The sequence below is a fragment of the bacterium genome (assembly GCA_020444325.1).
Taxonomy (GTDB): Bacteria; Bacteroidota; Ignavibacteria; order SZUA-365; family SZUA-365; genus BM516.
The window spans coordinates 288,358-519,043 of the sequence record JAHLLD010000001.1 but is presented as its reverse complement, the minus strand read 5'-3'; the positions used below and the strand labels follow the sequence as shown (position 1 = coordinate 519,043).

General features: G+C 56.2%; 186 protein-coding genes and 2 tRNA genes (1 of these 188 cut by a window edge). 108 read left to right on the top strand and 80 right to left on the bottom strand.

Going from position 1 to position 230,686, the window contains the following annotated elements:
* Positions 1–9: 9 nt before the first annotated feature.
* From KQI65_02135 to KQI65_02120, 4 genes are all read left to right on the top strand, one after another.
* Entirely contained in the window at positions 10–264 is a 255-nt protein-coding gene (locus KQI65_02135) for an RNA-binding protein (GenBank protein ID MCB2203521.1), read from the top strand.
* A 165-nt stretch (positions 265–429) separates the two neighbouring features.
* Entirely contained in the window at positions 430–1,548 is a 1,119-nt protein-coding gene (locus tag KQI65_02130; GenBank protein ID MCB2203520.1) for a T9SS type A sorting domain-containing protein, read from the top strand.
* A 223-nt stretch (positions 1,549–1,771) separates the two neighbouring features.
* Positions 1,772–2,710, top strand: coding sequence for a MerR family transcriptional regulator (locus KQI65_02125; protein MCB2203519.1), 939 nt, complete (start codon positions 1,772–1,774; stop codon positions 2,708–2,710).
* A 111-nt stretch (positions 2,711–2,821) separates the two neighbouring features.
* Complete coding sequence (locus KQI65_02120) at positions 2,822–3,628, top strand: hypothetical protein (GenBank protein ID MCB2203518.1); 807 nt, start codon at positions 2,822–2,824, stop codon at positions 3,626–3,628.
* 164 nt (positions 3,629–3,792) lie between these two features.
* On the opposite strand, the gene KQI65_02115 is transcribed toward KQI65_02120, so the two are convergent.
* Positions 3,793–4,347 (bottom strand): DUF2202 domain-containing protein, encoded by a 555-nt coding sequence (locus KQI65_02115; protein MCB2203517.1) that lies wholly within the window; start codon positions 4,345–4,347, stop codon positions 3,793–3,795.
* A gap of 563 nt (positions 4,348–4,910) precedes the next feature.
* Between KQI65_02115 and KQI65_02110 the strand changes: the two genes are divergently transcribed.
* From KQI65_02110 to KQI65_02085, 6 genes are all read left to right on the top strand, one after another.
* A complete protein-coding gene (locus KQI65_02110) occupies positions 4,911–5,816 on the top strand; it encodes a DUF3108 domain-containing protein (GenBank protein ID MCB2203516.1) in 906 nt (301 codons plus the stop codon).
* The gene (locus tag KQI65_02105; protein ID MCB2203515.1) at positions 5,813–6,796 is read left to right on the top strand and encodes an NAD-dependent epimerase/dehydratase family protein; all 984 of its coding nucleotides are present in this window, start codon (positions 5,813–5,815) and stop codon (positions 6,794–6,796) included. Before KQI65_02110 ends, KQI65_02105 begins: the two co-directional genes overlap by 4 nt.
* A 13-nt stretch (positions 6,797–6,809) precedes the next feature.
* On the top strand, positions 6,810–7,523 hold the full coding sequence (locus tag KQI65_02100; GenBank protein MCB2203514.1) for a CPBP family intramembrane metalloprotease: 714 nt from the start codon (positions 6,810–6,812) through the stop codon (positions 7,521–7,523).
* A gap of 8 nt (positions 7,524–7,531) precedes the next feature.
* The gene (locus KQI65_02095) at positions 7,532–8,470 is read left to right on the top strand and encodes a phosphatase PAP2 family protein (protein ID MCB2203513.1); all 939 of its coding nucleotides are present in this window, start codon (positions 7,532–7,534) and stop codon (positions 8,468–8,470) included.
* Between the two features lie 44 nt (positions 8,471–8,514).
* On the top strand, positions 8,515–9,483 hold the full coding sequence (locus KQI65_02090) for an NAD-dependent epimerase/dehydratase family protein (GenBank protein ID MCB2203512.1): 969 nt from the start codon (positions 8,515–8,517) through the stop codon (positions 9,481–9,483).
* A 203-nt stretch (positions 9,484–9,686) separates the two neighbouring features.
* On the top strand, positions 9,687–12,113 hold the full coding sequence (locus KQI65_02085; protein MCB2203511.1) for a TonB-dependent receptor family protein: 2,427 nt from the start codon (positions 9,687–9,689) through the stop codon (positions 12,111–12,113).
* 17 nt (positions 12,114–12,130) lie between these two features.
* On the opposite strand, the gene KQI65_02080 is transcribed toward KQI65_02085, so the two are convergent.
* Both KQI65_02080 and KQI65_02075 read right to left on the bottom strand, forming a co-directional pair.
* A complete protein-coding gene (locus tag KQI65_02080) occupies positions 12,131–13,558 on the bottom strand; it encodes an FAD-binding oxidoreductase (GenBank protein MCB2203510.1) in 1,428 nt (475 codons plus the stop codon).
* Positions 13,559–13,771: 213 nt separating this feature from the next.
* Complete coding sequence (locus KQI65_02075) at positions 13,772–14,188, bottom strand: hypothetical protein (protein ID MCB2203509.1); 417 nt, start codon at positions 14,186–14,188, stop codon at positions 13,772–13,774.
* Between the two features lie 135 nt (positions 14,189–14,323).
* Here KQI65_02075 and KQI65_02070 point away from each other — a divergent pair, with 135 nt between their 5' ends.
* Both KQI65_02070 and KQI65_02065 read left to right on the top strand, forming a co-directional pair.
* Positions 14,324–14,713 (top strand): DUF3224 domain-containing protein, encoded by a 390-nt coding sequence (locus KQI65_02070; GenBank protein ID MCB2203508.1) that lies wholly within the window; start codon positions 14,324–14,326, stop codon positions 14,711–14,713.
* 77 nt (positions 14,714–14,790) lie between these two features.
* Positions 14,791–15,948: a T9SS type A sorting domain-containing protein gene (locus KQI65_02065; protein MCB2203507.1), complete on the top strand. Its 1,158-nt coding sequence runs from the start codon at positions 14,791–14,793 to the stop codon at positions 15,946–15,948.
* Positions 15,949–16,008: 60 nt separating this feature from the next.
* On the opposite strand, the gene KQI65_02060 is transcribed toward KQI65_02065, so the two are convergent.
* Positions 16,009–16,362 (bottom strand): type II toxin-antitoxin system HicB family antitoxin, encoded by a 354-nt coding sequence (locus tag KQI65_02060; GenBank protein MCB2203506.1) that lies wholly within the window; start codon positions 16,360–16,362, stop codon positions 16,009–16,011.
* Positions 16,355–16,612, bottom strand: coding sequence for a type II toxin-antitoxin system HicA family toxin (locus KQI65_02055; GenBank protein MCB2203505.1), 258 nt, complete (start codon positions 16,610–16,612; stop codon positions 16,355–16,357). The genes KQI65_02060 and KQI65_02055 overlap by 8 nt, the downstream gene beginning before the upstream one ends.
* Before the next feature lie 218 nt (positions 16,613–16,830).
* Between KQI65_02055 and KQI65_02050 the strand changes: the two genes are divergently transcribed.
* The 7 genes from KQI65_02050 to KQI65_02020 all read left to right on the top strand — a co-directional run bounded on the left by KQI65_02050 (position 16,831) and on the right by KQI65_02020 (position 32,195).
* The gene (locus KQI65_02050) at positions 16,831–17,073 is read left to right on the top strand and encodes a hypothetical protein (GenBank protein MCB2203504.1); all 243 of its coding nucleotides are present in this window, start codon (positions 16,831–16,833) and stop codon (positions 17,071–17,073) included.
* A gap of 734 nt (positions 17,074–17,807) precedes the next feature.
* Positions 17,808–21,383: a T9SS type A sorting domain-containing protein gene (locus KQI65_02045; GenBank protein ID MCB2203503.1), complete on the top strand. Its 3,576-nt coding sequence runs from the start codon at positions 17,808–17,810 to the stop codon at positions 21,381–21,383.
* A gap of 1,193 nt (positions 21,384–22,576) precedes the next feature.
* Positions 22,577–26,533 carry a T9SS type A sorting domain-containing protein gene (locus tag KQI65_02040; protein ID MCB2203502.1) on the top strand — a complete coding sequence of 1,319 codons (3,957 nt, stop codon included), beginning with the start codon at positions 22,577–22,579 and terminating at the stop codon, positions 26,531–26,533.
* Between the two features lie 338 nt (positions 26,534–26,871).
* The gene (locus tag KQI65_02035) at positions 26,872–28,815 is read left to right on the top strand and encodes an aconitate hydratase (GenBank protein MCB2203501.1); all 1,944 of its coding nucleotides are present in this window, start codon (positions 26,872–26,874) and stop codon (positions 28,813–28,815) included.
* Positions 28,812–30,143 carry an NAD(P)/FAD-dependent oxidoreductase gene (locus KQI65_02030; protein ID MCB2203500.1) on the top strand — a complete coding sequence of 444 codons (1,332 nt, stop codon included), beginning with the start codon at positions 28,812–28,814 and terminating at the stop codon, positions 30,141–30,143. Before KQI65_02035 ends, KQI65_02030 begins: the two co-directional genes overlap by 4 nt.
* On the top strand, positions 30,140–31,522 hold the full coding sequence (locus KQI65_02025; GenBank protein ID MCB2203499.1) for a class II fumarate hydratase: 1,383 nt from the start codon (positions 30,140–30,142) through the stop codon (positions 31,520–31,522). The genes KQI65_02030 and KQI65_02025 overlap by 4 nt, the downstream gene beginning before the upstream one ends.
* 61 nt (positions 31,523–31,583) lie before the next feature.
* Positions 31,584–32,195 carry a hypothetical protein gene (locus tag KQI65_02020; GenBank protein MCB2203498.1) on the top strand — a complete coding sequence of 204 codons (612 nt, stop codon included), beginning with the start codon at positions 31,584–31,586 and terminating at the stop codon, positions 32,193–32,195.
* Positions 32,196–32,342: 147 nt separating this feature from the next.
* Here KQI65_02020 and KQI65_02015 read toward each other — a convergent pair whose 3' ends face one another.
* Positions 32,343–36,854 (bottom strand): T9SS type A sorting domain-containing protein, encoded by a 4,512-nt coding sequence (locus KQI65_02015; GenBank protein ID MCB2203497.1) that lies wholly within the window; start codon positions 36,852–36,854, stop codon positions 32,343–32,345.
* 311 nt (positions 36,855–37,165) lie between these two features.
* On the opposite strand from KQI65_02015, the gene KQI65_02010 reads away from it, so the two are divergent.
* Positions 37,166–41,236, top strand: coding sequence for a DUF3160 domain-containing protein (locus tag KQI65_02010; protein ID MCB2203496.1), 4,071 nt, complete (start codon positions 37,166–37,168; stop codon positions 41,234–41,236).
* 33 nt (positions 41,237–41,269) lie between these two features.
* Here the strand turns inward: KQI65_02010 and KQI65_02005 are convergent, their stop codons facing one another.
* The gene (locus KQI65_02005) at positions 41,270–42,007 is read right to left on the bottom strand and encodes a hypothetical protein (protein ID MCB2203495.1); all 738 of its coding nucleotides are present in this window, start codon (positions 42,005–42,007) and stop codon (positions 41,270–41,272) included.
* Between the two features lie 231 nt (positions 42,008–42,238).
* Between KQI65_02005 and KQI65_02000 the strand changes: the two genes are divergently transcribed.
* Entirely contained in the window at positions 42,239–43,717 is a 1,479-nt protein-coding gene (locus KQI65_02000; protein ID MCB2203494.1) for a T9SS type A sorting domain-containing protein, read from the top strand.
* Positions 43,718–43,729: 12 nt separating this feature from the next.
* On the opposite strand, the gene KQI65_01995 is transcribed toward KQI65_02000, so the two are convergent.
* Positions 43,730–45,736, bottom strand: coding sequence for a choice-of-anchor D domain-containing protein (locus KQI65_01995; protein ID MCB2203493.1), 2,007 nt, complete (start codon positions 45,734–45,736; stop codon positions 43,730–43,732).
* 179 nt (positions 45,737–45,915) lie between these two features.
* Between KQI65_01995 and KQI65_01990 the strand changes: the two genes are divergently transcribed.
* On the top strand, positions 45,916–46,221 hold the full coding sequence (locus KQI65_01990) for a panthothenate synthetase (protein MCB2203492.1): 306 nt from the start codon (positions 45,916–45,918) through the stop codon (positions 46,219–46,221).
* A 47-nt stretch (positions 46,222–46,268) separates the two neighbouring features.
* On the top strand, positions 46,269–46,472 hold the full coding sequence (locus KQI65_01985) for a DUF1059 domain-containing protein (protein MCB2203491.1): 204 nt from the start codon (positions 46,269–46,271) through the stop codon (positions 46,470–46,472).
* Between the two features lie 114 nt (positions 46,473–46,586).
* Here the strand turns inward: KQI65_01985 and KQI65_01980 are convergent, their stop codons facing one another.
* Positions 46,587–48,608, bottom strand: coding sequence for a T9SS type A sorting domain-containing protein (locus KQI65_01980; GenBank protein ID MCB2203490.1), 2,022 nt, complete (start codon positions 48,606–48,608; stop codon positions 46,587–46,589).
* Between the two features lie 158 nt (positions 48,609–48,766).
* On the opposite strand from KQI65_01980, the gene KQI65_01975 reads away from it, so the two are divergent.
* From KQI65_01975 to KQI65_01955, 5 genes are all read left to right on the top strand, one after another.
* On the top strand, positions 48,767–53,185 hold the full coding sequence (locus tag KQI65_01975) for a VWA domain-containing protein (protein ID MCB2203489.1): 4,419 nt from the start codon (positions 48,767–48,769) through the stop codon (positions 53,183–53,185).
* 7 nt (positions 53,186–53,192) lie between these two features.
* Entirely contained in the window at positions 53,193–53,924 is a 732-nt protein-coding gene (locus KQI65_01970; protein ID MCB2203488.1) for a hypothetical protein, read from the top strand.
* Between the two features lie 214 nt (positions 53,925–54,138).
* On the top strand, positions 54,139–55,476 hold the full coding sequence (nhaA, locus tag KQI65_01965; GenBank protein ID MCB2203487.1) for a Na+/H+ antiporter NhaA: 1,338 nt from the start codon (positions 54,139–54,141) through the stop codon (positions 55,474–55,476).
* Between the two features lie 91 nt (positions 55,477–55,567).
* The gene (locus KQI65_01960; GenBank protein ID MCB2203486.1) at positions 55,568–57,187 is read left to right on the top strand and encodes a T9SS type A sorting domain-containing protein; all 1,620 of its coding nucleotides are present in this window, start codon (positions 55,568–55,570) and stop codon (positions 57,185–57,187) included.
* A gap of 65 nt (positions 57,188–57,252) precedes the next feature.
* Positions 57,253–58,833: a T9SS type A sorting domain-containing protein gene (locus tag KQI65_01955; GenBank protein MCB2203485.1), complete on the top strand. Its 1,581-nt coding sequence runs from the start codon at positions 57,253–57,255 to the stop codon at positions 58,831–58,833.
* A 329-nt stretch (positions 58,834–59,162) separates the two neighbouring features.
* On the opposite strand, the gene KQI65_01950 is transcribed toward KQI65_01955, so the two are convergent.
* Both KQI65_01950 and KQI65_01945 read right to left on the bottom strand, forming a co-directional pair.
* Positions 59,163–59,744, bottom strand: a complete 582-nt coding sequence (locus KQI65_01950; protein MCB2203484.1) for a dual specificity protein phosphatase family protein — start codon at positions 59,742–59,744, stop codon at positions 59,163–59,165.
* Positions 59,745–59,982: 238 nt separating this feature from the next.
* Complete coding sequence (locus tag KQI65_01945) at positions 59,983–61,086, bottom strand: T9SS type A sorting domain-containing protein (protein MCB2203483.1); 1,104 nt, start codon at positions 61,084–61,086, stop codon at positions 59,983–59,985.
* 731 nt (positions 61,087–61,817) lie between these two features.
* Here KQI65_01945 and KQI65_01940 point away from each other — a divergent pair.
* The 10 genes from KQI65_01940 to KQI65_01895 all read left to right on the top strand — a co-directional run bounded on the left by KQI65_01940 (position 61,818) and on the right by KQI65_01895 (position 74,170).
* Entirely contained in the window at positions 61,818–62,105 is a 288-nt protein-coding gene (locus KQI65_01940; protein MCB2203482.1) for a hypothetical protein, read from the top strand.
* Positions 62,071–64,209 carry a hypothetical protein gene (locus KQI65_01935; protein MCB2203481.1) on the top strand — a complete coding sequence of 713 codons (2,139 nt, stop codon included), beginning with the start codon at positions 62,071–62,073 and terminating at the stop codon, positions 64,207–64,209. Before KQI65_01940 ends, KQI65_01935 begins: the two co-directional genes overlap by 35 nt.
* A gap of 351 nt (positions 64,210–64,560) precedes the next feature.
* Complete coding sequence (locus KQI65_01930; protein MCB2203480.1) at positions 64,561–65,004, top strand: hypothetical protein; 444 nt, start codon at positions 64,561–64,563, stop codon at positions 65,002–65,004.
* 165 nt (positions 65,005–65,169) lie between these two features.
* On the top strand, positions 65,170–65,403 hold the full coding sequence (locus tag KQI65_01925; GenBank protein MCB2203479.1) for a DUF2188 domain-containing protein: 234 nt from the start codon (positions 65,170–65,172) through the stop codon (positions 65,401–65,403).
* Positions 65,404–65,503: 100 nt separating this feature from the next.
* On the top strand, positions 65,504–66,349 hold the full coding sequence (locus KQI65_01920; GenBank protein MCB2203478.1) for a hypothetical protein: 846 nt from the start codon (positions 65,504–65,506) through the stop codon (positions 66,347–66,349).
* 142 nt (positions 66,350–66,491) lie between these two features.
* The gene (locus KQI65_01915; GenBank protein ID MCB2203477.1) at positions 66,492–67,973 is read left to right on the top strand and encodes a type I restriction-modification system subunit M; all 1,482 of its coding nucleotides are present in this window, start codon (positions 66,492–66,494) and stop codon (positions 67,971–67,973) included.
* A complete protein-coding gene (locus tag KQI65_01910; GenBank protein ID MCB2203476.1) occupies positions 67,970–69,148 on the top strand; it encodes a restriction endonuclease subunit S in 1,179 nt (392 codons plus the stop codon). Before KQI65_01915 ends, KQI65_01910 begins: the two co-directional genes overlap by 4 nt.
* 2 nt (positions 69,149–69,150) lie before the next feature.
* Positions 69,151–72,543, top strand: a complete 3,393-nt coding sequence (locus tag KQI65_01905) for a DEAD/DEAH box helicase family protein (GenBank protein MCB2203475.1) — start codon at positions 69,151–69,153, stop codon at positions 72,541–72,543.
* A gap of 51 nt (positions 72,544–72,594) precedes the next feature.
* Entirely contained in the window at positions 72,595–73,080 is a 486-nt protein-coding gene (locus KQI65_01900) for a hypothetical protein (protein ID MCB2203474.1), read from the top strand.
* Positions 73,081–73,093: 13 nt separating this feature from the next.
* Complete coding sequence (locus KQI65_01895; GenBank protein MCB2203473.1) at positions 73,094–74,170, top strand: MBL fold metallo-hydrolase; 1,077 nt, start codon at positions 73,094–73,096, stop codon at positions 74,168–74,170.
* Positions 74,171–74,655: 485 nt separating this feature from the next.
* On the opposite strand, the gene KQI65_01890 is transcribed toward KQI65_01895, so the two are convergent.
* A complete protein-coding gene (locus KQI65_01890) occupies positions 74,656–75,171 on the bottom strand; it encodes a hypothetical protein (GenBank protein ID MCB2203472.1) in 516 nt (171 codons plus the stop codon).
* A complete protein-coding gene (locus KQI65_01885) occupies positions 75,168–76,139 on the bottom strand; it encodes a hypothetical protein (protein ID MCB2203471.1) in 972 nt (323 codons plus the stop codon). The genes KQI65_01890 and KQI65_01885 overlap by 4 nt, the downstream gene beginning before the upstream one ends.
* A 313-nt stretch (positions 76,140–76,452) precedes the next feature.
* Here KQI65_01885 and KQI65_01880 point away from each other — a divergent pair, with 313 nt between their 5' ends.
* Positions 76,453–77,385 (top strand): NYN domain-containing protein, encoded by a 933-nt coding sequence (locus tag KQI65_01880; GenBank protein ID MCB2203470.1) that lies wholly within the window; start codon positions 76,453–76,455, stop codon positions 77,383–77,385.
* Positions 77,386–77,398: 13 nt separating this feature from the next.
* Positions 77,399–77,944, top strand: a complete 546-nt coding sequence (locus tag KQI65_01875; GenBank protein ID MCB2203469.1) for a hypothetical protein — start codon at positions 77,399–77,401, stop codon at positions 77,942–77,944.
* Here the strand turns inward: KQI65_01875 and KQI65_01870 are convergent, their stop codons facing one another.
* The 9 genes from KQI65_01870 to KQI65_01830 form a co-directional block, all read right to left on the bottom strand.
* The gene (locus KQI65_01870) at positions 77,945–78,370 is read right to left on the bottom strand and encodes a hypothetical protein (GenBank protein ID MCB2203468.1); all 426 of its coding nucleotides are present in this window, start codon (positions 78,368–78,370) and stop codon (positions 77,945–77,947) included.
* A 201-nt stretch (positions 78,371–78,571) separates the two neighbouring features.
* Positions 78,572–79,666: a hypothetical protein gene (locus tag KQI65_01865; GenBank protein MCB2203467.1), complete on the bottom strand. Its 1,095-nt coding sequence runs from the start codon at positions 79,664–79,666 to the stop codon at positions 78,572–78,574.
* 177 nt (positions 79,667–79,843) lie between these two features.
* Positions 79,844–80,815 carry a hypothetical protein gene (locus tag KQI65_01860; GenBank protein MCB2203466.1) on the bottom strand — a complete coding sequence of 324 codons (972 nt, stop codon included), beginning with the start codon at positions 80,813–80,815 and terminating at the stop codon, positions 79,844–79,846.
* A 97-nt stretch (positions 80,816–80,912) separates the two neighbouring features.
* Positions 80,913–82,061: a hypothetical protein gene (locus KQI65_01855; GenBank protein MCB2203465.1), complete on the bottom strand. Its 1,149-nt coding sequence runs from the start codon at positions 82,059–82,061 to the stop codon at positions 80,913–80,915.
* Between the two features lie 123 nt (positions 82,062–82,184).
* On the bottom strand, positions 82,185–82,634 hold the full coding sequence (locus KQI65_01850; protein MCB2203464.1) for a hypothetical protein: 450 nt from the start codon (positions 82,632–82,634) through the stop codon (positions 82,185–82,187).
* A gap of 168 nt (positions 82,635–82,802) precedes the next feature.
* Positions 82,803–83,210: a hypothetical protein gene (locus KQI65_01845; protein ID MCB2203463.1), complete on the bottom strand. Its 408-nt coding sequence runs from the start codon at positions 83,208–83,210 to the stop codon at positions 82,803–82,805.
* Entirely contained in the window at positions 83,207–83,797 is a 591-nt protein-coding gene (gene radC, locus KQI65_01840) for a DNA repair protein RadC (GenBank protein MCB2203462.1), read from the bottom strand. The genes KQI65_01845 and radC overlap by 4 nt, the downstream gene beginning before the upstream one ends.
* A 68-nt stretch (positions 83,798–83,865) precedes the next feature.
* A complete protein-coding gene (locus KQI65_01835; GenBank protein MCB2203461.1) occupies positions 83,866–84,060 on the bottom strand; it encodes a hypothetical protein in 195 nt (64 codons plus the stop codon).
* Between the two features lie 76 nt (positions 84,061–84,136).
* Complete coding sequence (locus KQI65_01830) at positions 84,137–85,555, bottom strand: trypsin-like peptidase domain-containing protein (protein ID MCB2203460.1); 1,419 nt, start codon at positions 85,553–85,555, stop codon at positions 84,137–84,139.
* A gap of 86 nt (positions 85,556–85,641) precedes the next feature.
* On the opposite strand from KQI65_01830, the gene KQI65_01825 reads away from it, so the two are divergent.
* A complete protein-coding gene (locus tag KQI65_01825; protein MCB2203459.1) occupies positions 85,642–85,902 on the top strand; it encodes a helix-turn-helix transcriptional regulator in 261 nt (86 codons plus the stop codon).
* 29 nt (positions 85,903–85,931) lie between these two features.
* On the opposite strand, the gene KQI65_01820 is transcribed toward KQI65_01825, so the two are convergent.
* From KQI65_01820 to KQI65_01810, 3 genes are read right to left on the bottom strand one after another with little or no spacing between them, the layout of a single operon-like run.
* Positions 85,932–86,702 carry a DUF932 domain-containing protein gene (locus KQI65_01820; protein MCB2203458.1) on the bottom strand — a complete coding sequence of 257 codons (771 nt, stop codon included), beginning with the start codon at positions 86,700–86,702 and terminating at the stop codon, positions 85,932–85,934.
* Positions 86,703–86,735: 33 nt separating this feature from the next.
* Positions 86,736–87,272, bottom strand: coding sequence for a hypothetical protein (locus KQI65_01815; protein MCB2203457.1), 537 nt, complete (start codon positions 87,270–87,272; stop codon positions 86,736–86,738).
* Positions 87,250–87,786 (bottom strand): host-nuclease inhibitor Gam family protein, encoded by a 537-nt coding sequence (locus KQI65_01810; protein MCB2203456.1) that lies wholly within the window; start codon positions 87,784–87,786, stop codon positions 87,250–87,252. Before KQI65_01810 ends, KQI65_01815 begins: the two co-directional genes overlap by 23 nt.
* A 635-nt stretch (positions 87,787–88,421) precedes the next feature.
* Here KQI65_01810 and KQI65_01805 point away from each other — a divergent pair.
* The 5 genes from KQI65_01805 (at position 88,422) to KQI65_01785 (ending at position 92,020) form a co-directional block, all read left to right on the top strand.
* Positions 88,422–89,045: an IS1595 family transposase gene (locus tag KQI65_01805; GenBank protein ID MCB2203455.1), complete on the top strand. Its 624-nt coding sequence runs from the start codon at positions 88,422–88,424 to the stop codon at positions 89,043–89,045.
* A gap of 502 nt (positions 89,046–89,547) precedes the next feature.
* Positions 89,548–90,297 (top strand): hypothetical protein, encoded by a 750-nt coding sequence (locus KQI65_01800; protein MCB2203454.1) that lies wholly within the window; start codon positions 89,548–89,550, stop codon positions 90,295–90,297.
* Positions 90,294–90,530: a hypothetical protein gene (locus KQI65_01795; protein ID MCB2203453.1), complete on the top strand. Its 237-nt coding sequence runs from the start codon at positions 90,294–90,296 to the stop codon at positions 90,528–90,530. Before KQI65_01800 ends, KQI65_01795 begins: the two co-directional genes overlap by 4 nt.
* Positions 90,527–90,760, top strand: coding sequence for a helix-turn-helix domain-containing protein (locus KQI65_01790; GenBank protein MCB2203452.1), 234 nt, complete (start codon positions 90,527–90,529; stop codon positions 90,758–90,760). The genes KQI65_01795 and KQI65_01790 overlap by 4 nt, the downstream gene beginning before the upstream one ends.
* 147 nt (positions 90,761–90,907) lie before the next feature.
* On the top strand, positions 90,908–92,020 hold the full coding sequence (locus KQI65_01785; GenBank protein ID MCB2203451.1) for a site-specific integrase: 1,113 nt from the start codon (positions 90,908–90,910) through the stop codon (positions 92,018–92,020).
* A 323-nt stretch (positions 92,021–92,343) separates the two neighbouring features.
* On the opposite strand, the gene KQI65_01780 is transcribed toward KQI65_01785, so the two are convergent.
* The 5 genes from KQI65_01780 to KQI65_01760 form a co-directional block, all read right to left on the bottom strand.
* Positions 92,344–92,994 carry an RNA ligase family protein gene (locus KQI65_01780; protein ID MCB2203450.1) on the bottom strand — a complete coding sequence of 217 codons (651 nt, stop codon included), beginning with the start codon at positions 92,992–92,994 and terminating at the stop codon, positions 92,344–92,346.
* A gap of 44 nt (positions 92,995–93,038) precedes the next feature.
* Positions 93,039–93,569, bottom strand: a complete 531-nt coding sequence (locus KQI65_01775) for a hypothetical protein (GenBank protein ID MCB2203449.1) — start codon at positions 93,567–93,569, stop codon at positions 93,039–93,041.
* A complete protein-coding gene (locus KQI65_01770; protein ID MCB2203448.1) occupies positions 93,566–94,966 on the bottom strand; it encodes a DUF3696 domain-containing protein in 1,401 nt (466 codons plus the stop codon). The genes KQI65_01775 and KQI65_01770 overlap by 4 nt, the downstream gene beginning before the upstream one ends.
* A 240-nt stretch (positions 94,967–95,206) precedes the next feature.
* Positions 95,207–95,293 (bottom strand) — tRNA-Ser (locus KQI65_01765).
* 256 nt (positions 95,294–95,549) lie between these two features.
* A complete protein-coding gene (locus KQI65_01760; protein ID MCB2203447.1) occupies positions 95,550–96,164 on the bottom strand; it encodes a 2OG-Fe(II) oxygenase in 615 nt (204 codons plus the stop codon).
* Positions 96,165–96,325: 161 nt separating this feature from the next.
* Between KQI65_01760 and KQI65_01755 the strand changes: the two genes are divergently transcribed.
* Complete coding sequence (locus KQI65_01755; GenBank protein MCB2203446.1) at positions 96,326–97,744, top strand: UDP-N-acetylmuramate--alanine ligase; 1,419 nt, start codon at positions 96,326–96,328, stop codon at positions 97,742–97,744.
* A gap of 90 nt (positions 97,745–97,834) precedes the next feature.
* Complete coding sequence (locus KQI65_01750; GenBank protein MCB2203445.1) at positions 97,835–98,404, top strand: hypothetical protein; 570 nt, start codon at positions 97,835–97,837, stop codon at positions 98,402–98,404.
* 24 nt (positions 98,405–98,428) lie between these two features.
* On the opposite strand, the gene KQI65_01745 is transcribed toward KQI65_01750, so the two are convergent.
* Positions 98,429–99,562: a saccharopine dehydrogenase NADP-binding domain-containing protein gene (locus KQI65_01745; protein ID MCB2203444.1), complete on the bottom strand. Its 1,134-nt coding sequence runs from the start codon at positions 99,560–99,562 to the stop codon at positions 98,429–98,431.
* 56 nt (positions 99,563–99,618) lie between these two features.
* Positions 99,619–100,575 (bottom strand): hypothetical protein, encoded by a 957-nt coding sequence (locus tag KQI65_01740; GenBank protein ID MCB2203443.1) that lies wholly within the window; start codon positions 100,573–100,575, stop codon positions 99,619–99,621.
* Between the two features lie 208 nt (positions 100,576–100,783).
* Here KQI65_01740 and KQI65_01735 point away from each other — a divergent pair, with 208 nt between their 5' ends.
* Both KQI65_01735 and KQI65_01730 read left to right on the top strand, forming a co-directional pair.
* Positions 100,784–103,330 (top strand): SpoIIE family protein phosphatase, encoded by a 2,547-nt coding sequence (locus KQI65_01735; GenBank protein MCB2203442.1) that lies wholly within the window; start codon positions 100,784–100,786, stop codon positions 103,328–103,330.
* A 37-nt stretch (positions 103,331–103,367) separates the two neighbouring features.
* A complete protein-coding gene (locus tag KQI65_01730) occupies positions 103,368–105,902 on the top strand; it encodes an oligosaccharide flippase family protein (GenBank protein MCB2203441.1) in 2,535 nt (844 codons plus the stop codon).
* Here the strand turns inward: KQI65_01730 and KQI65_01725 are convergent.
* Both KQI65_01725 and KQI65_01720 read right to left on the bottom strand, forming a co-directional pair.
* Complete coding sequence (locus KQI65_01725; protein ID MCB2203440.1) at positions 105,867–106,817, bottom strand: glycosyltransferase; 951 nt, start codon at positions 106,815–106,817, stop codon at positions 105,867–105,869. The two genes, KQI65_01730 and KQI65_01725, sit on opposite strands and share 36 nt — an antisense overlap.
* A 13-nt stretch (positions 106,818–106,830) precedes the next feature.
* On the bottom strand, positions 106,831–108,126 hold the full coding sequence (locus KQI65_01720) for a DUF5103 domain-containing protein (protein ID MCB2203439.1): 1,296 nt from the start codon (positions 108,124–108,126) through the stop codon (positions 106,831–106,833).
* An 837-nt stretch (positions 108,127–108,963) separates the two neighbouring features.
* Here KQI65_01720 and KQI65_01715 point away from each other — a divergent pair.
* The 6 genes from KQI65_01715 to KQI65_01690 all read left to right on the top strand — a co-directional run bounded on the left by KQI65_01715 (position 108,964) and on the right by KQI65_01690 (position 113,902).
* Positions 108,964–109,392 (top strand): hypothetical protein, encoded by a 429-nt coding sequence (locus KQI65_01715; GenBank protein MCB2203438.1) that lies wholly within the window; start codon positions 108,964–108,966, stop codon positions 109,390–109,392.
* A 153-nt stretch (positions 109,393–109,545) separates the two neighbouring features.
* Entirely contained in the window at positions 109,546–109,968 is a 423-nt protein-coding gene (locus KQI65_01710; GenBank protein ID MCB2203437.1) for a hypothetical protein, read from the top strand.
* A 153-nt stretch (positions 109,969–110,121) separates the two neighbouring features.
* Positions 110,122–110,544: a hypothetical protein gene (locus tag KQI65_01705; GenBank protein MCB2203436.1), complete on the top strand. Its 423-nt coding sequence runs from the start codon at positions 110,122–110,124 to the stop codon at positions 110,542–110,544.
* A 58-nt stretch (positions 110,545–110,602) separates the two neighbouring features.
* Positions 110,603–111,025 carry a hypothetical protein gene (locus KQI65_01700; protein ID MCB2203435.1) on the top strand — a complete coding sequence of 141 codons (423 nt, stop codon included), beginning with the start codon at positions 110,603–110,605 and terminating at the stop codon, positions 111,023–111,025.
* Between the two features lie 146 nt (positions 111,026–111,171).
* A complete protein-coding gene (locus KQI65_01695; GenBank protein MCB2203434.1) occupies positions 111,172–112,008 on the top strand; it encodes a hypothetical protein in 837 nt (278 codons plus the stop codon).
* A 199-nt stretch (positions 112,009–112,207) separates the two neighbouring features.
* Positions 112,208–113,902, top strand: a complete 1,695-nt coding sequence (locus KQI65_01690) for a response regulator (protein ID MCB2203433.1) — start codon at positions 112,208–112,210, stop codon at positions 113,900–113,902.
* On the opposite strand, the gene KQI65_01685 is transcribed toward KQI65_01690, so the two are convergent.
* On the bottom strand, positions 113,897–115,303 hold the full coding sequence (locus tag KQI65_01685) for a lamin tail domain-containing protein (protein MCB2203432.1): 1,407 nt from the start codon (positions 115,301–115,303) through the stop codon (positions 113,897–113,899). The two genes, KQI65_01690 and KQI65_01685, sit on opposite strands and share 6 nt — an antisense overlap.
* Positions 115,304–115,490: 187 nt before the next feature.
* Here KQI65_01685 and KQI65_01680 point away from each other — a divergent pair, with 187 nt between their 5' ends.
* The 7 genes from KQI65_01680 (at position 115,491) to rpiB (ending at position 123,184) form a co-directional block, all read left to right on the top strand.
* Positions 115,491–115,895 (top strand): hypothetical protein, encoded by a 405-nt coding sequence (locus tag KQI65_01680; protein MCB2203431.1) that lies wholly within the window; start codon positions 115,491–115,493, stop codon positions 115,893–115,895.
* A 74-nt stretch (positions 115,896–115,969) separates the two neighbouring features.
* Positions 115,970–117,238 carry a SpoIID/LytB domain-containing protein gene (locus KQI65_01675; protein ID MCB2203430.1) on the top strand — a complete coding sequence of 423 codons (1,269 nt, stop codon included), beginning with the start codon at positions 115,970–115,972 and terminating at the stop codon, positions 117,236–117,238.
* A gap of 124 nt (positions 117,239–117,362) precedes the next feature.
* A complete protein-coding gene (gene glgA / locus KQI65_01670) occupies positions 117,363–118,850 on the top strand; it encodes a glycogen synthase GlgA (GenBank protein MCB2203429.1) in 1,488 nt (495 codons plus the stop codon).
* Between the two features lie 160 nt (positions 118,851–119,010).
* Positions 119,011–120,171, top strand: a complete 1,161-nt coding sequence (locus KQI65_01665; GenBank protein ID MCB2203428.1) for a DNRLRE domain-containing protein — start codon at positions 119,011–119,013, stop codon at positions 120,169–120,171.
* A gap of 6 nt (positions 120,172–120,177) precedes the next feature.
* Positions 120,178–121,392, top strand: a complete 1,215-nt coding sequence (locus KQI65_01660; protein MCB2203427.1) for a hypothetical protein — start codon at positions 120,178–120,180, stop codon at positions 121,390–121,392.
* A gap of 31 nt (positions 121,393–121,423) precedes the next feature.
* Positions 121,424–122,707, top strand: a complete 1,284-nt coding sequence (locus tag KQI65_01655) for a tetratricopeptide repeat protein (protein MCB2203426.1) — start codon at positions 121,424–121,426, stop codon at positions 122,705–122,707.
* Positions 122,708–122,752: 45 nt separating this feature from the next.
* Entirely contained in the window at positions 122,753–123,184 is a 432-nt protein-coding gene (rpiB, locus tag KQI65_01650; GenBank protein ID MCB2203425.1) for a ribose 5-phosphate isomerase B, read from the top strand.
* 48 nt (positions 123,185–123,232) lie between these two features.
* Here the strand turns inward: rpiB and KQI65_01645 are convergent, their stop codons facing one another.
* Positions 123,233–124,036: a YIP1 family protein gene (locus KQI65_01645; protein MCB2203424.1), complete on the bottom strand. Its 804-nt coding sequence runs from the start codon at positions 124,034–124,036 to the stop codon at positions 123,233–123,235.
* 258 nt (positions 124,037–124,294) lie between these two features.
* Here KQI65_01645 and KQI65_01640 point away from each other — a divergent pair, with 258 nt between their 5' ends.
* The 7 genes from KQI65_01640 to menE all read left to right on the top strand — a co-directional run bounded on the left by KQI65_01640 (position 124,295) and on the right by menE (position 135,600).
* The gene (locus KQI65_01640) at positions 124,295–127,330 is read left to right on the top strand and encodes a choice-of-anchor D domain-containing protein (GenBank protein ID MCB2203423.1); all 3,036 of its coding nucleotides are present in this window, start codon (positions 124,295–124,297) and stop codon (positions 127,328–127,330) included.
* Between the two features lie 6 nt (positions 127,331–127,336).
* A complete protein-coding gene (locus KQI65_01635; GenBank protein ID MCB2203422.1) occupies positions 127,337–128,515 on the top strand; it encodes an isochorismate synthase in 1,179 nt (392 codons plus the stop codon).
* A 105-nt stretch (positions 128,516–128,620) separates the two neighbouring features.
* Positions 128,621–131,251 carry a 2-succinyl-5-enolpyruvyl-6-hydroxy-3-cyclohexene-1-carboxylic-acid synthase gene (gene menD / locus KQI65_01630; protein ID MCB2203421.1) on the top strand — a complete coding sequence of 877 codons (2,631 nt, stop codon included), beginning with the start codon at positions 128,621–128,623 and terminating at the stop codon, positions 131,249–131,251.
* A gap of 48 nt (positions 131,252–131,299) precedes the next feature.
* Positions 131,300–132,148: a 1,4-dihydroxy-2-naphthoyl-CoA synthase gene (menB, locus tag KQI65_01625; GenBank protein MCB2203420.1), complete on the top strand. Its 849-nt coding sequence runs from the start codon at positions 131,300–131,302 to the stop codon at positions 132,146–132,148.
* Positions 132,149–132,150: 2 nt separating this feature from the next.
* The gene (locus KQI65_01620) at positions 132,151–133,065 is read left to right on the top strand and encodes a 1,4-dihydroxy-2-naphthoate polyprenyltransferase (protein ID MCB2203419.1); all 915 of its coding nucleotides are present in this window, start codon (positions 132,151–132,153) and stop codon (positions 133,063–133,065) included.
* A 1-nt stretch (position 133,066) separates the two neighbouring features.
* Complete coding sequence (gene menC / locus KQI65_01615; GenBank protein ID MCB2203418.1) at positions 133,067–134,158, top strand: o-succinylbenzoate synthase; 1,092 nt, start codon at positions 133,067–133,069, stop codon at positions 134,156–134,158.
* Positions 134,155–135,600, top strand: coding sequence for an o-succinylbenzoate--CoA ligase (menE, locus tag KQI65_01610; protein ID MCB2203417.1), 1,446 nt, complete (start codon positions 134,155–134,157; stop codon positions 135,598–135,600). The genes menC and menE overlap by 4 nt, the downstream gene beginning before the upstream one ends.
* A gap of 53 nt (positions 135,601–135,653) precedes the next feature.
* Here menE and ubiE read toward each other — a convergent pair whose 3' ends face one another.
* From ubiE to KQI65_01595, 3 genes are all read right to left on the bottom strand, one after another.
* Positions 135,654–136,343, bottom strand: coding sequence for a bifunctional demethylmenaquinone methyltransferase/2-methoxy-6-polyprenyl-1,4-benzoquinol methylase UbiE (gene ubiE, locus KQI65_01605; protein ID MCB2203416.1), 690 nt, complete (start codon positions 136,341–136,343; stop codon positions 135,654–135,656).
* 42 nt (positions 136,344–136,385) lie between these two features.
* Positions 136,386–137,261, bottom strand: coding sequence for a 3-deoxy-7-phosphoheptulonate synthase (gene aroF, locus KQI65_01600; GenBank protein ID MCB2203415.1), 876 nt, complete (start codon positions 137,259–137,261; stop codon positions 136,386–136,388).
* 78 nt (positions 137,262–137,339) lie between these two features.
* Complete coding sequence (locus KQI65_01595; GenBank protein MCB2203414.1) at positions 137,340–138,047, bottom strand: SDR family oxidoreductase; 708 nt, start codon at positions 138,045–138,047, stop codon at positions 137,340–137,342.
* Positions 138,048–138,153: 106 nt separating this feature from the next.
* Between KQI65_01595 and crcB the strand changes: the two genes are divergently transcribed.
* Together crcB and KQI65_01585 are read left to right on the top strand one after the other, a co-directional pair.
* Positions 138,154–138,540: a fluoride efflux transporter CrcB gene (gene crcB, locus KQI65_01590; protein MCB2203413.1), complete on the top strand. Its 387-nt coding sequence runs from the start codon at positions 138,154–138,156 to the stop codon at positions 138,538–138,540.
* 74 nt (positions 138,541–138,614) lie between these two features.
* A complete protein-coding gene (locus tag KQI65_01585; protein MCB2203412.1) occupies positions 138,615–138,959 on the top strand; it encodes a DUF190 domain-containing protein in 345 nt (114 codons plus the stop codon).
* 51 nt (positions 138,960–139,010) lie between these two features.
* Here KQI65_01585 and KQI65_01580 read toward each other — a convergent pair whose 3' ends face one another.
* Entirely contained in the window at positions 139,011–140,477 is a 1,467-nt protein-coding gene (locus KQI65_01580) for an aminotransferase class V-fold PLP-dependent enzyme (protein ID MCB2203411.1), read from the bottom strand.
* A gap of 380 nt (positions 140,478–140,857) precedes the next feature.
* Here KQI65_01580 and rplM point away from each other — a divergent pair, with 380 nt between their 5' ends.
* From rplM to frr, 6 genes are all read left to right on the top strand, one after another.
* Entirely contained in the window at positions 140,858–141,307 is a 450-nt protein-coding gene (rplM, locus tag KQI65_01575; GenBank protein MCB2203410.1) for a 50S ribosomal protein L13, read from the top strand.
* A gap of 42 nt (positions 141,308–141,349) precedes the next feature.
* Positions 141,350–141,736: a 30S ribosomal protein S9 gene (gene rpsI, locus KQI65_01570; GenBank protein ID MCB2203409.1), complete on the top strand. Its 387-nt coding sequence runs from the start codon at positions 141,350–141,352 to the stop codon at positions 141,734–141,736.
* Between the two features lie 175 nt (positions 141,737–141,911).
* Positions 141,912–142,673: a 30S ribosomal protein S2 gene (rpsB, locus tag KQI65_01565; GenBank protein MCB2203408.1), complete on the top strand. Its 762-nt coding sequence runs from the start codon at positions 141,912–141,914 to the stop codon at positions 142,671–142,673.
* A gap of 92 nt (positions 142,674–142,765) precedes the next feature.
* Positions 142,766–143,608, top strand: coding sequence for a translation elongation factor Ts (tsf, locus tag KQI65_01560; GenBank protein ID MCB2203407.1), 843 nt, complete (start codon positions 142,766–142,768; stop codon positions 143,606–143,608).
* Positions 143,609–143,674: 66 nt separating this feature from the next.
* On the top strand, positions 143,675–144,418 hold the full coding sequence (pyrH, locus tag KQI65_01555; GenBank protein ID MCB2203406.1) for a UMP kinase: 744 nt from the start codon (positions 143,675–143,677) through the stop codon (positions 144,416–144,418).
* A gap of 13 nt (positions 144,419–144,431) precedes the next feature.
* A complete protein-coding gene (gene frr / locus KQI65_01550; protein ID MCB2203405.1) occupies positions 144,432–144,989 on the top strand; it encodes a ribosome recycling factor in 558 nt (185 codons plus the stop codon).
* 79 nt (positions 144,990–145,068) lie between these two features.
* Here frr and KQI65_01545 read toward each other — a convergent pair whose 3' ends face one another.
* From KQI65_01545 to KQI65_01525, 5 genes are all read right to left on the bottom strand, one after another.
* Entirely contained in the window at positions 145,069–145,629 is a 561-nt protein-coding gene (locus tag KQI65_01545) for a hypothetical protein (protein ID MCB2203404.1), read from the bottom strand.
* Entirely contained in the window at positions 145,626–147,638 is a 2,013-nt protein-coding gene (locus tag KQI65_01540) for a (Fe-S)-binding protein (GenBank protein ID MCB2203403.1), read from the bottom strand. The genes KQI65_01545 and KQI65_01540 overlap by 4 nt, the downstream gene beginning before the upstream one ends.
* A gap of 189 nt (positions 147,639–147,827) precedes the next feature.
* Positions 147,828–149,903, bottom strand: a complete 2,076-nt coding sequence (locus tag KQI65_01535) for an Omp28-related outer membrane protein (protein MCB2203402.1) — start codon at positions 149,901–149,903, stop codon at positions 147,828–147,830.
* 102 nt (positions 149,904–150,005) lie between these two features.
* Positions 150,006–150,854, bottom strand: coding sequence for a TraB/GumN family protein (locus KQI65_01530; GenBank protein ID MCB2203401.1), 849 nt, complete (start codon positions 150,852–150,854; stop codon positions 150,006–150,008).
* Between the two features lie 284 nt (positions 150,855–151,138).
* The gene (locus KQI65_01525) at positions 151,139–151,864 is read right to left on the bottom strand and encodes a septal ring lytic transglycosylase RlpA family protein (protein MCB2203400.1); all 726 of its coding nucleotides are present in this window, start codon (positions 151,862–151,864) and stop codon (positions 151,139–151,141) included.
* 92 nt (positions 151,865–151,956) lie between these two features.
* On the opposite strand from KQI65_01525, the gene KQI65_01520 reads away from it, so the two are divergent.
* Positions 151,957–153,198: a hypothetical protein gene (locus tag KQI65_01520; GenBank protein MCB2203399.1), complete on the top strand. Its 1,242-nt coding sequence runs from the start codon at positions 151,957–151,959 to the stop codon at positions 153,196–153,198.
* 170 nt (positions 153,199–153,368) lie between these two features.
* Positions 153,369–154,442, top strand: coding sequence for a metal-dependent hydrolase (locus tag KQI65_01515; protein ID MCB2203398.1), 1,074 nt, complete (start codon positions 153,369–153,371; stop codon positions 154,440–154,442).
* 42 nt (positions 154,443–154,484) lie between these two features.
* On the opposite strand, the gene KQI65_01510 is transcribed toward KQI65_01515, so the two are convergent.
* Positions 154,485–155,300, bottom strand: coding sequence for a class I SAM-dependent methyltransferase (locus tag KQI65_01510; protein ID MCB2203397.1), 816 nt, complete (start codon positions 155,298–155,300; stop codon positions 154,485–154,487).
* Positions 155,301–155,431: 131 nt separating this feature from the next.
* Here KQI65_01510 and KQI65_01505 point away from each other — a divergent pair, with 131 nt between their 5' ends.
* From KQI65_01505 to KQI65_01495, 3 genes are read left to right on the top strand one after another with little or no spacing between them, the layout of a single operon-like run.
* A complete protein-coding gene (locus KQI65_01505; protein ID MCB2203396.1) occupies positions 155,432–157,678 on the top strand; it encodes an N-acetylmuramoyl-L-alanine amidase in 2,247 nt (748 codons plus the stop codon).
* A gap of 57 nt (positions 157,679–157,735) precedes the next feature.
* Entirely contained in the window at positions 157,736–158,689 is a 954-nt protein-coding gene (locus tag KQI65_01500) for a hypothetical protein (GenBank protein MCB2203395.1), read from the top strand.
* A gap of 5 nt (positions 158,690–158,694) precedes the next feature.
* Positions 158,695–159,228, top strand: coding sequence for a spore maturation protein (locus KQI65_01495; protein ID MCB2203394.1), 534 nt, complete (start codon positions 158,695–158,697; stop codon positions 159,226–159,228).
* A gap of 145 nt (positions 159,229–159,373) precedes the next feature.
* Here KQI65_01495 and KQI65_01490 read toward each other — a convergent pair whose 3' ends face one another.
* The 6 genes from KQI65_01490 to KQI65_01465 form a co-directional block, all read right to left on the bottom strand.
* Positions 159,374–160,018 carry a hypothetical protein gene (locus tag KQI65_01490; GenBank protein ID MCB2203393.1) on the bottom strand — a complete coding sequence of 215 codons (645 nt, stop codon included), beginning with the start codon at positions 160,016–160,018 and terminating at the stop codon, positions 159,374–159,376.
* Between the two features lie 196 nt (positions 160,019–160,214).
* Complete coding sequence (locus tag KQI65_01485) at positions 160,215–160,679, bottom strand: DUF3788 domain-containing protein (GenBank protein ID MCB2203392.1); 465 nt, start codon at positions 160,677–160,679, stop codon at positions 160,215–160,217.
* 7 nt (positions 160,680–160,686) lie between these two features.
* Positions 160,687–161,580 carry a phosphoribosylaminoimidazolesuccinocarboxamide synthase gene (locus KQI65_01480; GenBank protein MCB2203391.1) on the bottom strand — a complete coding sequence of 298 codons (894 nt, stop codon included), beginning with the start codon at positions 161,578–161,580 and terminating at the stop codon, positions 160,687–160,689.
* Positions 161,581–161,653: 73 nt separating this feature from the next.
* Positions 161,654–161,730 (bottom strand) — tRNA-Arg (locus tag KQI65_01475).
* A gap of 94 nt (positions 161,731–161,824) precedes the next feature.
* Positions 161,825–162,151, bottom strand: coding sequence for a type II toxin-antitoxin system RelE/ParE family toxin (locus tag KQI65_01470; protein ID MCB2203390.1), 327 nt, complete (start codon positions 162,149–162,151; stop codon positions 161,825–161,827).
* Positions 162,151–162,426 (bottom strand): type II toxin-antitoxin system Phd/YefM family antitoxin, encoded by a 276-nt coding sequence (locus KQI65_01465; GenBank protein ID MCB2203389.1) that lies wholly within the window; start codon positions 162,424–162,426, stop codon positions 162,151–162,153. The genes KQI65_01470 and KQI65_01465 overlap by 1 nt, the downstream gene beginning before the upstream one ends.
* A gap of 166 nt (positions 162,427–162,592) precedes the next feature.
* Between KQI65_01465 and lysS the strand changes: the two genes are divergently transcribed.
* The 6 genes from lysS to KQI65_01435 all read left to right on the top strand — a co-directional run bounded on the left by lysS (position 162,593) and on the right by KQI65_01435 (position 170,672).
* Positions 162,593–164,104 carry a lysine--tRNA ligase gene (gene lysS, locus KQI65_01460; GenBank protein MCB2203388.1) on the top strand — a complete coding sequence of 504 codons (1,512 nt, stop codon included), beginning with the start codon at positions 162,593–162,595 and terminating at the stop codon, positions 164,102–164,104.
* Positions 164,105–164,275: 171 nt separating this feature from the next.
* Positions 164,276–166,516, top strand: coding sequence for a UvrD-helicase domain-containing protein (locus tag KQI65_01455; protein MCB2203387.1), 2,241 nt, complete (start codon positions 164,276–164,278; stop codon positions 166,514–166,516).
* 233 nt (positions 166,517–166,749) lie between these two features.
* Positions 166,750–168,504 (top strand): hypothetical protein, encoded by a 1,755-nt coding sequence (locus KQI65_01450; GenBank protein MCB2203386.1) that lies wholly within the window; start codon positions 166,750–166,752, stop codon positions 168,502–168,504.
* A 75-nt stretch (positions 168,505–168,579) separates the two neighbouring features.
* Positions 168,580–169,032, top strand: coding sequence for a CoA-binding protein (locus KQI65_01445; protein ID MCB2203385.1), 453 nt, complete (start codon positions 168,580–168,582; stop codon positions 169,030–169,032).
* 14 nt (positions 169,033–169,046) lie between these two features.
* Positions 169,047–169,526, top strand: coding sequence for a nuclear transport factor 2 family protein (locus tag KQI65_01440; protein MCB2203384.1), 480 nt, complete (start codon positions 169,047–169,049; stop codon positions 169,524–169,526).
* 147 nt (positions 169,527–169,673) lie between these two features.
* Positions 169,674–170,672 (top strand): aldo/keto reductase, encoded by a 999-nt coding sequence (locus KQI65_01435; GenBank protein MCB2203383.1) that lies wholly within the window; start codon positions 169,674–169,676, stop codon positions 170,670–170,672.
* Between the two features lie 86 nt (positions 170,673–170,758).
* Here the strand turns inward: KQI65_01435 and KQI65_01430 are convergent, their stop codons facing one another.
* Positions 170,759–171,196, bottom strand: a complete 438-nt coding sequence (locus KQI65_01430; protein MCB2203382.1) for a hypothetical protein — start codon at positions 171,194–171,196, stop codon at positions 170,759–170,761.
* A 243-nt stretch (positions 171,197–171,439) separates the two neighbouring features.
* Between KQI65_01430 and priA the strand changes: the two genes are divergently transcribed.
* Complete coding sequence (priA, locus tag KQI65_01425) at positions 171,440–173,926, top strand: primosomal protein N' (GenBank protein ID MCB2203381.1); 2,487 nt, start codon at positions 171,440–171,442, stop codon at positions 173,924–173,926.
* Positions 173,927–173,934: 8 nt separating this feature from the next.
* Positions 173,935–174,414, top strand: a complete 480-nt coding sequence (locus KQI65_01420; GenBank protein ID MCB2203380.1) for a DUF2721 domain-containing protein — start codon at positions 173,935–173,937, stop codon at positions 174,412–174,414.
* Here KQI65_01420 and KQI65_01415 read toward each other — a convergent pair.
* On the bottom strand, positions 174,408–176,264 hold the full coding sequence (locus KQI65_01415; GenBank protein ID MCB2203379.1) for a right-handed parallel beta-helix repeat-containing protein: 1,857 nt from the start codon (positions 176,262–176,264) through the stop codon (positions 174,408–174,410). The genes KQI65_01420 and KQI65_01415 overlap by 7 nt on opposite strands.
* Positions 176,265–176,489: 225 nt before the next feature.
* Here KQI65_01415 and KQI65_01410 point away from each other — a divergent pair, with 225 nt between their 5' ends.
* The 6 genes from KQI65_01410 (at position 176,490) to KQI65_01385 (ending at position 185,284) form a co-directional block, all read left to right on the top strand.
* The gene (locus tag KQI65_01410; GenBank protein ID MCB2203378.1) at positions 176,490–177,200 is read left to right on the top strand and encodes a PorT family protein; all 711 of its coding nucleotides are present in this window, start codon (positions 176,490–176,492) and stop codon (positions 177,198–177,200) included.
* Positions 177,201–177,261: 61 nt separating this feature from the next.
* The gene (locus KQI65_01405; GenBank protein MCB2203377.1) at positions 177,262–177,972 is read left to right on the top strand and encodes a PorT family protein; all 711 of its coding nucleotides are present in this window, start codon (positions 177,262–177,264) and stop codon (positions 177,970–177,972) included.
* Between the two features lie 6 nt (positions 177,973–177,978).
* The gene (locus KQI65_01400; protein MCB2203376.1) at positions 177,979–178,719 is read left to right on the top strand and encodes a hypothetical protein; all 741 of its coding nucleotides are present in this window, start codon (positions 177,979–177,981) and stop codon (positions 178,717–178,719) included.
* Between the two features lie 61 nt (positions 178,720–178,780).
* A complete protein-coding gene (locus KQI65_01395; GenBank protein MCB2203375.1) occupies positions 178,781–179,986 on the top strand; it encodes an anhydro-N-acetylmuramic acid kinase in 1,206 nt (401 codons plus the stop codon).
* A gap of 393 nt (positions 179,987–180,379) precedes the next feature.
* Positions 180,380–183,832 carry a vitamin B12-dependent ribonucleotide reductase gene (locus tag KQI65_01390; GenBank protein MCB2203374.1) on the top strand — a complete coding sequence of 1,151 codons (3,453 nt, stop codon included), beginning with the start codon at positions 180,380–180,382 and terminating at the stop codon, positions 183,830–183,832.
* Between the two features lie 102 nt (positions 183,833–183,934).
* Complete coding sequence (locus KQI65_01385) at positions 183,935–185,284, top strand: hypothetical protein (protein ID MCB2203373.1); 1,350 nt, start codon at positions 183,935–183,937, stop codon at positions 185,282–185,284.
* 81 nt (positions 185,285–185,365) lie between these two features.
* Here KQI65_01385 and KQI65_01380 read toward each other — a convergent pair whose 3' ends face one another.
* The 4 genes from KQI65_01380 to KQI65_01365 form a co-directional block, all read right to left on the bottom strand.
* Positions 185,366–185,863: a manganese catalase family protein gene (locus KQI65_01380; GenBank protein MCB2203372.1), complete on the bottom strand. Its 498-nt coding sequence runs from the start codon at positions 185,861–185,863 to the stop codon at positions 185,366–185,368.
* 211 nt (positions 185,864–186,074) lie between these two features.
* Positions 186,075–188,333, bottom strand: coding sequence for an aconitate hydratase (locus KQI65_01375; protein ID MCB2203371.1), 2,259 nt, complete (start codon positions 188,331–188,333; stop codon positions 186,075–186,077).
* A 162-nt stretch (positions 188,334–188,495) separates the two neighbouring features.
* Positions 188,496–189,287: a hypothetical protein gene (locus KQI65_01370; protein ID MCB2203370.1), complete on the bottom strand. Its 792-nt coding sequence runs from the start codon at positions 189,285–189,287 to the stop codon at positions 188,496–188,498.
* 71 nt (positions 189,288–189,358) lie between these two features.
* Complete coding sequence (locus tag KQI65_01365) at positions 189,359–192,598, bottom strand: cation:proton antiporter (GenBank protein MCB2203369.1); 3,240 nt, start codon at positions 192,596–192,598, stop codon at positions 189,359–189,361.
* A gap of 165 nt (positions 192,599–192,763) precedes the next feature.
* On the opposite strand from KQI65_01365, the gene KQI65_01360 reads away from it, so the two are divergent.
* Genes KQI65_01360 through KQI65_01350 form a run of 3 tightly spaced genes read left to right on the top strand, consistent with a single transcriptional unit; the run spans position 192,764 to position 196,482 of the window.
* A complete protein-coding gene (locus KQI65_01360; protein MCB2203368.1) occupies positions 192,764–193,918 on the top strand; it encodes an ATP-dependent 6-phosphofructokinase in 1,155 nt (384 codons plus the stop codon).
* A gap of 27 nt (positions 193,919–193,945) precedes the next feature.
* Positions 193,946–194,629, top strand: coding sequence for a nitroreductase family protein (locus tag KQI65_01355; GenBank protein MCB2203367.1), 684 nt, complete (start codon positions 193,946–193,948; stop codon positions 194,627–194,629).
* Between the two features lie 23 nt (positions 194,630–194,652).
* Positions 194,653–196,482, top strand: coding sequence for a DUF3459 domain-containing protein (locus KQI65_01350; protein ID MCB2203366.1), 1,830 nt, complete (start codon positions 194,653–194,655; stop codon positions 196,480–196,482).
* Between the two features lie 8 nt (positions 196,483–196,490).
* Here KQI65_01350 and dapF read toward each other — a convergent pair whose 3' ends face one another.
* From dapF to KQI65_01320, 6 genes are all read right to left on the bottom strand, one after another.
* Positions 196,491–197,357, bottom strand: a complete 867-nt coding sequence (dapF, locus tag KQI65_01345) for a diaminopimelate epimerase (GenBank protein ID MCB2203365.1) — start codon at positions 197,355–197,357, stop codon at positions 196,491–196,493.
* 81 nt (positions 197,358–197,438) lie between these two features.
* Positions 197,439–198,956: a trehalose-6-phosphate synthase gene (locus KQI65_01340; GenBank protein MCB2203364.1), complete on the bottom strand. Its 1,518-nt coding sequence runs from the start codon at positions 198,954–198,956 to the stop codon at positions 197,439–197,441.
* The gene (locus tag KQI65_01335; GenBank protein ID MCB2203363.1) at positions 198,953–199,966 is read right to left on the bottom strand and encodes a mechanosensitive ion channel family protein; all 1,014 of its coding nucleotides are present in this window, start codon (positions 199,964–199,966) and stop codon (positions 198,953–198,955) included. Before KQI65_01335 ends, KQI65_01340 begins: the two co-directional genes overlap by 4 nt.
* 118 nt (positions 199,967–200,084) lie before the next feature.
* Positions 200,085–200,900, bottom strand: coding sequence for a trehalose-phosphatase (gene otsB, locus KQI65_01330; GenBank protein ID MCB2203362.1), 816 nt, complete (start codon positions 200,898–200,900; stop codon positions 200,085–200,087).
* On the bottom strand, positions 200,900–202,138 hold the full coding sequence (locus tag KQI65_01325; GenBank protein ID MCB2203361.1) for a glycosyltransferase: 1,239 nt from the start codon (positions 202,136–202,138) through the stop codon (positions 200,900–200,902). Before KQI65_01325 ends, otsB begins: the two co-directional genes overlap by 1 nt.
* Complete coding sequence (locus KQI65_01320; GenBank protein ID MCB2203360.1) at positions 202,135–202,818, bottom strand: hypothetical protein; 684 nt, start codon at positions 202,816–202,818, stop codon at positions 202,135–202,137. The genes KQI65_01325 and KQI65_01320 overlap by 4 nt, the downstream gene beginning before the upstream one ends.
* A 186-nt stretch (positions 202,819–203,004) precedes the next feature.
* Here KQI65_01320 and KQI65_01315 point away from each other — a divergent pair, with 186 nt between their 5' ends.
* Positions 203,005–207,408 (top strand): response regulator, encoded by a 4,404-nt coding sequence (locus KQI65_01315; GenBank protein MCB2203359.1) that lies wholly within the window; start codon positions 203,005–203,007, stop codon positions 207,406–207,408.
* A 60-nt stretch (positions 207,409–207,468) separates the two neighbouring features.
* Here the strand turns inward: KQI65_01315 and KQI65_01310 are convergent, their stop codons facing one another.
* Positions 207,469–207,897, bottom strand: coding sequence for an iron-molybdenum cofactor biosynthesis protein (locus KQI65_01310; protein MCB2203358.1), 429 nt, complete (start codon positions 207,895–207,897; stop codon positions 207,469–207,471).
* Positions 207,894–208,376, bottom strand: coding sequence for a DUF134 domain-containing protein (locus KQI65_01305; GenBank protein MCB2203357.1), 483 nt, complete (start codon positions 208,374–208,376; stop codon positions 207,894–207,896). Before KQI65_01305 ends, KQI65_01310 begins: the two co-directional genes overlap by 4 nt.
* A 120-nt stretch (positions 208,377–208,496) precedes the next feature.
* Here KQI65_01305 and KQI65_01300 point away from each other — a divergent pair, with 120 nt between their 5' ends.
* Complete coding sequence (locus tag KQI65_01300; GenBank protein MCB2203356.1) at positions 208,497–209,615, top strand: hybrid sensor histidine kinase/response regulator; 1,119 nt, start codon at positions 208,497–208,499, stop codon at positions 209,613–209,615.
* 12 nt (positions 209,616–209,627) lie between these two features.
* Here the strand turns inward: KQI65_01300 and KQI65_01295 are convergent, their stop codons facing one another.
* The 3 genes from KQI65_01295 to KQI65_01285 all read right to left on the bottom strand — a co-directional run bounded on the left by KQI65_01295 (position 209,628) and on the right by KQI65_01285 (position 212,569).
* Positions 209,628–211,001, bottom strand: coding sequence for a sigma-54 dependent transcriptional regulator (locus tag KQI65_01295; protein MCB2203355.1), 1,374 nt, complete (start codon positions 210,999–211,001; stop codon positions 209,628–209,630).
* 81 nt (positions 211,002–211,082) lie between these two features.
* Complete coding sequence (gene fetB, locus KQI65_01290) at positions 211,083–211,877, bottom strand: iron export ABC transporter permease subunit FetB (protein MCB2203354.1); 795 nt, start codon at positions 211,875–211,877, stop codon at positions 211,083–211,085.
* Entirely contained in the window at positions 211,874–212,569 is a 696-nt protein-coding gene (locus KQI65_01285) for an ATP-binding cassette domain-containing protein (protein ID MCB2203353.1), read from the bottom strand. Before KQI65_01285 ends, fetB begins: the two co-directional genes overlap by 4 nt.
* A 55-nt stretch (positions 212,570–212,624) precedes the next feature.
* Between KQI65_01285 and KQI65_01280 the strand changes: the two genes are divergently transcribed.
* A complete protein-coding gene (locus KQI65_01280; protein ID MCB2203352.1) occupies positions 212,625–212,936 on the top strand; it encodes a hypothetical protein in 312 nt (103 codons plus the stop codon).
* Positions 212,937–213,060: 124 nt separating this feature from the next.
* On the opposite strand, the gene KQI65_01275 is transcribed toward KQI65_01280, so the two are convergent.
* From KQI65_01275 to KQI65_01250, 6 genes are all read right to left on the bottom strand, one after another.
* Entirely contained in the window at positions 213,061–214,551 is a 1,491-nt protein-coding gene (locus KQI65_01275; GenBank protein ID MCB2203351.1) for a glycine--tRNA ligase, read from the bottom strand.
* A 130-nt stretch (positions 214,552–214,681) separates the two neighbouring features.
* The gene (locus KQI65_01270; GenBank protein MCB2203350.1) at positions 214,682–216,745 is read right to left on the bottom strand and encodes a hypothetical protein; all 2,064 of its coding nucleotides are present in this window, start codon (positions 216,743–216,745) and stop codon (positions 214,682–214,684) included.
* A 123-nt stretch (positions 216,746–216,868) separates the two neighbouring features.
* On the bottom strand, positions 216,869–217,960 hold the full coding sequence (locus KQI65_01265) for a porin (protein MCB2203349.1): 1,092 nt from the start codon (positions 217,958–217,960) through the stop codon (positions 216,869–216,871).
* On the bottom strand, positions 217,960–219,177 hold the full coding sequence (locus KQI65_01260) for an ammonium transporter (GenBank protein ID MCB2203348.1): 1,218 nt from the start codon (positions 219,175–219,177) through the stop codon (positions 217,960–217,962). The genes KQI65_01265 and KQI65_01260 overlap by 1 nt, the downstream gene beginning before the upstream one ends.
* A 173-nt stretch (positions 219,178–219,350) precedes the next feature.
* A complete protein-coding gene (locus KQI65_01255; protein MCB2203347.1) occupies positions 219,351–219,983 on the bottom strand; it encodes a response regulator transcription factor in 633 nt (210 codons plus the stop codon).
* 3 nt (positions 219,984–219,986) lie between these two features.
* Entirely contained in the window at positions 219,987–222,032 is a 2,046-nt protein-coding gene (locus KQI65_01250; GenBank protein ID MCB2203346.1) for a HAMP domain-containing protein, read from the bottom strand.
* A gap of 170 nt (positions 222,033–222,202) precedes the next feature.
* Between KQI65_01250 and KQI65_01245 the strand changes: the two genes are divergently transcribed.
* Positions 222,203–222,613 carry an OsmC family protein gene (locus KQI65_01245; protein MCB2203345.1) on the top strand — a complete coding sequence of 137 codons (411 nt, stop codon included), beginning with the start codon at positions 222,203–222,205 and terminating at the stop codon, positions 222,611–222,613.
* Between the two features lie 354 nt (positions 222,614–222,967).
* A complete protein-coding gene (locus KQI65_01240) occupies positions 222,968–223,138 on the top strand; it encodes a HigA family addiction module antidote protein (protein ID MCB2203344.1) in 171 nt (56 codons plus the stop codon).
* Positions 223,139–223,198: 60 nt separating this feature from the next.
* Here KQI65_01240 and KQI65_01235 read toward each other — a convergent pair whose 3' ends face one another.
* From KQI65_01235 to KQI65_01215, 5 genes are all read right to left on the bottom strand, one after another.
* On the bottom strand, positions 223,199–223,912 hold the full coding sequence (locus KQI65_01235; GenBank protein MCB2203343.1) for a hypothetical protein: 714 nt from the start codon (positions 223,910–223,912) through the stop codon (positions 223,199–223,201).
* Positions 223,909–224,967 carry a hypothetical protein gene (locus KQI65_01230; protein ID MCB2203342.1) on the bottom strand — a complete coding sequence of 353 codons (1,059 nt, stop codon included), beginning with the start codon at positions 224,965–224,967 and terminating at the stop codon, positions 223,909–223,911. The genes KQI65_01235 and KQI65_01230 overlap by 4 nt, the downstream gene beginning before the upstream one ends.
* A 133-nt stretch (positions 224,968–225,100) precedes the next feature.
* Positions 225,101–225,535 carry a hypothetical protein gene (locus tag KQI65_01225; protein ID MCB2203341.1) on the bottom strand — a complete coding sequence of 145 codons (435 nt, stop codon included), beginning with the start codon at positions 225,533–225,535 and terminating at the stop codon, positions 225,101–225,103.
* Positions 225,536–226,005: 470 nt separating this feature from the next.
* Complete coding sequence (locus tag KQI65_01220) at positions 226,006–226,659, bottom strand: response regulator transcription factor (GenBank protein ID MCB2203340.1); 654 nt, start codon at positions 226,657–226,659, stop codon at positions 226,006–226,008.
* A gap of 400 nt (positions 226,660–227,059) precedes the next feature.
* Positions 227,060–228,793, bottom strand: a complete 1,734-nt coding sequence (locus tag KQI65_01215) for a DUF4397 domain-containing protein (GenBank protein MCB2203339.1) — start codon at positions 228,791–228,793, stop codon at positions 227,060–227,062.
* A gap of 227 nt (positions 228,794–229,020) precedes the next feature.
* Here KQI65_01215 and KQI65_01210 point away from each other — a divergent pair, with 227 nt between their 5' ends.
* From KQI65_01210 to KQI65_01200, 3 genes are all read left to right on the top strand, one after another.
* Positions 229,021–229,278 carry a GlsB/YeaQ/YmgE family stress response membrane protein gene (locus KQI65_01210; GenBank protein ID MCB2203338.1) on the top strand — a complete coding sequence of 86 codons (258 nt, stop codon included), beginning with the start codon at positions 229,021–229,023 and terminating at the stop codon, positions 229,276–229,278.
* A 15-nt stretch (positions 229,279–229,293) separates the two neighbouring features.
* Positions 229,294–230,385 (top strand): branched-chain amino acid aminotransferase, encoded by a 1,092-nt coding sequence (locus KQI65_01205; GenBank protein MCB2203337.1) that lies wholly within the window; start codon positions 229,294–229,296, stop codon positions 230,383–230,385.
* Positions 230,386–230,540: 155 nt separating this feature from the next.
* A protein-coding gene (locus KQI65_01200) for a DUF2964 family protein (protein MCB2203336.1) crosses the window boundary here: on the top strand, positions 230,541–230,686 show its 5' end (the start). 277 nt of this gene lie beyond the right edge of the window; the window shows 146 of its 423 coding nt (coding positions 1–146); the start codon lies at positions 230,541–230,543; its stop codon lies off the right edge, out of view.

Below are 230,686 nucleotides of genomic sequence, written 5' to 3'. Positions count from 1 at the left end.
GAGGATTCTATGAATATCTACGTCGGAAACCTTTCCTACGATGTCACCAACAGCATGCTGAAAGAAACCTTCGGTTCTTTCGGTGAAGTCGCCGAAGCCAACGTGATCAGTGATCGCGCAACCGGCCGCTCCAAGGGATTCGGTTTCGTCGAGATGCCGAACTCGGATGAGGCACAGGCAGCGATGAGCGCACTCAACGGCAGCGAGCTGATGGGACGCACAATGAAAGTCAACGAAGCAAAGCCGCGCAACGATCGCTGGTAAGTTTCCCCGTCTATAGCCAGGCGCCCCGTGCGTCCGGCACCGTACCGCGTCCTTCGGGACGCGGTTTTTTTTATGGTTTTTCCGGGCGGGTACGGGATATGGTTGTCTTGAATCATCCTGATCCGTACTTTTCCGCATCCTCTTCATAGCCTGATAGGTATCGGAATGCGTCGAAGCACCTTTGTTTTTTCCCTTCTCCTCCTGCTCGCCACCATGGGGCAGGCACAGCAGTCCCTCATCATCGATCATCATTGCACGGACCTCGACGCCGTGCCCCGCAGCTACGTCGAGCAGGCCTGCGCGCAATTCCGGCTGTCGTATGGACACACATCACACGGCAGTCAGATCGTGAGCGGCATGCAGCTGCTGCGCGGGCTGGCGGATGAACCGTTCAATTTCAACAATGACGGCAGCGGCGGGGCATTGTCCCTTCATGACGGCAGACCCTCCGGTGACCTCGGTCACAACGGCGACCTGGCCTGGGCATCGGCCACACGGGCACTGCTCGATGCCTCCGGCTGCGACCGCAACATGATCATGTGGTCGTGGTGCGGCGGCTGCTCGGACAACACGGTCGATGGAATCAACGCTTACCTGACGGCGATGGATGCACTGGAAAAGGATTATCCGGATGTGACCTTTGTGTACATGACGGGACATCTCGACGGTACGGGGGTGGACGGCACACTCCATCAGCGCAATGAGCAGATTCGCGAGTACTGCCGCACACATGGCAAAATCCTTTTCGACTTCGCCGATATCGAGAGCTACGATCCCGATGGAAATTACTTCCTCGACAAGGCGGCCAATGACAATTGCGATTACAGGGACGAACACGGCAGCAGTCGTAACTGGGCGCAGGAATGGTGCGAACGCAATCCCGGTGCCTGCGAAAGCTGCGGCTGTGCGCATTCGCAATGCCTGAACTGCCAGCAGAAAGGAAAGGCGTTCTGGTACATGATGGCCCGCCTCGCGGGATGGGACGGCGTGACCGGCGTCGACGCTGCCTCGCGTCCCCTCGTCCCCATGCTGCATCAAAATTTCCCCAATCCCTTCTCCGTCGAAACCACCGTCGGCTTCACCCTCCGCGCGGCCGCTCCCGTGCAGCTCACTGTCTGCGATGCCGCGGGACGACAGGTGGCCGTGCTGCTCGAGGATGCCTGGCGGGATGCCGGACGCCATACGCTGCGCTTCAATGCGGCCCATCTGCCACAGGGCGTGTACTTCCTCTCCCTTCGCAGCGGAAAACACCGCCTCCAGAAACCGCTGCTGCTTCTGAGATAAAAAAAATGGCGTCCCGTTGTTGCCGGCGGGACGCCATACAAATCGTCAGCTGTCGGTGTGCTTCCTGTTAATTAGTATCTGACGATATTTCTGTGTTGCTGAATATAAAAACCAATGTCTAATAAATAAGGTTCCCATATTAGACATTATTTTTGCATGTAACAGGATTTAGGGTATATTGTAGTGATTAAACAGGATATTTTTAGACAAATACTCAATTTTCATGCAGGAAGGACGATATGCCATACGGATGGCCGCGAAACTGGCGGGACTGACGCCTTACGTCATCCGGGCCTGGGAGAAGCGATATGGCGTGGTGCAGCCGTCGCGGTCAGACAGCAATCGCAGGTTGTACAGTGACGAAGAAGTCGAACATCTGCGTCTGCTTCGCCGGTTGACCGAAGAGGATTATCCCATTGGTTCGATAGCCGGGATGACGGTCGAGGAATTGCGGGCGTTGCTGGAAGCAGAAGAACACAAATCGCATTCCGGAGCATGGGAAGGGGAAAGAACAGCGTCCACACTGAGGGATAAACTGATCGACTGCGCACGACGCCTCGACGGAGTGGGAATGGAGCGTCTGCTTGTCGAAGGTTCCGTACTGCTTTCCCATCGTGCACTGCTCGAGGATGTCGTTGTTCCCCTGGTCCAGGAAATCGGGCGCGGGTGGCAGGAGGGTTCGTTGCGTATCGTGCATGAACACGTGGCCTCGGCCGCAGTGCGCAACCTGCTGACGAACATGCTTTTCGATGCGCAGCTGCCCGAGGATGCCCCGGTGCTGGTGGTGTCCACTCCCCAGGGACAGCAGCATGAACTCGGCGCGCTGATCGCGGCGAACTTTGCAGCCATGAGCGGCTGGGATGTAACCTGGCTCGGACCCGATCTCCCGGCCACGGAAATTGCCGCATCCGTGCGCGAGATCCACGCCGAAGCCGTGCTGCTGAGCATCGTGTATCCCCCCGACGACGTGCACGTGCAGCAAGAGCTGGTGCAGCTTGCGGAATTGCTGCCGGCGGGAGTGGAGATCATTGTCGGGGGACGCGCGGCCGCCGGTTATGGCGACACCATTCTGCGCCTGGGCGGGACACTGCTCGAATCCTTCGGCGACCTGTGGACGACACTCGACCGATTGCGCGAAAACCGCAAAAACTGCTTTCCCTGAACGTATTTCCCACCGTAACTATTTACCACGGCTGGTGTCCCGGCGTAACTATTCTCCGCGACCGGTGTCCTATCTCCGTGAGTACGTTCCCCATATTTTCGCGAGGATGCCATGCGCGTTTTATCCTTCCTTCCCCGGCTGCTGCTCATCTGTCTGCCGCTCCTGCTGATATCATGTTCCGATGACGATGCACCGGCGGATCCCGGAACGGGAAACGCGCTTTTCGATCGCAGTAATCCCACACCCGGCATCACTGATCAGGAGATATGGGACGCGGTGTATGAGGGAAAGCGCTACCCGGATGGGGTGTATCATGAGGATCTCGACCACTCCCTCTACTATGTGAACAGCATCAGCATCAAGCCTCTCAATGAACGGGAGGATGCGTGGTTCGAGCTGGCGACCGAAGACAGCGCGCAGGCGAGTGCCTGGGCACTGCAATCCGCGCTCTATGGTGGACAGTATCTGCAGCAGACGTCCTCAAGGGTGACGGAGAAATTTTTCGAACATGCGCGAACGGATGGAAACATCACCATTCTGTTCCGTACGCACAGAGCGGGTTATTTCGATCCATCAACAGTGGATCTCCTGCAACATGGCGATTTCCTCGGGTACTTCAAGCTGCGACCCATCACCTCTAGCAACTTCGGCGAGCTGATTGAGTACCTCTGGTTTATCAGGAATTACCAGCGTGGTGGAGCGGCGATACTGCGCAGCAACGTTGTATCTCCCAGTCCCACCTTCACCCATGAAATCATAGAGACCGAGGTCATTTTCGGGGACTGGGGAATAGCCGATATCATCCGCATTCACCGGCGGCTGTACACCGTGGATTCCGCGACCGGTGAGGTGATGCGGCAATCGACGCAGCTCGAAGAATTTTCCGGCAAGACTACCGAACTGGTCATCATGCGCTAGGTCGAATGGGAAAAGAAAACGTCCCACCGCCGAGGCTGTGGGACGTTTCATCAGGGAGAGGTGCGTTGTCTTGATTGATTCGTGCTGTCAACGCAAGGTGCTTCGATGTTGAGGCGTATGCGAACTCGTGGATGTTCCGATGGCGCGTGAATGCTCTTTGTATGTCAGCGGCGTCCGCGCTCGCGCGGTGAGCTGATGATATCCTGCAGGAGGTCAGCCGAGATGAACTGCGCCGCGTAGCTGCCGCCGTTGGCCGTGATCTGTCCGTAGAATGCGCGCATGTGGTTTCGGCTGCCGCGGGTGAGATTTCCGTAGACCAGGAGGATATCCTCTGCCTGTGTCTCCGCGCTCAGATCCATCAAATCCTTGATATCCAGATCTTCGATGGTCGCGCCGACGAGCAGTGCGTCGAGCAGGCTGGCATCGCCCTGCGTGGTGAGCTGCGTGTAGAGATCGGCGAGATGGCTGTCCTGAAATATGCCTCGCTCGTCGCTCGTGATGGGATCCTCGATGCCGTAGCGGTCGAGCAGGGTTTTGACGGCGGACATATGACGGGCTTCGCTGCGGGCGATGTTGCTGAAGATGTTCAGTTTATACATGTCGTAGAAATGCAGGTAAACGTCACGGGCGAGTTTTTCCTCCTCGCGCATGAGGATGAGTCCGTCCTTCACTTCATCCGAAATTTCAGAGACGGCCATCGATGCGATTTCCTCCTGCATCATGGCAAGCTGCGCCTCCTCGTCCATCACAGCTGCGGGACCCATTCCGTTATCGGCCTCGCAGGCCGTGACGACAAAAAGAAGAAGCAGGGCGGCGAATATGCGTGTGGTTTTCATGATGGTACTCCTTGTGTATAATGTTTGCGTATTGTCTTGCATCGTCTTCCCCCCAATCGATACCACAACCGTGCCAGAATATTGAAATGCGGATTCCAGTCCGTATGAGCTGCTTTTCAGGGATGCGCCTTTCCGTAGCCGACGAATCTTGCACCCTCCCCGGCAGGAATTGTCGAGTGGGAAGCTTCCAGACAGACATTGACGCATTCATGACAATGACGTGACATGTGGGCGCTTGCCTGCGCGTATGTTTCCTCCAGCAACTCACACTATTCACCGCTCAACGGAGGTCATCATGTCAGCATCATTGTTCATGGAAGTCACACTGCTGATCGTGGCGTCCGCCGGAGTGCTCTCGCTGGCGGCCGCGGTGTGCAGCAGGATGATAAGCGGGTCTGGACCCGGATCACTCATGTGGCATGACTGATTGGAAAATGGAGGACATCATGAAACGCAATCACACAGACAGAAACTGCAGCGTCGCCTGCGCACTTTTCCTCGCACTGGCACTTCTGCTCACCGTGGCAGCGCAGGCGCAGCAGATTAACAAGCACTACAACCCGGCACCGTTCGCGAAGCAGGAAGTGCTCCGCTACTCGGTGCATTACTCGTTCATTCGCCTCGGCAGCATCGAGCTGCGGCAGCGCGCGGTGACGAAAGAGGGACGTTCCTGCGGGGAAGTCCGCCTCATCGCCCGCACCGCCTCCGGCGTGCCTTTCATCAACCTGGACATGAAGGAAACGGCCCTGCTGCTGAGAGAGGATCCGCGCTGCATGGATTTCCGCGTCGAGAAAAGCGACGACATCGAACGCACGCGACATTACCGCTACGACGAGAAGTCGGGCACATTCTCCGTGGAAGAGAAAGAGAAGGGAAAAGCCATCGAGAAGAAAAGCCGACAGGAGTCGCGCCGCTGCTTCGACGCGATGGGATTTCTCATGTATCTGCGGGGACTCGCGGGCAGCGGGGTACGGGAAACCGTGCCTACGCTGATGGATTTTGAAATCGTCGACACGCGTATGGCATGTCACCGCGAGCAGGAGGAAATGGACGTCGATGCATTTGACGACGATGTGATGACGTATCGCACGTCACTCAGCGCGGGATGGGAAGATGAGTCCGTCGGCGGCATGCAGGGCGACATCGAAGTCTGGTGTCTCGCCAGTGGCTCGGCAATTCCCGTGTATGCGGAAATCGACCTGGCACTCGGCTCCATCGACATTGAACTCGAAAAGTATTCACGAAAGGATATGCCGGCAGCTGTGAGCGAAGCGAAACGCCAGGGCGGCGCAGGAAGCAGTGGTAGCGCGGGAAGCAGAGGCGGCGTGGATAGCAAAGGAGGTGCGCGATGACTGCACTCGTCACCGGTGCCACCGGTTTCATCGGGGCACGACTCGTCGAAGCCCTGCTCGCGCAGGGATGCCATGTGCATGCGCTCTGCCGTCAGTCCTCTGACGCGTCGGGCCTGCTTGAGGCGGGAGTTACCGTCTACCGCGGAGAACTGACATCAGCATCCAGTATAGCGAATGCCATGCGCGGCTGTGATCGCGTCTATCACCTCGCCTCGTTTGCGGGGAACTGGTCGGCCGATCCCGAAGGTGTGCGCCGCGAAAACCTCAAGGGCATGCGCGTGCTGCTTGCCGTCGCGCGGGCGATGGATGTTCGCCGTGTGGTGTATACCTCGACCATCATGACCTACGGTCCTTCAAACGGCAGCGCACTGAGTGAAAGCACAAGGCGCACCGCGGCCGTGAACACGCTGTACGAACAGTGCAAGGCGGATGCGGAAGAGGCCGTTGAGGATGCCGTGCAGGCGGGACAGGATATTGTGGTCCTGCACCCCACACGCGTTTTCGGTCCGGGAAAACTCACCGAGGCCAATTCCACCACTATCATGATGCGGCAGTATCTGCGCGGCACCTGGCGCAGCATTCCCGGTGCGGGAAACGCGATAGGGAATTACGTGTACGTCGATGATGTGGTGTCCGCACTGCTCGCCGCCATGGAGCGCGGGAAGGCCGGACAGCATTACATCGTGGGCGGCACGAACCTCACGTACGCGGAGTTCTTCGCGCTGCTCGCGCGCAAGGCGGGACGCCGGCGCGTGCTCATTCCCATTCCCCGCTTCCTGGCGAAAGCCTTCGCATGGCTGGAGTTGCTTCAGGGCAAAGCGCGGCTGCGCAATCCCTCTATCACGCCCGCGTGGGTGGATGTGTTTTATGACGACTGGTCCTGCAGCTGCGCCCGTGCGCGTGCGGAACTCGGCTATCATCCCACTTCAATGGACGATGCGTTCGCAGCTACACTCGGCTGGCTGCGTCCGCAGATGTGAGCGGAGGTGTGACATGAAAAGCGCAGTGCTGAAATCCACCCTCCCCTTCGCAATGGACGCGAACGAACGGCGCGCGACCGTGATCCTCATGCTCGGCGTTGTCGTCACCACGCTGCACAGGCAGTCCTGCGGTGTCGACGTCCTGCCTGCCGAAGGAATGCTCGCCTCCGAAAGCGCGCGTACCTGGCTGTACTTCGGTTTGACCTTCCTGCTCTTCGCCGCCATTCCCGCCGCCGTACTGCGCTGGGGATACCGTCAGCGGCTCGGGGACTATGGCGTGCGGATGGGGGACTGGCGTTTCGGCGCGAAGGCCGTGTTCGTTCTTCTCCCCATCATCACCGTCGCCATGCTGCTGCCCGCATCGCAGATGCCGGACATGCAGCAGTTCTATCCCGTGGACAAGGGCGCGATGGCGTCGTCATGGGATTTCACGCAGTATGCCGTGGGACGCGTACTGCTCTTTTACGTGGGGTGGGAATTCTTCTTCCGCGGTTTCATGCTCTTCGGGATTCGCGATGCGGTAGGTGATGCGATGGCCATCGCTGTCACCACGCTGCCATCCGCTCTCTGGCATATCGGTTATCCGACAGGAGAACTGTATTCCTCGATCGCGGCGGGACTGCTGTTCGGCTGGCTGGCGCTGCGCACGCGCTCTGTTCTCTGGCCGCTGCTGCTGCACGCAGGCATCGGCATCGTCACTGATCTGACCATAACCCTTTCCATGTGAGGTGTGTCATGCGTACTCAAGAAAAACCATCACGCTGGTATCAATACACCGTCGGCACTGGCGTCGCAGTACTGCTGCTGATCATCGTGCTCACCCTGAGCTTCCCGCATCGCATTGCGGATGCGGACACGCTGTTTCTCAGCAGCTATCTTGTGCTGCTGGCGACGCTGCTCGTCCATGTGATTTCCTCCCTGCTCGGCAGGCCCTGGCGGGCGCTGCTCCGCGGTGTGGGCGTCATCATGCTCGTCAACTACCTGTTCAGTGCAGTCGCCGGCATGCAGCATCTGATATTCACCGAGTGGAAGGACGCCGCGCTCATCGCATTCGAAACGCGCTTTACCGGGGTGGAGCTTTCCCACATTCTTGAAGGCATCACGGTGCCGGCGCTGACGGAATGGTTGATGGCATCGTATGTCATTTATGTTCCGCTCATGCCCCTGGCAGCATGGCTTGCGTACCACTATCGCGGGGAGGAGGAACTGTACCGCTATCTCTTCAGTCTGCTGGTGGTGAACATCGGCTGCAACCTGGGTTTCGTGCTGTACCCGATCGCGAGTCAGCTGTTCTACGATCCCACGCAGTACACCGTGCCGCTGACTGGTGGTGTGTTTGCGAACATGGGAGAGTGGATGCGCGCCAACGTGCATTTCCCCGGTGGCAGCTTCCCGAGTCCCCACAACGCGGCCGGCACGGTCATGTTCGTCTTTCTCTGGCGCGCGCATCGCCGCTGGGCGGCCGTGTTCACGCCCTTCCTGCTCAGCATTCCCATGGCCACCGTGTATGGACGCTTCCACTACGTGTCCGACGCCATAGTCGGTATCGCGCTTTCCGTGCTCGTGCTAAATCTCGTACTGCTGCGCCACAGGGCGGAGCAGCCGGAGCGCGCAAAGAGTGCGCAGCCACTGTCGCAGACGCTGGAGCACAAACCGCAATTCGCCCGTTCGTAATACCATATCGTCTTACCATACACATCTGAATACAGGAGGCAATCATGAAAGCGCTTATCACCGGAGGAACGGGCTTTGTCGGAAGTCACCTCGTCGAGGTATTGAAAAACCGCGGGTGGGAGCTGTGTGTGCTGGCGAAGGACGCCATGTTCAGCGCCGATCTCGGTGTGCCGGTTACCATCGCGGATCTCAGTGACCGCGAGGCCGTGGCGCCGCTGCTGCGGGATGTGGATTATGTCTTTCACGTGGCGGGACTCACCCGCGCACGGAAGACCGTTGACTATTACATGGTCAATCACCTCGGGACGCGGGATCTGCTCGATGCCTGTGCCGAACACTGCCGCGCACTGCGCCGTTTTGTGTACGTGAGCAGTCTGACGGCAGTCGGTCCCCGCAACGGCGCGGGCGAAATTACCGAGCAGTCGCCGTATCATCCTGTTTCCCATTACGGACGCAGCAAGATGATGGCGGAAATTGAAGTGATGGAACGCAGGAATGAAATTCCGGTCACGATTGTGCGTCCCAGTGCGGTGTACGGTCCGCGCGACCGCGACCTCTTCCGCTACTTCAAAATGATACGCACGGGCATCGAACCGCTGCTCGGCTCCGGCGCACATCAGCTCAATCTCGTGCACGTGCGCGACCTGGTCGACGGTATCATCCGTGCCGCAGAGCATCCCGCCGCGGAGGGTGAGGCCTTTTTCATCGGGGGAGAGAATTACAGTACGGCCGGACTCTGTCGGCACATCGCCCGCGCCATGCAGCGTCGTCCCTTCGTCTTTCACCTCCCGGAATTCCTGATCTATGTGGTCGGCGCCGCGGGAGAGGCGACGGGCAGACTGCTGCGACGGCAGGTGTTTTTCAACGTGCAGAAAGTGCGCGAAGCTGTGCAGGAGGCATGGACCTGCTCGATAGACAAGGCGCGCGAGCGCATCGGTTTCGAACCGCGTGTAACTCTCGACGCAGGCATGCGTATGACCTACGACTGGTATCTCGAGCATCAGTGGCTCTGATCCGTTACGACGCGAACCGATCCGGTAAGGCGCGAACTGACCCGGTAAGGCGCGAACTGACCCGGTACGACGCGAACTGAAGCGATGCGCGCTCGATGAATGGCGGCGCATCGCTGGCATCGCACAGGGCAATAATTTTTACCGGTGCAACCGCAGTGTACATCCTCCGTATAGTCGGGGACATCCACACAGAGGAGTGTCCCATGAGATTATCGTTTACCCTGTTTGTTGCACTGCTTTTCCTCTCTGCTACCGTATTCGCCGAAAGTGATGGGGAGGAGAAGAAGGGCGTGCGCGTATACGGCGCCGTCGTCGATGCTTCCACAAAAAAACCGCTCATCTACGCCAACGTCGTGCTGTTCAAAGCGTCGGGCGAAGAAGTCGCAGCGTCCTCGTACAGCGGGGAGACCGGAGAGTTTCTGCTCACGGGCGTTGAGCCCGGACGCTACACGCTGGTCGTCACCTACGTGGGATACGAAGAAAAGCGCGTGGCGGATTTCGAGGTCAAAGGCGGCAGCGAACAGGTAAATGCGGGCACACTCGCACTCGCTCCCTCCGCTGTGGAAGTGGATGAAGTGACCGTAGAGGCTGATCGTCCCACCGAAGAATTCCATCTCGACAAAAAAGTCATCAACGTGGGCAAGAGCCTGCAGAACCGGGGCGGCAGCGCGCTGGATGTGCTGCGCGATCAGCCTTCGGTGCGGGTGGACGCCAACGACAATGTCACGCTGCGCGGCAGTTCGAATTTCACCGTGCTGGTCAACGGCAGGCCGTATCCCTTCCAGGGATCCGACGCCCTCCGGCAGCTGCCCGCGAATCTCATCGAAAGCATCGAGCTGATCACCAATCCTTCAGCCAAGTATGAAGCAGAAGGATCGACAGGTATCATCAACGTGGTGCTTCGCAGGGAAAACGATTACAGCAGCAGCGCCATCGTGAATATCGGGGCGGGGACGAGAGACAAGTACAACACCGACGCCACGGTGTCGATGAATTACGGTGCGACGAAGGTGACCGGGGGACTCGATTACCGGCGCAACGCCTATCACCAAGTGCAGGATGTGGATCGTCTCACCATGACGCCGCAGGGCAATATTGTGAATGAGACGGATCTGCGCCGCAGGGATATCCGTGATCAGTACAACGTGCGTCTGGGCATCGAGCATACGATGGATGAAACGCATACGCTCTCGCTCAACGCCAGCGGGGGACAGGTGAAGATCCCACGCAGCTTTGCCTTCGATGTGCATAACACGAGTCCTTCACTCGACCTCTATCAGCAGATAAGCAACAACTTCGATCTCACGGCAACGTACATCAACGGCACGGCGTTTTACGAATACCAGATCGAGCCCGAGAACAGCAAGCTCACCGCCGAGGCGGTGTACACGCGCGTGTTGCTGCCGTACACGCAGGTCACGCGGGAATACGACAGCGATCCCACCTTCAGATCGCGAAGTGCGCAGCCGTATTCCACGCAGCTCGACTCCGACGCAAATCGTCATGAGGCGCGGGCGAAAATGAATTACATGAAGAAGTTCTCCCCTACCAGCACCTTCGAAACCGGATGGCAGTCCGACTACTCCATCCGTTCCTACGATGTGGTGAGCAGCGTGTACGACTGGGGACAGGACACGTGGCTGGGCGACGAGCAGTTGAGCAACGTATTCGACCTCACCAATTACGTGCATGCGGGTTTCATGACCTGGGCGGATGTGTTGCTGGGACTGCAGTACCAGGTCGGACTGCGCGCCGAGTACATGGACCGTCTGCTGACGCAGAAGACGCTGGGCGAGGATTACGCGTATGACAAACTCGACTGGTTCCCAAGCTTTTCGATGGCGCGGAAGTTCGGCACGCACACGCTGCAGTTCAGTTATTCCCGCCGCATCAATCGTCCCAACGAAAACCTCCTGAACCCCTTCCCCTTTTACAACGACACCTACCTGAGCACCGCCGGCAACCCGCGGCTGCTTCCCGAGTACACCCACGCGATGGAACTCAACTATCAGAAGATGTTCGGCGGCGTGTACATGTCGGTGCAGACCTATGCCAGGCTGTCGACAAACACCGTCTGGCAGGCGCAGTCCGCCACCGACGACGGCAAGATGAATATCACCTTCGGGAATTTCGCGGAAACCTCGAACATGGGAGCCGAGCTGACGGCGAGTTATCGTCCCGCCACCTGGCTGCGCCTCGATCCAAACCTCAACCTCTTCAACAACGCGGTGAAGGGGACGGCGTTCGGAAGGGACATTGACGAGCAGGCGTTCACATGGACCGGCAGGCTCAGCGCGATATTCACCATCACACCCATGACGCGGCTGCAGATCACCGGCATGTATCTCAGTGAGCAGATCGGTCCCCAGAGCACAACCGATCCACTGTTCTACCTGAGCGTCACCGCGCGGCAGGACTTCTTCGACCGCGTCCTGTCAGTCACCCTGCAGGCGCGCAACCTGCTGGAGACATCGTATTACAACGTGTCCTCCATCGGACAGAACTTCGCCAACAGCTTCGTCGTCAAACCCGAAGTGCCCGTCGTCAACCTCACGCTCACATATAATTTCAACAACTACCGTCCCACCCGCAGGCAGGACGGTGATGTTGATGTGAATGTGGGGATCTAATGCCTCCGGGAGCCGGACTATGCTCCTTTTGGACGAACGTTCTGATTATAGCTGAAGAAATTGTCCGGATCGTACTGCTGCTTCAACGCAACCAGTCTGTCGTACCCGGCGCCGTAGGCGTCGCGTATGCGATCCTTTTCTTCCTCCGTCATGAAGTTTACGTACACTCCTCCGGTGGCGAGCGGTGTGGCAGCCGAGAAGATGTCGCGGCACCAGCCGACGCAGGTATCGTCATCATTCGCGTCTTCCCAGCGGCCATGAATATTCATGATGAATTCGGCATCGCGATGTACGTATGCCGTGGCATCGGGGGCGACACGTCCCACTGCACCGCCTAGATGGGCGATGAATACTTCGCATGCGGGACTCGGCAGTTTCGGAATGTAATCCTGGATGACGCCGAAGAGTTCGTCCTCAAGCGAAGTGAAATCATGTGACTTCCAGTAGTTCCGAGCACCGGGTGTGAGCAGGGGATCGAAGGCCGCCTGGAATCCCGCATAGACATGCGGACTGATCACGTCCGCATACGGTGATCCGAATTCCCGGAGCGGCTGCAACGCCTTTTCGCCTTCGGCCATGTCCCCGGCGTAGAGCACCGCGATGACCACGACTTCTTTTCCATGCACGCTCTCGTCGAGGAAGGGCAAGGGCGGTGCCTTGCGCATCACAAGCCAGACACTCAGTTCATCGGGGGCGGTTTTGACGAAGTCACGGTAAAACCGGAGAAGATTATCAGCCTCGCTGAAGGGATGGACGATCAGGCCGGAGAGTATCTCCGGTCCAATCGCATGCAGCGAAAACTCGAACGACGTAACGATGCCGAAGTTTCCGCCACCGCCGCGGAGTCCCCAGAACAGTTCACTGTTTTCTTCCGCGCTTGCCGTGAGAAGCTCACCTGAAGCTGTCACGACATCGGCGGAAATGAGGTTGTCCGCTGTCAGTCCCCACTTCCTGCTCAGCCAGCCGAAGCCGCCACCCAGTGTCAGTCCTGCAATTCCGGTCGTACTGTTAATTCCGACCGGCGTGGCAAGGCCAAACTGCTGTGTCTCATTGTCAAATTCCCCGAGCGTCACACCGGGTTCGGCGCGGGCTGTCTGTTTCACCGGATCGACGCGCACGGATTTCATTCCGGAAAGGTCGATGAGCATGCCGCCGTTTGAAATGGAACTGCCGGCGATATTGTGTCCCGCGCCGCGCACGGTCGCGAGTACGCCATGTTCACGGGCGAAACGAACGGCGCGAATCACATCCGCGCTTCCGGCACACTGCACGATGCAGCCGGGTCTTCTGTCAATCATCGCGTTCCAGATTTCGCGCGCCTCATCGTAACCATCATCTCCGGGCAGAATGACTCCACCGCGAAGGCTTTCGGAAAAGGTTCCGACATCCTCACCGGATATCTGAACTGAGCCACCGCTTGCAGCGGCAAACTGTATCGTACTCATGGGAACTCCTCTTTGTCATTGGGCAAAAGCACCAACAGTGGCTTCCCATGCGTCGCGTAAGCGCATGCAAGTCGCTGAACGTCAGGTGTGCAATAAATGCGGGTAATTACCCCAGAGTATATCCTATTTAGGGAGCAATGTCAATTAGCGGTTATGCTCCAGATTCCCCGTCCCTGCTCCGAATACGTATCCCCTGTCAGTCGTCGAGCGCTCTCAGTTCTCAAGCGTTGTCAGCACATCGTCGGTAAGCCTGATCTCCTGTGAAGACAGGATATAATTGTCCGTGTCGGTGAAAATCATGAAGTACGATCCGTACGGCAGGCCTTTGTCTGGCGTATAGTTGAAAGTGTCTTCCCTCTCATCGAAATTCCCTTCCCGGAAATTCTGGAGGATATTTCCTTCCCCGTCGATCAGGAGCATGCGTCCCTCGATCGGCTTTTTCACGTCAAGCGTGATGTCCGTTTTCGTGTCCCTGTTCAGCACCGCCGGGAGGACGGTGAGTTCATAGACGGAGTGATGGACAGATCCGAGGCGTTCGGTTGGAACCGTGTCTTCGGTATTCCCGCTGTTCGTCGTATTGCAGGCGGTGAAACATACGACGGCGGAAAGCACGAGAAGTCGCAGCAGCATGGAGTCCTCTTTGCAATGGTGATGGCAGAGTGGAAAGTCCGGTATTCATCAGAAAGATGCAATGTGATTTACCTGGACTTGAGTTTCCGCCGGAAAGAACATAGTATTGCTTCTCTACCAACAGAAAGGAAGTGCATGCTGGCAGAAGGACGATTTGAAGTCACATTGCAGCCGCTGGAAGGCTACGCCTCAGGGGAAAACGATATCATGCTAGGACGAATGTCCATTGAAAAGCAGTTCTTCGGTGATCTCGAAGCGCAGAGCAGAGGGGAAATGCTCAGCGCGCGCACGCCGGTGAAAACCTCGGCGGGCTACGTCGCCATCGAGCAGGTGCAGGGAAAGCTCCAGGACAGGCATGGCAGTTTCGTGCTGCAGCATTTCGGCATGATGTCCGGCGGCGAAAACCGCCTCATCCTCGAAGTCGTGCCCGACTCCGGCACCGGCGAGCTGCAGGGACTGTCCGGCAGTATGGAAATCATCATCGAAAACGGGGAACATCGATACCGTTTTACATACGAGATCTGAGCATGAGAATTTCACGTTTGATATATCGGGTGGCACTCTAGATAACAGATGTTCTTCCATCACCTGAGGTTGTGGAGATGAAAAAACTGTGTGTGCTGATACTTCTGCTGTCCTCTGTCGCGGCAGCGCAAACCCCACCGCGTCTTTCCTACTTTCCTCTCGAGACCGGCAACTCGTGGACGTATCACGTGACGCTTCGTCCGGGCATGTACAACGAAGTGCAATTCGACACGACGATAACCGTCGGTGACCGGGTTACCGGTCCCAACGGCAAACAGTATTATGAAACCAGCCTCGGATTGCTGCGGGTGGACAGCACGACAGGCATGGTATGGAGATACTATCCAAACGTGTATCTCCCCCCACTAAGTGATACGACCCGGCATTGCGTAGACTCGACGGAAATGGAGTTCACCTATCTCGCTGCGGATTCAGGCGCTACGCATATCATGTGTGGTGATGGCTGGCCGTGGCACATGTATCTGAGCGATTCCGCAGAGACCGTGGAGTTCCTGGATATTCAGCGCCGGCGCATGTACTGGTCCGGCTGGCTGGAGGCTCACATATTTGCCGACAGTATCGGACTCTGTTACCGTGTCTACACTGCCCCGAATTTCGATGTCATCAGATGGGAACTTGTCCGCGCTTTTGTGCATGGCGTGCTGTACACCCCGGTTCAGCTTCGGTCTTTCACTGTCGATGTCGCGGAGGGTTCCGCACTGCTGCAGTGGGACACCGAAGAGGAAATGGACAATCTCGGTTTCGAGGTGCAGAGGCGCAATGGAGTCACGCGAGAAGATTGGAATGTTCTCGGCTTCGTCCCCTCCCACGGGCGGAGCGCATCTTCGTATTCCTTCCATGACCGGGAGCTTCCCGCGGTCCCGAGTATTTCGTACAGAATCAAACAGATCGACTACAGTGGAAAAACCTGGTATTCACCCGAGTTCCGGGTCGATCTGGGAACGAAACAACCCGGCACACTTCGCATGGAAGCATATCCGAATCCATTGATTCAGACGGGTCGGCTGCGTCTCACTGGCGATGCTCCGCACACCTGGCAGCTCACATTGCAGGATATGCTGGGACGCTCCCTGCGTCAACTTGCGTCGCCCGTGGACCCCAGCGGGGTGTCCGACATTGCGCTTGATCTCACCGGACTTCCGGCAGGACAGTATTTCGTTGTCGCCACCCGCGGCGCACAGCGTATCAGTCTGCCGCTCCTCCACCTACCCTGACACATGGTCTAAAAAAATCAGCGCGCCGCATGTTTCCGGGGAAGCATGCGGCGCGTGTGATTACTCATGCACATCGTCATCCCCAAGCGCACGCGCGACGTAGCGCTTCACCGCTTCGAGTACGACATTGTTGATGCTTTCGTTTTCGAGGCGTGCAAGGTCCGCGACGTGGCGGTGCAAGGTCTCGGGCATTCTGACGACGAACTTGCCGGAATACGGCTTGTCTGCTTCCTCACCCCGCTGTTGACAGAACTCCAGGTAATCATCGATGGAGTCGCGAAAGGCCTGCTCTATTTCATCGGCCGTGCTTCCCTGGAACGTAATGACATCGCGAGTACCCAGCACCTCGCCGTGGAAAATCCGCTCTTCCGAGATGTACTCCACTTTCCCCCTGTACCCTTTGTATTCAAGCATAACGCACTCCGGCCTGTTCAAGAAATTTTCGTACCGACGACAGCTGTCCCCTGTCAGTAACGCGCTCGGGATGAGGACGGTGGAATACCGCTTTGACACCGTTTAATGCGACTCGTACTCTCGAGCCGCGTCCCTCCAGTATTTCAGCACCCAGTGAGCGCAACAAACTTTCAATATCCCTCCACTCAATATCAGATCGGACAGGATTTTCAAATATTCTTCTGAGTGTGGATCGCTGCTTCTTGTTCAAGAGAGATACGAAATGTTATTGAGTAAAGCAGTACTAATATATGATACTACATGGTGAGTAGCAACAGTCACTACAGACACTCGCATTTCCGGATTCGTTTCGTTCTCGCCTTCGTTGCGCTTCGAGCAACTACGACGCAGCAGGCGTCTTCGCACTTCCGGCTTCGTTTCGCTTCCCTCGGACTTCCGCCTTCGCCCGCACCATACAAGCATTGGAGCATGATATTAGCGATGGCTGCGGCGGGACAAGACGCCGCTACAGGCGATCTCGTGCAGCACAGCGGAGGCGACAACCATCAACCAGGGGGTCAATTTTGCGTTACCATTTGGGTTCAGCAGGGTCATTTTTCATTCGCCGAAACCGACTGTAATCATTTTACCAGCTGGACGCCGATATTTAATCGTTTTTACCAGCAGCGTAGCAGTTTCGCCACCGGATCTGGTTTTTCTATGAATTTCTGACCGGGAAGCAACTGCCTCCCGCACTGGAAAAGTTATCACGTTGCTAGAGTTTGCCGAAAAGGAAGACGTCTGAAGTCCGCGGCACCGCCCCCGGTCTGCCACTGCTGCTATGCTGCCATTCGAGGGAGGGGCAGGTGAGGCGAAACGACTCCGCTCAGCGTAGTCGACACCCACACACTCCCTAATTGCAGCACATGTAGCAGTATGAGTTCTTTTTCCGAAAAAAAGGTTTTTAAATATTTGAATTGTGCGTTTTTTTTTTTTTATATCTTTCGGTATCGGTGACAGCAATCCGAAAATATGAGGAACGGTCTCCCTGAAAATCTGCATGGGGACACCGTGAATTCTACGCCACTGCGGCGATACAGCGATTGTTCTACCAATGAAGAGGTGAGGTTTGGAGACTGGGGATGAAATGTAGCACCGGGTGCAAAGGGAGCGACGCGAAGAGTCGGCATACGGGGCAAAGCTGGGACAGAGGACACGCGGCGAGGGAAGTAGGTTCGCCTGTTTCTGATACCGCAGAGTTATCCGCAACAACATCGTAACCACGAAACCAACGTATGATCGGTACATGGACACCGCTTGGTCGCTTGCGTACCTGGCTGTTCTCCCTGTATCGCCGAGCGCAATAATCAACAGCCGACCTCACGGACCTGAGTCTCCCGCAAAGAAGCATCAGGTGCCACAAGGCCGGCAAGGTCCGTAGACCACCAGTAATTACAGGAATTCCGATGAAGATTTCAAGCACAGGCACCGATATTGTGCCGTTGCGCAATTTTACGTACAGCATCGGTGCATCGCTCAAACCGTTGCAAAGCATCGTCACCACGCTGGGTACTATAGGTTGCATCCTCATGCTTCTCGTCGTAAGCTCACCGGTGATGCTCAATGCACAGACGGAATGGAAGGACCGCTATACTAGTATCGCGGTCAACGACCAGTTGAACCCTTCAGTTGCGAAACCGACAAATGTTGACTACACGATTAGCGTATGGGAGGATGAGCGGAACATAGATGAATCGGGATCGGATATATATATTCAAAGAATTGATAATCAAACTGGAGTATCCAAGTGGATTGCTGATCCTGTCTCCGGTGGCCTCTATGGGCCGTGGGACGTTGTTACAGACCGTTTCGATGGTATACCCGTGTGCACGGAAGTAGGAGATCAAAGAAATCCACGCGCAGCCTATGATGGGATGAATGGTGTTATCGTTGTGTGGGAGGACTACCGAAATGACCCTTCCGCAACCATTGCAGATATCTATGCTCAACGCATAGATCTAAGTACTGGTCGTCCAGACCCAGCATGGTCTCCGAATGGGATTATTGTTTGCCAAACGGGCGCTCATGCTGAACGTCCACGTATTGCTGGAACTGTAGATGGTGCGTTTATCACTTGGATCGATTATCGCAATGATCCTGGATTTGCACCACGCGATCGGGATGTTTTCCTGCAGTATATTAACAGTGCAAGCGCGACATTCCCATCAGCACCGACGAACTGGACCGTCAATGGAATCCCAGTAGCGATGAACCAACCGCCTGATCAATACAATCCTGAACTTGCAGTTGACAATATTTTCACTCTTGACATGCTCGGCAATCTGACGCAAGGAATAGTCGTCACATATCAGGATGATAGATATCAAAGTGCAACATACGGAACTCCGGTCTGGTCTGTTTTTGCCAATCGCATTGATGCAAATGGTATGCAGAAGTATACCACGGGCATACCCCCTTATCAAGGTGATGTTGCGGCAGGTCCATCATACGAAAGCCAGGAGTTTCCGAAAATTGTGACAACCGGAAAACTGCCTCAAATACAAACGCCCTCAGCTATAATCGTCTGGCAAGACGCTGTTCAGAATCCGGCACTTGGATATACGGACATATATGCTCAGCGAATCGATCAAATCGGTAATCAATTGTTTCCAGGGTTGAACGGGCTTGCTGTGTGCACGGCACCACAAGCGCAGATGTTGCCACAACCAGTCCTGTGGGAATCAGGAGATCCAGCAACAGGTAGTTACGTACCGTATGTGACTGTCGGCTGGGAGGACCATCGCAATGCGCAGCAGACTGGAATTGACCTCTACGCTGCACTGATCAACTCAACAGCACCTGGGATGCTCGCAAATCCAGCAGGAAGCTTGGGTGAACAGGTCTGTATTATGCCGTATGGGCAGACGGAGTTAGCGATGGATAACCTCATTCAAAGCGATCCAAATCAAGAATTCACAGTATTTGTGTGGACCCACGAGACCGGGAATGGCATGGATATCCGATACCAAAAGGTGATGCTGCCTGGCTGGATAGAAATGTGGCCAGTGGATGGCAAGACGGTGACAGGTGCTAAGTCGGACCAACATTTCCCACAGGCTAGCCGTGAGGTTTTTGTGTGGCAGGACGGAAGACGGGACCCAATCCCATTTGATGATCAGGACGATGAAAATATTTATTGTCAAACGCCTGGTGAGTGCACCGGTGCTTCGGATATGAAGTGGAGAGATATGTTCGCAAAATGGACCTTCGGCAGGAATGCTCGTGACTTCCGATACGTCATAAATCCTGATGATGGTTCAACTTTTGTCGTCTGGACAGAAGACCGGGAGATGTACACTTCCTCATACCACTCGATTGTGTTCGTCCAGAAATTTGACAGGGATGGAGTACCACGTTGGAGCAACAATGGTATTGCGGTAAATGGATACGCAATCGAACCCGGAAGCACAACCACAGCTGTGAAACCAGATGTCTGTATCGCAAAAGATGGAGGTGCATTCGTTGTTTGGCAGCAACTTGTCTTTCTAAATGCAACCAAACAGGAATGTTTGGGTGCGAAATATGACGCCGCAGGGAATGCGACAAATTTGCTTTTAACCTGGTCTTGGGCGTTTCCCAATCCTAGTCCATATAGTTATACTGAGCCTCGAATAGTTGCTGGATCGAATGGCTCTGCTGCAGTGGCTGTTCTTGAAGATACGAGGCCTGCAGGTGGTACTGGTAAGTTACCGAAAGTGGCAGGCCTTACACCTGCAGGTGGCATTGTTCCGGGGATTGGTGGTGTTGTAAATACTAATACCGCACCTGTCAATGTTGCCGTCAATCAAGACCTTCGTCTATCGTTTGATGGCATCGGCACGTTTTACATTATGACGTCAAGTATGACAGCTGGAGTCACAGGCATTGTCCTTGGCGCAATTTCAGGAAACGGTATTTCAGATGCAGTCTTGATCCCCTACTACTCCTTGGATGGATACGATCTGAATGTTCATGATTGTCAATCTAGTCTGAACATCAGTTCAGCATTGTTTACGTACTCGATTCAGCCTCAACAGGGCAATCAGTATGATGTGTATGCTGGTTACTATAAGTGGAACGGTACCACACGATCGTTCTATGCAACGTCTGTCAGACCAAACATGCCATACTTTAACTCGCGTCAGCCAAAAATATGTAGTGATAGTATATATGCGACCTCTGGCGTGCAAGGGATATTGCTAGTATGGGATACTGATTACCAAACACCTGGTTCACCGATGTATCATCGAGTAGAGAGCAACAGATACCTTTTCCCTGCTGCTAATCGCCTGGTTCCAGAGTTCAGCTCTCCACTGATCCTGGCGGATGGATTAAATGCATCGACATATCCCGATGTCGCGCGAGTTGTAAACTCAAGTAGCAGTAGCACGGTGCGTGGCGTCGTTGCTTGGGAGGGTGGCGGTGAACTCGGCCCCTGTTCCCCTGCGAGACCGACAGAGATTTACGGTCAATACGTCTTCTATAACCGGAATTCGACTAGCCCCGGCCCTCAGTGGCTTCAGGCAGAAATGATCGGTCCGGGCGTAGGGAATTACCACCAAATTCGTCCAAACGTTCAATTATCGATCCCGGATGCTATATCAGTGTTTTGGTATGATAGCCAGAATGGTGAAGACGGTGTCCTGGGAACAAGACTGCCAGATCTGCATCAAAGTATTGACTGGGCAAAGAATCGTGTTTTTGCAGAGCGAGATTGGAAGATACCGAGTATTGGAATATCGGGTGTTTGGCCACAACCTGCTTATGTAACTACTGATCAGTTGCAAGTCGGTATATCAGGAAGTATAAACAAAGAAACAGTTGTGGAACTATTCGATCTTCTTGGACGCAAGATTGCGTCATTGTTCCGTGGTGTCATCTTGCGGTCTGATCTGACAATTCAGTTCTCACCGTTGAGACTAAATTTACTGCCAGGCACGTACATTATCCGATATCAGAGTGGAAACACTGTTGTAGCACATAATATAGTCATCCTCCGCTAGTGTGAGCAGATCGGTACTGAGCAGTACTATCTAGTCATGTCATTCCTGTCACTAAGCTTGGTGGGGCATTGACGATGCCCCTCCTATTATTTGTCATCTGCTATGTCAAACCCACGGAGCAAACAATGATGCTGTTGGTCCATGTTGTCCTTCTCATCCTAATAGCCTCTTTGCCTGCACATGGATCGAATCCTCCTACAAAACCACTTCGTCTGCCACTTCATTTCATAGGTAATGCGGGGCAGTGGAATCAAAAAATTGAATTCGGGGTGCTTCGTGGCACTGACAAGGCGGCGTTCATGCTTACGGGTGTACAACTTTACCGCCCAATGCAGGTCACAGGCAGTATTCTTTCAGGGGAGTTGATATCAGAGGAACATGGTAAACTCCTTCGTGACGAATGTGCAACACTAGAGTTCGTGGCGCCCTCAACGGACATGAGAATCGAAGGGATCGATCGGGTTGCGACTCATACGAACTTTTATCGTGGCGATGATCAAAATCAATGGCGTAGTGACGTTCCGACGTACAAGGGGGTGCGATATGTGAACGTTTGGGATGGTATTGATGTGGAATACATCGAATTCAACGGGAAGCTGAAACAGCGCCTCATCCTGCACGAAGGCGCTGATCCTCGCGCTGTGAAGATCAAAACCGGGAATTTTCCCGAAGATTCAGGCATTAAGACGAGTACACACGGATCAGGATTGTCCAGAAATGGGGGCATGCTCACCCTGGTTGATAGTACGCGTAGCTGGCCGTATCGCAACTATTTCGAGAAGCGGAAGGTAATTGAAACGGAGTTCAACACGTTCTTTGGGGGGACAGGTATCGAAGGCCAACTCGGTATGGAAGCCGACGATGCTGGAAACATTCACATTGCGGGAATAACGACGTCAAGTGATTTCCCTCTGATGCACGCTTATCAATCCTCGAATGCCGGGGGAGAGTGGGACCGAGATTATTTCGTGACCTTACTTGACGCTGATGCACAGCACGTTATTTTTTCAACATACATCGGTGGGAAAGAAGATGAATATTCACTCCCGTATGCTCTATATGGACATACCGGATTTCAGGAACTCTCGATCAAGATTGGGGTTGGGGATAAAGCATCAACGCATCTGCTATGCAATACCGCTTCAGATGATTTCCCAATCACCGCAGGTACTGTTCAACCAATACGACCTACGGTGCGTCTACCATGGCGTTCATCCACGAGCCTGGTCAGACTGAGCGGCAGCGGACAGCTCGACGCTGCAACCTGGCTGGGGGGGCCTTCGTTTTTCGGTGGCAATTGCTTGAGAACGGACGCTGCAGGCAATGTCTTTGTCATGGGATTTTCTTCTCATCAACAGTGGTTCGTCACTCCCGGAACCCTTGATGATACTCTCGAGACACCGAATCTTGCCGGTGACAGCACGCTGATTGCGGTTGCAGTCGTGAAACTTACCGGAGACTACACTACAGTATTGCGAGGTACATACATCATTGAGGGGAGCCCTCATCCATGGGGTATTTCCGATGTAAACATCGATTCTGAGGGAAATCTCATCTTTTTAGTGGAAAACCCACTCGTCGAAATCCCTGCAGTCAACTCCTGGTATGTGCCGCAGCATGGTCCAGTGCTGGTGAAGATTGACAGCAGCCTGCAAAGGTATGTATTTACAACTGGATTTATTTCTCCCAGTCCGGGGGCATGGCCAAATCCATCGAATATTGCCATTGATGCGGCCGATAATATCATCATCTCTGGAAATACAGCCTATCCGAACAATTTTACCCTGAAAAATGCATTGAGTCTTGGAACCCCGCCTTCATTCCTGATGAAATTTCACAGAGCTGGTGGTGAACCGCTCTTTTCATCATTTCTGCCTCTGGAAATTCTCGAAGATGTTGCAGACGATACACAATCAGCAAATACATTTACTCTCGAATGCAACGATATTGCGGTCTTCGGCAGGGTGCGATCACCAATTACAACGTTTTATTCCCCGCTCGACACGGTTCAGGGACCACAGGCGCTGCTCATTCTGGACGAAACCGGACAGACCATACGGTCCTTCGGCTACTGGCATGTTGACGAAAAATATATCCATAATGATTCCATCTATTATGGCAGTGGTGTATTTATTGACTCGGCAATGGATGTTGGGTGGAGTACCTATGGCTTTGTACGCAACAGGAACCTGACGTTTCTCGGCGGCATCCTTGATCGACATGCGGACAGTCTCAGCCCGCTCCGGGCAATTCAACCGCAGTTTGCTGGCGGGAAAAATGATCTTTTCCTTTTTCGCACGCGACTGCCGGGCTGTGTGATGCTGAATTGCTCGCTAACAATGGCAGATACCGTGCGAATTGTTCGACAGCCCTCACGTGTGGATCCTGCGCAGATGACCATCACCGCGGAGATCACGAATGTCGACTTGCATCGTAAGGCCGGCGAGGTGGAATGTGTATTGACTCTTCCTGCCGGACTGACACTTGATCCTGCAAACCAATCGCTACATAGGAATCCCCCCGCAGGCGTCATGGCTCCATCACAAACTGTGTCATTTTCGTGGACTGTGAGGGTAGACACCACTACGATATCCGGCAAGGGCGTATGGGTTGATGTGGTCACGTATTTCAGAGATGCGGATTTATCGACCGGCGGAGTTCCTTCCTCTTCCCCCTGTGAACACCATCTTTACATTGAGTATGAAGAATACGGACAGTTGGACCTTTCATGTTCAGTCACGGCACCTGATCACCTGTCCACTTCTGCAAGCGAAGACGGCTACGTTCCGGACCTTTTTCCTGTGCATTGTACACTGAGTAACGACGGGAATCTGCCGGTCGAGGTGGCACGTTTCGGTCTCCACTTTGGCGGAGATATTGGTGGGATTCCGTTTCCAGCGTCATCACGATATCTTCCGGGGACCACGTTAGCACCAGGTGATACACATACGGTGCACTGGCAGGCCCGGGCGCAAGAACGTGCCGATGCACGAACTATGCGAGTACAGGTTATCGGTGAGGATGAGCATGGTGGAATTCTGAGTTTCTGCGAAACCGAAGTGTCTGTCCCCGGACTGGCCCCACTTCAGTGTTCGGTGCCAGGTCCTTTGCAGGTATTCATTCCCGAAGACACCACGGGGTGGATCCCGGATCCAATCATCGGAAGCGTCGCGTTTCGGCAGGTGCTCGACACCGTACTCCTCGATGTCATGGTCGAAATCGACCTCTCATCCTGCCATAGTTTGCAGCTCGGTGCAGGACAGCAATCCGGTCTTGGTCCACTGCGTCTGCGTACTGGAGAAGGAGACACGCTCAGCTGGGAAATGACTCTCACCGATCAGCCGCCCGGCATCACGTATGATACGATTCTTTACCGCCTGGAGTCCGGCGGCGGCATTCATCAGCGCGTATGTCAGCAGATCGTCGCCATCACGCGGCTGGAAGAAGGTGTCATGTGCAATCTTACCGCACCGGATACATTGACTGCGCAGGAAGTGGAACAGCGCCGCCTCGTGGATCTAGACTATCGGCTCGTGAATACCGGAACGTTGCCGATCACGGTGAAGCGGTATGAACTGACATTCGATGCTGGGAGTGGTATCGGTTGTATTGATCCGGCGACGAAAAATGGCAGAAGACTCGATGCAGGGAAGGACACGACGTTTTACTGGCTACTGCGTGCGAAACTGCTCCGCAACGACCGGATGGCGCGATGCCTCGTCACCGCGTACGCCGAGGACAATTCCGTTCTTTCTGTTTGCTCGCATGAAATCTGGATCCCCGGAATCGAAGGGGAAGTCTCCTGTGAGCTCCGCGCTTCGGATACACTTCGCTTCAATCGACGCCTGTCGCAGTACGAGCCGAATCCTCTTCCCGTTACGCTGACCCTGACCAATCCTTTCGATGGAGAGGAAACGGGTTTCATCGCTGAAATCGACCATTTGCAGGCTGGACGTTTAGCACTCGAGGCAGGGGAGACCATTCAGAAATCCATACCCTCAATTGCAGGTGCGTCGGAGGCTGAAATTACCTGGCTTCTTATCCCGCAGCCTGCCTCAATCGCCGAAGATCAGGAAATCATCGTGCGCTACCGTTCCGACGAGCAGGCGGAGTGGAAACAGTGCAGTGTGATTATTCACATCGAAGCCTGGCCGGAAGAAACGGGCACAGCCTGTGCGACCGGTGGACACGATTCCCTGTACGCCGATCCGTACTACGAACGCTTCATCCCTGATCCGCTCTTCGTCTCGTACACCGCAACAAATACCGGGACAATCGCTCTGACCGGCTGTGAGGCTTCGATTGTTCTTCCTCCCAAATTCGTCCTTTCCGGATCGGACAGCACACAGCTGTTCACATCACCGGAGTTTGTCAACCAGCAGGGCGGTCCTGTCCCTCCCGGCACACTTCTCCCGAACGCATCCTGCACACGGTGGTGGATGATAACGCCGTCCAATCAACTGACGGCAGCAGGACCTGTTAACGTAACCTGGCAATGGCGTTCCGATCAGCAGGGAAATGGTGATGGGTGCAGTTCGTCGATCGAAGTCGTCTTCGATTCCCCGGGCAGTGTCGTGCTCTCCCCGAAGCACCTGTACTTCGAAGCCGAACGCGGCGGACCGCTTCCAGCAGCGCAGAACGTGCAATTGTGGACGGGTGGAGGATTGTCCATGCCTTGGAGCATGCAGCCCACTGAAACATGGCTGAATGCAAATCCACTCTCCGGCAACCTCGAAGCCACGGTCGTTGTGCAGCCGAACCGCACGATGCTTGATGTGGGTGGACACGCGGCCGCACTGAACGTATCCGCGGCTCCATCGAATCGAAGCATCGCAGTGACATACGTGATCCGGAAGAGTACCAGCGTAGGCGATCCGTCGCTACCTGCCGCGTTAACCCTTGAAGCGTGGCCGCAACCGGTCACGATCGGGGGCATGCTGCAGGTGGCCATTCCAGGTGCGGGAGATGAGAGCTATCGGTTGTCGCTGTACGATATGCTCGGACGCGAACGCCTCTCCCGCACGCTCGAAGCTGGCGGTCAGTGGCGCATAACTGTGTCCGGCACGCAGTTCACTCCGGGAAGCTACATACTTCGCGTCACGGCGGAGGACGGTGCGCAGGTGTCGAAGCTTATATCGGTGATCAGATGAGTCCAGCGGGAACGCCCGCCTTCGTCCTGTAATACAGGACTTCGGCGGGCAAGCGGATTTCCACGGGTATTACGGATTTTCACGGAAAAGGGGGGAGGTCGGATCTGCTGAAATCTGTAGTAGCTCAGCGTGATTGCGCTGTTGTTTGGAGATTCGAAGGCGTATGCCGAAAACGCCGAGCCGCAGGTGAGGCGAAAACGACTCCGCGCAGCGGAGGCAACACCGACTCCGCGTAGCGGAGGCAACACCGACTCCGCGTAGCGGGGGCGACTCCCGGAACGACTTCCCCGTGCCTGCCGTTTTGATACCAGGGTATCAACAGCAGGAAAGGAGAAAAGATGTCCCGAACGGTCACGGAAAAACTTATCGCTGCGCATCTGGTGGATGGCAGCATGCAGGCGGGGGAGGAAATCGCGCTGCGTATCGATCAGACGCTGACGCAGGATGCGACGGGCACACTGGTGATGCTGGAATTCGAGCGCATGGGTATCGGACGCGTGCGCACCGAACTCTCGGCACAGTATGTCGACCACAACCTGATCCAGGTCGATTACAGAAATCCGGACGATCATCTCTTCCTGCGCAGTGCCTGCAGGCGTTTCGGCGTGCATTTCTCGCGTCCGGGCAACGGGGTGAGTCATCCCGTGCATATGGAGCGCTTCGGCAAACCCGGGAAAACGCTGCTGGGGTCCGACAGCCACAGCTGCGCCGCGGGCTCGATGGGCATGCTGGCCATCGGGGCGGGGGGACTCGATGTCGCCGCGGCCATGGCCGGGGAGCCGTACGTGCTGCGCATGCCGCGCATCATGGGCGTGAAGCTGACGGGAGAACTGCCGGACTGGGTGAGCGCGAAGGATATCATTCTCGAGATGCTTCGGCGGCATGATGTGGATGGGGGGATAGGAAAGATCGTTGAATACTATGGTCCCGGACTCGCAACGCTCTCGGCGATGGACCGCCATGTGATCGCGAATATGGGGGCGGAACTGGGTGCGACCACCAGCGTTTTTCCGTCGGATGAACAGACGCGGCGCTTCCTGCGCGCGCAGGGACGCGAGCAGGACTGGCAGGCGCTCGCGGCGGACGAGGACGCGGAATACGATCTGCATGACGAAATCGATCTCGCGCAGCTCGAACCGCTGATCGCGAAACCTTCGAGTCCGGGCAATGTCGTGCCCGTGCGCGAAGTCGCGGGCAAGGAAATCTACCAGTCCATGATCGGTTCGTCCGCCAATCCCGGCATGCGCGATTTCGCCGTGCCCGCCATGATGCTCAAGGGACGCAGTATTCCATCACAGGTTTCCCTCGATATTAATCCCACATCGCGACAGATTCTGCAGAACCTCGTAGAGCATGGATACCTCGGGAGCCTCCTGCAGTCCGGCGCGCGGATTCATCAGTCCGGCTGCAACGGCTGCATCGGCATGGGACAGGCACCGGCCACGGGACGGATCAGTCTGCGCACCGTGCCGCGGAATTTCCCCGGACGCTCGGGCACGAAAGAGGACCAGGTGTATCTCTGTTCCCCTGAAACCGCAGCTGCGTCGGCACTGACCGGAACAATCACCGATCCCCGCACGCTCGACATGCCGTATCCCCGCTACGAAGAGCCGGAGCAGCTCATCCTGCTCGAAGACATTGTGGATGCGCCTGCGCCGGAGGATGAAGATGTCGACCTCGTAAAGGGACCCAACATCGTCACACTGCCGGAATTCGATGCGCTGCCTGCGATCCTGCAGGGTCCGGTACTTCTGCATCTCGGCGACGACATCTCCACCGATGAGATCATGCCCGCCGGCTCGCGCGTGCTGCCCTTCCGCAGCAATATCCCGGAAATCAGCCGCTTTACTTTCGCTCAGATCGACGAGCAGTTTTACGACAGGGCGCAGGCGGTGAAGGTTCAGCAGATATTCATCGTGGCAGGGGAGAATTACGGACAGGGTTCCAGCCGTGAACATGCGGCGCTGGCGCCCCGGTATCTCGGCGTCCGCGCCGTGATCGCGAAAGGCTATGCGCGCATTCATTTCCAGAACCTCGCGAACTTCGGCATTCTGCCCCTGCGCTTCGCCGATGCGGCGGATCACGACCGCATTGAAGCGGGAGATGTGCTGCTGCTGGAGAAGCTGCATGACGCATTGCAGCCGGGCACGCCAATGACATTGCGCAACACGACGAAAGATGAAGAGTACAGCGTGACCAACGATCTGACGCAGCGGGATATCGACATGATTCGCGCGGGAAGTCAGATGACGCGCATCAGAGACAGGAAAGGCAGTGCATGATGGAAAGGAAAAGACGCGTGGTCGTGCTCGGCGGGGGATTCGCGGGCGCGTACTGCGCCCAGCAGCTTGAGCGGAGGGTCGACCGCAGCGCGACGGAAATCATTCTCATCGACAAGCGTAATTACTTCGTGTTCTATCCCCTCCTCGTCGAGGCGGGCACCGGAAGCCTGGAACCACGGCACGCCGTGGTCGCCCTCCGGCACTTCCTGAAGCATACCGTGTTTCGTATGGGTCGCGTGCAGTCCATCGACTTCGATCAGCGTCGCGTGCGTTTCATGCAGGAAGATCCGTTCGACAGTGGTGAACTGGAATATGATCACCTCGTCATCGCGCTGGGGAGTGTCACCAACCTGCCGCCGGTGGAGGGACTCCGTGAGCACGGCTTCGAACTCAAACAGCTGCGTGACGCCGTCGCTCTGCGCGACCGCGCCATACAGCTGCTGGAACTGGCCGACGCGACGGACGATGAAGCGAAGCGCCGTGCGCTGCTGCATTTCGTGGTCGTCGGCGGCAGCTTCACGGGCGTGGAAGTGGCCGGGGAATTCGATGTCTTTCTCAAGGAGGCCTCCCGTGACTACGCGAACGTGCGGGCGTCGGATTGCCGCATCACCCTGCTGGAAATGCAGGATCGCATTCTTCCCGCACTCGATGAAGAACTCAGTGCCTATGCATCCGAGCAGTTATCCCGCCGAGGCGTGGACATACGCACGGGACAGACAGTCTCCTCCGTGCATCGCGATCACGCGATGTGCAGCGATGGAGAGCGCCTCGACGCGCATACGCTCATCTGGGCGGCGGGTATCGCTCCCGCTCCGCTCATTTCGCACCTGGATGTTCCTACCGACGAACGAGGGTATATCCTCTGCGAACGCGATCTGAGAGTGAAGGGACACGAAGCGATCTGGGCGATCGGTGACTGCGCGGTGAACATTGATGCAAACGGAGACGCCTATCCCGCCACGGCGCAGCATGCCGTCCGTCAGGCTGAAGCTGCCGCGAAAAATATTGCCGCCGTACTTCGCGGAGAAAAAGCATCGCCCTGCGATATCAAACCGCGCGGAACGCTGGCCGCGCTCGGCTGCCGCACGGCGGTCGCACGCATTTTCGGTATCAAGCTCTCCGGCTTCCCGGCCTGGTTTCTCTGGCGAACGGTATACCTGTTCAAGATGCCCGGCTGGGCGCGCCGTGTGCGCGTGGCGCTGGACTGGACGATGTCGCTTTTCTTCCGCCGCTCCGTCGTGCAGCTCGGCATTCATGAGCGCAAGGCCCTGGGGAGTGAGGAGGAACGACTGAATGAAAAGGAAAAGAACGGAAAGGAGGCTGCATGAAATACAGAACCGAACATGACGCACTTGGAGAAGTCCGCATTCCCGCCGACGCGCTCTGGGGCGCACAGACGCAGCGCGCGGTCGAAAACTTCCCGGTGAGCGGCGAACCGATGCCGCGAGCTGTCCTGTACGCCCTCGCCCGTATCAAGCTCTGTGCCGCAGAAATCAACGTGGAGCTGGCCGTGATTGATCGTGCCCGTGGTGAGGCCATCAAATCCGCGGCCCTGGAAGTGCTGGAAGGAACGCACGACGCGCAGTTTCCGGTGGATATCTATCAGACCGGCTCCGGGACGTCCACGAACATGAACATGAACGAGGTGCTGTCGCATCTCGCCACCGCGCAGCTGCAGAAGCAGGGAAACAACGATACGCGGGTCCATCCCAACGATCACGTGAATGCCGGACAGTCGAGCAATGATGTCATGCCCACGGCCATGCATGTGGCGATTCTGCAGGAAGCAGAGAACGCGCTGCTGCCGAATATGCAGAAACTGCATAATACGCTGCGGGAAAAAGCCGCGGCATTTGACGGCATCATGAAAGTGGGACGCACGCATCTGCAGGATGCAACGCCGCTGACGCTGGGTGAGGAATTCAGCGGATATGCGCGACAGGTGGAGCAGGGGATGCGGCGCATCAGGCAGTCTACCGAATCATTGCGCGAACTGCCGATGGGAGGAACGGCGGTGGGCACTGGACTGAACGCGCATCCCGATTTTGCGCGCAGTGTCATTGAAGCGCTCAGCGAACAGCTCGGGATTTCCTTCCGCGAAGCGGAAAATCACTTCGAAGCGCAGGGCGCACGCGATGCGGCGGTGGAGTATTCCTCGGCATTGAAAACCGTGTCCGTCAGTCTGATGAAAATCGCCAACGATCTGCGGTGGATGTCCTCCGGACCCGATGCGGGACTCGCGGAAATCACGCTCCCTGCGCTGCAGCCCGGTTCGTCCATTATGCCCGGCAAGCTGAATCCCGTCATCCCCGAAGCCGTCGCCATGGTCTGTGCTCGCGTCATGGGCAACGACGTCACGGTGACGGTGGCGGGACAGAGCGGGAATTTCGAACTCAATGTGATGATTCCCGTCCTTGCAGCAACGCTGCTCGAATCCACCACCCTGCTGGCAAATGCGACTGACATTTTCGCCATGAAATGTATCGTCGGCATCGAGCCCAATCGCGATCGCCTGCGCAGCATGTCCCGAGCAAATCATATGACCGTCACGGCGCTCGTGCCGCAAATCGGACACGAAGCCGCGGTTGCCATCGCGCAGAAAGCCTCCAGCAGCGGCCGCAGCATCCGCGATGTCGCCGGTGAGCGCACAGAGCTCTCCGCTGAGCAGTTGGACGAACTTCTGGGGACCCGGGACGAAGACAATTGACATTTCCATCCCGGTGATATAGGTTTCTGTACACCAGTGATTAAAATGTCTGGAGGAGGATATGAGGAAGGTATTCGGTCTCACCACGCTGCTGGTCCTGCTGCTTACGGGAATGAGCACGGCACAAACGCGCGTTCTCATCGATCGCGACACCGCTCGGGTATCCCCCGTACGCGATTCCACGCGGGTGCCGCCCTGGATCTTCCCCTCCGCGACGCTTGACAACAGCTCCCTTCGCATCTGGAACGAAGACACGTTGCTCAATGACCTGCAGGTGCTATCCGTTTTTGTCGGCGGAGAAGAATTCATCGCTTCGCATAACGACATCGAACATTATAGCGGAGGAACGATATTCAGTCGTACCGAGGGGAATGCCATCATCGGAGAGCATATTGTCAAGCCCGTATTCGACATTCCTCTGACTGCATTTTACCGGATAAGTGGCCAGGGGGAGAAAAAATATCTGAGCATTTACTCGCGACCGGATTCACTGTACATGGCCGGTGCGGTGAAAAGCGGAGACTGGTTTTTCCAGCGCCTCTATCTCGGGACGCGCAATGCCTACGACCCCGGTCCCTGGTACTATCAGAAACGCAGCGGCGGCGTCTGGTGCAATCCACCGGGCCATGCGCCCCCCTGGAAGTTCTTCCAGGAAAAGAGTGCGGACCTGTGAGCTGACAACTACGAGTTCATTCCGGCCGCGATGAATAAAAAACACCGGGAAGTGACAGTCGCATGCTGCCATTTCCCGGTGTTTTCGATTATCGATGAAGGGGAATATGCACTTTCTGCATATTCCCCTGCGCGTATGTGACGGCGGCTAGCGCATGATGACCAGGGGACGAATCACCTGCTGATCTCCGGAGGAGAGTTTCAGGTAATAGGTGCCCGCGGGGAGATGCGCGGTGCCGTAGGTGAGCGACTGCATGCCGCGGAGGCGGAAACCTTCGTCCACCGTTTCCACGAACTGTCCGAGCGCGTCATAGAGTTCGAGGCGGACGCTGAGGTCGCGTCCCAGCGTGTAGTTGATGGTTGCCGTGCCCTGGGCGGGACTCGGGAAGGACTGCAGCAGGGAGAAGTCTCCCGGTGCGGGCGCCGTGCCCTCGCCGCGTATGGAAAGCACCGGCGTGGTGATGCGCACGGTGTCGGTTCCTATCGCTTCACCGTTTTCGTCGTACGTGATCCAGCGTATCACCGGGGGATCGGTGAACATGGTGTCACGCGCGACAACGAGGTTGAAGTAATCCGACGTCCCGTTCGGCGGCACGGGAGTTTCGAGGCTGAACAGCGCTTCATGGCGTCCCTGCTCATATCCGTCGAGCCGCGCATCGCCACTCTCCAGCATCGTGCCTTCCCAGTGGTCGCCGGATCCGGCAATGATGATGGTCGAGTCGCTTTCGGCATGGACGGAAATCCACTTCACCGATTTGCTGCCGCTGGTGTTTTCGAGGCGCAGACGGTTTGCGAACACCTTCTTGTCGATGCCCGTCGTGGAAATCACGCCGCCGCCGATGGTTGGCGGTGAAGCGTCCCACGGACCGTAGCTGTACACGCAGCTGTCGCCGTCGGCATGGTGAATGACGAGGTTGATCGTGCCCGTCCATCCGCAGGTATAATCCACACCCAGATTGAACTTCACCTGCGTGTTTGCGGAGATGAAACCGGTGACCGGTATGCGCGTGTAGGGGATGCCCCAGGCGGTGGGAACGAAGTCCACCCGCAGCGCACCGCCCTGCAGGAAGCAGGGAACCGGGACGGGATTGATGTCGATATGCGTGATCGGGGAAGAGGGGACCTTCGTATTGCTCACGACAAAGGTGCGGCCCGAGAGATCGAGTCCCGTAAACAGGAAGGGCTTCACCTTCACCTTATCGCATTCGATGGGTTCGCCATGCTGCTCTTCCTTGCACTCATACGAGAAGCGCACCGAGCAACTGTCCTTATCCCCGTGATGAATGACCAGCGTCACGGTAATGTTACCGCCCGGAGTGGATGGCGTACCCTGGAAAGACATACCGAGGCTGCCTGCGCAGGGCGGCGCGTATGTAAGTATTCCCGAGGTGGTTCCGGCCGTAGGCGGACTCACCGGGGCACATGGCGCGGTGGTCAGCGCATCCAGTGTCCCTCCAGTCACATAGTAGCTGATGGAGGTGATGGGCGTGCCGACGGCGTTGACGATGGTGACATCGTACTCGCAACAGTCCTCATCCAGCATGCCGTTGATCAGCGAGTCGCAGGGCGGCTGCTCCTGTTCGCATGGCGGCAGGTCGAAACAGATACTGTCGCAGAGAATGCGCTCCTGGTTGAGCGAGAAGTACCCGTAGCGGATGCAGATGAAGCTGTCCGGCGGAGCAGTGTCGGTGAAGGAGAGCGTGCCCGATGTCGTGCCCGGCGCCACGCTGAGTACATTCGGCGTCAGTGAACCCGCATCGGTGTCGAACCACATGGAGGTCGCCGTACTGCCGGAGTTGCTCAGGACGAGATTGATATTGTAGGTGCAATCGCCGGTGGCGCCAACGCCGGTGGATGTCGCGCCGGCCTGCAGCACGCGGATGGAATCGCAGGGATCCTCTTCCACGTCGCACGGCGGCAGATCGAAGCATACGCTGTCACAGAGGATGCGCTGCTGCTGTTGCGAGAAGATGCCGTAGCGAATGCAGGCGATGCTGTCAGCCGCAGGAGTGTCGGTGAACACGATGGTGAAGGTTCCGGCGCCGCTCGGTGCAGTGAGCGCTGACGGAGCGATGCTGCCCTGGTCGGAATCCAGCCAGACCGCCGCGGGAGTGGAAGCGGGATTGTTCGTGGAAAGAATGATGGTGTACGTGCAATTGCCGGTGGGATCCACGCCGCTGGAGACGACGGATTCCGCCTTGATGCTCACGCAGGTATCCTTTCCTCCTGTCTGCTCGCTGATATGCACGCAGGCGGGACCAGATTCCAGCGATCCGGTCTGCTGATCGGAAATCACCGAGCTGTTGATCAGGTGCCGCACGGCGCCGTTTGCCGCGAAGGTGTTGCAGGCGCTGTCGGATTCCAGTGCCGAGGCGGGGACGTTGACGCTGAGCACGGCCGTAGCGGAATTGCCCGCGCCGATTGGTGTGGAACCGAAGTAGTAGCCAAGGTTCAACGCTCCGGGTGAGAGTCCCGGCAGCCAGCTTCCCGCCGTCCCGCAGCCGCCGGTGAACATCGCTCCCGGAGCCCCGGCGGGTGTAAAGATATCGACGTCCGCCATGCTTGCGGGATTATTGTACTCTGCCGCGGCGGGGGCGGTGGAAAGGGTTGAGGCGAAGGACAGGTCGAAGATGCTGCCGCGCGGTGCGCAGGGACCGAGTATGGTCACGTCGTTCGGTGCATCATCCAGCGGGAGCAGATCGGCGAAAGTCACATGCCGCAATCCCACGCTGCCCGGCGCCACCGTAAGCTGCAGCTGATAATTCACCGTTGATCCGGCAGTGGTCGTCATCATGGGCGACCACGAAGTCGTATCCGGCGCCACGCTCTTCTCGAGGAAAAAGCCCGTGGTACCCACAACGTTGACATGTGCCGTGTTCGAGGTTGTCGTCGTCGTCAGATTGCCGCCGGCGATGGAGAAGTTGTTCGGGATATTGCCCAGCGCCGAGGTGTCGGTAACCATGACGTCGAACTCGATATAATAGTAAGGCACACTGGAGTTCCCGTACATGCCGCAGTAGTTATAGAAGAGATCCTGGCAGTCGGCCGGAATCACGGGCAGTGTGAAGTCGAGCGTATTGCCCGTCTGCGTGAGGCTGACGCCGCTCCAGTTGGATGTCGTCTGGCAGGGCGCGCTCCAGCTCGAGGCCGTGTACGTTGCCAGGTTGCCGGCATACGCGAGGTTGGGATCGAGCACATCGGTGATGGTTGCACCGGTGATGGGGAGTCCGCCGATATTCTGCACACGCAGACGATAGCGGAAGACATCGCCCGGGGAATAGGACGGCTGCAGGTTGCAGACTTCCTTCCATATACATGGCTTCGCCTCAGGCGCATTGACGTCGAATGAAGCGCAGGCCTCGCGAGGTGGTGTGCCCGGAATTGTGATATAGGCGCAGTTGGTGATGGTCGAACCCGGTGTTGCCGTGGCGGGAATGGTGAACTCGATGTCCACATACCGGCACTGCGTCGGCAGCAGGGGTGAAGACAGGTTCACGGTCAGGATGTTGCCGGTGAGGACAGGGGAGAGTCCGCTCGACGACGCCCCGAGCGCCAGTCCCGTCAGCGACGTCGGAATCGTATCAGTAATAGTAAGCGAATCGATGGGCAGGCTGCCGTTGTTGCACAGCCAGATCCGGTATTTGCCGTCGCAGCCAGGCTGTCCGTTCGTGTACACATACTTGCTGAAGGTCGCGCTGGTCACCTGCTTGATTTCCACGCAGGTCTCGTTGCTCAGATGCGCCGCTTGTCCGCATGGATTGTTCAGCGAACCGAGTACGCCTTCGAGTGAAGCCCGGTTCGTAATCTGCGAGCCCGTCGGGAAAATGGCGGTTGGATACAGCACGTCAAACGTACAGCACTGCGTGTTGTACATCGGCAGCGCCGAGAGAGAACCGATATTCCAGCTGATGACATTTCCCGTCTGCGTCATGCCTGTGCAGGTCGACGAACCCGGCACGAGCATGGCGCCCGCAGGGAGCGTGTCATAGACCATCGCGTTTTCCATGTTCAGCTGTCCCGTGGTACCGACATCCTTCCATACGCAGATGCGATAGGTGACGACGGAATCGGCGGTGACCTTGTTGCAGGGACCGGACTGCGATCCCGCATCGAGTATCCACTTCCCGACATTCCACGGATCCTCGGCGATCGCCATGGTGCTGAGATACGGCGTACAGAAATCCGTTGCCATGCCGAGAATCTCTCCCGTCAGACACACGCGATTGCGTGCCGAGCTGCCGTTGCAGGTGATGCCGTTCGGGAAGTTCACAGTGATGACAAAAGAACCCGAGCAGCCAGAAGGCACCGAGGCCCAGGTCAATGACACGGTTCCGTTGGTCGTTCCGGTAGGGGGCGCGCTCACGGTGGGCGAGCCGCAGGCCGATGTCACGCTGATGGATTGAAAAGCCAGCATGGGTGGCAGCATATCGGTGATGGTCACCGATGTCGCTCCTGCAGGAATGGAAAAGTATATCGTGTACGAAAAATTCTGTCCCGTCGCGATCGCGGTGTCGCTCACGACTTTCTTCAGCGTGAAGCCGTTGGACTCCGCTTCGCTGACATACGATTGCGCATGCAGTTTGCCGCCGGTCAGCAATCCGCTGACAAGCAGTACGATACACGACAGAATGAACGCGGGAATTCTGTAGCGATTGGTCATACCAGTCTCCTCCGGTCTATATGAAATCAGGCAGCACGCAGCATCTCCATCAGGCGGGAGACTGCGCACGATGATCGCTCCGTTTCCCTGCTTGCAGCATCACGCAAAGTGACGCGGCGGCGACGGCGGGAAGGGATATTAAAGCGAAAGGGCTTAACTGATGGTAAAGTACACGTATTTCGGACATATGCAATCTGAATTACGTGCTATCCGCAACTGTTACATTTCCCGTCGTGAGGTGTTGGTATTGTTGTAGATATTCCGGTCCTGATTATGTATGTTCTGATTCACTTAAAAGCCGGGAGTGTGGCATGAGGAATCTGATTCGATACGCAGCATTGACATCCGTTTTGCTGCTGCTGATTGTACTGCGTATGCAGGGACAGTCGGGCAGCTTCGACGTTCAGGCCTATCAGCAGTATCTGGCGCAGCACGCGAACATCGGTGCGAGCCAGCTGCAGGCGGAACATCCTGCCCCGCTATTCTTTGACGGCGTCACGATCGATGCCGGGAAGGCTGAGTGGTTGGATTCGATCAGCGTCAAGTATCAGCTGACCGCTGAGGAAAAAATGCTGATAGAGAAAAACGGCTTTATGGTCAGCGAGCGACTGCGCTCGGAGACATTTCAGAGGGCCTTCGGCGATGTCTGGATGAAAGACATGCCGGTGTTCATCAGCACTGACGCCATCCTGCATGCGCTGCACATGTCGTATGAAGAAATCCTCAAGTATCTCGAGACCGAACAGCTCACAGATAAGCTGGCGGATGTTCTCCGGACATTGTGGAGCTATCAATCCACCCTCGAGAGCCAGTATGGAAGCAATCCTGCCCTCGCCGTCAATCTGCAGGATCTCGACGTGTATCTTACCGTAGCGAAAAGCCTGCTCTTCGGAGCGCCTTCTGCGCCTTACTACCAGGCTTCGCAGAGTAAAGTCGAAGAGCTTCTGCCGAAAATCGATCAGGCCGCCCCTGCCAGTGTCGAACTGTTCAGCTCCACTCCCCGCACGGTGGATTTCAGCCAGTTCACTGTTCGTGGTCACTACTTAGATACCTACCAGCTGGGTTGGTATTTCAAAGCCATGATGTGGCTGGGACGCATTGAGTTCATGCTCACTACACCGATAGATCATGTGACGCAGCAGACGCCGCAGGATATTCAGCGGCAGATCATCGATGCAGCACTTCTGCTCGATGCGCTCGAAAAATCAGGTGCACAGAACAAACTCAAGGAAATCGACGAGGTACTGCAATCCGTCGTCGGTGAGAGTGACAACATCACCGTTCCACAGCTGCGTGACGCGCTCGATATCGCGGGCATCACGGATGTGGCCGCGTTGCTGGATACCGCGAATGTCAGCAGTTTACAGAATGCACTGTCCCTGCAGCCCGGATTTACACAGCGCATCAACTCCCGCATCCTGATGTCCGACCCGATGGATCCCGAGCAGGTACAGCCCGCAACGGCATTTCTGCCGCTGGGACAGCGTTTTGTGATAGACTCGTATGTACTCTCGAACGTGGTGTATGACCGCATTGAGTCCAATCACGGGAAAGTGAAGCGCATGAAGCCGTCCGTGATGGATGTGCTCTTCGCGACGGGCAACAATGCCGCTGCGCAGTTGCTCGAGGAAGAAATGGCGCGGTACCCGTACGCGCAGAATCTGAACGGACTGCGATATCTGGTGGATTCCTACGGCGGGGATTTCTGGAATATGTCCATTTACAACGGCTGGCTTGACGCCATACGCACCCTGGCTTCGCCGGCATCCGTCGACGAGTATCCCGAATTCATGCGCACCGGCGCGTGGTGGCAGGAGAAAATGAACACGCAGCTCGCGGCCTGGGCGCAGCTGCGGCATGACAACATCCTCTACGCCAAGCCGTCATACTCCGGCGGCGCGACCTGCTCCTATCCGCATGCATATGTGGAACCCATCCCGGCATTCTATGAAAGGATGCGCGATTTTGCGTCCGACGCGGCTCAGAAATTCGATGGCATCGGTTTCCCGCTGGCCGTCGAGTACTTCAATTCCTTTTCCGGCATTATGGATACGCTCGGTATCATCGCGACGAAGGAACTCGCAAACGAAGCGCTTTCCGCGCAGGAAGAAGCGTTTGTGAAAGCGGTGCTGTTTCTCCGTTTCGGCTGCGCAACGGATATGGACGGCTGGTACACCGATCTTTTCTTCGCCAAGTGGCTTGCACTCGAACAAAACGGGTGGGTTTCGCAGGAGTTGGTCAATGTCGTGACCGCGGATGTTCACACGGTGCCCACCGACGAACATGGGATACCGGTCGGATGGGTGATGCATGTGGGCACCGGATTGCCGAACATGGGCGTATTCGTTGTTGAAAATGGCGAGGGACAGTCGCGGGCGTATGTCGGTCCCGTCATGAGTTTCTATGAAGAGTGGACGGACAGTTATGAACGGCTCAACGACGATGAGTGGAAGCGGCGTTTCAATGCAGGGGAATTGACCGTGCCTGCATGGACGCACAGCTATCTGCTGGATGGGGAGGGCAAGCGTCGTCCCTCGGGTCCCACCCTGCACACCGGCGTTCCGGTGAAAAAGCAGCCCTGGCTGCACGGGGTGGCGGAAGCACCGGTTATCACGGCAAGTCTCAAGGACCGGCGCTATGATCCCATGCCCTTCCCGCTCACCCTCACCGTGCGCAATGAAGGGACGGCTCTTACCGATTCCGTCTACGCCCGCATCATCCTTCCTCCGGCGTTGAAGCTCGATGGTGCTCCCGAAATGAAGCTCCTGCAGCCCGCACAGCTCTTTCCCGACGAGGGAGGCAGCGTGCAGTGGATGCTGCGGCATGATCAGTCCGGCGAGGCACATGATTACACCGTACGCCTGCTGATGGTCAGCGCGAACGCCGACACCGCCAGCTGCGAGGTGCTGGTGCATATTCCCGCCCTGCGGCTGCCCGTGCTGAGTGCGACCTGCGCCGTGCCCGACACACTGCGCTACGATGAAGCACAGCACAATTACACCCCGAATCCCTTCACCGTGAGCCTGCAATGCGTGAACAGAGGGAATGGAACGGCGAAAAACGTGGTCGGGACAATTACGCTGCCGCCGCATGTCGTGCTCGATCCCGCGACGCAACCCACATCCATCACCTTTACCCCCGAGCAGATGGATGCATGGGAAATCGGCGATCCGGTGCCGGAAGTGTCGTGGACGGTGCGCTGGAATGATCTGCTGCGGCAATACGCCAATCCCCATTTCCAGTTCAGCATTTCAGGCGAGGATGAGGAAGGCAACCAACTTGAACAGGCCGTGGCAGAGGCTGTGGCCCACGTCCCGGGTGTGCAGCCGGAGTTTACCGTTTCATTCGAGGGACCGGATTCCCTGATGAGTACAGGCTATGCACTGACCCCCAATCCGTTTACCGTCAGGGCAAGCGTGCTCAGTACGTCAGATCAGACTGGAGCAATCAGACGAATCAAGCTGAACATTTCGTCGGCGGAGGGAATTACACTTGATTCCAGCTCGGTAATGCCTCTGGAATGTGACACAAATATCGCTGTCCAGAAGGATGAAAATGTCGAGTTGGAGTGGAAAATGCGCGCGGATCTGCGTCCCACACCCAGACATGTCCGCCTCCTCCTGACGTTGTACGATGACCTCAATACGCCCCATACCCGGGAGATCTGGCTGCCTGTGGCGGCAGTACATGGATTGTTTCTTACCTCCCACAGTGTGAGTTCGAAGATCGTGCACTGCGACAGCATCACCGGGAATCCTGATCCGCAATCGCTGCGCTACACCATGCTGCTGCATAATCAGGGGGGGATACCCTTGCATAACGTCCGTGCGACCGTTAAGGTCGTGGACAACAGTGGACTCGATCTCATAGAGATCGATCCCTCTTCGCAGGATACATCCACCTCGCGCTTGCAGGAAGCACTGGAGCCCAGTGATGCGGCGTCGTTTTCCTGGGATTTCCGAGTGAAAAACGTCAACACGACTGCGACTTCGCAGCACGTAGAGATCTATACTGTGTATCAGTCCGACGAAACGCCCTGGCAGGGATCGGACAGTTCATGGACGTCCATCGAATTTGCACCTTGCTCCATAACCGGCATCGACGATGGAGTTCGTCCCACCGCCGTATTGCTGCATCCCTGTCATCCCAATCCCTTCTCCACCCGGAGTACGGTGACGTTCGATATGGATGTCACGCGGCATGCGCGGCTTAGCGTGTTCAACATGCTGGGACGCGAAGTGGCCGTGCTGGTGGACGGCAGACTTTCTGCGGGAAGGCATCAGCTGGAATTCCACGCTGGCAGTTTGCCGGCGGGAATGTACCTGCTGCGCCTGGTCGCTGGCGAAAGCATGCAGGTGCAGAGAATGCAGCTGAGGCGCTGACGGCGTCCGTGACCTCGCCGCTGACTTCGTCTGTCAGAAACGGACGGCGAAACCGACGGAAGGATAGGGCTGGGCATGTACGGGACTACCCTGCATAAGAGATTTCTCTGGTTTCAGCAATGCGCCCTGTGTGTCCGCATCCCCGCCGCCGCGATATTGCATGTAATAGCGCGCGGCGCGAATGTCATCGTTGCGGCTCGTTGCCACTGCAGCGGCATCGATGATGGAATAGAAGTAATCGACGGCAAAAGCGATTGCGCCGATAGGCGAGATGGTTTCGCTGTCGGCAAGCACGAAGGTGAAACCGATGGTGCCAATAATGAACATGAACGCGCCTTTGGTAGGCTGCTCGTTGTAGAACTGGCCCAGTCCGGGAAAAACGAAGGACATCAGGGAAGCGAGTCCGGCCGACCGCTCTTCCTGCATGGCGAGATACTCAGGCGGAGCACTGGTAGGCAGCAGTCCGCGGAACCTTTCGTTGTCGCTGGCCTGCGGAGACCGGGATATTGGCCTGCCGACGAATTCCTGCGTGACATCCCTGCCCCGTGCGATATGAAAGACGGATGCGACATCTTTTTTCATAAGGTCGTATTCCACCGTTCCCTCCACGGTCACGATATCGACAGTCATCGCGTCACCACTCCACCAGATGATATCGCCCTCGAGCTGATCACCGTTCTTGAGTGTAATCCTGTACTGTGCATCCGCGCTCGCGGCAACGGTCAGCATGAGTAATACAAGCAGCATGCTGCGTCGTATGATGAGAGTCATGATGCCTCCTTCCGATGAAATGTTATGCAGAATATCCGAGTTACACCCCCGAATAGGTGATATATTACGAGCCTGCGGTCAAGCATGCAAGAGCGCGGAAAAAAATATGCAGAAAGTGCATAATCGGCGGCGATGCTGGCAGGCGTTCCGGCGTACGGAAACAGCGCGCTGTTACCAAATGCATATTCCTGTGTCATTTAAGAGTGACAATCACCAGCAATGGAGACTGATATGAAGCTACGGCGAATGATGTTGTTTGCGCTGCTGTGCGGCGTCGTATTGTGTCCGTGGGTGATGGAGGCGCAGGTATATCCGGTGGGACTCGAGGAAAGGTATATAGATCATATCACAGCGGAGCAGGGGGATATGGAAGGATCCTGGTTCCCCGGGACGGCGAACATGCTTTTCGCATCCGTGCAGCGTTACGGAATATTCAGGGGATACAGCTGGGATGAAGCGGGCGAAAAATGGGAGTTCATCGGTCCCGCCGCCGATCCGGCCCTCAAGGTAACCGCACTCGGCGTACAGCACTGGGGTGTGGGTCCGATGGATGGCATTCTCCTGCTCGCTGGCATTGAGCGCCATGGACAGCAGGCGCCGTTCGATCCGGTGCTGCTGCGCAAGGGCTTCACGTATTTCGGCGGGACGGAGGTGGACTGGGAGCGGGCCGACAGCGGACTGACGGCGATGGCGACCGCGCCGAGCATAGGCGCTATCGAAGCCATGTACTATTCAGGACATATGCCGCCGCAGCCTGTGCTTGCATGGACCGATTCCTCGGCCGTGCACGGTGGCGCGCGAGGAATTTTCTGGCAATCCGCGCAGTCTCCGGCATCTTTCGCGGTAGACATGGACGTGACGCCGCACTGGTTCGGGAGTCCCATTCCCACCCGCGGGGCGGTCTGGGCAGCAGGTACGGTGTATACAGGGATTATGCAGCAACCCCGCCAGGCCGCAGCCTTTCGATCCACCGATCAGGGGATGTCATGGACGGCCTTCCCGTTCGAAGTTGAAAACGCATTCCAGGAGAACGCCGCCGCTGTCGCCGTCTCTCCTTCGCACCCCGACACGGCCTGGGTCGCTGTGGGCAAAGACCTGTACAGAACCGTGAACGGGGGAGTGTACTGGACGGAGGTATTTCAGCCCGATACGGGCCGCATAGTCGCACTGGCCTGCGATCCGCTGAATCCCTCCACGATATTCGTTGCGGCCGACCTGAAATTCCAGCTGTATCGCAGTACCGATCTCGGAGACAACTGGACTCGCGTTCTCCCGTTTCCCGGGTATGACCCCCGGGCTGTCACCTGCATGACCGTTGCCATCATGGATTCGCTCCCCATGAGCCGCCTGCCACGCTTCGGCCTCTTCCTGGGCACGGCGGGCAGCGGTGTGTGGGTGCATGATATGATGTTCGGCGTGACTTCCGTCGATGCTGAACCGCCGCGTCCGGCATCGGTACAGGTCAATGCCTACCCAAATCCCGCGCGCGATGTGCTTTCCGTCTCCCTGACGCTACCGTCGGCTACAGCCGTCGACATTGAACTCCTCGACCTCCTCGGACGTGTACGTCAGCGCAGGTCCCTCGGTATGCAATCCCCGGGCACACATTCAATGACGCTGAATCTCGCGTCCGAGCCGCCCGGATGGTACATCCTGCGCATTCCCGCACTGGGATCACAGGGCCACACGCTCATCCAATTGCAGCGCTGACACCGCCGCCGATTACCGGCCGAGGTGGAGGAGGCGGAGCGTGTGCTGGCGGTTATGCCAGTGGAGCTGCAGGAGGTATGTACCCACGGGAAGCAGCGCTCCGTCGATGGGGAGGAGATATTCTCCCGCGGCGATGCACTCGATGTTCTGCCGCAGCAATGTGCGTCCCGTTATATCCACAAGCGTAACTTCCGCCGATCCCGCCTGCGGGAGGTCAAGGCGCACTGTCGTTGACGATGAGAAGGGATTCGGCCAGGCGCTGAGCGCAGGCTGCCGTGGAAGCCCAGCGGGCTGCACCGATGTGCTTGTTCCGTCAAATCCGATCAGGGGGATATCGAGTGATGGAGTGATCGGACCGCGTCCATTCACATGGAAAAAGGCATAGCGGATACCTTTGTCACCCTGGTAGTAGCGAATGGTGACTTCCTTGACATTATTCTCCGCACCGTCGCTCAGGGGATCAACAACGCGGAAATGCGCAGCGTCCGGACCTTCGATCGTCTCGCCCGAAAGAGAGGGACGCGAGGGCTGCTGACCCATGTCGATGATACGCAGGGTGGCATCCGCGCTGTCGTTGACGGCGATTCCTTCAAATCGCAGCTGGCTCGGCTGCGGTACATACATGGCAGGATACCGGGAGATTCCCCCGACGGTTATAGTAAGAGCCTCAGTATCGGGATCGTCACTGTAGAGGAGAACTCTGGAATAGCCAAAGATAAGGCGGGAGGGATTCGTGGTTATCCTTAGTGGCAGGGAGTCACCCGCGGCGATGGTGACAGGCAGCGCGGGCAGAAAGCTCAGTTCACACCTCGTATATTCCCAGGTGTTGAACGGGAGATTTTCGATGTGCGTAATATGGAGATCAGCCTTCCCCCTGTTGTACATCGTGACGATTTCGGTTTCCGGATACCCGATGTAGACGACACCGAAGTTGACATTCGATTTGCTCACCGCAATTTCCGGACGGCGCAGTTCGACGCCGCGGGCGACGAAGTCCACCTGCGTGACCGGATGCGCAGGATCCGTTGAGGTAATGGAAAGCCAGGCGGATTTTGAACCGAGCGATGCGGGATTGAAACGTATGGGAATCGACACCTTCTTCCGCGGTTGTATGCTGAACGTGCCGACAGGGTCGATGCTGAATTCCGCGGCATCCGGACCTCCCAGCTGCACATCGGTTACTTCGAGAGGAATGGTCCCGTCATTATGCAGCTCAAGTATCTTTTCCCCCTCTTCAGTGAGCATGACATCACTGAATGCGAGTGGATTAGCGCTCGGCCGCAGCGTCGCATCACGCGGGAGCCACGGCACGAAAATGTATGCCGACTGCATGTAGGCGCCATCCAGGTACACTTCGAGATCACACCACCGCTCTCCCGGCACCGCGCTGAGCGCTTCCACCCGGACGATATCCACGGCGTCCGGCGCCAGGCGGTCGGGAGACTGCGTCACAACGCGGAATGCATACGTATGGGAACCACCGATGCGAATGCTGTCGAGCCGTACGGTATCCGGCGAAAAATTCGTAAGCAGAAATTCCAGCAGCAAGGTGTCGTTTATAAGCCGCTCGTCGGCTCGTACCGAAGGCGGTGAGAACTGGACGTCCGGCGCGAGATTGGTGCCCGTCCCGGAAAACTCGAAGTCCAGCGTATCAACGCTGGTATCACGGCTGATGATAATATGCAGAATCTGCCGGACGGTACTCATATCGGTGGGTGCGAAGCGGAGATGCAGCTCGGCGTCTTCACCCGGCTCGAGCCTCGCACCAAGCGGCTCTGCCAGCGTAAAGGGTCCGCTTGCCGAATCAAAGTATCCTGAGAGCACACGCAGCGTGCTCTGACTGCTGTTTGTCACCGCACCATGAAGGTCACGGCTCTTGCCCACAGGTGCGGATGTATGCAGAATCGCCCATGGGGAAATGGACAGCGGCGATGATTGCTGGGAGAATGCCGTTTGCGAAATGACGAACAGCAAGATGGCTGCTGTAAGTAAGTTGCGCAGGGAATAATTGCGATACATAAATCCTCCATCTTGAAAGCCCCGAAAGCCGAAAATAGAAACTGTCCCGCCCATGTGCAAGCGAATTACTCCGCGCATCTCCGTTCAGAATAGGATTCCCCGCTCATTTGACAACGCATCATATTATTGCTATTTAGATCAAGTCAATATTACATACAACATATCGAAAGAGGTGTGACATGCGTTTCATGTTGAAAGTCACGATACCGAACGAGGAGTTCAATGCTGCTGTCAAAAACGGTTCTGCCGGCAAGAAGATACAGAGCATTATGGAGACGGTGCAGCCCGAAGCTGCCTACTTTACTGAGGAAGGTGGATATCGTCAGGCGGTGATGATCGTGGATATCGCGGATGCATCAAAAGTTCCATCGAAGATGGAACCGTTTTATCTCGTATTCAATGCAGAGGTGGAAGCCCGGGTAGTCATGCTGCCTGAGGACCTGCAGAAGTCGGGACTGGAAGAAATTGGAAAGAAATGGGGCTGATACGCAGCTCCTTCACAGATCAATCATTCCATCTGAAAGGAAAAATTATGGGACGCAAATATCTGGATTGCCGTAACACACCGAGTGTGTCGAACTGTTCGGTGGCAATCGCAGCGGACAGTGAAGATGAGCTTCTCGAAGCCGCGGTGCAGCATGCCATTACAGTGCATGAACATGAAGACAGCCCCGAATTGCGGGCACAGCTTCGTCAGGGTATGAAAGACGGGACACCGCCGCTCGAGCGTAGTTGACTCGTGGTCGCGCAGTGCTGCTCTCGTGCATATGAGAGCAGCGCCGCGCCAGGGAGGAGGCTGTGGGTACAAGGGAGATACTTCAGCACCGTTGTCAGGCACGCTGTTGCCAGACTACCTCATGACGGTCAGGGTTTTGCGAAGGGTGTGGCCATCTGCATTCAATTCATAGATATAGTTGCCCGAGGGCAGATCTGCGGCGGAAATGCGTTCGTAGTGCATGCCGGCATTGCGGATTCCATCGACGAGCGTGCCGACGAATTCGCCCAGGTTGTTATAGAGGCGGAGGGTGACATGGCCGGTCGCTGGAAGCTGATATGAAATTGTTGTCACGGGATTGAAGGGGTTCGGATAGTTCTGTGCGAGTGCGATGCCAGTAGGAGCGTCGATGCGCACATCGACGGTGGGTGAATACGTTTCACTTCCGTCATTGTCGACCTGGCGCAGGCGATAGCGCACGAGTCCCACATCGCGATGGGTGCTGGTGACGGCATCGGCAAAGCGGTATTCCTTCCAGGCGTTGCTGTTTCCCCTTCCCGGAACAAAACCGATCACTTCCCAATCCGCTCCCGCATTGAAGCTGCGCTGCACCTCGAAGCCATGGTTGTTGCTCTCGGTGGCCACTTCCCAGCGAAGCTGTACCTGCTTGCCCTCGAGCGCTGCTGTGAGTGTGGTCAGTTCCACGGGGAAGGCACTGCGTGAGTGATAGGCAGCGATGCCGTTGTTGGACATGAGAACGAACAGTGTGATGTGCAGACCGGGAGCGGAGGGATTCTCCTGCTCCGAGAAATATTCCAGCTTGTAGTCGACGTCGGCGATCCAGTTATCCGCCGCGGCATTGTTCTCGAGTTTGTTTGTCCCGAGTTTGGGCGTCGGCGTCCAGAGAATACTTTCAGAGCCGGGCGTGGTAACATCGATGATGCGTGCAGTGGTATTGTCGTTCGGGACGTTTGCCAGTCCACCTGTCGGCTCGCCATCCGCAACCACGAGAAATTTTCTTCCATACTCGGGCAATTCGAAATAGCGGATGGGTCCGGCCGGACCGGTGAGCAAGGTGCTCAGATAACGATCATCTACTGCCAGCTGATGATACGTCTGCGGCCAGGGATTGGTCGGGTGCTGCACGCAGAGTGCAGCGGTGGTCAATGTCGGATTTCCATCCATCCATACCTCGTGCTGCAGTGATACCGCCGTTGCTGCGACGCCATGGGCTGCGAGTCCTGACGCCATGTTGAGCAGCCGCACCGCAAGCCTGTACTCCAGCTTGTAATTCCCTACATCGGCGTCGGGACGCGAAAGCTCCGGCCGGGAATCCGCCAGTATCACGTCGACTTCCGCATTCCAGTTCGGTTGTGTCGGGTAGGATCCGCCGCAGACGTAGATCCGGGTGCTGTCGACCAGGTATGGTGGACCGCTGGGTGGCGTGTACATCGAGCGCTTGCCGATGACATCAATAGCGTCTCCCCAGCGGGCATAGGTCATTTCACTGCTGGTCTTATCCCCTATCGCCGTGGCGCTGTTGTTCAGCGTGGCGTACACGAGACGCGGATTCGCCTTGGGCGTATCCCAACGCCAGATGCGGAAGGGCCCCTGATTCATATATGCGGGATCGCACTGCGCATTGGGCAGCAGAATGCAGATATCCCACAGCGGGACGACAAGGTTGCAGGCAAAGATGCGTCCTTCGTCATCGAGATCAATTTTATACAGGGACCAGCGATTGAATTCGAAACTGCGATTCCGGGAAAATCCGTTGTCCGATGCGATGGTATCGAGCGGCACGGGCAGTTCACCTCCCTGTCCGCTGACCAACGGAAACGCCGAGCGTCCGACATCCATCGCGGGAGTTCCATCAGACGCTTTCCAGGCATAGATGCGCGGGTATTGCGGCGCAGTGGCACCGGAAGAGCTGCTGTCGGGATGTACCACGTAAAGAACGTCACGCCATTTGTCATAGGCGATACCGGTGTAGGACAGCGGGGGAATCATCCATCTGTTGGGATGGCCGATCTGGGCGGGAGAAGGGGGTTTGTTTATCCATGCCGGCAGCCAGTCGTTCTGTGCCACCGCATTCTGCGCGAAAAAAGATGTCAGGAAAAACAGGACAAGTGTATGCGTCAGTCGCGTTGCTTTCATGAGACACTCCATTGGTTATCAGGCGAGGAGGGCATCGTTGTCTGAAGGACACATCAATATAAGGCTTTGTTACCCTTGCCTTTGAATCCAATTTTTCGCAGAATAAGAGACAAATATACGCCGTCGCCCTGCACAGCTACATTCTCGTTGGAGGTTCTATGAATACGGGGAAGTTTCTGCTTCTGTGTCTCATGGTCTGTGGTCTCGCTCTGATTTCTCCACCCGGCACGCAGGCGCAGCAGCGAACACTGGGGCCGGTGCTGAAAATCCATACGGATCCATTCCTCTTCGACACGGTGCGCTGCCGCGCACGGCGTTGTATTCCCATCACATTTGAAAACATCGGTGACACGACGCTCACGGTACACAATCACGAGCGTCTGCGTCGTCCGTTTTACACGCGCATCGATACGCCTGTCGTCCTCGAACCCGGCGAGATGGTGACCTTCGATCTTTGCTACAATCCCATCGAATATTCGAGGGACAGTCAGTACGTGAAGCTGCGGGCGGATACGCGTCTGCCTCTTTCGATCGCCATGGTGCATGATGTGAGCAGCAGCATGTATCTCGAGCTGCCGGACGGCAAACGCCGCTACGAAGCGGCGCATGACGCGGGCTTCGAGTTCATCGGCAACCTGCTCGATACGCTCGATATCGAGGATGAAGCGGCGATTTACACCTACGATTATTACCAGGATTTCGAGCTGAAGCAGTGGTGGACCACAGACACCGCTTCCCTGCGCGCGGCCATTCCGGGTCGTCCCCTCGGCACCGCGACCTGCACATACGACGCGCTGTCACGTGTCATCGACTCGATAGCGCAGCGTGAGAAAATGCGTGTCATCATCATTCTGACCGATGGGGAGGACAGCGGTGCGATCTGTGGGGCGGCGTCGGTCAGTTCCGTGATACAGAAAGCGCGCGACAACAATGTGCGCATCTATGCCATCACCATCGGGAATATCAACCGGCAGCCGCTCATCGACATCGTGAATGCGACGGATGGAAAGGAATTCAACGCGACGCAGTCGACCGATCTGGTGGCCATATATCGACAGATTGCGGTGGATATCAGTAAGAACGTGGAGCTGGATATTTTCATGAAGGCGGAAGCCGTTGGTCCGCGCATCGAATTCACGCCCTCCGCCTGGGCGTTCGACAGTGTGCAGGTCGGGGAGACGGACTGCCAGCCCGTGCAGGTACGCAATGGCGGGAATTCGTGGCTGCACACGGACTCCGTCCGTGCGCTTTTCTCCTCGCCGTATTCGATTGCGGGACTCGACATGGATTCCATTGCGCCGTATCAGACCGTGCCGGCGATGGTGTGCTTCACGCCGCTCCTTCCGCTGCACTATGACACGCCCATCCCGTATTTCCCGTCGCCCTGCGAGGTATTTGCGGACACGCTTCGTGGCAGCGGCAACAGCTTCCTGTTGCCCCGTGTTCCAAGGAAACTGCCATTGCTTTCGATGGGCGATGTGCCTTCGGATTTCGATACAACCTTCTGCCTGACGACAGAATGCACGTCGCTGGAGCTGATGAACAACAGCGATACCACGGTGACAATACACAGCCTCGACAGCATCCCACCCCCGTTCACCGGCAGTCTGGCGACCCCGTTCTCACTACCGCCGGGAGAACAACAGTCGATTACGATCTGCTATCGTCCCCCCGACGCCCCGCGATCGGATACGCTGCGGCTTGCCTTCACCGCGGACGCCCGCGTTCCCCAGCAGCTCGCGCTGCTGTTCGACGGAGGTGAGGAGATGCAGACGGAATTCATGCCCGGACTCGATCGCATGCTTGCGTCCGTTGCCGGGGCGAGTGATTTCATTGACGGACTCCTTTTCGATTCATCCTTCACCGACGCGGTGGCTGTCGCCAGTTTCGACAGCGCCGGAGTGTTCGCGTGGAACGGGAAATTTCTCAGTGACGAAGACACGATTCGCAGCATGCTGCCCGACTCCGCGCACAGCGAGGTCAGCTGTGTGTATTCCGCCGTCGAGAGTATGATACAGGGATTCGATGCGGCCGGGGAAGGTCCGCGAAATCTTCTGCTGTTCACGGCCGGAGAGGATGCGGGCACCGCGGCCTGTGGTCCCACACTCCCTGCGGATGTGCAGACGCTTGCGCTTGACCGCGAGGTGCGCATTCACTGCGTGCAGCTGGGCGATGCCGATTCCACCGCGCTCATGCAGCTCGCGACGGCCACGGGGGGCAGCTACCTGCGTCCTTCAACCCTGCTCGATCTTATTGTCGGACTCCGTGAGGTCGAACTGCTGCTGAGTAAAAACGTACGCTTCGAGCGCAGCATCATCGCACGCGGGGTCACACCGATGCTTTCCGTCGCACGGGATACACTGGATTTCGGGAGCGTGCTCGCCGGCGGGGTTGCTTCCTCACGTAAACGGACGCTGCTTTTCTCCAACATGGGTGATGCCCCGATGCACCTGAGCCTTGATCCAGCGCAGAGTCCTTTCCTGGTCGGCAAATGGGAGGACAATGCGATTCTGCCCGCGAAAAGCGATTCGCTGGAAATCGAATTCAATCCGACTCAGCCGGGCGTTTTCATGGACTCTATACGTCTGTGGCATGACGGTTGCGGACAGGAACCGGTGATTGTATATCTGCTCGGACGCGTGGTGCAGGGTGATGCGACGGCATGGGATTTCCCCGCTGCTGTGCGGAAACCTGCATCATTGCAATTCGACACCCTGCTCTGTGGCGGGGAACAGTGCCTCGATGTGATTTTCCAGGCGGCCGATACGGGAGGAACACGCATTCGCTTCCTCAATGCGCTGCCGCCACCATTTTATGCGCAGACGCCGCTCGATTCGATAGTGCTCGAGGAAGGAACAAATGCGAAGCGCACGATATGCTATCGTCCCGAAGACACCGGCAGTGATCAGGCATGGCTGGCGTATGAAACACGCACGCGTCCCTCGCTTTCGACGGTATTCGTGCTGCCGACCGATCCGTCTGTCGTAGATACCCTTGCGGAGGGACTCACCTTCCAGACAGTCTCCATGGAAGCACGGCGGAGATTCGCCGAGACGATACTTTCCCATCCCGGACAGGGGGATGTGGCTGCGGTCATGTCTTTCGACCAGTTCAACGCCACAACGCTGCTGGAGTTCAGCGCCTACAAAGATGATCTGCTTTCTACGGAGCCTGATGCGAGTGCGCAGGTCCCTGGCAATCTCTTTGTCGCGCTCAACCAGGCGATGGATTATGCCGCGACCGGCGCGGGTATGCAGCCCGTTGTATTCGCAGTGGTCAATGACGCGAACGAGATGGATGCGGGGAGCGCAGCGCTGCTCTCGAGCAGGGCGAAATCCGAACATGTGCAGCTCGCCATCGCAGCGACGGGCAGGGAGGGATACGATGCGCTTGCTCCGACCATGAGTGATATGCGTTTCGACTCCTGTTTCACGCTGGCTGCGCTGCAGTCGTTCATCCGCGAAACCATTGCGCAGACCGTCACCTACGTCAGCGACAGCGTGCTGCTCAGCGGAAACTCCGAAGCCGCGGTGCTGGATGTCGAGCCGCAGATTGTGAACTGCGGTGAGGTGCGCGTCGGTGAAACGAGCTGTTGTCCGATGTACCTCTACAATCATGGCAATGCGGATTTGAAGATTCTTGATATCATCAATCCCGGCGGCCCCCCGCCCACCGTGCCCGAGGACCCCATCGGTGCGGGACAGTCCATCGCCGTCAACGTATGCATCACTCCCACGCAGCTGCGGCAGGGAAGTACGGAAATTCTCGTCGTCTATGACGGTTGTGGACGCGACACGGTTCGCGTCAACTACGTGTATCAGGGTACGGACACACTCATCGTCGGCATTGACGCCGTGGTTCGCGGCATGCCGGGATCGGTGGTGCGCATCCCGGTCATGATCGAAGGCAATCTGCCTGCGTCGTACAACATTCGAAGCGGAGAGATTGCGTTGACGTATGACAAGACCATGCTGCATCCACTTGAAGAAAACATCGCTGGAGAAGGAACGCTGCTCTCAAATCTGGCCGGAAGCTCTGTTTCCTTTATGAACCAGATATACCCCGCGGAGCACAGGTCCAATACCATCTACACATTCCAGACTGCAGCGGAACTGGAATTATCCGGCAACAGCGGCGTGCTGTTCTCCCCGCCCTTCCTCGTGCTGCATGGATCCGCCATGGAGACGGAAGTGAAAGTGGTCTCCGCATTTTTCGCGGATGGAGTACCGCATGCCATGTCTGGAAATTCGGGCACCTTCATTGCCGACAGCCTGGGCTTCCATCAGCAGCGGCTTATCAATGCGGATGAGCGCATCAATGCGAAGATCGTCGGCACATACCCGAATCCCTTCAACGCGTCGGTGACCATCGCCTTCGCATTGCGTGAGGCGGCGGATGTGCGTCTGGCGGTGTATGACGCACTGGGACGCGAGCTGCGAGTGCTCGAGGATGGCGCGCGCGACGCGGGATTGCACCGTGTGCGTTTTGATGCACAGGCGCTTCCCACGGGAATGTATTTCTACCGACTCGAATCCGGCGGCGCGGTGCTGACCGGTTCCATGCTGTATCTGAAGTGAGGTGATCATGAAACACATCATCGCAATGCTGACAATCGTGCTTCTCACTTCCTCCGCTGCGATGGCGCAGTCCGCTGCCGTAGCGCCGACGTATGTCGGAGTCACCGGCGGAGCCGCTATGCAGTGGCAGGGCGGTGCGCCGCGCACCTGCGACCTGCCCGACTGCCTGGAATTTCCGGATGGCTCGGGTACCGGGGTGGCGTTCGGCGCCAGACTCCTGTATCCGATTGTGGATGCGCTGGCACTTCGTGTCGGTGTCGGTTTCTCGAGTGTTGCGAGCGCATACAGCTCGACGCAGCACAATTACCCCATACTCGGGAAGGACAACGAGATCGAGATGGTAGACATGACCGATGAATTCGAGCTGTCCCTCTCCGTACTTCAGCTGGAAGCGGGGGTGGTCTACCATCTGCTGTCGCCCGGACTCTATCTCACCGCGGCCCCCGTGCTTTCTCTGCCATTATCCGCACAGTGGAAGCAGACCGAGAGCATTACGGGTCCGGCGGGGACGAAGTATCTCAACGGTTCCGAAGAGCTCGTGCTGCTTGATGAAGATCTGCCCGATGCTTCCGCATATCTGAGTCTGCGTCTGGGAGCGGGCTCGCTGTTCATGTTGACCGATGCCGTTGCCGTGGCCCCGGAAGTCACTTACCTGCTTCCGGTCAGCGACCTGCAGTCCGATCTCGGCATGTCCGTCAGCGGACTCGATCTCTCCCTCGCCCTGCTGCTGCGGATTTGATAATCCCGTCTCCCGCGGGGTACCTGATCATTTTCCGTTTGTTCACCTTGCCGGGTCGTCGCAATGACGGCCTGGCTTCCTATATAATAGTAGTGCGATTGTCGGCCCTGCATTCAGGTCACTCCGCAGTGACCTGTTTTACGGGAATGATCCGTTATTCCCGGCTGTTTTGTTTGTGTCCACATTGATCCTGCTCATTTACGGAATATGAAACATGGGAAAGCATCCTGTCAGCAGTGATGAACACGCGCTGCCGAAAGAAAAAATCGACAAGGTGATCGATCCGATCATCCGCTTCATGCATATCGAATCCGCCAGTGGAGTGGTACTGGTCGCCGCCACGGTGATTGCCATCGTTCTGGCCAACTCCGGTTTCGCCGACGCGTTTCTTGGTCTCTGGAAAACCTATGGCGGCATCGTCATAGGGGAATTCACGCTGAAGATGTCGCTGCAGCACTGGATCAACGATCTGCTGATGGCGGTGTTTTTCTTTGTGATCGGACTGGAAGTGAAGCGGGAGATCGTCTCCGGCGAACTCAGTGATATGCGTCGTGCCTCCCTGCCGATATTCGCCGCCATTGGTGGAATGGTTGTGCCCGCGGCGGTGTACCTGTTCTTCCAGGCTGGCGAACCGGGAGCAGATGGCTGGGGCATTCCCATGGCCACGGATATTGCGTTCGTGGTGGGTGTCATTGCCCTGCTGGGACCGCGCATTCCCCGCGGACTCCGTGTGCTTCTGCTTTCCCTTGCCATTGCCGACGACATCGGCGCTATCCTTGTCATCGCCATAGGCTATACGGAGAACCTGAATCTCGCTTCCCTGCTCTGGGGCGCGGTGTTCATCGGTGTTTTCCTCGGCATGATGAAGCTCGGCATCAAGAACGTCGCGGTCTATACCGTGGTCGCATTGATCGTGTGGTACTTTGTATATAAATCCGGCATTCATGCCACGATTGCCGGTGTGATTATCGGACTGCTGACGCCGACATCGAAGTGGGTCAGCGACAACCGTCTCGCCGGCATTGTGCAGAGTACACTCGGCTGGATTCGGGGTGAGGAATGGGAGTCGAGCGAGCAGCGCTACCACATGCTGCGACAGGTGGAACGTGCATCACGCAAGGCCATCTCTCCGCTGCAGCGCTTCGAGACGGACCTCCACCCCTGGGTCAGCTATTTCATCATGCCCGTGTTCGCCCTCGCCAACGCCGGCGTGGCCATTCAGCTGAGCAGCTTCGCGGATCCCGTGGCCGTGGCCGTGGCACTCGGACTGCTCATCGGCAAGCCGGTGGGTATTGTGCTGCTGAGTTTTATCGCGGTGAAAATAGGGCTCGCGCGTTTGCCTGAAGGCGTGACCTGGTCCATGGTCGTCGGTGGCGGTTTTCTCGCCGGTATCGGTTTCACCATGGCGCTCTTCATTGCAGGACTCGCACTCGAGGGTATCATGCTCGACGCGGCAAAGATCGGCATCATCGCCGGCTCTTTCGTCAGTGCCATCATCGGCGCCGTCATCCTGCTGATGTCGACGAAAAAGCCCGAGGAAGCAGCAGGCTGATCACTTCCCTCCGCTCATCTTGATATTGGTATGGAAAATATCAATGTTGTGATATTCCACATATCCCTTCATCAGTTGGGCGGAGGGTCCCATGCATCTGATTCGATACTCCTTTTCAGCACTGCTTCTGACAGTGCTTCCCCTGTTATCCGCATACGCGCAGGGACGCGCGGGCATTGCGCTGGAATATGATTCCACAACCTCATTCCATGTTTCCGCGGGTGAGCGCATCATGTTCTCGCTGCATGCGATCAACGAGCTGGGGAATACCGTTGAAAACTGGGATCAGGTCGGCGGGGCCGTACTGCTGACCGCTGAGGGCTCCCATGCAATGACAGACAGCAGCACGCAGTCCTGGAATGCGCGTCCCCGTGCCTACACCTGGCTGGAACTGAAGGCGGGGGATGTGCTGCTCGATGTGGATTCCGTTACATGGAATGGAAATATCCCGCGGCTTCACTACAAGGTGCCCGCCTCTGTTTTTTCCGCGGGATACGCGCCGCTTGCCTTCACGCAGAGTGGAGCGGATGCGGCCATCACATTGTCCATTACCCCGACAATGCCATTTCTCCACCAGGTATCCCCGACGATTTCCGTCTCTCTCGGTGCACTCGAGAATTATCTCGTCGAGATCACGAGTCAGACCTGGGACCGGCCGGACAACGTGTTTCTCAAGCGCCGCTATGAGGCTGTGGTGACACCGCGGGACGCGTACATGAACATTCGCTACGACAATGGAAATGATGTGATGTTCACTGCGCGCTTCGACGACGAGTTCGATGCTGCGCACACCGGAGCTGATCCGGTATTCACCTCCCCGACATTTGTGGAGGGTCCAACGAATGTGTTCATCGTCTCGACCGTCGCGCGGCCGGATTCTGGTGTAGGAAACAGACCCGAACGCCAGTGGCTCGGTGTGTACAGCATCGCGGACACAGCGGTGAAAGGACGCAGCACGCCCTACGCTGTCCTCAATCATCCACCCAACCCTTTCGCTCTCGTTTCACCGCCGGATGGTACGTCGATTGAACTTGGCAGCTCGAAGAATGAGGAAATATTCCAGTGGGAACTGGCGCAGCCGGTCGATCCCTGCACGGATGTCCGTATTTCCCGCTTTGATCCGAGTCTTGTCATGTCGGATAAAGTCGTCTACGAAATCACGTTCGTGGATGCGCAGTCCCTTACCCATGCGCAGCAATTCAGCAGCGAGAACAATGGGCTGTACCATTTCTGGTATGCAACGCACAAGGAACTGCATGATTATGCCGTTGCCGCGAGCGGGAATCCCGATGTTCTGGACTACGATATTATCTGGTCGGTCAAGGCGACCGACGGACTGTATACGACGGCTTCCGATTCGACCAAGGCAGGCAAAGCCGGCAGACTCATCAAACTGAATCTGCGAAATTACTTCAATGACACGAATCCGGTCGAACCCACACCCTCGGCCGAACTGTTCACGCTTCATCAGAACTACCCGAATCCCTTCACCGCGCAGACAACCATCTCGCTCTCGATGAAGCAGGCGGGAAATGTGCAGCTGCACGTCTTCAATCTGCTGGGCGAGGAAGTGGCGCAGCTCTACGAGGGACAGCTGCCTGTCGGAACGCGGAACTTCACATTCAATGCTGAGGGATTGCCGGCGGGCGTGTACACCTGTGTGCTGGAGTCCACTGCAGGACGCAGCACGCGCAGGATGCTGCTGCGGTGATGGTAAATTGATGGCTGATTGCAGGCAGTTTCGTATAGTAAATGATATGGAGAGGAGGAAGAAACATGATTCGTTGCAGTTACATACTGGTGATTTTTTACTTGCTCGGACCGAAAGCCGTATATGGCCAGGGTCCGGCAGGGCCTTCACTGGAGATTGATTCCACCGCCATCAGGCTCAGTGCCGGCGAGGAAGTACATTTCGACCTGTATATCAGGCAGCAAAATGGAGAGATTGTTCACAACTGGGATTATCTCGGCGGTGACACCTTCCTTGAGCTGCGGGGTTCACGTGCAGAGCATGACAGCAGCACGCACAGCTGGAATGATGATGCGGACGCGTATTCATGGACGCGATTTCGGCTCAATGACAGTCTGTTGACGGCGGATTCGATATGGGTGAAGGACGATGTGCCATACCAGCATTTCACCATTCCCCGCGCGGCGTTTGATTCCGGTTATGCGGCACTGACGTTTTCACAGAGCCGGGCGGATAGCGGAATGGTGCTGTCCTGCAGTCCCCGCTGGCCCTTCCTCACGCAGGATTCCCCACCGATTACCATTCGGCCGGGTCCGCATGCGGGATATCTTGTAGACCTTACCCGTCCCTTCCCCGACTCCAACGCCGTGTTCCTTCTCCGCAGATTCGAGATGCTCGTTCGTCCACGAGACCGCTATTTGAATAATCTACCCGACCAGGAAATCACGACGCGTTTTGCCGCTCGATTCCCGGGCGAATTCGACACAGGCTTTCCAGGAATATCTGATATCTGGGATCAGGACATCCCCATCACGGGATGGATGAACGCGTTCCTTTCCCCCCGTATCGCACATCAGCTGGAACAGAATGATGAGTTGCAGTGGATTGAAGCATATGATCCCGCACACCCAGGCCGCAGCGGTCGCATAATTTTCGAAGTGATCAATCATGCGCCGTTTTCTTTTTCACTGCTGACACCGATAGATCGCAGCAACATTACTTTATGGGGGCCCACGCGAACCGAAACATTTACATGGGAGGATCCTGAGCCTCGTGATCCTTACTACCAAATACAGACATCTCGATTCGACAGCTTGAGGTCTTCAGATAGCGTACGCTATAAGATCAAATTTCTCGATGCGGTTTCGTTGGCCAGAGGGAGAGAACTGGAGAGTGATGAAGGTGGAAGACTGCCACAGGCTACAATTACGCACCAATGGTTGTTTGATCTCATTAATTTTATTGCAGGGACTCCGACCGTCAAGGAAGCGGACGTCGTGTGGTATGTGCAAGCATCGGATGGTCTGTTCTTATCAAAATCGCTCCCACCGACCAATGATCCGCGAGATGGATTTAAACTTACAATTGAAAAAGTAGGGGATCTTGTAGCGGAACTCCCTGAGGCGGAGCATTTCTCCCTCGGTCAGAACTACCCGAATCCCTTCGCCGCATCAACCACGATACCTCTCCAGCTCAAACATGCAGGGCATGTGCGTCTGCGTGTTTTCAACCTGCTGGGTGAGGAAGTGGCGAGGCTGCATGATGGCGAACTCACCGGTGGTACCTGGCGCTTCCGTTTTATTCCGAACCATCTGCCTCCCGGGATGTACCGATACGTTGTTGAGACAGAGCAGGGGCGCCATTCCCGCAGCATGCTGCTAAGGTGAAAAACGTATGCGAGGGTAGTCGTGAGAAGTGAAGGGTAACGATTTTCGTATTTGTGTGTCCTATAATTGAACTGCATGCAAAGGATCCGCAGAAAGGGAAGTTCACTTCCGGCATGCACCCACGTTGACACGCAGCCCCATCGGACATTCGGTACAGCAACACAAGAGGTGGAGACCATGGAAGGTATGTATCCAGCATCGAAGCAGCACCGGTTGATATCGATTTCCCTGAATGTGTTCCTCTGAGGGGTAGCAATCCACCCGTTAAGCGCGAAAAATATGCAGAAACTGCATAATTATTCTTCGGCAGGGATACTGCACAGGAGAGCCTATTTGCTCTCCTGTCCTTTTTCGCAGCCTATCCAGGCGCGCAGTTCTTTGAGCCAGGGTTTGAAACCGAAACGCCGCGCTTCGCGGTAGGCGTCGCAGGGCTCCATGCCTTCAACTTCAATGCGGTATTTCGCGATGATAGCGCCGGTACGGTCCGCGCCGTGGGCGCAGTGGACGTAGACTCCGCCGCGCGAAAGCAGATCACGTATTTTCTGCCAGTTTTTTTCCGATGGCGGTGAAGAACCGAGGTAGACAGACACATACTCCATCCCGAGTTCTTTCGTCCACTCGATCTCTGTCGGACCTTTTTTCGGCAGGGCGTCCTTTGCGAGATTGATGACCGTGCTGATGTTGTACCGCCGGCGCATCGAATCCAGTTGCGCGCGCGAAGTGATGCGTGCGCCGCGGTAGTTGTTGTTGACCGTCGTATCGAAATTCGTGGGGAGAAAAGGGAAGGGGGATTTGACCTGGGCCTGCAGATTCGAGAGGGGAAGGGTGCAAAGCACCAGCACGCAGAACGCGCAGAGCAGCGCGCTACGGTGCCATGTACTGCGATCAGGTCGCGAATTCAACCGTATCATATCTCTCCTGCTTTTGAATCAATCGCGTTAACGTGTCCTCCACGTGCCTCGCACATGGAAAATATGCAGAAACTGCATAATCCCGCGAATGTGTGATGTGTAATTCAGAGACGCTCCATGCCGACGAGCAGCTTGATGCTTATGAAGAAAGAGCTTCCTTTCGGAAGCTTCACTTCCCTGAAAAGCAGACGCCCCCGTGTTTCGCGGGGGCGTCTGTTGTTAAAAGTTCACATGGGATCTATCGCGAAATGATCATCCGTCGTACGCGTGATGTCCCACCTGTTTCCATCCTGTAGAAATACATTCCTGCTGGCACGCCGGCGCTGTTGAAATTGACACTGTGCCAGCCAGCGGATCTGTTGCCTTCCACGAGTGTCGCGATGTGCCGCCCAAGTAAATCAGAAACCGTAATGCGGACATGGCCTGTTGTAGGTACCGCGTAGCTGATGGTCGTGGAGGGCGAGAAAGGATTGGGATAATTCTGCCTGAGTACCAGCGCTGAAGGAAGCGGCGAGCTCCGGACGGAAGTCACCTGTCCCGGTTCGGGAACCTGGAAGCAGGTCGTACATTCGTACGTCAGGGTGGAATTCCCACTGGGCTCGTCTCCGTGAACCAGTATGAGGACACATGCCGAGTCACCCTGTTCCCACGAACCGACCTGCACAACCCAGGAAACTTCCACGCCGGGGTCGCCCGGATCGAGCTGGGAGATGTGTCGGACGGCCGATGGTGTGCGAACGGAAACGGTTGGATTCATCGGCGTCGCACTCGCCTGAATGTCCTTCACGCTAACCCCACCAATGTTGTGAATGACCGCCCGGATAGTAATGGTGTCCTGCACATATCCGCCATGAACCGTATCAGGAATGAGCTCAGTCGGATCAGACTCGCAGGTCACGGACAACGCGGACACTTGAGCAGAGGGTATCAGGACGTCAGTTACACAGGCGATGGAATTGCCGTTGTCATCGGAGAACGTGACAGAAATGTCCACTCGTGCGGAGTCATTTCGCACAATCGGCTTCACATTCCAGGTCACAGGTTGTGAAGTTTCGCCCGGCTGAAGTGTATCTGCTATCAGCACAACTCCATTCTGTCCGCTCATAAGGGTCAGCCAGGATTCAAGATTCAGGGAGGCAGTTAATCCTATCCCTGTCACGCTCCCGGTGTTCGTAACCGTGGCCGTTACGAGGAAGGGATCCGATGCGTATGGACCCGTGGTCGGATCGAAGCGGACATTCTGGAGTTCAATATTGCAGGAATATGTCGCGTCCTGCGCCTGTGTCACCGTTGTTCCCCCAAGAAACAGGGCGAGGAATACGAGTCCGGTAAGACATGTCATTGATTTCGTAAAAAGGGACATAACCACCCCCGGTGCTGATGAAACAAATCACAACCACGCAGCAGTGCAGACGAAAATGCAATGTGAGACGGATATCCAACTGCAGCAATCAATAATTCAACACTGCAGCATGGGGATAGTTACACCATTGCTCACGAAGCTCACATCAGCGCTTCGGCATGTTCCATATTGCAGAAAACCCCATCGAATGACGGGGTTTTTCTTGCGGAGAGGGTGGGATTCGAACCCACGGGCGGTATTAGGTATGATTATGAATGACTTAGCGTCGGAATAGAGGTGGATTGTCCCATTTTTGTCCCAAAATCCCATTTTTTTGATGTCATTGTTGCGGTTCTGAGTGAGAATAAATACCGTTTTCATGGGGTCGCCAACAGCGGAACTGCATTAACAAACTTTATCTTCCGAAAAAGAAGCAGCACTTTCGAACCCACCCCTTCGCGCCCAGGCGAGTCGAAAACGCGCAAGGCCATAGAGGCCCCCCCCTTTTATATCCCGGACCGGAATTGCCTGCTCAGAATTTTTTTCTGCCTAATTTTTTGTGGCCTTTATGGGCCGGAAGGGCGTATTTAATTTTTTCTGATTTTTTTCTCTTTTTTACTTGACTTTCTCGCTTATTTAGAGTATATATAAATAAGCAATACAGCGCATCGCTGCTAAAGTCAGAGGGAGATCTGACTTACCTACACTCCTGATCCAGGAGAAAAATCAAAATGAAAAATTCCCACAGCGTGGATGATCTATACCTCGCGAGCTGGCTGTTGAGCAACAACGTTGCTTTGCAAGACCACAAGCGCAGCTACGGATACTCCATTTTTTACTTCGAAGCTGGTCCTGACACGGACCGCCTGATCGAAGAATTCAACACAAACGAGAAGCTGAACAAATTCGCTCGCTCTCTACGGCAACTGAAAAGCATTATGTATGCCAGTGGTCGCACTACACCCGATATCAACACAACGCATCATGAACAAACAAAAGGAAACTACACCGGAGCGTAAGCTTCGCATCTCGGTGTCGGCGACCGAGAGAAATGAAACGCCGGAACACAATCAAATCTTCTACCCCAGGGAAATCCTTATCTCACAGCTTGAACAAACGTTCAAAGCCAGAAACTTCAGTGCCATCCTCTGGCGCCCTGAGAAACGAGCTATCCGGAATTTTGCCCGAGCTTACTGCCTGATGATCGATCTCGATGACGGCAGTATGACTTTCGAACAGGCTGCGGCGAAGCTTCAGGAACTCAACCTGAACCACGTTATCATCACTTCGAGAAGCCACGGCAAACCTCACGACCGGTTCCACATCCTCATCCCATTGAAACGTGCAATCGTTACAGCGAAGCAGTACACGAATGCTGTCGTTGCGTTTGCATCTGCACATTTTCCAAACAGAGACACGAACCTCGAAAACGGAGCTGCGAGTTTTCTGGGCAGTCCGGACAACGCTCGCTTCGTCATGGACTTCGACCGCGAGGATCTCGACATCGATGTGGATGCTATCGAAGAGATAGAAATGATGTCATTCGATTTCGTCGAAATAAGCAAAGCCCTACGCATCAACGAATCGTGGGATGAATCACTCGAAGTTATGCGAATGAAACCAAAGGAGGTTGTGCGGGCCGTAGAGCAGCCAGCTGGAACACAGATCTTCTGTCCATTCCATGACGACAACTCACCGTCCGCCTTCATCGGGTTCTCGGATACTTCACAGAACCATTTTATCCACTGCTCAGCATGCGCCAAGACGTATTGGCACGAAGTTGATGGCAATGTCATGGATCGGCGGCTTGACAAGTTCTGGTCGCATGGCGAGTCGGTCTATGAGGCAGGGTTTACTGGAAGCGAATTCAGCTTTCAAAAAATCGGGAAAGAAAAATTCTTCGTCATGGCCTCGGCAAAAAAAGAAGAAGATAAACAAAAGCTCTACGAGCACCTCGTGCGCAACAAACACCTGCATTCCCTTGGTATTGTTGAATACAGAGGCTCGCTGCAGGTCACGGAACCGACGTATACGGTGTACCCGTCAATCGGGACCACGAAGGTCGATATTCCATGCATCGAAGAGCGGCGCGAGGATAATTCGGTCATCGAGGATTATCTCAAGCGAACGTTTGGCCCCTACAAAACCTTCATCAAGCAGTGGCTCGCAGCGTACTGCTACACCAACCACCAGAAGCTCCCGACGTTGATTCTCACCGGACCTCGGGGAACTGGGAAAAACACTTTCGCGGAGCTGATCGCAGTGATCTATGATCAGCTTTCAGTCACCGTGCAGGATATCGGCGGTGCGTTCAATCCCTTTGCCGAGAAAAAGCTGGGGATACTGGACGAAGCACTTCGGGGCGGCAAGCTCCAGTACGCAGAGCTGAAAAAGCTCTCCGGCCAGGAATGGTTTGAGATCAACAAAAAGTATATGCCACAGTACAAGGTGCGGAACAACCTGAATCTGATCATTCTCTCGAATGAACTGCTGCCGATTACGGTAGCATCGAGTGAGTTGCCGACTGATCCGGGCAACAATCAGTTCTTTGTATACGACATGCCACAGATCCCTGCTGGAAGCATCGATCCTGACTTCAAGTACACGCTTCGCAGGACGATTGGACATTACATTCGCACGGAGCTGAAGACTGTATTCGACCATATTCATTCGAATATGACGGGTTGCCGGTATACGATCCCGACGCCAATAACGGAATGGGAAGAACGCCTGTTCAAGTTCAGCAAAAATGAGGTTGAAATACTTGTGGAGGGGCTCATCGGCCAGATCGAAGAGCGATACCATGAGAATTTCAGCTCAACGACGCAGGACTTTCTGCAAGCTGGGTACCTGCTGAGCGAAATGGTCTCCGAGCACTTGAACGGAAAACCACGTCTTCTCAACACCATCCGGCTCCAGCTCATGGAACAGGGAGTAATAAAAGAAGGTGAATCAGTCCGACGGACTGTCGGCGGTCAAAAACGCAGCTGCTACGAGCTGACTGATGACTTTCGGGCTCGATTGGCCGCTGCTTACACTTATTTACCTTCCCTTGGATCGGAAAAACCCGAGACAGTGGAGAATCCCGACCAGAAAACACTTGAATTCATGGAAAACGGTTGATCTGGACACCCTGGACACCCCCTGGACAGGTAAAATGGACTTGGGGTGTCCACTCATAATGGCCATTATGGGCCATTTTAAGCGATATTCACCTATCTGGACACCCTGGACACCCCTTTTTCATAAAGTGGTAAGAAGAAAAGAATAAAATATAGGTAATGCGGAAGCAAAGTTTACGGATTTGCCCTGTCCGAGGTGTCCACTTCCAAACATCCCACCTACTTTACCTGGGAAAACGCGGTTGGTGGGATACAAATAACATCAAACATCCCACCTAGTCGGGGAATCCGGCAAGAATTGTCGAATTAAGCCCTGATGGGGCTCATAAAATTAATAATCAAGGAGAAAATAATGATCCGACCTGGAACATATATACCGTACTCAGAACTGGAGAAACTAATTCACACAGCAAATGATGGTAATATCAAACCGATCAAATACACAGAACACGTCTACCTACACAGACTCCCCGAAGATATCTACTGCTCATGGCCAGATCTGGTCTATCTGATCAAATATGATGAGAAATTCGTCGGCATTGTCTATCAAATCGCGAGCATTGACCTGCAGGTCTTCACGCTTCCTGAATATCGTCGCCAAGGGCACATGAAAAGAGCCTTCGAGGAAGGTATCTTTCCCTACATGTTTGATAAACTCGGGATCGCCGGTATCAACTTCGAAGTGGAACCGTCGTTTGACGGCTTTCCCATCGCACTCGGTTTCAGAGGCCCCATCGTATCCTCTATAGACGGACGAAGGTATTTCGATATGAGCAAAGAACAGTTTGAAAAGTAGGCGTTCGCCTACTTTTCTACTTTGCCCTTGCTGCCTCCAAGATCATCCGCGCCTTCCCGTTAGCCATCTGTTGTAACTTTCATCCGCCCGTCGTGTTACTTAGACATATGGACAACCTTCGCGTTGTCTGAATCACACTATCTATCACAATCCATGAGGTAGCACATGTCACGAGGAAGCCACCACATCGTTCATAATCCTGAAGGGGGATGGGATGTGAGAAGAGGCGGTTCGAGCCGAAGCAGCGGTCATTATGATACCAAGCGCGAGGCGGAAACTGCTGGACGTGAGATAAGTCGGAACCAGGGCACCGAACTGGTGATACACGGGACCGACGGAAAAATACAGCGCTCAGACAGCCACGGGAATGATCCCAATCCACCCAAGGACAAGCGCTGATACTCTGGAGCCGGGCAGATGTCCGGCTTCTTTTTTCCATTCGCCTATTCGGGTTGCTTGCCCTATCTTTCACCGACAGCTCACCACAAGGAGAAGGGTGATGAAACAAACGTTGAAGGGCCTCGTCGGAAACGTACCTGAAGGAGCATCACGGATCAAGCGAATGCGTCAGCATCAGGGCTGGTGGCGCGCGTTCGTGTTGGGTGTACCGCCCGGTGAACGCCAGGACGGCAAGGGACCGGTCTGCAATATGCTGCCGGAGGGTTCAGAGAATCTTGGATTCTTGACACAGGAAATTCGCGACGCGGTTGATCGTGTCGTTAAGGGGCGTGACAGCCATTCCGCTGGAGCGATGGAGGAGACGAGGCTTCGCCGGAATCTGCTCTCTAGCCAGCCGCTCTGCTTCAACTTCTTCGCGCCGCTTTGCGACAAGAAAATGCTGGCTCTTCGGATTCTCAAGAACTACTATCCGAAACTGACCGAGGTCACGGAAGTCCATTTCGAGTACGATCCGAAGAACTACACAGGAGACAGGTCAGCATTCGATGTCGCCATCGTGGGCAAAGAAGGTAAGAAGAGCGTGCTCATCGGCTTGGAATGCAAGTACACGGAGTCGTTTTCGTCAACGGCATATCACAAGCCTGCATACGAGCAGATCTTCAATGCCAGCGATCGATTCCTGAGAGATTACAAGACCTGCAAGCAGTCGCGCTACAATCAGCTCTTCCGCAATCAGCTCATGGTTGAGGCATACCTTCAGCACAAGGATTACGACATGGTTTACACCGGCCTGTTCTGTCACGAGGACGATACGAGTGCACAGCGCGTAGCATCGGACTTCCAGGAAATGCTCCGTGACGGCACCGAGTGTTTCCGAACGATCACGTTCCGAGATTTCATCACGGCAGTGCAGCGGCTCGAGGTTCCGCACGAAGTCCGGGCATAGTCGATGATGCTCTGGACACGGAACTGTGGGACGCGGTTATCGGGGGTTGTGCGATAGGAGCATCTGCGGCAGCCCTGCGTTGACATTCCTTGTTGTTCGCCGTATTATTCGCACGATAAAAGAGAATCAGATGGGGTGATTAATGATCACTGGCGAACTCAAATCCAAAGTCGATAGAATCTGGGACACGATGTGGGCAGGCGGTATCGCCAATCCGCTTTCGGTCATCGAACAGCTGACGTACCTACTCTTCATCAAGAGGCTGGATGAGCTGCATACGCTCAAGGAGCGGAAGGCGGCGCGAACGGGAAAGCCGATCGAGGAGCCGATCTTTGGGAAAGGACAGGACAGCCTGCGCTGGTCACGTTTCAAGGAGACGGCGCCGGAAGTGATGTTTGAGACGGTGAAGGACAAGGTGTTTCCCTTCATCAAGAAGCTGGGGAGCAACGGGGACGGCGATCCTGATGACTCCACTTACACGCAGCACATGAAGGATGCGCTCTTCCTGATGCCGACGCCGCGACTGCTGGCGAACGTGGTAGACCAGCTCGATGGCATCGACATGACAGACACCGATACGAAGGGTGACCTTTACGAGTACATGCTGGGCAAGATCGCCAGTGCCGGTCAGAATGGACAGTTCCGCACGCCGCGTCACATCATCAAGCTGATGGTGGACATGACGGCACCGGTACCGAAGGATGTGATCTGTGATCCTGCCTGCGGTACAGCGGGCTTTCTTATCGCTGCGTCAGAGTACATGCGTACGCATCACAGCGATGCAATCTACAAGAATACCGAGGCGCGCAGGCGGTTCAACGAGGGCACGTTCCACGGCTACGATTTTGACACGACCATGCTGCGCATCGGGAGCATGAACATGCTGCTGCATGGCGTGGAGAATCCTGACATCCGCTACAAGGATTCGCTGGCACAGGCGGACGAGGACGACGCGGAAAAGTATTCCCTCATCCTCGCCAATCCACCGTTCGCCGGGAGCCTGGATTACGAGTCCACGGCCAAGGACCTGTTGCAGATCGTGAAAACGAAGAAGACGGAGCTGCTCTTCCTCGCGCTCTTCCTTCGGCTGCTACAGACGGGAGGTCGTGCTGCTGTGATCGTGCCTGATGGAGTGCTTTTCGGCTCCAGCAAAGCGCACAAAGCTCTGCGGGAAATCCTGGTCGAGGATCAGAAACTCGATGCCGTGATCTCCATGCCCTCGGGTGTATTCAAGCCGTATGCGGGCGTTTCCACAGCGATCCTGCTCTTCACGAAGACGAATTCCGGCGGGACGGACGAGGTGTGGTTCTACGACATGCAGGCGGACGGGTTCTCACTTGATGACAAGCGAACGCCGCAACCAGACAAGAGCGACCTGCCCGACATCCTCGCGCGCTGGCAGAATCTCAAAGCCGAGAAGAAGCGCAAGCGCACTGACCGCAGCTTCCTCGTCCCGAAGTCCGAGATTTCTGGCAACGGCTACGACCTCTCGATCAACCGCTATAAGGAGGTTGAGTACGAGGCGGTAGAACATGAATCGCCGAAGCAAATTCTGAAGCGTCTGGCGAAACTGGAGGAGGAGATTACAAAGGGGAGGAACGAACTGGAGAGGCTATTGAAATGAAATATGCTCTGCTTGAGGATATTTGTAGTATCCAGATAGGTAAAACCCCATCTCGCGCTGTTCCGGATTTTTGGGGAGGTGAATTACCATGGGTAACAATAAGCGATATGTCCGGCGAACGTTACATATCGACAACAAAGGAGGGCATAACTGAACATGGTGCTAACAAGAGCGGATCGAAGTTAATCCCAAGCGGTACGTTGCTTCTCAGTTTCAAACTTTCACTGGGGAAGCGAGCAATCACTGCATTCGATTTGTACACAAACGAGGCTATTGCCGCCCTAATCGATCTTGATAAAACGCGCATAGATCAGACGTTTCTATATTGGGCGCTGGGTGTAATCGACTACGGCGTGCTTGTAGATCGCGCGGCGAAGGGAAAAACGCTCAACAAAGCGAAACTGCGAAAAATACGTATCCCCCTCCCACCCCTCGCCGAGCAGAAACGCATTGCGGGAATTCTCGATGCGGCGGACGCCTTGCGCGCCAAGCGCCGCGAGTCCATCGAGCAGCTCGATGCCCTCCTTCAATCCACTTTCCTGGAAATGTTCGGCGATCCGGTCACAAATCCGAAAGGGTGGGAGTACTTAACTGGCGATGTTGTGTTCTCTGAACTGAAATATGGAACATCGAGAAAGTCCATAGATGTCCCTGTAGTGGATTCAATGCCGGTTCTACGGATACCAAATATCCTTGGTGGTCAGATTGACTGGAGCGATTTGAAGTATACCGTGCCGAACACAAACGAGCTCAAGAATCTGCTACTGGTGAAGGATGATTTACTATTCGTAAGGACAAATGGAAATCCAGATTATATCGGTCGATGCGCCAGATACGATGGTTCGCGACCATCTCTATTTGCATCATATCTGATCCGAGGGCGTATCCGTGCGCCAGAATCAGTGCTGAGTGAGTTTTTAAAACATCAAATCGAATTCCCAACCTATCGACATGAAGTAAGGCGGGAAGCACGAACAACTGCAGGCAACTATAATCTTAGTACAGCTGGTATCCGCAAATTTACCTTCGTGGTTCCACCGGTGAAGATGCAACAAAAATTCGTTGACACGGTAGTGGTGTGTCAAAAGCAGAAAAATAGCCTCGCATCCCATCTGGACGAACTCGATACTCTATTTGATTCGCTCCAACAGCGTGCCTTCAATGGGGAACTGTGAGCATGAGTAACTTCTCCTTCCTGCCAGCCGGACTCATCGAAATCGCATCCGCTGCGATGAAGGCGGAAAGCTATATCGTAGGTGATCCGCGAGCGGCGTGTTTCCACGCGCGCTTTGCACTGGAAACGATTGTTCACTGGCTGTACGGACATGACAGCGCCCTGCGCATGCCCTACGACCAAGGCCTTGGAGCATTGATCCACGAACCAACGTTCCTGAACCTGCTCCCGGAGGTCGTGTTCCAGAAGGCGCGGGTAATTCAGAAAGTTGGAAATCAGGCCGTGCACAGTTCGCGCAAGGTACTGCAGAGCGATGCGCTGGAAGTAGTCAGAGAGCTTCATCATATCTGCTACTGGCTTGTCCGTACGTACATGCCGGACGTGCCTCGTGAAGGCGCAGCCTGGAAGGATGATCGTGTCCCGCGGACCGTGAGCGCCGAGGACACAATCCCACGTGCGAAGCTGCAGGAACTGGAAGAGAAGCTTGCGGAGCAGAGCAAGGATGCACTTCGGCGCCAACAGGAAATCGATGAACGCGATGATGAACTTCAGCGTCTGAAAGACCAGCTTGCACAGATCCGTGCCGAGACAGAGAAACAGCCCGATACGCATGATTATTCCGAAGAAAAAACGCGGCGCTACCTGATCGATGTCGATCTCCATCGCGCAGGATGGTCACTGGTTCAGGCACGTGACCGTGAGTATGAAGTCACCGGTATGCCAAACGCCAAGGGAATAGGGAAAGCGGATTACGTGCTCTGGGGTGATGACGGGAAACCGCTGGGGGTCGTGGAAGCGAAGAAAACCACAGTCGATCCCAAGGTGGGGCAGCAGCAGGCGAAACTGTACGCGGACTGCCTTGAGAGTATGCACGGTCAGCGCCCCGTCATCTTCTACACGAACGGCTATACGACATGGATGTGGGATGATGCATCCTACCCACCTCGCAAGGTGGCGGGTTTTTACAAGAAGGACGAACTCGCGCGCATCATTCTCCGTCGTTCTCAGCGGAAGGTGCTGGATGTTTCCACCGTAAAGGACGCCATCGTCGAACGCTACTACCAGAAGCGCGCCATCGGTAGCATCTTCGGGCATTTCACGCAGTCGCGCCGGAAGGCACTGCTCGTCATGGCCACTGGCACTGGCAAGACCCGCACGGCCATCGCGCTCGTCGATGCGTTGCAGCGTGCAAGCTGGGTGAAGCGGGCGCTCTTTCTTGCGGACCGCATATCCCTCGTCAACCAGGCCACGAACGCCTTCAAGGCGCATCTGCCGGAATCGAGTCCCGTGAATCTCGTCACCGAGAAAGACACAGAGGGACGGGTGTATGTCTGCACCTACCCGACAATGATGGGGCTGATCGATGAAACGAAAGGCGGCGAGGCGCGCTTTGGTGTCGGCCATTTTGATCTCGTGATCATCGATGAAGCACACCGGTCTGTATACCAGCGTTACCAGGCGATCTTCCGCTATTTTGATTCGTTGCTCGTCGGATTGACGGCAACGCCTCGTGAACAGGTGGACAAGAACACCTACGATCTTTTCGACCTCGAGCCGGGTGTGCCTACGGATGCCTACGAACTGGAGCAGGCGGTAAAGGATGGATTTCTCGTCCCACCCCGCGTGCAGCAGGTGGATCTGAAGTTCCCACGAGAAGGAATCGACTACGACTCCCTCAGCGAGGAAGAAAAAGAGCAATGGGAGAGCATCGACTGGGGTGATGATACGCAGGAAATCGGTGTGCCCGATCGTGTGAACGCGACGGCCATCAACAACTGGCTATTCAACCGGGATACGGTGGACAAGGTCCTGCAGCACGTGATGGAGCACGGCCACAAAGCCGAAGGTGGCGACCGCCTTGCCAAGACCATCATCTTCGCACGCAACCATGACCATGCCGTCTTCATCGAGGAGCGTTTCAACCATCACTATCCGCATTACGCCGGGCACTTCGCCCGCATCATCGACAACTATGCGAAGTACCCGCAGAGCATCCTTGACGATTTTTCTCAGAAGGACAAGGCGCCGCATATCGCCATTTCCGTCGACATGCTTGACACGGGCATCGACGTACCAGAAGTGGCGAACCTCGTGTTCTTCAAGCCTGTGTATTCGAAGATCAAGTTCTGGCAGATGATCGGTCGCGGTACGCGCCTGTGTCCTGATCTGTATGGTCCGGGTGATGACAAGCAGGACTTCCGCGTGTTCGATTTCTGCTTCAACTTCGATTTCTTCAACGAGAATCCGCAGGGCATTGAAACAGGGGGCGGCGCGCCTCTCGGTGCTCGGCTCTTTCGAAGCCGCGTCCAGCTCCTGAGCTACCTTCAGTCTTCGCCCGAACTGGAACCTGATGGAAAACTCGGGAAAACGATCGCAAAGATGCTGCACAGTGAAGTCAGCGCCATGAACAAGGACAACTTCATCGTGCGTGAGCGTCTGGAAGCAGTAGAGCGTTTCCAACAAGCTTCGAGATGGGAACAGCTCAGCGAGGCTGATCAGGCTGTACTGGAACGTGAAGTTGCCGGACTTCCCAGTGAGCTCGAAACGGATGACATCGAATCCCGAATGTTCGATCTCACCCTGCTGAAGATGCAGCTCGCCCTGGTAACGGATGATATGCGAGTGTACGAGCCACTCCGCATGAAAGTAGTGGATATTGCGATGATGCTCGAGGAGAAATCCGCAATACCGGCGGTGAAGAAGCAGCTTGCATTTCTGAGCAGCATGCAGGACACCGTATTCTGGGATGGCATGGATCTGGCGACACTCGAGGATCTCCGCCTCAGGCTGCGCGGACTCGTACCATTCCTGGACAAGAAGAAGCGCAAGATTGTGTACACTGACTTCAAGGACGAGGTCATGAGCGTCCGCGAAGGCACGACGATCGAAATCCCGAAAATGACCGGAGTGCAGTACGAGCGGAAGGTCAAGGATTACCTGAATAACCATCTCAACGATCTCGTCGTGCAAAAGGTCCGCACGAACCAGCAGCTCACCCCCAAGGACCTCGAGACGCTCGAAAGCACTCTCGTTAAGATTGGCGAGGACGATGGCAAGACGTTGCTGTCCGACCTACTCAAGCACAGCGAGTCGCCTTCGCTCGTACATTTCATCCGCGGTCTTGTCGGTATGGATCGGACTGCCGCGCATGCAGCATTCTCCGAATTCCTCTCTGACCGCAGCCTCACCCCACCGCAGATCCGCTTCATTGAACTGATCATCGACCAGCTCACCTACCGTGGCATCATGGAAGCCTCGGCGCTCTACGAACCACCGTTCAGCGATCTGCACTCCGGCGGTCCGGACGAACTGTTCGCCGGGAAGGAGAATGTGATTGAGGGGATTTTCGGAGCGCTGGAGGCTGTCAAGCCGTTGGAATGGGGGGTGGCTGGGTAAAAGCAGAAGCAGCAAAGAAACCAGAGTTCGAAATACTACATTAGGTGGAACATGAAAGAGCTGTTTGAGAAAATCTCATCATATAACATATTCAATTACCTGCTGCCGGGTGTTGTATTCGTTTCCCTATCTGGATTCCTAACCAAATATCAATTTGCATCTGATGACCTCCTACAGGCGGTATTTGTATATTATTTTTTTGGACTCATTATTAGTAGAATTGGATCCATCATTGTTGAGCCACTATTGAAAGCTGTGCGCTTCGTTAAATTTGCACCATATGAAGATTTTCTAACGGCATCAAAAAAAGACGAAAAGCTAGAGGTGCTCTCGGAAACCAACAATATGTACCGAACTCTATGTGCGCTTGCCTTAGCGCTATGCTTGCTAAAGTCATATGAGGTTCTTTCGAAAATATATCCAGTCATCGCAGATTGGGGTGTGGAAGCATTGGTGTTCGGCCTTGTAGTACTATTTCTCTTCTCATATAGAAAACAGACGCTGTATATAACAAAGCGTATTGAAAATAACAAATAGGTGGGGGACGGCAATGTCAGATTTCTATGAAATTGATTTTCTGGGTGTTGGGGAGAAAAAAAGTGGAGATGCAATAGCTCTGCGGTATTCATACAATGGTGTAACACGCATACATGTAACCGATGGCGGATATCTAGAAACTGGTGATGCGCTTGTAAAGCATATCAGGGATTTCTACGGCAATCCATCCCATATCGATGCAGTCGTCGTAAGTCACCCCGATGGTGATCATGCGGCAGGACTAAGAAAGCTATTTAGTGAGTTTACGATTGGTGAGCTGTGGATGCTCCGGCCTTGGGAGTATGCAGGAGTATTGTTGCCTCGTTTCTCAAGATTCAAATCGGTGGAAAATCTTACAACTCGTTTAAAAGAATTATATCCTAACATCACTGAACTTGAAAGCCTCGCTATAGAATATGGAGTTCCTATACGCGAGCCGTTCCAGGGTGAGTCCATTGGGCAATTTCTTGTTATGTCACCTACGGTGCCATACTATCTTGATCTTATTGTTCAATCGGATAAGACTCCAGATGCAACTTCAGAGCAGAAGGTTGCGCTTGCTGAAACGATTGTGCGTCTTGTAGGCAAGGCTGTCCAGTATGTTCGAGCAGTATGGGGCGCTGAATCCTTCCCTGCAGATGACACAAGTGCGGAGAATAATATGAGTGTGATTCAGTATACGAGACTTTGTGGCGACAGGATTCTATTGACAGCAGACGCTGGCCGGGCTTCGTTAACGGTTGCAGGTGATTATGCAGAGCATCTTGGTCTGCCCATACATGGTCTAGAAAAGGTGCAGATACCACACCATGGATCACGACACAATATTTCGTCTGAGCTGCTTGACCGATGGCTTGGTCCACGATTGATAGCGCCGCAGCTTGGTTCTCAGTTACCTCGCATCGCTATTGTCAGTACCGCAAAGGAGGATAAAGACCATCCGAGAAAATCTGTTATTCGCGCATTTATTCATAGAGGCTATAAAGTATATGCCACAGAGGGGAGTACAATACAGATAAACCAGAACGCTCCCCGAAACAATTGGTTCCCCGTTCAGAATCTGCAATATCCGGAAGAGCAGGAGAGTTGATACAACAAAAAGGCAGTTCGTTGGCTTTGGAGTATTGCTGCGACCTGTTATCGTTCTGGCTGCAGGGTGCCAATTAAATGCGAGGCAGATATCTCCATCTCTGCTGTATCGCTTCATTTATTGCCCCCCACTCCATACGCAATTGGAGGTCTGATATAGAGTTCACGGAGTGATTTCCTTCGTCATCTCGCCAAAGCAAAGCTGAAAGCAAAACTCATTCACGATCTTGCGACATCAATCGGGGAGCAATTTCAACCTCGGCAAGCTGAAGTAGGGGGTAAGTATGAAAAAAATTAACTGGAAATCTCTGTAAGTGCTTGCAGGCATTGCCAGCGTTCAACGATGCCGCCATTTCTTCGGCAGCTTGCCCTTGTCTTCAGGTAGAAACGACATGTCTCGGCAAAGTCATCTTCAGCTCGATGGAAATGTCAAAGGTCTCGCCAATTTGACTCAAATTCAACGGATCGCTCCCTGTACCCTCTGTATCAACGCCGAGTACCCCGATCAATTGCCTGAGACAGCAACTGCCATGCGAGTACGCGTTCGTCATGAGAGCTGCAGAAGTCATCATGGTCTACATACTCAAGCTCGCCATCGACCATAAAATAAATCGCAAAGCCAATAGCGATCGGAGCGAGGACTATTTTTCCCTCCGGATTGACTCCCCGCGATGCCATTTCAATCTCCGAGGTCTCGCAGTTTGGATGATAGACGAGACGGCAGCACCCACCATCTCTACCGAATTCGTCGTACTCCGATTCAATGCTGAAACTCCATCCGGAGCCTAAAGGCGAATGTAGCTCTTCAACAAGATAGAACTCGCCTAAGCCGTCTGTGCCAGTGAACAAAATCGGTAGATCGAATGCAAGATTGTTGATAGAGATGCGAAAAATGTTTCCTCGCTTTTCCCCAGCGAAGGGGATTGTAGTGCCGTCCGATTTTATCGTGGTATCGATAAAATCCCGAACTTCGACGTACGGAGTTCCCATTTCTTGGCTCACCTTTTCAACTCCTTCCGAATACTAGCCAACTCCTTTACCGCCGCTTCGAAATTCCCGATCAGACGCTCGATGATCGCCTTCATGGCGTCAGCATTGACCGGTACATGGTCATGGCTGATTAAGTCCATCGTGGTCTTCACGGTCGAGTCCTCCTTCCACTCCACACTCTTCAACCAGTAATCCCGTATCCTGTCGAAGACCTTCGCACGTACAACTGTCGACCGACCGTTACGTATGTTGGCGACGGTGGCAGAGCTCACACCCGATCCCTCGGCGATCTTCAATCCGGATATTCCCGCACGCAGCAAGTCCTGTACCATTTCCCGTGCGTTCTCCACGGTCTTCTCAACGTCCCCCTTACTAAGGTTCGTTGTGATAGTCACTGGCACTTTTTCCGGTATCGGTGCAGACCACTGCTTCCGGGTCGGAGTCTTCCTCCCGTACATGGCCTTACTGATCGTCGAGCGAGTACTGTTATCGATGTCATATTTATGCTTCCCAGCTTTATCTTTATGGACGCCCAGGACGAATGTCTCACCCGTACGTTCTTTGTAGTACGCTTGCAGCCGAGAATAGACCCTGTCACTGACTTCGTCGGTGAGTGCTTCACGTAAATCACGTACTGTCCTCGCCGTGATCGCTGACATATACGCCACATCCGTCGTTGTCATGCCACGATTAAGCAGGTCATGCACGATCGCACGTGCTTCTTCGAGTTTTTGCCGCGCATCAGGCTCAACGCTTTCCTGGGCAGGTGCTTCTTCCTGTTCTTTGCTTATCGGTTGCTTTGACCAGAACTCCCAGATGCGGTCAAACGTCTTCTCCGAGATTTTCTCAGTACGTCCTTTGCGGATCCACCCAAGTGTCGTGGGGTTGACACCAGTCCCAGCTACAATATCCTTCATTTTTATTCCAGCGTTTACCATTCCCTGGACGATGACTTGTGCCTGTTTTGCGGTTTTTTCCATGAGCCCCAGAAAGGTAGGTGTCACAATATGCTTGATGCCAGAAAATCAACGGCATTGGCTGCACAACGGTACGTATTCCGGATATGAATGTCAACTGTATGCGAAGATCGCGAAAAAAATGAGCGCTCCGGCAGATGCCGAAACGCCCATGGGGGGAGGGAGGGTATATCAAACGTACTCCGCCGAAGCGAGAATGTCAAATACACTCACCAGATCGAGGTTGATATTGCTCTCCGTTTTCCATACTATCGAGCTGATTGACACCTGATTCGCCCGACATCCAACATCAAAATCGTACGTACTGGAGGGTACAATGAGTGTATACGCATCGCTGTTCATTGATTACGAAAACGTCTACTATCATCTCACAAACAAGTACGCCGATATTCCTGAGCTCAATGACTATGTCATCGACCTACTGATGAATCTGAATGCGTATCTGGAAAAGGAATATGGCCTCCTGACGATCATTTCAAATGCCTACGCCGATTACGAACGCATCAAGGCCACTCCGCAACAATCTCTCTTTCTATCTGGTGTGGAAACTGTGTACGTCATGGGAACAGACCACAAGAACGCGGCGGATATGAGGCTTTGTATTGACGCCATGGATGTACTCGCCAAGCGTCCGGAGATCGATACGTTTGTCGTCTTTGCCGGTGACCGGGACTACATCCCACTTATCCAGCACCTGAAAAAGCAGGCGAAGAAGGTCTTCGCTGTTGGATTCGAGAGCAGCTTCTCTGGCGATCTCCTTACCAATGTTGGTCAGAGCAATTTCATCGACGCACTCAAGCTCTTTGCTCCTGAACGTCTCCGCAAGCTCGAAGAGAGTGCAAGCAGACAGAAAGATTACGAGAAAGCTGAGGCAGAACGGGATGCTGAACGGACGAAGGCACTGAAGGAGAAGGTAAGTAAGGAAACATCGGTCAAGAAACGTGCTGCAGAACCTCCAGAGGATGGACACTGGTTCAATATCGTCAATCCCGATCTCAATGATGAAGAAAGAACATGCCTCCAATTCATCATCACAGAATATGGAAGACATCACGAAATCTGGCTCGGCCCCTTGCTTGACAGCCTCCCACAAGCACTCCCCACCCTTGCCGATTACCAACGGAAACGAGTGATCTCAGACCTGGAGCACAAAGGAGCATTTTGCATCGAAAAGAGAATCGGGACACCACACGATTATGCGGTGGCGATCCTGAATTACAATCACCCCGTCGTAAGGGAAATGTGCTGAGAGCATAACTATCATGCGTATTCCAGAAGCCAAAGTATCACTTCACCTAGCCATGTGGCTCATCGATCAAGGACTAGCAGCAGATGTGGTCTCCGTATCCATTGACGGCGCCATGGTCAAAGTTCAAGGGAAAATTATCTTCGAACCCATTCCTTTCTTGGCCAAGCGGGGCTGGATACGCCAAGCCGAAGGAAACAAGTGGTCTGGAACGTACAGGCACCAAACGTTTAGCTCCACGATTGAGATTCACTCACTGCCAGGACAAGGTGATGTAGTCACTCGCCTCCAAGACGGTAGACGTTTCATTGCTGAATGTAAAAAAGGAAGGTCTCACCCATCGAGGAGTAATCCCGAGTACAGCCTCATCCGGGAAGCTTTGGGACAAATTCTGACAATTGCGGATGTCGACTCGAATGACATTCTGGCGATTGCGATCCCCAGCAATCTGAAATCCGTTGAGCTGGCACTCCGTTGGCGTCGAGCTCCACTTGTACGCAAAGCTGGGATCAAGATTCTCACGGTCGATGCAGAGGGGAATGTCGTTGGATTCGATGCGTAGCTACCAAATTGAGAAATGTTCTTCGTCCGTCGGATGATGATGCGTCTCCTTCACGACACGGACCACGCGTCCTCTCTTGACCTTCAGTACGATCTCATGCTCAAACGTAGAGTAATAGCCCATATGCACATACTTGACTGCTTCTCCACCTGTCAATCGGATTTTTTCCGAGACCCAAGTGGCCGGCAACGGCTCGCTTCCCACAAGTTCCAGGCAGCCTTGGATGTCTGCGAGGAATAACTGGCCGTCCTTGATCATCCAGGACGCGATGTACCCTCTCCAGCATGCTGAGCTATCTGTCAGGATATTTTCTCGCTCACCTTCCTCGACGTATCGGATCCTCGGATGCTTCCTGAGCGAGATGTCGCAGCCAACTCCCATTCGTCTGCCTTCGTAGTCGATATTGTCGCGGATTTGAGCTGTCATATACTCACCTCACGATCACCTTTCCCATTTCGATGCCTCTTTCGTGCATGATCTGTATGAAGTAGATGCCTGGAGCTGCGTTTGAGGCGTTCCAGGTGGCAGGTACGACACAGTGTGCATCGGAACAGACATGACTTTTGCTCTCATACTCTTCTGATCATCTAGCAGTATGCGAATGCAATCCGATCCTAGATCAGCGAACTACCTCTGAACCGTCCCGATAGCGACTACTGCATGCCACGGTTCGCCTCCTACGACATAGATTTTCTCCTTTGTTAGTTCTACAGCAAAAAATATCGCAATCCCATTTAAGCTCTCTTGCACATAGTCATATGTTTTCACCGTTCTCCCATTATAATGATATATGCTCCCTGTGTGGCCAACAAAGTATACATCGTTATCGGATCTACCCTTGATATCCATCACTCTTCCTGTCCAATTACCGTTTCGGTGCTTTGGGGTCCTTAATGTATCCCATTTCTCCGGCTCACGAAGGGACTGTATATATATATAGGGTGGCGATGTTGCATACAACCTTGAATAACTCGCCCAGAGGCCGTATGCGAAAAATATAGCGCGCTTTCCATCATACTCCCTGTCCATTTTTGTTACAACACCGTCCTTTATATGATGGAAAAAGCCCTCGGGGGCTTTCGCGTCCCATCCACTCACGTAGTACTCATTTGGATCCACCTCAGTCATATCTTGGATCATCAATCTCGTTCCTGTCTCAATCTTCTTAGGTCTTGAGTATTTCTTAGGTGCAAATTGCCCGAGGTACCCATTTTTACCATACACGTAAGAATGTCCATACTTTCCTGATGCAAAATATTGTGTATAAGCACTATCGTCCGCGATTTCTAAAAATGAATTGTAAGCGATACCGGTATCATTGATCGTTAGGTTGTAGTACTTTGACCATAGAGTAATATCATCTCCGCTCTTTGTTATCCCATATATTTGCCTGGGATCATATTTTCCGGTTTTTTCCAGAAACTGATATGATCGATACTCCCAGGTTTCTGATCGTATAATGGCAACATTTGCATACTTTGTGAACTTACCACTCGGTATCGTTGGTATTTTGTTTGCAAGTTCAATATCCCCCACCAACCATATCTCCGTGTCGGAAATAGCAACCGCATCCCAAAATACGCTCGCCCCTGGCACCCCTACTTCGAATATCTTCCAAGTGCATGAATGGCTTGTGGTGTCCATCTCTGATAAAGTCTGTTTCTCGATTGGCTCCACTGGCGGAGACTCTGGATCTGCGCACGCACACAGGAGTATCGCCACAAGAAATCCGATCGGTTCAACTCTGTATCGCAATTTTCTTACCTCCTTTAGCCCAAATAATACTGCGTTTCAGACTCATAATGGTGAATTATGGGGAGAAGATCAAGGGGGAGCAGTGTCCGAGAACCGCGTATTTCGATGCGCGAAACTCAACCAGGATTGAGATACACGAAGCTCTTACATATCTGGGTGATACGTGTATTCCACTCCACCGATTGAATCCATTCTGGCACGGAGGCGGATTTTCTCAGGACTGCCATTTCTGCTGTACTCCAGAAGATAACCACTCCGCTCGGGAGCACATGTTCTTGAGTAATACATCTCTGAATCGACTGAGTAACGTGGAGTGTAGTAATTATCTGTACTGCCCAGAATCTCCATGGCCTGTCGTGATTCGATGTCAATCTCGTACAGAGCGCTAGAGTCTTTGTTTCCGTCGATGTAAATGTACTGAGCCGCAATGATTCCTCGCTTCTTGTCGATGTCCCACTCGTTATATCCCAAGGCCCCATGAACTGAAGGCATTCCTTCTATTGCCAATTCCAGCCGCGTACCTTGCACGAGATCTATGAGTTTGAATCCATTGTCATACTCGATGAGCACGTCCGGCTTGTATTCCCTTATATGCTTGCTTTCACCGATGAGTGATACTTGCCGTGTATCCAGATCAAAGTAGTATGTCGATCCCACTTGCCTGACAATTATCCTTGTACTATCCGCCGAGTAGGACGGTGTCCGATACCCTACGACAATATCTCGTACGTCACCTGTGCGCAGATCCAATTCCCGTATCCCCCATGAGTCATAGTATATCAGTTTCCCATCTTGGACATCAAATTCCGTTGGAGGACGCTTGTACGCGATTCTCTGCGCGTCGGTGTCGTAGATTATCAGATACGATGTTAGTGTGAGTGCATATTCGTTCTGTAGAAATATCAGCATGCTTTCTGACTTCATAGGGGTACTGATCACAACGCAGCTATCGAGGTTCACCTGATCGACTGTGTCGCATATTGCGATACACGATTCGCCTCGATTATCGGGCTCTGTTGGGGAATCACAACCGGTAAGCAGAACAAACATGACGATGCTCAGGGGAAGCATGACCAGCTTCGAGACATGATTTGCATTGAGATTCCTGTCAAACATAAACTATTCACCTCCATCCCACTCACGTGTGTTCGCTTTGTTCTTAAAGACTGTTGACGCACCTTCTCGTTTTGAAGCTCAGTTCACTTGCTGAGCTTCACCTCCTTTTACCGATACCGATTACTGCACGCGTGTTCCTATCCTCACCGCATACATACACATAGTCATGTGTAGCACTTATTCCATAGATTATCCCGCCTCCAAACATATCATACAGATCCGGATAGTACCTGAGACTTTTTCCGTTGTAATGAATCAGACTCATAAAATGTCCTCCGACAAATACATCATTGTCCGCGGTACCTGTAATGCACTCGTAGTACGCGTTCGTTGGATCTATCGAAAGCATATCATGCATGATGTAGTGAGAGGTGTCTTGCTGGTCCTGAATATACAGAAAAGGCCCAGCAGCAGCGTACAAGCTATCAGCACTCACCCAGACCGAGGTAACATGCTTCAGTGGTGTATCAATCCCTCTGCGGAAATCTTTTGATATATCATGCAGAACACCATTTTTATCATAGCGGTAGAACGCACTGGTATTTTTATATGGGTTGTGCCCTGCACACCAGATATCCCCACTCTCGTTCGCGACAATAGAGTGGAATGGGGCGCCTGGAATATCTACCAGTGTCTCGATTTCACCATTGATGAGTCTAGCAATACGCCCAGGATACTCTCCACAAAAATAGAGCCCACCCGCGTTTGTATAGAATATGTCGTCACTACCAACTCCATAGTAAGAGTCCGGGTCCCTTGGATAGCAAGTTACGCTAAACGATATTCCATTGTAATACGATGATTCCCCTACCTGGTCAGTAAAATACATATCCGACGGTCTACCGTCTAAACTGAATATTGCACCATAGTATGAATTCTCTGATTTACACCTTCCAAGTGGGACTTGATAATCAGTCCACTTCACGCCATCCCAGTGGAACACCGCAGATGGATCTGGGTAGTGACCAGTAGAATCTCGCTCCCCCATGTAGACGAACCCCCCTACCCATACGTTGCTATCCGAGAATGCTTTAATATCAAGGAAATAGCTCGACGGTATTCCAGGACCAAACACATACACCTTCCAGTCAATCTCATGACTGGTTGTGTCCTGTTGCATGTGTACCACAGGCTGAGGTTCATCAGGGAGCGTATCTTCGGTACAGGCAAATATAGAAACAAGTAAGCCGATCAGCATCATGATTGACAGTCGATCGATTGTATTTCGTCCTTCAAGCCATGTCATCGATATCCTCACGGTTTATTCCTCACCCACATATACCTCTCGAATGCCCTTGGTGGACAAAAAAAGGTGAAATAAATCTGAAAATGCAAGGTAAATTCCAGTAATTCACTGGAATATAAGGCCTTACAGCCCCTGCAGATACCTCCATTTCTGACGGATGGCATCGTTCTTCCGCCATTTCTTCGGAAGACGGCCTTTGTGCTTCAGGTAGAAGCGGCAAGACTCAGCGAAATCCTCGTCAGGGTTCGTTTCTCCATAGGGAGATACGGATTCTTCCGCATCGAAGATGTCTTCCCAGCCGGTAAGGTGCTGAGAGAGCACATGACCCCACTCATGCCGCACGATATCCAGCAGCGACCAGGGCTTTTTCTCCAATACCGTCGACAGTGACAGGCAAGGAATAAAAATATCGCCCGTGCGCTCCAGCGTGTAACCATAGTACACATGCGCCGGAATGAGCCACACCTGCGTATCCTCCAGATCCTCATGCCAGAGTCCAAGCACCTGGATTTCTCGTTCTACCCGTGCAACAGTGGCGCGCAGCCGCTTCATCGTAACAAATATCTTCTTCATGATTCGACTCCAAACTTTATCTTAAGGATTTAGGTTCCATACCGTGTATGGGCCGGTGGACCCTGTGAACGGTACCGCCCGCAGGGAAAAACCCATATCAGATTTTTTTATTTCAGATTTTGAAACGTCCCTATATGGCGAGTAAAAGAAGGGCAAAGCCCTTCTTCGTTACCGCCGAGCGAAGTACTCATCATATCGAGCCTTCGGAACAACCCTGTCCTCCACATACAGCACTTCGGATTCAAGCGAACCGTCAGGCAGGTACGTACGACTGGGTCCATGTGCATGTCCATACACGAACTCCGAACTCTCCTCCAGCTGGCCGGAGCGGTAGAACCACTTTTCTATTCCGTGCTGCAAACCGGATTGCGGATCATACTCCGCCTGCATCTGCAGCTCTCCCGTAGCGTAAAATGCTTCACGAAGCACCGGCTTACTGTCTTTGTAGGTCATCAGCGTTGCAACCCTGCCATTGCGGTAGAAGCAGCTGTCCTGGGTAACAGTCTGGCCATTCATCAGGTTGATGATTGCGAGCAGCCCTGCAGCGATCAGCAAGGCGAGATTTGTTTTCTTCATGATGATGCCTCCAGCCAGCCATTCTCCGCAAAACTCACGTAGGAATGACCGGCGATGATTATGTGATCGTGAATCTGTATGTCAATGATTTTTCCAGCTTCGACAAGCTGAGATGTGATGAGAAAATCTTCTTGACTAGCCTCACGAACTGCACTCGGATGGTTGTGAAGTAGTATCATGTTCGATGCAGAACGTCGTATGGCTTCCCGAAATACTTCTCTTGGATGCACAAGACTCGCATTCGCTATGCCTTGCGATACCAAGTGTTCGTACGTGATCCTGCCGCCGTTATCCATGAGCAAGACGTAAAACCGTTCGTGGTCGAGGTCGCGAAGCCTGGGGCCGTAAATCTCCACGACATCCTCAGGACCTGTTATCACTGGTTTATCTGTACTCGGCTCAGTTGCATACCGGATTCCAAGCTCAAGCGCAGCACGTATCCGTTTTGCAGATACAGCGCCAATGCCATCAATGGTTAGTAGTAAGTCAGGATTTCGTTTGATGTCTCGCAAGTGAGGCAGATCATGAATGCGTCTGCCGATGATTTCTTGCACGAGCTGTTCGGTCGTGCAGTGCTCGTACTGCATTACTGCCTCCATATGAAAAACGGCCTCATCCGAATGGACAAGGCCGTCTGTGATAGATGTGTCGTAGGTCAAGGAAGGTGGCGGAAGGCTTTCAACCATTCTTTCCATTCATAGCAGCGGAAATCATCCTTTGCCTGCCATCCATGCTTGCACTTGCGGCAATACCAGTGTGGCAGGTTGATGATATCAGCATCGCATGGGAGAAAGCAGGCCATACGACGTTTACCCAGAAGCTCTTCATTCTCAGTCGGTATGCCGAACACGACTTTCTCCAGTTTGTCGGATCCGCACTCTGGACAGCACTCAGGCCAGTACGGTTCATCCAATCGCGGATCTGGCTCAGAGGACTTTTTTCTTCGGAATACCATAGGTCTCCATGATATCGGGTTCAATGCTCCGCGCTTCATCGGCATCGAGCTTTAGCGTAAGGCCAGAATCGCAAACGATGCTCACGGTACCGTCTGCCTTGTCCAGCATCTCAACAAGATCCTTGAAGCTTGCCACACTCTTGCCATCGATCGTGCTGACGATATGTACCTGCCCTATCATTCCACGTGTCTGTTCGTGCTGGAAAATGGAATGCACGAAAATGATCTGCTTCCGCGTTTCCCTTCGGTGCCGTGTCGTGAAGTAGTAGAGCTCCGGATCCGGCCAATCCTCGGTGTCCGCGTAGATGACATCGCCGGTGAGTATCGTAAACAACACACCACCGAACAGATAATATGGCGTAACCCGGCTGTAGCTGCGGTATGGGACAAGCTCAGGAACATATTCGGCCTTCCAGTCGACGGTCATAGTTTTCCCATCCCGCATGATACTGAATGGTACCATTTCTCCTACTTGCTTCCGACGAACAAGATAGGAAAGGTCGAGCATGTTCAGCCCATTACGGATCTTTCCATTCGAATGCACCGGCACGTTATCCACCGCCAGGACAATATCGCCTTTTTGAAAAACCTGATTGCCACTTGGCGGGAAGGAAGCATCCCGGATGAAGACGCCGGTCTCTCCTTCAGGATCGAGGCCAAATTGCTTTCGGAGACCGGGATTTTCCAACGCGACATAGGTAAATCCTGCGAGCGGATAGCCATCGACTCTGCCGTCCTCAATATCTGCGAGGAAATGGTCGATGATCTCCGGGGGTATGATGTAACTCACCCCGTCTGCATCGGTGCGGGTCATCATCGATACGCCCACAACTTTTCCATCGACAATGGCAGGACCACCGCTGTTACCTGGATTGATTGCTGCATCAACTTGGATGGTGAGTAGCGACTCCCATGAGTGGGCGTAGGCATTGACTTCAATACGGGATATGATGCCGGATGTCCAGGAAAGCTCATCACCACCCGTAGGATATCCTACAACAGTAACCTGATCCTGCGTCGACGGACTTTCGCCGATCGATAGCGGCGGAACACCTTCAAAAAACTGTTGGTCTTCTACTGTAAGCACGGCCAGGTCAGCCTGATGACAAACATATTCCGGGTGTGCGACATATTTCTTCGAGTCACCGCCCCGGCGCACCATAACAAAGGTACTGTACGCGACAACATGCGCGTTCGTGATGATGCGGTTGCCTTCAATGATGAAACCGGTCCCGGTAGCCTCCGTGGGATTGCTTGGTGCCCAGGGCCGATATGGATTAGGCGGCGTCGATGTGACGAAAATCTTGACAATCGAGTGTTCATCGAGCTGAGCGTGTGCAGGTACTGCGATCAAGCCGCACAGCGCAAAGAAAAACAGAGAACGAAGCATAACACCTCCTTTATGCGAGAAGAATGATGGACACATTAATATGCGATTTTCGCATACTGCATGCAACGCGTCTACCTTTTCCACGTATGGAAGACGCACAAACGAAATCGATACATCGCAGGGATTACAGCATTTTGCTGGATATGCTCATTGAGCTGCGCCAGAAGAAAAACATGACGCAGGTGGAGCTGGCGAAACGTATCGGGAAGGATCAGACGTATCTTTCCAAGATCGAGCGCGGCATACGGCGCGTGGATGTCGTGGAACTGCGGTCAATCCTGTCCGCACTCGGAAAAGACTTCGTCAGTTTTGTTCGGGAATTTGAAAAAGCACTTTCAATGAAGTAGGCCTGCTCCCCACAGGCCTTTTTTCTTGTCTACAGTCCGAAAATCTTGCTCGCTCGGAGCTGGTAGTCTGCACGCATCCGCTGGCGAACCAAGTGACTCACGTAGTAGGTGATAATATTGTACATGGCCCACTGGTTCTGTGCCCGCTGGGTTTCCTGCTCCTGCTGCTCTATGTACTTGGTCACGCGCTTGCCCAGGCGGCGGTCGATCTCCATGCGGAGATTTTTGTCGACCTTCGATTCCAGGAGCGTGCCGATGCGGTGCTTGATCACTGGAAGTTTTTCCGCTGTGGCCGAAAGCTCACGCTGCAGGTTTTCCATATCGAAGCCCGTCGTGTGCTTGCCATAGAATTTGCTAAGGATCTGGCCAAAGACCATTCCGTTCTTGCAGATTGCTCGTATGGCTCCGAAGTACATACGAACGCCCTCAGAGCTGTCGTAGCTGTTATGCAGGTAGAGGCTCAGTGCGATATCGCTACGTCCGTCATGGACAATGAGTTCCGGAAAGGATATCTGCAGTCTCATCCGGGCATCATCCACGAATGAATGAGAACTGTCAACGTACCAGGACGTGTCGAGCTTGTGCAGCTGATCCATGAGTGGTTTGATGACTTCCGAGTTCGGAACGAGCTTGTACGTCTTCCGCTGTATCGAGATGAGCTGGCCGTTGTCCTGGCGGACGATGGCCTTGTAGTCTTTTGAGAGTTGCGGCACACCATTCTCTCCGGCACCGTCACGGTACACGGATGTTTCAGCCACGGGAAACAGGTATGGCGATAACCGCCGTTCAACGTCGGTCATGAGTTACCTCGTAAATATTGTAGGGGAATTAATTCAGGTGAGAGAGGTCAGGGCAACGCCGTTGCCACTTGTCAGCATTCTTTGCCTTGATATATAGAGGCTTAATGCACATTTGTCGACATTTAATGAGTTGACTTCTTGTTGGATTGCAAGCGCGTCTTTGTAGGACTGGAGCATCAGATCGTAGAGCTTGTCGCGGGTTGATGGAGTCACCGGAGATGACTCAGCATGCGGCGCTGGCGACGCGGCCTTCCCGTTCCCATTGAGCTTGGACTTGAGCGGGCCGCCGTTCGCCGGAACAACGATGTACTGCGTGATGACGTTCTTTCCCGATTGGCGAGCGTGCTTGGTGATCTCGATACGATCACCCGCATTGTAATGCTCAAGCATGTCGTGAGCTTCCGATGGTGCGAAAAAACTCAGCTCTTCGCCTGTGTCGGGATCGGCGAAGGCATACAAGTAGTAAGGGCCGTAACGGTTCTCCCCGGTGAGGGGGTTATCAAACAAAAGGACTAAGGTTCGGGGTTGATTGAGGGCTAAATCGAGTTTAGCCCTTTGTGTCTGTTCCATGCGGCTGTTCCTCTATCTTGATGGAAAATTCGTTTTTGCCGGGGGTGACCTCAACGCCAGGCGGGACTTTGCCTGACATCTTCATCCAGGACCGGATACCAGCCATATCTGGCGCGCTGGATTCCGGCTGCGTTCTCAGCATTTCTGGCCGGGCGTGTTTCAGGAATTCCCCCAAGTCAGTGATCTCGACTTTTTCGCGTGACTTTCTAATGCGCAGCGTCCCGTGAGCCAGATTCAGTGTTTTCTCTCCCGATGATTCATGGCGCTCTGTCATGAACGTTTCCAGATACTGGCTGATACGATCAATGCGGTCCTGCATCTTCGTCGTGCGGGACAAAGCCCACTTCTGGATCAGCGTTTGCTCTTCCTCGGCAGTGGTGAACGTGTCCGCGATGGATTGCTGAAGGTTGGATATCTCCAGCAGAAGCAAATCCGCGTGCGCCTCCGTTTGAGCTGCGTCATGATTTTCCTGCTCTTCGATCAGCTCATCAATGAACGATGTCATATCAGTCATCGTCGTTCTCCGATCTGCGCCGGAAGATTCTGCGTATCAGTTCCTCTCCGATGACGATAATGATTTTGAAAAGGTATGGGCGTGTTTGCATAAGAGACTCCATTTTGATTAGAAACAGTTTCCGTATATCTCTTATGCCAAAATCGCAGTCAAATTCGACATAATGACAGAAGTGACCTGCCAGTATGCCAGTAAATGCCGTCAAATAGCGCTTCGGGTCCTGTTGGCACATTGTTTGCAGACATGGATGTGGCGGAAATTTAAAACAGGTGTAACAAAACATGTGCACCGGTGTTATTTCTGTCAGAACGGCGCAGCTCCGACTGATAAAGAGGTCGCAACAGGCTCCGCAATCAGCCTGCTAAAAGAGGCAGGTTTGTTCTTTGACGTAGGAATTCATTGGCTCCACAATTCAGTGGAAGGCCATTGAACAATGTGAAAGGTAATACGTACTCAAAACGGACCTGAGAAATGCTTAGATTCGAGAAATCATGCGTCGATCTTGTCTATACTGTGGGCATCACTGGGCGTGGAAGCTCAGTGACAAACGGTACCATTGTCGCTACTGTCGGAGCAGCTACACCTTGTGCACGGTCTGGCAGAGCTTTCGCATCAAGGAGTCTGCGAAGCGGAAGCTGCTTGAGTACTTCGTGCTCGGTGTCCCTGCCTACCGTCTCCGCTTTCGTACTCCAGCCTCCGTTCGTACCGTCGAACGGTTCTATCGCGCAATCAGAAAGACGCTTTGGATCCACCAGCATGCCGACAGCGAGCAACTCAATGGATCGATTGAGTGCGATGAGACCTGTTTTGGCGGGTATCGGCCAGGGAAACAAGGCTGGGGAGCTGCCGGGAAGATCATCGTCTTCGGGTTGCTCAAGCGAAACGGAACCGTGCGTGCCTTCCCGATCCCTGCACGCGACAAAGAAAATGTGCTGGACCTGCTCAGCGAGAACACGAGTCTAGGAAGTCTGTACTTCACTGATGAATGGCGAGTCTATGCTTCTTTGTCTGTACGTGGAGAACATGTTGTCGTTCGAAAAGAACGTGGGAAGCCCAAAGGCCGTGACCATATCAACGGTATCGAGGGGTTCTGGAGTTGCGCGAAACACTGGCTGTATCAATACCGCGGTGCGGCGAAAAAGTTATTTCCCATTTATCTGGCAGAACTTTGCTACCGATTCAACCACCGCGATGAAGACCTTTATCCGTTGATATTAAAGCTGTTACAGTCGACTCATGTTGAGGAAATAGCGCAATAATTGGTCCGATCTAAGTACGTATTACCATGTGAAAACAAACACCTTGGATTGGAAATATTCGATTCAAGGGTATGGCTTTCTGCAACAACCGTCCATCGAGTTAATAGATTCAGCGTAAACCCAGACTCGCATTAACCCTCCACCACGACCAATGTTCTCTTAAACTTATACAGTCATTCCAAACCTCCATATAGTAGGTTTCGAATGCATAAGAATTTTATTAATGCTCTCTTAAACTTATCCAGTCATTCTGAGCCCCCCATATAGTAGGCTTCGAATGCATGAAAATATTAAAATGAATAATACTAATATTTTAATGCTAGTTGGTTCTCCATCACCAACATTTCGAAGCCATACCCACCCTCGCCTCGTTCCGAGGCATATCCCCGTACGTTCTACTGTAATCGAATTGATCGACCTCATTTCTGGAGCAATGATGTATCCTCAGTCCATGGGTATCCAATAATTACCCTAGCTCCAAGGGAGTGTATACGGAGTAATTGTGAATTACACAATTATTGACCCGAACTCTGACCAGATCATATCATCTGAGTCACTAACCCTCGCCGTACAGAGCATCGAACTCGCGTGCGAGCGCATCACCGGTGTTGATGCCAAAAGTATCCAACAACTCCACCAGCAATCACAGTGGGGGCGTGCCCATTGTGAATCGCTTCGTGAAATGATACGTAGCAGACTTCACACCGATCCGGTCAAGCTTGCTTTGAGCGAGACCCCACAATCCGGTCCTACTTCCTCGAATCTTCGGACAGCGGATCAGCTGGAATTGAAACGGCTGACAAAGCTCTTGCGTAGATTTACGCGTTGTGGGAGAGTCCTATCAAGAGCCCATTCTCAGCAATCACGCATCGAACGTTTGGAACTCGACAAGTCCGAAGCTGAAATATTGGTGCGATCACAAAACTATCTACAGCGCTATAGCTCGAGTATTGAAAATAGCATTTCCGCATTACCGCAGCGCCAATACGATCTTAGCTGTGGCAAGAAGGGTAAGGTTCAGCAGCGCGCAGATACCGCTATTGAGCAACTCCTTACGCCAGAAGCAATTCCGGACGAGGCAACCTTGCTTGGCTTTGTTAAGGCCGTGAACGAAGTGCTCCATACGAAGGTGGTTAAATCACCGCGGGAGTATCGCGAACGATTCATCGAAGTCCTTCGGGACGCTGTGGCTGACTTACGGAAAAACGCTGGAATCGGGAACAAGAAGACTAAGCGTGAGGTGAACTCATGACTTTTCTTCTTTCTTCCCCCGACCCACTTCGTGACCGCTACGTGAAGTACTTGCGTGAACGGTATGGTCGCGACCAGTTGCTCGTACGCGAAGCAGCACAAGAATGCGACACAAGTGCGGAATTCCTCCGTGCGCGCATTCGCCGCGATGTGATCCGTGCGGAAATCCGCATGGGGAAAAGTTTCCTGCATGTCTACGACGTCGCTGGGATCCTCGCCGGAGGCATCGAATGACGGCAGCCCAGCAGAATCAAGACCCGGTTGAGGGGGTGCGCAAGCGCCTCCTCGCCACGTATCAAAAATCACTTCTCTCCATCAGCGAGGTTGCGAAGGAACTCGGTGTTTCGGAAACCTTCGTCCGTGACAGGACCGAGGATAGCCGGATCCCCGTCGTTCGGCTCGGGGACCTGGTCAAAGTCCGTATCGAGGTGCTCGCGCAGCTCGTCGTTGAGGGGGTGGATTGATGAAAGCCCAATACCGTGTAAGTGCAAGGAATGGTCGGCGTCGGATCAGGCGATTGTTCTCCCGCCGCCGCCATGCCCATGCATACGCAAGGAAGTTGATGAAGTCATATCACCTCGAGTCCTGTCCCACAATCAAAGTGATTCGCGATGAAAAAGATCATTGACAAGCACATTCGTCAGTTGCCTGACGGACGATTCCGCGTTGACATTCGTCTCAGCCGCAAAGAGCGGCCCCGGCGAACATTTATCAATCGTGAAGACGCCCGATCCTTCGTGCGGAAGATCCTGCTCGAAAGGGAGGACGAGAAGAGCGTGAAGCGGGGCCTGAAAAGGCCCCGTCTTCGCATCATGGATGTAATCGATGAATTCGAACAGTATCACGTCGGACGCGCGGCGTCGACACTGAAACGCTACCAACCAATCTTCCAGTACCTCCGGGAATTCTGTATCGCGAACAATATCACGCTGCTTTCAGATTTCTCTCAGGTTCACGCCTCCCTTCTACAGCAGCAGCTCATGGCTCCGTGTATCGATCCCAAAGGATCGACAGGGAAGGTGAAAACGCGTCAAGCCAAAACCGTCAACATGTACATCTCCAAGTACAAAACGATGTTCAACCGTGAAGTAAGAAAGCGTTCGCTACAGTTCAATCCCTTCGACCATATCGAGAGCTTGCCAGTCCAAAAGCGGCCGCCTGAGTACTACAAGGATGAACAACTTCGTGCGTTCTTCCGTGTTGAGATGCATCCAGCTCATAAGGATGCCTTCTTCGGCATGCTTCACACTGGAGCACGCTTCAGTGAGATCGCAGAACTGAAATGGACTGATGTCTTCATTGACGAGGACATGCCCTATCTGCGTATATGGGCGTCCCCAGACGGCAGTCTGAAGACAGGAAATGCCTATCGGCTCATCCCGATCAACGAAGACCTGTTAAGAGTGCTGAGACGTATTCGTGAACAGGACTCAGAATCAGACTTGGTATTCATGGCTCCTCAGGGTGGTAAGCTTCGCGAGAGGGCGATGTTGGCAGTATGCTCCAAGGTTGCAAAACGCGCTGGTATCGGTCATGGGACGAACCACCTATTTCGGCATACGTTCGCAACGAAACTTGCTGAACTTGGATTTCCAGTTCAGTACATCTCCCGGTTGATGGGCCATGCTACCATCGCACAGACAATGCGCTACATACACATGGAAACAAGAGGTCTCGGGCACGTCGTTCAGGATCTTGTCGGCATTGTCCCTATTTCAGACTGATCGAGGAAGACTCAAAGTAAAAAGGCTCGTCCAGCAATGGGCGGGCCTTTTTTGCGTGCTACACATGACGTGATATTACTGGAGCATACCCACCTATATGCGCAACAACTTCTGATAGAAAGTGACTGATCGAAATTGATCAGACGCAGGTCACGTGATGAAGATCTTGGTAAACTGTTTTTTAGATCCCTTGGGACTATTCCATAAAACTGAGGGTGCTATTCCTCCACGCTCAGTCCTGTTGTTATTGACCTGTCGCGAGTTCGCCACCAAGTTTGTTGCTTCACCATGTTAGTGTGTCGGCATGCTTAAGAAAGATACAATCAACTGTTTAAGAAATTCGATCGGATATTTAGGCAGTTTGGTCTGATGGCGGAACGAAACCAATGTTGCTCTACAGCCTGGATAAATTCGGGACGCACTAGTTTGGCACGTCGTTCAAGCCATTCACCGTGTCCAGCTCGTAAATAAATCCCCTCAGCTGGTAGATTTGTCAACTTCGATTGTGATAAGAGTTCTCGAACCTCAGGATAAGTAAATTTCCCACGTGCAATATATGGAACTTTAGTGATATGCATATCGGCGAATAGTTGATCCCGGCGTGCCGTGGCCAGGAAGAGATGTTTCTCTCGGTCGTAAATATCGAAGGCAAGAAACCAGTCAGGTAGGCTGCCATAGAAAATTGAATGCTGTGCATAACACCACTCACCAAACAGGATGTATCGGTCAGTAAGATGATCGAAAAGCGTTTCGGTGTTGAGCCTCAACCAATCGTCGAGTTTTTCCCACTGCCCCGAGCTGGGTAAATGCAAATAAGCCCCCCTGTTCTGGGCGCGAAAATTCCCATCTGAATCAAACGATAGCCCCAAGTTCGCCCCGTCTACTTTTTCTTCTACAGTCACCTCATGCGTCAGGAATTCTTCACGTTCTGATTCTGTAAAAACCTTATCACCCCTGATATCAACCCCTGGCAAGGTCGCCAGATGAGGGGTTGTAGGAAATTTGAAAAAGCTCTCCTTCATGTACCCATCTTCTTAGAATATTTGGCCTCGACATACTCCGGGCATAGAAAATGAACGGTAATCCCAACATCAGCGAGGGCATCCTTCCATCCCCACCATTTGCTGTCTGTGGCCTGCAAAATGGGCGGCTTGTCTGCGTGGGAGTTGGCTGAAGCGATAAACTTTCGGTCTGATCTGTCGAAATCGTTTAGATCGTCATGCCGAGGGAATTCTTGGTATGAATCGCCATTTCTGGTTATGGTCACTCTATCGCAATACTCTGGGTTATATCGTCGATCATTCACCCACTTCATGAAGGCATTGCCCATACCAGGCTGTCCCTTCATGGAAAGCTGCTGTCGATACTCATCGAAAATTTCGTCTCCCGCATCGATGATCAAGCCATGTTTTTTAATGACATGCTCAAGTGCCTCGACACAGGCCAGTACACAGGCATCGGATACGTCTGACCCCATGTCAGGCTGGCTGGCGAGATTGGCAGTTATTGGCACATTGGTATCCACCAAGCATTTCTTTGGAAGGCTCATGCGGACGCCTCCGGATCTTCGGTTTTTTGCATCCTCTTCTTCATGGCGGCTTTGGCCTGCTCGGTTATGTCGCCCATTTCATCGCCGAAAAAGTTCTCCGGCCAGTTCTGGATGTTGCCAAAGACGTCTATTTGCAACGGCTCTAGGGTTGCGGGTGTCCTACTGATATTGGCGAAATAGGCCGATACTTTTTCCTGCGAGACTGCATCCTCAGCGATGCGGCGCTGCAGGCGGCGCAGGAAATGTTCAGAGTGGGTTTCGATGACCAACTGGATATTCCTGTCTGATCCGTTCTCCCGGGAGTTGATGACGTCGATCATCACATCCGCCAACGCCGATTGTGCATTCGGATGCAAGTGAATCTCTGGCTGTTCCATCAGGATGATCGATCCAGCCGGAGCATAAAAACACTGCACCAGTACCGGTAGCACCTGAGATATGCCAAATCCAACATCTGGAAGATCAACCCAATCTTTTGATCCTCTTGTGCGAACCTTTACCTCGTACTCCTGCCGTTGTTCGGAAATTGGGTTGACCTTGAATTCTTCGATCAGTCCCATTTCCTTGAGCTTGAGGGCAATTATTTCTTCGAGAGGTTTTGCAGGCCTCCGATACCCGAAACTGATTTTACGATCTCTTGCAGCCAAAATGGCCGCGACAGTATTTTCGCCAGAAAACCCAACGCTTTCAGGGGTGATGCCACCCCAGGTATAAAGCCTATCAGCTTTTGTTCTGAGTGGCCCAAGGTAGAATATTGAGTTGAATAATTTCTCTTGCGCGAGATTGAGGTCCTGAACGAAATCCGCATTTTGATAATAGGCCACAACCTCATCAGGGAATCCATAGAACCGAACAATGTCCTTGAGTGCCCAAGCACGCATCTTTTTCCGGACAAGGGAGTATTGTTTAGCTGAAGCGGAATATTCATGCTTCTCAGTTTTCCTTGATAGCTCGATCGAAAGCGCCTGTTCACCATTGTTTAGTAGTCGATACTCGAACTTTGAAACCTGGACCAAGTGCATTGTCGCATCGCTGAGCTCAACGCCTGCTTTGAAACTCAATTCGTTACCGGAGAACACCTGGTCGGACAAAGGGTCCTTGAACTTCAGTGTTTCCGGCAAAGACCACCGGTAGCCGAAGGTGATCTTGTTTTTCGGGTCACGATGAAAGACCATTTCCTGATAGGAGCCAAGTTGAACTACCGAGTTTTTGCCCCCAGGATAAAAAACCGCCTTTCTGTCTGGTGACTCCACTGTCTGCTTCAGCATCATCAGGAATTGCCCGATGCTGGATTTTCCCGAGCTGTTGGCACCAAAGAACAGAGAAATGGGAGCCATGCGAATGGTACCAGTGTCCTTCCAGCCTTTGAAGTTTCGTATTCGTAGTTGTTTCAGCATACTTTCCTCAGCTGTCATTGACGTCAAGCCCTTCATGTCATCCAGGAATCGCTTCCTCTGAAAGCTGACTCCCGGTCAGTCAGTATAGGCAAAGACTTCTAGAAAATACAGTACCGGATAGAATGTCCCAAAAGTGTCCCAAACTGGTGCCATGTGGGCACACTACGTGGTACCGCGTGTTCATTTGACCCAATAAAAACAGGCCAGGCGTGACTACACCTGACCTGGTTGCGTTGCTTGCGGAGAGGGTGGGATTCGAACCCACGGTACGCTTGCACGTACACACGCTTTCCAGGCGTGCCAGTTCAGCCACTCCTGCACCTCTCCAGGTGATAATCTATGTTCCCTCACTCCTGCTGCGTCCGCCGAAATCCCGCGAAGCGGGATGAAGGAGGACACCTCTCCAGGTGAAAATCTATGTTTCTCCACTCCTGCTGCGTCCGCCGAAATCCCGCGAAGCGGGATGAAGGAGGACACCTCTCCAGGTGAAATTCTATGTTCCTCCACTCGATGTGACCTGGAGAAGTTTCATCTCACGTGCCACAGATTACAAATCTACGCATTTTTTGCAATCCGCAAAAACTCACGGGAAAATGTCGGTGAAGGAGCGGCGGCGGTACCAGCCCGTGAGACTGTAACGCGCTCGTGTGGATGGGAGCACCTCGTGAGGCACGGTGTCGCTGCGGAATATGACGAAGGTGCCAAGCTCGGGTAGAATATCGTGCATCTTATCCATGAAATGCAGGCGCAACTGGCCACCATCGGCGGTAGACCATCCCTCGTTGAGGTACAGCACGACGGATATCATGCGCGCGTCGGAAGCACGGAAGCGGTCGACATGCACATCGTAATGCGCGCCCTCTTCGTAGACGGCGTAGTGGCATTCAAAATCGATCAGACCGAGGAACAGTGTGCTGTTGAGTGCCAGGCGGAGCTGCTCGATCATGCGGTGATAGGAGCGTCTTCCGGCGGGAGCGCTGGCGGCGTCGAGCCACAGTATGCTGTCACTTCGGATGTCTTCGCGCTGCACTTCCGATCCTCCGGTTCCGATGCGGGCTTCGCGGAAGCGGTCACTGTCGTGCAGCTGCCGGGCTTCCTCCATGAGAGCGAGCAGGACGGACTCAGGCAACAGGCCGTGCGCGACGGTCCATCCGTCTGCTGCAAGCCCGTCGATAACGGGGGTGAAATCGGCATCCATTGTCGTGGCATCCGGTACGAGTGGGAGTGGGAGAAGTCCCCATGCGGTGGGAGCAGATGCTTCCCTGCAGGGTGACGCTGCGCAAATATCCGCTGTGGCGATGAAATCTCCAACGCTTCAGCTATATGGAAATTCACGCCGGATAGCTACATTTATCTCCCATGAAGCAATTCTACTTTATCGGTATCGCAGGGTCGGCCATGGCGGGTGTCGCCGCGGCGCTGAGGGAGCAGGGACACAGTGTTGCCGGATCGGACAATGGTGTCTATCCGCCCATGAGCGATTTCCTCGCTGCGCAGCGCATTCCGTATCATGACAGTTTCGCGGAAACGCATATTTCCGCCCTGCCGAATGGGACGGTGGTGGTGATTGGAAATGCGATGAGCCGCGGGAATGTGGAAGTGGAGGCGGTGCTCAACCGCAGACTGCGATACACGTCGCTGGCCGGACTCGTTGGCGATGAGATGATCGAGGGAAAAACCAGCGTGGTGATCGCCGGGACGCATGGGAAGTCCACCACCAGTTCGCTGGCAACATGGGTGCTGGAGGTGGCGGGACACAGTCCGGGCTTCCTTATCGGTGGCATCCCCGAGAATTTTGGCCGTGGCTGCCGCACGGCGCTGATGGACGGTGTGTTCGTCACCGAGGGGGATGAATACGACACGGCCTTTTTCGACAAACGATCCAAGTTCGTGCATTACCGCCCGGAAATCGCCGTCATCAATAATGTCGAATTCGATCATGCCGATATCTTCGACTCCCTCGAACATATCAAGCGATCCTTCCGGCAGTTCGTCAATCTTATTCCGGGGAATGGACTGCTCATCGTCAACGGCGACGATGCGCATGCGGTCGAAGTCGCGCAGCAGGCGCACTGCAGCGTGCTGCGCTTCGGTATGGGATCGGAGTGCGAACTGCGATGCACGGATATGGCATACGAGGATGGAAAAACGACCTTCCGGATGACGGATATGCGGCGCGGGACGCTGCACAGTTTTCGGATCGGACTCACCGGGGAGTTCAACGTACGCAATGCGATGGCCGTCGTGGCGATCGCGGAACGTCTCGGGATATCCGACGATGTCATCCAGCGGGCTTTCGACAGTTTTCGCTCCATCAAACGCCGCATGGAGATTATCGCGGAAGCGAACGGCATCACGCTGATCGACGACTTCGCGCATCATCCCACCGCTCTGCGCCTGACGCTCACGGCGCTGCGCGAGCGCTTCCCGCATCGCAGACTCATCGCATGCTTCGAACCGCGATCGAATACCACGACACGCAGTATCTACCAGAAGGAAATCACCGAGGCCCTCGGTCTCGCCGACGTCTCCGTCATCGGCGCCATCGACCGGCCGGAACGGTACAGCGAAGAAGAACGACTTTCTCCACCACGCATCGCCGAGGAACTTAAGCGCGAAGGACGCACCGCACGCGCCATTCCCGATCCCATTGAAATGGTGGAGTACGTGAAATCAATTCTTGCCGAAGGGGATGTCGTCGCTCTCTGCAGCAACGGGAAATTCGGTGGTGCACATGCCCTGCTGCGCGAACACATCGAATCGTTGGCGGGAAACTGATTCCAGGTCACCGACAGCATGAACGGAACGGGAATGCTGTATTCCCTCGTTGTATTGAAAACGCCTGATAACAACAAGAAGGGGATACTTATGCTTTCCAAACAGAATTCGGCAATAGGCCGCGTGCGCACATTCGTACAATCGGCCCTTCTTGCATGCACGCTTTTACTCATCGTTTTTCCCGCGTTTACTGCTCACGCCCAGGGACCCAAGGGACGCTCTTTCGGTATTGGTTTTTCCGTTGGTGAGCCCACGGCAGTCTCGGCGCGATTCTGGCTGAGCAGTGAGAATTCATGGGACCTTGCCCTGGGATCGTCCGCGATGGGGAATCCCCATGTTCATGCCGATTATCTGTGGCATTTCAACGATGCTTTCAATTCCCGCATTTTCAAGATCTACGCAGGCGTTGGCGGTGTGATGGGTTTCGGAGACAAGGACAATGGATTTGTCGTCTGGGTGAAAAAGGGGAAGGACAAGGAACGCTGGTATTACGGCGACGATTCCAAGGTTGCCATCGCGGCGAAAGGGGTGTTCGGCCTGAACATCATCCCGCGCAATACGCCCCTCGACATCTTCATCGAAATTGACCCCATCCTGGGTATCACCCCGGGCTTCGGCTTCGACATCCAGCCCGCTCTCGGCATCCGCTTCTACCCGTAACCCTGCTTCAGGCTGACGCGGAACCTACCCCGCCTTCATGCTGTGTGCGAAGCGTACGTTCCGCTGTTCGAGTCCCTCAAGCAGGGCATTGAATACGTCCAGCTCAGCGCCCAGGTACTCGGGAGGTGAGATGCCGGTGTGACGATAGCTGCCGTTGGCGACAAGGCGGGCGGCAACTGCACAAGTGTAGCCGGTGGTGCGTGCCATTGACGTCGTTCCGCTCTCACGGTCGTAGCGGTCGAGCATATCGAAGGTGTGACTTTCCCGCATCCCGTCTTTCTCACCCACGATGGTTACACGCATGACCGAGAGATCTTCCTCTCCCTCTTCCATCTGCCATGCGGGGAAGAGCAGGCGCGCGGTGACATCCAGCGGAGCGACCGCGACTCCATCCACATCAATTGCCTCTTTGCGGAAAAACCCGGTATCGCGAAGTACCTGCATCAGGGCTGCGTGCCCCGGGTAGCGCATGGTTTTTTCCTTCATGCTCGGTGCCTGCATTGTTACCGCGAGGGTACGGAGTCCGTCAGTATTGAATGCCTCGAGCGTCCCCACACCGTCGAAATGCAGCTGTTCGATATCGCTGAGCGCGGGACGCACGACCTCATGTCCGTGTTCGATGTAGCGGGCGGGACGCGTGTACTCTTCAATCACGTCGATGGGAGAAAACACGGCGCCGTATTCGTAGGGCTTGCGGCGCACGACAGGGAGTCCCCCGACATAACAGAGAAAACTCTCGATACTGTCCATATCCGCATTCAGCCGGCCCATGAGGATGTTGCCGAGTCCGGGTGCCAGACCACAATCCATCACCGCCGTCACACCGCGCTCTTTCGCCAGTTCATCAAGCGTGAAGGGATCCTCCGGGAAAAAAGAAATATCGACGACATTTTTCCCCGCATCGATCACACGGCGCAGGGTTTCATATCCCATGAAACCGGGGACGGCCCCGATGACCAGGTCGGCGTCGCTGATGGCAGCGGTAAGAGCCCCGGCATCTGCCAGGTCCGCCGTGCGTGTCGTGACCGGAAACGCAGACAGCGCAGCGAGTGCGTGTTCGTTGCGGTCGGCAACGCACACTTCCCAAGCGTCCTCCCGTGCCAGATCGCGGGCAATGGCTGAACCCACCATGCCGCCGCCGAGTACTGTAACCTTCATACGTGCTCCCGTATGCTGTTTGCCGTTCCGTGGTGAAGAATTATGAGAGGTTGTGACTATTGATGATCCGGTGTTTGCACGGTGGGGGGATACACATTGCGCAGCTTGAGCACCGCGCCGAATTCCCCGACGGCGATGGCCTGATTGTTTGGCAGGAAGGTGATGCCATGCAGGGACTTCGCCGATGTCAGGTCGTGCAGCCGCCACGAGGTGTTGTTCTTCTCCGCGCGCACGATGGCACCACGCTTGCCGACCGCCCAGCCTGCGCCGCGGTTGTCGAAGGCGAGACGGATGTAATCAGTTTCGTAGGCGTTGAGTTTTTGCCAGGACGAGCCACCGTTTGACGTACGCATCAGCAGTCCGTGATACCCGGCGAGCCAGCATTCACTCGCGCTGCGCGCGAACAATGTCGTGACCGGGAGAAAGGAATCGAGCTTCTGTTTCTCCCATGTGGTACCACCATCGCTGCTGTGCAGAAGCACCCGCTGCGGGGATGCGCACCAGCCGTGTTTCGCATCGGCGAAGGAAATACTGCTGAGCATCACATCGGTGCCGCTTTCCAGTGCAGACCATGTCGATCCCATATCCGTGGATTTCAGAATGCTTCCGTTTTCTCCGGAGAGCCAGATAGTGCTGCCCACGACAGCCATGCCGGGATAGGTGTACTCCGTTGGCAGTGGAATGCGCGTCCAGCTGCTCCCACGATCCTCCGTGCGGTGGAAACTGCCGCGGAAGCCGGCGGCGACACCGACACTGTCGTTCAGGTAGCGGACATTGCGGAACGCGTGCTGATCCGATGAGAGTTTCTGCGTCCAGCTTTCCCCGCCATCCGTCGTACGCATGATGACGCCGTAGTCACCGACGATGCTGCCGTGCAGACTGTCGGCGAAAGCGACATCCCAGAGGGTGAACTCGGTGCGGTGAGAAATATGCTCCCAGCTGCCGAGTGTCTGCCCCTGCATCGATACGGGGAGGATAATCATGAAAAGGAGTATGCAATGTCGAAGCTTCATGCGGCATCTTCATGGGTGTGGTTGCGGAGACGGTGTACGTCCGAACACAATGTACTGTTCCCCGGTAGGGCGATGCAACAACGGCCCGGCGATGCAACAACGGCCCGGCGATGCAACAATCGGTCACCGGTGGAGTATCGGAGTGCTTCGCTATGCAATCACGATTTCGTATGTTAGGCAGAACGCCTGTTTCCCACCGGATTCCTGCATGAAAGGACGATTCATCGAATCCCGTTTTGTCTACCTCGCCCTCGCTACGGCAGGGGGATTCCTGCTGTTGCTCGCTCTGGTGCAGCTTCCTGCGGGTATCCTCATTCAATACACCAAACCCAGTCTGCCCTGGTTCCCGGTTGAGAATATGGCGGAAGGTGTGCGCATTGTGCCGGTAGTGACACGTGAAGGGGAGCCGGATGCGCATTTCCAGCCCAGCGATATCCTCACCCGCGTCAACGATGTGGCGCTCGACTCGGCGCATTTCGATGAAATGGCGCTGCAGAGAATGACGGCAGCGCTCCGCATCGGCGATACCGTGCGGGTGCGTCTGCTGCGCGGCGGTGCGGAAAAGCGTTTTTCCATCATTCTGTCGCATTCCATCAGTGATGCGCGCGGGAAGGAGATCTCGCTTCTCACCTTTCTGATCAACAACATCTCACCGGTCTTTATTATTCTCGTTGGCTACATCGTACTGCTGCGGCGTCCGCGGCGACGGGAGTCTGTCCTCTTTTTCGGCAGCCTGGCCTGTTATGCCTGGTATTTGCTCGGGGGTGTGCACGCCAGCATTTACATGCCCTGGTGGAGTGCGCTCGGGAAGCTGCGTGGGATCAGTCTGGAAGTCACTTTCATGCTGTTTCTCCCCATGCTGCTGCATTTCCTGCTCGTGTTTCCGAAAGAGTGGTTCATGCGTGAACGCAGGGGACTACGCCTGCTGCTCGTATATATTCCGTACGTACTCATTGCAGCAGGCGGCTATGTGCTGCTGACGAAGATGCAGCTGCCCATTGTTGAGGAATTCTCATTGGCCGCCAACCTCGTGTATGCCGTTTCGCCGGTTGTCGGTCTCCTGATTATCCGGGCGAGCTACCGCCGTGCCCGGGCACCGCTGACGAAGAGTCTGCTGAACGTCGTGTTCATGGGTATGACCGCGTTTACCTTCGGCTTCATCCTGCTGATCGTGATCAACATCCTCTATATTTTCTACGATGTCCTCCTCCCCGTCGCGCTCGAATTGCGTCTTGTCGCGCTGCTCCTGATCACCCTCATGCTTCCGCTCACCTTCGGCTATGCGCTGCTGCGTTATGGCTTCCTCGATATTCAGATACTGTTCAAGCGCACGACGCTGTACGCCCTGTTGTCCGTCTTCATCGTCCTTGTCTTCGTACTGCTCAACGCGTTTCTCCAGCACTACTTCGATTCCTTCACCAGTACGGATGCCCTTCTTGTCTCCGTCATCGTGACCGGTGTCATCGCCATTTTCATTGCCCTGGGAAAAGGACATATTCAGCAGCTGCTCGATCGCACGCTCTTTCGCGATGAATGGCAGCGGCGCAGCCGGCTTGCGGCGTTCGGCCGCAGTCTGCTGCATTTGCTCGAGCGGGACGACCTGCTGCGCGAATTGACCGTGACGCTGCCCGACATTCTCGAGGTGAGCGTTGCCAGCGTCATCACGCTCGATGAAAAAGGCAGTGCATACCTGCTCGCGGGTACCACACTTCCGGAGGAGGTGGTCGAGCGCATGCTGCGGCAGAAGAATCTGTTTGCGCGTCTGAGGGATGGGGAGGTGCTGGATGTTCACGGCTTCGCCGAGGCAGAGGATATGCATGGACTCAATGCGATGACCGACATCGCGGAGCATGAAGGGCGGCATACCGTGCTGCTGCTGGGGAAAAAACGCAATGGCAGGAAACTCAGCGCGGAGGAATTTGTCGAGCTTCGTTCCGTTGCAGAACATGCCATGCTGGGATGGAAGAATGTGGAACTGTCGGATGAGTTGCGTGAAAAGGAACGCTTTCGCAAGGAGGTGCATATCGCCCAGCAGATTCAGGCCGCGATGCTGCCGGGGGCAACACCTTCTCACGAACGCTTCGATTTTGCCGCGTGGTCGCTTCCCGCCCGGGAAGTCGGCGGCGACTTTTTCGATTTCCTGCAGTTTGACAGCGAGAGTCCGGGAGTGATCGTAGGGGACGTCTCCGATAAGGGGATCTCCGCTGCCATGGTCATGGCGTCGACCATCAGCACGCTGCGCTATGCCGCGGAATATGAAGATTCCCCGCGTGGCATTCTCGAAGCAGCCAACAACCGGATTTTCCAGGATACCAGCCGCAGCATGTTTGTGGCCGTCTGCGTCGCGCGGCTCGATGCCGCCCGCATGCAGATGACGTTCACGAATGCCGGCCTGCCGATGCCGCTTCTGATTCGCGATGGCGCAGCGTACCAGATCGCGTGGTCGGATGCCGGGGGACACCTGGCGCTGGGGGTGCAGCCCGATGCCCGGTATCATCAGGACACACTGGATCTGCAGAGCGGTGATGTGATTCTGCTGTACAGTGATGGACTCGAAGAAATGATGGACGATGACGGGGCGGGCAGCAGCGTTTCACAGCTCAAGGCGCATGTGCTCGCCGCAGGTGACAGCGGAAGCACCGATGCCCTGACCGCGGCCGACATGCTGCGGAATATCGTCACCGGGGTGCTGCCCGAAGAGCATACCACGGGCATTAAAGACGACATGACCATCGTGCTCTGCCGCGTGCGATAGCGCGCAGTCACGTGACAGGAGAAGAAAAGTTTCCCGCGTGCGACATCTTACGTCATACGGTCCGGCCGCACTCTCGCGCATCGTGGGTGTGGCCTGTACGCTTTCACTGCATGTGCTCATCGCGCGCAGCAGCGGTCCGGCGGCCTATGCATCCGTCGCGTTTTTCGTGACGGTGTTTTCGCTCGCCGGCATGCTGCTCGATTTCGGGAATGAGCAGCAGCTGATTCGTGAAGGTGGGGCCACGTCCTCTCGCGCCCGTTCCGTTCTCTTCTTCGCGCCGCTGCTCGCACTGATCGTCGTCATGCTGCTGGGATTTGCGGCCACTCCGTTCGAACAGCTTTTCTCCATCAACGGTATCGGCACGATTTTTTTGCTGGGACTCCCGGCATTGCCTCTGCGGGCGCTGGACATCGTTCCACGCAGCACGCTGCAGCGTGCGCAGCGTTTCACAACCCTGGCGTGGATCGACAGTGCGGGAAGCCTGTCTGGCTGGGTCGTGGCACTCATTGTCTTCTTTCAGCAGCGTGATCCCGCGGCGTATGGACTGTATACCACCGCAATGTACACGGTGCGTCTTGTGCTGTACTGGCGGCAGAGTGCGCTGCGGATGAGGGACGTACAGGGCACACCTGCGCTGCGGCAGTATTTCGGAAGCTGGAGACTGCTGCTGGTAAGTGCCGGCGACAGGCTCACGACGACGTATGATGACTTTGCTGTCGCTCGGGGTTTTGGTCCGGCCATGCTTGGCGTGTATCACCTCAGCTACCGGGTCATCACCCTGGTGCAGGATTTTCTCGCGGGCGTACTGCGCGTGCTTTCCTATCCCGTTTATGCAGAAACTGCATATGACCGTGAACTTGTGTACCGGCAGTTCTGTCTCGATACGCGACTTGTGTTTGCCGTCACTGCGCCGCTTCTCGTCTGGACCATCTGCACTGCCGACTGGGGGATTCCGCTGCTGCTTACCGCGCGGTGGAACGGGGCCGTGCTGATCTTTCAGCTGCTGGCGCTCGAGGCGCTGCGGCAGTCGCTGCTGCCACTGGCGGGACAGGCGCTGATTGCCATTTCACACGAACGGGTGCTGCTGCGCTTTACCCTCGTCAGCGTTGGCGTTCTTCTCCCTGCATTCACCATACTCGCTTTTTTCGACCTCACGGTCTTCGTCGTCGGTTTTCTGCTCATCAACAGCGTGCTCAACCTCTACTTTTACATAGAGGTGCGACGCGCTTTCGCTTTTCCCGTGCGACAGATGCATCTGGCATGGCTTCCCGGTTTGCTTGCAGCGGTGTTGACCGGTGTTCTGCACATGCTGCTGCGCGCAGCCGGATTGCAGGGAGCTGTTCATGCCATACTGCTCTTCGCCTTTTCCCTTGTGCTGATCACGCAGTTGTACCGGCTGCAGTTTGCCGATATCGGCGTGTCGTTTCGTCAACTGCTGCGCCGCCGCGCAGGCGAAGCAGAATCCCGTATGTGTATCGTGCATACGGATGCCGCCTTTGCCGAAGACAATCCGCATCTGAAACACGTACATGAAGCGCTGATGCGTATGCACGAGGATGTTCGCATTCTGCCCCTGCACTACCGGAACGATGTGACAGCAGCCTGGAAGCGGAGGCTTCGTGGGGGCGAAGACAAAAAAAATATGCACATTCTGCATATTCACTTTCCTGTCATTTGTTATCAGGGGAAGAGCCTGTCCGCGAGTGTCGCGCGGGGCAGCCGCTACCTGCTGCTCATCACCCTGCTGCGCGTTTCCGGCATGCACTTCGTCGTTTCTTTGCACGACGCCATTGCGCACGACTTCCCGTTCCGCCGGTGGGAGGCGGTATTCCTGACACTGCTGTTCCAGTCTGCCGACGCCATTTTCACGTATTCACAGAACGGGGTGGATGAAGTCGCACGCCGCTACGGCAGAACAGCCGCAGTGCATCGCCTGCGTCATGCGGCATACAGAACGACAGAGGTGGAGGCAGAGCGAAATGAGCTGCGTCGGGAACTCGGTATCACTGCTGACCACCGCATCCTGCTGATGTTCGGTGAGCACAAACCGTATAAAGGATATGCCGAGTTTGTGCGCTCGCTGCGCGATCAGGATACGATGGGCATCACACTGCTGTGCGCGGGAAAGGGAATGCAGCAGCTGGAATCCGTTTGTGCTGACGCAGGTATTGAGCATGTGATTGTCGACGCATATCTCACAGAAGAGCGTCTCGCCGCGTTGATTGAGGTGGCGGACTACGGTGTGCTCCCCTATCAGCGCATTCTGCACAGCGGAAGCGCTGTGTATCTGCTTTCACACGGTTGTCCCATCATCGTACCGGCGCGCGGCGTGTTCCCGGAATATTTCGCGGAGTATGCTGTCGGAGTGTTGATGTCCGGCTCCGGGCGTGCGGATATTGCCGAGATGCTTGAACGTGTCCGCATTCACGAAAGACATGAGTATCAGGCTGAGATACGGCGTTTTCTCTCGGACCATCGGATCGAGGATGCCGGGGAGGAATTGTACCGTGCATACGCAGCGGTATTACGCGGTTTTTCAGGGGAGAATGTGGCGGCGGAAACTGCGAAGTGATCGCAGGGGGGTGGTGATGCGTGAGAGGATGCCACGGTTGCGGAGAAACTGCAGACCGCGACCCATGAACGTTGGAATCAGATAGCGAAGAGTGGTCAGCCGTTGCGGGGCATGGAGCAGCAGATGGAAATACCGTTTGCGCGCTTCGGCGATGCGTCCGTGATAATAAGCCGCACGCGCCTGCGCTTCCTCCAGCGCCCGGGGAGAGGGAAAGCAACACGGATCGCGTTGCTCCTCAGCAAGGAAGGCCGCACTCGCTTCGCGTGTCACACGGTCCTGCGCCTGCTGACTTGCCACGCCAAGCGAATCAAACGAGCGCTGCACGGTGTTGAGAACCGAGGGAAGATTGTGAAAACGGAAATGCCGCAGCGCGCGGAGCTGAAACGCGTAATCCTCTCCGGCGGGCAGCGCTTCGTCGAAGCCACCGACGGTATCGAAAACCTGACGGCGAATGATTGAAGAATTGAAGGGCAGCATGCTGGTGACGGGCATGCCATGCAGGATGTCCTCATGATGTTCAGGGAAAGCGATGACACGCTGCTTTCCCGTCGTCTCGTCCCTCACCAGCACGTGACAGCCGAGCATTGCGACATCAGGTTGGTGCTCGAGGAAGTCCAGCTGTTTCGCAAGGCGATCGGCCTGTGCCTCGTCGTCGGAATCCATGATCGCAATCAGGGAGCCGCTGCATGCAGCGAGTCCTGCATTGAGTGACGCCGCGCGTCCCTCATGCTTACGCGCAATCACACGCACACGCTCGTCGGTAATGGACGCCAGCCGTTGCATCGTGGCGTCGGTCGAACCGTCGTCGACGATGACATATTCGAAATCTGCATATTCCTGCCGGAGAATACTTTCGACAGCACGGAGAATGCTGCGCTCCCTGTTGTAGACGGTGGTGAGTACGGAAAGTGTCATGGCGTTGCCTGACTCATTTTTGCACGGCGCTGGCAAAGCCGACGGCGCGATTGACGCCACCGAACTGATCGTCATCGAAGTAGATGATGGCCCAGTACAGATTGTTTGCCGCCCACGTATTTCCCGCAAGTGAAATCCAATCCTGATCCACCACATACCCGAGCTCTTCGTCGTAGCGGCCAAGGACGTACTGATAATCGTAGGCCCCGCGCAGCAGCCAGCGATGCATGACATAGTGTTCGATGTCCTCGTCGAAAATCATGCGGTCGGACCACTGCGGATCCCAGTTGTTGAAGATCCCGGCGACAAAAATGTCCTTCGTGTCGATGAAGGGATGTTCGAGTTCAAAGCGGACGCAGAGATAGTCGGTATTGAACGAGCGGAGGGGTGTTGTCTCCGCCGCACCGTAGTAACGGCTGAGATCACCCGAAAAGCGGAAGCGCGTAAAATCGGGTCCTTCGAACTTGCTCAGCACCTTGTCATCAGGATAGGTCGCCGGATTGCGCAGATCCCAGAAGCGGTATCCGTTGCCCGGGGGCACATTGTCGTAACGGAAGGTCTTTTCCTTCAGGCCGATACCTTCGACGAAGGTGTTCTCCTCACGGTCATCGCTTGAGACGCGGTAGTGTTCGAAGAGGTTGAAGTTCTTGTAGAAATCAACCGTGCGGACATAGTCGGGAAACAGCTTGTCCGGTATGGCCATTTTCAGCGTCAGGCGATGCACCTCGTTGCGCGGCGGCCTGAAGTCGCTCCAGTAATCGTTGCGGATCCCGAGGTTCGTGCGGACGATATTCTCGACGACGATGAAGCGACCCGAAGCATAGATCACATCCTCATCGAATTCGTCCGTGACATCGAAAATCCAGTTCCCCGAATACAGGAAACGCACGAAGGAATGGAATGCACTGGGGAAGCGGTTGGTAAAGCGCCAGGAGAATTGCTCCGTCCCTGCTCCCGCCTGTTCATACTCGAGCTGACGCGTGTAGGTGAAGAAATCGTCGCGCACGACGAAATCCGTATCGATGTTCCAGTCTTTGTCACAGTGATAAAAGCGGATGGCCAGTCGCGGCGGCATCTCTTCCTGCACATCGAAGCGGATGGTGATGAAATCCGGCAAAGAGGATGTTTTCGACTTTGTCGTGTCGCGTTTCACCATGACCGGCAGATTGCGTTCGTCATCGCCCCCGTAGACGCGCAACCCGCGAATAAATGGTAATTCCTCGCAGGGGGCCTCCTGTGCTCCGAGCACGCCGGGCAGCGCCACAATCGCAGGGAGCAGGAGAAAGGCGAGTGTGAGGTGTTTTATCATGGGCAATAATGTATGCCAGTCCCGCATAACAAGCAATGAAGAAGCACGGAAGTTCAGGGCAGAAAGTAAGGAATAAAGGGGCTATTCTCTACTCCCGGATTCCGCATGAGTTCTGCACATCTTGTCATACGCACTGCCCACCCGCCTCTTTTGAATCCGGTACTTTGAAAATTCAACGCTGAAATCAGGCGTATGTGAGGATTTTTATGGTCGGAAAACCGTCAATTTTATGCGTTAATCGAGAAATCATGAATAAATTCGTAAATATTAAGGCACGCATTCATGATTTTTAATGAAATTAGAGGAAAAATTTCATTATATTTCGCCACACGGAAGTTCTAAAGATATTATGATCGGAAATATCGGACAAAGATAAATGTCGCCTGCAGCCACCCGCAGGGTGCCAGGCACAATGTGAAACCAGCTGTTGGAGTCGCCATCGACTGAACCCTTTGTGACGTGTCAATATTTCCCGATACCGAATTTTGCAGGTGTGCCTCATCCAGAGACACGCCATCTTGTGTTCCTGCTGTGCTGATGCCGCCAGGGGACCGTAAAAGCGAAACCAATCGGTAAAGGATACGACCGCCAGAAAACGATAAGCTGGATCATATCGCTCTTTGAAATATCCCAGGCATAGCTCCGGAAATTCATAAAATAACCGGGCATAATCGTCCAAGAGTTACAGAATAATAATCGATATTCTCATCCGATATGTCGTAATTTAAGATATTGTATTTATACAGTTTGAAAAAGCAGGATTCTCAGGAAACAGATTCATAGAGTAACAAACTCGCTTCATACATATCACATCATTCTCTCATTGAGGAGTTCACCATGGAAACAGTGAATGCAATCCTTCCGCAGACAGAAACAAAAACCACAACGCAGGATCTCTACGTCGACGCCCCTGTTGCCCCCGTGCAGCCGGAAGTGCGCGAGCGTACACGCCCGGTGTTTACCGGACTCGAAGACCACACGATCGCCCTTGACGACGCAGCCGAGCTGACGCGCAACTACCGCAAGAGCGCAGGCAAAGGCGCGATCAAGGGCGGCTTCTTCGGCCGCGCGGCTCTCGAGCAGGTCCTTTCGCAGGAAGGCGTTGTGGGAATCCGCTATTACTACGCACAGGAAAACAACGGACGTCCGGTGCTGATTCTGGTCGGTGTCGATGAGAACGGCAAGGACCTTGTCGACGGTTTCATGGCCGAGCGCGCCATGCCCTGTCCGCCGTTCTGCAGCCCCTGGAATCCCCTCAACAGCTGAGATGCGCCTTCCCGTCAGCTGCGGCCCGGAAACACCGCAGCTGCCGGGTCCCGGCGACGCTGAGGAGGTTTGAAAGCACGAACCCGTTGATCCTGACCCCGGAAACAGTGAAAGCAAAAATCTTATAGAAACAGTGAATTCGAGGAGACCATCGTGAAGAATCTGGAAGCAACTCTCACCATCAATGCCCCTGCCACCACCGATCTGAACGTCGACGTTCCCGTTGCCCCCGTGCAGCCGGAAGTGCGCGAGCGTACACGCCCGGTGTTTACCGGACTCGAAGACCACACGATCGCCCTTGACGACGCAGCCGAGCTGACGCGCAACTACCGCAAGAGCGCAGGCAAAGGCGCGATCAAGGGCGGCTTCTTCGGCCGCGCGGCTCTCGAGCAGGTCCTTTCGCAGGAAGGCGTTGTGGGAATCCGCTATTACTACGCACAGGAAAACAACGGACGTCCGGTGCTGATTCTGGTCGGTGTCGATGAGAACGGCAAGGACCTTGTCGACGGTTTCATGGCCGAGCGCGCCATGCCCTGTCCGCCGTTCTGCAGCCCCTGGAATCCCCTCAACAGCTGAGATGCGCCTTCCCGTCAGCTGCGGCCCGGAAACACCGCAGCTGCCGGGTCCCGGCGACGCTGAGGAGGTTTGAAAGCACGAACCCGTTGATCCTGACCCCGGAAACAGTGAAAGCAAAAATCTTATAGAAACAGTGAATTCGAGGAGACCATCGTGAAGAATCTGGAAGCAACTCTCACCATCAATGCCCCTGCCACCACCGATCTGAACGTCGACGTTCCCGTTGCCCCCGTGCAGCCGGAAGTGCGCGAGCGTACACGCCCGGTGTTTACCGGACTCGAAGACCACACGATCGCCCTTGACGACGCAGCCGAGCTGACGCGCAACTACCGCAAGAGCGCAGGCAAAGGCGCGATCAAGGGCGGCTTCTTCGGCCGCGCGGCTCTCGAGCAGGTCCTTTCGCAGGAAGGCGTTGTGGGAATCCGCTATTACTACGCACAGGAAAACAACGGACGTCCGGTGCTGATTCTGGTCGGTGTCGATGAGAACGGCAAGGACCTTGTCGACGGTTTCATGGCCGAGCGCGCCATGCCCTGTCCGCCGTTCTGCAGCCCCTGGAATCCCCTCAACAGCTGAGACTGACGCACCCAATCGCAATCAGGACAAGAATCTCGCCAGCATAAAGGAAAACCCCATGAACGAAATGCATGACAACACCCAGACAACGACAAGAGATGCGCAGCAACTGAATCAGGACATGCCCATTCCCGCGATCTCCCGGATCACGACGGGCAGGCGCCGTCCGGTGTTCACCGGTATGGAAGACCACAATATCACGCTGGAGGAAGCCGGCGCGCTGACGCGGAACTACCGCATGGCAGCAGGACGAGGCGCGGTCAAGGGTCGCTACTTCAGCCGGGTATCCATTGAACAGCTGCTCATGCAGGAAGACGTCGTCGGTGTGCGCTACTACTATGCTGAAGACACCGAAGGAAAACCCCAGATGATCCTTGTTGGTGTCAATGCCCAGGGCGAGGATCTGACCGAAGGTTTCCTGTTCGGGAATGGTCTTCCGGTCTCCCGTTTCCACGAAACGATGAACGCGCTCAATAGCTGAAAAGACATTCAGTCACAGGCGCGGGATACACTTTGGCAAAGGCTCTCGTGTGTGGTATATTGACTTGTAGATGAGAGGGTTGTCCTCAAAAGACAACCCCTCATTTACATTCCTGATGCCTACACCTCCCTAAGGATGACTGCACAGTGTCAATCTTCAGTCTGCTATCCTTTCTCACGATAAAGCACCCGGTGCTTGCATTCCTTGTATCAGCGTCTGACTGGACGAAGTTCTGGTACGTGATGCATCTCTCCATCGCGTTCACGATGATCATTCCCCTTGTCGTCGGGTACTACGTACGCAAGAAACTCGACCGCGGTCTTCGCCTGCTGATGTTGAACCTGTTGATCGCGTTCATCGTTGAACTGCTCGCCTTCGGCTTACCTGAACTCGCAGAGTATGTGCGTTTCATTCCAGAAGAGAACTTCTTTATTTACTCGCTCTTCACGCCGGTTGAATTCGTGCTTTTCGTGTTGATGTTCCGTTTCTGGAACAGTGGTAAGGCGTTCGATCGTGTCCTGACGTTCAGCATCCCTGTCTTCGTGGTCATCTGGCTTGTCGGCATGTTCTCCGTGATTTCGGATGCCATGTCCGCTGAACTGATTTCAAATATGGCCACGCTGGAAGCGGTGAAAAGGAATGTCTGGCAATTCGAGAATTACCTGCTCTCCGCTGAAAGCGTCTTCTTCATTATCTGTGCACTGGTCACCTTGTTGACAGGGTTGAAGGATCTTGAGCATTCCATCCTGATGAGCGGCATGTTCTGGGTGAGTGCCGCAATTCTCGTCTATTACTCGGGAAGTCTGTTCGTGTTTACGCTGATGGATTTGATACTCGAATCAGAAAAGAGTTTCTGGTACATTCACAGTGCGGTGAATCTGTTGAAGAATATTCTGTACGCAATCGGTCTCTATTACTCGGGGAAGTACGCCTTGAAAAGCAGCGCGTCACAGGGAGAGGACGCAGGGGTGGAAGGGACCTAGCGCCGTCAATCTCCGCCGGTATCTCGCATCGACAGGCGACGGACTGTTGGATAGCCATTTTTTTTCCTATTTTGACCGCAACGATCTCATTCCGGTCTTATTATCATACAGCTGTTCTGAACCGGAGCTTCTCTCGCGCAGCACCTGACCGCACATGGTCACGGCGCGAAATTACAGGTAGAATCGAGAGAGTCCATACGTGATTGACAACACTACGGTCCTTGTGCTCGTTATCGGTACCGTCGCTCTGCTGAGCCTCGCCGTCGGTATCATTGCCATTATCATTTTCCAGCAGCGCAAAATGTTCGCGCTGCAGCAGAAGAATCTTGAACAGCTGGCGGAAAGCGAAAAACGCTACCGGCGCCTGGTCAAACTTTCTCCATTTCCCATGATGGTGGTGATAGGGGACCGCGTGGTGTATGTCAATGACGCAGGGATCAAGCTTTGCAATGCCACGAATGAGGATGAAGTCTACGCACGTTCCATCTTCGACTATGTCGTAACGGATTTCGAGCATCCAGAGCAGGACCGCATGCGTGGACTGCTTTCGCAGGATGACGAGATTTACGATATCAAGGGACAACTCGAGAAACTGGACGGTCAGATTATCGATATCGAGCTGACGGCCATCCCCATTACGTACGACGAGAAGGACGCGAAGCATATCGTCCTTCGCGATATCACGCAGCAGGAGCGCCAGAAGGCGGAACTCATTGCCGCGAAAGAACGTGCTGAGCAGTCGGACAAGCTCAAAGACGCCTTCATCGCCAATATTTCCCACGAAATTCGCACCCCCCTGCACATCATCATTGGCTACAGCAATCTCATCACGAATGAGCTGGTGGGAAACCTGTACCCGGAAATGGACAGTTACTTCCAGGCCATCCGCCGCGGAAGTCAGCGCCTGATGCGCACCGTCGAGCATATCCTCAATATCTCCAGCATTCAGGTAGGGACGTTCTCCGTTCGTCCCGAAGAAATCCGTCTCTCCGACCGTGTCGAAGAACTGGTGCAGGAACTCAAGTCGCTGGCGCAGAAGAAAGGGCTCGCGCTCAACTATTCAACCGAATGTCCCGCCGCCATCCTGTACGCGGACCGTTACTGCATCGACCAGGCAGTCAGCAATGTGGTCGACAATGCCATAAAGTTTACCAAAACCGGCTCCGTCGATGTGCGGGTGTACTGCGTCGACCGCCGTGTGTGCATTGAGATCAAGGACACCGGCATCGGCATGTCGCCCGAATATCTGCCCAAGGTGTTCAGCGTGTTCTCGCAGGAAGCGTCCGGATATACGCGTCCCTTTGACGGACTCGGTCTCGGGCTTTCACTCACCAAGCGATACGTGGAATTGAACCGCGGTTCCATCACCGTCAAGAGCCGCAAGGGAAAGGGCACCACCTTCACCCTGCAGTTTCTCGCCGACATGGTGGAAGAAACCGTCATTGTCGACGAAGAACCCATCCCGGAACAGATGCCTGTCGAACCGCTTGTGCGTCCTGAAAGCGAAAAAGGCCTGTTCACCGTGCTGTTCGTCGAAGATGACGAGGAGACACAGGAATACATGGCCTCGCTTCTGGCCCGGGAATACAGCCTGCGCATCGCTTCCACCGCAGCTGCGGCATGGACCATCCTGGAAAGCACACGCATCGACCTGGTGCTCATGGATCTTTCCCTTCAGGGCGATGAAGACGGTATTTCCCTCACCCGCCGCATTCGCAGGGATGAACGTTTCGGAAATATCCCCATCATCGCCGTGACCGCGCATGCGTTTCCGAAGGATCGCATTCAAAGCCTCGAGGCCGGCTGCAACGCGTATTTCTCGAAGCCGTTCCAGATTGAGGAACTGAAGCGTTCGATGGAATCTTTCCTCCCGCGTGACGACAGCGCCTCATAAATTCCGTGCAACAACGATGATGCCCTTGACCGAGCGGACAGTATTGTTCGCGACGTCGAGCATGTCCAGCAATGCCACGTACGGTCCGATTCGCACTCGCCGGCCTTCGTCATCGAGTCCATCCCACACAATATCCATCCTTGCTGCCATCGGCGCACCGCCCACCAGGGTGCGGAGCAGTCTTCCCTGTACATCGTAGATGCGCAGCCGCGCCTCGTGAATACCGGCAGGGGCCGAACAGCTGATGCGGCAGAAATCCTCATACCCGTCACCATCGGGTGAAAAGGGCAGGGGATCGACACGCAGGGCAGCTTCGTTCGCAGCGACTGCTCTGCTGTCGGTGAAGCAGCTGTTGAGCGCACCCGGTGTTCCACCCGCGTTGTGCGTGCAGGTACTCCAGGACTGCGCTGCAAGGGACGGCAGTGCGGGGTGCAGACGTTCGAGCGTACGGCCCCTGGTGTCCGATACAAACGGATGATGCCAGTCCGGCACATACACCACGCTGTCAAGCAGCGTCCCGTCCTCATCACGCAGCAGGATCGCATCCCCGTCATTCGCGAGTCCGAGAGACGCGCGGTCAAGGACGATCAAGACCGCATCCTTTCTCCCGCGCGGCATATCCGGGAAGCGCAGGAGAATGGAGGAGTCAGCAGCGATGACCAGATAACCGCCCGGTGCGAGTCTGCCGCTGTGTCCATGAAGTGCAAACACCGCGGCCTCTCCCCTGGGTGACACTTCCAGCGACAGTCTGGCCATGTCGAGACTGTCGTTTCCCGTATACGTTACCTCCACCCACTCGCATCCCTGCGTAAGCGGCTCATACATGATTTCATTGATACGGCAGGAGTGAGGAGGCAGAGGATTGCGCTGTACGGGAAGCACGCTGTTCGGCAAGCCCGGAGTGGCTCCCGATGCAGCGATACTCGGACGCCAGTTGGCTTTTTCGTGTGCCCCGGCGGGATCGATGCGTTCGAGGGAGTATCCCTTCCCGCCGAGCCAGGACGATGTGTAATGCAGTGAGTCTATGACCTCGCCCTGCATGTTTCGCAGCACGAGATCGTCTCCGCTGTTGTTGAGCGATGGAAGCTGCGGCAGCAGCAGCACACTGTCGGCCGTCAACTGCCATGCCGCGCCGAGTGGCAGGGCCTCGGTGAGCACCAGGTGTCCCCCCGGTGGAATCTCCACCACGGCGTCTCCGAACGCGCAGCGCTTCCCCGTGGCATCCTCGATACTCCAGTCCAACGGACGCACGGCTGTGGCCGTACCGTTGCGCAATTCAATCCATTCCGCTTCTCCAGAGAGTGGTACGGCCATGAATTCATTGATACTGAGCTGCTGGGCAGCGGCGATGGATGTGGAAATAAAAAAGAAAAGCAGAAGGAACGGAACGTTTTTCCCCATGATGTGTCTCCCTGTATGAATACGTTCTGGCAAAAAATACACTCTGTCCGCAGCGGCAACCAGTGAAAAATTCGTCGCTGCGGGACGTGTGAGAAATTGATGAGCGCTGGGGGACCCCCGGGATCAGCCTTGACTCTTGTGGGATTTCCGATTACATTCTACACTGATAAAACGTCAGCATATGATGATGAAACGACTTCTCGGCATATCACTCGTTCTCCTGATCGTCAGCGCCACTGCGTTCGGCGGTGCGTTCCTGGATTTCTTCAATGGCCGCAGCGATGGTGAGAACATCATCCTCGAATGGAAGACCAGGTCGGAGAGCAACCTGCTGCGCTATGAGATTCAGCGCAAGGCCGGGCAGGACGGTGAATTCGTGACATTGTCAACGGTCAATCCCAAGGGTTCGAATTCACTGTATTCGTTCACCGACCGTTCGGCCTACAAGGCGACGGAAAGTATTTATGTGTACCGGCTGAAAATCGTGGAAGCCTCCGGCTCCCCCGCTTCATTCTCGAACGAGATTACAGTCTCGCACAGTGTGAGCAGCGTCAAGCGCACCTGGGGCAGCATCAAGGCCATGTTCCGCTGATCACCGGAATTACACGCGCATTTCGAGGGCATGCCTGACGGTCATGCCCTTTCCTGTATACAGGGTATTATTCGATGAAGCATCGCCTTCTCCTTCCCGTTATTCTGGCACTTGCAATTCTTGGCGGCTGCGCCTCCTCGCGTCCCTCCGACAGCGCGGATCAGCAGCCATTTGTTCGCGTCTGTATCGCCGAACGCAGCAGTGAAATCACACTTGTGCTGCCACCTGAGAGCGTCATGCAGACAGCGACACAGCGTTTTTCAATGGATGGCTTTCATGAGCTGCGATGTGCGCTTGAAGACGATGGGGCGATGACCGTGTATATGGATGGCAGGGAAGCACGCAACCTGCGTGGCGCGTTTCGCTGTTTCCCGCGCGGTGGAGAGCATGGCTTCGGGTTTGAGGACCGCAGCTACAGCGATACACTGCTGGTGGCTTCCGACGGGGAGGGCCTGTATCTCGTCAATATTCTGCCGCTTGAGCGTTACCTCCGCGGCGTGGTTCCGGAAGAAATCGGTCGCAATCGCACACCGGAAGAACTTGAGGCAGCACGTGCGCAGGCCGTGCTTGCGCGTACCTACGCCCTGCGGAAAATTGCATTGCCACTCACACGTCTCTTTGATGTATATGCTGATGAACGTGACCAGGTGTTTCCCGGTGCGGGTCAGCGCGACGACATCACGGATGTGGCTGTCGAACAGACGCGGGGCATGGTTGTCGCATTTAACGGACAGCTGGCGGAATGCTATTATCACAGTACCTGTGGGGGACGCACAGAGGCTTCTTCCCTGATCTGGAAGCGTCCCCAATCGCAGCCATGGCTGACCGGGGTGCGTGATCGCGGGCCGGATGGTGATTTCTGCCGAATCTCCCCGAATTACCGATGGACGGAATTGTATTCACTCCCTGCTCTCGATCGCATGCTTCGCGAATATCTACCGGCTGCGAACGACGCCATCATGGCGTCCGATCTTCCGGCGGACAACTGGCATCTGCTCGATCTGAACATCATCAGCCGCATGCCTTCGGGCCGCGTCGCAACCATGCAGGTGGTCATGGGAAACCGGGCCCGGCAGCGTGCCTACTACGTGCACGGTGATAACATTCGCAAGCTCTTCCGCAGGGGCGACGAACAGCTGCCTCTGCGCTCAGCGCTCATCGATATCGATATCGAACGGGACGAACATCGCTGGATCAGGCAGGTACGCATCAAAGGCGGTGGTGCCGGTCACGGAGTGGGGATGTGCCAGTGGGGTGCAATTGGCCGCGCAAGAGCAGGAGAGAATTTTCGCGCCATTCTCGGCGCATACTTCCCGCAGACGGATGTTTTGAAGCTGTATTAGTGCTGAACCGCAGTATTTTCAGGGAATGAAAGCGCTTTATTGGGGGTAAATTGTAGTTTTTTAGCAATTTTCGTATTTTTGCATTTTGCTAGAGTCTTTGTCATAACAACTGTCTGGAGTCCTCATGGCGAAACCTTTGAGTATCCTCTTCGTGTCCAGCGAAGTTGTTCCTTTCGCCAAAACCGGCGGTCTCGCGGATGTGTCCGCCGCGCTCCCTCAGCAAATTCGTGAGATGGGTCATGATATCCGCATCATCATGCCCAAGTTCGCCGCCGTAAGTGACCGGAAATTCAAGATCCACGATATCAAACGGCTGACCGACATGCCGATTGAACTCGGCGATCGCACACTGCTCGGCAGCGTGAAATCATCTTTCCTTACGAATATCAAGACCAAGGTGCAGGTGTATTTCCTCAGCAATGAGGATCTGTACTGCAGGTCGGATCTCTATGTCGATCCGAAAACCAAGGAAGCCTGGCCGGATAATGACGACCGTTTCATTTTCTTCTGCCGTGGCGTCATCCAGACATTGATACTGCTCGGCTGGAAGCCTGATATTATCCATCTCAATGACTGGCAGTCTGCGCTCATCGCTGCCCTGATCAAGACCGAGTATGCGAACGAGCCGCTGTTCAAGAACACGCATATCGTGTTCACCGTGCACAATGCCGCGTATCAGGGGATTTTCCCCGCCGCTTCTTTTGAGAAGACCGGTCTGCCCGCCAAGGCCTTCAAGCAGGAAGGCGTCGAGTTTCATGGCGACATGAACATGCTCAAGGCGGGGCTCATGTATGCGGACCAGATTACCACCGTCAGTCCCACCTACGCCAAGGAAATCCGTGGCAGCAAGGAATACGGCTACGGCCTCGAGGGTGTGTTCAAGAAGAAAGCCCGAAAGACCGTGGGACTGCTCAACGGCATGGACGATACGGTGTGGAATCCTGAAGTCGACAAGCTGATCCCGAAAACGTACTCGGCCGACAGTCTCGAAGACAAGCAGGAAAACAAGAAAGCACTCTGTGACCATTTCAAGCTGCCCTACGATCCGGCCGTTCCCGTGATCGGTATCGTCTCACGTCTGGCAGACCAGAAAGGCTTCGATCTGATCAAGGAGAAGCTTGTCGATCTGATGAAGCTCGACCTGCAGATCGTGGTACTCGGTTCCGGAGAAAAGAAGTACGAAGACCTCTTCTCCAAGGCAGCAAAGAAGTACAAGAAGAAAATGGCCGCGCATATCGGTTTCGACGAAGACCTCGCGCATCTGATCGAGGCAGGAAGCGACATGTTCCTGATGCCGTCGAAGTACGAACCCTGCGGACTCAATCAGATGTACAGCCTCCGCTATGGCACGCTGCCCATCGTGCGCGCCACGGGCGGTCTCGCGGATTCCGTCGAGGATCTCGATGCGAAACCGAAATCCGGCACCGGCTTCGTCTTCGAAGACTACAAGGGCAAGCAGATGCTCGATGCCGTCAAGCGGGCGCTTGCCGCGTTCAAGGACGAAAAGATCTGGCAGGCCGCAATGAAGCGGGCGATGAAAAAGGATAATTCCTGGGATTCATCAGCCAGGAAATACATCGATCTGTATAAAAAGCTTCTGAAGAAAAAATAACGCAACCATAACATTGCACTCATGTGCCGCTCATCAGCGATCCGTCAATTGTACGCGGAATTCTCCCTTGCCGGGGATTAGCGAGAAATCGTATTTTGATGACTTATCACGGTCCCGGACAGTCGGGATGAGCCCGCGCACTAATCGGAACAAGAGCCTTTTGCGTACTTCCCTCATTTTTACCGCGTTTCTGGCAATACTGTTTACAGCCTGTCAGAACGAACCGGATCCGACCGGCATAGGTCTGGTTCCGGAGGGTGACCTTATCGACGCACAGCGATTCGATACCGCTGACGACGACACCCGAATCCAGACCACTTCCTTCCACGACACCCTCGCGCCATACAATGCCGTATCGCTCATGATCGGCACCGCGGACGGCTACGAGTCCTCTGCGTTCATTCGCTGGTATCAGCTCTCGGATACGGTTGGACGCGCGGGACGTATTGTCTCCGCCTCCATCAAACTCTTCAGCCTCCCGGGCAGCATCGGGGACAGTACGGCATCAATGACGCTGAACGTGTACGAGATCCAGGAATTCTGGAATTCCTTCACATTCACCAGTGACAGTGTGGACATGCTCGATGTCGCCGCCGTTCCCAGCGGATCGATCACAGCAACGATTGGCGGGGCCGATAGCGTGGAAATTCCTCTCGACAGCACGCTCGTGCGTTCCTGGCTCGAGCACATGGCAGATGGAGAGTTTACCCAGGTGTACGGTGTGAAGATCGACGGTGCAAACAGCAATGTGCTGCGACCATTCCAGAGCAGCGAAAATGCATCGCCACCCGTGTTGACCGTGATCATGGAATTGAACGGGGAACTCGATACGCTGCGTGGTGCGAGCATCGATGACACCTACGGCGCGTCCGGCCCTGAATTTCCTTCCGGACCGGACATGACGCTGCACAGCGGACTGACACAGCGCAGCAGACTGTTCTTCGATGTCTCCAGCATTGAAGGGGCACCGATTGTCAACTACGCCAGGCTTTTCCTGCATATCGACCGCAGCCGCACGACGTCGCATTTCAGCGGGGTGGATTCGATCATCATTTATCAGAATTATGACAGCACCCTCAACCACAGGCAGGGCACGGGTATTCTCACACGCATTGACGACACCGATGAGAATATGATCGTTGCTGAAGGGGTGACGCTCACACGCGCGGTGCAGGACTGGGTGAACGGAAAAGGCAATCACGGACTGCTGCTCGTACCGTACGCCGAGAACAATGAACTGGAACGGCTCACCATTTTCGGTGCCGAGGCTGACAGCACACGCCGTCCCCGTCTTCAGGTCACCTACACTTCGAAACCCTGAGCCGATATGAAACGCATTTTTATCTTTTTTCTGATTCTTCCCGCCGCGCTGTTCGCACAGACACTGTTCGCGCAGAATGGCGGTACGATTGAATCCCGCTTCGGCATCGGCGAACTCGATCTGATGGCAACAGCGCGTCAGCGTGCCATGGGTGCCGTGACCGGGCTGTCGACCACCAACGATATGTCCCTCACAAACCCTGCCGGCTGGTCCATGTCCACACAGCTGCGCCTCCAGGGTGGACTCACGCTTGAGCATCTCAGTATGGAACGGGCGAACGCATCCTCCAACACCGGTGTGATCAAGGGCTTCCAGTTTGTGCTTCCGCTCGAGGACGATTGGAAACTCAGTCTTGGAACCGCCGTGCTGCCGGTGAGCCGTTCTTCATACAAGACGACGTATCGCGGGGAAGTTGCCGGGGAAGAATACACGACGACGTATGCCGGGGATGGCGGCGTTTCCATGTTCCGTGCGGGACTCGCGCTCGAAGCGCTGCCGCATCTGCGCATAGGCGCTGCATACCAGTATTATTTCGGCACGATCTCTCAGGACTGGGAGATGGTCTTCGACAATGGGAGCTATTTTACATCGTATCAGACCCGTGCCACCAGTCATTCGGGATCCGGTTTCCTGGCCGGACTGCTGTATGACGGTATCGAAGGCCTGACGCTGGGCGTATCCCTGCATCCTGCCGTTGAACTGCGCGCCAGTCGAAACCTGCTTCTCCAGTACTCGACCGAAGACTCGACACAGACCGGCGCGAGCGGTGTGCAGGACTATCCTCTGCTCTTCCAGGTGGCCGCATCCTATCAGCTCGGGGAGAAGTGGCTCGTGGCTGCGGAGTACGCAACACAGGACTGGACGGATGCCACCGTGTTCGATCGGAAACAAAATGAGCTGGGTCTTGCGTATAAAATTGGAGCCGGTTTCGAATGGTACCCTTATAAAAATGAACTCGGATACCGTACACTCGCGGAAACCGCCTTTCGATTCGGCTTTTACTATCAACAGCCTTACTTGATGATCAATGACCAGAGCGCAAAAGAATATTTCTTCACCGCCGGTGCGGGCTTCCCGATTTTCGGAGGCAGTCGCGGGGACTTCGCCCTCGAATACGGCTGGCGGGATGGCGACAGCAACCTGCTGGGCTCACAAAACATCATACGGGCATCTGTCACGATCAGCGTCGGCGAATCGTGGTTCAAACGAAACAGCGAATAATATTACTTTGCTTTTGACCCTGGAGGATGTCATGAAACGACTCATAAGAAACGGCCTGATGCTCGCTGCGCTCCTCCTGCTCACGGCGAATTCCTTTACCGCCGTAGCGCAGGATAATGATGGCGGAGAGGATACTGAACGGCTGCTCAGAAGAAACTGGAGCCTGTTCCTCGAATACTTCAAAACCGGTGACTATAAAGCTGCGAAGCGTGCCGGTTGGAAAATCATCGAACTCGATCCCTCGCGCTTCAAAACCTTCCATTCGAAAATGATCGAGATGTACGACTCGCTCGCAACGAATGCAGAAGCGCCGGAAATGAAAACGGGCTACGCCGATACCGTGCTGTGGCTGATCGATAACGCCATCGAAGCATTTCCTGACAAGAAAGCGGAGTACAGTCTCGTAAAGGGATATCAGCTCGAGCGGCATTTCAAGGATCGTGGCAAAGAGGCCATCGAAGCCTATGAGACCGGCATCAATCATGACTATACCACAGCCGATATCTACTACCTGCTCCGTCTGGCGGTGCTCTACAGCAACGACCCCGCCGAGAAAGCCAACGCGGTAAAAGTGCTGCAGGCGATTCTGCTCCGCGAGCCGAATAACACCACGGCGCAGTCACTGATGAAAAACCTGATCAGTGACCCTGAAGAATATGTCGGCATTCTCCGAGATGCGTACTATGCCGATTCCGACAACAGGCAGAAACTCTATGAGCTCGCCAACGGCTACTATGAAATGGTGCAGAACTATGACAGCGCCGCCGTGTACTTCGGCAAGCTGGTGAAGCTCGATCCCTCGGTGAAAAATTACTGGGAACGCTACGCCGCGGCATTGCTCTACATCAGTGATTATTCCAAGGCCTCGGAAGCCTACAAGAAAGTGACCGAGCTGGATCCGGAGTCGAAAGAAGCCTGGCTCAACTACGCACGCTCGGTGCTGCAGGGTGGAAATTTCTCCGAAGCGCGCAGCGCTGCGGAAAAGGCCGCGGACCTGGATCCCGAATGGGGCGCCCCGCATATGGTTGTGGCCAACGTCTACGAAGCAGCTGTGCAGCGATGCGTGGAACGCAACCGCGGCGGCTGGGAACACATGAAAGTCATCGACAAGCTGGTGTATCTGCTGGCAAGAGCCGAGTACTCCCGTGCGGCACGTGATCCGCAGTACGAGGAGCAGGCCAAAGCTCGCTCGGGCGCTCTGAGTACGGTTGTCCCCACGGCGGAAGACCTGTTTGTCAATAAGATTCCCCGCGGTACACCGTACATGATCAACAAGGACTGCTACACCTGGATCGGACGCAGCGTCACGCCCTGACCGGAAACACTGAGATCCACGCAACGCATAGATCAAGGAAATGCAATGATTGCACTGGCATCGGACCACGGTGGTTTTGCTTACAAGGAGCGCGTGAAGACGCTGCTTGACGAACTTGGATTGCAGTGGAAAGATTTCGGCACGCACTCCGAAGAGAGCGTAGACTACCCCGATTTTTCACACGCCGCCGCCGAAGCCATCGTGCGGGGTGAGTGTGACCGCGGCATTTTCATCTGCGGCACCGGTATCGGGATCAGTCTCGCCGCCAATCGTCATCGAGGAATCCGCGCCGCCGCCTGCCAGATCCCTGAAGCAGCGCGCATGTCGAGACTGCACAACGACGCCAACGTGCTGGCACTCGGCGAGCGGCTGATCGACTGGGAAACTGCGGAACGCATGATTCGCATCTGGCTGGAAACACCGTTCGAAGGCGGACGCCATATCCGGCGCATAGAAAAGATTGAAATCGAAGCATAAAAAAACGTCCCCTCGCTGAGGGGACGTTTTTTTCGGGGAAGCATCGGCTCAGCCCATGCCGGCCATGCCAAATCCCATCATCAATGCGGTGAACACGATGAACAGGGAGAAGGCCGCGATCATGCCCTTTGTGCGGGAAATCATGGCGACTTTCTCGAGTCCGATACCCGTGACATACGTCGCCCAGATAGTGATGGGGTTGAGCAGCGCGAGCATTTTGGTGCCGAAGCCCATGTCCGCGATGTTTACATCCATGAATATCAGCGGATTGAGTGCTGCCATGGGATTGCCGGTGAGATAGAGCAGCAGCAATGATATGAGCTGATCCAAAATGCTGATAAACATCACCAGTCCCAGCACGGAGAGCATCGCGGTGTATCCTATGTCCCCCTGCATGATGAACTTCGTCACAAGCCAGTAGAACAGTGCGGTGATGAAGAATAAAATGATCCAGCCAATGGCGCCGGTTACGGCACCTATTGGGCCGTAGAATCCCGACATGCTTTCCATCTGCTGCCGCGCCTGATCATATTGCTCCTGCGACATTTCGCCGGATTCTACCCGCTCTTCAAGCGCGGTGTACTGCGCTTCCTGCACCTGTGCGAGGAAGTCGGGATTGGCGAAGCGCGCAAGTGTACCTGCCGCAATAACGATCATCATGATAATGGCGGGGATGACCCAGTCGGATGTACGTGGTCCGGCGGCTCGCACATTTTCGTATGTTGCCCCGGGTTCGGTAAGCACGCCGATGAACTTGTCAGAAAAGGATAAGGGTTCTACAGGAGGTGGTGCCTCCGCCGTCCTTCCCATCTCCTCGGGTGTTGTTTCCTGCGGTACCGAAGTATCATCCATGCCTGCACTCCTCGGGGTATTGAATTGATTGGGTATTTGTGAAATCGTGAGAAAGGTACGGCACTTTTGGGCTGAAGACAAGGAGAGAGCAAAAGCCGGAACCTGTCCGCAGCCTGCATGCGCAGCGCTCTATCCGTATTCGGGAGAAGTCGCGGAATGTTTCAGCCGCTCCGGTGTCACAAAGTTCAGGAAAACGGGTCGATTATATGTCCCGCTTTACGCTATATTTCCGCTATGTCTGATAGTAGAGGGTCCCATATGAAGCGCATCATCATCATACTGCTTTTTCTCTTCTGTACTGCTCCCGCATATGCACAATGGGAATGGCTCAATCCGCTCCCCGAGGGCAATGAATTTTACGACGCAACCTTCGTCTCCCCGCAGATCGGGTGGATCGTGGGCGGCAACGGTTCCCTGATGAAAACAGTGGACGGTGGCGCGCACTGGACGTCCCAAACGAACATCCTGCGTACCACGCCGTTTATTGGCCTGAGTATCACGTTCGTCGATGCGCAGACCGGTGTCATCACCATGAACAATGGGATGATGCTGCGGACAACGGATGGCGGGCAGGATTGGGATCTGCTTCCCCGTACGGGGATGGTGCTGCAGAAAACCGCGCTGGCACCTGACGGTACGCTCTGGGGCGTCGGCAGTCTCGGCGCCATCGCACGAAGTACCGACGATGGCCAGACCTGGGATCCTTTCTCTACCGGTATCAATACCGTGGTCTTCGACATCGATTTTCCCGATGCGCAGACAGCGGTTGCCGTCTGCGGCGGCGGGAAGGTGCTGCGGAGCACCGATGGCGGCATCAACTGGGACAGTCACACAACGCCGCTGACCACGGATTTGCGCTCGGTCAGCTTCCGGAACGCGACGGACGGCTTTGCCATACAGCAGCCGAAATATCTGCTGCGTACGACCGACGGGGGACAGAATTGGACGGACACTTCATTCACCGTCAATGAATTGCTCGACGTGCACTTCGTATCCGAAAACGTCGGATGGCTGGTCAGTAACAGTCCCGGTTCCGTTTACAAAACAACGGACGGCGGCATGAGCTGGCAGTTCGTCGCCGTCGAGCAGCCCCGGCGCTTCACCTTTTATGCAGTATATCCCCTCGATGAGCAGAACGTCGTGCTGCTCGGTACCGGCGGTGCCGTGTTTACCAGCAATGACGGCGGAGCAAACTGGACGCAGCGGGGAACGGCCTTCACCCGGCAGCACTTGCATGGTGTTCGCGCGGTGAGCGATACCTCCGCCTGGGTGTTTGGCGACGGAAGTGCGTTCTTTACCAGCGACCGGGGCAGCAGCTGGCATGGCAGCGATACCATCTCTCTCCCCGGCTTCCGTTCGGGATATGCACTGAGCGAAACACGCATCATCGCAACCGGATCACAGGGTCAAGTCATGCTTTCCACGGATGCCGGACAGAGCTGGAGCACGCAGGTGATTTCTACGCTGGGACAGATTGAGGAAATCGACTTCGTAGATGAAAACACGGGCTGGCTCACCGGTGCGCATGGTACCATCGCCAGAACCACCGACGGTGGTGGGACCTGGGAAGAAAGCGATGCAGGCGTAGATCACGATTTCAACGGTGTCGCGGCGCGTTCGGCACAGGAAGCATGGATCGCCGGAAACGGCGGCGTCATCTTCCATACCTCTGACGGCGGCACGAACTGGACCGAGCAGACTACGCCCATCACCACCAATCTTCAGACCATTGAATTCACTTCCGCCACCGAAGGCTGGGCGGGCGGACAGCTTGCCCTGCTGCATACAACGGACGGCGGGGCGACATGGTTTGTGGAGAATAAACTCGTCGGACTCGATGTCATCTACGACATCAACTTCACGGATGCGCAGCATGGCTTCATCATGCTCAGCCGCGCAGTGGCAAGGACGAGCGACGGGGGCAGTACATTTTACCGGACCGATTATCCTTCCCTCGGACTGCAGGATCTCGACGCACGTCCCGGCGGGGCATTGTGGCTGGTGGGCAGATACGGTGTGACGCAATATTATACACCGACCGCTGCTATCGTTATTCAGCCCGACAACCTCGATTTCGGCGACGTGCCCATTGGACAGCAGGAGCAGAGAACGATCACAGTCTACAACCGCGGTGAAGTGGATCTCGAGTTTACGAATTTCACTGTCGTCGGTCCCGGCTTCCTGTACATCAACGGGGATCTCAGCGCCATTCCACCCGGCGGTGCGCGGCAGGTCACACTGGGCTTCGCCCCGCAGGATACCGGCACCGTGTACGGAAATGGCACCGTGTATTCAAATGCCGCGCTTGGCGTTCCCTTTGTCGGTTTGCGGGGACACGGAATCCCTGCCGGGACATCAGCGCTCGAACATACCCCCGACACGCTGGACTTCGGGAACATCCTGCTCGGGAAATTCGATATCAGGCACGTATACCTGCACAATCGCTCCACGCAGACGCTTCTCATCAACCGGGAAGTCATGTCCGGTGGCGACTCCCTGATGTTCCAGGTGACACAGGAATCGACCTTCATTTTCTCAGCGGATAAAAGGGATTCCGTACAGATCACCTTTGCTCCCGTCCGCCAGGGGAAATTCCATTCCACGCTGCTTATCGAATCCAATGACAAAGTGGAGCCGATGTACCGTGTGGATGTCATCGGCGAAGCCGTGACACCGATTATCGGGGCAACGGGACTCGACTTCGGGTACGTGTACATCGACAGCAGTAAAACGCTGGATCTCGCCATACACAACATCGGCACATCCGCCCTCAACATCAGCGACATCACCATGGTCGGCAGCGACGCAACGGAATTCAACTTCACCAATCCCGGTCCCGGGGCCGTCGCCGCAGGCGACAGCCTGGTATTCCCCGTGAGTTTCCTGCCGCGCACCTATGGCGGGAAATCCGCGCAGATTATCGTCACCAGCGATGACCTGACAAATGGGATGTACGCCATTCCCCTCGTCGGCAATGCCACGACGCTCGGGACGGAAGATATCCCGCTCGCAGAGCAGCTGACACTGCATGGTAATTATCCCAATCCCGTATCCGCCCAGCGCCTGCACACCAGCTTCCGTGTGGAGCTGCCCGCACGCATGCATCTACGTCTTACCATGCATGACGTACTGGGACGCGCTGTGCGCACTGTTTACACGGGCACGCTTGCGCAGGGAATGCACACCATTGCAGCAAACCTCGAGGGCTTTGTTCCCGGCACGTATCTCGCCGTGCTTGAAGCCACACAGGGTGGAAGCTCGGTGCGGCGCGAACTTGCGGTCATCATCCGCTGACATTGCATGAAGGATGTCCGCGCCATATACCGCATGCTGATCGAACGGCATGCGCCCCCGTTTCTCTTCTGGCATGCGCCCGGGGGTGATGTGCATTGTGCCGCCGGCGTGCGCGCGGAGCAGCAATGTCCCGCGGGTGTGGACTGGCGGCAATGGTTGCGCGATGCTGCAGTGGGTGAAGATGGGGTGCCTTCGTTTTTCGCACTCCCCTTCGAAGCGGACGAAGTGGGGGAAGGAGAATGGGAAGGTTTCAGCGCTGCCCGCATCTGGCAGCCGGCGCAGCATTATCACTTCGATGGCATCCGCGAGCATCTCTCCGGTATGCCGCTGCAGACTCCACCCACCGCTTCTATGGAGGATTCAGACATTGCCTGGCACACGGCCGCCGCAATCCATGTCCCTTCCTGGGATGCGGATGTCTATGAGCAGCGCGTGCGGCGAGGCCTGCAGCTCCTGCATGCGGAATTGCTGCAGAAAATCGTACTCGCACGCGCTGTTGCGATAGAAATGGATGTCCCCTTCAATCCCACGCGCCTGTTGCCCGTCCTCCAGCAGCCACATTCCTTCGGTATCTGCTACAGTCCCGACGGACGCCGTTTTTTCCTGAGTGCCACGCCGGAACGGCTCGCCCGTGTGCACGACGGCACGGTCAGCACCATGGCGCTGGCCGGGACCATGAGTCATGCGGAAGCCACAGAACCCGCATCGCTGCTGAAGAACACCAAGGAGCGTGCGGAACATGCCTATGTCAGCACAATGATACGCGACGCGCTTGCGGAATTCGTGCATGAATTGAAAAGCGAGGACGTGCAACTGCTGCGTCTTCCGCATATCACGCATATCCTCACGCGCATCGAGGGCAGACTGCGGGATGGCGCCGGCATGCTTGACGTCATCAGCGCTCTGCATCCCACTCCGGCGGTGGCGGGAACACCGCGCTCCGCGGCTGCAAAGCATATCCGTGAACTCGAACAGTTTCCCCGCGGACTATATGCCGGCTGTATAGGGTGGACGGACGCGGAAGGAAATGGCGATGCCGCTGTCTGTATCCGCTCCGCCATAATCGAAGGACGGCAGGCCAGGGCGTTCGCAGGCGCCGGCATTGTCTCGGCAAGCGATCCCGTGGCCGAGGAAAAGGAAACTCGTGCAAAGTTGCAGACCGTACTCGATATCCTCGCATCCTGACACAACCGCGAGCTGCAATCCCGCACACCCCGGTATCGAGCAGAGAAGATCACAATTCCGTATCTTGTTTGCTTTCACACCTGTGCTACGCCCGGAATCTGCTACATGTCGGCGTCTGAACGCTACCCCAACATCAATACACTCTGGTCGGATATCATCGCCGATGAGCTCGCGCGCAGCGGTGTACGTGATGTCGTCATTTCCCCCGGCTCACGCAGTACTCCGCTCGTGCTGTCCTTCGCCTCGCATCCGGATCTGAACGATCACAGTCAGCTCGACGAACGTGCAGCCGGATTCTTTGCGCTTGGCATCGCACGCGCCACCAGTCGTCCCGTCGCCCTGCTCTGCACCTCCGGTACGGCCGCTGCCAATTATTATCCCGCCGTCTGCGAGGCGGATGCCGCGGGCGTTCCGCTTCTTCTGCTGACTGCAGATCGGCCCGACCATCTGCGGGGAAGCGGTGCGCCGCAGACGATGGACCAGGTGAAGCTCTATGGCGATCGCGTTCGTCACTATTGTTCAGCCGGACACCCGGAATACGACAATGCGCGTTTTCGCGCATTGCGCGCCGCCATGTGCCACGCCGTCGCACTAAGCCAGGGCACGGATCCGGGTCCGGTACACTGCAATTTTCCCTTCCGCAAACCCCTCGAGCCGGTCGCAGTGGATCCCGATTGGATCCGCAACAGGGAAGTGTTCCCCGTTTTTGAAGGATACGAAGGTCGGCGCAGCGGCAGGGCGTGGACGCAGTATTTCGATGGCGTGGAGGCGCTGCCTCTTCTCGCTGATGCCCTGCTGCGCGCAGAGCGGCCCCTGATCATTGCCGGACCCGATGCGGCAGGTGACAGTTATGCCGCGCAGCTTCTCACGTTTGCGGCGGAGCGGCAGATTCCCGTTTTCGCGGAAGCTGCCTCACAGCTGCGCTTTCGTGCCGATGACGGACTGGCGGGTATCGGCAGCGCTGACCTGCTTCTGCGTTCCGAGGCATTCCGCGCGCAGCTTCAGCCGGACTGCGTACTGCTGCTCGGTGGCACGGCCACGAATGCGGGCATGCTGCGCTTCCTGGAGACGCGTGAGCACATCGATGTGTTTCAAATTTCATCCACGCTGCGTCGGAACGATCCGGCTCACAGCGTCACGCATCATCTGCATGGGGATGCAAAAGCAATGCTCGGCGCAATGCAGCGTCTTCTCGCACAGGCACCGATAAGGGACCGGTCTGCCTGGATGTCCTTCATCACACGGGCGAATAAAGTAGCCGTCGCCGCGCTGGAAAACGGATTGCAGGGGATGAGCGCCGGACTCGAAGGACTGTTCCTTGCCGAGCTCGGTCAGCTTTTGCAGGAAGGTACACCGCTGATGCTCTCGAACAGCATGCCTGTACGCGACGTCGAGACTTTTCTTCCCGTCTTGCGGAAATCGATTCCCGTGTACTTCAATCGCGGCGTCAACGGCATTGACGGGATTCTATCGACGGCACTGGGTATCGCCCAGGGCAGCGGGAACCGCACGGTGCTCTGCATCGGCGACATCGCCTTTCTGCACAATCTCAACGCTGTCGTCGGCGGCAGGCTCGCATCGCTCCCGCTGACCATCGTGCTGCTCAACAACAGTGGCGGAGAGATATTCGAACTTCTTCCCGTCCGTGAGTTCGACCCGGCATTTACGCGGCATTTTCTCACACCGCCGGAGGCAAACATCACCGCCCTCGCGCAGGCCATGGGACTCACCGTGCATCGCGCCGATGATCGCGGCTCTTTCGCCGCTGCGTTTGATGACAGTACGCAGGCGGAGCACTGCGTGCTTATCGAAGTACGGACCGACATTCAGGAGAGCGGCCAGCTGCGTCGCGACCTGCTCGCCGGGGTCGCCCGGGAGGTGGACACAGCGCTCGACGCGCAGTCTCTCCCCGGTGAGACAAACTTCCAGCCCGTTCCCGTCCTGCGGCTTCTGCGTCCCGGAGCCGGGACACCGGTTGTCTTTCTGCATGGATTCACGCGCAGTGCTGCTTCGTGGGATAGTATGTCCGCGCTGCTCGAAGGTCGTCCCCTGTACGCCGTCGATCTGATGGGACACGGCTGGTCACCTGTGCCTGAAGCGCACAACCATCCTTCCTGCTATTCGCTCGAATACGCCGCCGACGCTCTGGAAGCCCTGTTTGCGCGCTGGGGCTTTTCCGATATGCATCTGGTGGGATACAGCATGGGGGGGCGAACTGCCATGACCTATGCCACAAGGTATGGGAAGCGGCTGCGTACCCTTGCCCTGCTCAGTGCCAATCCCGGTATCGAAGATGACGCTGCGCGCAAGACGCGCAGGCAGCAGGACGATGCCCTCGCCGCGCAGATCGACGGCGGTGGACTCCATGCATTCGTGCGGTACTGGAGTGCAACACCGATGTTCGCGGCACAGAAAGATGCCGATCCGCTTCGCTGGGCCGCGGCCATGCAGGACAGGACGTCGAACACCGCCGGTGGACTGGCGGCCGCGTTGCTCGGCAGCGGGCAGGGACAGCAACGTTCCCTCTGGAGCGAACTTGGAAATATTGATCTCCCTGTTTTTATCGCCGCCGGTGATGGCGACGGGAAGTATGTGGAAATCGCCGCACGTATGCGCGACGCCCTGCCGCAGTCGGAACTGCGGGTTTTCGAGAATGCGGGACACGACCTTCCCTTCGAGCGGGAGCGTGACATTGCACGTGCATTGCTTGATCTGTGGAAACGCGGAGAGGCCTGACATTGTTGTGGAAGAAGCTGAATTTCAATGATGGAGTCATCTATTCCCATGAGTGATATTACCTGGACGACAGTAAAGAACTATTCCGACATCACCTTCCGCAAGAGTGATGAAGGCATCATGCGTATCGCCATCAACAGACCGGAAGTACGGAATGCCTTTCGTCCCGAAACGGTGGATCAACTGCTCGACGCATTTCACATCGCCTCGCTCGACACCGATGTCGGTGTGGTGCTGCTGACCGGTGAGGGTCCATCGAAAGACGGCAAGTACGCCTTCTGCAGCGGCGGGGATCAGAAAATCCGCGGCGATGCCGGATACATGGCGGAAGGAAAGGAAGCGGTGCCCCGACTTCATATTCTTGAATTGCAGCGTCTGATGCGCAGCATGCCAAAACCTGTCATCGCCATGGTGGCGGGATATGCCATCGGTGGGGGACACGTGCTGCATGTGGTATGCGATCTGACCATCGCTGCGGAAAACGCCGTGTTCGGTCAGACCGGTCCCAAGGTCGGCAGCTTCGACGGCGGCTTCGGGTCGTCGTATCTCGCACGCATGGTCGGACAGAAGCGTGCACGCGAAATCTGGTATCTCTGCAGGCAGTACAGCGCACAGGAGGCCATGGATATGGGCATGGTCAATACTGTCGTCCCTGTCGAACAGCTCGAAGCCGAAGGTGTACAGTGGGCGCGCGAAATCCTACGCCATTCCCCGCTTTCCATCCGTCTGCTCAAATCCGCTTTCAACGCTGAACTCGACGGACAGGCGGGGATACAGGAACTGGCCGGCAATGCCACGCTGCTGTACTACATGTCCGAAGAAGCGCAGGAAGGGAAAAAAGCCTATGTCGAAAAGCGCAAGCCGCATTTCCGCAAGTTCAAATGGCTGCCCTGGTGAGTATGACGAGCGCTCAGACCACAACTCCGGATATCAGCAAGACGCAGGCGTGGATACTCGCCTCGCGGCCCAAAACGCTGCCTGCCGCTATCGTCCCCGTACTCGTGGCCTCCGCCGTGGCCATTTCCGATGGCGTCTTCGTCCCTTTGCCCGCCACCGTGGCGCTCATCTGTGCTCTGCTGATACAGATCGGTACCAACTTCGCGAACGATTACTTTGATTTCATCAAGGGCGCGGATTCGCATGAGCGTATCGGTCCCGTTCGCGTTGTGCAGAGCGGCATCATTGCTCCCTCCACTGTGCGTAACGCGATGATCGGCGTCTTCGCCCTGACCTTTATTCTTGGCCTGTATCTCGTCGCCATCGGCGGATGGCCGGTACTGGTCATTGGTGTGGCATCACTGATCTGCGCGGTACTGTACACGGCCGGACCCTTTCCCCTCGCGTATGTCGGTCTCGGTGATCTCTTCGTGTTCATCTTTTTCGGCATCGTTGCCGTTACCGGGACGTACTACGTGCAGGCGCTCAGCTGGTCGACCGACGCCTTGATCGCGTCTCTCCCCGTGGGAGCAATTTCCACCGCCATTCTCGTTGTCAACAATTACCGCGACATCGATACCGACCGGAAAGCCAACAAGCGGACACTGGCCGTGCGTATCGGCCGTCGCGCCACACGCTTTGAATATCGCGTGCTGCTGCTCGCCGCGTACGCCGTGCCCGTATTCCAGATCCTGCAGCAGGATTATCCCGTCTGGCTCCTGCTGCCCCTGCTGAGCATTCCCCTCGCCGTGAGCGTGCTGATGGTGGTAGAAAAGAGTCTGGATGGCGGCGCGCTCAACGGTGCTCTCGCCGGCACGGGGAAACTGCTCGCACTGTATGGAATTCTTTATGCCGCCGGTTTCATGCTGGCCGCTTGATATGAACGCAACAATCTACTCACAACAGTATCCCCTGCACAGACCCTTCCGCAGCAGTGGCTGGGAAATCGTCAGACGTGACGTCATTCTCCTGCGCATCAGCGATGGTACGTTCACCGGCTGGGGTGAAGCCGCACCGCTGCTTCCGTTCGGGACCGAGAGCCTTGAACGCTGTCAGGCCGCACTTACCGCTTTCTCCGAGGCGGATCAGCTTTCCGGCACTGATGCGGACACGTTGCTCAACGAACTCGACAGCGTCTGTCCCCAATTTGCGCAGGCACCCACCGCACGCTTTGCGGCCGAAAGCGCGTTGCGTGATTTTATCGCACGCAGGGAGGGCATTTCCCTGGCAGCGCAGCTCTCCGGAGAGCAGCCGGGTAACGTCGCGCATGAAGGACGCATTCCCCTGAACGCCGTGGTGGGCGGAGGCAGCGCACAGGAGGCCGCAGCCGCTGCGGGAGCTGCAGTCGAGGCAGGTTTCCGATGCATCAAGATGAAAGTCGGCGCCGCCGATCTCGAGGAGGATGAAGAACGTCTGCGTGCCGTGCGCATGGTGCTTCCGGCGGATATGCCGCTGCGGCTGGATGCCAACGGCGCGTGGGATTTCGGGGAGGCAGAAGAGGCGATGCGATTGTTTGCGCCCTACGGCATCGAATATATCGAACAGCCCGTACCCGCGGAGGAGGTCGATGAACTCGCGGCGCTTGCCGGACTCGCCATCATTCCCGTTGCCGCCGATGAGTCCACCACGAATCCCACAGTCGCCCGCGAACTGCTGCAGCGCGAAGCGGTGCATGTATTGGTTCTCAAACCCATGGCCATGGGGGGATTGCAGCGTGTGCGCACTCTGGCGCTCGAAGCCTATGCGAAAGGAATTGACGTTGTACTGACGTCGCTGATAGACGGTGCGGTGGGACGAAGTGCAGTCGCCCGGCTCGCGGCCTCGCTGCCGTTTCCGCTCCGTAGCCAGGGATTGGCAACGGGCGCAATGTTTACGCAGGACAGTGCCCGTGATACCATTGAGCAGGGAGACCTGATCCTGCCATCGGGCAGCGGCATCGGTTTCGATCCTGAGATACTCGAGACGTCATGAGACTGCTGGATCGCGCAGCAGACAGCTGGACTGACACAGCCGCGCTGATCACCGATGAGATCACGCTGAGCTGGCGTGAACTGCGTGATGCCGTGCATTCCCTTGCAGCCTGGCTGCAGGATGAACGCGGAGTACGGCCGGGAGATATCGTCGCCACGCATTTTCCCAACAGCGCATTTCACTTCCAGCTCATCCACGCCATCTGGTACTGTGCTGCCACTGCCGCGCCTGTGAATATCCGGCTTTCCCCTGACGAACAGGAAGCGCGGCTCGCACATCTTGCGCCTGCACTGCAGCTCACGGCGTCCGATGAAGCGAAATATGCAGAACGTGCATATTCCAAGGCTGAGGATTATGCAGAAACTGCATATTCTCGTGCAGGGGATGATGCAGAAACTGCATACGAGGGAAATTGCAGCCTGCTGTATACGTCGGGCAGTTCAGGGAATCCACATGCCGTGCTTCACAGCTGGCAGCAGCACAGGGCAAGCGCGGCGGCATCGGCTGCGAATCTTCCGCTCGGGGTGCGGGACTGCTGGCAGTGCGTGATTCCGCTCTATCACATCGGGGGACTCGCCATTCTCACACGCAGTCTTTTCTCCGGCTGCACCGTGCGACTGCATGACGGTTTCGATACAGGGGAAGTGGACGCTGCGCTGCGTGACGGCACGGTGACGGTTTCTTCACTCGTCCCCACCATGCTGCATCGCTTGCTTGCGGAGGACGATGCGCTGCTGGGTACGGCAATGCCGCGGCTGAGGGCCATCCTTCTTGGCGGCGCGCCGGCATCGCAGGCGCTCTGGCAGCGTGTGCGTGAACGTGTCCTGCCTGTCGTGGGAACCTACGGACTCACCGAAAGCTGCGCGCAGGTCGCCACGGCCGATCCTCTCCGCTGGCAGGAAGAGGCCGGAACGGCGGGGCGTCCGCTTCCGGGCGTGAAGCTGCGCATCCTGCAGGAGGACAGTTCTGCGGCAGGACCTGGAGAGGCAGGGGAAATTGTGCTTTCAGGGGAAATGATCGCAGCCGGGTATTTCCGTAATGACGATGCTACCCGGCGAGCGTTTTCCGATGAGGGATTCCGCACCGGGGATATCGGGATGATCGATGCGTCGGGATTTCTTCATGTACTTGCCCGCAGGGAAGACCTCATTCTCAGTGGAGGGGAAAATATCCTCCCGGCGGAAATCGAGGAAGTGCTGCTCCAGCATACGGCTGTGCGCGAGGTCGCCGTGGTCGGAGTACCGCATGAAGAATGGGGCCAGCAGGTCGCTGCCGCAGTTGTGGTCGAAGGAGATCTGCGGGAGGAAGCGCTTACCGAATTTTGCCGGGAGCGGTTGGCGGGATACAAGCTGCCACGCTGTTGGCTGCTGCTCGATGCACTGCCGCGTACGGCGAGCGGAAAATTGCTGCGTGGGGAGTTGCGGAGGCTATTCGACTCCTGATCACAGCATCATCGTGCGATGAGCGCATGATAACGATGAGCGCATGATAACGATCAGCGTACAACACCGATGTAGAGATAGGCGATGCCACCGGTCAGCGGTACCGTGCGGCGGGAGGCGTACATGCCGCTTTCATCCATGAGCGCGAGGAATTCATCTCCGGTCGGAAAGGCTGCAGAGGTGCGGGTCAGGTATTCATAGGCATCGCGTTTGCCGCTGACGATGCCGCCGACGATGGGAATGATCACTTTGCTGTAGAAAGCAAAGAACGGCTTCATCCACCAGAGGGGGCGACCAAACTCGAGTATCATCACGCGTCCCCCCGGACGCACCACGCGTCCCATGCTGCGGAGTGCCTGCACGGGATCGTCCACGTTCCGAATCCCAAAGGCGATGGATGCTACATCGAAACTGTCATCGTCATAGCCGAGATGCATGGCGTCCTGCACCTCCCAGCGAACATCCACCCCTTCCTTCTCCGCCTTGGCCGGAGCAAAGGCAAGCATGTCCGCATTGAAATCCGTTCCCACGACCCTGCCGCTGTTCCCGACACGCTTCTTGAAGCTGATGGCCAGGTCACCGGTGCCCGTTGCGCAGTCAAGTACGCGATCACCTTCCGACGCATCGCTCAGGCGCACGGTGGTACGCCGCCAGAGGTGATGTATGCCGAGGGAAAGGACGGAATTCGCGCGATCATAGCTCCCCGAAATTTCGGAGAACATGTCATGCACTTCACGGCTCATGGCGATGGAAGCTGTTGGTGAAGGGTATGGAAGGGGAGCGCATCAGCGAAGCGCCCGTCCCGTCGCCGGGGCGATGCGCTTGAGCATATCCATCATTTCGGTGAACAGCTCGGGTGGCAGCGCCTGCTCTCCGTCGGAGAGCGCCTGCGAAGGATCGGGATGCACCTCGACCATGAGTCCATCAAGCCCGGCCGCCAGCGTCGCTGAGGCAAGTGCCGGGATGAGACGGGGATTGCCCGTGGCATGGGAGGGATCGATGATGACGGGAAGCTGCGTCTCCTGGCGTGCGAAGAGCGCGCCGGCGAGATCGAGGGTAAAGCGGGTTTCGTTCGAAAATGTTCGGATGCCGCGTTCGCAGAGGACAACCTGTTCGTTACCGCCCACGATGATGTATTCGGCGGCGAGCAGCCATTCCTTGATCGTGGCTGCGAAACCGCGCTTGAGGAGAATGGGTTTACGCACGTCGCCGAGCATTTTCAGCAGTGCGGTATTGTCCATGTTGCGGCTGCCGACCTGGAAGGCGTCCACCCACGGCTCCATTGCTTCGACGTCGCGTTCGGACAGCACTTCGGTAATCATCGGCATGCCGATGGTATCCGCCGCCTCGCGCATGAGCTTGACGCCTTCGAGACCGAGTCCCTGGAACGTGTACGGGGAGGTGCGGGCCTTGAACGCGCCGCCGCGAAGAATCTGCGCGCCGTGACTGGAAACGAGAGATGCCGTTTCGGCGATCTGCGTTTCCGATTCGATGGCGCAGGGACCGGCGATGACGACGAAGCTGTCGCCGCCGATCTCTATGTCCTTGAAGCGCACGCGCGCACGCGGAAGCATGCCATCCGGCATATCCGTTGCGGCGTGCTCGCCTGGAGGTACTGACGTTTTATGTATGTCCGTGATGCTCAATTCAGCTGTCTGCACTTTTACTCAATTACAAAAATCAGAATATCGCACCATTTAAACAACGAAAGAGGTAAAATTCGTTCACACTGGCAAAGGTCAGATATTCAGTTTCCCGAAAAGTCGCAAATCCGAGCCGTTTACGCCATCTGCCTCTGACGAGAGAAGGTAGGAGATGGTGGACGCGATCTCATCAGGCGTTACCCAGTCGGGAATATCATCCTCGCCGCCCCATTCCTCGTTGGCGGGTGTGCGGATAATACTGGGCAGGATGCAGTTCGCGGTCACGCCGAAATGGCGTCCCTCGTCCGCGAGGATTTTCGTCAGCGCAGAGACGCCCGCTTTTGCCACGCCGTATCCGGCCTGAGACGCAGCGGGTTTGACGGAAGCCATGGCGCCCATGGTGACGATGCGGCCAGTGCCGCGCGCATGCAATTCCTTCATGACCAGGCGGCTGAACAGGAAAAGCGAGCGCAGGTTGAGGTTCAGCAGGAAGTCCCAGTCCTCGATCGTGGTTTCTTCAATGGATTGAAATCCCCTGATTCCGCCGAGAATGTGCACGAGCGCATAGAGTTCACTCTGCTCTGCGGCGGTCTCTACCACGCGTTCGACCTCTTCGTCCTTCATCAGATCCGCTTCAAGCAGGAGCAGCTGGTCGCGCTGCTGCGGAGCGATATGCGCACGGAGCTTCTGTGCTTCTTCCACGCTGCGATAGGTGACCGCGCAACGATATCCATCGTTGATCAGGCGCAGCGTGACCACGGTGCCGAGCGCGCCGCTTCCACCGGGAATGAGTACGGTCTTCATAATACCCTTTGCTGATGGTTCATGCGTCTTGTATTATGTCATGATAGGAAACACGCTTCTCCGCCGCAAGGCGGGAGGCCGATTGTATGATGTCTGGAACGGCGCAATGCATGTAGCCTGGGATACACTGGCTGCGGTGGGAGCCGGGGGTGGAATCGGAGCCGTGCTGCGCTTCGGCGCTTCGGGACTCGTCTACCGCTGGGCGGGAGAGGATTTTCCTTACGGCACGCTGCTCGTGAACGTGCTCGGATCGCTGCTGCTCGGCTTCATTGCCGAGCTGACGGAAAGCCGCACGACCACGGGTCCACTTCTGAAAATGTTTCTCACGGTCGGACTCTGTGGCGGCTTTACCACGTTCTCCACGTTTTCTCTTGAAACCTGGCGCATGCTGGCCGACGGCAGCTACCTCGCAGCCACGGCCAACGCCGCAGGCAGCGTTCTGCTCTGTCTCGCCGGCGTCTACGGCGGCGTGGTCCTCGCCCGCATGCTCTGACGTCCTGCGCGTGAGTCAACGCGCGTGCGCTGACGCGTCTGTGCCATTCCGCCTGCACATAACAAGGAGGTGCCATGCAAACCCTCGGTGAAGCGAAACTGCTGCGAATTTTCGTGGGGGAAAAAGACAGGGTCGAAGGGAAGCCGCTGTATGAGTATGTCGTGCTACGCGCACGCGAGCAGGGACTGGCCGGCGCCACAGTGCTACGGGGGATAGAAGGATTCGGTGCGTCGAGCCTGCTGCACACTGCGCGCCTGCTGCGACTCTCGGACGATCTCCCCATCGTCATCGAAATCGCCGACAAGGAAGACCGCATTCAGGACTTCGTCGCGCAGCTCGAAGAGATTTTTACCGCTGCAGGCTGCGGTGCGATGGTGACCGTCGAAAAAGTCGACGTCCTCGTCTATCGTCCCGCCTGACCGCAGCTTTCGCAAGAGGTCACGGGACTGCCGCGTCTGCTTGCTGCCTGCTCAGCTCGCCTCGTTGAACTCCACAATGTCCTGCGTGGGACGGAAGGAGAAATGCGGGAAATACTCGGCGAAGGGATAGTCGAATTCCTTCGGCCAGTACGTGCCTGATTTCTCTTCCATGTGATATTCCCCTTTGTATTCACCGGCCGCGATGCGCTTGAGCATGGCGATCAGCCGGTCAACATCCTCACGGTTGTTGTAGCAGCCGAAGCTCGCGCGCACCATGCCGGGGATATTCGAGCGGTCACCATCTAGCATTTGCTTTGTCAACGCATCGGCGTTTTCCTCACTGAGTTTGAGCAGGCGCTTGACATACGGGTGCGCGCAGAAGCAGCCGTTGCGCACGCCGATGCCGCCTTCAACACTGAGAATGGCTGCGACCTTTGCATGCGGGACGTCAACGATGTCGAAGCTGATCACACCGACCTTGTCGCGGAGTTCATCGTTGTCGACCGGACCGTAGATGCGCACGCCGGGAATTTCCTTCATCTGTGCGATGGCATAGCTCACGAGTTCGTATTCGTGTTCGGCAACTTTGTCCATACCGACGGCATCGAGCATGTGTATGGCTGCTGCGAGTCCCACAGCACCGGGCACGTTCGGACTCCCCGCTTCCTCGCGGGCCGGTGGCGCGGTCCACGCCACCATATCCAGTTCCACCACATCCACCACGCCGCCGCCGACCATGTCCGGATCGCCTTTCGAGAAAAACTCCTTCGATCCTATCAGCACACCGATACCATAGGGCGCGTACATTTTATGCGCGGAGTACGCGATGAAATCGAGATGTCCGGGATCATCCTGCGGCAGCACGTCAATGGGGCGATGCGGCGCCAGCTGTGCGGCGTCCACGAAAATCTGCGCACCGTTCTCATGCGCCAGTCGCGCCACCTCGTGCACGGGATTGACGATGCCCGTGATGTTCGACGCGCCTGTCATCGCTACCATGCGCACCTGTCCACGATGCGCGGTGAAAGCGGCACGGAGTCCGTCCATATCCAGGTACCCACGATCATCCACACCGATATGCAGCACCTTCGCATGCTGCCGCCAGGGCAGGTCATCCGAGTGATGTTCCATCATCGTGGTAATGACGATGTCGCCGGGCTTCCAATCCACGCGCTTCGCAAGTTTGTTCACTGCCTCCGTCGTGTTCTTCACGAAAATCACCGTGTTCGCATCGAGATCCGCCTTGACGAATTTCCCGGCGATGGTATGCGCCTCGTCGAAGACCTGCGTTGCCAGCAGCGACTTGAAGCCCGTCCCTCTGTGCACGCCCGAATAGAACGGCATGAACTCCGCCATCACCTCGAACGCATGCCGAAAACTCGGCGTGCTCGCCCCGTTGTCCAGAAACACATACGGCACGCGGCTGCCATCGAGCAGCGGCACTTCCGTATCAATGCCCATGATATTCGGCCTGAGTTCGTCGTACTTCCAGTTGCAGTGATGTTTCGTATGATTCATTGCTATTCGTGGAGGGTGAAGGGGAGAGGTTCAATATCCCAATAAAATACGGAATCCTATGGAATTTCTTACTCCCCGTCCCGCGCCAGCGGGACGAAACACCTCCCTCCGCCTGCGGAGGGAAACGCCTCCATCGCGAAGCGAGGGAAACAACTTGGCGAGATAATTCCGCGATTTCCGTTGAAGACGGAAGCACACGCAAAATTAGCCTGATGTTGACACCGCAGGCCAACTCCGCGAAACTGCGGCACTTGCGGCTGTTTATCTCTAGTGGAGAAATATGTATCCACATGAATTCCTTGACTTTTTCCATCCCATGCCGTTAATTTGTAGATCGGTTTAATTTTATCGAGTCATAAACGGATTCACAAAGGCACAATATGAGCAAACGGACCACACAGAGAAGCTTCACGCCAAACGAAGCGGACGTGGACAAAAAGTGGTATGTCGTAGATGCGGAAGGCCTGGTGCTCGGGCGACTGGCGGCCAACGTGGCGCGCATTCTTCGCGGAAAGCACAAGCCGGTGTTTTCCCCGCATGTCGACACCGGTGATTTTGTCATCGTCATCAATGCGGACAAGGTTCGTGTGACCGGGAAGAGGCAGGAGCAGAAGTCGTACTTCACGCACTCCGGCTATCCCGGCGGTACGAAGACGCGTCTGTTCAAGGATCTGGTGCAGACCAATCCGCAATACGTGATCGAGCACGCCGTGCGCGGCATGCTTCCGCACAACCGCCTCGGACGCCGCATCATCAAGAAGCTGAAAGTGTACGCGGACGCAGAGCATCCGCATGCGGCACAGCAGCCCGAGACACTGACCATCGACTGATAACGCAAACGATTCATTCTCACTAGATAGACAAGGTTTTTTATGGTCAACAATATCTGTGTAGGGCGCCGGAAAACGGCAGTTGCCCGCGCATTTCTGACCCCGGGAACCGGCAAGATCACGGTGAACGGCAAGGACCTCACCGAGTACTTCCCGACGGATACGCTGCTCGAAGAGGTGCGTCAGCCGATGACGGTGACCGAGACCAACGAACGCTTCGACGCGCATGTGCGCGTGCGCGGCGGCGGCATTCACGGACAGGCCGGCGCGATCAAAATGGGTATCGCCCGCGCGCTGCTGCTGGTGGACGAAGAGTTTCGTCCCAAGCTTCGCGGCTCCAATCTCCTGACCCGCGACTCCCGTATGGTCGAGCGTAAGAAGTACGGTCAGAAGAAGGCCCGCAAACGCTTCCAGTTCAGCAAGCGTTAATTGCTGCGAGAGTTTGTACGGCGTGTGCACAATGTTCAGCATGCGCTGCTGCCGGCGATCGCTGATATTTTTTCATCACACATGCATCCGGACTGTCTGCCGTGTGTGCCCCACGGGGTAACGGCGGACGGGAGGATGGGTGCAGAGGTTCAACACAATTTTCTCTGGAGAAATCATGCCTAAGGTAAAACTCGAAGATCTGCTCGCGGCAGGGACCCACTTTGGTCACCTGACCCGCCGTTGGAATCCGAAGATGAAACCGTACATCTTCATGGAACGCAACGGTATTCATATCATCGATCTCAAGAAGACACAGGAAGAACTCGAGAAGGCCTGCGACGCAGTCGCAGACGTGATCGCAGACGGCAAGCGCGTGCTCTTCGTCGGCACCAAGAAGCAGGCGAAAGACATCATTCGCCAGGCCGCCGTCGAGAGCGGTCAGAACTACGTTGTTGAACGCTGGCTGGGCGGCATGCTCACCAACTTCACGACCATCCGCAAGAGCATCAAGCGCCTCACCAACATCGAAAAGATGGAGAGCGACGGTACCTTCGAACAGATCACGAAGAAGGAACGTCTCATGCTCACGCGTGAGAAAGACCGTCTCAACAAGATTCTCAGCGGTATTGTCGACATGAACCGCCTCCCGGGCGCACTGTTCGTCGTCGATATCAAGAAGGAGCACATCGCGGTCAAGGAAGCCCGTAACCTGGGTATCCCTGTGATCGCGATCGTTGATACCAACTGCGATCCGGATGTGATCGATCAGGTTATCCCGGGCAACGACGATTCCGCCCGCACCATCGAACTGATGATCAAAGCCCTGGTGGAAGCCATGGAAGAAGGACGTCAGCGAGGGCGCGTGGCCAAGGCCGAACAGGAGGCCGAAGAGGAACGGGTTGCCAAGGAAACAGAGAAGTCAGAAGAAACCGAATAAGACTCGATGGAATGGCTGCTCGTTCAGCCATTCTTTTTATCAGCTGGAATTCAATTACTAATATTTTATAATCACACAGAGAGTTGAAGAAGATGGAAATCACTGCCTCCATGGTGAAAGAGCTCCGTGACAAGACGGGCGCCGGGATGATGGACTGTAAGAAGGCGCTCAACGAGAACGACGGAGACATGCAAGCTGCTATCGAGTACCTGCGCAAGAAGGGCGCGGCCACTGCCGAGAAGCGCGCCGACCGCAGCGCTGACGAAGGTGTGGTGCTCGCAAGCATCGAGAACGGCAACGGCGTTATCGTCGAAGTCAACTGCGAAACCGATTTCGTGGCACGCAGCGACGACTTCCTCGCGTTCGCCAATCGTGCACTCGACCTCGTCAAGGCCAACGCGCCGAAGGACGTTGATGCGCTGATGGAAATGGAGATCGACGGACTCAAGCTCTCGGACGTGCTGCAGGAAACCATCGGGAAGATCGGTGAGAAAATCGAAGTGCGCCGCTTCGCGACCTTCAGCTCCGATGACACGCTGATCGAATACATCCACCCCGGTGCAAAGCTCGGCGTGATGATGGAAATCACCGGCGGCAGCGGTGACGAAGTACAGAAGCTGGGCAGGGACATCGCCATGCAGGTTGCCGCGATGAACCCGGTTGCCATTGACCGCGACGCCGTTCCGCAGGATGTCAAAGACAAGGAACTGGAGATCTACCGTCAGCAGGCCATCGAACAGGGCAAGCCCGAGAATATGATCGATCGTATCTCCGAGGGTCGCCTCAACAAGTATTTCCAGGAATACACACTGCTCGAGCAGACCTTCCTGCGTGATACCACCAAGACCGTGAAAGAGCAGATCGCTGAAGTCGGCAAGAGTATTGACGCCGATCTCAAGGTCGCCCGCTTCGAACGTTTTCAGGTCGGCGGTTGATCACGCCACTTCCCATTCACAGCCTTTTGGTTCACGCCAAGAGGCTTTTTTTTAAGCGGAGGTAACATGGAACCCAGGTTCAAGCGCATTCTTCTCAAACTCAGCGGCGAAGCCCTCATGGGCGACCGGGAATTCGGCATCGATCCGGATTCGCTGCAGAGTTATGCCGATGAAATTCTGTCCGTCATCGATCTCGGCGTGGAAGTGGGCATTGTGCTCGGGGGAGGAAACATTTACCGCGGCGTCTCCAACGCCGCCGAAGGCATCCATAAGGCGTCCGGCGATCAGATGGGCATGCTTGCCACGATGATCAACTCGCTCGCCCTGCAGAACATCCTCGAGTCGAAAGGTGTGCACACGCGCCTGGCCAGCGCCATCGAAATGAATCAGATCGCAGAACCGTATATCCGCCGCCGTGCCATCCGGCATCTCGAGAAACGCCGCGTGGTTATCATGGGTGCGGGTACGGGACACCCGTATTTCACCACCGATACCGCCGCCGCCCTGCGCGCGGTGGAGATCGAAGCGGACGTCATTCTCAAGGGCACGCGCGTCAACGGTGTGTACGACAGCGACCCGGAGAAGAATCCCGACGCCTTCCGCTTCCCTGAAATCAGCTACATCGATGTGCTGCGCAGAGATCTGCGGGTGATGGATCTGACCGCGATAACATTGTGTCGTGAGAATAAACTTCCTATTATTGTCTTCAACATAAACACGAAGGGCAATCTCCGGCGCCTGCTCCTTGGCGAGGATGTCGGAACGCTCGTGTCTGATTCCGTCGAATCGCATACTACCCAATCTGAATAACGGAGCAGTCATTATGATGAAGGACATTCTCAAGGATGCCTCCACGCGCATGGATCACTCCATCGAACACCTGCGCTCGGAGCTGAGCAAGATCCGCACCGGAAAGGCCACCACCGCACTGCTCGATGGTGTCCGCGTCGACTACTACGGCTCACTGACGCCGCTTACGCAGGTGGCCAATGTGTCCGTTCTCGATCCCCATACTCTGAGCATACAGCCGTGGGACAAAGGTCAGCTCGGCATTATCGAAAAAGCCATCCTCACGGCGGATCTCGGGCTTAACCCGAGCAATAACGGCAACTCCATCATGGTGCCCATTCCCCCGCTCAATGAAGAGCGCCGCCGCGAACTGGTGAAAATGATCAAGCGCTTCGGCGAGGACGCCAAGATCGCCCTCCGCAACGTGCGCCGCGATGCCAACGACCACCTCAAGAAAGCAGAGAAGGAAGACCACGTCTCCGAGGACGATCGTATCAAGGCGGAGAAGGATGTGCAGGAGCTTACCGACAAACATGTCGAAAACGTCGACGAGCTTCTCAAGATCAAGGAAGAAGAAATCATGGAAGTCTGAGGCTTCACCACCTCATCAGAAAAAACCCCGTCTCTTGAAAAAGCGACGGGGTTTTTCATATCCGCTAATCTGACTGGACTTATTCCTCTCCGCTTCGATCGAACTGCAGAAGGAGCTGCGTGGTGCGGTCGGGGTAGCCTTCGAGGCCCTGGAACTTGAGTCCGGCAAAGCGCTCGTCCATGCTCTCAAGACTGATCCACTGTCCCTCGCTGTCAGCCACGGCACCGGTGGCGATACCGAGCATACTGAAAGCGTTTTCCACGGTGTAAATGCCGTTGAGGTGACAGATCAGAATTTCGGGCAGTGCGTCGGCGGATTCGTCGGGAAAGAAGACTTCCACCGAGTCGCAGATGCCGTAGTTGTGCACCACGGGACGCGCGGCGGAGAAGGAAACGTACTTGTTTCCGAAGTCCTCTAAGGTGGATTCATACCAGCGGCCGATGTCGACGCGCAGTCCTTCATCAGGCTGCACGGGAGTAACGTCGATTTCACCGTTTTCCGTTGTCATTGTCGTGTCGGTCACAGGACCTTTCTCCTCCTGCGAGCTGCAGGCGGGGAGACTGAGCAGAAGCGCGACTGCGAGCGCAGACGCGAGTGCGGGGAATGCGATGGCGCGGACCATCAGGCGATTGTTGATCATTTCCTCATTGCCTCGTATACGAGTTCTGCGATGTCCTTGACTTCCACTTCCTCTTGTTTTCCTTTCTCCTTCACCCCGTCAGTCATCATGGTCATGCAGAAAGGACAGGCGGAAGCGATGGTGCCCGCTCCGGTCGCGAGAGCTTCTTCCGTCCTTTCGATATTGACGCGTTTGCCTTCGGTTTCCTCCATGAACATCTGGGCTCCGCCGGCACCGCAGCAGAAGCCTTTGTCGCGGCTGCGCTCCATCTCCGCCAGTTCCAGTCCGGGAACCTGGAGGAGGGAGGAGCGTGGTTCGTCGTAAATGTCGTTGTAGCGTCCGAGATAACAGCTGTCGTGGAAGGTCACGCTCTGCCGCACATCACTCTCGAGATGAATGTATCCCTGGTCGATAAGCCGATTGATCAGATCCGAGTGATGGATGACCGAGTAGTTGCCGCCGAACTGCGGGAACTCATTCTTCAGCGAATGGAAGCAGTGGGGACAGGCGGTGACAATATGCTTGACCTTGTAAAAATTCAGTTTCTCGATGTTGTCGACCATCAGCATCTGTGCGAGGTACTCGTTGCCGGCGCGGCGGGCGGCGTCGCCGTTGCACTTTTCTTCCTTGCCCAGGATGGCAAAACGGAGTCCCGCCTGCTTCATGATATGCGCTAGCGCGACGCTGACTTTCTTGTAGCGCGCATCGAAACTGCCCGCGCAGCCCACCCAGAACAGATAATCAATTTCTTCGGCACTGCCGAGATCGGACAGCTGCGGGATCTCGAGTCCGTCGGCCCAGGCGGCGCGATCTTCCGGCGAGAACTGCCACGGCGCGGCATTGTTTTCGAGGTTGCGGAACAGCACCTGCAACTGCTCGGGAAATTCCCCTTCGGTGAGCGCGAGGTAGCGGCGCATGTCCACGATTTCATCGACATGCTCGATCATCACGGGACATTCCTGCACGCAGGCGCGGCAGGTGGTGCAGGCCCACAGCTCCTGCGGCGTGATGAAGTCATGCAGCAGCTGCTTCTGCAGCGCGGGAGCATCGCCTGCGCCATTGCTCATCAGCGGTGCTTTTTCTTCGAAACGCGCGCGGGTGTCGACGATGATTTTTTTCGGGGAAAGCAGTTTGCCGGTGATGTTTGCGGGACATACCGAGGTGCAGCGCCCGCAGTGCGTGCAGGTGTAGCTGTCGAACAGCTGCTTCCAGGTCAGATCCTCGATGTCGGAGGAACCGAACTTCTCCGCGTTTTCGTCTTCGAGGTCCAGCGGCTTCAGCGCACCGTCGCCTTCGGGGTGGATGCCGTGGTTGCTGAAGAACACGTTGGGAATGGAGGTGATGACATGGAAGTGCTTGGAGTAGGGCAGGAAATTCAGGAAGCCCAGCACAAGCACGATATGCACCCACCAGGAAATCTCGAACAGCGTTTCCGTCCCGCTGCCGGGAGAGAACCAGACGGCCATGCCGGCGCTGATGGGACGCCAGGCACCGGCGTACTGCGCGCCTTCACCGAGCGCAATGCGCGTGCCGTTCTGCACCAGCATCGATATCATGATCAGCGCAATGGTGATCAGGATGAACGTGGCGTCCATCTGTGACGGCTTGTCGAGCTCACGCAGACGCTTCGGTCCCGCCACATGCCTGCGGAACAGTGCGAAAAGCACGGCCGCGAGAACGACCAACGCGATCACATCCGAAAACAGCGCGATAATGTTGTAGAGGGGACCGAGGAAGGAGAATGAGAAGCCGGGGATGAGTCCTTCCCCGATGCTCTCCAGCACCGCCATCAGCAGGATGACAAAGCCCCAGAAAATGCCGGCATGGATCGGACCCTGGACGGGATCGCGCAGAATCTTGCTCTGCCCGAAGGCGATGGCCAGCACGTTGCTGATGCGTTTGTCCCAGTGGTCGAAGCGGTTTTCCGCTTTTCCCAGTTTGAGATAGCCGAACACCTTCCGGGCGGTGTAGCCGAAAATGCCGAAAGCGGCAATGAGAACGATAAGAAATACGATGTTCTTGATTTCCATACGTTTGGATCCGTGAGATGAGACTTGGCAGGGAGGTCTGCAGAATGGACCTGCTTGTCAGAAATTACGGATTGCCCGGCAGAGTAACAAAGACAGGCTTCGAGGCGCTGGAAAACAAAACGGGATCCCCGGTGAGGGGATCCCGTGATGATCAAAGCGCTGCTGCGCTGAAGGTCAGCGACGCACCTGTCAGCGAAGCACCTGCATGACGCGGCTGCCGGTGAGCTGACTGCCATCGAAGAGCTGATAGTAATACACTCCCGGACGATAGCCGGTCGTATTCAGCTGCAGCTGTGTCGTTCCGGCGGACACTGTGCGCGCGTCGACGAGGCGGCCCATCTGATCGTACACGCGGAGCTGACGCTCATGCGTACCTGCGGTCAGCGGTATCACCGTCTGCGCACTGGCGGGATTCGGGTAATTCTGTCCGAGCGACAGCGAAGCCACCGCTGCGTCATACTGTACCGAAGAGATGACGCCGTGGAACCACTGCCAGGTCAGCTTGACGAGTTCGTTGCGCACAGCTGCATCTTTCACCTGCTCGAGCGCGAAGCCGAAGTACACGGTCTTGAAATCATTTTTCGCACCGCGGATGGCAGCGCCCTTTTCGGTGTCGCCATTGTAGAATGCGACGACCACACCTTCGGGAGTGGGACGAATGACGTCAGGGTAGAAGTATTCCACACCCTGCGAACTCTTGCCGTACACGTTTTCCAGGTCGGAGGAAGGTACATTGCCGAAGAGAGGATCTTCCGCCTGGAACGATACGCTGCTGTTTGAACCGTCGCCGTCGGCCGACCAGTTCGCGAACATATACGTGCGGTAGAACGCGCGCGCAGCGGATGTGCCATGGCCGTTGTCCGGATCGAACACGTCCCAGCCGATATCCTGTCCGCCGACCATCAGGTTGCCGCCTTCACCGAGGAAGCCGAGCATGGCGCGGGAGAATTCGTCGGGCAGTGCGGGGAAGGTCCATCCCACATTGAAATACAGATGCCTGACGTCATTGAGCATTCCTGCATCGAAGGCGCGCATGAAGGTGCTCAGCGAAGTGGATGCATGCGTGGTGCTGCCCGCGGCGTCGAGTCCATCGAGATACACGTACTCGAAATCCTTCGTCGTGTGCTCGCCTTCGGCGCCCCAGCTGTTGTCGTTGTTGATGACCATGTCGGTGACACCGGAAATGACGCCGAAGCCAAGCATCTGGGGACTGAGTTCGCTGTCGTCGAGCGAGGTCATGGTCATCATGTAATCACCAATGCCAGGATCGTCACCGACCGTGACGGTGAACGTGATGTCCGTGCTGCTGTTGCCAGGGACAGCGATATCGGCCTCATCCGTATACGTATTTCCATCCATCTCGTATTCCACGGACCAGTCTGCCGGATAGGTGCCGGTAAAAGCGAGATGCAGGTCCGCGGCGTCGCTGCCGAGATTTTCTATCCTCGCGTTGAATGTCGTTGCGTTCTGTGGTGTGCCTTTCTTGAAGGTCTGATCGTCCATCACCAGTTCAACCATGGGCAGGAAGGCGGCGCCGGCATTGTACACTTCCTTGTTGCTTTCGTTCTGTACCCAGACCACCGCGGCGATTTTCGTAGTATCCCATTCCGCGTTGGCGAGATCGTAGGTCCAGCTCAGATCCACCGATTCCCCGATCGCCGCGGGAGTGAAATCTTCACCCGTTGCGCTGTTGAGGAAATTGCGGAACACGTTCGGGAATTCCTTTTCCCCGTTCGAACCGGGAGCAGAAGCATACGTGATTTCCTTTTCCAGCACCGCCGCGCGTACGCGCAGTCCGGCGGTCGGCATCTGTCCCACCGTGGTCAGCTTTGCATGCACGGTACGCGTGCTGCCGTCGGAGCCTTCGGTGACGATGATGCGCAGGGGACTGGAGGTCGCGATGACGCGGTTCATGATTTCCTGCGACACGCCGACGGGACTCCCCTGATACTCGTCGCCCTGCAGTACCATGGTCGGTACGCCGGAGACGCCGTAAAAACGTACGCGGGTGTCGACTTCATCCTTGTTGTACGCATTCATCGGGTCACGTCCGGGCCACACGGTGTGATAGGCCATGTGGATGTAATTCCCCTTGTTGTTGTCCATGATGGTGGACTTGAACACCGGGTTCTGGGATGCGCAGGGACCGCAGCTTGCATTCGTGAAGTGTTCGTAAAACGCAATACGGCGGGCCTGTGCGTCGACCTGCTGCGCCGGAAGCAGCGCAAAAAGGACAAAAACAGAAAGCAGAAACAATGTTCTCATGATTCATTCCGGATTGTGGACGGTGGGCGAGAAAAAGAAAAAGTGAGGAAAAATCCTCACTTCGTCAAGGGAGAAGCAGATGCTGTTTGTGGGAATCGATCGTTAGCGAACCGGCGACACCTTGTAGCCCGCTTTTCGAAGCAGGGAAAGCACACCGTGCTCACCAGGCAGGTGTCCCGCACCGACGGCAAAAAACGTGGGTTTGGCCTGCATGATACGCTCGATACGCGGCACCCAGCGCTCGTTCCTGTCCACCAGCATGGCGGCACTGTAGCGGCCATATTCCACATTTGAATGCTCGACGAATTCGCGGAGTCCCTCCAGGTCCTGTTCCTTGTACAGCTTCGCCAGCTTGCGGAATTCCGTGCGCGTACTGTCCATATGATCCACCATCTCCATCACCATGTCGGCCTGCTCCTTCATACTGATGCTGCTGAAGGCGTCGAGCTGCTCCGCCGGTGTTTCAATGCCGACGATTTCCTTGTCCTGCGTGCGCGCAAACGCCATGAACATTTCCTCGAACGACGTCACCTTGCAGCGTAGCACCTTGGTGATGAGCAGTCCCACCAGGAAAAACGGCCGCAGCTTGTTCATCTGATCGAGTGACATGCCGACCGAATCCTTGAGGTACAGCGACAGGCGGGCATAATCCTCGGGCGAGAACACATCGTTCAGCGTGCTGTCACCGGGCATGAAAGAGATATGTCCCATTTCCACCTGCAGCGCCGGATCGTCCAGATCCAGCTCCAGTGCGATCTGCGCCGTGCTGTTCACCCCTTCGACCACGATATCCGGCAGGTCCGCCTCGCTGGCGCAAAGCGCGTGAATGGTGCCGAAAAGGTAGGAAGGTGCACTGAGGTCCTTTCCCTCGACTTTCCAGAGCAGGCTCTGCGCTGGAGTCGCATGGGGAAACAGGGAAATGAGGAAAAGCAGGGAAAGCAGCTTTTTCATGGGAATTCCGGTATGATTCGACGTTGAAAACACGGTTGCGCCCCGAAATATGCAGTTTCTGCATAATATCGGCCCGGGAAATATGCAGATTCTGCATAATGCCGCGTAAAAAAATATGCAGTTTCTGCATAATTGCGGCGGATCCTGCGCTTAAGGGACCGCGACCGTGGAAATCTAACACCGCGTGTGGCGTCGGTGTTCCTGTCACGCCGACATGTCACACCATACGATCCGGTCCCGCACGAAAGTTCGGTCCCGCACGAAGGTTCGGTCCCGCACTACGGTCAGGGGATGCGGAATACGAAACCGTCCACGCCCTGTTCTTTCATGGTCTTCTGTTTCCAGCGTGCGGCGGCTTCGGTTTCATAGGCGCCGACGACGAGACGGTGGACGAGTTTTCCTTTCACCGTGGCCATCTGGACGAAGACGTTGTCGATATCGCGTGCGCGCAGACGGTCGAGATAGCGGATGAGGTTTTCCATCTTTTCGAAGGATGCGATCTGTACGGCCCAGCCCGCGAGCTGTTCACGGCGGATATCCACCGCGTAGTACTCGACATTGCCCTTGGACTTCTGGTGATCCTCTTTCCCGTCGTCGCCGAGTACCTCGAGTTTCACGCGCGCCGTACCGGTTTTGATCATGCCGATCTTCGCCGCGGCGCCGCGGGAGAGGTCAATAATGCGTCCCTTGCGGAAGGGACCGTAGTCGTTGATGCGCACGTCGATGGATTTCCCGTTATCGAGATTGGTCACGCGCACATGCGAACCGAAGGGAATGGTTTTATGCGCCGCCGTCAGCGCCCACATATTGAAGCGTTCGCCGTTGGCGGTCTTGCGTCCGTGGAATTTCTTGCCGTAGTAGGAGGCCTGTCCCGTCTGCGTAAAGCCGGGCTGCGCGGCCAGGGGAAGCGCGCAGACGCTCAACGCCGCGAACAAAATGAGCGCGGTGGCCGTATGTATTCTGATCCTGGAACTCTTCACGATGGTCATGCAAATACGCACAATGGTCATGCAAATACGGTGGTTGAAAATACCCTTCCTATGCTTTTCTCCCAAGAAATCCTGATATTAATCGAAAGCCTCAACAGCGACACAGCAATGCAATGACAAAGAAACGCAACAGTGGAAACGGCGGCGCTCCGCGACAGGGCGGCATGGGTGCCCTGGTGCTGATCGCGGGTGGCGTGCTCTTCACCATCGCCATCCTGTATGCGTTCGGGGCCTTTTCCTTCCTCGAAGGCAATGGCAGGCCGGAGCGCGGCGAGGACGTCACGGGGTCGAGCTATCAGCCCGAAGGAACGTGGCTGAAACGTGCATACGCCATCGACCGGCAGTTCCACAAGGTGTATACCGCCGGATGGGAAGGGGCAAACGGCGCCATAGGGGACGCCCATCTTTTTGCCGTGACGGGTGACAGTGCGCTGTACCGCTTCCACACGCAGGAACATCCCATGCGGGATCTTTTCAACGGCACCTGGGTCGATGATCGTGCCTGGGCTGCGCTGGCCGAGCTGTACTGGTGGGATTTCCTGGGCAGAACACATGAAAACCTGGTGGAATCCGCTGAAATCCGCTACGTGGAAGCAAAAATGCAGGGACGCCTTTCCTCGCATGAAGGATACTGGAGCTGGTACAACTGGCCCCCCGAATCCGAGGTCCGTGACCAGATTTTCACCAACAGCAATATGAATCAGATGGTCACCGTCGCCTGCTGGCTGTATGAGGCGACGGGGAAGCAGGAATACCTTGACGACGCGCTCAAAGTGTGGAACGGCGACGGCAGCATCCCGGGCATCGAACAGACGCTCTACAAGGGTGATGGACGCTGGGAAGGCGCGAGAGGCCCCGCGGCCTTTGGCAAGCAACTCCCCTGGGAAGGCGCTTCGTACTGCTCCATCGGCGCCGCACTGTACCGCGTGACAAAAGAGGAAAAATATCGCGACATCGTTGTTGCAACCGCCCGCCGTATCATGGATCCGGCCACGGGCTGGGTGGATGCGCAGGATTTTTACCAGCTGCGCATGGACGGCAACGGGGCATTTGTGCATTTCATTCTCGACGCCTACATGATTGCGCCGGATCAATTGCCTGATATACCGACCAAGGTCGAACGCATGCTCGAGCATGTATGGACGAATCATAATGGACAGGCCAAGGTGACACTGCATCGCGCGTCCGATGACGGCATCCGCAACGGCTGGAATCCCAATGGCGGGGAAGACGGCTATGGCGTGGATGAAATCGGCACCGTGCACCCGCAGTCCCAGGCCGTCCGCGCCTTCGGCGTGTTCTGCTATGTCCTCGACCGCTATGTGAACAACAACCAGAAGCGCCAGGCCGAGTAACCTGCGTATTTTGCTCAGGACGCGGGGCATGCTGCCTGGAACTCAACCTGTAATGCTGCGGTTTTCCTGACACACAGGCGGCGCTTTCTTCCCCTGAAAAATTCAAGCCTTCCACTGCACACGTTGTGCGGCGGCGGGATACTTTTTCCACAACGGGATTTCAGTTCAACATGGATTTCGTGACACAGGTAACGCTCGGCGGCGTGGTGGGACAGGCTACCATGAACCGCGAACTCGGCAACAAGGCCGTGCTCTGGGGTATGCTTGCCGGTGCACTGCCGGATCTCGATGTGCTCGCGAACCCGTTGCTCGATCCGGTAACCCAGCTCACCTGGCATCGCGGTATCTCGCACAGTCTGTTGCTCCTCGTCGTGCTCACCCCCCTGCTGGGCTGGCTGATCTCCCGCATCCACCGCGGGGAAGTCACAGTGGAAAAGGCCGCCCTGTTCACCTTCCTGGCCATCGGGACGCATATTCTCATTGATCTGCTCACCACGTACGGCACGCAAATCCTCGCCCCGTTCTCGCATGAACAATTCGCGTGGAACGTCCTCTTCATCATAGACCCTCTTTTCACGCTGCCCCTGCTCGTGTTTCTCATCTTTTCACTGTTTCGGGGTGAGGTACGCGCGAAACTCTTCCGCAATTCCATCGGGATTATTTTCGCGAGTGCATACGTGATCATCGCCCTGGTCTTCAAATTTTCAGCTGTCGACGCCTTTCACGACGAACTCGAGCGGCAGGAAATCACACCGCAGCGCATGATCGTCGTTCCCACGCCGTTCAACTGCATACTCTGGCGCTGCGTGGCGGAAACCGCAGATGGCTATTACATCGGGTATCACAGTTTTCTCGACGAGATAAAAGAGATTTCCTTCACCTACGTTCCGCGCAATGAACAATTGCTTTCGGTCATCGAGGATCAGCGTGCGATTCGTACACTGCGGTGGTTTTCCGAAGGCTGGTTCAGCGTGCAGCAGACCCCGGAGGGAGCGCTGTATTTTCGTGACCTCCGTTTTGGCGATATCGATGTCGGAGAGCCCGAAAACAGTTTCGGTCTGGGTCCCGCACGTGATCTCGCGTTCACCTTCCGCTTCGCATTGTTGCGCGGATCTGAGACGGGAGAAGATCAGATTACCATACGCAGGGAATTCCCCGAACCGGAGGACTACGAGCAAATGCTGGAAATCCTCTGGCAGCGTATCAAGGGACTCCGGCCGGAAATCAAGCCTCTCGGACGCTGACCTCGCCTCTCTCCCACACGTCCATATCTCAGGCAGGGATTATCACAGGGTTGCGATGAGGACGCAGTCGGTGCTGTTGGCATGAAAAGACGAGAAATCAAGTCCACCGAATACACCGGTTTCCCGCAGTCCCGCCGTCGCCGCCGCTTCGACGAGATCGGTATCGGTAAATGGCTGAAGGCGTGTACTCTGCAGCCTATGCTTCGGCGAAGCGCCCGCTGCAGAAGCGCTGGTTGCGGAAGCACCAGCTGCGGAAGCACCAGCTGCGGAAGCGCTGGCTGCGGAAGCGGTGGCATCTATCGTGAGGATATTGAACTGCAGGCCGTCGTCCAGGAAATCATAGAAACGCACGATCGTGCGCTCACCGTCACGCCGGATGTTGACGATACGTTCCTTCCGGGTAAGGACGCGGCGGTAGTTGAGCAGCTGAACGAGCACGTGTCCACCCGGGACAAGCAGCGAGCGCCAGTGCGCGAATACGGCAGCGAGGGCGGCGCGGGAGGGGAGATGGGGAAGGGAATTCCCGAGGCAGAGCAGCAGGTCGGCGGGGGGATCGGTCAGTGGGGCCAGGAAATCACCATGTACGAAACGCACGGAGGCCGAGTGCTGCCCGGCATGCCGCTGCGCGCGTTCGAGCATGCCGGCGGAGATATCCACGCCGGTAGCGCGCAGACCCATTTGCGCGAGCGCGATGGCGTGTACGCCCGTGCCGCAGCCCATATCGATCACACTTTCGGCGGGGAGGCGATCGATGAGGCGCTGCAGCAGCGGCTTCTGCGCGGCGAGACGTGTATCGAACCCTGTCATCGCGTCATACGAAGCGGCGATGTCGTCATAAAACTGTTCTGCCTGGAGCATGTGATAACATGCGAAGATCGTCGTCACGCCGCAAGTCCCAGCCCTCCGGGGGAGTTCGTGTCTGCCGATATGTTTGTCCTGCACCCCGCCTCTGGGTATATTTCAACGATTATGGAAAATCGGCATATCGTATGAAATCAATTATTACGCCTGTCATCGCGGCGCTTCTTCTGCTGATCGGACTCACGGCCTGTGGTCCCTCGGTGTATTTCGTCACACCGCCCGATCTGCGTGATGCGTTCAAGCGTGATTCGGCCATTGCCTCGTATCGCGAGGTGCTGAAAGACGTCACGGTGTTTGTTGACCCGGGACACGGAGGCGAGGATCGTGATGGCGTGGGTCCTGCCGGCGATGTCGTCGAAGCGGATGTCAATCTCCGCGTCGCCCTGCGCCTGCGTGACTATCTCAAGCAGGCGGGTGCCAACGTGATGCTTTCGCGGGAAACCGACAAGACCGTTCCGCTCGAAGCCCGCGCCCAGCAGGCGAATGCCAATCAGGCAGACATCTTCGTTTCCATCCATCACAACGCGGCAGGGAACAAGTGGACGAATTATACGACCACGTTTTACCACTCGCGTCCGGGAGAAATGGGTTACGCACCATCCAGCCACGACCTGGCGAAATACATTCAGCGTGACCTGGCCTATGTGATGGGCAATCCCGGTCCCCTCGCGTCGTTTGACGGCACCATGTCGGATTACCTTGTGAATCCCGGCAAAGGCTTTGCTGTTCTTCGCAACACCACGATGACGGCGGTGCTTGTCGAATGCGCCTTCTTCACCTCCGAATATGAAGAGCAGCGCCTGCGCCGCCAGGCGTTCAACGACATCCAGGCCTGGGGCATATTCCGTGGTATCGGGAAATACTTCGAGGCGGGAATCCCGCACCTTGCCTACAGCTCGCCGCGTGTGTTCAAGGAACGCTCGCCGAAAATCGAACTGCAGGTGCGCGACCGCAGTGACATTCTCGACGAGAGCATTCTCGTGTACATCGACGGGAATGAGCAGGGCTTTACGTTCAACCGGAAGACGGGAAAGATCACCGTCAGTCCTTTCACCGAACTTTCGCAGGGCTATCACCATCTCACTGCCCAGGTGCGCAACAGCAACGGGAACAGTTCGGCTCCTTTCGAACTGTATTTCGCCGTGGGGAATCCCCCGGTGAAGCTGCGTTCCTCCGCCGAGCCCGCGATTATTCCCCCCGACCGCAGCGCCTTCAGCATGGTGACCATCATGGCGCTCGACAGTGCGGGAAGCTCGGTGCCTGATGGACTCCCGATCCGTTTCCGCACCAGTAACGGTATCGATACCATGCTCACGCTGACAGGCGGTGTCGCACGCATGAACGTGTATCCCGGACGCGCGGAACGGGTGACCTTCGAGGCGACCAATGGTCCGGTAAAAACCGAAGGACTGATCACAACATCCGTCGATGCGCGCTATACGCGCGGTATTGTGATGAGTACTGACGGAAAGGCACTGTCCGGCGCCACGATTGAACTGCCCGGCGGCGGCGTTGTGAAGAGCAACGCTGACGGCGTGTATATCATTGCCGGGAAGGAAACCGATGGCATGAAGGTGGTGCTTACGGCACAGGGATATTTCGGCCGCGAGGAAGCGCTGAAGGGCGGACCCATCCAGGATCCCGTTCTGCTTTCGCCTGTCGCACATGGCGTACTGCGCGGGAAGACCATCATTCTCGACCTCGCGGGCGATGCAGAAGCCGTGCCCGATCGGGTCGACTACATGACGCTCCGTCATGTGCAGCAGCTGCTGACCGCCAGCGGGGCCCGCGTGATTGTTCCTGCAGGCGATGAAAGCATGTCTCTTGAGGACGCGCTTAAGCTCTATGCTGACGCGCCGCTGTTCCAGTTCGCCGTCAACGGCAGCGACCGCGTGATCACGCTGCGTGCGAATGCGCGATCGGACAGCAGGAATTTCGGAGTGCGCATGCAGCGTATTTTCCCGCAGTTTACCGGGATCGGACTCAATCGCTTTGTCCTGCGCATTCCCTGGCGCGAAGATATCAAAGACAGGCAGCAGATCAGCGTGACGCTTCCAGTGCCTTCGGGGCGCACGTACGCGCAGCAGCTGGCTCCGCTGTTCAGCTGGAATATCGCCTGGGCCGTCTACGCCAGCATTCTCGCAGGTGAGGACTATGGAACGGACGGTACCAAGCTCGTCGAAGTCACTGTGCACGACGCAGCGGGCAAACCCGCACCATTCGTCCGCGTTCAACTCAACCACGCGCTGACCACGATGACAGACAACGAAGGCGTCTGCCGTTTCGTCGGTGTAAGTGTGGAAGATGATGAAGTGCGTGTCATTGACGAAGGCGATTACAAAATCAAAGGCGTGCGCACGGAAATCATGCGCTGATATTCCCGCTGTCTCCGCACTGCGGCATAACAGAATTCACATCAGAGCACGGCGTCTATGCTCAATCATATCTGGCTTGCCCTCATTGTTATCGGCATCCTCACTGCCGCAGGACGCGATGTGTATGACGTTACGCAGAACAGCTTCGGCAACGGGATTCCCTGGCAGGTGCAGCTCGACGGACCCGATCCCGGAAGCGAGGGTTCCGTGCAGTCGCACATCCTCATCTCCGCCGCACAGCTGCGCAGACATTTCCCCACCGACGAAATCTCCGGCGACTGCTCCCTGCCGGCCGTGATCAGCACGCATGAGGATGGCAGGACCACCGCGCAGATCACCATCGGTAACGGCGCGCCGGAACGCTTCTCCGTCATCGCCGAAGCGCTGGGCGAAAGCGGTACGCTGACCGCGCGGCTGCAGCGCAGGGATGGCTCGTGGACGATGCATCTCGATGAGGTGTCGCTCGTGTACCTGCGCAACATCACCAATGCAGCATTTGAAATCGCCGGTGTGGCTGTGCAGATCGCCATTGGACTGATCGGCATCATGGCCCTGTGGCTCGGGGTGATGAAAGTGGCCGAGGAAGCCGGACTCATCACGCATCTCGCCCGCCTTGTGCGTCCCATCACCGTGCGGCTCTTTCCCGACGTTCCCGCTGAGCATCCCGCCGTCGGCTCGATGATCATGAACATCTCGGCGAACATGCTCGGACTCGGTAACGCCGCGACGCCGTTCGGACTCAAGGCCATGGAGGAACTCGACAAGCTCAATCCGAAGTCCGGCGTTGCCACCGACGCCATGGTGACCTTCCTGGCCCTGAACACCTCCTGCGTCACACTCATCCCCGCGACAGCCATCGCGGTGCGCGCCGCCGCGGGCTCCGCTGACCCCGCCTTCATCATCGGCACCAGCTTTCTTGCCTCGCTGACGGCAACCATTTTCGCGGTGATTCTCGCCAAGACCCTTTCGCGCCTGCGCATGTTCCGTTTTGACAGGGCGGAGGCAGACTGATGGATATGTTCCGCGCACTTGTCTCGGTCATCTCCGCGGTAGCCATTCCCGCGCTGATGCTGTTTTTCCTCGTCTACGGTGCCTTCAAAAAGGTGAAAGTCTACGAAGTCGCCGTCGAAGGAGCGAAAGAAGGCTTTCAGATCGCCGTACGCATCATCCCGTATCTCGTGCTGATGCTGGTGTCCATTGCCATCTTCCGCGCCAGCGGTGCGATGGACGTCTTCATCACCATCGTGCGTCCCCTGACCGACCTCGTCGGTATCCCCGCCGAAGCCCTGCCCATGGCCATCATGCGTCCTCTGTCCGGCAGCGGTTCCCTCGGCATCATGACCGAGACCATGCAGGCCTATGGCACCGACAGCTTCATCGGCGTCCTCGTCTCCACCCTCTACGGCAGCACCGAAACCACCTTCTACGTCCTCGCCGTCTACTTCGGCGCCGTCGGCATCCGCAACACCCGCCACGCGCTCCCCACCGGCCTCCTCGCCGACTTCATCGCCTTCCTCGCGGCGGTCTTCTTCGTGGGGCTTGTGCTCTGAACGCGGGATCGTTTTCACCCGGGATTCTACACTACCCCCGGGGGCGCGGACTATGGAACAATTGAATAATGGAATGATGGAAATATGACGCATACGGTCATATTTCCATTTTTCAATCATTCCATCTTTCCATGCTCCACGGGGATTATTGTATCATCCTGACCGTGACCTCCTCACCCCGGCACCAGGTCCAGGGCCATTCTTCGGGGTGGGCGGCGTGACCGCTGCGGACGGCGTCACGGCGGAGGTAGCGAAGGATGGAGTCGACTTCGCGGCGGCTGCGGAGAATGCGGTGGTAATCTTCGTTCTGCCAGAAAGGACCGCGGAGGTTGAGGACGCGTGAGGCGAAATGTGCGACAGGCGTTTTGAGTGCGTCGGCGACGTGGGTGGGTGCGGGACCCGAGCGCAGCGCGAGGTCCTGGCTGTAGCAGACGTGTACATGCGTGGGCAGGATGGTGTAGCCCTCGAGACGGCAGAGCACACCTTCCATGGCGTGAAGGGACATCTGCGTGAATTCTGCGATGGCCGGGTGTCCGAGCCACTCCGGTCCGGGCGACGTGCCCAGCAATCCGTCCCAGTAGCGGAACAGTTCCGACGACATATCGGCTTCGCTGCCGAGTCCGTCAGCCGAGCTACTCAGCTGCTGCTCGCATTTGCTGCGATACTGCATGAGCTGCTCACGGGCGGAGAAGGGGATGGAATGCGCGAGGCGGCAGGTCAGGAACGAGTAGATGTGATGCGTCGCGTCCTCCGCGTCATCGCGGAAGTAACGCTGTTCAAGTGTTGACATGACAGTTTCTCCCTAAAATGTAAATTCCCGCGGATCGGGTCCGCAGGAACACAAACTATCCCCTCACCCTTCCCCATGAAATGGAAAAATCCATGAGGGCGTCAGGAATGCCCTCATGGATTCAATGTCTGCGTATTCGATGGTTGTGCTGCGGAATCACGCTGCGCTGATCAGCAGCATGCCATGCGAAGAGAGATCAGGATGCTCCGCGTGTTTTCTTTCGCAGATCCGCCATTTTCTTATTCGCGATGGCGATGACGGCATCGACGTCAGCACCGCGACTGATGTTGAAGGTCACCCACTTCATTTTGGCCGACAGCTTGAAATGCTCGAAGGCGGTACGGACCAGCGGTGTCGTTTCCTTGAGCGCGAGGTAGTCATCGGTTTCGTCGATGGGTACGGAGAGTGTCACCGAAAAAAAGCCCTTGTAGAAATGCAGCACGCAGACGACACGGGAGCGGTAAGAGGCGCGATAGCCCCAGCCGGCTTCGTTTTCGTACCACTGCATCGACCAGTTGATCTGCGGTTCTATGAGTTCGAGTTTGTGCTCGAAGCGCTTGAGCTCGATGGCGGGCAGCACGCCGAGCTGGAGATCGATCTCAGGCCGCGTGGGCGGATGCTTGTGATCGTTGAAGGGCAGTTTGGGAACGGCAATACTCATCTGCGAATCAGACCGCCAGCTGCTGTCCGGTGACGAGCTGATAGGCCTCGAGATACTTCTCGGTAGTCTTCGCGATCACGTCGGCGGGAAGCTCAGGGGCCGGCGGATTCTTGTCCCACTTGACCGACTCCAGGTAGTCGCGCACATACTGCTTGTCGAAGCTCGGCTGCGACTGTCCCGGTGCGTAGCCTTCCATTGGCCAGAAGCGGGAGGAATCGGGCGTGAGCGCTTCGTCGATGAGGATGATCTCGCCCTCGGCGTCGACGCCGAACTCGAACTTCGTATCCGCGATGATAATACCGCGCTCACGGGCGAAATCACGCGCGAAGCTGTAGAGCGCGATGCTCAGGTCGCGTGCCTTTTCGGCCTGTTCGCGCCCGACGATGCCCGCTGCAGTTTCGAAATCGATGTTTTCGTCATGTCCCTCATCCGCCTTGGTTGACGGCGTAAACAGGGGCTCGGGCAGCATGGAGCCGTCCACGAGTCCTTCCCCCAGGGGAATGCCGCAGACGGACTGCGAGCGGCGGTATTCCTTGAGTCCGCTGCCGGTCAGATACCCACGCACCACACACTCGATGGCCAGCGGCTGCGTTTTGCGCACAAGCATGCTACGGCCCTTCAAATCCTCGGCATAGGGGGCGAGTTCTTCGGGATACTCAGTCACATCGGTGGAGATACAGTGATTGCGCGTGATATGTGTCGTGCGGTCAAACCAGAAACGCGAAATCTGCGTGAGCACCGTTCCCTTCATGGGAATGGGATCCGGAAGCACCACGTCGAACGCGGAGAGACGATCGGTTGCCACGATGAGCAGTTTGTCGCCGAGTTCGTATACGTCGCGGACCTTGCCGCGGCGGAAAAGCGAAAGCGTGTCGAAATTGGTCTGTGCCAGGGCTTGCATCACTGTCCTCCATTTCCTTGCGCATCATTGTCGAAATAAAACAACAAATCCCTCGCGCAGAGGGACTTGCTGCTGGCGCGCCCGCAGGGACTCGAACCCCGAACCTCCTGATCCGTAGTCAGGTGCTCTATCCAATTAAGCTACAGGCGCAGCGAGTACAGAGAACAAATATAGTAAGCGTGTGAGGAAAAATCAATATCAGCAATGAAAATCACTGCGACTGCGCGCATGCTGTCCTCGCCTGCTAACCCCGCAGCAGGCGCCGCTGCAGCAGCGTCTGCATGTCGCGTCGTTCATGAGCGACGAGCAAGACGAAAACCTGTGTTCCAGTGACGCGGTAGAGAATGCGGTATGGTTTCTCGATTATTTCCCGGATGTCCTGCAATCCCGACGCGTGCAATTCCCTTGGTACATGTCCCCGCTCGGGGTGGACATGGAGCCGTTTTATGCGCTTCTGCAGTCTGTCTATTTCCTCAATGGCACCATCCACTCCGCCATGATCGAGGAGATAATCCCGGATCGCGTCCAGGTCGCGGACTGCATCCCTGGTAAAAAAAACGGTATGGGACATTATTTCTCCCGCAATCCATCACGGAGGCGGTCGAAAACCTCATCGGCAGGATACACATCATTCTCTTCGATCTGGCGCGTCCCCAGAGCGAGGATTTTCAGCAGTGCAAGCGTCTCCTGCGTTTCCTCGTAGCTGTCGATATCCATCAGCACGGCTTTTGCCTCCCCGTTCTGTGTAATGATATACGGGGCGCCTCCTTCGCCTACGGAGCGGAGCATCTCCGCAGCATTCGCTTTGAAGTAGCTGACGGGTTTGACCTGTTCGGAAAGCTTCATGTTTTGTCTCCTTCTGTTCGGACTGAATATAGACTTTATTCGGTCCACAGCGCAAGTCATTTCTCGGGGCTTTTCCTCGGCCGAAGCGGCGGGGCAATTGGATTTACCGCGCAAGCTCCGTAAGTTTTGAATCCGACAGAACTCAAACAGAATGTGACAGGTATTCATGCAGAACGGTCAGACCGAAGACCTCAACGATCTCATGCGCCGCAGGCGGGAGGAGTATCACGAGCTGCTCGAACGCGGGGTGCAGCCTTACGCGTATGAATTTCCGGTGGACGCTGAAGCGGCGGACATTCTCGCATCTTTCACCGATGAGGCGGAAGAGCGAAATGTCGCGCTCGCGGGACGCATCATGACGATTCGCCGTATGGGCAAAGCGTCGTTTACCCATATCACCGACCATACCGGGAAAATCCAGATATACGTCAAACGTGACGATGTGGGCGAGGACAGCTACAAGATGTTCAAGCTGCTCGACATCGGCGATGTGATCGGCGTGAAGGGTTTCGTGTTCCGTACGCGTACCGGCGAGGTGTCGGTGCATGCGAAGGAAATCGTTCTGCTCGCGAAATCCCTGCGTCCCCTGCCCGTGCCGAAAGAGAAAACGGACGAGGAAGGAAACAAGGTTGTCTACGATCAGTTCGCCGACAAGGAACTGCGCTACCGCAAGCGGGCACTGGATCTGATCGTGAATCCCTCGGTGAAGGATGTGTTCGTCAAGCGCTCGCAGCTGATTCGCAGCATGCGTGCGTTTCTCGACGGACGCGGATATCTCGAGGTCGAAACACCCGTGCTGCAGCCGCTGTACGGCGGCGCCGCCGCGCGTCCCTTCGTCACCCATCACAACGCGCTCGACATGACGCTCTACCTGCGCATTGCCGACGAGCTGTACCTGAAGCGCCTGATCGTGGGCGGTTTCCACGGCGTGTATGAAATCAGCAAGGATTTCCGCAACGAGGGGATGGACCGCAATCACAACCCGGAATTCACCATGATGGAATTGTACGTGGCGTACAAGGACTACCGGTGGATGATGGAGCTTGTCGAGGAAATGCTGTTCACCATCAACAAGGCTGTCAACAACAGCAATACCGCTGTCGTGGGTGGTGAGGAAATCGACTTCACGCCGCCGTTCCGCCGCCTGAGCATGTTCGATTCCATCAAGGAACATACGGGCGAGGATCTGCGCGGCAAGGATGAAGCCGGTCTGCGCGAAGCCGCAAAACGTCTCGGCGTGGAACTCGAAGACAGTGACGGTCCGGGAAAAATCATCGATGAGATTTTCTCGGAACGCGTGGAAGATAATCTCATTCAACCGACGTTTATTACCGACTACCCGCTCGAACTTTCGCCGCTGGCCAAGAAACATCGCACGGAAGATGGACTGGTCGAGCGTTTCGAGCTGTATATCAATGGACAGGAGATCGCCAATGCGTTCTCCGAACTCAATGACCCGATCGATCAGAAGGAACGTTTCGTCGAGCAGGCCAGCCTGCGGGCTCGGGGTGACGACGAGGCCATGACCTTCGATGAAGACTACGTGGAAACACTGGAATACGGCATGCCGCCGACGGCCGGACTCGGTATCGGTATCGACAGGCTGACCATGCTGCTGACCGGTGCGGAATCCATCCGCGATGTCATCCTCTTCCCGACCATGCGTCCGGAAAAGTAGCGTCGATCGAACGCACGGCATCGGGAAGCCGGAATTCCCAATTGAACACAGGGAAGCCAGACTGCAGCCAGTGAGGGCTGCGGAAGAGGAGTGCTTTCCACCAGAAACCCATTGTCTCATCCCGGATGCGGGCGCACCATCGGTCCGCCGCCGTTACACCATAGCTCTCAGATGTCCTTTCTTCGTGAACTGAATCCCGTCCAGAAAGAAGCGGTGCAAACGCTGGAAGGACCCGTGATGATCATCGCGGGCGCCGGAAGCGGGAAAACCCGCGTGCTCACCTACCGCATCGCTTACCTGCTGCAGGCCGGCGTCCCGGCCTACAACATCCTTGCCCTCACTTTTACGAACAAGGCCGCGCGCGAAATGCGTGAGCGTATCGAACAGGTGATCCCGGGCGACGAAGCCCGTCGCATCTGGATGGGGACGTTCCATGCCACCTTCGCCCGTCTGCTGCGGCGCGATGCTGAACGCATCGGCTTCCAGCGCAGTTTCTCGATTTACGACACTGAAGATTCGCAGGGTGTGGTCAAGAGCATCATGAACGATCTCGGGATCAACACGCAGCAGGTCTCTCCCTCCGCCGTGCGGCATGCCATCAGTGCCGCAAAGAACAAGATGATGACACCTGCGGCCCTGGCGGACAAAGCCTTCGACATTTTCGAGCAGAAAGTCGCCGAGGTGTTCACCGAATATGAGAAGAGGCTCAAGTCCTCCAACGCGATGGATTTCGACGACCTCATTCTGCACCCCATTCGTCTGCTCGACGAACATCCCGACGTGCTGGAAAGCTGGCAGAAGCAGTTCCGCTTCATTCTCATCGACGAATACCAGGATACCAATCAGGCGCAGTATCAGATCGTGCGCCGTCTGGCGGGGAAGACGAAGAACATCTGCGTGGTGGGCGACGATGCGCAGAGTATTTATGCCTTCCGCGGCGCCGACATCCGCAACATTCTCGAATTCGAACGGCATTTTGAAAACGCACGGGTGTTCCGGCTCGAACAGAATTACCGCTCGACCAAGTCCATTCTTGCCGGTGCGGATTCTGTCATCAAGCACAACAGGAAGCAGATTGCAAAAACGCTGTGGACGGAGAATGACGCGGGCGACATGATCAGCGTACTCGAAACGGCAGATGAGGGAGAGGAAGCACACAAAATCGTGTTGTGCATGCAGGAGGAAGCGCGCAAGCGCAAGCTGCAGCTCAACGATTTCGCGGTGCTGTATCGCACCAATGCGCAGAGCCGTGCGATCGAGGATGCCATGCGCCGCAGCGGTATTCCCTATACCATCGTCGGCGGCGTGGAATTCTACCGGCGCAAGGAGATCAAGGATATCCTTGCCTACCTGCGTCTTATCGTCAATCCCGACGACGACGAAGCGGGACTGCGCGTGATCAATTATCCCACACGCGGCATCGGGGCGACTTCGGTGGGACGCATCCGGGACTACGCCGGGGAAGAGGGCATTTCATTTTTTGAAGCGGTCAAGCGTGCGGAAACAGTGCCGAGTCTCACCACCGCGGCGACGCGGCGCGTGCAGGAATTCGTGCGTCTCGTGCAGAAATACACCACCCTGCGCGGCGAAATAAGTGCCGGGGAACTGGTCAGCTCGCTGATCGATGAACTGGGACTGGTGACATCCTTCAAAAACGAAGGCACGGCCGATGCGCGTATGCGCCTCGACAACATCCAGGAACTGCTCTCCGCCGTTACCGAGTTTGAGACCGAGGATGGGCAGAATACACTGGAAGCCTTTCTCGAGCAGGCTTCCCTGGTTTCGGATATCGACAACCTCGACGATGCGCGCAACGCGGTAACGCTGATGACGCTGCATGCCGCGAAAGGATTGGAATTCCCCGTCATCTTTCTCGTCGGTATGGAAGAAGGACTTTTCCCCTCTTCCATGGCCATCGAACGTGACGAGGTGGAAGAGGAGCGTCGTCTGTGTTATGTGGGCATGACGCGTGCGATGCAGAAACTGTATATGACGCATGCACGTTCCCGTGTGCGCTGGGGCGAACGCCTCGAACAGGTTTCCTCCCGCTTCCTCGATGAGATCGACGAGAGTGTGGTGCAGCGCGAAAGCACGCGCCGCCGGGCACCATATGCGGGGAACGGACTTGGCAGCAGTCATCGCGGAGGCCAGCGCGGCCGCCGCGGCACCGGCGTACCCGCCAACAAGCCCCGTCCCAAACGCAATGAGTACAGTCAGCTCGGCAGTGCGGATTCATACTCGCAGATGGACGGCGAAATCTCCATCGGCAGCTATGTCATCCACGCCACGTTCGGCCGCGGCAAGCTGCTCTCCATCCAGGGTACCGGCGACATGGCCCGCGGCGTCGTCCTCTTCGACTCCGTCGGAAAGAAAACCCTCGTCCTCAAATTCGCCGGACTCAAACCCGCGTAGATTTCAAATCGCAAATTGCAAATTGCAGATAACAAGCTTACACGGAGCAGGGATTGCTTCCCTTTGTGTGTACCGGGCCGTTTGCTCCTGCCTGGAAGCAATCACTGATATTCGGGGTGCACATTGTACCCAGCGGAAAATGATCTTTCCATCTTTCCATTTTTCTATCTTTCCATTGTTGATCAGCTCCTACAGAGAAAGCGCTCTTCCTAACACCGCAGAGGTCCCACATTATGCTACCAACAGGAATCTTCGGTATCTGCTCCCGTCGGCGGGATGAGATCGATTCCTGGTTGAAGGAAGTCGAACTGCACGTCGGTGAGGAGCAGCTGCTCGAGACGCAGCAATCGGCCGATGGGAGCGTGATGCTCGGCGTGATCAGATCCGCCCGGTATCCGTATCCCGCCCTGCTTTCCGAAGCGGCGGATGGTGCCGGTATCGGTGTGTTTGACGGAGTAATGTTCGAGGAGAGCGTGCTTTCCCGCGAGCCTCATGCGCTCGCCACGCTGCCTGTGGAACAGTTGTCCCGCAACTGCAACGGGATGTTTCAGTCCGCCAGCTGTGACGGGACGCATCTGCGACTCGTATCCGATCCCTTCGCTTCACTTCCTCTCTACTACAGCTTGCAGGAACAGGGCGCGGTGTTCTCAACCTCGCTGCGCATGGTGTGCAGATGGAAAGAGGCGCGCGGGGGATTGCGGCAAGACGAGGACGGCATGGCGCAGCTGCTCGCCTTCGGTTTCGCGCTGGGTGGGAAAACCATGTACGCAGGCATTCATCGGATGACGGGAGCATCGCTGGTGGATATTGATCTCACCGGAGACGCTGCACAATCGTCCCATTTCCGTTACGACACCGTTGAGGTACATCCCGCGCCGTATGATGGACTCGAAGCGGATATCGTCGACGCGTTTCGCGAGGCTGTGCTGACGCTGCATGACATGGAAGGAACGGGCAGCATTGCGGCACTGACAGGCGGACTCGACAGCCGCACCATCGCGGCGGTGCTGCATGCAGAGGGGCGAGACTGCAGCTTTGTGACGCATTACATGCAGGAGGGACATGATATCGGCGTTGCAAGGGAAACCGTCCGTCTGCTCGGCCTGCAGCATCACGAAGAACGGCTGCCCGACACCTACGACCTGATGCAGGAAAAGGATGACTTCCTCGCGGCTGGCAACGGGGTACTTTCCTTCAACAACATTCATGCGAGCGAGGTGCACCGGCGCTACGCCCGATACGGGAGCATGCTGCTCGACGGGAATCACACCTCAATTGAAGGACGCTGGTTCATGCGCAACACCGCCGCACGCGTGAAGACGCGGGACGATTTTCTGCGGGAGTCGGCGCGCATGCTGCTGCAGGAAGACGTGCTCGGATTCACACGCGATGCAGACCGCCTGAGGCGGCGCGCGATCGAGCAGCTCGAGCAGGTGATACCCGATCCGCGGAATTATGCAGATTCTGCATATTGCGCCGACAGTTTCTACGTGCAGCAGCTGCTGCCACAGCATGTGACCGATCTCGCACTTATGCAGAATCAGCATATTCGCTACGTGACTCCGTACTACGACCGCAGGTATGTCGCGCTGATTGCACGCATGGAAGCGTCGAAGCGCTGGCGTCAGCGTCCCCAACAGCTCAGCATCGAGACGCACGTACCGCAGCTGCGCCGCCTGCATCGCGCCTACTCCGATGTGCTTTCCTGGCCAACTGCCAATCCCTGGCTGCTGCGCGTTCCCGTCGCGCTCGAACGGCTGTACCGTCGCGCGGGACTCTCACGCTGGCCGCGGCTTTATCACGCCGTGAGCCGCTACGCGCCTTCCGTACGGCCCTCACTCCGTTTCCCCCCGGATCTGTCTTTCCTCGACATCGATGATCAGGCGTTCGATCGTGTTCGCATCCGCGACGCATTTACCGCATCGGCTCCGGTGACAGCGGATTACACGCTGATGAAGCTGCTGCCGTATCTGATGAAATCGGACTAATGCTTCCATCATTCCATTTTTCTATATTTCCTTTTCAATCATCGAAGTACCTTCCTCCAATCTGCAGGAGCGAACATGACATCAAAGCACGACATCGACGATTTTCTCGCGCAGCGTAAGCTCGCCATTGCGGGAGTGTCGCGAAGTGGGAAAAAATTCGGGAACTCCATTCTTCGGGAATTCAAAGCGCGCGGCTACGAAATGTATCCGGTGCATCCCGAAGCGGAGGAAATTGACGGACAGGCCTGTGTGCGCAGCCTCAAAGAGCTGCCAGCGGAGGTTGGAGGACTGATTCTGGTTGTGAAACCCGAAGTGACGCAGCGGCTCGTGCGCGAAGCTCGCGAGGCGGGAATCACCCGCGTGTGGATGCAGCAGGGCGCCGCATCGGAGGATGCCGAACGCTACTGCCGTGAGCAGGGCATGGGCGTGGTTAGCAACGAATGTGTGTTCATGTTTACTGAGCCGGTGCAGGGCATTCACGGTTTTCATCGCTGGTTGTGGAAAGTCATTGGAAAACTGCCCCACTGACGTATGGAGGCATTATGCGATACATCATGGTATGCGTGGCACTGCTGCTTGTCGTGGCATGTGCTGAGCGAAAGGACGGCCCGGTGGACCTCGAAGAAGCCAGAGCGGAACTGATGGCTGTCGACAGTGCGTTTTCTGCCTACTCGGAACGTGAAGGGTCTGTCGCTGCGTTTCACGAATATATCGCCGGTGATGGCCGGGCTCTGCCGCAGCAGGGATACCCGCGTTCGAAGGATGACTTCGCGCGCATGCTGCAGGAGCAGGGTGATCAGCAGCGCAGCACATCCCTGACCTGGGAACCGCTGATGGCGGATGTCGCCGCCTCGGGCGAACTCGGGTATACCCACGGACGCTACACCTTCAGCAGCGTGGACGAAAACGGCAGGCGGACCACCACGTACGGATATTACATTACCGTATGGAAGCGGCAGGGAGACGGCAGCTGGAAATTTGTGCTGGATGCCGGAAACGAGTCTCCCCCGGAAGAGTTGTAATCCTGATTGAAGGGATGGCACATGCTTCGCCTGAGAAATATGCAGAAACTGCATATTTCTTCTGCACCTGCGGGCTGCTTGCCAGCGAAGGGCGATAGGGAATACCAGGCAAAAGCCTGAATCGTGTTGGATTAATTGGAGAATATCATGGAATACCGTTTTCTCGGAATGACGGGCCTGCAGCTGTCCGCGCTGTCATTCGGTTCCTGGGTTACCTTCGGTGACCAGGTGAATGAAGATGTTGCGTCTGATTGCATGAAAGCGGCGTATGACGCCGGAGTGAATTTTTTTGATAACGCCGAAGCATATGCCGCCGGTGAATCCGAGCGCATGATGGGGAATATCATCAAAAAGCTCGGCTGGAAGCGATCGGATCTCGTTCTTTCCACCAAGATTTTCTGGGGAGGAGAGGGTCCAAACGACAGGGGACTCTCCCGCAAGCATATCTTCGAAGGCACCCACGCTTCGCTTGAGCGGCTGCAGACCGATTATGTCGATCTGCTGTTCTGCCATCGTCCCGACATCTATACGCCGATTGAGGAAACCGTCTGGGCCATGAATCTGCTGATACAGCAGGGGAAAGCGCTGTACTGGGGAACCAGTGAATGGAGTGCAGAGAATATACGCGAAGCGTATGACTTCGCGCGTCGTGAGCATCTGCTTCCTCCCGTCATGGAACAGCCCCAGTACAATATGCTGACGCGCAGGCGCGTGGAGGTGGAGTATGAGCGATTGTACAGTGATATCGGACTGGGAACGACGATCTGGAGTCCCCTGGCCTCCGGACTGCTCACCGGCAAGTACAACGATGGTATCCCCGAAGGCAGCCGCCTGGCGCTGCCGGAGTACGGTTGGCTGCGCAAGCGTATCATCGACGACAAGTGGGACGATAAAGTCGCCACGGTGCGTCAGCTCACCGGAATCGCGGAAGAGATGGGCGCGACCATGCCGCAGCTCGCACTCGCATGGTGTCTGATGAATCCTGATGTCAGTACCGTGATTACCGGGGCATCGAGCGTGGCGCAGGTTGAGGAGAACGTGAAAGCACTCGAGGTGGCGGAAAAGCTGGATGAAGAGATCCTGCTGCGCATCGAGGAGGTTCTCGACAACGAACCGCAGGCCGAACTGGATTGGCGCAATCGCTGACAGCAACAGAAAAGGGCACCTCATTGAGGTGCCCTTCACGCATGAGAGGTTAACGGAAGCGCGCCTGCACGCTTCCAGCATGCATGTTATTTTCCACGGCGGCCATTGCCTTTCGGTCCTGTACCGTCACATTCGCCGGTACCCGTGCCGGTGCCTTCGCCCGTGCCCGTACCACCGCGGAAACCGCGTCCCGCTTTCGCGCCTGCGCCGGAGCCGGGAACGTAATCCGGATCCTGGCCATTGGGAATGCCGTCGCCGTCGGCGTCGGGTGCGTTATCATTGATACCGTCGCCATCTGCATCGACAAAGCCACGGCCGGATTTCGGACCGGTGTAATCCTCGTCGCGTCCATTGGGAATACCGTCGCCGTCGGCGTCGGGTGCGTTGTCATTGTAGCCGTCGCCATTGGCGTCGACGAAACCCTTGTTTGCGGGTTTGCCCTGCGCATAGCTGTCCTGCGTATTGATCACGGTCAGCGTAAGTGCAAAGGCAAAAAGTGCTGCGATTGATAGAATGCGTTTCATGGTTAAACTCCTGAAATGTAGTGCCGAAGTCTTTTGTCAGTCATATCAGTAGTATCCACAACCGTGCCAGAACCTGATTCCTTCAAAACAGTGTGGAATGAGCCCCTTTTCCCGTGCATCGGCGACATGGGATGCAAGCTTTGTCGAATTGCCCGGCAAGAATTGTCGAATCCCTGCCGCGGGTCCGCTCACAGAGAATACCGGTGAATCTCGTATCTTAGTCCCGGAGAATGACCAGCGCTCATGCCTGAAAGAATCTACGCCGATATTGCCGTCCCCAGTGTTCCGAAGGATACGCTGACGTATGCCGTGCCCGACGGCATGCCGCAGCTGCATGCCGGGATGCGTGTCATGGTGCCTCTCGGACGACGCCTGGTCATGGGCTTCGTTATCCGCACGCATGGACAGATGCCGGATTTCGCTGTCAAAGCGGTGCAGCAGGTTCTCGATGCCGAGCCGGTGATTGCGCCGAATATCATGACGCTCTGCGACTGGGTGCATCGTTATTACCTGTGCGGACTCGGAGAGGCTCTGAAGGCGGCGCTGCCGCAGGGCATGGACGTCGACAGTGAGCGTCATGTGTCCCTTCAAAGCGGGGATGAGGAGGAGATAGCCCGCGTGATCGGCCGCTCCAAGGTGAAAGCATCCATCGTCGAGGCACTGCGCACCGGCGAGGTCATGACCGAGGATGAACTGCGCAAGCGGGCGGATGTAAAAAGTATTGCGGCGCAGCTGCGCGAGCTGTTCATGGAAGGCATCGTGCAGGTGGAATCCGTGATCGAGCGTCCCGCCGTCCGCCCGAAAACCATACTGGTCGTTCGCCTGCTTCCCCCATGGAACACGCAGGATAAGATCATGGAGCTGATGGAGATCATGGAGAAGCGAGCGCCGAAACAGGTGAACGTGATCGCCACACTCTGGAAGCAGTACCGCGCGGGCGCACACACCGTGCCCATGTCAGAAGTCGTACGCGATGCCCGTGCATCCAGCGCGCAGGTACGGGCGCTGGAAGAGAAAGACATCGTTGAAATCTTCGAAGAAGAAGTCACGCGCGAGTGGAAACTGCGTTATGCGGAAAAGAAGAAATCCATCACGCTGACGGAGGAGCAGCGCACTGCGCTGGGTGCGGTAACGGCGGCGGTGGACACAGACAAACACAGCGCGATGCTGCTGTACGGTGTCACGGGGAGCGGCAAGACGCAGGTGTATATCGAGGCCATTCAGCACGTGTTGCGGAAGGGGAAAAACGCGCTCGTGCTCGTTCCGGAAATTTCACTCACGCCGCAGTTCGTCTACCGTTTCCGGCAGGCCTTCGGCGGCGACGTCACCGTGATGCACAGCCGCATGTCCCTCGGCGAACGCTATGACGCGTGGCGGCACACCCTCGCGGGCGATTACCGCGTCGTGGTCGGAGTGCGCTCGGCGGTGTTCGCTCCACTGCAGGACGTAGGACTGATAGTCGTCGATGAGGAGCAGGAGGGCAGCTACAAGCAGTCGGATACCACGCCGCGGTATCACGGACGCGATGTGGCCGTCATGCGCGGCTGGTTCGAAGGTGCGCCTGTACTCCTGGGTTCGGCGACACCGTCAGCGGAAAGCTGGCACAACGCCGCGAGCGGGAAGTATGCATATATCACACTCAAGCAGCGCATTGATGGCGCTTCGCTGCCGGCGTTCCGCTTCGTCGATATCGGGGAGGAAAGAAAGAAGCAGCACATGCACGGCGCCTTTTCGGAGCTGCTGCTCGATGAAATCCGTACGCGGATGCAGAAGGGTGAGGCGAGCATCGTGTTTCACAACCGTCGCGGATTCGCGCCGCAGATGGAGTGCCGCGACTGCGGTTATGTGGGCGAATGCGACAACTGCAGCATTGCCCTGACATATCACAAGGATCGCGGACTGCTGCGCTGTCACTACTGCGGGGCGGCGGAGAAGGCGCCCGTCATCTGTCCCCGCTGCGGCGGCACGGAACTCGATCTGCTCGGCAGCGGCACACAGCGTGTGGAAGAAGACCTGCAGGAAGCCATCCCGGAAGCACGTATTCTGCGCATGGATTCGGATACGACACGACGGCGCGGGTCGCATGACATGATGCTGACGTCGTTCAGCGAAGGACAGACGGATGTGCTGCTCGGCACGCAGATGGTGGCCAAGGGACTGGATTTCGAACGCGTCACGCTCGTCGGTGTCGTGGCGGCCGACCAGTCGCTGCGACTTCCCGACTTCCGCGCCGGGGAACGGACCGCACAGTTGCTCACACAGGTCGCGGGCCGCGCGGGACGCGGCAGCAGAAAGGGAACCGTTGTGCTCCAGGCCCGGAATATTGCGCATCCCGTCTTTCACCACGTTGCGGAAAATGACTATATCGGTTTCATGCAGACGGAACTGCAGAGCCGGCGCGAGCTGTATTATCCCCCGTTTTCCCGGCTTGCACTCATCACCTTTTCCGGCGAAAAGGAAGATGCGGTGATGGCGGCAGCGAAGCTCTATCACGGTGCCCTCGGGAAGGAGGAACATTTTTTCTCCATGCATCCCCCGCAGCCTGCGCTGCTGAGCCGCATCAATCGCCGCTACCGCTATCAGCTGTTGCTGCGCGTGGAAAAAACACGTGACAGTGACGGCAGCAAACTCGGAGCCGCCCTCGCCGCGGCGGAGCAGCATTACCTGCGGCATGCAAAAACACGATCAGTTCACGTGAGTGTGGACGTCGACCCCCAGTACATGATGTAAGAATGACCATGCACGAATTTACTACTCCCCTCGCACAGCAGAGCATCCAGGCGATTCTGACACCGGCGTTGATGATCAGCGCGTGTGGACTGCTGCTGCTCGGTCTCAACAACCGCTATGCCATCGTAATCAACCGCATTCGCGGACTCAACGATGAGAAACGAAAAAAACTCTCGGACCCGGAAGGGATTGACCGGGAATATGTCGATGCACTGCGTTTTGAAAGTGTCATGCGGCAGATTCCTTCGCTGCTGACACGCGCGAATTATCTGCGTCGCTCCCTGATTTTTCTCTGGATAGGCGTGATCTGCTATCTCCTGTGTTCACTGCTGCTCGGCGCCGCACTCTTCCTCAACCTCGGCGCAGCGGCGCTCGCGGTCTGGGTATTCATTCTCGGACTACTCGCGGCAGCCTGCGGCGTGGTGTTCGCATTGATGGATATCATGCTGGCGTTCCGCGTACTGAAGCTTGAAGTCGATATCTACTGAGAGGCACCACTGAGGCGCCGTGCCAGCGTGGTTGTCTGGCGCACGCCGTCGGCGTCGAATTTGCAGGTGTAGCTGCCAGGCGGAACTTCGCTGCCTTTCCAGTTATTGCCGTCCCACGTGATCGTATGTCTGCCGGCGGGCATCCAGCGGTTGAGCACCGTCGACACGAGCTGATCGTTCTCCGTGTATATCTCGAGGACGCTCCAGCAGGGTTTCTCGACATCGATGGTGAAGATCACAGATCCGTTTGCCTTGTCCTGCATCATCGATGCAATCGTCGCATTCGGATTTTCCTTGATACGGTTCTGCTCGGCTATTTCCTTGTTGTCTTCCACCTCGACGGCATCACCCCGCGTGACCTTACGGGCGCGTGCGAATTCTGACGTGTTCCCGTCGGAATCGACGACGATGGCGGTAACACTGTCTCCCGCCAGCACTCCCCCGTTGCAGGAATACGCCCAGTTGCCGTCGGCATCCGGCATGACCGCACCGAGATAAAGCGTTTCATGTTGACGGAGCATGGGAGCGGCATGGGTCTTGTACACTTCCACGACAGCCTCGCGGGGCAGACTGCCCAGGTCTACATTTCCGCGCAGCAGTGCGAGTCCGCCATTGACTTCGGCCGACAGAATCACCGGGGTGTTCCGGTTCTGATTCGGACCGACGTCGTGATCCGCAAGGTCATTCATCGTCACGCCGTCGTCTCCGAGATCGATACCGATGCGTCCGTTCATGTAAATACTGTTTTGTGTCAGGCGGTTGCCATCTGCATTGTTGGCGGAGGATTCGTGTTCACGCACGACGATGCCGCTCCTGCCGTTTGCCGCGATGACATTGGAGGAGACGATATTCTTCGATGCGAAGCCGCCTTCAGAGCCGTATTCACGTCCCCCGAGGTTGACGCCGTTCAGTTTGTTGCCCATGGCGTGGTGCTTGATGGTGACCCCGATATTATTCCGTGTGATGCTGTTCGCATGCGCCAGCGCACCGCGCGTTGCATCGCCGATGATATGGATACCGTCGCTGCCATTACCGCCGATCAGGTTTGCGCTTATGGTGTTCAAGGCACAGCCGCCAGAGATCTGAATGCCATCGCGATCGTTTCCACGTGGCACGTCACCCGAGCGAGTACTCCCGATGAAATTCCCGCTGATGGTGTTCTTGCGCACCTGTGCACCTTCGGTGTCCTTGAGCAGAATCCCATCGCCCGCATTTCCAGAGACGATGCAGGTCAGTATGCTGTTGTCGTGAAGACTGCCGGGATACTCCGCACTGGCGGCAAGACGGATGCCCGCGCAGCGAATGTCGCCCTCCTCCATGCAGTTCCCACGTGCGTCCGTCCCTGCTGGATCAAGCCCCACGATGCAGTTGCGCACCGTGTTGTGATGCACGTCTTCTTTTCCCTGCAGGCGAATCCCGTCTTTCGCGAAGCGTGTGATCACCAGTCCCTGGATGAGATTCTGGGGTGACTGCAGCCAGAGTCCTGGAGCGGCACCGGCGTGCACGCCGTCGAGAACGATACGCAGTTCCAGTGTTGCGGGAGGATGGTCCCCGAGCGTACTGCCGGGTTGAGAGAGTCCGTCGATCACCGTGCCCGCAGGATCCGTCAGCGGGGGCAGGGGAGAGGCGGGGACGATGGAATGGGGTCCATCTCCGGGGATTTCAAAGGAAATCACATCGGGTCCGGGAGACGCATTGGCCTGCAGCAACGCCCAGCGCAACGAGTGCGCTCCGGCGTCTGCGGTACTTTTCACAACGAACTGTTTCCCCTCCGCCATGCTGAAGAGCAGCGCAAGCAGCAGGATGTGGATAGCTGAGTACCGCGCGGTACTGCGAAATGATGTACGCATGGAAACACCTCCGATCAACGAAATGGCTGGAGCCGTAGAAATCCGAACCTCGCAAAACAGCAGGAGGTCCCGCCCACGCACCGTCTGAATGACAGCAGTGGCGATACAGTGAGGTTTGTGGAGAGAGGACACCGAAAACTACGAATTTTTTGGTGGAATTCAAGTCTGCGTCGTAGTTTGTCTTCATCATGGCCATCATGCACAGGCATTGTCCGGGCGGCGCATATGAAACATCTGCTATACATTCAGCTTCTTTTTCTCCTTCTCCAACCCTGGGGGCAGCAGGCCTTCGGACAGAAGGAGGATGTTCCCGTGGGACCCTTTTCCATCGGTCCCCTCGTCGGCTTCGATTTCGTCACGCATGAACTGCAGTTTGGAGAAGACGACGAGTACCGGGTGCGTGAGGAAAGCAGCGCCGTGCTGCCGCAGTTCGGTTTGCAGGCGATGTATCGCGTAGGTGCGGGACTCTCCCTTCTCACCGAGCCCGCGTTCGGCAGTTTTTATGAAGGAACCGATCAGATTGCGGAGACCGGGAGGGCGAACAGGCAGGTCACCATTGAGAAATTTCATGTCCTTCATCTGCCACTGCTGCTGCGGAAGCGTTTCAGTGAAGAAGCACTCACAGGATATCTGATTGCAGGCCTCGACATGATGATCCTGCTTGCGCCGCACGCCTCCATCCGCTACCGTTCCGGTACGAATATCGAGGAGGGCAGTGTCGTGACCTATGAAATCCCATTTTCTCAGCTCGCCATACAGGCGGGTATCGGCGTCGAATGGAGGAGAACGAAGACACTGGCAATTACCGGGGATCTTCGCTATCGTTCGCTGACGGGCAGCAGCATTGGTGGCGAACTGGCGTCCGTCGGTGTCCCTGCCCATTTTGGACTGCGTATCGGGCTCCGGGTGCATTTTGCGCCGAAGAAGCCGTTTTAGCATAGACTTCCATGGTAACCTTCGCGTACTTTGTGTGTCCAATACGCAGGACCGCATGATCATGAAACAACGGACCTCCATATTGCTGCGCCTTGTTCTTCCTGTACTGGCATTGCTCCTGCTTACGGCACCTCCCGCCATGGGACAGATGCCTTTTCGTTTCGGCGTGCAACTGGGCATGATGGGACAGAACAACCAGTACAGCTGGGTGGGCGCCAGCGATGGTGCCACCACGGATGTGCATCATCAGAATGGGTATTTCGGCATCGTCGTCGATTATTCCCTCTCCGATCAGTGGCAGATGGAGTTCTCACCACGCTACGGACAGCGGGCGCAGCTGCAGTCGAAATGGGATAACCGTTCCGGCGTGAGGTATTCGTTCACGCAGGGGACGGTGGATTATCTGGCCATTCCCATGTTGCTGCGCTATTCCCCGTTTTCGCGCGCATTTGTGCGTCCCTATCTGGCGGGCGGCATCGAATTCGGTATGAATCTCAGCAATCTCGGCCTGCGGCTTACTGAATACCGCTTTTCCGAGGAACCACCCCTCGAATCCCATGTCGAAGAGGAAGATCTGTTCATGCATCAGCTGTTCGCCGGCAGCGTCATCGAGCTGGGAACGGATATTCGGGCTTCCGCTGACTGGTCCGTGCTATTCGGCCTGCGCTACGAACAGGAATTGACACCACTGCTGGAAAATGAAAAGTTCACGTGGGAGTCTCCCTGGAGCTGGCAGGTACGTCTCGCCCTGCTATACACCATTGACCAGTGAGTTGCATTGAGATCCACCGTCACATATCGTTTCCTTCTCCTCTGCACAATACTGTTCCTGCCGGTGTTGCAGGCGCGCGCGCAGGACAGGGAATCCGCTGCTGCACTGCAGAATGACGCGCGCGCGGGAGGAAGTGCCGCGATGCAGCAGCATCTGCGCGCAGGCGTGCATGTCTCGGTGCAGACCAATCTGCTGCGCTACCGGGTACAGCCGTATCCCGGAGAATTTCAGGCCACTGCGAGTCAGAGTATGGCCGTCGGTGTCGTCCTGCAGTTCCCGATCGACGAAGACTGGAGTCTCATGGCGGAAGTGACGCGCTGGAAGCAGTCGTGGCACACACAGAGAGCCGGGGAACTCCGTTTCGCCCTGGGTCGCAGGCTCTACGAAGCATACGATTTCCCACTGCTCGTGGTGTATCGTCCCCCCGTCCCCGTGATTCCCCTTTACGCGGCACTCGGACCGCAGGTCATGCTTGCCGGCAGTACGGAAGACGCGTACGAACTGCGTTACTTTTCCTTCTCCGAGCGTGAGGGATGGAAGGAAAACCGGCAGAGCTTCGATCAGACGGCCATGCGTCTCGCGGCCGTTGCGGAAGTAGGGCTCGATCTGCCGTTTTCTTCAGTATTGTCTTTTCAGCTGGGGATGCGTTTCATGCACCCATTTGTGCGCGGGGTGGATGAAACGGTGCTCGCCGTACGTGATTTTTCCTACTGGCGTATTCGCAGCGCACTGCTCGTACAGTTCTGATACGACTTCCCGTATTCATTGCGTATATTGCCACATACGCACAACAGCAAGGAGCACTGCCGTGCCGCAGACGCCTCTTGACATCCTGACACGCCTCGTCACCCGCTCCGAGCGCATTGTTGCCGGCATCATGTCCGGCACCTCCGTCGACGCGGTCGATGTGGCGCTCGTGCGTCTCCGGGGCAGCGGCCGTTCGCTGAAGGCGGAACTGCTGCACTACAGTGAAACCCTGTTCGCCGAGGAACTGCAGAATCGCATTTTCGCCAATGCGGAAGTGTCGTCCAGCAATGTCAACGACATCTGCCTGCTGCACAGCGCCCTGGCCCACGTGTACGCCGCAGCTGTGAAGGGCTGTGTCGCGGAGGCGGGACTCGATCTCGAGGATGTGCACCTGATCGGCATGCACGGCCAGACGCTGCGCCACCTGCCGGAGCCGATGGAAATCGGCGGCCACCAGGTATCGTCCACCCTGCAGGTCGGCAGCGGCTCGATGCTCGCGACACAGCTGCGCATTCCCGTCGTGTACGACTTCCGCAGCGGCGACATGGCGCTTGGCGGTCAGGGCGCTCCGCTGGTGCCCTACACCGATGGTGTGCTCTATCGCTCGGAGCGAGAGCATCGCGTACTGCTCAATATCGGTGGGATTGCGAACTGCAGTATTTTGCCCCGTGGCTGCGCGCCGTCAGATGTCGTGGCGTTTGACACCGGTCCGGGAAACATGCTCGTAGACGCGCTGACACGGAAGTATTACGGACGCGAATTCGATGAGGGGGGCAGCATCGCGCTTTCCGGAAGCGTCAATCCCGACCTGCTCACCTGGCTGCGTCAGCACCCGTACTATCGTCAGCGTCTGCCGAAGTCGGCGGGACGCGAATTGTTCGGGGAAGACTATCTGCAGAACTACCTGACACTGGCCAGGGAACTTGGCGTCACCGAACCACCGGATATCATTGCAACCGCCGCGGAAATCACCGTGTACAGCATCGCAGCCCAGCTTCGTCCTTTCTGTGAGGAATGGGACGATGTGCACCTCTACGTCAGCGGCGGCGGCGCACACAACCGCTTCTTCATTGACGGCTTGCGCTACAGTCTGCCACGCGCGCGCGTGGAAACAAGCGCAGCGATTGGTGTTGACCCCGACGCCAAGGAAGCCGTCGCATTCGCCATTCTCGCCAATGAGTGGCTCATGGGTAACCGGGCTGGTCTTCCGCTCGCAACAGGAGCCCGCAGGTCCGCATTACTCGGTGTTTTGGCTATTCCGGCATAATTATGAGGATTATGTGAGCATTGGCTCCCGGCACCCCTTTCTGACCCCTCCCTCTTAAAGTTTTACATTAAATTTTTTTCAAAGTTAAACCAAGCTATTGCAATTGGTTATGGAATTACTTTAACTTGGTACTTAAAGCCCTCAGAAGACTTTTTCTTGACAGATATCCGAGCATGGTGTATATTCAAACCCACTATTCGGCAGCGCATTTCGCGTATGTTTCTTCTGAAGTAAGAAGCAGTTTTCAGCCGATGTTTTTGAGCATCGGGATGGAATTCTCTGCGCCCGGTAGGCGAGTTAACCTGTTGTAATTGAATGTATTAGCATACCCTTTCACGCCTCCCGGTGAAAGGGATTGTCATCTCCACCCTTCGTTATAGATAGCTGAGACCTATGAAAATCACCCGTCGCTTCACCCAGCCTGGACAGAGTGCTTACGATTGCTTCACCTACACGAAGCGATCTTCTGTTCTTCGCAATCCCGATGGAAGTGTTGTGTTTGAACTGCACGACATTGAGGTTCCGTCGCACTGGTCACAGATGGCCACAGACATCCTCGCACAGAAATACTTCCGGAAGGCTGGCGTGCCGCAAATGAATGAAGACGGCAGTCCGCTTCTTGATGAAAGTGGTAAGCCGGTGTATGGCGGTGAAAGCAGTATTCGCCAGGTCGTGCATCGCATGGTCGGCTGCTGGCGTGACTGGGGTGAGCAGCACGGGTATTTCGATTCCGAAGATGACGCGCAGAATTATTACGACGAGATGGCGTATACATTGCTGCGTCAGATGGCAGCACCGAATTCCCCGCAGTGGTTCAACACGGGGTTGCATTTTGCATACGGCATCACCGGAAACTCGCAGGGGCATTATTACGCCGATCCCGAGTCCGGTGAAATCAAGGCATCGGAAGACGCCTACAGCCGTCCCCAGCCGCATGCCTGCTTTATTCAGTCCGTGCGCGACGATCTGGTAAACGAAGGCGGTATTTTTGACCTGGTGACGCGCGAGGCGCGCATTTTCAAGTATGGATCGGGTACGGGCAGCAATTTCAGCAACCTGCGTGGACGCAATGAGCGCTTATCCGGCGGTGGTGTGTCTTCTGGACTGATGTCGTTTCTCAAAATCAACGATCGCGCAGCCGGCGCGATCAAATCCGGCGGCACCACGCGGCGCGCCGCGAAAATGGTGGTGCTCAACGTCGATCATCCCGATATCGAAGCCTTTGTCGACTGGAAGGTGCAGGAAGAGCAGAAAGTCGCCGCGCTGGTGACGGGAAGCCGGCTCAACCATCTGCATCTGAACCGCATCATGAAGGCGGCCATTGAGAATGAGAGCACGGATTTCAACACGAACCGGGATCTCGAACTCGCCATCGTGCAGGCACGCCGCGCCGGTGTGCATGAAAATTATATTTACCGCGCGTTGCAGCTGGTGGACCAGGGAGAAAAGGAATTCGACATCACCGAGTTCAACACGCATTATGAAGATGAAGCTTATGCGACGGTGAGCGGACAGAATTCCAACAACACCGTGCGGGTCTCCAACAGCTTTCTCGAAGCGGTGGAGAACGACGGCAAGTGGTCGCTGACCTTCCGTACTACCGGTGAGATCGCGAAGACGCTGCGGGCGCGCGACCTGTGGGAAAAGATTTCCTATGCTGCGTGGGCCTCGGCCGATCCCGGGCTGCAGTACGATACGACCATCAACGAATGGCACACCTGTCCCGTTGACGGACGCATCAATGCGAGCAATCCCTGCTCCGAATACATGTTCCTTGACGATACCGCCTGCAATCTCGCATCCTTCAACCTCAAGCATTTCTGGGATGAGGAGAAGCACTCGTTCAATGTCGATGATTTCCGTCACGCGGTACGCATGTGGACGCTGACGCTGGAAATCTCGGTGCTGATGGCGCAGTTCCCGAGCCAGTCGGTTGCGTTGAAGAGCTATCAGTTCCGAACGCTGGGCCTCGGATACGCCAATCTCGGTTCCCTGCTCATGGTTGCCGGCGTTCCGTATGACAGCGACAAGGGACGCGCACTCGCTGGTGGCATCACCGCGTTGATGACAGGTGAGTCCTATGCCGCTTCGGCGGAAATCGCCCGCGATCTCGGTGCCTTCCCGCGTTTTGCGCCCAACCGCGACCATATGCTACGTGTCATTCGCAACCATCGCCGCGCCGCGTATCATGCGCCGGACAATGAGTATGAAGGATTGACCATCAAGCCGATGCCGGTGGACGAAAAACTGTGTCCTGCAAATCTTCTCCGCGCTGCCCGTGAGAGCTGGGACACTGCACTGGCACTGGGAGAAGAACACGGCTATCGCAATGCGCAGGTATCCGTCCTTGCGCCGACGGGGACGATCGGGCTTGTCATGGATTGCGACACCACGGGGATCGAACCCGACTTCGCAATTGTCAAATTCAAGAAACTCGCAGGCGGTGGCTATTTCAAAATCGTCAATCAGTCCGTTCCCAAGGCGCTGGAATTCCTCAGCTACACGCCGGAACAGATCGACGATATCGAGAAATACATCAAGGGTCACGGCACGCTCGCAGGCTGTCCTGAAATCAACCGCAACAGCCTCATGGAAAAGGGCTTCAGCGGTGAAGCAATCGATAAGATCGAAAAGCAGCTCGATTCGGTTTTTGAAATCCGCATGGCGTTCAATCGTTTCGTGCTCGGTGAGCAGTTCTGCCGCCGTCTCGGTTTCACCGAAGAGCAGCTGGCCGATCCCTCCTTCGACATGCTCAAAGCCCTGGGCTTCACCATGGCGCAGATCGACAAGGCCAACGAATTCGTCTGCGGTACGATGATGATCGAGGGCGCGCCGCATGTCAAGAAAAGCGATCTGCCCGTGTTCGATACGGCGAACAAGTGCGGGAAGCGTGGAACGCGCTATATCGCGTATGAGGGACATATCCGCATGATGGCGGCCGCGCAGTCGTTCATCTCCGGTGCGATTTCGAAGACCATCAACATGCCCGCCGATGCCACCATCGCCGACGTGCAGCATGCCTATGAAATGTCATGGCGTCTCATGCTCAAGGCCAACGCGCTGTATCGCGATGGCAGCAAGCTCTCACAGCCTCTCAACACCATCAGTGATCCCGAAGCCGAGGCGCTTTCGGAGATGGGTGACGAGTTCGACTTCGACGAGCAGATCGGTCCGAAAGAAGTGCAGGAGAAAATCGTCTACCGCGTCGAACGCCGGAAACTGCCCGCCAAGCGCCACGGTTTCGTGCGAGAAGCGGTGGTGGGCGGACACAAGGTGTTCCTCCGCACGGGTGAATATGATGACGGCGGTCTCGGGGAAATCTTCATCGATATGTACAAGGAAGGTGCATCGTTCAAGGGCCTGCTCAATTGCTTCGCCGTGCTCACATCGAAGGCGCTGCAGTACGGTGTTCCCCTCGAGGAACTGGTCGATTCCTTCACCTTCACGCGTTTCGAACCTGCCGGTGTCGTTATCGGACATGACGCAATTAAAAATTCGACTTCCATTCTCGATTATGTGTTCCGCGTGCTTGGCTATGAGTATCTCGGACGCACGGACTTCGTGCATGTCAAGTCCGTCGACGAAACGGCCGAACAGCCCCTGGCGAGCTTCAATTCACCTCCGACACTCGGAAAGAAGCGTGAAAATGGTGACGCCGCACGTCCCGTGCCCGAAACGGTCTCCGCCGAAAAGCGCAGTACGCAGAAAAACAGCGACACCATCATGATTGCACGTACACAGGGTTACACCGGTGAAATGTGCGGATCCTGCGGTTCCTCCCGCGTGAAGCGGAATGGTGCCTGCACCGTGTGTGAAGACTGCGGAAGTACCAGCGGCTGCTCCTGACAGACCGCGCGATGACATGGAAAGACAGGCGATAGCAGGTGCCATCGCCTGTCTTTTTTTTGTAGATTATTGCGGACTATTGCATCAGTTATCGGATCGCATATGCAAACAGCGGATATCTTCAGCAAGCGCCACCTCTCCCGCGCGCGCACGATGACAGGCAGGATGCTTCTGCTCACCGCGGCCCTGCTCGTACTGACTTCCTGTGACAACCTGCGTTTCTGGGAAACGAAGGAGACACCTGTCGAAACGGCCTCACCCCTCGAACGGCAGCTGCTCGAAGTCAGAAAACGCGCAACCGTCATCCAGGGCGCGATTGAATCACTCGACAGAGTGGATATCCCGACATTCCGTCTCGACGGAAGTGAACTGCGCATCGCGCTCTATTCACAGGACGGTGAACTGCGGCATATCGATGAGCGCCTGCGTCACGACGACGGTTCCACAGAGCGTAACCGCTATTATTTTGCGATGGGCAGTCTGTTCCATTTCTACGGGCAGGCAAAGAAACGGCTCAATCCCGGCGAGCAGCCGCCGATGACCGCGGATATCCGCACACGCATGTACTTCAATGACAAGGGGAATCTCTTCTACAGTGAAAAGACGGTGGATGGTTCGGAAATCGACATGGAAGGCAGTGAGGTGCCGAATACCATGCGCCGTGCCGCGGCTCTGCAGGATCTGAAACGGACGGCCGCTTCCGGCATTATCGACACCGCCAGTTTCAATGACCTTCTGTATACTGCCATTTCACTTCCTTCGCAGAACGAGACGCCCCTGGCTGAGGATGAAGCCGCACGCAGCGAGGATGAAGCCGCATTGACCGAGGATGAAGCAGCGCTGGCCGGGGATGAAGCAGCGCTGGCCGAAGATGCAGCGGCACTGCAGGAAGATGAGACCATGCTGCGCGAAGATGAGATCAGGACTGAAAAGGCAGCCGCTGAAAAAAAACGGATGGAAAGCCGGGAACGCAATGCATCATCCACCTCCACGAAGACGACCTCTCGGAAGCGGGAGTCAAAGGCTGCAGCACCTCCTCCTCCGGTGGAAAAGACTCCGCCTCCCATGCCGCCGCCCGCGATAGTGCCGGCAGATGAGATTCTCATCGATCCGCACACGCATGCCATGCTGCCGGGCACACTCAGCAGCCATCGCATTCGTTTCCAGAAGGGGAATACAGGTGCATCGTTGAGCGCAGGTGTGAGCAAGGGCAAGCACAAGGAATATGTGCTGCGCGCCAACCGCGGACAGAAGATGACCGTCACCCTTCAGTCGGATGACCCACAGGTATTTTTCCGCGTCTTTCTGCATGATGGCGACATCAGCGGTCAGCGCAGAGCCTGGAGCGGGACGCTGCCGCGCTACGACGATTACCATATCGTTGTCTATCGCCGCAGCGATGCAAAAGGAAGCGGGAGCGCGGCGTACACGATTTCGATGGGCGTCAAATAGATTTTCATTCCACTCGGAAACGCAACGAGGCGGCCCATGAAAGGCCGCCTCGCTGCGTTTTGTGGAGGGGTGGAAAACGGGTTACGCGGTGGGAGCTCCGCTCGCAAGATTCTTGCTGCGCTCAATGGATTGCAGCGCGAGATACTGCGCGCCGAACTGTTCGAGATTCCCGATTTCCGTATCATACTGGTCGAAATGTCGCTCTTCGTCTTCAACCAGCTGCTCGAAGAGCTTCTTGGTTTTTGAGTCCGCATTTGCGGCACATTCATTGGCCCAGAGATTGTAATCCCTGGCACTGCTCTCTTCCATGGACGTTGCCAGTCTGAGCATTTCCTCGACGGAATGCAGCTTCTGAATGTCTCCGCCAGCCTTCATCTCCACCTCGCCCTTGAGGAAAAGGATGCGCTCGGCAAGCAGTTCGACATGCATCATTTCTTCGATGGCCGTCCGGCGGAAAAGGTTGCTCAGCAGTTCAAAACCCTGGTCGTCACAGTGAAAATGGAAATACATGTACTGGTGAACGGCGAGAAGTTCGTCCGCTATCGCCTTGTTCAGCAGTTCGATACTCTTTTCATGCATACAGTGTCTCCACATTACTCTTGAATTCAGCTCGTTCTCATCGTCGACGCAACTCAATGCGTTTCGAATATGCAATTTCTGCATAAAGAACGAATTGCGCAAAAAAAGAGGGACTGCCCCGTAAGGAGGCAGTCCCGCAGTGATTAATCTACGCGTGAGATCAGGCAACGCGTAGGATCAGGCAACGCGTAGGATCAGGAAACGCTGTGTATCAGGCGTTTTTGCTCGCGATGAGGTTCAGAGCACTGCCCGCGCGCCACCAGTCGATCTGCTGTGCATTCATGGTGTGATTCAGCATGGCGGTGTCGGTGCTTCCGTCGCTGTGATGAATCGTCATGGTGACCTGCTGACCAGGTGCCAGGGCGCTGACGTCGAAGCTGATCCTGTCGTCCTCGAGAATCTTGTCGTAGTCGCTCGGGTCGGCGAAGGTCAGCGGAAGCAATCCCTGCTTCTTGAGATTGGTTTCGTGAATGCGGGCGAAGGACTTGACGACGATGGCCTTGCCGCCGAGATGGCGCGGTTCCATGGCCGCATGTTCACGGCTCGACCCCTCGCCATAGTTTTCATCACCGATCACGACCCAGCCTTCGCTTGCCGCCTTGTATGCGCGGGCGACGTTCGGGACTTCGTCATACGCTCCGGTATTCTGGTTCTTCACCTTGTTCGCGACGCCGTTGTACTCGTTGATGGCGCCGATGAACATATTGTTCGAGATGTTATCGAGATGTCCGCGGAAACGCAGCCAGGGTCCCGCCATGGAGATATGGTCGGTGGTACATTTGCCGCGTACTTTCAGCAGCAGATGCAGTTTGTCATAATCGCCTTCTTTCGGCGCCGCGAACGGGGTAAGCAGCTGGAGGCGCTTGCTGTCGGGATCCACCTGTACGTCGATGCCGGAACCGTCATCCGCGGGAGGGATGAAGCCTGCGGGATCGGGGACGAAGCCTTCAGCCGGGAGTTCCTCGCCCGAGGGAGGATCAAGCATCACATCTTCACCGCTCTCGTTTTTGAGGGTATCATGGGTGAAGTCGAATTTCAGCGTACCCGCCAGCGCAAGTGCGGCGACGGTTTCAGGACTGGCGACAAACGCATGCGTGTCGGGATTGCCGTCGTTGCGTCCGGTGAAGTTGCGGTTGAACGACGTAATGATGGAGTTACGGTCGCCCTTTTCCACATCATGCCGTTTCCACTGTCCGATGCAGGGACCACAGGCGTTGGCCAGAACCACGCCGCCAATATCCTCGAGAAGTGCCAGCTGTCCATCACGCTCGATAGTCGCGCGCACCTGCTCGGATCCCGGTGTGATGGTGAATTCCGATTTGGCCTTGAGGTTTTTCTCTTTCGCCTGGCGGGCGATGGCGGCAACGCGGTCAATGTCTTCATAGCTCGAATTGGTGCAGGAGCCAATCAGCGCGACACGCAGTTCTTCCGGCCAGTTGTTCTCTTCAACCGCTTTGGCAAATTCCGAGATCGGATGCGCACGGTCGGGGGTGAAAGGACCGTTCACATGCGGCTCAAGGGTGTCGAGATCGATGTGAATGACCTGGTCATAGTATGCTTCCGGGTTTTCCGCGACGCCGTCGTCGGCGCGCAGATGTTCCGCGATACCGTTTGCCAGGTCGGCCACATCCTGCCGTCCTGTGCTGTGCAGATATGCGCCGCTCTTCTCGTCATACGGGAAGAGTGAAGTCGTGGCACCGATTTCCGCGCCCATGTTGCAGATTGTGCCTTTGCCGGTCGCGGAAAGTGAGGCGCAGCCATCGCCAAAGTATTCCACGATCGCCCCAGTGCCGCCCTTGACAGTGAGGATTCCGGCGAGTTTCAGGATGATGTCTTTCGGGGAGGTCCAGCCCTTGAGGCTGCCGGTGAGCTTGACACCGATCAGCTTCGGGAATTTCAGCTCCCAGGGCATACCCGCCATGACATCCACCGCGTCGGCGCCACCGACACCAATGGCAATCATGCCGAGTCCGCCTGCATTCGGCGTATGCGAATCGGTACCGATCATCATGCCGCCGGGAAACGCGTAGTTCTCCAGCACGACCTGGTGGATGATACCGGCACCCGGCTTCCAGAAGCCGATGCCGTATTTCTTCGATACCGAGGCGAGGAAGTCGAAGACCTCACGGTTCGTATCGAGCGACGACGCGAGATCAGTCTTGGCTCCGTGTTCGGCGAGGATGAGGTGATCGCAATGCACGGTAGACGGCACGGCGACCTGCGGAATGCCCGCGCTCATAAACTGCAGCAGGGCCATCTGTGCGGTCGCGTCCTGCATGGCGATGCGGTCGGGTCCGAAGTTCGCGTAATCCTTCCCTCGTGCCTTCGGGGCGTCGGGTGTCTCCCAGAGGTGGGAGTAAAGCACCTTCTCTGCGTACGTAAGGGGACGATTCAACATGTTGCGCGCCGCCTCGATTTTGGCAGGCATGGCGCTGTAGACACGCTGAATCATGTCAAAATTCATGGTCATGGGACAATCTCCGTGGAGTTCATGGATATCCATATAATATACAAAATTGGATGCCACGGGAAACGGATGGATGCGGATGAACCCTCCGCTGTTCACGTTTTTTTCGGGGGGATATGAAAAAGTCCCGCATTTGCGGGACTTTTGACGAAAGAACAATGGGGATCAGCGTGCGTTTCGCCACCATTCGTAATACGTGGTCTCCAGTTCGTGCAGACTGGGAATGGGGAAAAACAGCATGTTATCATCGGGTCCGAAGAACCAGAAGCCGTGACGCAGGACGCGGTAGCTGATACTGTGCAGTACCGAAGACAGGCTGATGGTCTTCACCGCCTTGTCTTTCACCTGCTGCAGCTCCGTCAGGCAGTCGAGCAGATGATAGGGGTTGCTGTCAGGGATAGGCGAGACAATGATTTCGCGGTTCTTGCTCGACTCCATGAACTCTTCGATGTTCAGGTCGATTTGTGTGAAGCATACCCGTGAGGCGCCCTTGGCAGCATCGGAGGTGATGTAGTTGCCGAACGAGCGCTGGTCGAGACGCGAGGCGATGAGATTCGAAACAGGTTCCACTTCCTGGAAAATGCGAATGAGCCCCGGAACGTTCTCGGCCGTGTACGGTGCTGGCTTGAGCTCGAGTGCGCGTCCGTTGACGGTTACGAGGAAGAGGCGCTGAATGACGTCGAGTGGTACATGTTCGAGTACGCGGTACGAGGAAATGAATTTCGTGCGCTTCGGTGAGCCGTCGGGATGCGGCACGGTTTTTTCGAGATAGTCTTCGATCTGAAAATAGGGGTTACGGAAATTGCTGTCGATCTCAGCGAAGATCACTTTTCCCTGGAAATGACGTGCGCTGCCGATGGTGTAATGCTGCGCGAAAGCCTCCGGTTCGAGCTGTGATGCCACAAGCGCGTTGATCGGAAAGACAATCATGTAGAGGTGTTTCTGGTATTCCGCCATGGTCGTTGAGCTGGGTGAATAAGTTGTGTTCGAAGTGTGAAATGTATCGAATCGGACCGCGTTCCGCAAGTTCAACGCGTGTGATTTTTGTGAGCCAGGGAGTCCGCCGCATGCGAAGCGGAACCGTCGAGATTGCCAATGACCGACAATGCGGCATGGATGCTGTCAGCGGCTGCAAGCGAGGCCACCAGGTGAATCCGGGCAGCGTCTTTCAGCTCGGGAACATCCTGACCGAGACGCTGCGCGAAGGCAGTGCTGTCGAAGCCCGTACCGGATCGCGGTATGCGGAGTGTCAGGGCCAACTGCGGGTATTTCGCGAGCAGGCGCCCGAGATTGCCGAGCTGCAGCTTGCCGGCCGCGTCGATGGACGACCCATTCCCGAGGGACAGTTGATGCGTGCGATCAATCCAGTTGAACTGAATGCCGCTGCGGGGTATGGATACCCGTCCTGCAATCATCGTGGCGAGAATGTCATACGCATCTTCCGAGAGCCGCTGGTCGGCCAGGTACACGAAATTCAGTGCGGGACTCAGGGTGTCGAGCGTCAGTTCCGCATTGAGACTTACGATATCCATATGTGCGGAGAGCGGCATGCTGCGAAGGATGCTTTGCGCCTGGAAACGCAAATCGCCAATTGCTTCGGCAAAACTGCGTGGTCCCATCGGGGCTTGTGCCGTACCCGAGGGTGTGAGCAGGCGTCGCACGGTGCTGCCTTCGCCGATGTCACTGAGTGTCTGCACCAGGTCGAGGCGCGTCGGAACGCCGGTGCGGTCACTGACCCGTTCCTCGAAACGCTGAATATCCGCGGAGGTGAAAAAGCTGTTCGTTGCGACCTGCAGTTTCACCTCGACCAAATCTTCCTCGATGCGTGAGGAGGTGTTGATAATGGTCGAACGGTATTTCACATCGAAAAGATTGGAGACCTGGGTAATGGCCCGGCGAACGCGCAATTCCATCGTCAGCTGATTCAATGCCGACTGCAGTGGAATGAGCAGCACGAGGAGGAAGACGCCGATGACGATGATACGCGCGCGGGCGGAGCCTGTTTTCCCGACGATCTGACTGAGGCGCAGTTTCTCAAACACCAGGCTGATGACGGGATGTGAGAGTTCCTGCTCCTTCCATTTGCGCACGGCCTCGAAATTCGCCGCCTTGGGCATGCCAACCAGCAGGAACACCAGCATGGCGCCGAGAATGGTCGCGAATACGTTCGCCGTAAACAGCAGCATGCCGCCGTTGACGATTTCCGGTGTATAACCGTTCGCGAATCCGAAGCCTACCACTGCCAGGGGCGGCAACAGTGTGATGGAAATAATGGCGCCGGGAAGGAATTGGATGAAGCGGTTTTTCTGCGAGAGCGTTGCCGCGCCGGCCATGCCGCCGAAGAGGGCGATCAGGAAATCGATGACGGTGGGACGAGTACGGGCCGCGATTTCAGACGTCACTTCGTCAAAGGGAAGTACGTCAGACAGAATGGCAGCCAGTAGCGCGGTCAACAGCGCCGTCAACAGGAGTTTAAACGTGATACGCAGCAACAGGTAGATATCACCCGACGCGAGAGAGAGCCCGCCGGAGAGCACGACGAACATGATAGGCATGATCAGAGAGCCGCCTATAATGATGGCGCTCTGGTTGAGGATCAGTCCGAGCGTTGTAATGGCTGCAGCAAGCATGACCTGCACCCAGAAAAGCGGTTCGGTGATATGTGCAGCACGGTAGGCCTCGAGATACCCGCGCTCACGGTCTCCGCGGCGTATCCCGAAGAGTTTCGCCATCCAGTCGGTGAAACTCTGCGGTGCGGGTTCTTCATCGGTTGTCCGGGCTTGCTGAGGCGATTCCTGTTCCTCACGGGCGAAGGGTGTGAATTCGTCCGCGCCGGGTGGTGCTACTCCGGCCGCCTCGAATGGTTTGCCATGAGGGGCGCTTCCCCCTGCCGTGTCTCGCTGTCCTGCCCGCGGCATGTCTACGGGACGCGCAGCGGCGTCCGCGGTCGCTTCGGTTTCACTCTGCATCGGCGCCATCGCAGGTTCAAGTTCGCCTGCATAACCGACGCCAAGCGGTTGTCCAGCCATTTTGCGTTCACTGCGCAGCCTGCGCTCGGCAAAGATTACACTGCCGGTCATGTACAGGTTGGTGAGCACGATGACGCCGAATGCGTACAGAGGAAAGAGCTCTGTACCTACCATCTGTTCCTGCTGAAATGGCAGAAGCGCCATGACCGCTGTGGCGAGACCACGAGGCAGCATGGCCATGATAACCTGTAGCTCTCCTCCTGTAAAATCCTTGCCGATGCGGCGAAAACCCTGCATCAATCCCCAGCGGCTGATCAGCAGCAACGCGGTAATACCAATGATGAACAATCCTATCGTCCACGTCAGCTCATTGAAATCCAGCAGCATGCCGAGATAGACGAAGAAAAAGGTACGAAGGAGAAAGGACAGCTCTTCGGTGATGTTCTTGATGAACTGGTTGAGTATGAATTTCTCCGACTTGATGTCAATGCCGAACAGATTCCGCATTCGTTTACCGATGCGATCGGTCATCACCTGCATGTTTTCGAGCACAAGACCGAACATGAGCACGGCGATGGCGGCACTGCCATGCATTTCCTCAACCATGAAGTAGAGGAGGAACATGAAGCCGAGCGTCAGCATATAGGCGAGCGGCTCTTTCCCCATCCACGCGATAAGCCGTGACCAGAGCACCCCGGCGATGGTGGCAACCACGAAAGCGACACCGAAGGAGGTGACGAAGCTAAGCAACACGTTTCCGATACCCTGGTTGCCGTTGGGATCGAAATTCACCAGCAGCAATACGGAGACGATGAGCAGCACGTCGCCGAGCGCGGATTCCAGTTTTACGATGGTCTTGATTTCGTCCCTAACACTGAGTCCCTGCACCACGGGGATACAGATGGCTGGACTCGTCGCACCCAGAACGGCAGCGAGCAGCAGACTATTGAGCGTGCTGAGTTCCATCACATAAATGCCGAACAGCATCACCAGGACCACACTGACGATGAACACCCCCAGTGCCAGTACCGTGGCCTTCGGCGCCTGCCGCACCACTGTGATGATGTCGAGCTCCAAGCCACCTTCAAAAAGGATGATCAACAGTGCCATGGTGCCGAAATACGGCGCGATGTTGACGAGCTGGTCAGAAGCGATCCATCCTGTCACGGGACCGAGAAACACGCCGATGGCCATCAGCAGAAGGACGCTCGGTATCTTCGTGAGCTTGAAGAGGAGATTCGCCAGGAATCCTACGAGAATGATTCCGCCGATGAGGGCGAAAAAAATGGGGACGTTCATACAGGTCTCGGTGGTGAGTGAAACTCCACCCAAACATATGGGGTGGTGATGTGATTTAAAACACTGTGCGGTGCCGCTTTGTGCCCGATAGTGTTGCCTGCACGTTGGATTGCTGTGTACATTATATGCAGTCACCACGTACGATTCAACCAGAACGGGACAATCATGCCACGCAAAGCATCTGTAACATCGACGGGCCCCAAACGGGCATCCCGTCAGAAACGTATTCGCCGTATTGCCATCAATACCGGGGGCGGGGACGCACCCGGACTCAATGCGGTGATCCGTGCCGTTACTATTTCCGCCATCGAGCGCGGTTGGGATGTTGTCGGGATAAGGGACGGGTATAACGGACTGCTCATGCCTGAGAAATACGAGAACGAAGGACTTATTCCCCTCACGCTCGAAGCCGTGCGTGGGATCACGCATCTCGGTGGGACGATTCTCGGCACCACCAACAAGGGGAATCCGCTCGAATACCCTGTCCAGCAGAAAGACGGCAGCTACAAGACGATTGACCGCAGTGGAGAAATCGTCCGCGCCTGCAAAAAGAACAAGATCGACGCCGTGGTCGCCATCGGGGGCGACGGTTCGCTGTCCATCGCGAATGCGTTGTTCGAAAAAGGACTGCGCATTATCGGTGTACCGAAAACGATAGACAACGACCTGAGCGAAACGGTCGTCACCTTCGGTTTCGATTCAGCCGTGTCCTTTGCCACCGAATGCCTCGACCGGCTGCATTCCACCGCCGAAGCACATCGCCGCATCATGGTCGTCGAGGTTATGGGCCGCTACGCCGGCTGGATTGCACTGAACGCGGGCGTGTCAGGCACGGCGGATGTGATCCTCCTGCCGGAAATCCCCTACGACATCGATATCGTCGCGGAGAAAACCCGGCAGCGCGTGCGTGAAGGGAAGAAATTTTCCATCGTCGTCGTTGCCGAAGGAGCGAAGCCGAAGGATGGTCAGCGAAGCGTCCTCTCTACCGAGGTGGGCCGCGCCGAAAGGCTCGGTGGGATCGGCGACCGTGTCGCCGAGGAATTGCAGGAAATCACCGGACAGGAAGCCCGGCATGTCGTGCTCGGACACCTGCAGCGCGGCGGGAGTCCGACCACCTTCGACCGCCTGCTCTCGCTGCGTTTCGGCGCCGCTGCCGTACGTGCCCTCGAAGAGGGACAGAACGGGATGATGGTTGCGCTCGATCCCCCGACCGTACGCTATGTCCCGCTGAAAAAGGCGACGAAAAGAATGAAAGTGGTACAGCTGGATTCGGACACGATGCTCACCGCTCGCGACCTCGGCATCTGCTTCGGAGACTGAAACCGCCAGTTCACGGAAAGGAATACAATGGACGAGAGCTTCATTCCCCTCGACTTTACGCGGCTGGCCCCGGAACGGCAGCGCGAAGAGGCACAGCGCTTTCTCGAACGCATGAAGTCCCGGCGCTCGGTGCGCGCATTTTCACCGGAACCCGTGCCGTATGAGCTGATCGAGTCCTGCGTGTGTGCAGCGGGACTCGCACCTTCGGGCGCGAATCAGCAGCCCTGGCGTTTCGTTGTGGTTTCCAATCCCGACATCAAACGCGCCATCCGCATCGCCGCAGAGGAAGAGGAGAAGGAAAACTACGCCCATCGCTTCCCGGATGAATGGAAGGATGTACTCGCGCCGCTGGGGACGGACTGGCACAAGGAATTCCTCGAAACCGTGCCCTATCTCATCGTCGTTTTCCAGATCAATTACGAGGATGTGGACGCAGGAAAAGGGGACGGCTCGACGCGGCGGCAGAAGCACTATTATGTCACCGAGTCTGTGGGTATCGCGCTGGGCTTTCTCATTGCCGCCCTGCACCATGCCGGACTCGCCACGCTGACGCACACGCCCAATCCCATGCGCTTCCTCAATCGCATCTTCGAGCGACCCCTGAACGAGAAGCCCTTTGTGCTGCTGCCGGTGGGGTATCCGGCGAAGGACGCGGAGGTGCCCGATATCGAGAAGAAACCGCTTCAGGACATCCTGCAGCATTTTTCATGAAGCTGTACTGAACGAGAACACGGATGAATGCAAGAATGGTATGGCGGCTCGCTGCACTGCCCCTGCTTATGCTGCTCACATCGGCGCTGCAGGAAAACCGGACAGCGGGGAAGGACGATCATATGGAACCTTACTATCAGTCGTTGAACGGTGTCTGGAATTTCCGCGTCGATCCGGATGACGTGGGTGTCTCGAACCGCTGGTTCGACGGTTTCCCGGCGGACGCACCGTACGATACGCTCCGCGTGCCGGGCTTCTGGGATCAGCTCGGTGATCTCGCAGAGTACGACGGCTATGGCTGGTATCTCCGCCATTTCGACGTTGATGCCGACAGCACTTTGCGCTATGCCCTGGTATTCGAGGCGGTCGATGACAACGCGGATATCTGGCTCAATGGCATGCGTGTGGGTTCGCATATCGGGTATGGCAGGCGATTCACCGTGGATATCACCAATGCCATGCGAGCGCGAAAGAACCTTCTTGCTGTGCGCGTCGAAGACCTGGGCGGACCCGGAGGCATTATGGGGAACGTCGCATTGCGTTCATACAGGCGTGAAGGGGAATTGCTGGAAAGCCGCTTCCATCATAGGAAGCCGGTGGAAAGTGCCGACTGGGTCCGGGATGCGGTGCTGTACGAGGTTTTCCCCCGCGCGTTTTCCGAGGAAGGAAGTTTTCGCGCAGTTGAGCAGCGCCTGCCGGAAATCAAGGAACTCGGCGCAACCGTGATCTGGCTCATGCCCATTCATCCCATTGGAGAGCTGAAACGCAAGGGTACGCTCGGTTCCCCGTATTCGATCAGGGATTACTACGCGATCAATCCTGAATACGGGACGATGGAGGATTTTCGCTCATTGCTCGCGCGCACGCATGAACTGGGGATGCACCTTATCATCGACCTGGTCATCAACCATACCTCATGGGATCATCCCTTCATCAACGAACATCCCGCGTGGTACGCACGCAACAGCAAAGGGGAAATCGTTTCACCCAATGTGGACTGGTACGATATCGCCCAGCTGGATTTCAATAACCAGGCACTGCGTGAATACATGATGGAAATGATGATGTACTGGGTCCGCGACGTCGGTGTTGACGGATTTCGCTGTGACTATTCCGACATGATCCCGCATGATTTCTGGAGTGAGGCCATCGAGGCGCTGCGCGAGGTCAAACCCGTCATGCTGCTTGCGGAAGGAGCAAACCCGCAGTTGCATGTCAATGCGTTCGATATCTCGTATGCCTGGAATACGTATGACATATTGCATCCCATGCTCGAGGGTGAGCTTCCCATTTCGCAATTCGCGGTCACCATGCAGCGCGAATTCTACCAGTATCCCGTGGGTGCTCTGCATCTGCGTTTCATCGTCAATCATGACAAGCATAAGGAAGACAATCCCGCGGTGACATGGCTCGGGGTGCGAGAATCACGCAGCTGCGCGGTGCTGGTGTCTCTGCTCCCCGGTGTGCCGCTGATTTACAACGGACAGGAAGTGGGCAACGACCGTCAGATCGGTCTCTTCGAGAAGGAGGTTATCGATTGGGAAGATGCGCATGGACTGAGGCCCTTCTACACGGAGCTGACCAGTGTGCGCCGCGAGCACGAAGTGCTGCGACGGGGTGAGTATCGCCCGCTCGCACTGGTGGGAAATGAGCAGGTGGTGGCGTACGTCCGTTCGTACGGGGGACGCGACATGGTCGTAGCGGTGAATCTTACCGACGAAGCTGCCCGTGTCGCCCTGCCGATGCCGGCCAACTGCGCGGGCGTCCCTGTCATGCTCGACGGCTGCAGGCTGCTTGATGAAGTGAAAGGAGAGTGGGAAATGGAGCCCTGGGGATACGTGGTTCTCAGGTAGGCAGATGTTCACATGTCCGGCAGGGTTACGCAGCCATCGAAGACGAGGTGCGCGGGTCCTTCGAGCACGAGTCCTTCAGCGAAGTATCGCGGATCGTCCTGTGGCCAGTCCCCCGGTGAAAAATGCACCGTGAGCACATCCCCGCCGTGCGTCCGAAGCCGGATCGGTGGAGCGGTGCCCAGCCGCAGATGTGCAGCCATACCGGCTGCCAGTGTACCAGTGCCGCATGCTTCCGTTTCCGCCTCCACACCTTTTTCAAACGTGCGGATGGAAAACACACCGTCTTCACCGGCTTCCAGTACGTTCACGTTGCAGCCGCGGGGGGCGAAGTGCTCATGATGCCGTAGAGCCGTTCCGACACGCTGCATGTCGACGTCCTGCAGCAACCGGCGCAGCACCGACGGCAGTGCTGAAGCAAAGAGCAGCGCGTGTGGCGCTCCGGTATCGATAAAGTCGAGTGAGCACGCTTCCCCTTCCCATTGCAACGTGATTTCCCTGGAAATTTCTTCTGGCGGAGGAAATGCGAGGCGAATGTTGCTGCCGTCAACGACCGCATGATAACTGCGTCCGAGCACTTCAAAGCGCATGTCGTTTCCGGCGATGCCATTTCGCTCAGCGAACAGGGCTGCACAGCGTCCCCCGTTTCCGCACATGCTGCCGACGGATCCATCGGGATTGTAGAACGCCATCACGAAATCGTGCGTGGCGGAACGGTCAATGAAAATGCTGCCGTCAGAGCCGACGCCTTTGCGGCGGTGTGATGACCAGATGCTGAAACGGCGGCGGAGTTCCTCGTCGATCATGCCATCGCGATCATCGACAATCACGAAATCGTTCTGGGCGCCTTCTGCCTTTGTGAAATGAATGCTGCGCATAGGCTGTAAAATAGCGGATTCCCCGTTCATGCGCCATCAGAGATTAGCGGCATCAGAGAGTACACCGCGTCTGCCGTGGTCCTATACGGACGTTCCGTAATCGTTGTCATTCATCGGTGGAATGTACTCGGCCACAACGGGATAGTCGTTCAGGTGCCGGGAAAACGCCGCATTGAGGAAGGATTCGACCCAGCGGTATATATCGTACCGTGCCACGGTGGCCCGAAGCAGGCGCATGCGTCTGCCGCGTTCTTCGTAATTCATGCTGAACGCGTCGCGCAGTGCTTCCGCCATTCCTTCCACGTCGTAGGGATTGACCAGGATGGCCTGCTTGTGAAGCTGTGCCACGGCACCGGCGAATTCGCTGAGCACGAGTACGCCGTTCTCCTCGATGTTGGACGCGCAGAATTCCTTGGCAACGAGATTCATGCCATCCTTGATCGGCGTAATAAGTGCGATCTCCGCCGTTCGATAATACGCGAGGAGTTCCGTGCGCGTCAGGTGCCGGAAGATATAGTGAATGGGCACCCAGCCCGAGCGTGTGAATTCCCCGTTGATCTCACTGACGAGTCGCTCGATTTCCACTTTCAGGTCATGGTATTTCGGGATGTCGGTGCGGCTGGGAACGACGACCTGGACCAGCGTCATGCTCTCGATGAGTTCGGGGAAACGCCGCAGGGCGTTGCGAAAAGCCTCGAGCCTGTACGGGATGCCCTTGGTGTAGTCGAGCCTGTCGATGCCCAGGATGATCTGCTGATGGGGAAGATCCTCATGAATATACCAGGCGGCCTCGGAGACCTCCTGACTGCGCGCCCGGCGTTCGAATTCCCTGTGGTCGATGCTGATCGGAAACACGCCCACACGCACCTCGCGATGCTCGATGGCGCAGATATGAAAACCTCCTGCATTGCGTACGATGACGTCCTTGAGCAGCAGGCGAACACATTGCACGAAATTGCGTTTGTCACGCATGGTCTGAAAGCCCACAAGGTCGTAACTGAGCAGTGCGTGCAGGATGTTGAAACGCCACGGCATCTTCATGAAAATGTCGGGAGGCGGAAAGGGGATGTGCAGGAAAAATCCGAGAGGGGAATGGACATCGAGCGCTCGCAGCTCGGCGCCGACGTTGATCAGGTGATAGTCGTGAATCCAGATGTAGTCGCCTCTGCGCGTTGCGCGGTGAATATGCCGCGCGAACTTGCTGTTGACCTTCTGAAAGGAGTGCCAGTACTCGGGACGGAAGTTGCAGTGCGACTGCAGATCGTGGAACAGCGGCCAGAGCACTTCATTGGCGAAACCGTGATAGTAAAGCTCCAGTTCTTCCGCTGTGAGCGGAACCGCCTCGAGCTCATATCCCGTGGCGGCAGAGGATTCACTGAGTGCATCGTTGACCTCTTCCTGGTCTTCGGAAGACAGCCCTGACCAGCCTATCCAGACACCACCCCGATCCCGCAGAACAGGGGCCAGCGCGGTCACGAGTCCACCGGATCCCGGACGCCAGTTGAGCACACCTTCCTCCCTGCGAAATACCACGGGCAGGCGGTTTGATACGATAATCAGCCGCTCGACCTGGTCGTGTTGTTCTGTTTTCTCGTTCATGATGATGTCTGTTCAGGCGATGTGTTCGTTTGTTCAGCGTTTTTCTTCTGCAGGACGGTCTTCGTCTTCCCGCTGTCGTCCGCCGCGGCCTGTCGGAGATGGATGGTCTGCGTCGGATAGGCGAACTCGATACCTTCTTCCTCGAACTTGCGGTAAATGCTCATGTTGATGCGCTGCTGCGTATCCATGAACACGTTGTATTCCCGAGAGAGGACGTAGTAGACGAATTCGAAGTTCAGCGACGATGCACCGTACTCTTTGAAATGACCGCGATCGAAGCGCGTCATTTCGTCCTGTTCGATGATTTCCCTCACCATGGAGGGAATGGCTTCGACCTGATCGGCGGGTGTGCCGTATACCACGCCGATCACGAACAGGATGCGGCGTTCCTCCATGCGCTGGTAGTTGCGAATGCGGCTGCTCAGCAGATCGGTGTTTGAAAACACGATCAGTTCGCCACCGAGGCTGCGGATGTGCGTGGTCCGCATACCGATTTTTTCCACGATACCGAGGAAACTGTCAATGATGATGAAATCACCAATCACGAACGGTTTGTCTACTGCAATGGAGAGCGAAGCGAACAGTTCTGCAAGTATGCTCTGCGCGGCAAGTGCCACGGCGATGCCACCGATGCCGAGGCTGGCGATGAGCGTGGTAATATTGAAGCCGATATTGTCGAGAATGATGAGCAATACGACCGACCACAGCACGAGTTTGCTGAGGAAGCCCAGCACGCTCAGTGTGGTTTTCGCCGAGGCATCCTCGTACTCCCGCAGACGCGTCGTCTTGTTGATCAGATAGTAGATGATGCTGTTTCCCCAGAACGCGGCCTGGATGATGCTCGCAGCGAACAGTGCATGATGGATGATATCATGTGCTTTGGCGGGGAGCGACAGCCAGAGTGATCCGGCGTATAAACCGACCACGATGAGCACGAAGAGACTGATTTTGCTGAACAGTCCCGCAAACATGTCATCGAGATCCGTCACCGTACGCTTCGCAAGACGCATGAAATACTTGCCTGCGATGCGCTTGGCGAGGAAGAGGACAGTAGTGGTGACGACGGCAATGCCGATGGCGATCAGCCAGTCCACCGGGGTATTACCCAGTATGGTGTCAGGTATGCGGTCAAACATGACTGCTGTTCCAGAGCTGTAATAAGGTGTGGAGACCTTCGGGCGGGACGCAGTGAATATCCGCTTCGGTGTCACGGACTTCAGGTCGTACAAGGATGCGAAGTCCGCGGCCTTTCAGCGCTTTGAAGGCGTCCTCGTCCGTCTGGTCATCCCCAAAGTATGCGATGGGCACATCCTCTCCAACCTCCCCGAGGAGCGTGCGTACGGCATCTCCCTTGTTGCGCCCGGCGGCACGCAATTCCAGTCCGCCATCGAAGGCATGCACTTCGAACTGCTCACTTTCGCCGAGGGGACGCCATTTTCTGCGGGCTTCCCGCTCGAGTTTTTTCTGACGGGCAGGCTCGAGTCCGCGCCAGTGCAGAGCAACGGATGCGGGTTTTCTTTCGAGCTGGGCAGCGTCGAAGTGTTCGAGCAGCCATTGCCACTCTTCATCGAACATCTCGATGACTGCGTCGGGAAACGGAGGTGCTTCATAGCTGCCGTCACGCATGAGCCGTTCCCAGCCGTGGGAGCCCCAGATCTCGGGCAGCGGATCGATGGCGAGCAGAGGTTTGAGATCCGCGACCGCACGTCCGCTGATAATCACGACACGATTGCGCGGGTCGGCGATGATCCTGGAAAGCAGCTCGCGGATACCGGGATACGGGACGGCCTGGTCACGCTGTGTGACGAACGGTGCCAGGGTCCCGTCGTAATCGAGCAGGAGCATGCGAAGACTGCTGCGCAGCAGCATATGCTCGAAGCCGCGGAGATCCACGGTCGGCTGCAGGGCGCGTAATACGCCGTCGATGTTCCGCTGCTTTGCCATCACAGCTCCACGCGGTCGCCGTGTCCTTTCGCTAGAATGACCATGATGGTGAGATACTCTCCGAGGTGGCGAGTAAGCAGAAAATGGTCACGGACGAAGGACTGCGCCTTCTCTCCCATGTGCTGACGAAGCTCCGGTTTGTTGAGCAGATAGCGTGTGCGCAGCGCAGCGCCTTCCGGCGTGGAGACGAGAAAACCGGTGTGGTGATTGATGACCTGGAGGCGGATGCCGCCGGTGTTGCCGCCGATCACGGGACGCGCTTTCCACATGGCCTCGGTCACAGTGAGACCGAATCCTTCACGCGTGGATTTCTGCAGGACGATATCACTCGCGCGCTGCAGCGCGTTGATGGTGCGATTGGCGTCGGATGGCAGCAGGAGGATTTTTACGTCGGGATCATCATCCGCCGCAGCGTATACATCATTGAGTACCGCTTCGCCTTCCGGATCGTCTGATGCACTGCCGCCGGCGAGAACCAGCTGCAGTCCGGGCGTAAAGCGCTTCGCCAGTTTGTAGGCTTCAATAACACCGACCGGATCCTTGAAGCGATCGTAGCGGCTGACCTGCGTGATCAGCGCCCGCTCGGGATCGATACCGAACCGCGAACGCACATCGGCGATCTCCTCTTCAGCCAGATCGATATTCTTGTCGCTCAGCGGATCGATGGAGGGTGGAATAAGGTACTGCGGATGCGGCAGCGGCTGCGCGAAATCGGAGAGCGACCATATACTCGCGTCATAATCTTCGAGAAAGGGACGCAGATATTTCCACACGGGCCTGTAGGGATGACTCGCATCGATATGGCAGCGCCAGATCCATATGCCCTTGCGGTCGGGGAAATGCTTCAGGAGCGGCGCCGGCTGTGGATCATGGATGATGACGACGTCCGCATCCTCGAGCGCGGGACGCAGCTTCTCCGCGTTTTCGGCATTGACCTTTTCATAGTTTTTCAGCAGGTCATCCGGAATGTGCACCTGGTTGCCCTGCATCGCGTTGTGGAAACTTTTGGTGCACTGGTAGAAATCTTCGTTTCCCTCGATGACCTCCCACGATGTCTCGAGACCGAGATCATTCATGAGCGGCACCATCTTGTGAAGGATTTCCGCGACACCGCCGCCCATGCGAGTGGAATTTACATGCACGACTTTCATTCCCTTGAGAGGCTCCGCCAGCTGGCGGAGCTGTTCGATTACGTCTTTGCCCGTGATGGGGGCATAAGCATCAATCTGCTGCATCAGGCTCCCCCTTTCGTTTCATTCGAAAAGTAGCTTTGGAACAGGTCCGAGAGCTGATCCCGCAGATCACTGAGCGAGGCGAAATACGGATCCAGTTCGGCCAGACGCGCAAGGAGCTCTTCGTAGTCACCATCGAGACCGGAAATCCAGGTGCTGAAATCATCCCTGCCGTCATCCGTGCGACGGCGTGCGTCGATAAAGTGGTAGAAAATGCTGCTGGAGGAAACGCGTGGGATGATGGAAGCCAGTTCCGCTGCGTCCGTGATATCTGTCGGCGTGTTGAACACGACGATCTGTGAACGGATGAAGGAAAACTGCTGATCATTCTGCGCCCAGGGTATGAATTCGCGCTCGGAGATGCGCTGTTCGATGACTTCGACAACTTCCGCGCGAAGATCTTCGAGTGAGTCGTAGTTCATCGGGTCGATGACGCTGAGCCGTTCTGCCGCAACGTCGTCGCGCAGACTGTGCTTGCACCATGCGGCGAAGTCGTTGTTGAATTCCGGTTCGTCGAACTGGGGACGCAGTCGTCCACCCCAGAAGTGATAGTATATGCAGCCTTCATCAACTGTACTGAGACGATCGCGCAGTTCACGTAAATTCTGTGCGCGTTTGCCGGTTGCGATTGCCGTTAGTGTACAGTCCTTGAAGGAAAAAGAATGGCCCGTACTGCCAGGTGACATAAGGTTTCGTGGTCTGATGAAACATGTGATTGAACCCTTGTAGTATGAACAACACGGGAAGCAAAACCAAAATTCCATTCCCGGGGAAAGGAGCGGAATCGCAGGCGGGACCTGTACATTGGTGTTCTGCTTCGTATATTGAGAAAGCATACCCTTCTCTCGTGGACGCATCGCCTCCGTCGTCGTATGAAAGAATTACCCTCGTTACTTGATAGCCAACTGCAGTCCGTTTTCGGCGCCGCGCCGCCGTCGGATGAGCAATGGCAGGCCTTTCTCACGCTGATTGCGCAGACCTACGGGGCATATCAGCAGGAGGCCGAGGAGCTGCGCGCTACGATACAGTCGACCTCGCGCCAGCTGACACATGGAAACGCCGAGCTCAGCAGTATCATCAAGACCTTTCCCGACCTGTTTTTCCGTCTCGAGAGCGATGGACGCATTCTTGAAATCTCGGGCAGTAAGCTGCATACGTTGCTGGCCGGGGTGGAGTGCGCTGGAAAACTGCTCAGCGATCTGCCTTTTGAAATCGCAGCCGGTGATGTGCAGGAACACATTGCAAGTACCCGGGCGACACTCGAGATCGTGACACGGGAATTTCTGTTCGAACAGGGGGATCAGCAGATCACGTTTGAAGGGACATACCTCCCTGTCATTGACGACAAGGTCATGCTGTTCCTTCGCGACATTTCTGAACGTACACGCACGATGGAAGCACTCGAACAGCGGGACAGACTGCTGCGCGGTGTTACGCTCGCCAGCAGACAGCTGGTCACAGCGTCCACCGTGCAGGAGGGAATTCAGCAGTCCCTCCTCACACTCGGGGAAGCGAGCAATGTCGACCGCGTCTATATTTTCCAGAACACGATCGACGCGGAAAGCGGCCGGCTCTGCATGAGTCAGCGCTTCGAATGGACGCGTGGCACGGTGAGCACGCAGATCGATAATCCCGAACTGCAGAATCTCCCGTACGAGCCGGAGTTCACTCGCTGGAATTCGCTGCTTTCAAAAGGGAAAACGGTGAACGGACTTGTGCGCGATTTTCCGAGGGGCGAGAGGGACATTCTCGAGGCGCAGGACATTCGTGCGCTGCTCTGTGTCCCCATTTTCTCACACGACACATTCTGGGGCTTCATCGGTTTCGATGACTGCCGTACACCGCGGCAATGGACCGAGCATGAGGAATCCATTCTCCTCGTGATGGCCGGGACTCTGGGCGGTATGGTTGCCCACGAACAGGCGCGTCTGGCACTCGAGGCCAGTGAACAGCGTTTCCGATCGCTGGTACAGAATCTCAGCGATGTCATCACCGTGCTCAACAGCAGCGGGGAGATTGTCTACGAAACCATAGCCGCGGAGCGCATGAGCGGTTACAGCAACCGGCAGCGTATCGGGAAATCCATTTTCGAATTCCTCCATCCGGATGACGTACAGATGGTGAAGGATGTCTCCAAGCGCGTACTCGCCCATCCGGAACACGAAGAGAAAGTGGAATTCCGTCACATGCATGTCAACGGTCGCTGGCTCTCCCTCGAGGCCATCGCGAAAAATTACATGCACGTGCCGTCGATACAGGGCATCGTCGTCACCACGCGCGACATTTCCGAGCGCAAACGCATCAGTGCGCAGATTGCCCGGCTCGCGCATGTTATCGAGTCCATCAACGAATTCATTGTCATCACCGACAAGAAGGGCCGCATCACTTACGTCAACAACGCCGTGCTGCGTCGCTTCGGTTATGAAGAAGACGAGCTCATCGGTCAGCAGGCAGAGGTGTTTCTTTCGCCGCACAATCCATCCAACCTCGGGACGGAGCTGTTCCGTCAGACGCGCAGCGGTGGATGGAAGGGAGACCTGATCAACATCACCAGCAACGGGACGGAATTCTGGGTGTACCTGACCACAGCCATGCTGATGGATAAGGGAGAGGAAGTAGGCATGATTGCCATTTCCCACGACATCGAAGACCGCAAGACGGCGGAGCAGCAGCTGCTGCTGTTCAGTGAACAGCTCAAGCAGATTCACCGCCTCAATACTTCACAGTACAGCCGTTTCGAAGATCTGTTCGAGGACTATCTTCGCACGGGTTCCGAAATGCTCGGCATGGAAAACGGATTGATCACGCGTCTCGCCGGCAGCGGCTACGAAATTCACGCCGTTCGTTCACCGTCTGAGGAGATGCAGCCCGGTCAGTATTTTGATCTCGCATGTTCCTACTGCTCGGTGGTTGCGGACAAGCATCAGACGATTGCCGTAAACGACACGACGGAGGATGACGAGTATCCCGATGTCATGCTCTGCGGTACACTGCAGGTGCAATCGTACCTCGGCACACCCATTCATGTGCGCGGCGAGGTGTACGGCACCCTGTGTTTTTCCTCTCCGCACCCGCGACAGAATGCCTTTCGTCCGAGCGACAGCGAAGCCATAGAATTGCTCGCACGCAGTATCGGACATTTTCTCGACGAGGAACAGGTCGAGGAGGAACGTCAACGCACCGCCGCGGAATTGCTCACCGCAAAAGAACAGGCCGAAGCGGCCGATCACGCGAAAAGCGAATTCCTGGCTTCAATGAGTCACGAGATCCGTACGCCAATGAACGGTGTCATCGGCATGACCGGACTGCTGATGGAAACCGCGCTTTCTGAAGATCAGACCGAGTATGTCGAAACAATTCGCAGCAGTGGTGAAAGTCTGCTGACCATCATCAACGACATTCTCGATTTCTCGAAAATCGAATCCGGTCGCATGAATATCGAAACCCATCCCTTTGAACTGCGGCCGTGCATCGAGGAAGTGTTTGATCTGCTGCTTCCCAATACGGAAAACAAACAGCTCGAAATGCTGTACCTGATAAACAAGGATGTGCCCGCGCATGTCATTGGTGATGTCACGCGTCTGCGGCAGGTGCTGGTCAACCTCGTTGGCAACGCCATCAAATTCACGGACAAAGGCGAAGTGTTCGTCGAGGTTTCGCTGAAAGGGAGGGAGGAAGACAACTGTATGCTGCAGTTCGAGGTGCGCGACACCGGTATCGGTATCCCTGAAGCCAAACGCGAACTCCTCTTCCGCTCGTTCACGCAGATCGATTCCTCAACCACGCGCAAGTACGGTGGTACGGGACTCGGTCTCGCCATCACCGCACGACTGGTCAGTATGATGGGTGGCGAAGTCTGGGTGGAAAGTGAAGAAGGAAAGGGCAGTTCCTTTTTCTTCACCCTTCAGCTCGGGTTTTCCGCTGTCGAAAGCGAGAAGGATGAAGCACATGACGGCAACGCCCTCCAGGGAAAACGCATCCTCGTGGTTGACGACAATCAGACCAACCGGCGCATTCTCAATCTGCAATGTGTCAGCTGGGGAATGGACTGCCTCTGTCTCCCATCGGGCGCCGAAGCGCTGCGCGTTCTCGAATCCGGCATGCGTTTCGATGTGGCGATCATCGACATGCTCATGCCGGAAATGGACGGACATCAACTCGCGCATGCCATTCGCAAGCAGACGGGACACGCGCCATTTCCTCTCATCCTGCTCAGTTCACTGAGCAAGCATGATGAACGTATCGCCGGTGCCGAGGTGTTTCAGTCCGTTCTCACCAAACCCGTCAAGGAATCCCAGCTGCGCAATGTACTTGCCACCACCATGCTGCGCAGCGCCAGCAAAGAGCAGGCACCCGAGAAGCAACGTCGGCTCGATACAAAACTTGCCGACCGTATCCCGCTGCACGTGCTCATAGCTGAAGACAACGTGGTGAATCAGAAGCTCGTCGTGCGTCTGTTTACGCAGATGGGCTATAGGGTCGACGTTGCAGCCAATGGCATCGAAGTGCTCGACGCGTTGCAGCGGCAGCGGTACGACATGGTGTTTATGGACGTTCAGATGCCGGAAATGGACGGCCTCGAAGCGACCCGGCGTATCGTAGAGCACTTTGGTTCCGAGCGTCAGCCGGTGATCGTGGCGGTGACGGCGAATGCGCTCGATGGGGACAGGCAGCGCTGCCTCGACGCAGGGATGCAGGATTACATCAGCAAACCCATCCGCATCGATATGATTCAGAAAACAATCGAGCACTGGCAGGACGAAGTGCAGCGGCGAAGGGAATTGCACGAATCCGGCACGGGGAATGCGGCGCAGGACGTGAAACACGATGTACCTGATGCCGCCGCCGCTCCCCAGGCAGCTGAAAATTCTGTTGCTGCCGCAGCGCAGGCAGAGGAGGAATACGAGGATGTGCCGCTGCTCGATGAAAACACCGTGGAGTCACTGCAGATGCTCGTGCAATCTGACGGCGAGGAACTGCTGAAAGAACTGATTGATATTCTCGAATCCCAGAGTGGCGATCTGCTCGATGAAATCGCCGCGGCACTGGAAAAAGGCGACGCCGCGGTCGTCAGACGCGCGGCGCATACGCTCAAAGGTTCAGCGCTGAATCTCGGTGCACAGGGACTTGCCCATGCCTGGTATCGCATCGAACTGGCGGCGGATCAGGATACGCTTGCTGAAGTGCCTGCGCATCTGGAACAGGCCCGCCGCGTGTTCACCGAAACGATCCCCGCACTTCGCGAAACGTATCTGGGTTCAGCCGGCTCGCTGTAATTCACAAAGGTGATCGCAATCATCAAGGCTCGCTGCGATTGCCCGTGTCTGCGCTTACATCTAATGTGCGCAGTGCCTGTCGGCCTGATGCACCAGCATGCCGCCGCGCGCTTCCTCTATCACACCCTCCACCGTCTGCTGATCCGTCACGATGGCTTCAATACCTGCGTGATGCAAATCCTCACGGAGACGTCTCCCCATTCCACCTGCAACGACGATATCGCAGCCCTCGAGCGCAGCGAGTATGCCTTCATGGCTGTGCTGATGTCCCCCATGCTGATGATGGTCGTGCTGCTGATGTGCGCCTTCATGGTGTTGATGTGCGCCTTCATGGTGTTGATGTTCGCCGCGGGCGTGCTGTGTGAAATCGTTGCGCACGTAGCGCTGTTTTTCTCCGCTGTCGTCCTGCGTGAAAATGACGAAACCTCGTGTCCTGCCGAAATGCTGAGACACATACGTGCCGTCGTCTGATGCGATGGCGATGTTCATTTTTGTTTTCCTTGTTGTTTTTCGAGAAATGCCTTGTGATGGGCCGACCCCTCGCGCAGCATTGCCTTGCCGCAGGAAGGACAACGTTCTTCCCTGCAGGGGTGCCCGGCCTCATGTGCTTTTTTGTGGCCGCAGGAAACGCAAATGCAATTCCCGTCGTGGCCCATGTTCTGTGATGTCTGCATGACACTGCCTCCTTGTACGAGGATTTCCTTGCCACCGAGCAGCGCCGCCGCGACCGTGCGATGAGCGGATGCGAGTATGCGGCCAAACGTCTGCCTGCTCACCTGCATGTGCCGGGCCGCATCGCAGTGATACAACCCTTCATAATCCGCGAGCCGCAGGGCTTCAAGCTCATCGAGTGACAGGACGAGCTGCTCCGCCTCTCCCGTCTCTGCATCCGCGGGACGAAAATGACGGAACTCTGCTTCCAGTCCGATATGGCGGCAACGATGTGGTCTTCCTCGGCGCTTGTTCATGATTCAATTATAGGCATATGCTCATTAATGTGCAAGGAGAAATGTGGGGATGGGTGTGCTCATGTTGTACTGTTTGGGGGAGATTGATACATTGTTGCGTCACTGAGTAATGGAGGATGCATGGCAAAGATTGCGGTTATCGAAGATGAAGCGATCGTGCGGGAGACCATCATCGAGCGACTTTCCGAGGCCGGACACCAGGTGGTTTCCGCGGAAAATGGCATGCTGGGGATTGAGCTCATCCGTGATCAGCAGCCGGATCTGGTACTCTGTGACATCATGATGCCGAATCTCGGTGGTTTCGGCGTGCTGGAATACGTGCGCAAGGATCCGCAGATTTCCCTCATCCCATTCATTTTTCTTTCCGCGCTGTCGGACAAAACGGATCTGCGCAAGGGAATGCTGTCCGGTGCTGACGACTATTTGACCAAGCCGTTTACGAAAGAGGAACTGCTCAATGCTGTGGAAGTGCGGCTGGACAAGCGGCAATCTGTGGAGAGTTCGCTGCGTGGTGTGATGGACCAGATGCGGGATTCCATCAGTCTTTCCCTCCCCCATGAATTCCTCACACCCCTGAATTCCATTCTCGGGCTCTCCCATTTACTGCGCGAACACCTCGAGGATATTCAGAAGGAAGAAGCGCAGGAAATGCTCGGCAGTATTCACGATGCGGGAGAACGTTTGCTGCGTCTCGTGCACAATTACCTGCGCTATGCCGAGCTGGAAAGCATCCGCTATGACGATGAAAAAAAGGCGCATTTGCTCAGCGAACATTTTGGTTTCCCTGACAACGCACTCAAGGACATGGTGAACCAGGTCGCGGGCAGGGCACAGCGCGGGAAGGATATTATCATCCGTGCCGAAGCGACGGAAATTCAGATGGGCGTGCAGAATTTCGAGAAGGTCGTCGAGGAGCTGACCGACAATGCCTGCAAATTCAGTCTCGACGGCTCACGCATTGAAATTACCGGGCAGCGTATCGACGGGTACTATGAGCTGACGGTGATGGACAGGGGGCGGGGAATGTCGCAGCAGCAGGTGCAGTCCATCGGCGCCTACCAGCAGTTCGATCGCCTGCAGCATGAGCAGCGCGGGGTGGGACTCGGACTGGCCATCGTGCATTCCATCGTGGACCTGCACGGGGGCATCCTTCGTATCGACAGCGAATCGGGAAAATACACCGCAGCCACGGTACTCATTCCCGCCGCGGAAGGTGCTCCAGAGGATGCGGAAGAGTAACCTTCCCGAGGCTCAGATTGTGATATCAAATTTCCTGATCAGGTCGTACAGGGTGGTGCGGCCGATTTCCAGCGCCTTCGCGGTTTCGGTGATATTCCCCTCATACAATTCCAGCGCACGACGCACCGCCATTTCCTTGATCTTCTCGAGCGGGAGGACGTCATCACGTGAAGAAAAGACCTGCGCGGAAATCGCGCCCTTTTCCTCCGCTCCGATGAAGCGGAGTGCCTGTGGAAGGTCCTGGGGACGAATAACCTCTCCTTCGGCAAGAAGGACGGAGCGCTCGATGATGCTTTGCAACTCACGCACGTTCCCGGGCCAGGTGTAGCGCTGGAGGAGAGACATTGCATCTGCATGGAGTTCCATGCCAGGACGTTTTTCGCGCTCGGCGAACACCCCCAGAAAATGCTCAGCCAGCAGGGGGATTTCCGAGGGACGCTCACGCAGCGGCGGCAGCTTGATGGGGAAAGTCGAGAGGCGGTAGTATAAATCCTCGCGGAACTCCCGCTGTTCCGCCATGGAAAGCAGATCCCGGTTCGTAGCGCTGATCACGCGGGCGTCACTCGAGAGTGTTTCGATGCCTCCGACGCGCTCGAACTGCTTGGTCTGGATGACGCGCAGCAGCTTGGCCTGCAGACTCATGTCGAGTTCGCCGATTTCGTCGAGGAAAATCGTGCCCGTGTGCGCCGCTTCGAACTTGCCGATCTTTCGTTCCACCGCTCCGGTGAAGGCGCCGCGCTCATGTCCGAACAGTTCGCTCTCCAGTAGCTCGCGTGGGATGGCCGCGCAGTTTATGACGACAAAAGGTCTGTCTTTGCGGTTGCCATTGAAGTGGATGGCGCGGGCAATGAGCTCTTTTCCCGTTCCACTCTCACCCTCGATCAGCACATTGATCTCGCTGTTGCGCGCCTTGTCCACCAGCTTGAGTACATTCTGCATCGCCCCGGAATTCGAAATGATGTTTTCGAAACGGACGGAGGTCTCGAGCGTATCCTGCAGCTGCTTGACGCGGTCGCGCAGGTCGTGGAGACTGATGGCATTGTTGATGGCAAACTGTAGCCGCTTGAGATCCACCGGCTTGGTGAAGTAGTCCGCCGCCCCGGCACGCATGATCTCCACAGCCACGTCAATCTTACCCTGGGCGGATAGCATGATGACCGGCAGATCCGGTGTTTTTTCCTTGACGGCCTTGAGCGCTTCGAGTCCTGACAACCCGGGCATCATGTGATCGAGAAGCACGACGTTCGGGTTCTCGTCGAGATTCTTGATCAGCGCTTCCCCGGAAGAAAACGAACGGGTGTCGTATCCCCATGACTGCATGGTGAATTCGAGCAGACGACGCAGGGAGTGGTCATCATCGACGATGTAAATCAGAGGTTTCTGCATGGCTATGCCGGTGACAATTCAGGCGGATTGTTCAGTAAAAACTAACAAAAAAAACGAAATGGAAAACAAAACAGAAAGAAATCAGGAGACGGATTTCTTCTGCAGCACGAGCTGATGTTCCCGGTTGAAACAACGGGAGCGAACGACAGCCACGACCAGCCAGCTTCCCAGGGACGTTGACGCCACCAGCATAAGCATGACCATGATCTGGTATTTGACGGCAATCATCGGATCGCTGCCGGCGAGTATCTGTCCCGTCATCATACCGGGAATGAACACGAGTCCCACCCCCATCATCGCATTGATGCTCGGTATCATACCTGCGCGCACGGCCTCACGCATGATATCGGCCGATGCCTCCCGTGCGGTTGCACCGCAGATCAGACGCAATTCCACTTCACTCCTCCTGCGACGCAGGTCGGTGAACAGTCTGTCGAGTGATATGGCAATGGCATTCATGGAATTGCCGATCACCATGCCGCCGAGTGGAAGAAAATATTCGGGACGATACCACGGATCGGCACCGACCACGCCACCGACGACGAAAATGGAAACGAGCATGTAGCTGAGAAGCATGCTGACAAACACGGGAAGGAAGAAGCGCACATTGCCGCTCTTCACCCGGCCGCGTATGATGCGCGCGGCAAAGAAAATCATGGCCGTGTAGACGGCGAGGACGAGGTACCACTCGCGGATCCGGAAAATCCACGTGAGCACGAAACCCATGAGCACCAGCTGGGCGATGGTGCGCAGCGTGCCCCAGAGCAGGTCGCGCTCCACGCCGAGGCGGAGTTTCATCGAAGCTATGCCCGCGAGAAGGACGAAGAGAAGGACCAGGCTGAGCCGCAGCAGTCCGATATCCATGGCACCGGTCATGCTGTTTCCTCCAGTCTGCCATCGCGCAGCGAAAGGTGATGGCTGCGCAGATCGGAAGGAAGGTCAGGCAGGGTATGCGAAACGAACACGGTGCTCAGCTGCTGCGTCTCGTGCAGCCGGCAGATGAGGGCGATCAGCGCGTGAGCCGACTCTGCGTCGAGCGACGCGGTGGGTTCGTCGAGAAGCAGTACGGAGGGACGCATCAGCAGCAGGCGCAACAAGGCGACGCGCTGCTGCTGTCCGACCGACAGCTCCGCAGCGTCCTGCATGAGGTTGATGTCACCGAGTCCGAGCCTTGCCATCTGTGCGTGCAGTTCATCATCTCCTATCTCATCCCCTTCGCCATATCGGAACGAAAGCGTCAGATTTTCACGCACCGTTGCCTCCGCCATGACCGGCTGCTGCTGCAGATACGCCACCCGTCGGCGGTAGGCCGGGGCCGCGAGCTGTGTCGCAGCCTTGCCGTGCAGAAGGAGCGTGCCGCTGGCAGGGGACTGCAGACGGGCGAGTACGCGCAGCAGTGAGCTTTTGCCTCCACCGGACGGACCCGTGAGCAGAAGGAGTTCTCCAACCTGAAGCTTCAAATGCAGCCTGGAGAACAGTACTTTGTCGCCATAGGCGACTTCCAGGTCCCGCGCCTCGAGCACGGCCTGCCCATCTGTCTCTGCTCTGTATGCCTCGTGTTCCGCCATTCGATGGTTTTTCCGTAGTTTAAGAAGAATTCAGAACACGGTGCGAGTTTCAGTCATGCGTATATCCAAAAATCTCTTTCTCATAGTCAGCGTCGCTTCCGTCCTCATTCTCGGTGCTGTTATTTTTCTCCGCCCTGCTCCCGAATCCGACGATTTCCAGGCGGATCAGCTGCCGCCGGAAGCGGAACTGCAGATGTTCATGAACGACAAGATGGATTATGGCGTGAAACTCTCGCGCATCCTCGCCGAACGGCGGCTCGAAAAAGCAGAAGCCTATGTAAACGAGCACCCCGAGCTCGCCTCGCTCGCACGCGAAACCGCGGATACATTGCGCGCACGATTAGAGCGTGAAGCGAAGATGGAATAAGTTGAAATATGCAGAAACTGCATATTCCTGCGCGAGAAAATATGCAGTTTATGCATAATTACATTGAAGAAGGGTCCCTGAGAGGGACCCTTCTTGCATACAATCACCAATCTTCAATGTGCGTTCATTCGGCGAGCTTGGCGGCGAGGTATGCCTGCAGGCCATCCATCGCTACGCGTTCCTGCTCCATTGAGTCGCGGTCGCGTACGGTGACCGTCTGGTCCTCCAGCGTCTGGGAATCGACAGTGATGCAGTACGGCGTACCGATTTCGTCCTGGCGGCGATAGCGTCGTCCCACCGAACCGCTGTCATCGTAGAACACCTTGAACTGCTTCTGCAGGTCGTGGTAGAGCTTCGTGCCGATTTCATCCATGCCGTCGCGGTTGACCAGCGGCAGCACGGCGGCCTTGAACGGTGCGAGGCGGGGATGGAAACGCAACACGGTGCGTGTTTCCTTCTCGAGTTCTTCTTCCTGGTAGGCGTCGACGAGGAAAGCCATCAGCGAGCGGCTGGCGCCTGCCGAGGTTTCAATCACGAACGGCACGTATTTCTCGTCGGCTTCCTGGTCGTAGTATTCCATGCTCTTGCCGGAATACTCCTGGTGACGACTGAGGTCATAGTTGGTGCGGTTGTGAATCCCTTCGATTTCACCCCAGCCGAAGGGGAAGGCGTACTCCACGTCCACCGCGGCCTTGGCGTAATGCGCTAGCTTGTCGTCTGCATGCGGCTTCAGGCGCAGCTTGTCAGGCGACATCCCGAGATCCATGTACCACTGCATGCGCAGGTCGCGCCAGGTATCGAACCACTGGTCGTCGGCACCCGGCTTGACGAAGAACTGCATTTCCATCTGCTCGAACTCGCGGGTGCGGAAGAGGAAGTTCTTGGTGTTGATCTCGTTGCGGAAGGCTTTGCCGATCTGCGCGATGCCGAAGGGGAGTTTCTGGCGCACGGACTGTGAAACGTTCGGGAAGTTCACGAAAATGCCCTGGGCTGTTTCGGGACGGATGAAGACGACGTTGTTGCTGTCTTCGACCGGACCCACGAAAGTCTTGAACATGAGGTTGAATTTACGGGGCAGCGTGAAGGTGCCCGTGCCGCCGCAGCTGGCGCAGACCAGCAGCTGCTTCTCGTTCATGTGCTCGAACACAGCCGCATCGTCAACCAGGGCGTCGCCCGAGACCTGCATCTGCTCTTCGCGCGGAGTGGATTTGAACGCCTCGGCATCCTCACCCTTCGCGGCGAGCAGCTCGGCGTATGCGTCCGCGATCTTCTTGCGGCGCTTTTCATTGTATCCCTCATACAGCACGTCGAGGCGGTAGCGGCTCTTGCACTGCTTGCAGTCGACCATCGGATCGGTGAAGTTCTCGACATGTCCCGAAGCTTCCCACACGCGCGGGTGCATGAGAATGGACGCGTCCAGTCCCACCACGTCATCGCGGTACGTCATGAACTTCCACCATGCATCCTTCACGTTGCGGAGCAGTTCGACGCCGAGTGGACCGTAGTCCCAGCAGCCATTCAGTCCGCCATAAATCTCTGACGACTGAAAGATGAAGCCGCGCCGCTTGGCGAGGGAAACGATTTTTTCCAGGGTATTCTGCTGATTCTTTGCCATGTCCTGCGGTCCGCCACACTATAAGTATTCAACAATTGCAATCTTCAAGTTTACGAAAATCCGGCACGCCGGGAAAACCTGCACGCGGCAGCGCCGCGGCAGCATCGCGGTGGTACCCGCATAACGAGATTTATTCCCGCTCGAAGCGGATGAGCCCGGCATCGATATCCACACCGAAGCCGTAGAGACCGAGTCCGCGGTCATTGTGCTTCACCCAGCGGCTGTCTTCCTTGCCCGGACCCGCGAGATACTCGTCGTCTCCGCCGATGTCGAAAAAGAGTCCGGTAGTGGGACCGTACTGCGCCTGCTCACCCGGACGACGTGCCATGGCATATCCCATGGTATTGCCGACGGGCGCGTAGCGGTCGTTGCCGCGGATGTTCGCGAACAGCGAGAAGGAATTATTCAGTGAACTGCCCAGGCTGACGGCGCGGTCGTCGCCGTTGGACATCGTGTACTCGTCATCACCGTTGCCGTCGACATAAAACGCCGCCGAACCGTCATGCGCGGTACCGAAGCCCAGTGTCATCACGAGATCCGACCGATCATTTCCTTCATTGTCAAAGAGCACGCCGATGGCAAAATGCGCCGCTGCGCCGAGATTGAAAAACACGCCCCGATAGCTGTCGTCGCCACGCTCGTCGTTGAGTATACCATAACCGAACCAGTAGCCCGAACCCTGCGCGAACACCCCGGCGGAGTATGTGTCGTTGCCGTCGAGATCGTCGAGGATGCCGAGTCCACCCGACATATTGTGTCCGTCGGTATGATCTCCACGCCTTCCCGCGCCATATCCCTGCGCGTCGCTCTCGTTGTGCTTCGGTGTCTCATCGCCCACATGCGTCAGATCCGTATCATCGGCGATGTAGCTGTCGTCGCCCGTCACATCGAGCAGCAGTCCGCAGCCACCGGCGAAGCCGTACCCCTGCGCATAATAGACGGTGTGATAATCGTCGTTTCCCGCGCGATCGAGCAGCACACCGATGCCGTACAGGCCCGCGCCCTGGCTGAAGCCCTGGCTGAAATACTCGTCGTCCCCTTCGGCGTCGTACTGCACGCCGATACCGAAGCGGCCACAGCCCTGGGTGAAGGAATGTGCTTCATAGCGGTCGTTGCCCGCGAGATCGAGCAGCATGCCGATGCCCAGAACGCCCGCGCCCTGTGAGGGATTTTTCTCGTGTGGACTCAGATACTCATCATCGCCCGCGAGATCCAGCGCGACGGAAACCGGCAGGCGGTCGCTGCTGGCACCGACACTGCCGAAGTACCGGTCGCTCCCGCCCAGATCAACGAGCAGCGCACAGTCCTGCGCCGCATGGGTATCGTCTCCGCTGCCCGCAAGCAGTATGCGTCCCATGGGCGTGGGAATATCCAGTGCATATGCACTTTCTGCATACGCGAGCAGCACCGGGACTTCCTTCTCCACCGCCTGCGCGAGCAGCATGCCGCCCCAGGCGGCGGATTTCGTGTCGAACGCCACGGCCGCGTCGTACACGACCTGGTCGAAGGTGTGCGCGTCGCACTGCGATTCTTCCAGCGTAGTGCTGAAGAAAATGTGCTGCCACTGATCCCGTGGAATTGCGCGGAGGGAATTCTCGCGCCAGCGCCGCGCCTCGCGTATCGCTTCCAGGATGCGCGCGAGGGATGCGCGCAGCGGCCGGGGCAGAGGTGCGACAGCTTTCTCCACGCGTCCGCGGATGTCCGTCCAATGCTGCGTCGGCAGAGCGTACACAATGTTGTCACCCATGTCGCGTCCCATATCGGCATACATCCCGGCTATGGCTTCGACGAGGGGCTGCTCGCCATGGATCTTCGGTTCGTAATCGTAGCCGTATTTGCCGACGTCGAGTCCGAGATTGCGCGCCGAATTCATGACCATGGCCGAGAGGGGACGTATCCGCGCGAGTGTTGCGCGTGGGAAATTACTGCTGTCGCCCGTTGCCCAGATGCGGTAGCGCCAGAGGATGTCCTGCGTGAAGGACGGGATTTTCAGGGGACGCGCCAGCAGATCGTCAAAGTAATGCAGCCGGAAGGGATCGCTGCGCGTGGCGGCGTTCCAGGTCGAGAGGGGACGATACCCGACGGTGGAGGAATCGAGTCCGAATCCGTCGAGCGCGCTTTGCAGCAGGTTTTCCTGCGCGTGCAGGGAGACGGTTGTGGTCAGAAGGAAGAAAGTCAGGAGAAAAGTACGCATGGTATCGAGAGCGCTGGTGTGAATGCGGGAAAGTAAAAAATCGGCTTTTCCGGCGGTAAATAAAAAGCGTCCATCCCGCATGCAGGGATGGACGCCCGATTTCTCTCTGAAGGAAGGAGGATATCAGAAGAGATAAATCACGTTGAATCCGATGGTGGTCTGACTGTCCGTCATTTCCTCACCGTCTTCAAAGACGTTCTGATCGGAGCTGTCCATACGGAAGTCCATACGGAAAACGAAATTGTCGGTGGGACGATATTCCGGTGTGATGGTAAACTCGGTGAGCTTCTGCTTCACGCCGGTGCGCATGCCGTCGGCATCGTCGAACTGCTCGCCGCGAAGTGCGATTGCGAACTTGTCGGCGAGATCAAAACGCAGGTAGCCGGCGAAACCGGTCCACGATGCGCTCTCATCCTCGAGTGCCGGGGCGTCCATGCTGCCGAGATCGACATTCACGCCGAGGCTGATCATGTCGGTGATCGACCACGTACCCACGATATCGATGACGGAGGTATTGTTGCTGTTGTCGCTGTCGCCTTCCGCACCGTAAATGCCATTGACGGCGAAGAAGATATCATCATTCGGTGTGAGCGCCAGCTGCGCGCCCACAGTCTTGTTCTTGTTGTTCTCCACGGCATTGTCCCAGCCGTTGGCAACCATGACCATGGCCGAGACCATGTCACTGAAACCGTAGCTTGCGCGCACGCCCGTGTGGGCGAAGGGAATGGCATAACCGAAGCAGAACGAGCGGCTCATGTTGTCGTTATAGCCGTCGTAGCCTTCGATCAGCTCATAGCCCATGTGCGTCAGGAACTTACCTGCGTCGATGGTCAGTCCGTCACCCAGCGGCACGATATACGTGGCATAGGCCTGAAGCACGTCGATGTTCTGACCGCCGAACAGTCCGCTTGACGCGGTGTACTGCGGCAGGGCGCCGGTGATCAGGTCGAAGCGGAAGCCCGCGTCGCCGGCTTTCTCGGCGTCGTGCTGCAGCCTGAGCTGAAACACATCGAAGTTGAACGTATTGTGCGTCTGATCAAAGATGCGAAACGCGTTCATGCCCGAGTGCGGCTTGTTCATGTTGTAGTTGAACGAGGAGGACACGTAGCCGTGCATGTCCACGTTCTGATACCAGGGCGTATCCTGCGCCGACAGCTGTGTGGCGCCGCCGAGTATCAACAGAGCGAGCAGGGAGGAAAAGAGAATGTTCTTCATTAAATACCCTCGATATATGCTGTTTCACCATGAAGGGACTCATCCAGGCTCGCTTCTTCCAGGTCGGAGGTGCGAACCGGTGTAATCAGGTTGATCACTTTCAGTGCGACCCAGGTAAAGGCAAATGCGTAGATGGAAGCGCCGACCACGGCAACGACTTCCTTGAAGAAAAAGTCTGCGCCACCGAAAAGCAATCCGTCCGCACCCGCTGCGTTGACAGCCGTGCTGCCGAAGAGTCCGAGTGCGATGGTCCCGAGAATACCGCCGACACCGTGGACGCCCCAGACGTCGAGCGCGTCATCCCATTTCAGTTTATTTTTCAGCGCAACCGCGAAGTAGCAGACGAAGCCGGATGCGATACCGATGATGACGGCGCTGCTGGTGGAAACGAAGCCGGCCGCGGGAGTAATGGTGGCGAGTCCGGCCACGGCGCCGGTGAGCAGTCCGACGAATTTGGGCTTTTTCTCGATGGTCCATGCCAGGATGAGCCAGGTCACACCGGCGAAGGATGCGGCGACGTCCGTGTTCAGGAAAGCAAGCGCGGTGATCTGATCGACCTGCAGCTCACTTCCGGCGTTGAAACCGTACCAGCCGAACCACAGCAGTCCGGTACCCAGCGCGACGAGCGGGATACTGTGGGGACCGCTTTCCGCGACCTTGCGTTTCCCGACGAAGAATACCGAGGCGAGCGCGGCCATACCTGCGATGGCGTGCACGACAATACCGCCTGCGAAATCAAGCACGCCCCATTGCGCGAGCATTCCACCGCCCCAGACCATGTGTACGAACGGGAAGTACACGAAGAGCAGCCAGACGACGAGGAAAATGATGTAGGCCTTGAAGGTCACGCGGTTGGTGAAGGCACCAGTGATCAGCGCCGGGGTGATGATGGCGAACATCATCTGATAGGCGATGAAAACCATGAGGGGAATGTTGTTCGTACCGCTGCCGAACACTTCGTCGACAGAAATGCCGGCGAGGAAAGCATGGTCGAGATTCCCGATGATGCCGCCGATGTCACCGCTGAAACACAGCGAGTACCCGACCGCGAACCACAGCACCGTCGTGATGCCCATGGACACGAAACTTTGAATCATGATGGAAAGGACATTTTTGCGTCCGACGAGTCCGCCATAGAAAAAGGCAAGACCCGGAGTCATGAGCATGACGAGGCTCGTAGCGACCAGCATGAAGCCGGTATTCCCCGTATCAAACATGGCAAGCTCCAGAATAATGGTGTGGGAAACTGCATCCGCGAGCGAGGGGGGGCGGACACAGAAGAGTAGTTGCTCTGAAACTAGGATGTTCGGGGGAGGGGAAAAATAGTCGCCGTCCGATTCTCCCGTAGGGACTTTTCACGCACCCATGTAGGGAAATCCCTACCGGGATGTCAATCCAGCAGATCGTGCTTGATGGCGTAATGGGAGAGTTCGACGTTGTTGCGGAGGTCCATTTTTTCGAGGATGCGTGCGCGGTAGGTGGTGATGGTTTTTTCGCTGAGGATGAGGTCTTCGGCGATTTCCTTCAGCGTCTTGCCCGCGGCCAGCATGCGCATAACCTGGAATTCACGGTTGGAGAGGGTGTGGTGGGGTGCTTCGTCACGGTCGTTTTCGATGGCGTCTGCCAGGCGCTCTGCCACGCTGGCGCTGATGTAGCGTCCCCCCGAGGCGATTTTGTGAATGGCGGTGATCAGTTCGGACGCGGCGCTTTCCTTGGTCAGGTAGCCCGATGCCCCGGCACGGAGCACGCGCACGGCGTACTGGTCTTCTGGATGCATGCTGACGATGAGTACGGGCAGATCGGGTTTGACCTTGCGGATTTCGGCGAGGATGTCGAGTCCGCTGCGCCCGGGCATGGAGATGTCGAGGATGACCACATCGCAGCTGCTGTGGAGGATTTTCTGCGTGGCTTCGGTGCCGCTGCCTGCTTCGTCAATGACGCGCAACTCGCGATGCTTGCCGAGAATCTGCTTGAGTCCCTCACGAAAAAGTACATGATCGTCAGCGATGAGAATCTTGATCATTTGCTACGACTCCTGTGCTGCCAGGGGAATGTGCACCGAAACGACGGTGCCCTTTTCCGGCGAACCGGTGATGGTGACCTCACCGCCGAAGTAGTGGGCGCGTTCGCGGATACCGATCAGGCCGAAGGAAGAGGGGTTCTCGAGTTCGGCGGGACTGATCCCGCGTCCGTCGTCGCGAATCTGCAGATGCACTTCATCCTCTTCCGCCACGAGGTCGATCTGCACCGTGCCGGCGCCGCTGTGCCGCGCGACGTTGGTGAGCGTCTCCTGGAAAATACGAAAAACCGCAGTTGCACGGTCGGGGTCGAGGGAAAGCTCGGGCGGAGTGATCTGCAGCTGACAGCGTATGCCGCTGTGCCGCTGGAATTCTTCGGTCTGCCATTCGATGGCAGCCGAGAGTCCGAGATCATCGAGCAGTCCGGGACGCAGCTGCGAAATGATGCGCTTGACGGATTGAATTGTCGCGTCGATATCATCAAGCATGGCTGAGAAGCGTCCCCGCATCACGCCCTCCCCTTCGGGCACGTCTTCCTGCAGCAGCGCAAGATGCAGTTTGAGGGAAGTCAGCCGCTGGCCGAGTTCATCATGGATTTCCCTTGCCACGCCCTTGCGTTCTTCCTCGCGCACGCTCTGCAGATGGCGCGAGAGATTGCGGAACTGCTCCTGCGAACGCTGCAGGCGCTCCTCCGCACGACGGCGTTCTCCGATTTCATCCTCCAGTCTGTCGGTGTGGAATTTGATTTTATCGGCCATGGTGTTGAAGGTGGACGCAAGGATGCCGATTTCGTCCTGCGTCCTCACATCGGCGCGGCTGCTGAGTTCTCCGCGTCCGAACTGTTCGGCAACGTGGGTGAGTCCGCGAATGGGACGCGAGATTGTCTGCGAGATGATAAAGCCCAGGCTGACGGCGAAGAGCAGGATGATGAGTCCGCTCAGTATCAGCTGCTCGCGCAGCTCATAGACAGAGCGAAACGCTTCTTTTTCATCGATCTCGGAAAGCAGCACCCAGTGCAGGTCGGCGATATGCAGGGGAGTGAAAGAACTGAGTACACGCATGCCGCGGTAATCGCGTACGATGCGCGTATCGGTTTTTCCGCGCAGTGCGGCCTGCGTGGCCTCGGTATGGACGTCCTGCAGCAGAACGGAGGTGCGATGCGTGCGAATGGACTGCAGCACATCCTCGTCCGTGCCCAGGTCGCGCAGCATGGCGAGATAGGCCTTCGGCTGTTCGATGAAGAAACGGCTGTCATTGCGCATGCGGTAGTCCGTCCCCACGATATAGGTTTCCCCGCTTTCACCGAGTCCTTCCCGCTCCCAGTTTCCGTGCTCTGTCATCACCGCGTTGATGTCGTCGATGGACAGCTGGAAAATCATCACTGCCACCGCGCGTCCCTCATGCATCACCGGTGAGGCAACGAAAGAAGCCGGGGCGTCGGCCGAGGGCGCATACGGCTCGAAATCCACAAACCGTGCATACTGCCTGTCATTCGCCGCCGCCGCATCCCGGAACACCTGCGCGAAATTCGTGGCGCGATAGGGTCCGCTGTGCAGATTGGTGGCGAAATCCGCCTCCCGCTTGACCGTATAGACGATATCCCCGCTCTCGGCGTCTACAATGAAGACATCGTAATATCCTTCCTGCTCGAGGTAGGGAAGGAACATCGCGTCGGCATCGTGCATGCTGCGCAGGTAGCGGCGCAGGTTCTGCGGGACGGACTCCGTTTCCCCGCTTTTCCGCGCATGACGGTAGACGGCACTGCGGAGGGCGGGGGAGGAGGCGAGGGGACGAAAGGCGGCGATCAGCTTCCGCGACATCGCCAGCGCTTCCGGATCGCTCGACCGGTTGATGACGTCGCTTCGCACGCGTTCGAAATAATATTCGATCTGACGGCGCTTGGATTCCCGTATGGCCGTCAGCCGCTGAAAGGTCACCTCTTCGAGCGCCGTGCGCGCACTGACATAGGCCTGCCATCCCGTGATCACGATGGAGATAAATCCGATCAGCAGGAAGGAAATCTGCAGTTTTGTCTTCAGTTTGGCCGTGGGCATGCGGTGGGATGCATCTGATGGGAAAATCGCGGCGATTTGCCACTTCCGACTGTAAACCTACATTGCTGGGAGAAAAGAATCCAGACACCGTGGTCCTTGAATCTTTCTCCGGCTGCATTCATCATATATGACAGAACATTGTATGTGCCATCAACAGCATTGAAATCGTCATGGACATGAAAATAGTATTTCCCGGCAACAAAAAAGTGGACGCGCTGTACAACGGCTTCCGCATCAGCACCGATCAGCCCGCCTTCGGCGGTGGTGATGGCACGGCGCCGGCCCCGTTCGACCTCTTCCTGGCCTCGCTGGGCACCTGCGCGGGCATCTACGTGCTCGGCTTCTGCCAGCAGCGTGGACTCCCCACCGAGGGCATCGAGCTGACGCAGCGCCTCGAATTCGATCCCGTGCGCCGCATGGTCTCGAAAGTGCACCTGGAAATCAGCGTTCCCCCCGAATTCCCCGAAAAATATCACGACGCACTGATCAAGTCTGCTTCCCTCTGCGCCGTCAAGAAGCACATGGAAACACCGCCCGAGTTCGACATCTACACCGCCGTCAAGGAAACCGAGCAGGCCTGACCCCGCCCACGTTTCCACCCGGTTATCCCGCCCCGCAGCAACGCGAAGTTGTTGCGGGGCGTTTTTTCGATATGGTCACCGTTACGGGGACGGGTGCATATCGTCGACATCTGTATCCCGGTGAAACCCCTTTAGTCATAGAAATATACAAAACGTGCATACTATCAAATCTGTTACCAGCGAACATCTCACGTACAGCTCCCCGGATTCTCCCGGGGCGGTGATGCTCGTACACATGTGTCGGGGATTTCTCATATTTTTAAGAATGCTTAAATCACGGATTATCATTAGGTGAATCATGGCTAGGATAGAACCCCCCCCCGGCGTGCACGACGTCCTACCCATCCCGGTGCAATTCTTCGTGAGGACGTCCTCCCGGAATACCACCTCTCTGTGGCGCAGCACGCTGCCGCTATCGGTGTTGCGCGACAGACGGTGAACGAACTGCTGCGGGAGCGGCGGGCAGTCAGTCCCTCAATGGCATTACGCCTGTCACGCCTCTTCGGAAACTCCGCGGAGTTCTGACTCAATCTTCAGAGGGCGGTGGATCTGTGGGATGCAGAGACGATCGTGGAGCAGGAACGATCAGGGGCGCTGAATCAATGCGATGCGCTGGAGATTGATCAGGGAGTTGCTGTCCATGAAAACGATTGAGCCGCCGGCGATGAGAACTTTTTCGATAATGATATCCACCACATCGTTGAATATCTCCCAGATTCCCTCGGAGGTGATGAGCTGGTTTCCGTTTTGTCCCAGCTTTCCCTCCGCCTTCCTGCGATAATCGTCCTCCACGAACAACGTGGCTCCCGGATAGCTCAGGTCAGAATCCCATATATCATCGATGCCGGAGATGACGTCATTTGTTTTCTCCGCGACGGCGAGCGCATGTAATGCGTTGTTGGTTGTGCCGGCGAGTGCCAGCTTCACGATGGGCCAGACGATTTTCCCGAGGTCGTGCGGCGAGGTCGTGGTGTAATCCCCCTTCACCGTACCGATGAGGTTTTCATTGTGGGCCGTCAGCGACTTGAAAATCTCGAGATGGCGTGTCGGACCCACGAGCATCATGCGGAGGGGGTCCTGCTTGAAATAGTGCGCAAAATGGTTATCCGTCTCATGCAGAAAATCGTGCAGCTGCAGATCCGTCATCTCGAGCGCGAATTTGGGCACACCCCCGTTCAATGCGTATATCGGGAATTCCGTGTTCTGAATATCGATGAGTTCGTCCCGGAATCCCTCGTACAGCCTGGTTTTGGCACTGCTGAGTGAGAGGATGTAATAGTGTATGCTCAGGTTCATCATTTCATATCTCGCTTTTCACTGGAGTCGCTGCAAATCGTGTCTGGAGGTTGTACCGCCCGGCAGCACTGCCAGCCGGAATGGATGCGTGTGCTTTTGGATCGGCCGAAGATGGCGGGGCGGAACAGGATAGTGACTCCGTCGCGCATGCCCGGAAGCACAAATGCCTTCTCTTCGCTGCAGTCGACGTACTCGACGGAACCCGGAGGGGAGTCCTGCAATTCGGAAAGCCGCCTCGCATACAGACGTTCGACTGTGCTCAGGTAGTCCCTGCTGCGATGCATGTCGTACACGGCGACGGTCACCGCCGTTTGTACTTCCTGTGCCAGTCGGTTGAACGTGTGTCGCGCGTACGAAGCTGCAAATCGCGGGATATCATTGTCCGGTGCCAATTCACCGAGGCGCGCGAACGCCTGAAGATCGAAGTAGGACAGGTGAAGATTATCCGGCGATGCCACCACGGTGCGTGTGTAGGGTCCGAGCGCACCGATGGTGTAGGGCGTTCCACCAAAGCATGTGGAGAGGACGAGGAGATCGAATTTCAGCGAATCTCCCGTGAATTTTCTCAGACCTTCGGAGAATTCACGGACATTGCAAGTGCGTTCAGGGTGCGATTCATCATATCCCGCGCCGTCGAATTCGGAAATTTCGTGACCGAAGTAGAAAAAGAAACGCGCAGGATTCGTCTGGCATTCCGTGGGAAATTGCCGGTAGAGTTCCACCTCCGCATCGAAGCGGGAGGATCCGTCACCACGCCAGTAGGTATCCCGTTGGACGATCGCACCGTTGCGGTACAGCAGGAACTCGCCGTCGGGGATGGGAACAACGAAAAACCGGTACTGCGCAGGACGCTGATGGAAAATGTACACTTCGGCTTCCTTGTTCTGGCGAGCCACGTTGCGTGCGCCCTGCAGTGTTCGTCTATCTGCTTGCCGCTCCTGTCCGTCCGGGGTGTGATACGTATAGTCGGCGTCGCCATGGATGATGAATACCATCGAGGAGCGCGGCGGCGCTGCCTTCAGGTTCTTGTCGGCAGCCGTGATGAAATCCGTTGGCATACCACTGCACGCGGAAAGAGCAACCCCGAGCGCCACGCACGCAATAATCCCTGCTTGAGTCTGAAATCGGCGCGTGACACTCGTGATTGTTCGTTTCTGCGCATGTTTCATCGCGATACCCTGAACGGGATTCCTAAAGAATGAGCACCAGGAGGATGACGATGAGCAGGATTGTCACGAGACTGAGCGTGACGTATTGATCAGCCTGCTGCATATCCTGAACGACATAGTCGGAAAATGCATTGAGCTGGGCGTCCGAAACCCTTTCGAAAGAATTCTCGCCCATCAATTCGTCCTGTTTCTCCTGAAGCGTCGTCCGCAGACGCATTGCCGCGGTACGATCATTGTTGCCGGCGAGACCGGTGTTCTCGATCATCTCAAGCGCACTGTTCATCTTCTGCAGCGAGTTCATGAGAATATCGCGTTTTTGAACAGGATCGTCCGTCGCTTTCACCTCGCGAGAGGCGTCGTTGAAATACTTGCTGATCTCTCCGCCTTCTCCGGCATACACTGCCTGGCCGAAAGCAAGAAAAAAGATGAGTATTCCGAGTATTCTGCGTGCAGCCATTGGGGGGCCTTCAAGTATTGATGAATGGTCCGTGGGTACGATATCCGCATCAGGTCTTCCGAGTGGGAAGCGTTCTTGCGTCGCTGGTGGCATGGCGCATGGACGGTGCTTCGGTCGAGCATGACGCGGCTGTGTGTTCGTGACGACGACACTCGGTCCACACCATGAAAACTGCGGGCCGCTTCACCCACCGGTCCACCATGCGTTGACACAGGAGTAATATTCGTTTTGCCTGACCGGGAGGTGACGTCGGGACCTGTCTTCCGCCCTTTTCTCAGGGCGATCACACCTTCCGGCAGCCTCTGCTAGGAGTGTTGCTGTTGCACTTCTATAGTAGACATAAACCACCGTAGGCGCAATCGCCCAAACGAATGGATCCTGACGTAGATCCTTCGAGTGATCACGGTGCTTCCACTGCGGTCAAGAATGGGTTGGAGGCGTGAGGGGGGGGTGGCTGCGGAAGGCAGGAATCAGGAATTTCGACTGTGCGTATAGGCCGCGATCTGCAGGCGGGTACTCAGGGCCAATTTTTCCAGGATGTTGTGGACGTGACTCTTGACGGTATAGGTCGCGATGTGAAGGGTTTCTGCGATTTCCTTGTTGCTCAGACCTTCTGAAATCAGCTTCACCACTTCCAGTTCCCTCGGCGTAAGCCGGACCGCATCCTTTGGCAAGGCATGAACCTTCTCCACCGTGTTGAGAGCGATCTGCATGAAGAGGGAGTGTGTCATCGCGGGTGGAAGGACCTTCTCTCCCGAGGCGACGGCGCGTATCGTACGGATCCATTCACTCGTGGGTGCATTTTTCAGGATGAACCCGTGGCCGCCGGCCCGCACGAATTCCACGATGTCCACATTCTCAGCGAGAATTTCCATCGCGATGATCCTGCACTTTGGAATTTCCTTCTGGATAATGGCCATGAGATCCAAACTATCCATTTTCTCCAGTCCGAGGTCGAGGAGCACGATATCGGGCAGCGTGCTCAGCTTCTTCAGCTGCTCGATGGCATCACCATCTTCCGAACGTGCGATGACGCCAAACCCCTCGACACTGTCCAGCATCGCCGCAATCCCTTCCTGGAGCAGACGGTTATCTTCAATCAGCAATATGCGCACATTATCCATGCATTTTCTTCGTGTGGAATGGGTGGCGACCATAAGAGATGGTCGTGCGGAATCAAATGTTCATTTGACCGAAATCTACGAAATCGAAAGCAGAAAAGCACCTCGCACAGAATTTTCGGCTGGGGCGGGTGCATATCGTCGACATCTGTATTCCGGTGAAACCCCTGCAGTCGTAGAAATATGCAGAAAGTGCATAAAACCTCGTCGATTGACGTGGTTTTATGTGTACCGCGCGCTCTGAAAGCCGGAGAACGTCAAATTCTGAATTTTAGGGTATGTTAAAATAATATTTTAACGTGCCCTAAAATTGCTTCCGGGCCGCGTTTTCCCCATTCCACGGCTGAAATTGAAAAGCCCCCACCCGAAGGTGAGGGCTTTTCTGCGCACCGGCATTCACCTGTTATCGAATAACGGAGACCATCGTGGATGAAACGCCGGTCGGAGTGGAGAGAAGTGCGCGGTACACACCGGGGGAAAGAGACGCGGTGTTCAAGGTCGCATTGTAGCTGCCCGGGGAGAGCTGTCCCTTGTCGACCATGAATACTTCGCGTCCGCTCAAATCGTACACGCGCATCGTTACCGCGGCATTAGTCTCGAGGGAGAATCGCAGTGTCGTCTGCTCACGCGCAGGATTCGGGAAAATGCTCATGGCTTTCACCGGGGTAGGCGGTGCATTGTTTTCCACCGAAGTGACGGAGGAAAGATTCAGCACGTTACCATCCGGCAATGCGGCGAAGAGTCCGAAAGCGGGACCGTTCTGATTGCCTTCGGGTGCGAGGAAGCCGGAGGCGAAGACGACGGCAGCGCCGCCCGCGAGTCCGGAAAGGTCAGCGGTGAAGCTGGCGACGACGGTGTTGTTGTCCATCGCCGGCGTGATGTCAAGCGTATAGCTGGCGGCAGGGACGGAGAAGTACGGGGTCATGTCGCCATAGGCGGCGTCATCGACGAGCGTGCCCACGCCGCGAGCGATCACGTCCACGGCAGGAGCATCGGTGGCTCCGTGCAGAACCTTGAGATCGACCTCACCGGAGTTGACGGCGCTCTCGCGTCCCGCGTCAGAGGTGAAGAGCGTGAAGCCAATATCCTTCATGTCCGGGTTTGCGGCGAAAGTCATCGGATCGAGCACGCCGTTGGCGACGGCGATATAAGTTTTTCCATCATCGAGCGTGACGTCGAAGGATGCAATGATATCCTGCGCACCGGTGCTGCTGCCCGGCGCAACGCCGATCGAGAGCTGCACTTCGGCAGGGACATCCACGTACGGCGTTGCCGTGCGGAAGGCAAAATCATCCTGGAAGAGCGCGCCGTTGACATAGATATCAACGGAAGCGGCAGCCGGATCGGCGGCATTGTGAATCACCTGAAGACGGGCGGACGATTCCCTGGCGACCGGAAGTGCGACGACGTTACCATCTGGCAGGGCGGCGAAGAGTCCGAAAGCGGGACCGCTCTGATTGCCTTCGGGTGCGAGGAAGCCGGAGGCGAAGACGACGGCAGCGCCGCCCGCGAGTCCGGAAAGGTCAGCGGTGAAGCTGGCGACGACGGTGTTGTTGTCCATCGCCGGCGTGATGTCAAGCGTATAGCTGGCGGCAGGGACGGAGAAGTACGGGGTCATGTCGCCATAGGCGGCGTCATCGACGAGCGTGCCCACGCCGCGAGCGATCACGTCCACGGCAGGAGCATCGGTGGCTCCGTGCAGAACCTTGAGATCGACCTCACCGGAGTTGACGGCGCTCTCGCGTCCCGCGTCAGAGGTGAAGAGCGTGAAGCCAATATCCTTCATGTCCGGGTTTGCGGCGAAAGTCATCGGATCGAGCACGCCGTTGGCGACGGCGATATAAGTTTTTCCATCATCGAGCGTGACGTCGAAGGATGCAATGATATCCTGCGCACCGGTGCTGCTGCCCGGCGCAACGCCGATCGAGAGCTGCACTTCGGCAGGGACATCCACGTACGGCGTTGCCGTGCGGAAGGCAAAATCATCCTGGAAGAGCGCGCCGTTGACATAGATATCAACGGAAGCGGCTGCCGGATCGGCGGCATTGTGAATCACCTGAAGACGGGCTGTCTGGGCCTGTAGCGAGCTTGCAGTCAGCAACATCGCGATAGCGAATAGAAAAATGTTGTATTTCATGATGGACTCTTTCTTGATAGTGTAAAACATACCGTCCGTATAATAAGCGTCTAAGTAAATGGCTCTATATGCTAGACAGATACTCAACATGTATGTTTGTGTTGAAAGTTCCCACCTGGTTGGATGTTGTCCTTTTCCGCTTCGCGCGTTGGGCGAAACGTTGCTTCCACGGGCGCTGAGCGCTATATTTCATATCCCACCCGTTGTAACCGGACAGGAGTAAAGAAATGGGTATCCTGGGATGGATTATTCTCGGTGGACTGGCAGGCTGGATCGCCAAAAACGTCACGGGCGTGGGCGTGCAGAAAGGCTGCCTGTTCAATGTTTTTGTCGGCGTGATCGGTAGCGTCGTCGGGGGACTGATTTTCTCCTATCTCGGTGAGGAGTCCGTGACGGGTTTCAATGCATGGAGCCTGTTTGTGGCAACTGCGGGAGCTGTGGTCTTTCTCTGGATCGCCTCCTTTTTCGGTGGGTCAAAAAAATAGCTTTAAGGAGTTGTTATGGAAAACCTGAAGATTACCCGGGCAGAACGTACGCGTATTCACGACATTCCCTACGATAATCTCGGTTTCGGCCGGTACATGTCTGACCACATGTTCGTGGTCGACTATGCCGACGGAGCCTGGGGGGAACCACGCATCGAGCCGTATGCCCCGATGTCCATCGATCCCGCCAACTGCACGCTGCATTACGGGCAGACCATTTTCGAGGGCATGAAGGCCTATCGCTCCGCCAAGGGCGGACTCAATCTCTTCCGTCCCTACATGAACGCGAAGCGTATGAACAATTCCGCCACGGCGGTGTGCATTCCGACGCTGGACGAAGAGCTGTTCGTGGACGGTATCCGTGAGCTGGTCAAGCTCGATCAGGATTTCATTCCCCGCGAACGCGGACACTCGCTCTACATCCGTCCCCTTTCCTTCGGTACGGGCAACTTCCTCGGCGTGCATGCGTCGGACAAGTATCGCTTCCTCGTCATCACTTCGCCGGTGGCTTCGTACTACGCGGAGGGCATCAACCCGGTGCGTATCAAAGTGGACGAGCAGCATGTGCGCGCAGTGCGTGGTGGTGTGGGACAGGCGAAAACCGCAGCGAATTACGCCGCCAGTCTGCGTGCGGGTATGGAAGCGAAAGCGGAAGGCTTCGCGCAGGTACTTTTCCTCGAAGCCGTTTCCCGCGAGCTGGTCGATGAAATCGGTGCCATGAATATCATGTTCCTGATCGGTGACGAACTGATCACACCGCCGCTCGATCAGGGTTCCATTCTGCCGGGCATCACCCGCGACTCCGTCCTGCAACTGGCCCGCCACTGGGGCATGAAGGTTTCCGAGCGCGGCATTTCCATCGAGGAAATCATGTCCGCCCACCGCGACGGTACGCTCAAGGAAGCCTTTGGTACCGGCACCGCCGCAGTGATTTCCCCGGTCGGCGAACTTGTCTACCGCGACGAGGCGATCAAGATTAATGGCGGCACAATCGGTCCCGTCGCCCAGAAATTCTACGATACCATCACGGGTATTCAGTACGGCGAACTCGAGGATCCCTTCGGCTGGGTCGAGCATATCGACATTGGTGAGGAAATCCCCGCCTGACCCTTTCGCCAACCAGGTTTTCCAGCGCCCCGCCTGCTCCCCACGCAGCGCGGGGCGTTCTGTTTGCTCCCTGGTGCTCGAACGCTTGATCGCAGGGATATGGAAGGATATATTCCCTGCATCCCCCACCGATCCATCATTTCACAGGAGTCCCCATGTTCCTGCGCATCCTGCTTGCCGCTCTCGCCGTTTTCATTCTCTGGGCAGGTCTCGATTTCGTGATTCACGGACTGCTACTCGGCGCCATGTACGAACAGACGAAAGAGCTGTGGCGTCCGATGGCCGAAGTGAAATTCGCCTC

Excerpts from the sequence above, each read along its gene's own strand:
- KQI65_02060 (MCB2203506.1), bottom strand. The coding sequence starts at position 16,362 with ATGCTTGAATACAAAGGGTACAGGGGGAAAGTGGAGTACATCTCGGAA.
- KQI65_02010 (MCB2203496.1), top strand. The coding sequence starts at position 37,166 with ATGAGGAATCTGATTCGATACGCAGCATTGACATCCGTTTTGCTGCTG.
- KQI65_02105 (MCB2203515.1), top strand. The coding sequence starts at position 5,813 with ATGACTGCACTCGTCACCGGTGCCACCGGTTTCATCGGGGCACGACTC.
- KQI65_01375 (MCB2203371.1), bottom strand. The coding sequence starts at position 188,333 with ATGACCATGAATTTTGACATGATTCAGCGTGTCTACAGCGCCATGCCT.
- KQI65_01470 (MCB2203390.1), bottom strand. The coding sequence starts at position 162,151 with ATGTCCCATACCGTTTTTTTTACCAGGGATGCAGTCCGCGACCTGGAC.
- KQI65_01490 (MCB2203393.1), bottom strand. The coding sequence starts at position 160,018 with ATGTCAACACTTGAACAGCGTTACTTCCGCGATGACGCGGAGGACGCG.
- KQI65_01760 (MCB2203447.1), bottom strand. The coding sequence starts at position 96,164 with ATGGATGCCGATTTCACCCCCGTTATCGACGGGCTTGCAGCAGACGGA.
- KQI65_01505 (MCB2203396.1), top strand. The coding sequence starts at position 155,432 with ATGAAATCAATTATTACGCCTGTCATCGCGGCGCTTCTTCTGCTGATC.
- KQI65_02115 (MCB2203517.1), bottom strand. The coding sequence starts at position 4,347 with ATGCAGGAGGAAATCGCATCGATGGCCGTCTCTGAAATTTCGGATGAA.
- KQI65_02020 (MCB2203498.1), top strand. The coding sequence starts at position 31,584 with ATGAGGAAGGTATTCGGTCTCACCACGCTGCTGGTCCTGCTGCTTACG.
- KQI65_01480 (MCB2203391.1), bottom strand. The coding sequence starts at position 161,580 with ATGCAAGCCCTGGCACAGACCAATTTCGACACGCTTTCGCTTTTCCGC.
- KQI65_01515 (MCB2203398.1), top strand. The coding sequence starts at position 153,369 with ATGGATTTCGTGACACAGGTAACGCTCGGCGGCGTGGTGGGACAGGCT.
- frr (MCB2203405.1), top strand. The coding sequence starts at position 144,432 with ATGATGAAGGACATTCTCAAGGATGCCTCCACGCGCATGGATCACTCC.
- KQI65_01920 (MCB2203478.1), top strand. The coding sequence starts at position 65,504 with ATGAAACAAACGTTGAAGGGCCTCGTCGGAAACGTACCTGAAGGAGCA.
- KQI65_01875 (MCB2203469.1), top strand. The coding sequence starts at position 77,399 with ATGCGTATTCCAGAAGCCAAAGTATCACTTCACCTAGCCATGTGGCTC.
- KQI65_02090 (MCB2203512.1), top strand. The coding sequence starts at position 8,515 with ATGAAAGCGCTTATCACCGGAGGAACGGGCTTTGTCGGAAGTCACCTC.
- KQI65_01500 (MCB2203395.1), top strand. The coding sequence starts at position 157,736 with ATGCTCAATCATATCTGGCTTGCCCTCATTGTTATCGGCATCCTCACT.
- KQI65_02100 (MCB2203514.1), top strand. The coding sequence starts at position 6,810 with ATGAAAAGCGCAGTGCTGAAATCCACCCTCCCCTTCGCAATGGACGCG.
- KQI65_01935 (MCB2203481.1), top strand. The coding sequence starts at position 62,071 with ATGAACAAACAAAAGGAAACTACACCGGAGCGTAAGCTTCGCATCTCG.
- KQI65_01235 (MCB2203343.1), bottom strand. The coding sequence starts at position 223,912 with ATGATGAACCTGAGCATACACTATTACATCCTCTCACTCAGCAGTGCC.
- KQI65_01850 (MCB2203464.1), bottom strand. The coding sequence starts at position 82,634 with ATGAAGAAGATATTTGTTACGATGAAGCGGCTGCGCGCCACTGTTGCA.
- priA (MCB2203381.1), top strand. The coding sequence starts at position 171,440 with ATGCCTGAAAGAATCTACGCCGATATTGCCGTCCCCAGTGTTCCGAAG.
- KQI65_01955 (MCB2203485.1), top strand. The coding sequence starts at position 57,253 with ATGATTCGTTGCAGTTACATACTGGTGATTTTTTACTTGCTCGGACCG.
- KQI65_02065 (MCB2203507.1), top strand. The coding sequence starts at position 14,791 with ATGAAAAAACTGTGTGTGCTGATACTTCTGCTGTCCTCTGTCGCGGCA.
- KQI65_01280 (MCB2203352.1), top strand. The coding sequence starts at position 212,625 with ATGCGTATATCCAAAAATCTCTTTCTCATAGTCAGCGTCGCTTCCGTC.
- KQI65_01370 (MCB2203370.1), bottom strand. The coding sequence starts at position 189,287 with ATGGCGGAATACCAGAAACACCTCTACATGATTGTCTTTCCGATCAAC.
- KQI65_02030 (MCB2203500.1), top strand. The coding sequence starts at position 28,812 with ATGATGGAAAGGAAAAGACGCGTGGTCGTGCTCGGCGGGGGATTCGCG.
- KQI65_01295 (MCB2203355.1), bottom strand. The coding sequence starts at position 211,001 with ATGCAGAAACCTCTGATTTACATCGTCGATGATGACCACTCCCTGCGT.
- KQI65_01735 (MCB2203442.1), top strand. The coding sequence starts at position 100,784 with ATGAAAGGACGATTCATCGAATCCCGTTTTGTCTACCTCGCCCTCGCT.
- KQI65_02000 (MCB2203494.1), top strand. The coding sequence starts at position 42,239 with ATGAAGCTACGGCGAATGATGTTGTTTGCGCTGCTGTGCGGCGTCGTA.
- KQI65_01910 (MCB2203476.1), top strand. The coding sequence starts at position 67,970 with ATGAAATATGCTCTGCTTGAGGATATTTGTAGTATCCAGATAGGTAAA.
- KQI65_01685 (MCB2203432.1), bottom strand. The coding sequence starts at position 115,303 with ATGGGGAAAAACGTTCCGTTCCTTCTGCTTTTCTTTTTTATTTCCACA.
- KQI65_01930 (MCB2203480.1), top strand. The coding sequence starts at position 64,561 with ATGATCCGACCTGGAACATATATACCGTACTCAGAACTGGAGAAACTA.
- KQI65_01725 (MCB2203440.1), bottom strand. The coding sequence starts at position 106,817 with ATGACACTTTCCGTACTCACCACCGTCTACAACAGGGAGCGCAGCATT.
- KQI65_01770 (MCB2203448.1), bottom strand. The coding sequence starts at position 94,966 with ATGCTGAAACAACTACGAATACGAAACTTCAAAGGCTGGAAGGACACT.
- pyrH (MCB2203406.1), top strand. The coding sequence starts at position 143,675 with ATGGAACCCAGGTTCAAGCGCATTCTTCTCAAACTCAGCGGCGAAGCC.
- KQI65_01545 (MCB2203404.1), bottom strand. The coding sequence starts at position 145,629 with ATGATCAACAATCGCCTGATGGTCCGCGCCATCGCATTCCCCGCACTC.
- tsf (MCB2203407.1), top strand. The coding sequence starts at position 142,766 with ATGGAAATCACTGCCTCCATGGTGAAAGAGCTCCGTGACAAGACGGGC.
- KQI65_01405 (MCB2203377.1), top strand. The coding sequence starts at position 177,262 with ATGAAACAACGGACCTCCATATTGCTGCGCCTTGTTCTTCCTGTACTG.
- KQI65_01270 (MCB2203350.1), bottom strand. The coding sequence starts at position 216,745 with ATGCGTACTTTTCTCCTGACTTTCTTCCTTCTGACCACAACCGTCTCC.
- KQI65_01990 (MCB2203492.1), top strand. The coding sequence starts at position 45,916 with ATGCGTTTCATGTTGAAAGTCACGATACCGAACGAGGAGTTCAATGCT.
- KQI65_01660 (MCB2203427.1), top strand. The coding sequence starts at position 120,178 with ATGAAACGCATTTTTATCTTTTTTCTGATTCTTCCCGCCGCGCTGTTC.
- KQI65_01340 (MCB2203364.1), bottom strand. The coding sequence starts at position 198,956 with ATGAACGAGAAAACAGAACAACACGACCAGGTCGAGCGGCTGATTATC.
- KQI65_01810 (MCB2203456.1), bottom strand. The coding sequence starts at position 87,786 with ATGACTGATATGACATCGTTCATTGATGAGCTGATCGAAGAGCAGGAA.
- KQI65_02125 (MCB2203519.1), top strand. The coding sequence starts at position 1,772 with ATGCAGGAAGGACGATATGCCATACGGATGGCCGCGAAACTGGCGGGA.
- KQI65_02005 (MCB2203495.1), bottom strand. The coding sequence starts at position 42,007 with ATGACTCTCATCATACGACGCAGCATGCTGCTTGTATTACTCATGCTG.
- KQI65_01320 (MCB2203360.1), bottom strand. The coding sequence starts at position 202,818 with ATGTCACCTGGCAGTACGGGCCATTCTTTTTCCTTCAAGGACTGTACA.
- KQI65_01420 (MCB2203380.1), top strand. The coding sequence starts at position 173,935 with ATGCACGAATTTACTACTCCCCTCGCACAGCAGAGCATCCAGGCGATT.
- KQI65_01250 (MCB2203346.1), bottom strand. The coding sequence starts at position 222,032 with ATGCCCACGGCCAAACTGAAGACAAAACTGCAGATTTCCTTCCTGCTG.
- KQI65_01525 (MCB2203400.1), bottom strand. The coding sequence starts at position 151,864 with ATGACCATTGTGCGTATTTGCATGACCATCGTGAAGAGTTCCAGGATC.
- menB (MCB2203420.1), top strand. The coding sequence starts at position 131,300 with ATGAGTGATATTACCTGGACGACAGTAAAGAACTATTCCGACATCACC.
- KQI65_01790 (MCB2203452.1), top strand. The coding sequence starts at position 90,527 with ATGACGGCAGCCCAGCAGAATCAAGACCCGGTTGAGGGGGTGCGCAAG.
- KQI65_02135 (MCB2203521.1), top strand. The coding sequence starts at position 10 with ATGAATATCTACGTCGGAAACCTTTCCTACGATGTCACCAACAGCATG.
- KQI65_01410 (MCB2203378.1), top strand. The coding sequence starts at position 176,490 with ATGAAACATCTGCTATACATTCAGCTTCTTTTTCTCCTTCTCCAACCC.
- KQI65_01905 (MCB2203475.1), top strand. The coding sequence starts at position 69,151 with ATGAGTAACTTCTCCTTCCTGCCAGCCGGACTCATCGAAATCGCATCC.
- KQI65_01940 (MCB2203482.1), top strand. The coding sequence starts at position 61,818 with ATGAAAAATTCCCACAGCGTGGATGATCTATACCTCGCGAGCTGGCTG.
- KQI65_01745 (MCB2203444.1), bottom strand. The coding sequence starts at position 99,562 with ATGAAGGTTACAGTACTCGGCGGCGGCATGGTGGGTTCAGCCATTGCC.
- KQI65_01655 (MCB2203426.1), top strand. The coding sequence starts at position 121,424 with ATGAAACGACTCATAAGAAACGGCCTGATGCTCGCTGCGCTCCTCCTG.
- otsB (MCB2203362.1), bottom strand. The coding sequence starts at position 200,900 with ATGGCAAAGCAGCGGAACATCGACGGCGTATTACGCGCCCTGCAGCCG.
- KQI65_01715 (MCB2203438.1), top strand. The coding sequence starts at position 108,964 with ATGGAAACAGTGAATGCAATCCTTCCGCAGACAGAAACAAAAACCACA.
- KQI65_01700 (MCB2203435.1), top strand. The coding sequence starts at position 110,603 with ATGAACGAAATGCATGACAACACCCAGACAACGACAAGAGATGCGCAG.
- KQI65_01880 (MCB2203470.1), top strand. The coding sequence starts at position 76,453 with ATGAGTGTATACGCATCGCTGTTCATTGATTACGAAAACGTCTACTAT.
- KQI65_01855 (MCB2203465.1), bottom strand. The coding sequence starts at position 82,061 with ATGACATGGCTTGAAGGACGAAATACAATCGATCGACTGTCAATCATG.
- KQI65_01445 (MCB2203385.1), top strand. The coding sequence starts at position 168,580 with ATGACATCAAAGCACGACATCGACGATTTTCTCGCGCAGCGTAAGCTC.
- KQI65_01260 (MCB2203348.1), bottom strand. The coding sequence starts at position 219,177 with ATGTTTGATACGGGGAATACCGGCTTCATGCTGGTCGCTACGAGCCTC.
- KQI65_01740 (MCB2203443.1), bottom strand. The coding sequence starts at position 100,575 with ATGAAGCTTCGACATTGCATACTCCTTTTCATGATTATCCTCCCCGTA.
- KQI65_01265 (MCB2203349.1), bottom strand. The coding sequence starts at position 217,960 with ATGAAGAACATTCTCTTTTCCTCCCTGCTCGCTCTGTTGATACTCGGC.
- KQI65_01925 (MCB2203479.1), top strand. The coding sequence starts at position 65,170 with ATGTCACGAGGAAGCCACCACATCGTTCATAATCCTGAAGGGGGATGG.
- KQI65_01775 (MCB2203449.1), bottom strand. The coding sequence starts at position 93,569 with ATGAGCCTTCCAAAGAAATGCTTGGTGGATACCAATGTGCCAATAACT.
- KQI65_01585 (MCB2203412.1), top strand. The coding sequence starts at position 138,615 with ATGCAAACCCTCGGTGAAGCGAAACTGCTGCGAATTTTCGTGGGGGAA.
- KQI65_01465 (MCB2203389.1), bottom strand. The coding sequence starts at position 162,426 with ATGAAGCTTTCCGAACAGGTCAAACCCGTCAGCTACTTCAAAGCGAAT.
- KQI65_01750 (MCB2203445.1), top strand. The coding sequence starts at position 97,835 with ATGCTTTCCAAACAGAATTCGGCAATAGGCCGCGTGCGCACATTCGTA.
- KQI65_01355 (MCB2203367.1), top strand. The coding sequence starts at position 193,946 with ATGGACGAGAGCTTCATTCCCCTCGACTTTACGCGGCTGGCCCCGGAA.
- menC (MCB2203418.1), top strand. The coding sequence starts at position 133,067 with ATGAACGCAACAATCTACTCACAACAGTATCCCCTGCACAGACCCTTC.
- KQI65_02110 (MCB2203516.1), top strand. The coding sequence starts at position 4,911 with ATGAAACGCAATCACACAGACAGAAACTGCAGCGTCGCCTGCGCACTT.
- KQI65_01870 (MCB2203468.1), bottom strand. The coding sequence starts at position 78,370 with ATGACAGCTCAAATCCGCGACAATATCGACTACGAAGGCAGACGAATG.
- KQI65_01275 (MCB2203351.1), bottom strand. The coding sequence starts at position 214,551 with ATGGCAAAGAATCAGCAGAATACCCTGGAAAAAATCGTTTCCCTCGCC.
- KQI65_01595 (MCB2203414.1), bottom strand. The coding sequence starts at position 138,047 with ATGAAGACCGTACTCATTCCCGGTGGAAGCGGCGCGCTCGGCACCGTG.
- KQI65_01230 (MCB2203342.1), bottom strand. The coding sequence starts at position 224,967 with ATGCCAACGGATTTCATCACGGCTGCCGACAAGAACCTGAAGGCAGCG.
- KQI65_01210 (MCB2203338.1), top strand. The coding sequence starts at position 229,021 with ATGGGTATCCTGGGATGGATTATTCTCGGTGGACTGGCAGGCTGGATC.
- KQI65_02015 (MCB2203497.1), bottom strand. The coding sequence starts at position 36,854 with ATGACCAATCGCTACAGAATTCCCGCGTTCATTCTGTCGTGTATCGTA.
- KQI65_01645 (MCB2203424.1), bottom strand. The coding sequence starts at position 124,036 with ATGGATGATACTTCGGTACCGCAGGAAACAACACCCGAGGAGATGGGA.
- KQI65_01335 (MCB2203363.1), bottom strand. The coding sequence starts at position 199,966 with ATGCGTCTTGCGAAGCGTACGGTGACGGATCTCGATGACATGTTTGCG.
- KQI65_01820 (MCB2203458.1), bottom strand. The coding sequence starts at position 86,702 with ATGACCGACGTTGAACGGCGGTTATCGCCATACCTGTTTCCCGTGGCT.
- KQI65_01315 (MCB2203359.1), top strand. The coding sequence starts at position 203,005 with ATGAAAGAATTACCCTCGTTACTTGATAGCCAACTGCAGTCCGTTTTC.
- KQI65_01385 (MCB2203373.1), top strand. The coding sequence starts at position 183,935 with ATGCAAACAGCGGATATCTTCAGCAAGCGCCACCTCTCCCGCGCGCGC.
- KQI65_01485 (MCB2203392.1), bottom strand. The coding sequence starts at position 160,679 with ATGAGTATTGCCGTTCCCAAACTGCCCTTCAACGATCACAAGCATCCG.
- KQI65_01365 (MCB2203369.1), bottom strand. The coding sequence starts at position 192,598 with ATGAACGTCCCCATTTTTTTCGCCCTCATCGGCGGAATCATTCTCGTA.
- nhaA (MCB2203487.1), top strand. The coding sequence starts at position 54,139 with ATGGGAAAGCATCCTGTCAGCAGTGATGAACACGCGCTGCCGAAAGAA.
- KQI65_01755 (MCB2203446.1), top strand. The coding sequence starts at position 96,326 with ATGAAGCAATTCTACTTTATCGGTATCGCAGGGTCGGCCATGGCGGGT.
- crcB (MCB2203413.1), top strand. The coding sequence starts at position 138,154 with ATGCATGTAGCCTGGGATACACTGGCTGCGGTGGGAGCCGGGGGTGGA.
- KQI65_01530 (MCB2203401.1), bottom strand. The coding sequence starts at position 150,854 with ATGAAAAAGCTGCTTTCCCTGCTTTTCCTCATTTCCCTGTTTCCCCAT.
- KQI65_01895 (MCB2203473.1), top strand. The coding sequence starts at position 73,094 with ATGTCAGATTTCTATGAAATTGATTTTCTGGGTGTTGGGGAGAAAAAA.
- KQI65_01985 (MCB2203491.1), top strand. The coding sequence starts at position 46,269 with ATGGGACGCAAATATCTGGATTGCCGTAACACACCGAGTGTGTCGAAC.
- KQI65_01220 (MCB2203340.1), bottom strand. The coding sequence starts at position 226,659 with ATGGATAATGTGCGCATATTGCTGATTGAAGATAACCGTCTGCTCCAG.
- KQI65_02085 (MCB2203511.1), top strand. The coding sequence starts at position 9,687 with ATGAGATTATCGTTTACCCTGTTTGTTGCACTGCTTTTCCTCTCTGCT.
- KQI65_01580 (MCB2203411.1), bottom strand. The coding sequence starts at position 140,477 with ATGAATCATACGAAACATCACTGCAACTGGAAGTACGACGAACTCAGG.
- fetB (MCB2203354.1), bottom strand. The coding sequence starts at position 211,877 with ATGACCGGTGCCATGGATATCGGACTGCTGCGGCTCAGCCTGGTCCTT.
- KQI65_01815 (MCB2203457.1), bottom strand. The coding sequence starts at position 87,272 with ATGGAACAGACACAAAGGGCTAAACTCGATTTAGCCCTCAATCAACCC.
- KQI65_01825 (MCB2203459.1), top strand. The coding sequence starts at position 85,642 with ATGGAAGACGCACAAACGAAATCGATACATCGCAGGGATTACAGCATT.
- KQI65_01900 (MCB2203474.1), top strand. The coding sequence starts at position 72,595 with ATGAAAGAGCTGTTTGAGAAAATCTCATCATATAACATATTCAATTAC.
- KQI65_01495 (MCB2203394.1), top strand. The coding sequence starts at position 158,695 with ATGTTCCGCGCACTTGTCTCGGTCATCTCCGCGGTAGCCATTCCCGCG.
- KQI65_01640 (MCB2203423.1), top strand. The coding sequence starts at position 124,295 with ATGAAGCGCATCATCATCATACTGCTTTTTCTCTTCTGTACTGCTCCC.
- rpsB (MCB2203408.1), top strand. The coding sequence starts at position 141,912 with ATGCCTAAGGTAAAACTCGAAGATCTGCTCGCGGCAGGGACCCACTTT.
- KQI65_01305 (MCB2203357.1), bottom strand. The coding sequence starts at position 208,376 with ATGAACAAGCGCCGAGGAAGACCACATCGTTGCCGCCATATCGGACTG.
- KQI65_01975 (MCB2203489.1), top strand. The coding sequence starts at position 48,767 with ATGAATACGGGGAAGTTTCTGCTTCTGTGTCTCATGGTCTGTGGTCTC.
- KQI65_01980 (MCB2203490.1), bottom strand. The coding sequence starts at position 48,608 with ATGAAAGCAACGCGACTGACGCATACACTTGTCCTGTTTTTCCTGACA.
- KQI65_01430 (MCB2203382.1), bottom strand. The coding sequence starts at position 171,196 with ATGAAACGCATTCTATCAATCGCAGCACTTTTTGCCTTTGCACTTACG.
- KQI65_01350 (MCB2203366.1), top strand. The coding sequence starts at position 194,653 with ATGAATGCAAGAATGGTATGGCGGCTCGCTGCACTGCCCCTGCTTATG.
- KQI65_02095 (MCB2203513.1), top strand. The coding sequence starts at position 7,532 with ATGCGTACTCAAGAAAAACCATCACGCTGGTATCAATACACCGTCGGC.
- KQI65_02050 (MCB2203504.1), top strand. The coding sequence starts at position 16,831 with ATGATATTAGCGATGGCTGCGGCGGGACAAGACGCCGCTACAGGCGAT.
- KQI65_01440 (MCB2203384.1), top strand. The coding sequence starts at position 169,047 with ATGCGATACATCATGGTATGCGTGGCACTGCTGCTTGTCGTGGCATGT.
- KQI65_01390 (MCB2203374.1), top strand. The coding sequence starts at position 180,380 with ATGAAAATCACCCGTCGCTTCACCCAGCCTGGACAGAGTGCTTACGAT.
- KQI65_01620 (MCB2203419.1), top strand. The coding sequence starts at position 132,151 with ATGACGAGCGCTCAGACCACAACTCCGGATATCAGCAAGACGCAGGCG.
- KQI65_02075 (MCB2203509.1), bottom strand. The coding sequence starts at position 14,188 with ATGCTGCTGCGACTTCTCGTGCTTTCCGCCGTCGTATGTTTCACCGCC.
- KQI65_01535 (MCB2203402.1), bottom strand. The coding sequence starts at position 149,903 with ATGAGAACATTGTTTCTGCTTTCTGTTTTTGTCCTTTTTGCGCTGCTT.
- KQI65_01540 (MCB2203403.1), bottom strand. The coding sequence starts at position 147,638 with ATGGAAATCAAGAACATCGTATTTCTTATCGTTCTCATTGCCGCTTTC.
- KQI65_01245 (MCB2203345.1), top strand. The coding sequence starts at position 222,203 with ATGGACATGAAAATAGTATTTCCCGGCAACAAAAAAGTGGACGCGCTG.
- KQI65_01225 (MCB2203341.1), bottom strand. The coding sequence starts at position 225,535 with ATGGCTGCACGCAGAATACTCGGAATACTCATCTTTTTTCTTGCTTTC.
- KQI65_01720 (MCB2203439.1), bottom strand. The coding sequence starts at position 108,126 with ATGATAAAACACCTCACACTCGCCTTTCTCCTGCTCCCTGCGATTGTG.
- KQI65_01635 (MCB2203422.1), top strand. The coding sequence starts at position 127,337 with ATGAAGGATGTCCGCGCCATATACCGCATGCTGATCGAACGGCATGCG.
- KQI65_01310 (MCB2203358.1), bottom strand. The coding sequence starts at position 207,897 with ATGAACATCGCCATCGCATCAGACGACGGCACGTATGTGTCTCAGCAT.
- KQI65_01950 (MCB2203484.1), bottom strand. The coding sequence starts at position 59,744 with ATGATACGGTTGAATTCGCGACCTGATCGCAGTACATGGCACCGTAGC.
- KQI65_01970 (MCB2203488.1), top strand. The coding sequence starts at position 53,193 with ATGAAACACATCATCGCAATGCTGACAATCGTGCTTCTCACTTCCTCC.
- KQI65_01380 (MCB2203372.1), bottom strand. The coding sequence starts at position 185,863 with ATGCATGAAAAGAGTATCGAACTGCTGAACAAGGCGATAGCGGACGAA.
- KQI65_01450 (MCB2203386.1), top strand. The coding sequence starts at position 166,750 with ATGCTACCAACAGGAATCTTCGGTATCTGCTCCCGTCGGCGGGATGAG.
- KQI65_01885 (MCB2203471.1), bottom strand. The coding sequence starts at position 76,139 with ATGGAAAAAACCGCAAAACAGGCACAAGTCATCGTCCAGGGAATGGTA.
- dapF (MCB2203365.1), bottom strand. The coding sequence starts at position 197,357 with ATGCGCAGCATTCATTTCACAAAGGCAGAAGGCGCCCAGAACGATTTC.
- KQI65_01945 (MCB2203483.1), bottom strand. The coding sequence starts at position 61,086 with ATGACATGTCTTACCGGACTCGTATTCCTCGCCCTGTTTCTTGGGGGA.
- rpiB (MCB2203425.1), top strand. The coding sequence starts at position 122,753 with ATGATTGCACTGGCATCGGACCACGGTGGTTTTGCTTACAAGGAGCGC.
- menE (MCB2203417.1), top strand. The coding sequence starts at position 134,155 with ATGAGACTGCTGGATCGCGCAGCAGACAGCTGGACTGACACAGCCGCG.
- KQI65_02130 (MCB2203520.1), top strand. The coding sequence starts at position 430 with ATGCGTCGAAGCACCTTTGTTTTTTCCCTTCTCCTCCTGCTCGCCACC.
- lysS (MCB2203388.1), top strand. The coding sequence starts at position 162,593 with ATGCAGAACGGTCAGACCGAAGACCTCAACGATCTCATGCGCCGCAGG.
- KQI65_01995 (MCB2203493.1), bottom strand. The coding sequence starts at position 45,736 with ATGTATCGCAATTATTCCCTGCGCAACTTACTTACAGCAGCCATCTTG.
- KQI65_01455 (MCB2203387.1), top strand. The coding sequence starts at position 164,276 with ATGTCCTTTCTTCGTGAACTGAATCCCGTCCAGAAAGAAGCGGTGCAA.
- KQI65_01860 (MCB2203466.1), bottom strand. The coding sequence starts at position 80,815 with ATGTTTGACAGGAATCTCAATGCAAATCATGTCTCGAAGCTGGTCATG.
- KQI65_01435 (MCB2203383.1), top strand. The coding sequence starts at position 169,674 with ATGGAATACCGTTTTCTCGGAATGACGGGCCTGCAGCTGTCCGCGCTG.
- glgA (MCB2203429.1), top strand. The coding sequence starts at position 117,363 with ATGGCGAAACCTTTGAGTATCCTCTTCGTGTCCAGCGAAGTTGTTCCT.
- KQI65_01215 (MCB2203339.1), bottom strand. The coding sequence starts at position 228,793 with ATGAAATACAACATTTTTCTATTCGCTATCGCGATGTTGCTGACTGCA.
- KQI65_01205 (MCB2203337.1), top strand. The coding sequence starts at position 229,294 with ATGGAAAACCTGAAGATTACCCGGGCAGAACGTACGCGTATTCACGAC.
- radC (MCB2203462.1), bottom strand. The coding sequence starts at position 83,797 with ATGCAGTACGAGCACTGCACGACCGAACAGCTCGTGCAAGAAATCATC.
- KQI65_02120 (MCB2203518.1), top strand. The coding sequence starts at position 2,822 with ATGCGCGTTTTATCCTTCCTTCCCCGGCTGCTGCTCATCTGTCTGCCG.
- KQI65_01795 (MCB2203453.1), top strand. The coding sequence starts at position 90,294 with ATGACTTTTCTTCTTTCTTCCCCCGACCCACTTCGTGACCGCTACGTG.
- KQI65_02080 (MCB2203510.1), bottom strand. The coding sequence starts at position 13,558 with ATGAGTACGATACAGTTTGCCGCTGCAAGCGGTGGCTCAGTTCAGATA.
- KQI65_02070 (MCB2203508.1), top strand. The coding sequence starts at position 14,324 with ATGCTGGCAGAAGGACGATTTGAAGTCACATTGCAGCCGCTGGAAGGC.
- KQI65_01255 (MCB2203347.1), bottom strand. The coding sequence starts at position 219,983 with ATGATCAAGATTCTCATCGCTGACGATCATGTACTTTTTCGTGAGGGA.
- rplM (MCB2203410.1), top strand. The coding sequence starts at position 140,858 with ATGAGCAAACGGACCACACAGAGAAGCTTCACGCCAAACGAAGCGGAC.
- KQI65_01830 (MCB2203460.1), bottom strand. The coding sequence starts at position 85,555 with ATGCTTCGTTCTCTGTTTTTCTTTGCGCTGTGCGGCTTGATCGCAGTA.
- KQI65_01510 (MCB2203397.1), bottom strand. The coding sequence starts at position 155,300 with ATGCTCCAGGCAGAACAGTTTTATGACGACATCGCCGCTTCGTATGAC.
- KQI65_01285 (MCB2203353.1), bottom strand. The coding sequence starts at position 212,569 with ATGGCGGAACACGAGGCATACAGAGCAGAGACAGATGGGCAGGCCGTG.
- KQI65_01300 (MCB2203356.1), top strand. The coding sequence starts at position 208,497 with ATGGCAAAGATTGCGGTTATCGAAGATGAAGCGATCGTGCGGGAGACC.
- KQI65_01680 (MCB2203431.1), top strand. The coding sequence starts at position 115,491 with ATGAAACGACTTCTCGGCATATCACTCGTTCTCCTGATCGTCAGCGCC.
- KQI65_01915 (MCB2203477.1), top strand. The coding sequence starts at position 66,492 with ATGATCACTGGCGAACTCAAATCCAAAGTCGATAGAATCTGGGACACG.
- KQI65_01845 (MCB2203463.1), bottom strand. The coding sequence starts at position 83,210 with ATGAAGAAAACAAATCTCGCCTTGCTGATCGCTGCAGGGCTGCTCGCA.
- menD (MCB2203421.1), top strand. The coding sequence starts at position 128,621 with ATGTCGGCGTCTGAACGCTACCCCAACATCAATACACTCTGGTCGGAT.
- rpsI (MCB2203409.1), top strand. The coding sequence starts at position 141,350 with ATGGTCAACAATATCTGTGTAGGGCGCCGGAAAACGGCAGTTGCCCGC.
- KQI65_02035 (MCB2203501.1), top strand. The coding sequence starts at position 26,872 with ATGTCCCGAACGGTCACGGAAAAACTTATCGCTGCGCATCTGGTGGAT.
- KQI65_01960 (MCB2203486.1), top strand. The coding sequence starts at position 55,568 with ATGCATCTGATTCGATACTCCTTTTCAGCACTGCTTCTGACAGTGCTT.
- KQI65_02045 (MCB2203503.1), top strand. The coding sequence starts at position 17,808 with ATGAAGATTTCAAGCACAGGCACCGATATTGTGCCGTTGCGCAATTTT.
- KQI65_01415 (MCB2203379.1), bottom strand. The coding sequence starts at position 176,264 with ATGCGTACATCATTTCGCAGTACCGCGCGGTACTCAGCTATCCACATC.
- KQI65_01520 (MCB2203399.1), top strand. The coding sequence starts at position 151,957 with ATGACAAAGAAACGCAACAGTGGAAACGGCGGCGCTCCGCGACAGGGC.
- KQI65_01675 (MCB2203430.1), top strand. The coding sequence starts at position 115,970 with ATGAAGCATCGCCTTCTCCTTCCCGTTATTCTGGCACTTGCAATTCTT.
- ubiE (MCB2203416.1), bottom strand. The coding sequence starts at position 136,343 with ATGAGCCGTGAAGTGCATGACATGTTCTCCGAAATTTCGGGGAGCTAT.
- KQI65_02025 (MCB2203499.1), top strand. The coding sequence starts at position 30,140 with ATGAAATACAGAACCGAACATGACGCACTTGGAGAAGTCCGCATTCCC.
- KQI65_01360 (MCB2203368.1), top strand. The coding sequence starts at position 192,764 with ATGCCACGCAAAGCATCTGTAACATCGACGGGCCCCAAACGGGCATCC.
- KQI65_01785 (MCB2203451.1), top strand. The coding sequence starts at position 90,908 with ATGAAAAAGATCATTGACAAGCACATTCGTCAGTTGCCTGACGGACGA.